The following is a 221,101-nucleotide window of genomic DNA, read 5'->3' as shown; positions in this document are numbered from 1 at the left end:
CGCCGAGGAGGTTGGCGAGTCGGGAACCGTCGTCGGCGTCGACCTCCAGCGCATCGACGACCTCGACGAGCACGACGTGCAGACGATCCGCGGCGACATGACCGAGGAGCGCACCCGGCACTACCTCCGCGAGGCGGTCGGCGAGCGCGGCGCCGACGTCGTCCTCTCCGACATGGCGCCGAACATGACCGGGGAGTACTCCCTCGATCAGGCCCGGTCGATCCACCTCGCGCGGCAGGCGTTCGACGTGGCCGAGGAGCTGCTCGCCCCCGGCGGCGACTTCGTCGTGAAGGTCTTCCAGGGCGAGGACCTCGACGCCTTCCGCGAGGACGTCCGCGCGGAGTTCGAGTACCTCCGAACCGTCGTGCCGCCCGCCTCCCGGGACTCCTCCTCTGAGGTGTACCTCGTCGCCAAGGGGCTCAACACGGCCCCCGTCGAGGCGGGCGACCGGCTGGAGGTGACGATCGAGGAGCTCGGCGACGAGGGCGACGGGATCGCCTACGTCGAGGGGTACTCGCTGTTCGTCCCCGACGCCGCGGTCGGCGAGACGCTGACCGTCGCGATCGACGAGGCCAAGCCGCGGTTCGGCTTCGCGGAGCGCGTCGACGGCGACGACGAGTAGCGGTCCCGTTCGCAGACGGCCGGCGACGTATCGGCCTCAGGACGCGTCGGCCTCAGGCCGCCTCCGCGCGTCTGACCCACTCGCGGAGGGTGAACCCCTCGTACTCCGTCTCGTCGACCACGCGCCACTCCGTCTCGTCCCACGCCGGGAACCGGGTGTCGCCCTCGTAGGCCCCGTCGACGTGACTGAGGACCATCCGGTCGACGCGCGGCTGGAACAGCTCGTAGATCTCCCCGCCGCCGAGGACGTAGACTGGGGCGTCCGGGTCGGCGTACGGAGCGTCGTCGGCCGGCCCCGTTCCGGCGGGCGCCGTCTCGCCGGCGACGCCGTCGACTGCACCGGAAACGGGCGGTTCGCCGACGAGCACGCGGGCGAGATCGATCGCCGCGTCCGCGCCGTCGGCGACGACCGCGGTGGGCGCGTCGATCGCGTCGAGGCTGCGGCTCACGACGATCTGCCGGCGTCCGGGGAGGTCGCCGCGCATGGATTCGAAGGTTCGGCGGCCCAAGATGACGGGCGAGCCGGCGACGCGTTCGCGGTACTGGCGGACGTCCTCGGGGAGGGCCGGCCACGGGACGCCGCCGTCGTTCCCGATCACCCGGTTCTCCGCGAGCGCCGCGACGCTGACGAGTTGCACGGGAGTGGTAGGGGCGGGGACGGTAAAAAGCGGTCGGCGGGGCTACTCCGCGAGCCCGAGCAGATCGAATGGATACCCGTTGTCGACCTCGTCGGCCTGCTCGTAGACGACGCGAGCGGCCGCGACGTCCTGGATCGCGAGGCCGGTGGAGTCGAAGACGGTGACGCCCGCGACGCCCTCCGCGCCCGTGCCGGGAGCGTTCCCGCCGGCGTCGATCCCCGCACGACCGGGGCGGGTGCCGACGACGATCTCGCCGATCTCGCCGTAGATGTCGTCGTCCGTGAGCGTCCCCGCCGCGTAGGGGACGTTGATCTCGCCGGAGTGGGTGCACTGCTCGCGGTCGTCGATGACGACCGTGGCGTCGAGCAGGAGCTCGTCCGCCAGCTCGTGTTTGCCCGCGGCGTCGGCGCCCATCGCGTTGACGTGGGTGTGCTCGCCCACGTCGTCCGGGCCGACGATCGGGTCCTCGACGGGCGTCACCGTCGAGAGCACGTCGCAGTGACCGGCCTCGCTGATCGAGCCACCCCGGACGTCGAACCGGTCGTCGAAGGCGTCGACGAAGCGCGCGACGCGCTCCTCGTCGAGGTCGCTGATCACGACCTCCTCGATGTCGCGCACCTCCGAGATGGCCTCCAGTTGGGTGTACGACTGGACGCCCGCGCCGACGATACCGAGCGAGGTCGCGTCGGGGACCGCGAGGTGGTCGGTGGCGACCGCGGCGGCCGCGCCCGTGCGCTTCATCGTGAGCGTCGTGCCGTCGAGGATCGCCAGCGGGAACGCCGTCTCGGGGTCGGAGTAGACCATCGTCCCCATCACGGTCGGGAGGTCGTGGTCGGCGGGGTTGTCGGTGTGGACGTTCACCCACTTGATCCCGGCGGCGTCCCACCCGGTCTCCTCGGCGGTGTCCTCGGTCCTGACGTCGAGGTAGGCGGGCATCGACCGGAAGTCGCCGTTGTACTCCGGGAGGTCGATGTACGACTTCGCGGGCATCTTCGCGTTCCCGCGCTCGTAGGCCGTGAACGCGCCGCGCACCGCGTCGATGACGCGGTCCATGCGGGCGTTCTCGTCGACGTCGTCGGCGTTGAGGAGCAGCGTCTGCATGTCGCAAGCTTTGCCGGACGGGTACTTAGCCTTTCGAACACGCCGCGGGAGGCGCGCCCCTCGCCGGACGATCGTCGCGGGACGCTACACGCGACCAGACGGCGGTCTAAGTGAGAATTAATCACTATTTCGAGCGCATTACAATCCGCTCCCGTCCGCTCCTGTGCGTATGTCCGGTCGCGAGGTCGCCGTCGCGTGGATCTGCGTGGCACTCCTCGTGTCGACGTTCTCGCTCGCCGGAGGCGTCGTCGGAGGCGTCTCTACCGGAGACGACGCTGATATTCACGTGACGAACGTCGAGCTCGAAGACACGGACGTTTACCAGGGCGAAGATTCTGACGATTCTGACGATTCTGACGATTCTGACGATTCTGACGAGGACGAGGAAGAGGACGAGGAAGAGGAAGAGGAAGAGGACGAGGAAGAGGAAGAGGACGAGGAAGAGGAAGAGGACGAGGAAGAGGAAGAGGACGAGGAAGAGGAAGAGGACGAGGACGAGGAAGAGGACGAGGACGAGGAAGAGGACGAGGAAGAGGAAGAGGACGAGGACGAGGAAGAGGACGAGGACGAGGAAGAGGACGAGGAAGAGGACGAGGACGAGGAAGAGGACGAGGACGAGGACGAGGAAGAGGAAGAGGACGAGGAAGAGGACGAGGACGAGGAAGAGGACGAGGACGAGGACGAGGAAGAGGAAGAGGAAGAGGACGAGGAAGAGGACGAGGACGAGGAAGAGGACGAGGACGAGGAAGAGGACGAGGACGAGAAAGAAGGCGATTCCGGAGGGAACGAGTCAGACGAGCGTGACGATGACAATCCTGCCGAGGACAACAATCCCGGCGAAGACAATCCTGCCGAGGACAACAATCCCGGCGAAGACAATCCTGCCGAGGACAACAATCCTGCCGACAACGATGGTGGTGAGCACGACGAGCCCACAGAGGACGATCCCGACGACAATCCCGGCGAAGACAATCCTGCCGACAACGATGGTGGTGAGCACGACGAGCCCACAGAGGACGATCCCGACGACAATCCCGGCGAAGACGATGGTGGCGATCCCGGCGAGGACGACGAGGGCGACGGTCCCGGCGAACGCGACGATTCCGGTAGAAGCGAGCCAGACGATGACAGCGAGACCGACAATTCCAACGAGGGAGGGGACAATTCAGAAGGTCCCGGAAACGGCGATGATGGAGGCGATTCAGAAGGTCCCGGAAACGGCGATGATGGAGGCGATTCAGAAGGGCCCGGAAACGGCGATGATGGAGACGCGTCTGAAAGCCCCGACGAGGGCGAGCAAGACGACCCCGACGAGTCCGACAGTCCCGGGGGCTCCGACGAAGGCGAACCGGACGAGTCCGAATCATCCGGATCACCCGGATCGTCCGGGTCGTCCGCGACGAGTCCCGACGATCCGGCCGTGGTCCGGTCAGAGTCGGCCGACGCCGTCACGGTCGACGGCGTGGTCGACGAACGCTACACGGTCGAGGTCGCGCTCGCCGGACCCTCGGAGACGCGGCCTGCGGTGTCGCTGTCCACGCTCACGATCGACACGGTCGAAGACCGGGAGTCGTTCGAGTTGACCGTCCAGCGGCCGACGGCCGAGCCGCGAGAGCGCGGCGCCGTCCCGAACGGGAACGCGCTGGGGTACGTGGATATCGACTCGACGCTCAACGGGGCCAACACGAGCGCGGTGACGCTCCGATTCGACGTCGAACGCGACGCACTCCCCGACGGTCTGGGACCGGAAGACGTGGTGGTGATGCGGTACGGCGACGAGTGGACACGGGAGAACGTCACGCACACCGTCGAAGGGGACTCTCACATCGCAACGATGCCGAACGCTGCACCCGTTGCCGTCGTCGCGCTGGAACCCGGGAGCGTCGACGTCGTCGAGCGCGAGGTTCCGGCGGACTGGGTTCGCGCGGGCTACGAGACGACGCTCCGAGCGACGGTCGAAAACCCCGGCGACCGGACGGCGAATCGGACGCTCACCGTCACCATGCACGGCGAGCAGGTCGCCGAGCGCGACGTGTCACTCGGTCCCGGCGAGAACGCCACCGTTCGGATCGAGTTCGAGCCGATCGACGACGGAACGGTGTCACTCAACGGGGCCGAGGCCGGATCGATCAGCCTCTTCGACGACCCCGAGGGAACGGCCGACACAGAGACGAATACGGAGACAGAGACGTATGCACCCGGCTTCGGCCTGACCGCCGCGGCGCTCGCGTTGCTTGCAGCCGCGCTGGCTGTCCGCGTCGGTCGTCGGTGAGCGGCGAGCTCGGGCCAATCGGCCTGAGAGCCAACAGCGCCGCCGGGAGGAGGGAACGTCGTAACTGGGAGGAACAGCCGCCGATCGCGTCCGGCCGGCGCGGTTGAAGACGTGGGAGTGTGCATGAACAGACAACACCGATCCCACGGTCGCGACGATCGATCTCGCGTACCGTCGGGAACACGATTATACGCTCTCACCGTCCATATCGACCCATGAGTCTCTCGCTCGACGCCGACCAGCTCGACCGGTACTCCAGGCACGTCATCATGGACGAGGTCGGTCCGGAGGGACAGCGACGCCTCCTCGACGGCAGCGCCCTCGTCATCGGGGCGGGCGGGCTCGGCGCCCCCGTCATCCAGTACCTCGCGGCCGCGGGGGTCGGGACGCTCGGGATCGTCGACGACGACGTCGTCGAGCGCTCGAACCTCCAGCGGCAGGTGGTCCACGGCGACGCCGACGTGGGCGAGCCGAAGGTCGAGTCCGCGGCGCGGTACGTCGACCGGCTCAACCCCGACGTCGACGTGGCGACGCACGAGACCCGCCTCGACGAGGGGAACGTGCACGACCTGCTCGCCGGCCACGACGTCGTCGTCGACTGCGCGGACAACTTCCGGACGCGGTACGTCGTCAACGACGCGGCCCGGATCGAGGGGTTGCCCGTCGTCCACGGCGCGATCTACAAGTTCGAGGGGCAGGCGACGACGCTCGTCCCCGACGGCCCCTGCTACCGGTGTCTGTTCCCGGAGGCGCCAGAGCCCGGAACGGTGCCCGACTGCGCGGCGACGGGCGTGCTCGGCGTGCTCCCCGGCACGGTCGGGTGCATCCAGGCGACCGAGGCGATCAAGCTCCTCCTCGACGCCGGGGAGACGCTCGACGGCCGGCTCCTCTTCTACGACGCGATGGACCTGACCTTCGAGACGGTCCCCTACCGCCGGAATCCGGACTGTCCGGTGTGCGGCGACGACGGCATCGAGACGATCGACGGGATAGACTACTCGGGCGGCTGTCGCGTGGACGCGGACTAGCGTCTCCGGCGAGGCTCCCGCGTCGGTCCGACCGCCGCTCACAGGGAGCGCTCGGTCATCGCCGGGCCGCCGCCCGCGCCCGAGCCGTCGGCGGCGAACCCCGACCGGACGCACCACCGACAGTAGCGGAAGTCGGGGCGGTTCTCGGCCCCGCAGTGCCGGCAGACGACGGTCTCGCCGTCGGCGTCGAGCGGCGGCGGGTCCCCGTTCGGGTCGGTCCCGGTCGCCGCCGAGCCGGCGTCGGCGCCCACGGCGAACTCCGGGCCGGCGGCGACGGCGCCGTCCGCGTTGCCCTCGGCGTCGGCCTCGGCGTCGGCGTCCCCGTCCGAGGGCGGCGAGTCGCCGAGCGACCCGAGCGTCCCGGGCGGCTCCCAGTCTCGCCTCGCGAGGAGCCACGCGAGCGCGACGTTGGCGGCGATCACCGCGACGAGCACCGCGGCGACCGGAAGGGGGTCACCTCCCGTCATGTGTCGTGTGTTAGCAGGCGAAGAATATATGACCAGCGGTGATCGCGGGGGATCCGCCTCGGTCCCCGGTACTCTTAGGGCGGCCCGCCGAACGGGAAGGCGTATGAAGGAGATCGTCCACACCGACGCGGCGCCCGAGGCGGTCGGGGCGTACAGCCAGGCGACGACGAACGGCGAGCTCGTGTTCACGGCCGGGCAGATCCCGCTGACGCCCGACGGCGACCTGCTCGACGACGCGCCGATCGCCGAGCAGACGGAGCGGGCACTCGACAACCTCGTCGCCGTGCTCGACGAGGCGGGCGCGGCGCCGACGGACGTGCTGAAGACGACGGTCTTCCTCGCCGACATCGACGACTTCGACGCGATGAACGAGGCGTACGCGGGCTACTTCGACGAGTCGCCGCCGGCCCGGTCGGCGGTGCAGGCGGGCGCCCTCCCGAAGGGCGTCGGCGTCGAGATCGAGGCGGTGGCCGTCGTCGAGTAGATGGGCGTCGAGGGCGACGAGGTCGGCGAGGACGGCGATGAGGGAGAGCTCCGAGAACGCCCCGAGCCCGCGGCGCGGCCGACGAGACGCGAGAGAGCTACGTCGGCGGCGCTGTGGGGACTCGTCGGCGGCTTCGCGTTCCTCGTGCTCGCGCAGGGGTTCCGGATCGTCGCGGGCGACCTCCCCGTCCGATTCGGCGGGCTGGTCGGGGTCGCCGGCGCGGTCGCCGTCGCGTCCGGCGGGATCGCCTACGCCACGGAGCACCGGTTGCGGGCGAACGCGTGAAGAGAAGGACTTAACAGTCGCAGCGGATTATCTCGGGCTGAGCCAGGATGGCCGAGTGGTAAGGCGCACGCCTGGAAAGCGTGTTCCCTTCCGGGATCGGGGGTTCAAATCCCTCTCCTGGCGTCTTTCACCGTCGCACAGCGGCCGAGGAGCGGCGCGACGAGGGAGTCTCGCGACGGCGAGATCCGACCGGATTTGAACCAGGGAGTGAAGCGAGCGAAGCGAGCGGAACGACTGGGGTTCAAATCCCTCTCCTGGCGTTTTGCGACGAACGCGACCCGCAGAGCCGCGGGGCCGTCCCCGCTCCGCCTCTCGACGTACTCGCACGCCGACACAAGACTCATATGTGTGGGTAGAGTTGACACGGGTGACGATGCCAGACACGAAATCGGGTCGCGAGCGGAAGGGAAGGAACAAGCGCCGACAGCTGGAGAGCCGCCTCAACGAACGCGAACTCGACGCCGCCGAGGAACCGCCGGAGCCGTCCCTCGACGAGGTCGACTCGGAGTACCTCGACGAGGACGAGCTCGATCGGTGAGCGCTCGCGACCGAACGCCGCCTCCGCTTTTCAGTTCGTAATCGGATCCCGCGAGAGCGACGCGTCTACGCCCTACACTCCGAGAGCGACGCGTCATCCCCTCGCCTCTGAGGTCGACGCGTCGGCGGAAGCCGCGGTTCGTCCGTCGCGGACCACTGCGTTGCGGCGGGCGGCGACGTATATAAACGAGCGAGCGCGAGCGTCCGAACCCCGGTGAGGATCCATGCTAACTATCCGCACAAATATCAGATGAGCACGCCTGAGTCGGGCGCTTTTGGCGGATCCAGAGCGGTCGATCTCGGTCCCGGCCGATCGCTTGCCAACGACGGGTTTATATAGAATCACAATCAATCAAACGCTGTATGAGCCAGCGAATGCAGCAGGGGCAGCCGATGATCATCATGGGCGAGGACGCCCAGCGCGTCAAGGATCGTGACGCACAGGAGTACAACATCTCCGCGGCGCGCGGCGTCGCCGAGTCCGTACGCTCGACGCTCGGACCGAAAGGGATGGACAAGATGCTCGTCGACTCGATGGGCGACGTCACCATCACGAACGACGGCGTCACCATCCTGCAGACGATGGACATCGACAACCCGACCGCCGAGATGATCGTCGAGGTCGCCGAGACCCAGGAGGACGAGGCCGGCGACGGCACGACGAGCGCGGTCGCCATCGCGGGCGAGCTCCTCAAGAACGCCGAGGACCTCCTCGAGCAGGACATCCACCCGACGGCCGTGATTAAGGGCTTCAACCTCGCGAGCGAGTACGCCCGCGAGCAGGTCGACGACATCGCCACGCGGGTCGACGCCGACGACACGGAGACGCTGAAGAACGTCGCCGAGACGTCGATGACCGGCAAGGGCGCCGAGCTCGACAAGGAGACGCTCGCGGACCTCGTCGTCCGCGCGATCCAGGGCGTCACCGTCGAGGCCGACGACGGCTCCCACGTCGTCGACCTCGCGAACCTCAACATCGAGACCCGCACCGGCCGCGCGGCCGGCGAGTCCGAGCTCCTCTCGGGCGCGGTGATCGACAAGGACCCCGTCCACGACGACATGCCGACCGACTTCGAGTCGGCCGACGTCCTCCTCCTCAACGACGCGATCGAAGTCGAGGAGGCCGACGTCGACACCTCCGTCAACGTCGACTCCCCCGACCAGCTCCAGAAGTTCCTCGACCAGGAGGAGAAGCAGCTGCGGGATAAGGTCGATCAGATCGTCGACAGCGGGGCCGACGTCGTCTTCTGTCAGAAGGGGATCGACGACCTCGCCCAGCACTACCTCGCGAAGGAGGGCATCCTCGCCGTCCGCCGGACGAAGAAGTCCGACCTGAGCTTCCTCAAGAACGTGCTCGGCGCGCCGATCGTCACCGACCTCGACTCGCTCACGGCCGACGACCTCGCGGTCGGCTCGGTCGAGCGCGACGAGGAGGAGGGCCTGTTCTACGTCGAGGGCGAGGACGCCCACGGCGTCACCCTCCTGCTGTACGGCACGACCGACCACGTGGTCGACGAGATCGAGCGCGGCATCGAGGACGCGATCGACGTGGTCGCGACGACCGTCTCCGACGGGCGCACTCTCCCCGGCGGCGGCGCCATCGAGGTCGAGCTCGCCCGCCGGCTCCGCGACTACGCCGACTCCGTCTCCGGCCGCGAGCAGCTCGCCGTCGAGGCGTTCGCCGACTCGCTGGAGCTGATCCCCCGCGTGCTCGCCGAGAACGCCGGGCTCGACGCCATCGACCTGCTCGTCGACCTGCGCGCGGCCCACGAGGCCGGCGACGCGCACGCCGGGCTGAACGTCTTCTCCGGCGAGGTCGAGGACACCGCCGAGGCCGGCGTCGTGGAAACGGCCCAGGCGAAAGAGCAGGCGCTCGCCTCCGCCGCCGAGGCCGCGAACCTCGTGCTGAAAATCGACGACATCATCTCCGCGGGCGACCTGTCGACCGGCGGCGACGACGACGAGGGCGGCGCCCCGGCCGGCGGCATGGGCGGCATGGGCGGCATGGGCGGTGCGATGTGACGATTCGGTAGGTCACAGTACACCCCCGACAACACCCGTTCCGACCGCGTATCGCCGTTCGAACGCGCACGCTCGCGTTCCCCCGATTCGATTTTTTAAGACTCGACCCGAAGAGCCGCGGCCCTTGTCGGTCGACCGTCACCGTCGGAGAACCGAGCAAATCGCGGCGGCGTCGTCACTACCCGACTGATAAACGAGAGAATCCGAGCGAGACCGCGGTCGGCTTACTTGCCCTGACGGTCGTTACTGGTGACGCTCGGGCGGGTCTTCTCGGTGCCCTTGCCGCGCGTGCGCTGACCGCGGCCCTTCGTGCCGGCGGAGGTGAGCCCGCGGAAGGCGCGCCCGCGGTGGTCGTCGGAGGTGATCCACCCGAGGTCGTCGTCGTTCTCGATCGCGGGGTGGGCGGGGTCCACGAGGATGACCTCGTGCCACTTCTGCGAGCCGTCCTCACCGACCCAGTAGGAGTTGAGCACGCGGAGGTTGCGGTACTTCCGCGAGGCGCGCTCCTCGGCGATGCGCTGGATCGACTTGCGGCGCGAGAGGCGGTTGACGCCCTGGCGCTTCGAGCGGCGGCCGGCCTTGTGGCGCTGCTTGCGCGAGCCGCCCTTGCGGACGCTCACGCGAGCGACGACGACGCCCTGCTTGGCCTTGTAGCCGAGTTCGCGGGCCTTGTCGAGGCGCGTGGGGCGCTCGATGCGCTCGATGGCGCCCTCGTCGCGCCACTGCTGTTTGCGCTGCCACTGCAGCTCCGCCAGTTTCCCCTCCTTGGGGGACCGCCACGCCTCCTTGATGTGCGAGTAGAAGCTTCGTGTCATATGTTGTCCGCGGACGGTTGCGATTCAGCCGCGAAGCGGCCACATGTCGTCTCGTCCCGGGGCGTCGACGACGTTGACGAGCGCCCGGCGGCGAGTGCCCGCTGTGTCCGCACCAGCGAGTTGCTCGTACTTCCCGCGGTTCGCCCTTAACCGCTTCGCTACGGCGTTCGCGTGGGTGGGCGTGGCACGCGCGAACGCGGCCGGGTCACGCGCCGACGAACAGGCCGTCGACGACCGTCTCGATCAGCGCGTCCTCGACGCGCTCGTGGGCGTCGTCGCCGTCGGCGCCGATCGGCGCGTTCCGCGAGCGCGCGGTGAACACGAGCGAGACGAACAGCTCGTCGACCAGCTCCGGATCGTCGTACCGGAACGCGTCGAGCTCGGCCCACCGGGCGGCGAACGGCATGTTCGAGTCGTACGCCGCCCGCTCGATCCCCTCGTCGCCCTCGGAGTCCGCGATCCGCTCCTGTAACGCCCGGAGCTCCCCGTCGACGATGAGCGAGGAGATGAGGGGGTTCGACCGCACCTCCGCGAGCGTGGTCTTCAGGAGGACCCGCACCTCCTCGCGCGGCGTGTCGGCCGACGCGACCGCCTCGGCGATCGACGCCTCCAGCGCCTCGCGCTCCGCGCGGAGCACCTCGACGTACAGCGCCTCCTTCGAGTCGTAGAAGCGGTAGAACGTGCTCGTCCCGATGTCGACCGCCTCGGTCACGTCCTTGACCCGCGTGCGCTCGAAGCCGAACCGCTCGAACAGCTCCCGACCCGCCGCGACCAGCTCCGCGCGGATCCGCTCGCGCTCCTCCTCGGAGAACCCGCTCATCGCCCGCCTCCGCTCCCGTCGACGCCGCCCGATCGGTGTGCGCTCATTGACCGCTCTAGGAATCCAAAAACAAAGACGTTATTGATTCGTGGATTCATGATCGGACGTGAAACGCGCGGCGACGACGCCCGGACCGGCTCGACGCGATCGGCCGACGCGGAGCCGCGACACCGGTCCGGCGCCGGTTCCGGTCGGCGCGGGTCCCGACGCGGGCCCGCGGGGCGCCGCCGCGAGGTTCGATTCAGCATGAGACGCAACACAGTTCTCGTCGCGGTCGTGGTACTGGCGCTTGTAACGAGCGGAACGGCCGGCCTCGCCGTGGGAGCGGCGCCGACCGGCGGAACGCCGACCGACGGGGCGAGCGTGACGAGCCTCGACGCGGGCGCGTCGACCGCGGCGTCGAGCGCCACCACAGCGACCGGCGGGACGGCGCCCCTCCAGACGGGAGGCGGGCTCGTCCGGGGCTCGCCAGAACTGAGCGTGACGACCCCGAGCGCGACCCTCACCCCCGGGAGAACGAACGAGCTCACCCTCCAGATCTCGAACGACGGCGACATGGACCTCGGCACCGCCCAGACCCGCGAGATCGTCACCACCGCGCGGAACGTGCGCGTGACCGCCGACGCCGGCGGGACCCCCCTGGACGTCGAGACCGGCACCCTCGCGATCGGCTCGGTCACCGAGAACCGGCCGGGCGAGGCGACCGTCGCGGTGAACGTCCCCGAGGACGTCGAGCAGGGGACCTACGAGCTCGACGTCGAGCTGGAGTACTCGTACACCTACCAGCAGTCCGGCGGCGTCACCATCGACCGCGAGGAGACCGTCGACGCCGAGGTCGACGTGCGGATCTCCGACGACGCGCGCTTCGAGGTCGTGAACGTCACGACCGACGCCCACGTCGGCGGCGAGGGGGCCCTCGAGGCCGAGATCGAGAACGTCGGCGCCGACGTCGCCCGCGACGCGACCGTCGCGTTCGAGTCCGCGAGCGGCGGCCTCGCGTTCGGCGACCGCGCCAGCGACGCCGCCCGGATCGACGAGCTGGCGCCGGGCGAGACGACGACCGTGCGGTACGACGTCGCGTTCGCGCCGGGCGCGCCCGTCCGCGAGTACGCCCTGGACGGGACCGTCAGGTTCGAGACGAGCGAAGGGCTCCAGCGCGTCGACCAGAGCGTCTCCGCCGGCGTGGTCCCCGGACCCGAACAGCGGTTCTCGGTCACCGGCGTCGACTCCGACCTGCGCGTCGGCGAGGAGGGAGAGGTCACCGGCACCGTGACGAACGAGGGCCCGAACGAGGCCCGCAACGTGGTGATCCGGTTCGCCGAGCAGTCCCAGAACGTGATCCCGATCGAGCGCAGCGTCGCGGTCGGCACGCTGGCGCCGGGCGAGTCCGGCGAGTTCCGGCTTCCGATCGAGATCGGCGAGGAGTCGAAGGCGATCGACCGGACCGCCGACATCGCGGTGCAGTACCGCAACGCCGAGTTCGAGACGCGCGCGTACCAGGACGTCGAACTGCTCTACGAGGTGCAGCCGGAACGCGATCAGTTCCTCGTGGAGGTCGAGGACCGCGAGATCGAGGCGGGCGGACAGCGCGCGCTCGAGGTGACGCTGACGAACAACCTCGACGAGCCCGTCCGAGACGTCGAGGCGCGGCTGTTCGCCGACGCGCCCCTCGACAGCGGCAACGACGAGGGGTTCGTCTCCGAGCTCGAGCCCGGCGAGTCGACGACGCTCACGTTCGACCTGTCGGCGGCCGGCTCGAGCACGGCGAAGACGTACCCGATATCGTTCGACTTCCGCTACGACGACGCGGCCGGGAACAGCCAGCTGTCGGACACGACGCGGGTGCCGATCACCGTCGTGGAGAGCGAGGGGGGACTCCCGGTGGGGCTCGGTCTCGTCGCGCTCGTCGCGGTGGTCGTGATCGGAGCCGGCGCGTACGTCCTCACGAGGGAATAGATGGGTCGAGCGGGTCAGTGGGTCGAAGCGAACGTCGAGCTGCTCAACGAGCTGATCGTCACGCGACCGCGGACCGTCGTCGCGCTGTTCCTCGTGGCGACGGCCGTCTTCGCCGGCGGGATGACCGCCGTCGAGACGCAGACCGACGCCACCGAGGGGTTCTCCGAGAACCTCCCGGAGCAGGAGGCGCTGGACGCGATTGAGACCGAGTTCGAGGAGCCGTTCGCGACCGACGGGGAGACCACCCAGCTGATCCACGACGGGACGAACGTCTTGGACCGCGAGGAGCTGCTCACGATGCTCCGGCTGTTGGAGCGCCTCGACGAGCGGGAGGACCTGCGCGTGGCGTCCGCGAACGGCCCCGCGACGATCGTCGCGCAGACGCTCGACCCGACGGCGCGGACGCCGGCCGCCCAGCGGCGCGCGGTGGAGTCGGCGACCGACGCGGAGGTCCGTCGAGCGATCCGGCGGGCGAGCGAGCGCGAGGGGTTCTCGGCCGTCGTCTCCGACGACTTCAACCCGAACGCGGCGTCCGCGTCGACGACGGTGACGGTGGTCTCCCACGACGTCCCTCGCGGGTTCGACGACTTACAGGGGCTCCAGACGGACGTCCGCGCGCTCGCGGACGACAGCCCCGCCGACGTGCGCGTGTTCGGGGCCGGGATCATCAACGCCGAGACGGGGCAGATCATCGGCGACTCGCTGCTCATCGTGATGCCCATCGTCGTGGTCCTGCTGTTGGGCTTCCTCGTCGTCGCCTACCGGGACCCGATAGACCTCGCGCTCGGGCTGTTCGCGCTGTTGATGACGCTGATCTGGACCTTCGGATTCTTAGGCTTCTCCGGGATCCCGTTCGACCAACAGCAGATCGCGGTCCCGGTGTTGCTGCTCGCGGTCGGCGTCGACTTCGGGATCCACTTCGTCAACCGCTACCGCGAGGAGACGGTGCAGGGGTACGACGCCGTCCCCGCGATGCGCATCGCGGCGAACCAGCTGGCGATCGCCTTCGTCATCGTCACCGTCACCGCGGTGTTCGGATTCGGGGCGAACGTCGCCTCCGACCTCGACCCGATCCGGAACCTCGGGATCGTCTCGGCGGTCGGGATCGTGTTCACGTTCCTGATCTTCGGGCTGTTCCTCCCGGCGGCGAAGCTGGAGGTCGACCGGCTCCGCGAGCGGTACGGCGTCCCCGAGTTCGGGTCGACGCCGATCGCCTCCGAGGAGTCCGCGCTCGGCCGGCTGCTGTCCGTCTCCGTGACGATCGGCGAGCGCGCGCCCGCGGTGTTCATCGCGGTCCTCCTCGTCGCCTCCGCGGGGCTCGGCGCGTACGGCGCGGGCATCGACACGACGTTCGAACAGGAGGACTTCCTCCCGCCGGAGGAGGAGGCGGGGTACGTGGAGTACATCCCGGAGCCGTTCGCGCCGGGCGAGTACACCGTGACGGAGACGCTGAACCTGCTAGAGGACAACTTCGCGGCGAGCCAGGATGCGTCGATAACGATATTCGTCGAGGGACCGCTACGCGAGGACCACGCCTTGGAGGCGCTCGCCGAGCCCAACAGCGATCCGCCGGGGACGCTCGCCGTCGGGCCGAACGGCGGGGCCGAGACGACGAGCATCGTGACGGTGATCCGGTCGCACGCGCGGTCCGACGAGGAGTTCGCGGCGCTGGTCGCGCGCAACGACCGGAACGGGAACGGGATCCCCGACCGCAACCTCGACCGGATCTACGAGGAGCTGTTCGACTCGCCCGCCGGGGAGCGGGCGTCGCGGTATCTCACCGACGACCGCCGCGGCGCGCAGATAGAGTACACCGTCGAGAGCGGGGCGACGCAGGGGGATATCGCCGCGGACGCGAGAGCGCAGGCGGACCGGTTCCGCTACACCGCGACCGCGACCGGCCAGATCGTCGTCTTCGACGCGATCACGGGGATCATCTTCGAGTCGGCGATCCAGGGGCTCGTCCTCGCCGTGGTGTTGACCGGCGTCTTCCTCGTGATCACGTACGGGATCTTGGAGGGGATGCCCCTGCTCGGGATCGTGAACGTGTTCCCGATCGTGATCGCCGTCGCGTCGCTGGTGGGCACGATGCGGCTGCTCGGGCTGCCGCTCAACGCCCTGACAGCGACGATCCTCTCTATCGCGATCGGGATCGGGATCGCCTACTCCGTCCACATCACCGCCCGGTTCATCGACGAGTTCAAAGAGAACGACGACGTCGCGGCCTCGCTCCGCACGACGCTGACCGGAACCGGCGGCGCGCTCACGGGCAGCATGCTCACGACGGCGCTCGGAACGGGTGCGCTCGCGCTCGCCATCACGCCCGTGCTCGGCGACTTCGGACTGCTGATCGCGTTGAGCGTCGTCTACTCGTTCGTGCTCTCGGTGGTCGCGCTGCCGCCGGCGCTGTTCCTCTGGGACGGCTATCAGAACGGCGGCTCGCTCGGCGGGCGCGCCCGCGACGTCTAACGACCGATCGCAGAGAGCGAGTCGCCCTCGCCCCGCCCGTCGCCGTCGACCGCGCCGTTCGTGCGTCGGCGACGCCCACCTCCGGGAGCGTCAACACTGTGAAACGCGTACGGTTCGGTCGGCGCGGCCGGGCGCGATCCCGACGATCTCGGGTGGGGAGTCCCGCTCGGCCGCGTCGCATTCCCCCGACGCTCCGGGAACTCGCCTCGGGCGAACGCCCGAGCGTCGATTCGCCGCGGACCGGCCCGCAGAGGCACACGCCGCGCTCGCGCGGCCCGCAGTCCGGTCGGCCGACGGCGATCGCCGCGAACCGGCCGAACCGCGGCGTCGCCCCGTGTGATATTCCCGAGAGAATCCCCGAATAAGAACTCTCTTATAAATTCGGGGAGGACGGAGCGGTATGCCCAAGATAAGCGTCGAGATTCCGGGCGAGCTGCTCGAAGACCTCGACGAGCACGTCGGCGACGACGGGAAGTTCGTGAACCGCAGCGACGCCGTCAGAGCGTCGATCCGGAAGACGCTCGACGTGCTCGACGAGATCGACGCGCGCCACGACCGGCTCGACTCCGCGAGCGACGCGGGCGACGAGGCGAGCGATGAGTAGCGGAACGCAAACGGAGACCACCGAGACCGACGGTCCCTTCGCGGCCGACCCGCTCGATCGCTCCGCGGTGGCCGCGGTCGGACTGATCACCCTCTTCGTCGTCGCGCTCGCGACCGCACAGCTCACCGCCGCGAAGGTGATCGCGCTCCCCGTACCGTTCGCGCTCCCCGTCGTCGGCGCCGAGATCGTCCTGCCGGGCGCCGCGCTCGCGTACGCGCTCACCTTCCTCGCGTCCGACTGCTACGCCGAGCTGTACGGCCGCCGCGCGACGCAGGTGGTCGTCAACGTCGCGTTCCTCGCGAACTTCCTCGTGCTCGCCCTCGTCTGGTCGACGCTCGCCGCGCCGGGCGTGAACCCCGAGGTCTCGGCCGCCTTCGAGACCGCGCTCGGGCCGGCGACGAACGTCGTCGCCGGCAGCCTGCTGGCGTACGTCGTGAGCCAGAACTGGGACGTGTTCGTCTTCCACGCGATCCGCGAGCGCACCGGCGAGCGCCTGCTGTGGCTGCGCAACGTCGCCTCGACCGCGAGCAGCCAGGCGCTCGACACCGCGATCTTCGTCGGCGTCGCCTTCTACGCCGCCCCGGTCCTGCTCGGCGTCGGTAACCCCCTCCCGGGGGGCGTCCTCCTCGCGCTCGGGCTCGGACAGTACCTCCTCAAGCTCGCCATCGCCGTCCTCGACACCCCGATCGTCTACCTCGTCGTCGGCGCGGTCCGCGAGTAGGCGACCCGACTCTCCGCCGCCGGTTATATCGCCCAGCCCCCGCCGACCGCCAGCGCCCGCGCGGGTCGCTCGGGGAGGTCCGCGGGGACGCGCTCGAAGGCGTCGCCGCCGTCGCCCGTCCGGTACAGCCCCGCGTCGTTGAGCGCCCACACCTCGCCGGGCTCCCGCCCGCTCGCGAGGACCGCCCGGAAGGTCCCCGCGCCCGTGGACATTCCCCGACCGTCGAGCCGCTCGAAGCGCGGCTCCGGAGGTGAACCGCCGCCCACCCGAGATCCGTCGGTGCGGTCCGTCGTCCGCCGGTAGAGGTACGCCTCGCCGCGGCGGTGGGCCGCGTTCGCGCCCGACGCCGCGCTCACGAGAACCGTCTCGGGGTCGCCCGGGTCGACCGCGATCCCCCAGACGTAGCCGTGGTCGAGCCCCCGAGCGACGACGCGCCACGTCTGCCCTCGGTCGCGGCTCTCCGCGAACCCGTCGCCCGCGGCCGAGTAGACCCGATCGGGCGCGTTCGGGTGCGTCGCGAGCGCGTGGTTGTCGCGCCGGGAGCCCTCGGGGCGGTCGGTCCACGTCTCGCCGCCGTCCGGCGTGACGAGGAGCGCCCCTGCCTCGACCCCCGCGAACCACCGCTCCGGGTCGGCCGGACAGGGCTCGAGACACCGGACGTGGTGGGTGTCCGGGCGCGGCGGGAACGACCACTCCGCGGCGGAGGGAGCGTCGGTCAGGCCCGCGACCGGCTCGACCGTCTCGCCGCCGTCGGTCGACCGGTATATCCGCGAGGGCTCCGTTCCGACCCAGACGACCGCGGGGTCGTGCGGGCTCGTCGCGACCGCGGTGACCGCGTCCGGCCCCGAACCGCCGGGCCCGAGCGCCTCGGCGGCGACCCGCTCGAACGTCTCGCCGCCGTCGACGGAGCGGAACAGCCCGGCGTCGAAGGTCCCGGCGAGCACGCGGGCGTCGGCGTCGGGCGAATCGCCGCCGGAGTCCCCGTCGACTGAAGTGACCGAGAGACACTCGACCGTACGACCCGCCAGCCGCTCGTCGACCTCGCCCGTCTCGGGGTCGACGACCCGAAGTCCGTCGTCGTAGGCGGCGTAGAGGCGCGCGCACATGAAGGAGAGTTCGACGCCTCGCGACAAAAGCCTTCGACGGGCGCAAGAGACTTATCGGCCGCCGCCGTGTGAACGGTAAGCATGGACCTCCGCGTGCAGGGTGACGTTCCCCCCGATCCGTTCCTCGGCGCCGCCGACCTGTTCGAGACCGAGTGCTCGCTCGCCGACCCCGTCCACGTGAAGGTGCGCGAGGACCCCGACGAGCGGACGTGGGCCGGCCACTACGACGGCTACCACGTCCTCAACGTCTCGAAGCGCGCCGCCACCAGCGCGATGGCCCGCGAGCTGGCCGTCCACGAGCTCTCGCACATGGCCCGGTACGAGGAGGGCCACGCGTCCCACGTCCAGTCGACCGAGGAGGCGCTGTACCTGGGGCTCTCCGGCGAGACGGTGGAGCGCCGCAAGCTCGCGCACTGTTACCAGATCGCGAACCACATGAAAGACATCTACGCCGACGACATCACCCTCTCCGTCGCGCCCGCGGACAAGCTCCTCGGCTTCCTCGAGTCCACCCTCGCGGCCGCGGTCGCCGACCGCCCCGCCGTCTCGCGGGACGGCTCGCCGCCCGTGACGGCCGGCGCCGACCCGGAGATCACCGCCGTCAACGCCGCGTTCGCGCTCGCCTTGGTCGAGCGCCACGACATCGCCGGGGCGGATCACCGGATCTACGACCTCGCGCGCGCCGCCGGCAGCGACACCGACGCGGTCGACGTCGACGCGTTCAAGGAACGCTTCCTCGCGCTCGGGCCCGATCCCTCCGAGAGCGACTACCGGAAGGCGCTCGTCGGCGCCGCGCGGGCGTACGCGGTATAAAAACGACTCGCGGCGGCGCGTGCCTCCGAGCGGGCCATCGGCCCGCGAGGAGCACGCGCGAGGGAGTCAGGCGCCCGAAGCAACGCGGAGGGGCGCCTGACGAGGCTGGGGAGGGGTGAGGTGCCGTGCGGTTGCAGTCGGGTGGGACTCAAAGGGCCCGCCTCGTGGCTGGGGCTTTGCGGGCGTTCACCGCTGGTCCACCGTCGACCATTATAAATAGACAAACAAGCGATCAGATCTCGTCACTGCGTCACCGACGAAACCACGCTTATAACCGTCCTATGCCGCGTCGTCGGCCGTCGTCTCCGCCTCACCGACTCCCCCGTTCTCGCCGTCGTCGACGTCGAGCACCGTCACGCGCGCCGACATGATCCGGGTGTTGTCTACACGCTCGATGCGGATCCGGACCCCGTCGAACTCGATCTCCTCGCCCTCCTCGACGAGCCGGCCGGCGCGGTTGAAGACGAAGCCGGCGAGCGTCTCGAACTCCTCGCCCTCGGGGAGGTCGATGTCGAGGATCTCGTTGACCTCGTCGATGTTCACCTCGCCTTGGACGACGGCGACGTTCTCCTCTAAGAACTCGACGGGCGCCTCCTCGTCGCCCTCCAGGATCTCGCCGACGATCTCCTCGACCATGTCTTCGAGGGTGATGATCCCCTCCGTGGTACCGAACTCGTCGATGACGGTGACCATCTGGAGGCGGTTGTCCTGCATCTCCGCGAGCAGCTCGTCGGCGTTCTTCGACTCGGGGACGTGCAGCGTCGGCTTGACGACCCGCGCCAGCGAGGGCTCGCCCTCGGAGTAGCGGAGCTCGCGGACCAGGTCCCGGACGGTCACCACGCCGATGATGTTGTCGAGGTTCCCCTCGTAGACGGGGACGCGCTCGTGGTCCGCCTGGATGCACGTCTCGATCGCCTCCTCGACGGACTGCTCTTTCGCGACCGCGGTGACGTCGAGGCGAGGCGTCATCACCTCCTTGGCGATGGTGTTGTTGAACCGGAAGATGCGGTCGAGCATCTCCCGCTCCTCCTCCTCGATGACGCCCTCGCGCTCGCCCGTCTCGATGATGTCCTGTATCTCGTCGCGGGTGACGTACGTCGACTCGATCGCCGCCGACCCCCCGATGACGCTGTTGACGCCTTTCACGATGTAGTCGAACAGCACCACGAGCGGGTAGAGCGCGTACTCCGAGGCCTTCAGCGGGCGCGCGATCTTGAGCGCCCACGACTCGGTGTTCTCGACGGCGTACGACTTGGGCGCGCTCTCGCCGAAGATCAGCACCAGCGTCGTGATCCCGAACGTCGTCGCCAGGACGGACTGCCCGCTGGAGAGGTAGAATCCGAACAGCGCGGTCGCGATGGAGGTCATCGCGACGTTGACGATGTTGTTGCCGACGAGGATCGTCACCAGCAGCCGGTGCGGGTTCTCCTTCATGTCGCGGATCGTCTTCGCGCCCGTGACCCCCTCGTCGACGAGGCTGTCCACGCGGTGTTGCGGCAGCGAGAACATCGCGATCTCCGACGAGGAGAAGAACGCGGACAGGCCGATCAGCGTCAGGATGGCGAGGATGCCGAGGATCGTCACCGCGTTCTCCCCCGGCATCGGCAGCTGTAGCAGATCGGCCGTCAGCGTGCTCGGCGGCAAGCCCATGTTCATTCGTCTTCCGGCGGCGGATGGTTAAAGGATTACCTTCGACACCCCGGGTGGCCGAACGATCCGACGGATCGACGGCGAAATCGGACGAGTCACGGAGCGTGCCGCGGCCGACACGATTACACGTCCCGCGGCCGAACCGATCGCCATGACGGAGCCACAGATCACCCTGTACAGGCTGCAGGCGTGCCCCTACTGCGAGCGCGTCGTCCGGACCCTGAACCGGTTCGGGCTGGAGTACGAGTCCCGGTACGTCGAGCCGATGCACTCGGAGCGGAACGTCGTGAAGCGCGTCTCCGGCGCCCGGAGCGTCCCGGCGATCGTCGACCGCGAGACCGGCGTGACGATGTCCGAGAGCGCGAACATCGTGGAGTACCTGGAAGGGACGTACGGCGACGCGGCGACCGATGGGGGCCGCGCAGCCGACGACGCGGCGACCGACGGGGGCCGCGCGGTCGACGCCGAGGGAGGTGCCTGAGATGCCCGACTTCGACGTCGTCTCGCTGCCCGAGACGGACCACGTCGCCGAGGGCGACGCCGCCCCCGACTTCACCCGACCTCTCGTGAACGAGGAGTACTGGGAGGACCGCTCGCTCGACGGCGTCGTCGGCGGGCCGACGCTCCTCGTCTTCCACCCGATGGACGGCGCCTTCCAGGCGACGTACCTCTACAACACGATCGACGACCACGGGTGGGCGGACGACCTCGACGTCCTCGGCCTCTCGATCTCGTCGCCGTACGCCCACAAGCGCCTGCTCGCCGAGCGCGGCGAGGGCGTCCGGATCTTCTCGGACCCCGGCGCGGGCGTGATCGAGGAGTACGGCGTCGCCCACGACATCGACGCCATGACCGGGATCACCGAGACGCGCCCCGCCGTGTTCCTCCTCGACGCCGACCGCACCGTCGAGTACGCGTGGGTCGCGAGCGAACACCCCGAGTTCCCCGACGCCGAGGAGATCGACGACGCGATCGAGCGGCTCGTCGACTGAGGCCCCGTCGACGCCGACTCGACTGAAACCGCCGTCGACGCCGACGCGTCTCGCGTGCGGCCGCGTCGTCCACACACGTCATCCTTTTTTAAACTGCAGTCGAACGTTCGCGTATGACGGACGACGCCGAGGACCGGGAGCCTCGCACCGGGTCCGATCCGGACCCCGGACGCGACGCGGCGAATCGCCGGGAAGACGTGCGGCGCGCGGTCGCGGCGGTCGCCGACGGCGAGCTCGTCGTCTATCCCACGGAGACGGTGTACGGGCTCGGCGGCGACGCGCTCGACCCGGACGCCGTCGAGCGCGTGTTCGACCTGAAGGGCCGCGACCGGTCGAACCCGCTCTCACTGGGCGTCGCGAGCGTCGACGACGCGCTCCGCTACGCCCGCCCGACGGAGTTCGCGGTCGCGTTCGCCCGGGCGTTCCTCCCCGGTCCCGTGACGGTCGTCGTCGAGCGCGGCGACGCGGTCCCCGACGCGCTCACCGCCGGGAGCGACCGAGTCGGGATCCGCGTCCCCGACCAGCCGGTCGCGCGGGCGCTCCTCCGGGAGACCGGCCCGCTCACCGCGACGAGCGCGAACGTCTCCGGGACCGGCAGCGTCACCCGCCTCGAGGACCTCGACGACCGGATCCGGGAGGGCGTCGGGGCGGTGATCGACGACGGCGAGACGCCCGGGACTGAGAGCACCGTCGTCGACCCGGAGGCGGGAACGATTCACCGCCGGGGCTCGATGGCCGGTGCTATCGAGGCGTGGCTGGCGGACCCGCCGGTGTAACGCGGGAGTAGGAGTAGAACAGACCGCGAGCCTCAGACCGCGAGCTCGCCCTTCTCGCTCAGCACCTCGACCTCCTCGGCGTCGACCGCGTCGACGTCGAGCCAGTGAGGAACGTACTCGCGTTTGTCGTACGCCTCGCGCTCGTCCTCGGTGCCGACGGTACACCAGAGCTGGGGCTCGTCCGGGCCGTGCCAGCCGCCCTGCACGTTGATGCCGAAACAGACCAGCTCCTCGCCCTCGTACTCTATCACCGCGTCCCGCCGGATCCCGGGGTCGCCGCGAATGATGAGGTGTTGCATGTCCCGTCGTTCGCGGGTTCCGTGCTTAATCGCTTCGATACGGGAGGTCGTCGGCCTCGAAGACCGATGAGGCCGCGTCGCTGAATCCGATGACGGCGGTGTCCACAGGCGCGGCGAGGAGACGACGCGTCGGACTGACTGCCGTTAATTGCTAACACATGACACAGCACGCCGCCTCGCGGTTTCCGGTTCGGGGGCGCGCGGGACCACACCCTCGCGAAGCAGCGGGTTACGCCGACCAAACCCGCGTTTATCAGGAGTATAACCAACGGGTCGACACCCGTCCGGCCGGTATGAATCCGGCGACTGTACAGCGACGAAGCGACGAAATCCTCGACGGGATCGCCGCGGCCGTGGTCACCGAGCGGGCGACGCTGAAGACCGTTCTCGTTGGGGTGCTCTCCGACGGCCACGTCCTGCTCGAGGACGTCCCGGGAACCGGAAAGACGCTCACGGCTCGGTCGTTCGCGAACGCGGTCGACGTCTCCTTTTCGCGCATTCAGTTCACCCCCGACCTGCTGCCGTCCGACGTCATCGGCTCGAACATCTTCGACGAGAAGGCCCGGAGCTTCGAGTTCCAGCCGGGGCCGGTGTTCGCGAACGTCGTGCTTGCGGACGAGATCAACCGAGCCCCGCCGAAGACGCAGGCTGCGCTCTTGGAGGCGATGGAGGAGGGGCAGGTCACCGTCGACGGCGAGACCCACCCGCTCCCTGACCCGTTCGTCGTCGTCGCCACGCAGAACCCCGTCGAGATGGACGGGACCTTCGAGCTCCCGGCCGCCCAGAAGGACCGATTCATCGTCAAGACCAGCCTCGGCTACCCCGACCGAGCCGGCGAGCTCGAACTGATCGACCGCCGCGCGGGTCGAGAGGCCTCCTCGCCATCAGTCCGAACGGTCTGTTCGCTTGACACGCTCACTCAGCTCCGACGCGTTCCGGAGTCGGTTCGCGTGGAGAGCGGCGTTCGGGAATACCTCGTCGACGTCGCCCGCGCGACGCGAACGGACGAGCGCGTGAACACGGGCGTGTCGCCGCGGGGGATTCAGCGGTTCTTCGAGGTCGTGAGAACCCACGCCGCGCTCATGGGTCGGACCTACGCGACGCCGGACGACGTGAAGGCGATGGCGCCGTCCGCGTTGTCCCACCGGATAGTGGTGACCCCCGACGCGCGCGTTTCGGGCGTCTCGACGACCGAGATCGTCGACGATATCCTCTCGGATATGCCGGTGCCGCAGCTTCGCGCCTGAGCGGTACGACTGCACGCTCGAGATCGACTCGCTCGTCCCGGTCGACCCCGTCGACTCGGCCGGCGCTGCCAATTCGGAGAGACGCCGACGGGTCCCGTACCGGACGCTCGTCCCGGCGTGACACCGACCGACGAGCGCGGGCTACCGGTCGGAGCCGAGGACCAGGATCACGCTGCCCGCGACGAGCGCGACGAGCGCGCCGAACGGGAGGCCGTCGATGTCGAGACCGGCCACCCCGAGCACGACCGCGACGGCACCCGCGCCGACGCCCGCGGCGACCCCCACGTGAGCGAGTTCGGTCCGAACGGTCCTCGCGCCGCGCTGAACGCCGATCTGCCCGCCCACGGATACCGCGTTCTCGGCCGCGTCCCACGCGAGGATCGTCGCGAGCGTCGCGAGCAGGAGCGCGGTGGTTCCCACCCCCTGCGTCACTCCCGTCACGAGGACGCCGAGGAACACGAAGCCGGTGCCGACGTCTATCAGGGCCCGACTCCATCCGAACCGAACCGGCGCGAGAGCCGCTGAAAGCGTCCACAAACCCACGATTCCGGGGAGCAACTCGATCCGGTGGGTGACCTGCGGGGGCTGCGTGACCGCCCGTCCCATCGCGACGAGAACGACGAGCCCCCCACCCAGCGCGACCAGCGCACCCAGGACCCCGAGGGCCGTCCCGCCGTGACGAGCCGATCGTCCGCCGATCCCGAAGGCGAGGACGCCGACGAGGGCGAGCCGAAGGATCTCCCGTTGGAGGGTCGTGTCGGCGACGAGCGCCGCGGCGACGCTGCCGGCAGCGATGGCGATGACGCTGCTCCCGACCGCCGGTCGGCGAACGAACCGAGCGGTTACCCCGTCGGACACCGCCGTCGCTTCCGTCGCATCTGACGCCGTCACCGGCCCCTCCCCTCGATGGTCGACATCGCAGCACCCAGCGACTGGTCGGGCGTCCAGTCCACGACGGGGATTCCCGCGTTCCGTAGTACGCTCAGCCGCTGCGTCCGCTCCAGTCGGGCGAGCCGCCCGCCCGTGGTCTCCCCCGTGGTGACGTCCGGACTGACGACCGTGACGGCGGTCCCACCGCTCTCGAACCGCTGGGCGATGCGGGAGGCCTCGTCGTCACACAGCGGCGTGATCAACACGACCTGCGTGTTCGGCCCGAACTCGGCCCGAATTCTGGACAGCTGGGTGTCGATCGGTACGGTCTCGTCGGCACCCGCGCCAGTGCCGTTCGGGCCGTCTCCAGTACCGAGCCGAGACGGGGCTTCCCCGCCCTCACGCTCGGCCGTGCGCGCCGCGTTCGGCGGGTCCAGCTTGAAGGCCGGAGCCGTCGCCAGCCGACGGCGGAACCGGTTGGCGTGCTCGCGACCGCTCCGGGCCGGAAGCACGCAAACGTGCCGTCCGAACCCGGCCAGTCCGACCCGGTGATTCGCGTCGAACAGCGCGTCGCCGATGCGGTCGGCCGCGTCGACGGCCAGCGCGACTGCGTGGGGTTCGGTCGCGTCCGCGGCCCGATACGACGCGGGTCGCGCGTCCACGCACACCACCACTTCCGCGAGCCGTTCGGTGCGGAACGTCAATGAGGTGAGTTCGCCCGTCCGCGCGTATCGGCGCCAGTCGATCCGGTTCGCGGGGTCCCCGCGCCGGTACTTCTCGACGGAGTGAAACTCGATCCCCTCGCCCCCGTCGTCGGTGACTAACGGACCCGGATAGTGACCGCTCTGTGCGCGCAGCGGGACCGTCGGGACCGCTGCCGCACACTCGAAGGAACTCGCCTCGGTGAGCGAGCTTTCGACCTCTACCGACCCGCTCGCGTCGCGACAGAGCACAGTCGTCGGCTGGAACACGTGACGACCCGGGCGCGCCCGGAGGTCGTAGCGTACCGTCACCTCTCCGCCCGGGAGCAGCGCCGCCGCACGCCGCGGCGATCCGTCCGAAACCGAGAGCATCGGCGGGGTCCCGTCGACGATCCGGACGTCGGCGAGCGGCACGTCCCCCTCGTTCGTGATCGTCGTCCGCACTGACACCCTCTCACCGTCCTCCGGCGATATCGGATCTATCTCTCGTCGAATGGACAGATCGGGGTCGGGAACCGCGGTAACTCGCGGGTAGGCGGCGTACGCGCCGGCGAGAGCGCCGACCAGCAACAGCGGAGGTCGTTCCGCGAGGACGCCGACCGCCACCGCGAGGAGCGCGACGGCGGCGATCCCCCGCCAGCGACCGGTCCGCCGAACCGACGACGGTCGGCCCGCCTCGGACGCGGGTTCGGCCGTGTCTCCGCCGTCGGTTCTAGCCGCAGGGCCCCGTCGGGGACCTCCGTCACCCGCGGTCCGTTCTGGACGCGCCGAACCATCGATCCAGCGGCCGAGGACGGCGATACCGGGCGTCACTGGACCTCCTCCTGCGTCGTTGACCGACCCTCCGAGTGGCGGTCCGAAGCCCGATCGGCGTCCCGATCCGCGTCCCAGCCGGCGTTCGGGTCCTCGCGCTCGGCCCGATCGCCGTCTCGGGCCGTTGACCTCTCGCCGGTCGTCTTCGCGAGGATGGCGTCGACGGTTCGGTCGACCGGGTCGCCGTCGCGGGTGAGCCCCCGAGCGGAGCGGATACCGCCCAGGACGCCGCGTTCCGACGCGGAGAGGAAGGCCGCGGCGACGGGGTCGCTCGTCCAGGTGCCCTCGTCGACGCGACGTTCGGCGTCGGTCCGCGAACACCCCTCCGCGCGCATCGTCGCCCGGATCGCCGCCTCCCGGAGCCGATGGCGACGATCGTTCGCCGACCGAGCGGAGAGGAACCCACTCAGTCGCCCGCCGCCGGCGCGGTCGAACGACGCACCGGGATGCGTCGCCGTCAGGACGCCCTCGACGGCCGGCGGCGTCGCCTCGCTGACGCCGCGGACGCGCCGTGCTGCCACGAGGAGCAACGCGAGACCGACCGCGAGGAGGCCGAGCGCCGCCAGCACCACGTAGTCGCTCCCGAGGGCTTCGATCGCCGCGTCGATCCGGAGCACGCCCTCCGTCTCCGGATCGAAGGCGACGAGCAGTCCGACGCCGAGCGTCGCGACCCCCACCAGGAGAAGCAGGACGCGGATCGCCCGACCGAGGCGGGCGAGCAGCCCCCTGGCGTCGGTTCGACGTGTCTCCGCGTCGCTCGAGTCGGTCGCGTCGGTCCGGACCGTTGCGGGGTCGCGGGCGGCGGTTCCGTCGGTCATTCCACGCCACGCTCCAGCCCGCGGAGCCCCTCGCGGGCCCGGTCGAGCTCCGCGTCGACCGGGCGCCCCCCATAGTGTACGCGCTCGAACGCGGAAACGATCGACTCGACGGCGTCGCGATCGACGTCTCGAACGCGAGCGAGCGCCCGGCACTCGTCCGGAGTCGTCGTCTCGGGCCGCTCCGGATTCAGCCGACGTATCACCTCCACCCAGGCCCGGTCCACGTCGTGTTCGGGGGCCGTCCCGGGCCAGCGTCCGGCCGCCGGTCGCGGCTCGGCGGCAGGTGTCGTTCGGGGGTCGCGATCGAGGAAACCGACCAGAACGCCCCGGTACCGATACGTCAGTGCGGCCGCCGCCAGAATCGCCGCAACCGGGAGGAGGAGACGGAGGAGACGACTCAACAGCGCGATCAGGCGGTCGAAGAGCGAGGGTTCGTCGGCCGCGGAGCCCGGGCCGTCGGCGGAACCGCCACCGGCCCCGTCGGCGCCCGCCTCCCCTCCGCTCTCGATGGACTCCCGAATCGCGGCCGCGTCGCTCTGGCCGATCGGCAGGCTGTCCCAGTCCGGGTTTATCTCGTCGGCCGGATCGGTCGTCAGGCTCGTTTCCAGCGTCGTCGACGCGACGCTCAACGACGTGACCGCCAACAGCGCTATCAGCGCCGACAGGAGGCGTGACCGATTCATAAAGCGAAGGGCGGTGTGACCGACTGACAGCGGCTACCCGGCGACGACTCGGTGAGGGCCGACTGCATTTTCAGGACGGACACCTCAAAGAGGGTTTATTATACACACCGTAACGACCGTGAGGCGCTCACCGGAACCGCGCCGGAGAGCGCCGGTAACGGCGCGATCTGCCAGGTGCAGATTCCCGACTGCTAGACTGCCGGTGCCGCCGTCAGCGAGGCGCGCTCGATGAGACGGCGAACTGCGAGTGAACAGCCTCCGGCGACCGAGGGCTCGATCCGGGCGACTACCCCGAGTAGTAGTACTCGCCCTCGCGCTTCTGCTTGCTGTCGAGCTGCGAGCCCGGCTTGTTGATCCGGGGGCGCCCCGTGCGCTCGTCGCGGCGGAAGGTGATGTCGAGGTCGGCGAGGAACTCGTTCATGCCGTCGCGCATGTCCTGCGGCGGCGCGGCGTGACCGCGCTGGGCCGGCTCGCCGTCGAACACCATCAGGCGGTCGGCCAGGAGGTCGATCATGTAGATGTCGTGGTCGATCACCATCACGGTCGCGTCGTGGTTCTCGGCGTACCGGCGGATCGCCGTCGTCGCGCGGACGCGCTGCTCGACGTCGAGGTGCGCGGAGGGCTCGTCGAGCAGGTAGAGGTCGGCGTCCTCGGAGAGGCACGCCGCGATGGCGACGCGCTGGCGCTCTCCGCCGGACAGGTCGGCGAGGTTCTGTTCCATGATCCGCTCTAGCTGGAGCGGCTGGGCGACCTCCGTGTTCCAGTAGGAGCTGCCGAACTCGTCGGTGATAGAGGAGAGGAAGGCGTCGACGCGCATCGGCTGGTCGATCTCGATGTACTGCGGCTTGTACGCGATGTCGAGCGCGAAGTCGAGCTCGCCCTCGTCCGGTTCCAGCGACCCCGCGAACAGCTTCGCGAGCGTCGACTTCCCGATCCCGTTCGGGCCGACGACCCCGAGCACCTCCGAGTGGTTGATCGCGCCGCCCTCGACGTGGAGCTCGAACTCGCCGTCGCCGTACGACTTCGAGAGGTCGGGGTACTCGACCAGCGTCTCGCTGCGCGAGGCGACGCGGGGGGCGTGCTCCTCGAACGTGATCGCGGAGGGCCGGATCCGCATGTTCTCGTTGTCGAGGTACCCCTTCAGGTACTCGTTGATCCCGTTGCGGACCGACTTGGGGTCGGTGATGACCCCGTACGCGCCCGGCTCCCCGTAGGCGACGTGGAGGGTGTCGGCGAGGAGGTCGAGGATCGCGAGGTCGTGCTCCACCACGAGCATCGAGCGGTCGGCGGCGTCGTCGTCCGCCAGCTCGCGGATGAGCCGGGCGACGATCATCCGCTGCCCGATGTCGAGGTACGGCGTGATCTCGTCGAGGAAGTAGAAGTCGGCGTCGCGGGCGAGACACGCCGCGATGGCGACGCGCTGAAGCTCTCCGCCGGAGATGGAGTCGATGTCCTGGTCCATCACCGGGGCGATGTTGAGCCGGTCGATCAGCTCGTCGAGCGCGCCGCGCTCGTCGGTGCGCTCCAACAGCTCGCGGGTGTTGCCGTCGAACTGCTTGGGGATCTGGTCGACGTACTGCGGCTTGCGGGAAACGCTCACGTCGCCGTCCTTCAGCGACTTGAGGTAGTTCTGGAGCCCCGTGCCGCGGAACCGGTCGAGCACGCGGTCCCAGTCGGCCTCCGCCTCGTGGTCGCCGAGGTTCGGGACCATCTCGCCGGCGAGCCCGTGAACCGCGGTCGACTTCCCGATCCCGTTCGGGCCCAAGATCCCGGTGACGTTCCCCGGCTCGGGGGTCGGAAGTCCGTACAGCGAGAAGGCGTTCTCGCCGTAGCGGTGGACCGGCTCCTCGTCGAGCTCGGACGGGAGGTTGATGATCTCGATCGCGTCGAACGGGCACTTCTCGACGCAGATCCCGCAGGTCTCGCCCAGACAGATCTCCTCTGAGATGTGGATCTGGTCCGGGTCGCCCTCGACCGCGTCCTCGCCGCGCTCGGTGATGCACTCCTTGCCCGTCCGGTTCGGCGGGCAGTAGTTCGCGCACTCGTAGTTACACCGGTCGGGTTGGCACCGATCGAGGTCGACCACGGCGATGCTGTCGTCGGCCATCTCACGCCACCAGTTGGACGCCGGACGTCGCCAGCACGGTGTAGCTGATGAACCACAGCGTGAACGTCAGGAACGCCACGTAGAGGTTGTCCTTGACACCGAAATCGCCGACGCCGATGACCTTGTACAGGGGGTACTGGGCGAGCACGAACGCGCCGAGGACCAACACGACCGTGGTGCTCTGGGCGGCGGCCACGGTCGTGCCCACGTAGGCGGCCGAGACGACGCCGGCGGCGATCCCCGCCAGACAGCAGATCGTCGTGACGACCACGCCCCGCGCGTGGCCGGAGATGCCCGAGTCGTCGCTCATATCAACGGATCCGCGAGCGCACGTGAAAAGCCGTTCGTTCCGCCCGTCGGACGCCGGGGACCGCGAAGGCGAGGGGCGGCCGTCGCGACGGGCGCGAACCGGTCCGACGGGGGAGAGCGCGCGCGAGCCGCACCGCTGACTGACTGGTCAGTCGATCGGGGAGATAGCAGCGTTTCTTGCCGGTTGTCAGCAGGATAACCAGCAAAATAAGCCGGTTTTGGCGGCAAAATCGCCGAATTCGGGGCGTGAGCCATCAACATTTATGCCGATGTGCGGTTTCGAATCGTAACGATGGAAGGAACCCAAACGGAGGGCCTCGACGACCTCCCGCCGAGCGCCAAGCTCGTCTTCAAGGTGCTCGAGTACAACGGCCCGCTGACGCAGAAAGGCATCGTGCAGGAGTCGATGCTGTCGGCCCGGACCGTCCGGTACGCCCTCGAGCGGTTAGAGGGGATCGACGTCGTCGACGAGGACGTCTACTTCGCGGACGCCAGACAGAACCTCTACAAGCTCACCGAGCCCGCACAGGAGTTCACCGGCGAGGAGAGCGACGCCTCCTGTACCGCCGACTGAGACCGCACCGACCGATCCGTCCCCGACCGGCCCGCCTCCGTCCCCACCGAGCCTACCTCCGCCCCGTCCGGTCTACCTCCGCCCCCACCGGGCCCGCCTCCGTCCCCGCTCGACCCGCCTCCGTCCCCGACCGAACCGATCGATCTTCCGGTCGTTCGCGTCGCTGATCGACTCGTTCGTCACTGCTCGCTCCCCCCTCACTCGGGTCGCTCCGTCGACGCCTCGCCGGCCCCCCGCGCCGCCTCGGCGATCGTGAGCGCGACGGCGACCAACAGCGCGAACGTCGCCGCCAGCACGAACGCTAAGAACAGGAACCAGACCTCCGGACCGAACAGCGGGTACTCCCGCGTGTCAATCACGGGGCCGAGCAGCTCCAGCGTCCGGACGAGGTACAGCAGGAGCGCGAGGCCCGCGCCCGCGACGAGCCCGATCCGGACGTTCCGGTAGAACGCCAGCGACTCGAGGAGGACGAGCATCGGGGGCTTGGTCGAACTGTCGTCGGTCACGAGGAGACGTAGCCGCCCGGCGCGCAAAGAGCCTCCGGAACGGCGCGGCGGACGACTCCCCGAACCGGGAACATCACGATCGAAAATCGACGTCTGAGCCCCTAACCACGTCAATACCAGCCATCAAGTGGGGTCGGGGCGAAGCGGGGCCATGGCCAAGGTCGTCCTGTCGTCGTTCCCGATGATCGACCCGGAGACGTACCGCGAGGTGCTCGACGAGCGCGTCGACGGCCCAGTCGAGATCGAGGTCGCCGACCTGGGGTCGGCCGAGCGGGTTATCGAGGCGGCCGGGGGCGCCGACGCGGTCGTCACCGACATCAACACGCCGGTGACCGCCGAGGCGCTCGCGGCGCTCGACCTGTCGGTCGTCGTCCGATCGGCCGTCGGCGTCGACAACGTCGACGTCGTCGCCGCGGCCGACGAGGGCGTCACCGTCACCCGCGTCCCCGACTACTGCACCGACGAGGTGGCGACCCACTCCGTCTCGCTGCTGCTCGCCTGTCTCCGCTCGCTGAAGGCGTACGACGACGCCGTCGCCGCCGGCGGCTGGAGCTGGGAGACCGGCCGCCCGGTCCGCCGCGTGAGCGCGTCGACGGTCGGGCTGCTCTCGTTCGGCCCCATCGCCCGGCGCGCCGCGGAACAGCTCGCCGGCTTCGACGCCGAGCTGCTCGCCCACGACCCGTTCGTCGACGCCGACGAGATGGCCGAGTACGGCGTCGAGAAGGTCGGGTTCGAGGCGCTGTTCGATCGCGCGGACCACGTCGGCGTCTACGCGCCGCTGACCGACGCGACCCGCGGGATCGTCGACGCCGACGCGCTCGCGCGGCTCGGCGAGGACTCGGTCGTTGTCAACGTGAGCCGCGGGCCGGTCGTCGACGCCGACGCCCTGCTCGACGCGTTAGAGCGCGGGGCGATCAAGGGCGCCGGCCTCGACGTGCTCGCAGAGGAGCCGCCCGCGGACGACCCGCTCGTCGGTCGCGAGGACACCGTCGTCACGCCGCACGCGGCGTGGTACAGCGAGGAGGCCAGAGACGACCTGAACCGGAGCGGCGCGGCCGACGTCGCCGCCGTCCTCAACGGCGAGGCGCCGGACGGACGGGTCGACCCCGACGCAGGCTGGCTGTAGCGTGGCGGTGCGCGGCGACGGTGACCGGGGCGAGCACCGGCTACAGCCGATCGAGCGCGTCGAAGTCGTCGTCGCCCTCGCCGTCGCCGTCCCCCTCTCCGCCGCCGTCGACCGTTCCGCCGTCGTCCGTCTTCGCCGCCTCGAACTCGCCCGCCTCCAGCCCCGCCGCCAGTCCGGGGCCGAGGTCGTACGTGTCTCGCACGGTCTGCGCGAGCACGCCGTCGCGGTCGAAGACGACGTAGACGGCGACGAAGTCGTGGGCGGCGGGTCGCAGCACGAACACCTCTCGCGGGTCGTCGTCCTCGCGGGACTCGTTGACGCGGTCGACGAGCGGCTCGATCGGGAGCCGCCCCGCGCGGAGGTCCGCGAAGGCGTCGCCGCCGGGCGCGTCGGCGAACAGGTACAGCGCGCCGTTCGGCTCGCCGTCGTTCGACCGGGTCGTGATCGAGCCGACCGCCTCCCCCTCGGCGCGGATCTGCTCCCACGTCTCGACCGCCGCCTCGAACATCCCCTCGACGCCGTCGGCGAATCGGAACCGGCTCTCGCGGACGACCTCGACGTCGACGAACCGCGCCGAGGCGTCCGTCCACGCCAGCGTTGCGTCGACGACGTGGCCGGGCTCCAGCGACGCCACGCGCTCGGCGAGCCCGTCCTCGTACCCCTCGGCGGTCGCGTACAGGGGATCGAACTGGTCCTCGGCGTCCGGCGCCGTCGGATCGATCGGCCCGTCCGGCAGCTCGACGAGCACGAACTCCTCGGGGGCGTCGGCGGTCTCGGCGGGCGCCCCGCCGTCGTCCGCGGCCGCCTCGTTGCCGGCGGCACCGTCGACGTCGGGTTCGTCCTCGATGTCCGGGCGCGGCCGTCGGTCGTGCACGCGGAACCGGCCGCTCGTCGTCGGGTTCATACGCGGGGATCGGCCGGCGGGCGGATAAGCGGGTCGGACCGGGCCGGAAACCGGTCGATATCGGGTCGCGGCCGGGTCCGTATCGGGTCGCGTTCCCGGCGTCGCGTCCGCGGCGCACCGAGACCGTCACACCGGCGGATCCGTGTCGTTATGGGGCGGGCGACCCAACGGAACGGTAAATGGGGATCCTCGAGGACAAGTCGAACGCCCGCCTGTTCTACAAGTACCTCTCGAAGGTGTACGATCAGGTCAACCGGTTCAACTGGAACGAGGAGATGCGCGCGGAGGCGCTCTCCTGGCTGGAGTTCGGCGACGACCCGAAGGTGCTCGACGTCGGGTGCGGCACCGGATTCGGCACCGAGGGACTGCTCGAACACGCCGACGACGTCCACGGGCTCGACCAGAGCGTCCACCAGATGGAGAAGGCGTTCGAGAAGTTCGGCAAACGCGACCGCGTGAACTTCTACCGCGGCGACGCCGAGCGGCTCCCCTTCCGCGACGACGCGTTCGACGTCGTCTGGTCGTCGGGCTCGATCGAGTACTGGCCGAACCCCGTCGAGGGGCTCCGCGAACTGCGCCGCGTCGCGAAGCCGGGCGGGCAGGTGCTCGTCGTCGGCCCCGACTACCCGCACAACCGCGTCCTCCAGCGCGTCGCCGACGCGATCATGCTGTTCTACGACGAGGAGGAGGCCGACCGGATGTTCGAGGCGGCGGGCTACGAGCAGTTCGAACACCACATCCAGCGGGCGACGCCGCGGAGCCCCCGGGCGATCACGACGGTCGCTCGGGTCCCCGAGGAGTAGCGCGGGCGGACGGGAGGGGTCCGTCGCTCTTCTAGCTCGGCTCGACGACCGCCTCCAGCGTCGCGACCGGCTGTCCGTCGGCCGAGATTTCGACGACGACCGTCCGGCCCGGTTCGAGGGCCGGGTCGTTCGTCCCCGCGACCCGGAACGAGGCCGACCCACCGACGCGCCAGTCGCCGTCGCTGGCGGCGTTGAACGCGCCGGTCGGACCGGGGTGGAACCCCGCCGCCGAGAAGAACGGCACCGGCGGTTGGCGGGCGAGCGGCTCGCCGTCGACGCTGACGCGCACGTCCAGCTCGCTCGCGTCGAGGGCGTCGCCGCCGCGGTGCGTCACCGTGATCCGGTCGTCGGTCGCCGACAGCGACAGCGACGTCGTCGGCGCGGGCTCGACGGGCTCGGCGGGGGCGCCGAGCGCGACGGTGACGACGCCGCCCGCGAGCACGACGGTGATCGCGAGCAGCAGGACCCCGGCGACGGGGGCGAGCGCCCGGGCGGAGCGGTGAGCGTCGCCGACGGGGTTCCGACGCGACGGCGAGCGTGACGGCGGCGGTGAGCGGTCGAGAGGCACGGGGCGGCTGGGCGCGGGATGACCTAAAAGGGTCGGGGAGGGAGAGACGGACGAGCCGGTGGAGACGAGCGGGTCGGACCGCGGCTCCGCTACTCGTCGTCGACGAGCCGCGGCGTCGCGATCGGTCGGAGGCCGTCGACGACGACGACCCGCGGCTCGTCGACGACGGTGATGCGGTACGGCTCCGCCGGCGAGAGCGTCCGGACGACGCCGTCGGCGTCCGTGGTCCCGATCGCCCTGCTGTCGCCGTCGCCGACGCTCTTCGTGACGGTGACGTCGGGGGCGGGCTCGCCCGTCTCCTCGTCGAGGACGGTCACGGTCACCGGGCCGCCGACGTAGCTCCGCTCGACGGTGACGTTGAACCCGTCTCCGGTCTCGGAGGCCCGCTCGGTGTCGGGGAAGGCGTCGAGGTCGATCCGCTGGTGTTCGACGAACACCTGTTCGGTCCCGCCGCTGACGAACGCGCGGAGGACGCCGTACTCGTGCGGGATGGTGATCCGCTGGACCGAGCCGGCCCCGAACGCGTCCGGCTCGCGGAGCGCCGCCGTCTCGGGGTACGCGGCCGTGGTCACGTTGATCGCCTCGTCGTTGCTGATCTCGCCGCCGCCGCGGTCCCAGCGGTCGTTCCGGAACGTCTCTCGGACGTACTCGCCGTCGATGATCGTCGCCAGCGTCACCGAGTCGTCGGTCGACTCGACGTGGATCTCGGCGGCGGAGACCTCGCCGCGAGCGGTCGCGAGCGCGCGGTCGCGAACGGGGCCGCTGTACACCTGAAGCGCGACCTGAAGCTCGTCGAGCCGGGTCGGAGAGCTGAAGCCGTCGGTCTCCTCCGCGAGCGCGTCGACCTCCTCGAGCCGCCGGTCGTACTCCCGGGCGGTGGCGGAGATCCGGACGAGCTCGTCGAGCAGCTCCCGGTCGGAGATGTTACCGGACGCGTGCGCTTGGAACGCCGCCGCCTGCCGGCTGTGGAGGCTCACCTCGTCGCGCTCGACGCGGCTGAGCGCCGCGAGGATCAGCCGCTGTCGCTCGGTGCTCGTCTCGGCGTTCTCGATCCGGTCCACGACCGCCGCGGTCTCCACGGCGGCGTCGACGTCGTCGACGGAGAACGAGAGCGCCGGGCCGAGGTTCGCGCCGCGGGGGGCGCTGGCGACTCGGGCGTCGGCGTCGACCGGTGCGGAGAGCGTGCGGAACGTGAGGTTCGACTCGTCGATCTGCGAGGGGCCGGTCTGGGGTCGTGACGGGTCGACCGCAGCCGAACCGACGGAGTCGGCCGCGACGGGGTCGGTCGCCCCGACGACCGCCGGTTGCTCGGACCCGCCGACCGGGGACGTCGTCCCCGCGACCGGGACGACCAGAAGCAGGACCGCGACGACGACCGGGAGGGCTCTCATCACGCGTAGATTCGCCTCCCGATATAAAAAATCCACCTCAACGCGGCCGCGCGGCGGGGGCACGCCCGGCGGCGGCCGACCACGCGGTCCGGCGAAACAGGCTATGGAAAGCGTTTTGCCCGGTCCACGTGAGAACCGACGTGCATGCGGAACCCTCCGTCTCGCGTCCTCCTCGTCTCGCTGTTCGCCCTCCTCCTCGTCGGCGGCGCCGTGGCGCCGGTCGCCGGAGACGCGGTCGCGGCCGCCCCGGCGCCCGCGTCCGACTCCGCGCCGGCACACGGACAGCCGGCGATCGAGCGCGGCGCGGCGTCGCTCGGGACGACCGCGACCCCCGTCGGCCAGATCGACTCCGATTTCGACCCGGAGACGGCGACGCGGATCCGGATCGAACCGGCGCCGGACCGCGACGCGCGGTGGGAGGTGTCCGTCAGGTTCGCGCTCGCAGACGAGACGGAAGTCGAGGCGTTCGAGACCGCCGGGGAACGGTTCCTCGACGGCGAGGTCGGCCCCGGTCCGTCGCTGTTCGAGGGGTTCGCGCGGGAGGCCAGCCGGAACGTGGACCGGACGATGCGGATCGTGGACGTCGACCGCGAGGTGAGAGTCCACGAGGACCCGTCCGAGTTCGACGTCGCCGGAGACGAGACCGCCGCGGTCGGCGAACTCCGGTTGACGTTCGTCTGGACGGAGTTCCTCGGGACCGACGGTGAGAACCTCGTGTTGGGCGACGCGCTGACGACCCCCGACGGGACGTGGCTCCGGTCGCTCGGCGAGGGGCAGACGCTGGAGGTGGCGACGCCGGAGGGATACACCGTCACCGGAACCCCCGGAGCCACCGTCCCGCTCCGCGACAACGCCGTGATAATCGAGGGACCGCGGACGTTCGGCGAGGACGAGCGGGTCGCGGTGGTGTACGCACCGACCGGGACCGTGGGGCCGCCGTGGGAGATGCTCACCGCGGCGATCGTCGTCGCCGCGCTGCTCATCGCCGGGAGCGTCGTCGGGTACCGGCGGATGGAGGGCGGCGAGCCCGGCGGAACGCGCGCGAACGGGGCGAACGGCGACGGCGGCTCCCGATCGGCGGGCGCCGGCGCGAGCGCGGGTGCGGCCGCTGCCTCCGGTCCCGCCGACGACGAGAACGGCGACGCGGCGGCGGGGGAAGAGCCCGAGGAGGACCTCTCGCTGCTCTCGGACGAGGAACGCGTCGAGCGGCTCCTGACCGACAACGGCGGGCGGATGCGACAGGCCGACATCGTCGCGGAGACCGGCTGGTCCGACGCGAAGGTCTCGCAGCTGCTGTCGGCGATGGCCGACGAGGGGCGCGTCGAGAAGCTCCGGCTGGGCCGCGAGAACCTGATCTCGCTTCCCGACGACGCCGGCGACGGCGACGCGGGCGACTCCGCCGGCACCGCGAGCGACGACGGCGGCGACGTCGGCCGCGACGAACGGTAGCGAGGGCGTCGCTCGGCGTCCGGTCTGGATCCGGGCGAAGGCAACTCTTCTCGGCGAGTGAGGCGTTCCGAAAACCCTTACAGGGCGAGCGACCGAGTGAGTATCATGAAAGTTCTGGTGACCGTCAAGGAGGTCGCGGAGGCGGACGACGACTTCGCGATCGAGGGGACCGACATCGCGGCGTCCGACCTCGAGTACGACCTCAACGAGTGGGACGACTACGCGGTCGAGGCCGCGGTCCAACTGGCCGAGGCCGGTATCGCAGACGAGGTCGTCACCGTCACGATCGGCCCGGAGCGCGCCGAGGAGACGATCCGGATGGCGCTCGCGAAGGGCGCCGACCGCGCGGTCCGCGTCTGGGACGACGCCTTCGAGGCGGGGTTCGCCGACGTGGCCGCGAAGGTCTCGACGTTCGAGGCCGTCGTCGAGGCGGAGGAGCCCGACCTCGTGCTCGGCGGCGTCCAGGCCGCCGACACCGGGTTCGGTGCGACCGGCGTCGCGCTCGCCGAGCGGATCGGCTTCGAGCACGCCGCGGTCGTCAACGACCTCGAGGTGGACGCGGACGCGGGGGTCGCCCACGTCCGCCGCGAGCTGGAGGGCGGCGTCGAGGAGCTCACCGACGTCGACCTCCCCGCCGTGTTGACCGTCCAGACCGGGCTCAACGAGCCGCGGTACGCGAGCCTGCGCGGTATCCGGCAGGCCCAGCGCAAGGAGATCGACGCGAAGGAGCTGGCCGACCTCGGGCTGACTCCGGAAGACGTCGAGAGCGCGCTCGATATCACGTCGATGTACGAGCCGGAGAGCGAGTCCGACGCCGAGATCATCGAGGGCGACGCGGGCGAGGCGGCGGGACGCCTCGCCGAGGTCCTGCGTGACAAGGGGGTGGGCGCGTGATGTCCGACGTGCTCGTCGTCTCCGAACACCGCCGCGGGGAGCTCCGCGACGTCTCCTACGAGGCGATCACGGCCGGGCGAGAGCTCGCCGACGCGCGCGGCGGCGACCTCCGCGTCGCCGTCATCGGCGGCGACGTCGACGGCTTCGCGGAGGACCTGAACCGCGAGGGCGTGGACGCGATCCACGCGGTCGAGAACGGCGAAGAGTTCGACCACAACGTCTACCAGACGGCGATCGCGGCCCTGCTCGACCGGACTGACGCCGGCACCGTCGTGGCGCCGAACTCCGTCAACGGGCTCGACTACGCCCCCGCCGTGGCCGAGGACCGCGGTCTCCCGCTGGTGACGGACGCGATCGGTTTCGAGTACGACGACGGCCTGACGGTCACCCGCGAGATGTACGGCTCGAAGGTGGAGACGACCGTCGACGTCGACGGCGACCGCCACGTGCTCACGGTCCGCGGCGGCGAGTGGGCGCCCGCGGAGGGCGTCGGCGACGCCCCGGTCGAGTCGGTCGACGTCGACCTCCCCGAGTCCGGCGCGCGCGTCACCGGCTTCGAGGAGGTCGGCGGCGGCGACGTCGACATCGCCGACGCCGACGTGCTCGTCTCGGTCGGCCGCGGCATCGAGGAGGAGGAGAACTTGGAGCTCGTCGAGGAGCTCGCCGACGCGCTCGGCGCGACGCTCTCCTCCTCCCGGCCGATCGTCGACAACGGCTGGCTCCCGAAGAACCGGCAGGTCGGGCAGAGCGGGAAGGTCGTCACCCCCGACGTGTACATCGCCGTCGGCATCTCCGGCGCGGTCCAGCACGTCGCCGGCATGAAGGGTTCGGACACGATCGTCGCGATCAACACCGACCCGAACGCGCCGATCTTCGACATCGCCGACTACGGCATCGTCGGCGACCTTTTCGAGGTCGTCCCCGAGCTGATCGACGAGTTCGCGTAGGGACGGGACGCGTCGCCGTCCCGGCAGCAACGCTCTTTGACTCCCCCGGAGTACCGGACGGTCCGACGGCTCCCCGTCGACTCCCGATGATCCCGATCCGCGCCGCCGTCCCGACAGTCGAGGAAGCGAGAGCGCTGCTCGCCGGAGCCCGGCGGACGGACGACGTCGAGGCCGCCGCCGCCACCGCCGCGTCGCTGGCCGACGACGAGCCGGACGCGGCGCTCCTCGATCTCGTCGCGACCCCGTTCGCGTCCGTCGCCGACGTCGACGAGCGGCTGGCGCGGACCGAGTCGTACCTCCGCGAGCGCGGGGACCGGCGCGCGGTGTTCCTCACCGTGTACAGCCGGATGACGGCGACCGTTCGGGACGCGATCGACGACGGCGCGTTCCTCGACCCCGAGTGGGCCGCGTCGTACCTCGTCGCCTTCGCGGAGCGCTACCGCCGGGCGCTGGTCGCGTTCGAGCGGCGGGCGTTCGGGACGCTCCCGCAGCCGTGGCTGATCGCCTTCGCCGCCGCGGCCCGGGGCGAAACGCTCGTCGCGCAGGACGCCCTGCTCGGGATCAACGCGCACATCACCTACGACCTCACGTACACGCTCGGCGACGTCGGGATCGACCCCGACCGCGACGCGAAGCGCGAGGACCACGACCGGATAAACGCGATCCTCGCTCGGCTCGTCCAGACCGCGCAGGACGCGCTCGTCGAGACGTACGCCGCGGTCGAGATCGACGGGATCGACCGGCTGCTCGACCCCCTCGACGACCGGCTGGCCCTGCTCGGGCTGAAAGGGACCCGGGAGTTCGCCTGGCGGAACGCCGTACTGCGCGCCGACCTCCCGGCGTGGGTCGGCGAGCCGTACGTCGACTGGCGGACGGAGACCGTCGCGACGGGCGCCGCGGCGGTCGTGCTCGCTCCCGACTTCGAGGTCGGCGGCGACGAGACCGACGCGAGCGCGCGCCTGCGGAACGCGGAGACCGACGTCGACGCGGCGGCCGCGTTCAACGAAGCGATCCGGCGGCGGACGTAGGGGACGCGAGGGAGCAAACCGTTCCGACCGCCGGCCCGTTCTCGGTTCGTTTATCACCCCGCCGACCCTCCGATCCGGCATGAGCGAGGCCGACGAGCAGACGGCTGCGACCGCGACCGGCCGGGAGATCTGGATCGAGAAGTACCGGCCGCAGTCGCTCGACGACATCCACGGGCAGGAGGCGATCGTCGAGCGGCTCCAGAGCTACATCGAGCAGGACGACATCCCCCACCTCCTCTTCAGCGGCCCGGCCGGCGTCGGGAAGACCACCGCGGCCACCGCCATCGCCCGCCAGGTGTACGGCGAGGACAACTGGCGCGGCAACTTCCTCGAACTCAACGCCTCCGACCAGCGCGGCATCGACGTGGTGCGCGACCGGATCAAGGGGTTCGCGCGGTCGTCGTTCGGCGGCGACTTCCGGATCGTGTTTCTCGATGAGGCAGACTCCCTCACGTCTGACGCCCAGTCAGCGCTCCGCCGCACGATGGAGCAGTTCTCCGACAACACCCGCTTCATCCTCTCGTGTAACTACTCGTCGAAGATCATCGACCCGATCCAGTCGCGCTGCGCCGTCTTCCGCTTCTCGCCGCTCTCGGACGCGGCCGTCGCCGCGCAGACCCGCGAGATCGCCGCGGCGGAGGGGATCGAGGTGACCGATGAAGGGGTCGACGCGCTCGTGTACGCGGCCGACGGCGACATGCGCCGCGCGATCAACTCGCTGCAGGCGGCGGCGACGACCGGCGACGTCGTCGACGAGGAGGCGGTGTACGCGATCACGGCCACCGCCCGCCCCGAGGAGATCGAGTCGATGGTGACGAACGCCCTGGAGGGCGACTTCTCGCGGGCGCGGGCGACCCTCGACACCCTCCTCACGGAGACGGGGATGGCCGGCGGCGACGTGATCGACCAGCTTCACCGCTCCGTCTGGGAATTCGACCTGAGCGAGCGCGAGGCGGTCGCGCTGATGGAGCGCATCGGCGAGGCCGACTACCGGATCGCGGAGGGGGCCAACGAGCAGGTGCAGCTCGAGTCGCTGCTCGCGTCGCTTTCGCTGGACGAGTAGCTCGGGCACGGTCGGGGTCTCGTGTCGATCGCGGCGTATGGACGCTGTTATTTATAACTGACCGACGGGGGCGGTTGCGCGCAGATCTCCGCCGAGGCCCGGTCGCTCGGCGATATGATGGCGATTGAGAAGCGACTGTGAACTCCCCGAAGCCCCAGCCGCCGGCGGCCTCGCGCGTGCTCCTCGCGCCCGCTGGGCGCTCGGCGGCACGCGCCACCGCAGCGCCCTTCGTTTATTGAAAAGTCGCCGTCGTCGCTACGACAGAATTTCGACCTCGTACCCGTCGGCCTCGAGCGCGTCGACGATGTCGGCGGCGTGTTCGGCGTCGTCGGTCTCTAACTCCAGTTCGAGCTCGGCGGCGTTGACGGCGACGTCCCGCGAGGTGCGGTCGTGGTGGACCGCGTACACGTTCGCGCCGGTGCGCGCGACGATGCTGGAGACGCGCTCCAGCTCGCCGGGGCGGTCCTTCAGGTCGACCGTGATCTTGAGGTACCGACCCATCTGCACCAGCCCGCGTCGGATCACGGTGCCGAGTCGGTTGAGGTCGATGTTGCCGCCGCAGAGCGCGGCGACGACCGTCTCGCCGTCGTCGTACTCGAACGCCTCCGAGAGGATCGCGGCGAGCGACACCGCGCCGGCGCCCTCCACGAGCGTCTTCGAGCGTTCGAGGAGGAGCGTGAGCGCGAGAGCGATCTCGCGGTCGTCCACCGCGACGACCTCGTCGACGTACTCCGCCATGACCTCGAGCGTCTCCTCGCCGACCGCCCGCGTGGCGATCCCGTCGGCGATCGTGTCGACGCTGTCGATCTCCACCACTTCGCCCGCCTCTAGGGATTTTGCCGCCGAGGCCGCGCCCTCGGCCTGCACCCCGACGACCCGCACATCGGGGAGCTGTTCTTTGACCGCGACGGCGACGCCCGAGATCAGCCCGCCGCCGCCGATCGGGACGACGACCGTGTCGAGTTCGGGGCAGTCGTCGACGATCTCCAAGCCGAGCGTCCCCTGCCCCGCCATCACGACCGGGTCGTCGAACGCGTGGACGTAGGTGCGTCCCTCCTCGCGCTCCAGCTCGTGGGCGTACGCCTGCGCCTCGTCGTAGTCGACGCCCTCGAGGCGCACGCTCGCGCCGTACCCGCGGGTGGCCTTCACCTTCGAGACGGGCGCGAACTTCGGCATCACGACGGTGGCGTCGACGCCGGCGCGCTGCGCCGCGAGGGCGACGCCCTGCGCGTGGTTCCCCGCGCTCGCGGTGACGACGCCGGCCTCGCGCTCCGCCTCGGAGAGGGTCGCGATCCGGTTCATCGCGCCCCGGATCTTGAACGCGCCGGTGCGCTGGAAGTTCTCCAGTTTGAGCCGAACGTCCGCGCCGCTCATCTCCGAGAAGGTCCGCGAGCGTTCTAAGGGGGTGTGACGCGCCACGCCGTCGACGCGCTCGCGAGCCGCGTGAACGTCTGAGAGGGACAGCATGCGTCCCCGTCGCCGCGCCGACCGCTAATCGGTTCCGGTCCGGGGCGTCTCCCGCGGCGTTTCCCCGGGCGACGGACCGCACGCTCCGGGACGAGCGGGAATCGAACGGGCGAGCGACCGGCTCGCCGTCTGTGAAAGGGGGGAATGCACGCGTGTGACGTGCAACTGGATTCAAGCGGGCGGCATACAAAAAGGTGGGGCTAGCGGAGCGGAAGTGAAACCGCACGACTGCGGCGCCGTCATCCGCTCGTCAGACGGATTTTCGGGGGGTCAGCCGCACCCGCACGTCGGCCCGTTCGAGGTACGCCTCGACCCGCGCCGCGAACTCCCGATCGGCGTTCGGAGACTCGTCCGGCCACGTCGCGTCCGCGTCGAGCCTGTCGGGATCCCCCACGTAGACGGCGGCCCGGTCCGGATGCCCCTCGGACGCGTCGAGCGGGACGCTCGCTCGGAGGTACAGTCCCTCTCCGACGCCCTCGTACTCGTCGAGCGCGGCCGTCTCTTCCGTCCGGAGGAGCCGGCCCGCCGTCTCCCCGCCCGGAGCGAGCGTCGGATACCGCCCCTCGACGAGGCGGAGTCCGGTCAGGGTCGCCGGACCGACGAAGACGAACGAGTCGAGGACCTCGGCGACCCGGTCGGGCTCGGTCAGCGTCCCGTACACGAAGACGTCCATGGGTCGTGTGGGTCGTTCGCACGCTTGAAGCTTCGGTCGCGCGGGCGGCGAATCGCCGATCCGCGACACGCGGACCCATTAAGTGGCGGACGGCCGAATCGGCCCGCATGGACCTGTCCTCCGCCGTCGCCGCCACGGCCTCCACCCTCCGTCGGCGCCCCGCCGACCTGATCCCGTTCTACCTCCTCGGAACGGCGGTCCCCGTCATCGCCCGGATCGGGATGTTCGCCGCGCTCGCCGGCGTCTACCTCCACTTCGAACTCACCGGTCGGCTCGCGGCCGCCCGCGACGCGCTCGCGGGACTCGACCTGACGCCGCCCGACACGCAGGACCCCGAGGCGGTACAGGCGTGGAGCGAGTCGCTCGCCCCGGCGCTCGAACCGCTCGCGTCGCCGACGGCGATCGCCCTCCTCCTGGCGGGGACGGCGGCGACCGTCGCGCTCGCCGTCCTGACGTACGCCGCGGTCTCGGCCGGCCAGCTCTCCGCCGTCGTCGCTCGGCTCCGGAGCGATCGCGGGCTCACCGCGGGCATCGCCGGCGCCCGCGATCGCTGGCTCACGTTCCTCGGGATCTACGTCGCCGAGCTCTGCTGCTGGCTCGGCATCCTGCTCCTCGGGGGGATCGCTGTCGGCGCCGCGTTCGCCGTCAACCCGTTCCTCGGGGCCGCGGCCGCGCTGGTCGTCCTGCTCGTCGGGCTCGTCGCGCTCCTGCTCGTCCGGGTCGTCTTCGCGTTCGCCCCGGCCGCCGTCGTCGTCGACGACGCGGGTACGATCGGCGCCGTTGAGGGGGCGGGCGGGTTCGTCCGGTCGAACCCGGCCGACGCCGCCGCGTACCTCGTCGTCGCCGTCGGCGTCCTCGTCGCGATCTCGTCGGCCGCCTCGGCGCTCGCGTTCCTCGGGGGCGGGGCGCTCGTTGCGCTCGTCAGCGCGGTCGTGGCCGCGCCCGCGCTGGACCTGCTCAAGACCGTCCTCTACGGCGACTACCGCGGCGCCGTCGACCCGCTCGACCCGCCCGAGGCGACCCTCCGCGCGCAGCTCTCCGGCGGCGTTCGCCGCGGCTGGCGCGAGATGGCGGCGTTCGTGCGCCGAACCCCGGGACTACACGCGCTCGTCGTCGTCGTCGGGATCGGGTTCGGCGCGCTCGGCTGGCTCGCCGTCGACCCGTTCGTCGGCGCCGTCACGACCTCCATCGAGGGGCGACTCGTCGGCCACGTCCCGCCCGTCGCGGCCCTCAACTTCTTCGGGAACAACTGGTCGGTCGCGATCGCGACGTCGCTTTCGGGCGTCGCGCTCGTGGTCCCGGCGCTCTCGTCGATCGCGTTCAACGGGTTCGCGCTCGGCGCCACGGCGGCGCTAGAGGAGAACCTCGCCGCGCTCGCGGCGTTCGTCGTCCCCCACGGTCTCTTGGAGATCCCGGCGCTGTTCGTCTCCGGCGCGCTCGGGGTCCACCTCGGGATCGTCTCGTGGCGAACGCTCCGCGGACGGCGCTCGCGCGAGGAGTTCGCCGACGCCCTGGAGACCGCGTTCTGGGTGCTCGTCGGTCTCGGACTGCTGATCGCCGTCGCCGCGTTCATCGAGGGGTTCGTGAGCCCGTACTACTGGCAGCCGTTCCTCTGAGGCTCGGTGGTTCTCCCCGCCGATCCGTCTCCGAACGTCCGCGCCCGTACGTTCAAGTCGCTCCGTCACGAATCCTGACCCGTATGACGCGACGCGATCCCTTCGGCGAGATCGAAGAACTGCTCGAGCGGATGGGGCGAGAGTTCGAGGAGCTCGGCGGCACGCTCGACACGCCGGGCGGTCCCCAGTTCACCGGCGCTCGCGACGTCGCCGTCGACGTGATCGAGGACGACGAGTCCGTCACGGTCCTCGCCGACCTCCCCGGCTTCGACGACGAGGACATCGAGGTCGAACTGCGGGAGGACGCGCTGTCGATCGCAGCGACACGCGAGGAGGAGCGCGACGTGGAGGTCGCGGACGGCGACGACGACGCGCACGACTCCGATGTTCGGTATCACCGCCGCGAGCGCCGGTCGCGGTCCGTCTCGCGGCGGATCCCGCTCGCCGAGCCCGTCGAGCGCGACGGCGCGACCGCCTCCTACGAGAACGGGGTCCTCACCGTCACGCTGCCGAAGCGGTCGGGCGACGGCGGGGGCCACAGCATCGACGTGAGCTGAGCCCGATCCCTCTCCGTAATCGCCCCGATATCCAGCCCTCGTGCTGCGAGATAGCAGCGCTCTGGCCGTGTTTAATACCTCGCGACGCCTCTGTAGGGACGATAGTCATGAACAGATACAACCCCTTCGACGAGATCGAACAGTTCTTCGGCCGCACCCCGTTCGACGTCGATCGGGCGTGGGGGCGCGACCTCCGGACGGCCGACGTCGACGTCGCGGAGTACGACGACGAGTTCGTCGTCGTGGCCGACCTGCCCGGCTACGACCGCGAGCAGATCGACGTCCGCGCGACGGACGGTCGGCTCACGATCACCGCAGAGCGCGCGGAGACGACCCGTGACGGGGAGGCCGACCGTGACGGGGAGGCCGACGACGACGCGGCCGCGGGCGAGACCGCTCGATACCTCCGACGCGAGCGACGCCGCGAGTCGATCACGCGGGCGGTCGACCTCCCCTCGTCCGTCGTCGAGGACGAGGCGAGCGCGACGTACCGGCACGGCGTGCTCACCGTGACGCTCCCCAAGGAGACCGACGACGACGCCGACGGCCACCGGATCGACGTGGAGTAACGAACCGCCCGAGACCGATCGGCCTTTTTACGGGACCGCCGACACTTTCTCCACTACTGCCGTGCTACCGCCCCGCATGGACAACGCGAACGGACCGGGCGACGGAGACGGTCCGGGAGGCGAGGAGCACCCGGACTTCGCGGCCGCTCGCCGGGAACTCGTCGACGCGCTCCGCGGTCGCCTCGACGTGAGCGAGCGGACGCTGTCGGCGATCGAGGCAGTCCCGCGGCACGAGTTCGTCCCCGAGAGCCACCGCTCGCGCGCCTACGCCGACCGGCCGCTCCCGATCGGCCACGACCAGACGATCAGCGCGCCGCACATGGTCGCGGTGATGACGGACCTCCTCGAGTTAGACCGGGGCGACCGCGTCCTCGAGGTCGGGACCGGCTGCGGCTACCACGCCGCCGTCCTCGCCGAGGTCGTCGGGCCGGGGAACGTCTTCAGCGCCGAGTACGTCCCGGAACTCGCCGCCGACGCGCGCGAGCGGCTCGACCGGCTCGGGTACGACGTGACCGTCCGAGCCGGTGACGGCCGCGAGGCGTTCCGCGACGAGGCGCCGTTCGACGCGGCGTCCCTGACGTGTGCGGCGAGCGGCGGCGTCCCCGATCCGATCGTCGAGCAGGTCCGGACCGGCGGCCGGATCGTCGCGCCGGTCGGCGACGGGGGCTTCTTCGGCCGGGGAGGACAGCGGCTCGTTCGCCTCACGGTCCGCGAGGACGGCGTCGAGCGGGAGGACCACGGCGGCGTCCGGTTCGTGCCGATGCGGTGATTCCCTTTCCGGCGGGTCGAGAACCGCCCCGCCGCCGCGGCGAACGAGCGGTTTTAGGCGACCGAGCACCGAGTCCGACCATGGACGAGGCGTCGCTGCGGGCCGACATGATCGAGGGGCTCGAACACGAGATCGGCGAGCCGCTCGGCGCCGCCGTGCTGACCGCCCTCCAGCGGGTCCCCCGCGAGACGTTCGTGGACGACTCCCCGTACGCGAACGCCGCGAGCGACGAGGCCGGGACGCGCGTCCTCGCGCCGGCGACCGCGGTCCGGCTGATCGGCGCGCTGGACGCCGCCGAGGGCGACGACGTCCTCGTGGTCGGCGCCGGCGTGGGCTACTCGGTCGCGATGCTCGCCGAGATCGCGGGGGCGAGACACGTCCACGCGGTCGACATCGACCGCGAGGCGGTGTCGCTCGCGCGGTCGAACCTCTCCGCGGCCGGCTACGACGCCGTCCTCGTCGACCGGCGAGACGGCGCGAACGGCCTGCCGGAGTACGCGCCGTACGACCGGATCCTCCTCGAGGCGGCGGTGCTCGAACCCCCGCGCGCGCTCAGGGAGCAGCTCGCCGACGGCGGGCGGCTCGTCTACCCGCGCGGGAACGCGGTCCAGACCGTCGCCGCGATCGAGGCCGCCCCCGACGGGACGGACGAACCGGACGACGACGCCCCGCCGGGCTTCCGCACCGTCGAGACCGCCGGGCCGGCCCGTCTCCGGCCGATGCTCGTCGACGGCGAGCAGCGCGGCGTGGAGCGGAACCGCACGCGCCGCGAGGACGCCGAACGGGCCCAACAGGGTCACTTCGCGCCGCACGGGTGGGAGCAGGAATGGATCGACTGGGACGACCGGCTCTGAGGGCGCGACCGCCACCGGACGCCGTCCTCCCCGTCACTCCTCGACGACGAGCACCGCCGTGTTCTCCCGCTCGTCGACGTAGTCGCCCTCGGCCGGCGGCTTGACCTCCACCGTGAGCGTCCCGTCCGGCTGGTTCGGTCCCAGCTCGGGCGCGACGTCGACGGTCGCGACGCCCTCTTCGTTCGTCTTCGCCGTCGCCACCCCGTCGATCTGCGCGGACCCGCTGCGGACGATCACCGTCGCGTCGGCGACCCGCGCGCCGTCGGGGTCGATGACGGAGACGTCGACGGACTGCTCGCCCGGCGTCGTCACCTCCGGCTGCGGCCGCGCGTCCACCTCGGTCGCGGAGAGCCCCTCGATGTCCCCGATCATCCCCATCATCACGCTGAGGCTGGCGACGCCGACGACGAGAGCGATCACCAGCCTGACCGGTAACCCCTCGATGGCGCGGCTGTCCGTGCGGAACGATCGGCGGTTCGCGGTGCGTCCGTCGCGTGTCGAGTCGGACATACGCCCCGCTGGCCGCGGCATCACTGATAAACGGTCGGACCGGGTAGCGGTCCGCTCGGTGTGCTCGCCCGCCCTGCCTCCCCGGCCCTTTTTGTGCGATACCGCGGCCACCGCCGATATGCATGTGCTCGGACGCGAGGGCGACAGGGCATACGCCGCCGCCGACGGCGACGCGGATCGCGCGTCGGACACCACCGCGTCGCTCCCGACGGTCCGCCTCGGCTCGTTCCTCGCCCGCGACGGCAGCGCCGGGGCCCCCGTCGGCGTCGACGCGGACCGGCCGCACGCCGGGGTCGTCTTCGGGAAGCGCGGCACCGGGAAGTCGTACACGCTCGGGGTCCTCGCCGAGGGGCTCGCGGACGCGCCGGGCGTCTCTCCGGTCGTCGTCGACCCGATGGGCGTCTTCGGCGGACTCAGGGACGCGGGGGGCCGCGCGGTCGACCCCGCGATTCGTCCGACCGCGATCCCGGCGGCCGCGTGGCCGGACCTCCTCGGACTCGATCCGACGAGCGGTCCGGGCGGGGTGGTGTGGCGGGCCGTCGCCGAGGAGACGGAGGACGCGGGCGTCGCGGGAGGCGCGGACGCGGTCTCGGTCGCCGACCTGCGCGGCCGCGTCGCCGAGGCCGACGCGCCGGCGGACGTCCGCCGCGCGGCCGCGAACCACCTCCGGCTCGCGGCGTCGTGGGGCGTGTTCGACGCCGACGCGTCGTCGGTCGCCTCCCTCGCGGCCGACGGCGCACCGACGGTGCTCGACCTCGCCGGCGTCCCCGAGGCCGCCGCGGCCGCCGTCGTCAGGGCGGTCGCGCGCGGACTGTACGACGCTCGGATCGACGGCGACTGCGACCGGCTCCCGTGGCTGCTCGTCGACGAGGCACACGCCTTCTTCGGCGGCGTCGCCGACCCCGCGCTCAGGACGCTCCTGACCCGCGGCCGCGCCCCGGGCGTCTCGCTCGTCTGCGCGACGCAGCGTCCCGGTGCCCTCCCGAGCGTCGCCGTCTCCCAGTCGGACCTGCTGGTCTGTCACCGACTCACCGCCGAACGCGACGTGGCCCGGCTCGCGGAGGCCGACGCGACGTACCTCGCCGGGGACCTCGCCACGCGGCTCCCGACCGACACCGGCGAGGCGCTCGTCGTCGACGACGAGACCGAGACCGCCCACACGGTCCGGGTCCGCGAGCGGCGGACGCCGCACGGGGGCGCGAGCCCGCGGGCGAGCGACGTGTGTACTGCCGACGCCGCCCGTGCCGACGAGTCCGCCGGCGAACCCGGCGCTTCTCGTCCGGACGCGACCGAGTCCGAAGGTCCAAGGTGACTCCCGGCGACGCGTTCGCATGGAACGGGCGCCGCTCGGGTTCCTGCTCGTGGCCGCCGGCGGCTTCCTCGGCGCGGTCGCCAGACACGGCGTCGCCGTCGCGGTCGGAACCCCCACCGGCGCCGGCACACTCCTCGTCAACGTCGTCGGGTCGTTCGCGCTCGGCCTCTTGGTCTCTCGGGCGACGACGACGCGCGCGCAGCTGTTCGTCGGCACCGGGGCGCTCTCGTCGTTCACGACCTACAGCACGTTCGTCGGCGACGCCGTCGCGCTCGGGGCGCTCGCCGGGACCGGGTACGTCGCCGCGAGCTACGCCGTCGGGTTCGCGGCCGCGCTCGCCGGGCTCCTGGCCGGGGGACGGCTGTGACCGACCCCCTCCTCGCGACCGCGCTCGTCGGCGTCGGCGGGTCGCTCGGCGCGGTCGCCAGACACGCCGTGGGGCTCCGGATCGAAGGGCGCCGCTCCGTGGTGGTCGTCAACGCCCTCGGCAGCCTCGCGCTCGGCGCCGCCCTCGCCGCGCCGATCGGCTCGCCGGCGACCCTCCTCCTCGCGGTCGGCGCTTGCGGCGCGTTCACGACGTTCTCGTCGTTCGCCGTCGAGACGGTGTCGACCGCGCGCGTCGGGGAAGCGGACGTCGCCGTCGGCTTCGCCGCCGCGAACCTGCTCGCCGCGTCGGCCGCGTTTCTCGCCGGCTCGGCGCTCGTCGGCCTGATCGCGTAGTGTGCCTTTCGTCGGTCCCCCGGACGCGACGCCCGAGAGCGACAGGTACAGGCCCCTTCGGGACGTATCGCCTCGCGTGACTGACGACGCCGAGAGCCGCCCGAACGAGCGCGCCGGCACCGAGCGCGCGGCCGGCGACCCGGGCCCCGCCGACCCGGACCGGGGCGCCGCGACCGCGGAGACCGCGACCTCGGAGGACGCGACCGGGGCGTTCGGCGACGACGCGCCGGCGTTCGGCGACCTCTCGCTGCCGCAGCGGGTGTTCGTCGCCGCCGTGCAGAACCCCACCCGCGGCGTCGTGATCGCCGGGCTCCTCGCGTTCGGCTTCTCCTTCTACGTCGCCTTCTGGCTCGTGTTCCCGCGCGTCGCGGCGTTCATGTCCGCGATCGGGGCGGTCCTCGTCGCGATCGTCGCCCTCGTCTACCTGGTCTCCGACCGCGTCTCTGGGTGAGGTCGCGGGACCGGCGACGGCGGCGACGGAGGCGCCGGGTAGCGATCACGGGTGCGGCTCGTAGAACTCGCGGAGCGCCCTCCCGAACGTCGGCGCCAGCGTCGCGACGGCGTCGCCGACCAGCACGTCGCGCTCGGCGAACGCCCGGTCCACCTGCGCCCCGAGCGCGACGTCGCCGGCGGCGTCGCTCTCGAGGTACGCCCGCGCCGTCGTGAACTCCCGCTCCCGCTCGACGACGTACCGCTCGCCGTCGATGAACGGGCCGTACGTCTCCGGGTCGACGTCGTCGGCGTACGACTCGTAGAAGCTCGCGGCGTGTTTCCGCACCGCGACCGGCGGCCCCTCGTGGCGCTCGACCGCCGGCCGCTCGGCGACCTCCAGCTCGGCGTACAGCGCGGCGCGGACCGGCCCGGTCGGGCCGCGTTCGGCCCGCTCGTCGTCGACCATCGCCTGCGCGCGAAGCACGTCGAATCCGCGCGCGTTCAGCCCGCGGACGACCCCGTCGAGGGAGCGCCGGAGCTGGGGCCACAGCTGGTCGTCGACCAGGTCGGGGGCGTCGAACACGACGGCGATCGGGGTCGTCTCCCGCCGGTCGAGGTGGTCGCGAACCCCGGCGACGTCGAGCGGATCGGGGTCTTCCGGCTCGAACAGCGACTCGCGCGGCGCCGCGAGCAGCTCGCGGGCGTAGTGCTGGAACCGCGCCGCGTTCGCGGCGGAGAGGACCGCCGCGACGTTCCGGGTCGGGTCCGTGGGGTCGACGACGACGAGCGGGTCGTCGAACGTCGCCTCGGCGTGGCCCTCCGGGTCGAACTCCACCGGCGGGTGCCAGCTCCGCGCGGACTCGACGAGCGGGACGAACCCGCCGAGCTCCAGCACGAGCAGCTCCGTCAGGTAGCCGGAGAACCCCTCCGTGCGGAGGTCGCTCCCGTACGCGCCGATCCCCTTCAGAAACGCCTTCGCGAGCACGACGTCGCCGGCGAGCTCGTCGTCGAGCCGCGCGGAGAGGTACGCGTCGTGGAACGGAGTCCGGTCGACCGCGGAGACGAGCTCCGCCGCGGCCTCCACGTCGTGACACGGGACGAGGTCGACGTCGAACCCCTCGTAGGTCCCCTTCACGTACGGGTGTTCGGCGTACTCCTCGTGGCCGTCGGGGAGGACGGCGTGGCCGACGGCGAGCCCGTACTCCTCCAGTTCGGCGCGGTCGAGATCCGGTTCGAACCGAACGAACAGGTCGACGTCGCGGTCGCCGGAGACCCACGTCCCGCGGGCCGTCGACCCCACCTGCACCACGTCGGCCTCGACGGGGAGATCTGCGATCGCCTCGCGGGCGCGCTCGACGAGCTCGGCCGCGACCGCCCGCAGGTGCTCGCGTTCCTCGGATTCCGGGATCACCCGGTCGCGGACGCGCGCGAGGACCGCTTCGAGGTCGTCGGACCCGGGATCGTCCGACTCGGGATCGTCCATACCCGTTTCTCTCGCGGTCCGGCCGAAAACGTGTCGGTCGGCGGGGGCGACGAGTCGGTCCGCGGATCGATGGCGGCCGCGTTCCCCGTCGCCTTGTCAACCCGTCTCCCCCGAGTCGGGCGGAAACGAAAGCCATATCAAAACAACGCGAGTACCGAAAGATGAGCCGAAGTAGCTCAGTTGGTAGAGCGCCTCGCTGTTACGACGCTCGGCGGACTTCCCCCGAACGTCACAGTCACGAGGCGGTCCCAGGTTCGAGTCCTGGCTTCGGCGCCTCCTTCCGTTCAATTCCCAGCTATACTTTCACCAGATGGCAGGCATATTTTGTATCTCTCACTCTCTATCGAATATGCCAAACCGGAGCGAACAATTTGCTTCACTTGAAGAGCCGCAGAAACGCGGCCAAGCTGCCGAAGCAATCGTGAAATCCGAACTTGTGAGTTACGGAGTCTCTGTCTTAGTTCCCGCCTACGATAATGAGCCGTATGATATTGCGATTGAGGTGGAGGGTGATTTTCACCGTATTCAGATAAAAACCGCTTTTGAAGCGACAACTAACGGGGCAGTACGGTTCCGGACACGGAGTACTCGAACGAAGAGTTCGGGATACGAACGGGAGGGATACGAAGGATCTGTCGACTTCTTTGCAGTCTATGCTCCTGTGTGCGATGAAACGTATCTGATACCTATCGAGGAGGCTGGTGATACGCAAATGACTATCCGGTATGAACAGTCAAAAAATAACAATATCACGAACATAAACTGGCACGAAGACTACCTTTTTGATAAAGTACTATCCTCACTCTACTCCAACCCGATAACATAAAGAGGAACCGAGAGAGACGAATCGATAGAAGTGGGCCCTTAGCTTAGTCTGGCTCAAAGCGTTCCGCTCATAACGGAATGATCGCTGGTTCAAATCCTGCAGGGCCCATATTTCAGCGACAACCCTTCTCGCTACCGCCGGGGACCTCGTCTCGGCTATTCCAACAGCTCGACCAGCTGGTTCACGTCGTCGACGACCGCGTCCGCTCCGTTCTCGGCGAGCTTCCGGCGCCCCTCCTCGCCGGTCAGTCCTCCGGTCAGCACGCCGATTCCGTAGTAGACGCGGCCCGCGTCCTCGTCGTCGGCGTTGCGCGCGGTCCGCACGTCGTCGAGGGTGTCGCCGGCGAAGGCGACGCGCTCGGCGCCGAACCGCTCCGCGAGCTCGACGAGCGCCCGCGGATGGGGTTTTCCTTCCTCCCAGTCGTCCATCGTGAACCGCCGGTCCTCGGGGACGTCGAGACCGACGCGCTCCAAGGCGATCTCCGCCTCGGCCGCGGGCCGCCCCGTCAACACGCCCACGTCGAACCGCTCGGTGAGGTCCGCGATCGTCTCCGGGTCGACGAGCGTCGGCTCGTCGTGGATGTACCCCGGCGCCGACAGCGGCGGCTCGCCGCCCTCGAGCTCGCGGTACAGCTCCTCGCCGAGGTACAGCGCTTGGAACGTCTCGCGGAGGAGTTCGGTGTCCCACTGGTCGCGGACCCGCGCCTGCGCGACCCGGGGGAGGTCGCCGACGACCGCCTTCGCCGCGGCGAGGCCGCCCCCGGCCTCGGCGACCCGGTCGGTGAACGCGTCGGGGTCCATCCCGAGCCCCTCTCGGCGCGCCAGCACGTACAGCGCGGCCGCGTCCGTCAGCTCCCAGTCGTTGTTGAAGCCGCCGGCGTCCTTGAACGCCTGGACCGTGTCGCGGTCGATCGTCTTGCCGCACACCCTGTCGACGGACTCGATTATCGCCCGCCGGTACGAGTCGCCAACGTCGACGAGGACGCCGTCGATGTCGAGAACGACTGCGTCGACCTGCATACCCGTACGCCGGCAGGTGAGGGAAAGAACGTTCGGGTTCGCGGCCGATTCGGCCGGAAGCGCGTCACCGTCCGCGATCGACGTCCGGGGATTCGGGTCCCGCCGAGCCGCCGCGAGCGACGTAGACGGTGGTTCCGGCGAGCGACCGGCGACGGACCGGCACCGTCGGCTCCTCGAAGCCGAGGGTGGTGAACAGGCACGCGGCGTCGAGGCGCTCGGCGAGCGCGACCGTCGGGCGCTGGAGCTCCGCGGGGAGGTTGCAGGCGTACACCGCGTCGAGGTCGCCGACCGTCTCGCGGAGATCGGGATCGACCCCGCCGCCCGCGGCCTCCGCGAGACCCAGCACGTCGGCCTCGACGGCGCGGAGCGACCCCGCGGCCGTCGACTCCTCGGTCTCGCCGGCGGCCGCCAGCGTGCGCTCGCCGACGGCGACGTCGACGGCGACGACGTCGCGGCCGCGCTCGGCGAGCGATCGCGCGACGCCGGGGCGGTCGCCGACGCCGACCTCCAGCAGCCGGTCGTGGCGGGCGAGCTCCTCGACGAGCGCCCGACGGGGCGGTGAGACCACGGCGCGGGCTTTATGATTGGGGCGGTCATAAGCGGTTCCATGCTCGTGGACATCGTCCCCGTCGGGGAGGTCACCCCCCGCGTGAAACGGGAGGCCTCCGGCGCGCTCCGATCGGTATACGACTGTGACGTCACGGTCCACGACGATCAGCCGATCCCCGAGACCGCCTACGACGAGGGTCGCGACCAGTACCGCGCCGAGGACCTGATCGAGACCGTCAGCCGGGTCGGGGGCGGCGAGAAGAACATCGGGATCACCCCGCAGGACCTCTACTACCGCCGCCGGAACTACGTGTTCGGGCTCGCGTACCTCAACGGCAACGGCTCCGTGATCTCCACCCACCGGCTCCGGACCTCCTCCGACGGCGGCGTCTCCACGAAGCCCGCGGTCGACGTGTTCTCGGACCGCGTCCGGAAGGAAGTGGTCCACGAGATCGGCCACACGCTCGGGCTGGAACACTGCGACAACAGCAAGTGCGTCATGTCTTTCTCCCCGACCGTCCGCGAGGTCGACGTGAAAGAGGAGAACCTCTGCGGCTCCTGTTCTCGGCTGATCCGGTGACCCCGCCGGTAGAAGTAAACCCCGTCCTGTTCAACTAACGCCCATGGCCGCAAAGCCGGAATACCGCGACCGCCCCGACGTCGAGGTCGCGCTGCTGGACGCGCTCGTCGACCGCGGCGACGAGGGGATGACGGTGCTGGAGCTCCGCGCGGCCGTCGACGCCGACATCGACGCCGTCGAGGAGGCGCTCTCCGCGCTGAAGGAGGACTCGCTCATCACCGTCGAGAGCGAGGAGAGCGTCCGCGTCTACGCTCACGACCGCGTGGTTCCCGACCCCGACGCGCCGAGCGAGGAGCCCCGCGACGGGCTCGTCGACACGATCCGCGACCGGCTCGGGCTGTAGTCTCGTCCGCGAGCCAGCGACCTTTTGCCGCTCCCCGGCCTCGTTCGAGGTATGACTCTCGTCTCCGGCACGCACGGCGCCCACGGCGCGACGTACCGCGACCGCGGCGGCCGCCGGGTGGTCGATCACTACGGGAAGCCAGAGCGCGTCGGAAAGGCGGTCCGCAACGTCGTCGGCGTCATCGAGATGGGGTACGGCGTGCTCGCGATCACCGGCGAGGACCGCGTCGAGTTCGTCGACAACGCCGTCACCAACCGCGTTCCGGCCGAGGACGGACAGGGAGTGTACGCGCTCCTGCTCGACCCGCAGGGCGGCATCGAGACGGACATGTACGTGTACAACGCCGACGAGCGGCTCCTCGTCTTCCTCCCGCCCGAGCGCACCGAAGACGTCGCCGAGGACTGGTCGAGCAAGGTGTTCATCCAGGACGTGACGGTCGAGGACGCCTCCGACGAGTTCGGCGTGTTCGGCGTCCACGGCCCGAAGTCGACCGAGAAGATCGCCTCGGTGCTCGGCGGGCCGGGCGCCCCGGAGAAACCGCTCTCGTTCGTCCGCGGCTCGATGGTCGACGCCGGCGTCACCGTGATCGCGACCGACGCGCCCCTCGGAGAGGAGGGGTACGAGGTCGTCTGCGCGGCCGACCACGCCGAGGAGGTGTTCGACACGCTGATCAACCGCGGGCTCAACGCGGCCCCGTTCGGCTACCGGACGTGGGACGCCCTCTCCGCCGAGGCCGGCACGCCGCTCTTCGAGTACGAGCTGGAGGGGACGGTGCCGAACGTCCTCGGGCTCCGGAACGCCCTGGACTTCGAGAAGGGGTGTTACGTCGGGCAGGAGGTCGTCTCCCGCGTCGAGAACCAGGGACGCCCGAGCCGCCGGCTCGTCGGACTCAGGCTCGACGGGGTCGCCGACGCGACCGCCGAGATCGACGGCGACGCCGACCCGGAGGGGTACGACGAGGTCCTGCCGACTCCGGGCGCGGCCGTCTTCGCCGGCGACGAGGCGGTCGGCGAGGTGACTCGCGCGGCGGTCGGTCCCGCCTCGGGCGAGCCGATCGCGCTGGCGCTGGTCCGGTACGACGCCGACCTCGATCCGGTGACCGTGCGCGTCGACGGCGACGAGGTCGCGGCGGCCCGCGCCGATCTCCCGTTCGTCGACGGGAGCGCTCGGTCCGGACGGATTCCGACGTACCCGAGCGACGAGTAGCCACACCGGGGTTGCGGTCGGCGCGTGCCGCCGAGCGCCTGTAAGGCGCGAGGTGCACGCGCGAGGGAGCCGGTGAGCGCTCGGAGAGCGCGAACCGCGAGGCTGGGGAGGCGTGAGGCTGCGGTGCGGAGCGGTTGGGCGGGACTCAAAGGGGCAGTCGCGAGGACGGCGCAGGCGACGCAAGCACCGCAACGAGGGCGCGAACGAAGTGAGCGACCGAGTGAGGCGTGCAGCGAGCGTGCGCCGTCCTCGCGACTGGGGCTTTGGAGGTGTTCTCTGAGGATCCGGATTCGACCGCATATAGCCGAGCGGCTGGGGCTTTGGAGGTGTTCGATATGGATCCCCAATCGACTATTTATAAACGATCAGCTGGATGTTCGGCGGTGTTCGCCGACGTTCCGCCGATACCATCGGTGTATAGCGAATCACTCAGTCAGACGATCCGGTCGCTCGTCAGAGCACGAACCGCACCGCCGAGTAGATCCCGTAGCCGAGCGCGAGCGACCCGACGAGCGATCCGATCCACGCGAGCACCGTGTACCCCATCTTCGCCCGGCTGACGCCCGCGTCGCCGGCCGCGTAGCCGGCGCCGACGATCGCGGAAACGATGATCTCGTTGAACGAGACGGGGATCCCGAACGCGACCGCGGTCTGCGCGATCGCGAACGACGGGATGAGCGCCGAGATCGACCGCCGCGGACCCATCGAGGCGTAGTCCTGCGCGATCGCCTTGATCATCCGCGGCGCCCCGGTCCACGAGCCGGCCAGCAGGCCGACGCCGCCCCCGACGAGCAGCGCCCACAGCGGGATGCCGGCGTCGCCGACGAACAGGGGCACGAGCGGCCCGATCGCCAGCCCGACCTGCGACCCGCCGGCGGAGAAGGCGACGAGCCCGCCCATCGCGAGCAGGAACCGCCGCTGGGCGCCCTCGCGGTCGCGGCCGAGGTCGAGGTACACCGCGGCGGTGACGACCGCCGCGACCGCGACCGTGACGAGCGGGGTGCCGATCGCGCCGACGCCGAGCCCGGGGCCGACCGCCTCCGAGAGCGACGCCTGCTCGCCCGGCGGGCCGAGCAGCGCGAACCCGACGTTCGCGACGATCGCACCGACGAGTCCCGCGAGCCCCGCGGTGAGCGGTCGCTCGGGGAGGCGCTCGCCGATCAGCGAGCGCGCCACGACGTACGCGATGCCGCCGCCGACGAACGGGGTCAACACCCACAGCGAGAGGATCTCCCTGTACTTCGGCCACGCGGGGTCGCCGCCCATCGCGAGGCCGACGCCGACCACCGCGCCGGTGACGGTGAACGCGGTCGCGATCGGGTACCCCGCGAAGACGCCGACGGCGACGAGCCCGGCGGCGGTGACCAGCGCGACGATGGCCGCGCCGGCGGTGAGCGTGACGCCGCCGATCAGCTCGGTGCCGACCGCCTCGGTCACGTTCGCACCCTGCAGCACCGCGCCGAGCAGCCCGAGGACGCCGACGACCAGGCCGGCGCGCATCACGGAGATCGCGTTTGCGCCGACCGCCGGCGCGAACGGGGTCGACCCCGACGAGCCGGCGCCGATCGACCACGCCATGAAGAGGCTCGCCGCGCCGGCGACGCCGAGGGTGAGGACGGTGGCGACGACCATTACCGCTGGCCGTCCTCGTATCCCTCGCGGAGTCCGGTCAGGGTGCGCCGGACGAGCAGAAACCCGAAGAAGAAGAGCCCGAGAAGGCCGACGAGAATGATGACGAACAGCGGTTCGACCGAGAGCATACCGTTGAATCCGTCGGAACGGTGTTATGCGTTTCGGCAGCCGCCTCCGTCGCCGGCGATCGCCGGTGACTAAAGCGCACTTTTGTCCCTAAGCTAGGTATAAGCTATCTCCGGCGGAAGGTCGAAACGCGACCCCCCGCTTCGGCCCTCCCCCCGCGATCGCTCCGCGTCGAGCGGACCGGTCCGACGTTCGTGCCGCTCTCCCCTGCCCGCTCCGCCGATCGCTCCGGGCTGCCGACGCGGTCCGGCCCGCGGGGCGTCGCGTCCCGCCCGCTTTCCCCCTCCGCGGGCGGTGCCTTCTCACGCCCGAATCCGGAACGTCTCGAAGACCTCGCCGGTCGGCGTGACGAGCCGCCCCTCGAGCGTTCCGTCGCCGTCCTCCCCCTCGCCCGCCGGCTCCAGCTCGGCGTGCGCCGGCCGGTTCCCCCGCGGCTGCGCGTGGCTCCCCGGGTTCAGGAGCGGGAGCCCCCCGGTGTCGTCGAATCGCGGGCGGTGGCTGTGGCCGCAGATCACGGCGTCCGCGTCGCGCCCGCGCCCGAGCATGACCAACCCCGTGTCCCCGCTGCGGTGGCGGTGGGTGACCGCGAACCGCACGCCCGCGTACTCGACCGTGCGGACCTCCGGGAGTCGATCGCGGATCGCGGCGTCGTCGTTGTTACCGTACACCCCCCGGAGGGTCCGCGCCGCCGACTCGAAGGCGTCGAGCACCGGCTCGCGGTAGAAGTCGCCGACGTGGACGACGAGGTCGGCCGCGCGGACCGCCTCCGCGGTGCGCCCCTGCAGCTTCGACTCCTCGTGCGAGTGGGTGTCGGAGACGACGACGAGCATACCTCCCGTCCGTGCGCGTCCGGTTTAAAAAGCGCGCCCGCCGATTTCGATATATGAGTGCTTGCGCTGCGGTGGCGTCGCCGGCGCTACGCGCCGGCTGCAAGCGAGAGCTTCGCTCTCGCCCTGCGCGCCTCCGAGCGCCCAGCGGGTGCGAGCAACCCGCGCCGGGCCGTCCGCCGAGGCCGGGGCTTTGGAGTGGTTCTCCGTGGGTCTCGCACCGATCACGTAGATCCGACCGGCCGGAGGGTCGGAAGCCGTCACCGGACCCGAGACGGTCGATCCCCGCTCACCGTGAAAATCGGGATCGGTGGAACCAATCGAACCGACCAGCGCGGCCGAGGCGGTCGGTCCTAGTCGTCCGCGGCCGCGGCGTCGGCCTCGCCCTCGTACAGCTCGCCGGCGCGCTCGCGCTCGGAGAGGTAGTCGTCGGCGTCGAGCGCGGCCTTCACGCCCATCCCGCTCGCGGTGGCCGCCTGCTGGTAGTGGAAGTCGACCACGTCGCCCGCGCCGAAGAGGCCCTCGACGCCGGTGCGCGTCTGGCCGCCGCCGCGGCCGCCCTCGGTGATCAGGTAGCCGTCGTCGTCGGTCTCGATCCCCGTCCCCTCGAGGAAGTCCGTGTTCGGGGTGTGGCCGATGGCGAAGAAGACGGCGCCGACGTCGAACTCGTACTCGTCGACCTCGTCGGCGGTCGCCGGGTCTGCCAGCTTCTCCGTCGGGTGGCCGTCCGGGTGTTCGACGAGCGTCACGTGGTCGACGCCGTCCTCGGGCGTGCCGTGGATCTCCGTGAGCTCGGTGTTGAGGAGGAGCTCGATCTCGCCGTCCTCGACCTTGTCCATCACGCGCTCGATCCAGACGTCCTCCGCGCGGAACTCCTCGCGGCGGTGCGCGATGTACACCGTGTCCGCGAACTTCGTCAGGAAGTTCGCCTCCTCCATGGCCGCGTCGCCGCCGCCGACGACGAGCATGTCCTCGCCGCGGAAGAAGGCGCCGTCGCAGGTCGCGCACGTCGAGAGGCCGTACCCCATCAGCTCGTCCTCGCCGGGGACGCCGAGGGTCCGGGCGCTGGCGCCCGACGCGGCGATCACGGCGTCGGCGGTGTAGACGTCGCCGTTCGTGAGCGCGACGCGGAAGTGACCCGCCGGCTCCTTCGAGACGTCCTCGATGACCCCGTTGCGGGCCTCGGCGCCGAACTTCTCCGCCTGCGCCTTCATGTCGTTGATCAGCTGCGGCCCGGAGATCCCCTCGGGGAAGCCGGGGTAGTTCTCCACGTCGGTGGTGAGCGTGAGCTGGCCGCCCGGCTCGTCCCCCTCGATGAGCAGGGGGTCGTTGTTCGACCGCGCGGCGTAGATGGCCGCGGAGAGCCCCGCGATACCGGTGCCGGCGATGATCAGTCGGCGGTGGTCGACAATATCGTCAGTCATGCAATACTGTTCGCCACCGCGAAGTATGTAGGTTGCGCCATCGGGCGCGACGGGCGGCCGACCGCGGGAACCCCCTCGGTTCCGTCGTGAGACGGTCGCTCACTCGGTCGGGAACTCCGGCGGCGCGCCGGTCGGCTGCGTCGGCGCGTCGGCGAGCGCCTCGAAGAAGCGGCCGGAGACGAACGCCTCGACGACCTCCGGCAGCGACTCTGACTCCGAGACCTCCTTCAGAATGCCGAGGGGAACCTGCGCGCCGGCCATGGTGGCGTGGCCGCCCGCGGAGCCCACCGGGTCGAGCGCGTCGCGGAGCAGCTCGCCCACGTCGAGCTCCGCGCCGCGCGACCGCGCGGAGCCGTAGATCACCCCGTCCATGTAGCCGTAGACGAACGTGACCGTGATCCCCTCGAGGTCCAAGAGGCGCTCGGCCGCCTGCGCGAGGGTGTCGCGGTCGCTGATCTCGCCGACGCAGGAGGCGACCGTCGACTCCCGGACGTCCCGCCCCTCGATGGCGTTCGCGAGCACTCGGAGCGTCTCCTGGCTCACGCTCGGGCTCTCGACGCGTTCGAGCGTCGACTCGTCGGCGAGCGGCGACAGCGACGCCGCCGCCTCGAAGTCCGGGATCGACGTCGACCGAGTGAAGTCCTTCGTGTCGATCCGGATCCCGTACAGCAGGGCCGTGGCGAGCTCCCGCTCCGGCTCGACGCCGAGCCGCGAGAGGTACTCCTCGATCAGCGTGCTCGTCGCGCCGGCGTCCGGCCGGATGTCGACGAACGACCCCGCGACCGGCCCGCGGGGCGGGTGGTGGTCGACGACCACGTCGACGGGATACTCCTCGGGGAGGCTGTCGTTGATCCCCGCCCGGGAGTGGTCGACGAGGGCCACCCCGTCGTAGTCGTCGAGGTCGATGTCGTCGAACGTCGACAGCGAGAGGTCGAGTAAGTTCACCATCGCGCGGTTCTCCTGGTGGGCGATCTCGCCGCCGTAACAGGGGTCGGCGGGGACGCCGACGACGTCGGCGACCCGCGCCAGCCCGATCGCGCTCGCGATGGCGTCCGGGTCGGGGTTGTCGTGCGCGACGACGAGGAGGGGACCGGAGAGCTCGCGGAGCGTCGAGAGCAGCCGGACCGGCAGCTCGTCGCCGTCGGCGCCGGTCGCCCGCCGGACGCGCGCGGCCAACGCCTCGACCGGGTCGACGACGCGGTCGGCGACCGCCTCTAACGCCGACTGCTGGGCCGCGGTCGGGTTCGTCCCGACGTGCGCGACGATCATCGCGTCCGGGTAGCGCTCTCTGGCGGCCTCCGCGGCGGCGACGTTGCGCGCGGGGTCGTCGCTCGCGACCAGCACGACCGCGGCGCGGTCGGGGTACGCCGACGGGTCGGTGGGATCGGCCTCGACGGTGGCGACGTTGCGGTCGCGGAGCGTCGACACCCATCCGGTGTCGTCGGTGATCGCGACGAGCTCGACGCCCTCCTCGCGGCTGCGGTCGACGAGCGTGTTCCCGACCGCGCTACAGCCGAGCAGCAGACGCCGGGCCATACGGGCGCGACGGGGTGCGAAAGGAAAACGCTGCCGTCATTCGCCGGGGACGTCGGTGCCGTCCTCCCGCAGCGCCCCGTTCACCGCGGCGGCGACGTCGACCGCGGCGCGGTTCTCCGTCACGTCGTGGACGCGCACGAGGTCGGCCCCCCGATCCGCGGCGAGCGCGGTGGCGGCGACGGTGGCGTGCTCGCGGTCGTCCGGGTCGCGGCCGACCGCCCCGAACATCGACTTGTGCGAGTGGCCGATCAGCACCGGGCAGTCGAGCGCCGCGAACTCCCCGACGCGGTCGAGCAGCTCGAACGCCTCGGCCGCCGACTTCCCGAAGCCGAGCCCGGGATCGACGATCACTCTGTCGCGGTCGATCCCGGCCGTGTCGGCGAGCGCCAGCCGCTCGCGGAGCGACGCGATCACGTCTCCCACCACGTCGTCGTACTCGGGGTCGTTCGACGGGTCGACCGGCGCGTCGAGGCTGTGCATCACGACGACCGGGCAGTCCGCCTCGGCGACGACCTCGCGCATCGCGGGGTCCTCCAGCCCGGTCACGTCGTTGATGATATCGGCTCCGGCCTCAAGCGCGGCCTCCGCGACGTCCGCCTTCCGCGTGTCGACCGAGATCAGCACGTCGCCGTCGGCGACCGCCGGCACCGACTGGACCGCCTCGATCGTCGGGACGACGCGGTCGATCTCCTCGTCGACGGGAACCGGATCCGCGCCCGGCCGGGTCGACTCGCCGCCGACGTCGAGGACGTCGACCCCGGCCTCGACCATGCGCTCCGCGCCCGCGACCGCGTCCGCCAGCGCCTCGTGGCGCCCGCCGTCGTGGAAGGAGTCCGGCGTGACGTTGAGCACGCCCATCACCGCGGTGCCGTCGGTCCACGGGTAGTCGTGGCCCGAACCGGCCTCGGAGCCGGACCCTCCCTCGGTGTGTGAGTCGTCCTCGTCGATCCCGAGCCGGTCGGCGAGGTCGACCGCGACGCCCGCGAGTCCCTCGCCCTCCCGGGCGCGCAGGCGGTCGAGCAGTTCGCGGTACGCCGCGACCGTCGCGCCGAGCGTGATCGGCACCTGCTCGCCGCCGGGGACGCGACCCTCGCCCGCGCCGAGCCCGCCGATCGCGGCGTCACCGCCGACCGCCCGGACCGCGGCCGCGAGGCGCTCGGCGCGGTCGCCGCGGAGTCGGAGCGTGAGCACGCGGTGGTCGATCCCATCGGTGTGGGCCGCGGCCGCGTCGGGCGGGACCCCGGCCGCCTCGAGCGTGCGGCGCGCGTCGGCGCCTCGGTCGGCCCCGTCGCGCTCGCCCGCTCCGCCGACCGACCGCGGCGTCACGGTCCGGAGCCGGGCCGCGCGCGCCTCGGCGACCGCGAACAGCGAGCCGACGAGCAGCACGCAGTCGTCCGGGTCGGCGCGGGCGACCGCCGCGTCGAGTGCGGCGGCCACGTCGTCGCCGACGGTCACCTCGTCGACGCCGGCGTCGCGGAGCGCGACCGCGAGCACCTCGGGGTCCTCCGCGCGGTCGAGCGCCGGCCGGCAGGTGACCGCCGAGGCGGCGTCGGGGAGCGCGCTCGCGGCGCCCGCGTGGTCCTTGTCGTGCATCGCGGCGTACGCGAGGTGGAGGTCGTCGTAGTCGTACTCGGCGAGCGTCCCCGCGAGCGTCCGGCAGGCGGCCGGGTTGTGCGCGCCGTCGAGCACGGTCAGCGGCGCCGTGTCGACCACCTCGAACCGACCGGGCCACGTCGCCCGCGCGAGCCCGTCGCGGACCGCCGACTCCGGGAGGGGGTCCGCTTCCGTCTCCTCGCTCTTTCCGTCGTCGGCCACCGCGGCCGCGGTCCGCCGGGCCAGTGCGACGGCGACGCCCGCGTTCGTCGCCTGGTGGTCGCCGACGAGCGGGATCCGGTAGGTTCCCGCGACCTCGCCGGCGAGCGTCACCTCGGCGTCGGTGGGGCTCACGCGCCCGTCGTAGGCGACGGAGAGGGCGGGGGCGTCGTCTCCCTCGCTGTCGGCGTCCGCGTCTCCTTCGCCGTCGGCGTCCGCGTCCGCATCCGAGGCGGCCCCCGCCACCGTCGCGACCGGCGCGCCCGCCTCGCCGGCGACCTCGCGGACGACGTCGAGCGCCTCGCCCTCGCAGGCCGTCACGAAGGGGGCGCCCGGCTCGGCGATCCGCGACTTGGTGCGGGCGATCTCGCCGATCGTGTCGCCGAGGACCGCGGTGTGTTCGAGCGAGACGTTCGTCACGGCGGTCGCGACCGGGGCGACCGCGCTCGTCGCGTCGTACTCGCCGCCGAGCCCGACCTCCAGCACCGCGACGTCGACGTCGCGGCGCGCGAACTCGCGGACCGCCATCGCCGTGACGACCTCGAAGAAGGTGAGCGGCTCGCCGGCGGCCGCGCGCTCGACGAGCCACGGCTTCGCCTCCGCGACGAAGGCGGCGATCGCGTCCCCGGTCATCGGGAGCCCGTCGACGCGGACCCGCTCGGCGAGCGCGGAGAGGTGCGGCGAGGTGTAGAGCCCGACCGAGAGCCCGGCCTCGCGCAGGATCGACTCGGTCATGCGCGCCGTGCTCCCCTTCCCGTTCGAGCCGGCCACCTGCACGAACGGCACGTCGTCCTCGGGGTTGCCGAGCCGGTCGAGCAGCGCCGCGACGCGCTCGGTCCCGGGCTTGACCGAGAAGCGGCGGAGGTCGAAGAGGAACGCCGCCGCCTCGTGGTAGTCCATGTCCCGTGGGTCGGCGGCGCGTCGCTTAGGCGTAACGGACCGGGGCGAACGGCGGGGTCGTCACCGGCCGCGAGGGCCGGCGGTCGCACCGCCCTCGACGCGAAGAGCAACCCTTACGCGCGCGGCGACCCGACCCGGTCGCATGAACGAGACCGCGGCCGCGTCGGCCGCCGGGGAGGGGACGGAGGGGCGCGACGCCGCCGGCGACCCGGCGCTCGTCGCCGAGGGCGTCCGGCGGTCGTACGGCGACGTCGTCGCGCTCGACGGGGTCGACCTCCGCGTCGAGGCCGGCGAGGTGTTCGGGCTTATCGGCCCCAACGGCGCCGGCAAGACCACGCTCGTCCGCGCGCTGACGGGGACGACCGACGCCGAGGGCGACCTGCGCGTGTTCGGTGTCTCGCCCCGCGAGGTCGACCCGCAGCGGGTCGGCCTCCTTCCGCAGTCGTTCGACCCGCCCGAGCGCCTCACCGCGAGCGAGCTGGTCGACTACTACGGCGGGCTCTACGACGCCGCCCGCGATGTCGGCTCGGTCCTCCGAGACGTCGGGATGGCCGACGACGCCGACGCGTGGTACGAGACGCTCTCCGGGGGACAACAGCGCCGGACCTGCGTCGCGACCGCCATCGTCAACGACCCCGACCTGCTGTTCCTCGACGAGCCGACGACCGGGATCGACCCGGCCGGCCGGCGGTCGATCCACCGCCTGATCGAGCGGCTCGCCGACGGCGGCACGACCGTCTTCCTCACCAGCCACGCGATGGACGAGGTCGAGCTCCTCGCCGACCGCGTCGCCCTCCTCCGAGACGGCGCGGTCGTCGCCGTCGGCCGACCCGACGAGCTGATCGCCGAGCACGGCGGCGCGCCGCGGCTGGACGTGACCCTCGACGGACCCGCGGGCGAGGCGGTCGTCGACCGCGTCGGCGAGCGCGCCGCGGAGACGCTCGCGGGCGGCGCCGAGGGGGTCGACGTCGAGTCGACCCGAGGGGGGCTGCGGGTCCGCGGCGTTCGACCCGAAGCGATCGGCGAGGCGGTCGACGCCCTCGACGCGGCCGGCGTCGCCTTCGAGTCGCTCGCGTGGTCCGAGCCCTCGCTGGAGGACGTCTACCTGCGGCTCACCGGCGAGGAGTACTCGCCGCGCGAGGGAGCGGGCGGCGCCGCGGAGCGCGCCGGCGACGAGGCGGCGCCCGACGGGGGCGCCGTCGATGACGCCGCCAACGGAGGCGACCGATGACCCGCGTCGGTCGGGTCCGCACCGAGGCGACCGCGGCGGCGCGGTCGTTCCTCCGCCGACGGACGGCGGTGTTCTTCACGTTCTTCTTCCCGGTGATCCTCGTGATGATCTTCGGCGCCTTGGTCCGCACCCAACCCACCGGCGGCGGGCTGTTCGCGGAGCCGGCGGGGTACTACATCCCCGGCTACCTCGCGGTCGTCGTCCTCTTTACCCCCCTCTCGCGGGTCGGCTCGGAGATCGCCCGCCACCGCGACGGAGGGCGGTTCGAGAAGCTGGCGACGACCCCGCTCTCGCGGGCGGAGTGGCTGCTCGCGCACACCCTCGTCAACGTCGCGATCATCGGCGCGGCGAGCCTGCTGATCTTCGGGCTCGTGCTCGCGGTGACCGACGCCGAGCCGGTCGTCTCGCCCGCGCTCGCGGTCCTCCCCGTCTTCGTCGCCGTCGGCGTCGCGCTGTTCTGCGGGCTCGGCGCGGTGCTCGGCGCGCTCACCGACTCGCAGGACGGCGTGATCGCCGCGAGCAACACGGTCGCGCTCCCCCTCCTCTTCCTCTCGGAGACGTTCGTCTCCCCCGACCTGTTGCCGGCGTGGTTCCGCCCGGCCGTCGCCGCCTCGCCGCTGACGTACTTCGCGCGCGGGACGCGGGCGGTCGTCCACGAGCCCGGCGCGTGGGCCGGCGACCTCGCCGTCCTCTCGGTCCTCGCGGTCGCGTTCCTCGCGGTCGGCGCGTACGCGGTCCCGCGGACGGACTGAGGCGGAGAGGGTATCGGACGAACGAGCCGCCGTCGTCGAAGCCGGTCATTTATATCGCCCGGCGCCGTCTCGGCGAGACGAGAGAGGTCCAGTTTGACGACCGTTCAATTCACCTGTTCGGACTGCGCGCAGACCATCGAGGTCAACGAGGAGATGCGGGAGACGATCCTCGCCACGGGCTGTCCGGTCTGTACGACCGGCGCCAGCGAGGACGACTTCTCGGACGATCCCGACGACGGGTAGGGGCCCGCCCGGACGCAGTGCTCGCGGGGTCTGAGATCGAAAACGCGAGCGACCGCTACTCCTCGTCGCGCTCGACGACGATCGTCCGTCCGGTGAGCCGGTCGGGGACGAACCGGTAGAGGTCGATGTCGAGGTCGGACTTCCCGTCGGCCCAGATCTCGAACAGCGGCCGGCGGGTCTCCCCGTACTGCGCGATCGTCTCGGGCGTGAGCTCGTCGAGGTCGACGCGGCGGAGCGTGCCGACGCCGACGACGCTCCCGTACTCGTCGCCGTCCTCCTCGTACACCACGATCCGCGCCTGCGGCTCCGAGGCGAGGAACGCGCGCTTCTCGCTGTCGGGCGTCGACACCAGCCGGAGGAAGGCGTCGCGGGACTCCTCGTCGAACCCGTAGGAGATCGGGATCGCGTACGGCGTCTCGTCGCGCGCGAGCGAGAGCACGCCGGTCTCGTGGCGCGAGAGGAACGCGTCGACCTCCGCGTCGGTCATCTCGACCTCGCTGTTCGTCGCCATACCCAAGCAGTCGGCGTACGCCGGGATAAAGGACACGAGACGGATCGGGCGCGGGGGGAGAGCGGGAACGACGGGATCGGCGGGGGGTCCTACGCGGTCTGAGGGTCGCTGATGTCGCTCTCGGTGACGGGCTCGCCGCAGACGACGCAGCCCACGTCGAGCAGCGTCGCCCGCATGGCGTCGTCCACCTCGATCGACCGACGGCACTCCGGGCAGACGAACGTGTGAGTCCCTGGACTCGTCATGGATACGGGTACGACACGGACACTCATGAAGGATGGTTTGGATTCCTGAAGTTTCGGAATCCGGTCAACGGCGGCTTTCGGCCGCACGCGGCCGCTCAGTCCAGTAGCGCCGAGAGCAGCTTCCGCTGTGCGGCCGCGATGTGCTCGGTGAACGTCGAGCGGTCGATGCCGAGTTCCTCGGCGACCTCCCCCGCGTTCGCCCCCTTGGGGTGATCGAAGTAGCCGGCGTCGTAGGCGACCGTGAGCACCTCGCGCTGGCGCTCGGTGAGGTCGCTCCGGTCGACGGTGACCAGGTCCGACTCCTCGGGCGTCGACGACGACTGGAGGAGCCGCAACACCTCCATGTCCGGCGACGACTCCCGGAACGCGTCGAGCACCGACCGGAGCGTCGGGAGGTCGGTCGCGTGGAACGTGACGAGGAGTCGCCCGTCCCGGACGGTCGTCTCCGACGCCGGGAGCCCGTGGCGGTCGAGCACCGCGAACGGCGACTCCTCGTCGGGGTCGGTCTCGAACCGATAGGCGGCCTTGGCGCCGTAGTCGAAGACGACGTCGACCTCCTCGGGGACGGACAGGTCGGCGTCGGCGATGAACTCGAAGACGGCCGTCCCCGCGGCGCCGTCCGGCGCGCTTCGCGCGACGCTGTAGATCGGCGTCGACCCGTCGGCGACGCCCTCGAACGGCGACGGCGTCCCCGCCGGGAGCGAGACCTCCGCTCTGATGCCGGATCCCATCTGCATCCGTCCGTGACCGCCCCCGGGCAAAACGTTGACGCCGTGGAGCCGTCGGCGGTCCCGTCGGCCGGCGCTCACGCTTCGCGCCGCGCGCGGCCGAGCGTCGGATCTCGCGCGGTCGAAACCGGCCGCGTCCCGCTCTCGCTTATAAAACACCCCTCATATGCAGGGGCGGTGTTGGGGTGGGTGGAGCCGGTATCTACATCCATGAAGCGACAGGCCTCGTACGCGACCGGACCGACGACGGTGACCGAGGGCGACGAGACGCTGGACGCCACCTTCGACGTCCTGGCGGACCCCGACTGCCGGGCGATCCTCGGGGCGGCCGACGCGCCGATGACGACGAGCGAGCTGGCCGACGCGTGCGACATCGCGCTCTCGACGGCCTACCGGAAGGTCGAGCGACTGAGCGAGACGCCGCTGTTGGTCGAGGGCGTCCGCTTCGACCCCGAGGGCGACCACGCCGCCGAGTACTCCCGCGGCGCCACCGACGCGACGATCGAACTCGGCGACGACGGGGTCACGCTGACCGTGGAGGACGGGGGCCCCGACTCGCTCACTGCGGTCGCCGAAACGACCGGAATCTCGGCCGACTGACCCCGAGTCTTCGACTTTTTCTCCCCTGATAATCGGGCGGTCAGCCTTATGTACCGCATGGCGATCCCTTACCGTATGAACGCCGGACCGGATCCCGAGACCCTCCTCGACCTCGCGCAGGACAAGGTCGTGGTCCTCGACGAGGACGGGATCTACCGGCACGTGAACGCGGCCGCCGTCGACCTGATCGGATTCGACCCGGAGGGGCTCGTCGGGACGGACGCGTTCGAGTTCGTTCACCCCGAAGACGAGGCGCGGCTCCGGGAGACGTTCGCGGGGATCGTCGCCGGCGAGGTCACCCCGGACGAGCCGATCGAATACCGCTACGCCACCGCGGACGGCGGCTGGGTGTGGCTCCGGACCCGGGTTCACACCCCCGCGGAGACGGGCGTCGACGGCTACGTGTTGACCTCCCGCGACGCGACCCGCGAGGTGGAGTCGCGGCGGCGGCTCGAGACCATCGCGTCGGTGTCGCCCGACGTGTTCTGGATGTTCTCCGCGGACTGGTCGGAGCTCCTCTTCGTCAACGACGCCGTCGAGCGGGTGTTCGACATCGCCCCGGAGCGGCTCCGTCGGAACCCCCAGAGCTTCCTCGACGCGGTCCATCCCGACCACCGGCCGTACGTCGAGCGGGCGATGGAGCGGCTCTCCGCCGGCGAGTCGACGCTGATCGACTATCGGCTCGGAACGGAGGACGGGCCCACGCGGTGGGTTCGGGTGCCGGGCGAGCCGGTCGTGGAGGACGACGAGGTCGTCGCAGTCATCGGATTCGCGCGCGACGTCACCGACGAGTACCGCCGAGAGCGACAGCTCGCCGTGATGGACAACCTGCTCCGGCACACGATCCGAAACGACATGAACATCGTCGACGGCACGGCGGAACGGATCGCCGACCGCGTGGCGGGCGCGGACGCGTTCGACCCCGAATCGCCGCCGAGCGACCCGGCCGAGCTGGCCGACCTCGGAGCGGAGCTCGCGGAGCACGCGGAGACGATCCGGCGGATCGCCTCGGACCTGTTGACGACCGCCGAGAAGCAGCGCGGCGTCATCGACCTGCTGCGCCGGCGCGGCTCGCCGCGGTCGATGGAGGTCGCCCCCGTCGTCGAGGAGGCGCTCGGGATGATCGCCGACGACTGCGACGACCGCGGCGAGATCGACGTCAGCTACCGCGACCCGACCGCCGGTGGAGTGCGCGACGACGATCCGACCGACGATGCCCCGGCCGCCGACGACCCGGCCGACGATGCCCCGACCGCCGACGGGGAGTCCGCCGCGAGCGTGACCGTCTCGTACCCGCGCGACGTGCGGGCGTTCACCCATCCGGAGCTCGACTACGCGATCGCCGAGCTCGTCGAGAACGCCATCGAGCACGCGGAGTCGACGCCGCGCGTCCGGATCGACGTGACCGAGACGGCCGAGACCGTCGAATTCGCGATCCGGGACAACTGCCCGCCGATCCCGTCGGAGGAGCGGTGCGTCATCGCCGACCGGTGGGAGATGGACGACCTGCGCCACACCGGCGGGATGGGGCTGTGGCTCGTCTACTGGGTCGCGAACCGGTCGGGCGGCGACCTCTCGTTCGACACCCATCCGAACGGGAACGTCGTCACCCTCAGCGTCCCGAACGCCGCCCGAGAGGCGGGGGAAGACCCGTTCGCGACGGCGACGACGCCCGAGCGCCCGCAGGCGGCGGACCGGGCGCGCGGCGGGAGCGACGCCGACGGACGCGGCGACGCCGCCCCGGAACCGGGGGGCGAAGCGGGAACGAACTGAGAGCGGGGGAGACGGAGTCAGCGGATCTGTCGGATCGGAGCGGCTACGCACCAGTCGGCGGAGATCCATCGACCGAACCGGACGACTCCCGATCGATCGTTAGTTATTGACTCGACTACCGAAAACGCTCCCACCGATCTTAAGCCGGAGGTTCGCGTATATCGGGGTTGATGGGTACGCTCAACGAGCTGTTCGACCCGGATCGGGTCGCTGTCGTCGGCGCGACGTCGCGCGAGGGGGCCGTCGGCCGCGCCGTCACGTCGAACCTCCTCGACGACTTCGACGGCGACACCGTTCCCGTCAACCCGAACTACGACGAGGTGCTCGGGACGCCGTGCGTCGACGAGGTGGCCGACGCCGACGCCGACGTCGCCGTGATCGTCGTGCCGCCCTCGATCGTGCTGGACGCGATCGAGGCGTGCGGCGCGGCCGGCGTCCGGAACGTCGTCGTCATCACCGCCGGGTTCGGCGAGACGGGGGAGGACGGGGCGGCGAGGGAGCGGCGCCTCGCGGAGATAGCCGACGAGTACGACCTCGACCTCGTCGGCCCCAACAGCCTGGGGATCATGTCGACGCCCTCGGGCATGAACGCGACGTTCGGCCCGGAGAACGCGCTCCCCGGCGGGCTCTCCTTCATGAGCCAGTCGGGGGCGTTCGTCACCGCGGTCCTCGACTGGGCCAACGACAACGGGATCGGATTCAAAGACGTGGTCTCGCTCGGCAACAAGGCCGTCCTCGACGAGACGGACTTCGTCGACCACTGGGGCGACGACGCGGAGACCGACGTGATCATCGGCTACCTCGAGGGGATCGAGGACGGCCGCGAGTTCATCGACACGGCCCGCGAGACGACGCAGGACACCCCGATCGTCGCCGTGAAGTCGGGGCGGACGAGCGCCGGCGCGCAGGCCGCCTCCTCGCACACCGGCACCCTCGCCGGCTCCGACAAGGCGTACGAGGCCGGCCTCGACCAGGCGGGCGTCATCCGCGCCGAGTCGGTCGACGAGCTGTTCGACTCCGCCGGAATCTTAGGGAGCCAGCCGCTCCCCGACACCGACAGCGTCGCCATCGTCACCAACGCCGGCGGCCCCGGCGTGATGGCGACCGACGCCGTCGGGGACGCCGACCTCGACATGGCGTCGTTCACGCGAGAGACGACCGATCGGCTCGCCGAGTCGATGCCCGACGAGGCGAACATCCACAACCCGGTCGACGTGATCGGCGACGCCGACGTGGAGCGGTTTCGCGAGGCGCTGGAGATCACCGTCACCGACGACAACGTCGGGGCGGCCCTCGTGCTGGCCGCGCCGACGGCGACGATCGACTTCGCCGACCTCGCGGACGCGATCGAGGCGGTCAGCGAGGAGATGGACGCCCCCGTCGCCGCCTGCCTGATGGGCGGCGACCGGACCCGCGAGCCGAAACAGCAGCTCCAAGCGCGGGGGATCCCCTGCTACTTCGACCCCGCCCGCGGGATCGAGAGCCTCGCGACGCTGGCGCGGTACCGCGACATCAGGGAGCGCGAGTACGCGGACCCGATGTCGTTCGACGTCGACCGCGAGCGCGCACGCGAGATCCTCGGGACGGTTCGCGACCGCGACGACAACCGCCTCGGCGTCGAGGCGATGGAGCTGCTCGACGCGTACGGGATCCCCACGCCGGCCGGCGAGATCGTCGACACCCCCGAGCGCGCCGCCGAGGTCGCAGCCGACGTCGACGGCGACGTCGTGATGAAGATCGTCTCGCCCGACATCCTCCACAAGTCCGACATCGGCGGCGTCGCCGTCGGCGTCGGCGACGAGGACGTGGCGGACACCTACGAGGACCTGATAACCCGGGCGCGCAACTACCAGCCGGACGCGACCGTGCTCGGCGTGCAGGTGCAGGAGATGGTCGACTTGGAGAACGGGGTCGAGACGATCGTCGGCATGAACCGCGACCCGCAGTTCGGCCCGCTGCTGATGTTCGGGCTCGGCGGCATCTTCGTGGAGGTGATGGAGGACACCACCTTCCGCGTCGCGCCCGTCTCGGAGCCGGAGGCCCGCGAGATGACCGAGGAGATCCAGTCGGCGCCCTTACTGCGGGGCGCCCGCGGCCGCGACCCGGTCGACGTCGACGCCGTGATCGAGACGATCGGCCGGCTCTCCCAGCTGGTCACGGACTTCCCGGCCATTCTCGAACTCGACATCAACCCGCTCGTCGCACTGCCCGACGCCGACGGGGGCACGAACGCCGCCGCCGTCGACGTGAGACTCACCGTTGACCCGGAGGAACTCGACCAATGACAGACACCACCACGACACTCGTCACCGCGACCGGAGAAGGCGCCGGAAAGACAGCGATCACCGTCGCGCTCGCGCGGCTCGCCGCCGACCGCGACCGCAGCGTCGGTTACATGAAGCCGAAGGGGACCCGCCTCCAGTCGAACGTCGGGAAGACGCTCGACCAGGACCCCATGCTCGCCCGCGAGGTGCTCGGCCTCGACTCCGAGATGCACCAGATGGAGCCCGTCGTCTACTCGCCGACGTTCGTCGAGGGCGCGGTCCGCGGCACCGAGGACCCCGGCGCGCTCCGCGACCGGGTCCGCGAGGAGTACGAGGAGCTCGCCGCCGACCGCGACCACATGTTCGTCGAGGGCGCCGCCAGCTGGACCACCGGCGGCGTCGTCGACCTCACCGACGTCGACGTCGCTGAGCTGCTCGACGCGCGGGTGGTGCTCGTCGCCGGGTACGGCTCCCCGAACGACCTCGACGACGTGCTCGCGGCCGCCGACGCCTTCGGCGACCGCCTCGCCGGCGTCGTCTTCAACAAGGTCTCCGACGACGCGTTCGACTCGCTCGACCAGGACGGGATCCCGTTCCTCGAGTCGAAGGGGATCACCGTGTTCGGCGCGATCCCCCACGAGAAGGAGCTCGCGGGCGTCACGGTCGGCGAGCTCGCCGACGAGCTCGGCGCGGAGCTGCTCACCGACGCCCCCACCGACGGCTTCGTCGAGCGCTTCCTCGTCGGCGCGATGGGCGGCGACGAGGCGCTTCGGTACTTCCGGCGCGCCCGCGACGCCGCCGTCATCACGGGCGGCGACCGCGCCGACGTCCAGACCGCGGCGCTCGACGCCTCGGGGGTCGCCTGTCTCGTCCTGACCGGCGGCCACCGCCCCTCCGGCGCGGTGCTCGGGAAGGCCGCCGACGCGGGCAAGCCCGTCCTCGCCGTGAACACCGACACCGTCACCGCGATCGACCGGGCCGAGGGGATCGTCCGCAGCGGGCGGACCCGGGACGCGCGCACCGTCGACCGGATGGCGGAGCTGCTCGACGCGCACGTCGACGTCGACGCGCTGGTCTGAGCGGCGGCCCCAGCTCCGATCGCGGCGGCGACGCTCGCGTCGCCGCGCTCCCGTCGGCCCCGCCACACCCGCTCCGTCCCCCGCCGCGGGCGAACGTCTGACATACTGTTTTCAGGGAGGACGACGTAGGCCGCGTATGACCAGTCTCTCGGAGGCGTACGGCGGACGGGGACGCTCCGAGGTCGACCCGCGTCGGCTCTACCTCGGCGTGGGCTCGTTCGTCGCCGGAACGCTGCTGCTCGTCGCCGGGATCCTCGTCGCCGCGGAGGTCGTCCTCCCGAGCGGCTACAGTTCGGGCGCGGCGCGGCGGCTCGGCGGCGTCCTCGGCGGCGTGGGCGTCCCGTTGGTGTTGCTCGGCGTGATGACCGTGCTCCCGGCGGACCGCAACACGCGGGTCGCCGCGGTCGTCGGGGCGAGCGTGATGTGTCTCGGCGTGGCGCTGTTCGCGTACGCCTACCCCTACCACTGGGTCGGCGGGCCGCGGCCGGAGCTGACCGACCTGACCCTACCGACCGCGGGGCTGTACTTCGTCGGCGCCGCGACGACGCTGTGGAGCGTGTTCGTCGGCGTCGCCAACTTCAAGACGCGCAACGACCCCGGCGGCACCGTCACGATGGAGGTGACCCACAAAGGCGAGACGAAGATCATCGAGGTCGGCCGCGACCAGCTCGACGGGATGGGCGGCGTCGGGCTCCTCGGCGGGACCCCCGACGGCGACGTGGAGACGCAGACGAACCGGCCGGACCGCGCGGGACGGACGGACGCGACGACGAGGAACGGAGCGTCGACCGGACGCGGGTCGCCGTCCGACGCGGGGTCGACGACCGGGTCCGGAACCGGCCTCGGCGCGGGCTCGTCCGGGGGCGCCTCGGGCCAGCGGGGGAGCGGCTCCGCCGGCGTGAGCGACGGCGGCGAGGCAGACACGGACATCCGGTCGCCCCTCGACGACGCGGGACCGACCGGCGGGCCGAACGGACTCTCAGGACCGGGGTCCGATGGGCAAGCCGGCGCCGACGTCTCGCCCGGCGTCGACGCCGCCGCGCGCGACGGCCCCGGTGACACCTACTGCGGGAACTGCGCGCACTTCGACTACGTCCGGACCGATCAGGGAATGCAGCCGTACTGCGGCCACCACGACGAACTGATGGACGACATGGACGCCTGCGAGCAGTGGACGCCGCGGTAGCTCTCTCGGACCGGCTTTCCCCTTCCCGTCGCCCACTCGTTCTTTTCGCCCGCCGCCTACCCGCTCTTTCGCTCCCCGACGCTCGCCGCCGACGGCAGCTGCGACTCCGCGACGGCGAACGCGAGCGTGCTCAACACGGCCGTGAGCGTGCCGGCCGCGAGCGCCATCGCGAGGTCCGGGAGCCCGAGCGACGTGACGCCCCGCGCGGCCGGCAGGAAGAATCCGGAGACGGCGTACAGCACGACCGCGATGGAGAGCACGTAGAAGGGGGCGTTGAGGTACCGCCACCGGAACCGGCCGCCGAGGTACTCGTCGGTGATCTGGCCGAGGCTGGAGGTGATCCCGGCGACAGCGAGCCACTGGACGAAGCCGTGGACGAACGCGGCGAGGGTCACGCCGGCCGTGATCGAACCGCCGCGGACCGCGCTGACCGTCTCGACCGTCTCGACCCCCTGCACGCCGCCGACGACGATCAGCGCGAGCGCGACGACGTAGGTGACGAGGGTCACGCGCCCCGTGTAGAGGACGTTCCGCACCGTCGAGGCCGCCCCGTCGACGGTCTCCTCCAGCCCGAGCCCGCGGAACAGCGAGTAGAGTCCGACGAGCCCGGAGAGGATCCCGAGGACCGCCGCCCCGGCGACGTCGAAGAGGTTCGCGACGACGACGAGCGGGTAGATGAGGAGGAGGACGCCGAGCGGGACTAAGATCGTGCCGCGGGTCTCCGGGTCGGCCAGCACCTGCTTGATCGTGTAGTAGAGCGACTCCAAGTCCTGCGCCTGCCGGACGACGACGCGGCGCATCCCGTCGATCGGCATCCGCGAGCGGATCACCGGGAGGACGGACTCGTCCTGCGCGCCGTCGGTGATCACGACCGCGGAGACCTCCTCGCCGGTCGACAGCTCGGCGAGGACGCGGTCGACCTCCTTGCCGACCGCGCGGTTCGCCTTCACGTCTGAACCCTCCACGCCGGTGACGGCGGCGACCTCGACTTCCTCGCCGCCCGCCGCCAGCTCGTCGTGGACGTTCACGCCCTGGAAGAGGACGTTCACGTCCGAGTCCTCCGGGTCGGCCGTCGCGAGCGCGACGGCGGCCTCCGTGACGTCGTCGGCGCCGATCACCGGGGTCGGGATCCCGGTCTTCCGGCCGAGGTCGTCGTCGAGGTCGACACAGAGGACCAACAGCATTACGCGAGGCTAAGCGAGGGCCCGGCATATGTTTTCGGCTCGGAGGCCGGCTCGAATCGGCCGCTCGCGGGACGCGGCCTTCCGGCCCCGTGCGCCCGGTCGCGTCCCCTCAGCCGGCGCCGATCAGTCGCCGCCGATCAGTCGCCGATCAGTCGCCGATCAGTCTCCGTCCGACGCCGGCTCGTGTTCAATCCCGTTCATCATCTGACGGACGTTCTCGCCGTCGCTGAACGCGGCCGGGTACGCCGCGAGCGGGAGAACGAAGTCGTCACCGGCCGCGATCGGCTCGCCGATGTGGAGCTCCAGCTCCGTGCTCGTCCCCGTGCCCGCGATCTCGCCCTCGGCCGCGTACACGACCACGTCGGCGTCGGCGCCGAGGACCGTCGTCGTGTACTCCGAGCCGCGGTCTAAGTCGCCGACGTTCTCGTAGCGGCTCAGGATGAGCTCGGCGCGCTCGCGGGTGCTCATCTCGGCGATCGGGTTGAGCGCCTGCCCGAGCACCTGCACCTGCGGCGTCGTCACCGCGGCGAAGACGGCGGCCTGATAGCGCTCGCCGAACAGCTCGACGGCCTTGTCGTACTCGGCGACGGTGTTCGTCACGCGGACCTCGCGCGTCTGTCCGGCCACGTCGAACTCGCGCGAGACGGTCCGATCGGTCACCTCGTTGAGCTCGTACCCGCTCTCCGAAAGCGTCGCGTCCGCGACCGTCGCGGTGCCCGCGGTGAACTCGGCGGGCTCGCCGGTGGCGACGTCGAGCGCGGTGCAGCCGGCGAGGCCGGCGAGCGCGACTGCACCGCCGGCGGCGAGCGCGCGACGGCGAGTGAACGTCTCGGCGTCGGCTGACTCGGCTCTCTCGTCCGCGGTCGGCTCTCGGGTCATAGTCTCCGGTCGCGTCGGGGGCGGTACATACTTTGTGTTCGCCCGACCAGAGCTGTTGAGTCACAGATATTTTCCGCCCGTGGCGGCCGCGACGACCGCGTGACAACGCCTCTCCCGGGAACGCGGAGTTCGCACGCTTTTTGAGGCCGCGGGCGGTAGAGGGGGGTAGATGATCTCCAAGGGCTGTGAACAGTGCGCCAAGGGCGGCAAGATGGTGCTGTTCGTCTACGGCTACTGCGACCAGCGGGACTGTTTCTACTGCCCTCTCGGAGAGAACCGGAAGAACGTCACGGACGTGTACGCCAACGAGCGGAAGGTCGAGTCCGACGAGGACGTGATCGCGGAGGCAAAGCGCATGAGCGCGCTCGGCACCTCGATCACCGGCGGGGAACCGCAGGAGGCGATGGCGAAGACGACCCGGTACCTCGAACTGCTGAAAGACGAGTTCGGCGAGGACCACCACACCCATCTGTACACCGGGATCACGGGCGGTCGCGAGAACATGCGCCGCCTCTCGGAGGCGGGGCTCGACGAGATCCGCTTCCACCCGCCGGTGGAGCTGTGGGGCGACATGCACGGGACCGAGTGGGAGGAGATCCTGTACATCGCCCGCGAGGAGGGGCTCACGCCCGCCTTCGAGATCCCCGGCATCCGCGCGGAGACGGAGTTCCTCGAGTTCTTAGACGAGGGCGCCGCGGAGTTCTGTAACATCAACGAGTTCGAGATGTCCGACGGGAACTACCGCCGGATGCAGGAGGAGGGGTTCGAGCTGCAGGACGGCCACATGTCCGCCGTCGAGGGGTCGAAGGACGACGCGATCGTCTCCGAGATGGCGAGCCACGAGAAGGTGTACTTCTGTACGTCGGTGTTCAAGGACGCCGCCCAACACCGGAACCGGCTCAAGCGGATGGCGAAGAACATCCGCCGGGAGTTCGACGAGGTGACCGACGACGGCACCCTCGTCTACGGGAAGGCGTTCGCCGACCCCGATCGCTTCGAGGCGCTCGGCGTTCCCGAGGAGTTCTACACCGTCAAATCGAGCCACGTCGAGGTCGCGTGGTGGCTCTTAGAGGAGATGGTCGAGGACGGCGACCTCGACGAGGGGGAGATCGTCGAGCAGTACCCGACCGTCGACGGCACCGTCGTCGAGCGGACCCCGGTCGCCTGAGCGGCTTCTCGGTCGTCGCTTCCGCGTCGCTTCGGAGCGGTTTCGACCGATCGTGCGACGGCTTCACATACCACACTTATGAGGGGTCGGTCCGTACCCCCGCGCATGGCCTCCGAAGAACCCGTATTCGCCGACGTGAGCATCGGACAACCGGTGTACGACGAGGACGGCGACCAGCTCGGGACGGTCCGCGGGGTGGACGACGACGGCTTCTACGTCTCGTCGCCGTCCGGGTCGGCGTCGCTGAGCCTCACGGACGCCCGCGACGTGTTCGGGACCGCCTACGTGATGTGGCGCTGCTGGGAGTGCGGCGAGATGGGCGAGATCGGGACGGAGCTCCCCGAGAACTGCCCGAACTGCGACGCGCCGCGCGAGGAGCTGTACTACTGGGCGGAGGACTGAACCCGGCGCGGACACCGCGCCATCGGCTCGGCCACTTATAAGTGACCGACCGCAGACCGACGGTGAACAGTGTCGAAGCCCCAGCCGCTCGGCTATACGTGACCGATCTCTCTGCGGTGACCGCCTCCAAAGCCCCAGCCGCTCGGTGATATGCACTCGGCTACTTCACGGTGACCGCCTCCAAAGCCCCAGCCGCTCGGTGATATGCACTCGGCTACTTCACGGTGACCACCTCCAAAGCCCCAGCCGCGAGGACGGCGCACGCTCGCTGCGCTCCTCGATCGCTCACTTCGTTCGCTCCCTGCGGTGCTTGCGTCGCCTGTGCCGTCCTCGCGACTGCCCCTTTGAGTCCCGCTCCGCACAGCAACCGCAGCCTCACACCTCCCCAGCCTCGCGGTTCGCGCTCTCCGAGCGCTCACCGGCTCCCTCGCGCGTGCTCCTCGCGCCCGCTGGGCGCTCGGAGGCACGCGCCGACCGTTCATTTATAAGTGATCGTCGTCTTCGCTGTCGCGCTCGGCCTTCTCGTCCGATTCGTCGTCCACCTTCTCGCGGAGCCGTTCGACCTCCGCCTCGAGCTCCGCGATCCGGTCGGCGTCCGTCTCCTCGTCGTCGGAGCGCAGTTTGAGGAACAGCACCGCTCCCGCGATGAGAACGATGGGAACGCCGAAGAGGAGCACGAGGATCATCAAAATGATCACGAGTTCGGGACCGGCAGGGATGCCGCCGAACGCGGGGATCGTGGGGACCATGGGCTACCCACTCGGCGACGCGACTAAAACGATCGGGGCGAGGGCGTTCCCGCGGCGGTCGGCGCTCACCCGCCGTCGACGAAGTCGCCGAGGTTCGCCTGCAGGCCGGCCGCGAGCGTCGACTTCCGCCGGAGGCGACCGAGCGACACCGGGAGGTGCTCGGCGACGCCGTGGACCGCCTCGCCGAACGTTTCGGCGGTCCCGCGCTCCCCCTCGAAGGCGTTCCGGACGGCCTCGCGCACCTGCCAGACGCCGACGGGGCCCCAGTAATCGTCGGAGACGTGGCGTAAGACGAGCGCCTTCGCCTGTCGCCCGCGGTCGTCGAGGTGTTCGAGGACGCCCAGCCGAGCCGCGTAGTAGGCGCCGGCCGTCTCCTCGACGTAGCCGGTCCGGCCCTCGCGGCCCTCGTTGGCGGCCGAGAGGGAGACGCCCGCCGCGGGGTCGGGGTTCCAGATCGATCCGGGCGACTTCATCTCGACGAGTTCGTACTCCCACCGGCCGGGGACCAGGATCACCCAGAAGGCGTTTCCGAGGTACTCGTTCCGGTGGACCTCGATCCGGTCGACGGTCGGATTATCACGGATCGAGCCGCGGAGGAACTGTCCGACGGTGTCGTCGACCGCGGTGATCGACCAGCGCGTCGGGACGAGCCGCCGGTCCGCGCCGCGGCCGAGCGCGCCCGCGGAGAGGATCGTGTTGATCTCGTACACGTCGAACCCGCGGCGATAGAGGTACGTCATCGCCCCCTCCGCGCGCCAGTCGTCGTCCTCGAGGGTCTTCTGCACCGGCCGGGGGACGTGCGGGTTCTCCCCGAGTTCGGCGGTTCGGGCGGCCGCGCGCGGCCCGGTCGGCGTCTTGATGTCCCGCGTGCCGACGTCGAAGTCGAGGTCCGGTCGCCCGTCGAGCCCGATCTCCACGTCGACCGGGCGGTCGGCGATGGCGACCTCGCGCTGGACGCCGAGCCAGCCGTCCCACGCGTCGTGGACGCTCTCCGCCGGACCGGCGCCGCCACTGACGGATCTGACCCCGCCGGTCGCGCCGACGTCCCTGACGTCGACCCCCTGCGCCGAGTTGAGCAGGCTCGTCCGGCGGTCGAACACGTCCGAGATGGAGACGCCCTCGTCGTACCACGACGCGGAGGTCTCGAACGCGTCCGCGCGCTCCTCGCGGCCGACCGGCGAGAGCAGGCCGGTCGAGACGTTCGGGTAGTTCGACCGGCCGACGAAGATGGAGGGGGAGACGCTACCGACCACGGCGTCGTCGGAGACGTGCTCGTCGAAGCGCCGCTCGAAGGAGTCGAGGTGATCGAGGATGCCGTAGTCCTTCTCCGCGGCGAGGCGCCGCCGCTCGGCGCGCTCGTTCGCCTCGAACTCGATGAACTCGTCGAGCCGCATTCACCGACAGTAGGCCCGAGTGCGACTTGACGGTGTCGCCCCGGCCGACGGGTTCCGTCGGCGGGTCGCGCCACGGCGGGCAGCGGTTCCCGCTCGGTCCCTTTCGTTTCACGGCATTTACCATGCTGATAATGAAATGGAACTGCCCCGATCACCTCCTCGGGTCCCCGTTAACGCGCCGCCGGAGCGACGGTGCGCGCCAGCCGGTGACCCGACTCAGACAATGACAGGATCTACACGACGACGCACGCTCGGACTACTCGCTGCATCAGTCGGCGGTCTCGGTTTGACGTCGACCGTCACCGCCGCGACGGACGGCGACGTGACGGCCGACAGCACGGCGCCCGGCGCGACGACGACTCACACCGCGACCGTCACGGTCGACGGCGACGCGGTGGGGAGCTCGTGGAACTCTCTCGTACTCGACTACGAGGCGGCCGACGTGAGCGACGTCGGCGCCGAGGACGTTCAGACGGTCGGAATCGACCGCGGCGACGACGCCGACGGTGCGACCGTCGACGTCTCCGCGGCCGACGACGTGAGCAGCGTGAGCGCCAGCGACGACGGCACCACGCTCACCGTCGGGTTCGGTGGCAACTACTCCCTCCAGCAGGGCGACGAACTCGTCGTCCGGTTCGCGGACGTCGTCAACCCCGGCACGGCGGGGACCACCAGCGTCACCCTCGTCGTCAACCAGCAGAGCGCCGCGGAGACGGCGACCGCCGAGCTGACGGTCTCCGACTCCGACGACGAGGACGGTTCGACCGACTCCGACGACGAGGACGGTTCGACCGACTCCGACGACGAGGACGGTTCGACCGACTCCGACGAGGGGGACGATTCGACCGACTCCGACGACGACGACGACGACGAAACCTGTGCCACCGTTTCCTTCTCCTCGCAGACGACGACCGGCGACGCGGTCGTCGTCGACTCTGTGACGGTTCCGGACGGTGGCTACGTGGCCGTCCACGGGCCGGACCACGCGACGCTCGGCGTCAGCGACTACCTCCCGGCCGGAAGCCACACCGACGTCACCGTCCCGCTCGACGAACCGCTCGCGGCGGACCAGACGCTGCAGGCGATGGCCCATCGCGAGACGAACGGGAACGAGACCTACGACCACGGTCGCTGTGGCTCCGAGGCCGACGGACACTACAGCTGCGACGGCGAGGTCGTCGCCGAGTCCGCGGAAGTCGGCCTCTCCGACGGCTGTTAGAACGGCGCCCCGACTCCGCACCCTCCGGTGCGGTTCGGCGTGAGCTACCCGTGGATTCCCATCGCTTCGATCTGTTCCTGATACCGGTTGCGGATGGTGACTTCCGTCACCTGCGCGACGTCGGCGACCTCGCGCTGGGTCTTCTTCTCGTTACAGAGCAGCGAAGCGGCGTAGATGGCGGCGGCGGCGTACCCGGTCGGGGACTTCCCGGAGAGGAGCCCCTTCTCGGCGGTCGTCTCGATGATCTCGTTGGCCTTCGACTGGACCTCCTCGCTCAGCTCGAGCTCGGAGGAGAAGCGAGGCACGTACTTCTTGGGGTCGACCGGACGCATCTCTAAGCCGAGCTCCTGGGAGATGTAGCGGTACGTCCGGCCGATCTCCTTGCGATCGACCCGGGAGACGTCGGAGATCTCCTCTAGCGACCGGGGGATTCCCTCCTTGCGACAGGCGGCGTAGAGGGCGGCGGTGGAGACGCCCTCGATCGACCGCCCGCGGATGAGGTCCTCGTTGAGCGCGCGGCGGTAGATGACCGAGGCGACCTCCCTGACGGAGCGGGGGACGCCGAGCGCGCTGGCCATGCGGTCGATCTCCGAGAGCGCGAACTGGAGGTTCCGCTCGCCCGCGTCCTTCGTCCGAATGCGCTCCTGCCACTTCCGTAACCGATGCATCTGCGACCGCTTCTTCGAGGAGATGGAGCGCCCGTACGCGTCCTTGTCCTTCCAGTCGATCGTCGTCGTCAGCCCTTTGTCGTGCATCGTCTTCGTCGTCGGGGCGCCGACGCGCGACTTCGACTGCCGCTCCGAGTGGTTGAACGCGCGCCACTCCGGGCCGGGATCGATCTGCTCCTCCTCGACGATGAGCCCGCTCTCCTCGTGTATCAGTTCGCCGTCCGCGGTCCTCGTGAGCTCCTCCGGTTCGAAGTCCTCGGGGTCCAGTTCGCCCGCGTCGACCCCCTCGGCGTCGGTTTCGGTCTCGTCGGCGTCCTCGTCCCGCACACGCTGCCGGTCGTGATCCCGTTGCCGGGTTGGCCGTGTCATCGCATTTATATAATATCCGAACGGATTAACTTAAAAGTTCGTGAGGGAGAGGGATTGTCATGCGGAGCCGCCGGCCGACGATCGCGTCGAGCGCCGTCGGCAGATTCCGCGTCGGTCCCGGCGCTTCGGCCTCGCGGGTCACCGTCCGGTCCGCCTCCGTTCGGTCGGTTCGGCGGTGCGTCTGCCCGCCTCGAACGACGGTCCGGTCACCACGGCGGGAGGAAGAGACGCGTTCCCCCCGTATTCGGTCCCCATACATTCGGTCGTTTAAATAGGGAGGGCCGGAGCCGGCGGCTCCCCCGCCGGACGGACAGCCCTTTGTCCGGCGAGCACGGACTCGGATCGAATGCCGACGATCGACTGCGATCCGGCGACCGCGCGGGCCCGCCTGGAGGACGCCGGCGTCCGGATCGAAACGGGAAACACCGCCCACGAGCGGTGGCGCGCCGAGCGCGAGGGCGCCGTCGCCGTCGCGTACGACGACAAGGTCGTGGTCCAGGGGAGCGACCCGACACGGCTGACGAACCTCCTCCGGGAGGGGGGCGGCCGCGCGCACGTCTACTTCGACGGCGCCTCCCGCGGGAACCCCGGCCCGGGCGCGGTCGGCTGGTGTCTCGTGACGTCCGACGGCGTCGTCGCCGAGGGCGGCGAGCGGATCGGGACGGTCACCAACAACCAGGCCGAGTACACCGCGCTGATCCGGGCACTGGAGGCGGCCGACGAGTACGGCTTCGAGGCGATCGACGTCCGCGGCGACTCGGAGCTGATCGTGAAACAGGTGCGCGGCGAGTGGGACGCCAACGACCCCGAACTCCGCGAGAAGCGGGTGCGCGCCAGAGAGCTGTTAGCGCGGTTCGACCGCTGGTCGATCGGCCACGTTCCGCGAGAGATAAACGCGCGCGCCGACGATCTGGCGAACGAGGCACTCGATGACGCGAACTAATGACGACCCCCCGGAGTGGGCGAAGGAGCGAGCCCGAGAGGTGATGGCGGCCGAGGAGGACGCCGCGAGCGACGGCGACGGCGGCCCGGCCGAAGAGGCCGCGAGCGACGACGACGACCGCGTCCCGGACGTGCCGGTCGAGGTCGTCGACGAGGCGGAGCGGCTCACGCGGCTCGCCGGGCGGACCGAGGACGACGCGGCCGCGGCGTTCTACCGCGAGCGCCGCGACGAGCTCGTCGCGGGCCACGACTACGTCCCGCGGCTCCGCGAGGACGACGACACCCTCGTGTTGTACCCCGACGAGTGGATGGCCGACGGGACGGTGCAGCTCGACCGGATCGAGACCACCGACCGGGCCGTCGAGGTGTCGCTGTCCGGGCCGGGCGACGCCGACCGATACGACGAGATCGCCGCCTACAACGAGGCGGTCGCCGACGCGATCGCGGACGCGCACGCGGAGACGCACGCCGACACCGCCCGCAGCTTCGCGGCGTTCATGAGCAACCACTACGTGCGCGCGGTCGACGACGCGACCCCCGAGGTACGCGAGGAGTTCCGCGAGGAGTACCTGCCGCGGAACGGCTGGCCGACCGACGAGCAGCTCGCCGTCGTCGAGGAGTCGCTGGCGGTGATCGAGGCGGCCGCCGCCGAGGTCGACGGGCCGGAGGAGTCGTAGTCGAACCCGTATCGCCGATCGCGGCGTCGACGATGGCTGCGGCGTCAACCGCGTCAACGACGACAGCGGCGTCAACAACGAGGGCGACATCGACGACGACAACGCCGTCGCTCAGGAGGTCGGAAGCGCGCGGTTTTCACCGCGCGTCGTGTGCCAGAATGGTGTCGGTTTCGCGCCGGTGCGTCTCGCGGGGTTCTCGGGCGTTACTCGCCGAGGAGCGCGCGGATCTCGTCGCCGCGCGCCTCGTCGGTAACGAACCGGTCGAGGACCCACTCCAGCTGGCCGAGGACCGCGTCGTGGCCGGCCTCGGTCAGCTCGTACTGGTTCGTCCGCTTGTCGAGCTCGCTCTTCTCGACGAGCCCGTCCGCGACGAGGTCGTCGAGGTTCGGGTAGAGCCGTCCGTGGTTGACCTCGGAGCCGTAGTACGATTCCAGCTCGCGCTTGATGGCGAGCCCGTACATGGGCTCCTCCGACAGGATCGCGAGGATGTTCTGTTGGAACGCCGTTAGGTCCGACGCCGGCCGCGGTGCCTCCGTGTCAGTAACTGCTTGTGCCTCTGACATGGTTAACTGAAGGGAAGCCGAACTTATAACCTTTCTCAAGGTTCGTCAGTATTTAAATATCTAACCGCGGAAAACACCTCGATTCCCGCCGGTATCGGTGTCATCGGATGCGACGCCACCGATTCGGACCGAGCGCCGTATCCGAACGATCACCGGTCGAAGCGGCGTATCCGTGACGATCTGTTAGAGAAATCAAAAAATTCGAACGAAATGTGACAACCGATCAATCAGATCATATCGCCGGTTTCGGGAAGCGAGTCCGGAGCGGAGCGACCGATACCGCATCGTCGGGAGGACGGCGCGGAGAACCCGAAAGGACTTTGCTACCGATGGACCGAATACGGGGCACATGGTCAACCTCTGGGAAGATCTCGAGACGGGCCCGGACGCGCCCGACGAGATCTACGCGGTCGTGGAGTGTCTCAAGGGCGAGCGGAACAAGTACGAGTACGACAAGGACATCCCCGGCGTCGTCCTCGACCGCGTGCTCCACTCGAACGTCCACTACCCGTACGACTACGGCTTCATCCCGCAGTCGTACTACGACGACGAGGACCCCTTCGACGTGATGGTGCTCGTCGAAGACCAGACGTTCCCCGGCTGTATCGTCGAGGCCCGCCCCGTCGCGCTGATGAAGATGGACGACGACGGCGAGCAGGACGACAAGGTGATCGCGGTGCCCACCGAGGACCCCCGCTTCGACCACATCGAGGACCTCGCGGACATCCCCCAGCAGATCCGCGACGAGATAGACGAGTTCTTCTCGACGTACAAGAACCTCGAGGCCGGCAAGGAGGTCGAGACCCTCGGGTGGGAGGACAAGGCGGCCGCGAAAGCGGCAATCGAACACGCGCAGGACCTGTACGCCGAGGAGTTCGGCGAATAGTCTCGAAACCGGGAGCGAAGCGAATAACCACCGGATATACCCACCCGCGGGCGACATGCGTTATGCCCATGGGTAATTTTTAGTCGCCGCGTCGCCTACGCACTGACAGAGCCATGAGCGCGAGCACCCCGTCCGTCGGCATCGACCACCCGACGGTCGTCCCCGCCAACTTCGACCCCGAGCGCCGCGACGGCGAGCGCGAGTCCACGGATGACTCCGACGGCGACGCCGAGGCGTAATCGCTCTCCACGTCAGGCGTTCTCGAGGACCGCGGAGAGCCGCTGAGCGTCGGCGACGAACGACTCGAACCGGTCGTCGACCCACTCGACCACCGTCGGCTCCGTGGACTCCAGCACGCACCGGGGGTTGTTCCGGCGGTCGTACGCCGTCACGCAGGCGACGTCGTCGCGCCTGAACACGCCGTACTCGATCGGCTCGGGCGAGACGTAGACGGTCGCGTCGTCGTCGTCGAGCGCGCGGTCGGTCGCCGGTTCGAAGTCGGAGACCGACGCCTCGACCACGTCCCGGTCGATGACGAGCTCGACCTCCGCGCCGGCGTCGAGCGCGGCGGCGGCCGCCCGGTTGAACTGCTGGATGACGACGGGCGAGACCGCGCGGATCTCCGTGTCACGACCCTCGCGGAGGAGCTCGGTGATCCGATCGACCGCGGCGAGCGGGTTCCGGTCCGTCGCGACCGTCAGCTCTCCGGCGTCGATCGCCTCCGCGGGGAACCCGGCGTCCACGCGTTCGAGGTCGGCGGCGAACCCCCCGTAGCGATCGGCCAGCTCCACCTCGTCCAGCAGGGACTCGTACGCGTCGTGAACGCGCTCTCCCGTCGGCGTCACGCGGTAGGTCGCGTCGCGCTTGACGACCCAGTCGCGCTCGCGGAACCCGCCGAGGATCCGCTGGACCGTCGTCCGAGTCGCGTCGACCGCGTCCGTCAGGTCCGCCGGACGGCGCGGCTCCCGACGGAGCGTCCGGAGGATCGCGACCCGGACCGGCGACCCGGCGAGGTACTGTGCGCCGTCGTGTCCGTCGTCGGACGTCATCGTATGGCCAGTAGATACGAGCACCGCACGCTTAATCGTACCGCGTCAGGGGCGGTGACGGAACGAGACGACGGTGCCGATGGTGTCCTCGCCGTCGATCGTCTCCGTGCTCACGGTGAGGGCGGCGACCGCGTCCGCGCCGAGCGCCTCCTCGATCACCGCGCGGAGCGCGGCGGGGTCGGCCCCCTCTTGGAGCACCGGGACGCGCACCTGTCGTCGGTTGACCGCGACGTCGCCGAGGTCGTAGTCGGTGTGTTCGAACGCGTCCCGTATCGCGGCGGCGATGTCGGTCATACCCGCCCTCGGTCGCGGGAGGTGAAAAAACGGCGGGGCGGTCGGGGCGGGCGAGACGACCGGTGCGATCGCGACCCCGTGGCGCCTCTCCGCCGGCGGTCAGGCGTACGCGTCGTACTCCTCGCCGAACAGCGCGAAGTAGGCGACGCCGACGAGCCCGACCGCGCTCGCGAGTCCGAACGCGACGACGGGGTCTCCCGCGACGGAGATCCCGGTCCCCGGCACCGCGAACCCGCCGTAGATCAGGCCGCCGAGCGCCGCGCTCGGGATGACGACCGCGTTGCGGAGGAGGTAGTACGAGCCCGAGACGCGACCGCCCGTGTCGCGCTCGGCGGGACCGACGATCAGCGCCTTGTGAGCGGGAAGCCCGGCGAACCGGAGCCCGGAGAACGCGAACAGCGAGACGACGAGCGGCGCGGTCAGGGGAGTGTCGGCGGGGACGTTGATGAGGAGCGCCGGGAAGACCGCGTACACGAGGAAGCCGAGCGCGACGACCGGCTTGAGCCCCACGCGCTCGGCGGCCCGCGCCGCGGGCGGCATGGAGACGAGCGCGACCGCCATCTCGATCGCCAACAGCACGCCGAAGAAGGCCGCCGGCGACAGGGAGAGGGGGCCGACGTCGAGCCCGACCTCGAGGAACTGCGTGATCACGATGACGAAGAAGACGTACACCATTCCGTTCGCGAACCGCACGAGCGTGTCGGCGACGAGCAGCGGGCGGAGCTCGGGCGGGAGGCTCCGGAGGTCCGCGACCACCTCGCTCACGCCCTCGAACTCCTTCCCGAGCGTGTCCTCGCTGGCGTCGTAGAGCGCGTGCTGGAGCGCGGTGGCGACGACGCCGAAGAGGAGGGCCACCGCGAGCACGTACTGGAAGCTCACGGTGAAGTCGGCGGCGTACTGGATGATCCCCGCCGCGATCAGCGGCCCGATCAGGAACGCGGTCCGTCGGAACACCTCCGTGCTCGCGAACCCGCGCGCCAGCCGCTCCGGCGGGACCGACTGCTTGACGATCGCGAACGTCGCGCCGAGGCCGAACGACTTCCACGCCTGCGCGAGGAAGAGCCCGACGAAGATCCAGATCCACGGCTCGAAGACGACGCCGACGACCGTCACGGTCCCGAGGGTCGGCGCGACGAGCCACACGCCGAATCCGAGGCTCGATAACAGCCCGAACAGCGTGAGCGCGACCCGCGACCCGATCCGGTCCGAGAGCCGCCCGCCCGGGTACGGGTAGGCCGCGCCGATGACGTTGCCGACGGTCCCGAACAGCCCGATGACGAACGCGCTCGCGCCCAGCGCCGACATGTACTCCGGGACGTACCGGTTCGTCATCTGGAATCCCAGACTGAACGCGAACATCGCGAGCGACAGGACGAGCACGTCCCGCCGCAGCGAGAAGAACTGACGGAACGGGTCGAGGAGGTCGACGTCGTCCGCGTTGCCCATGCCGATACCTCCGCCGAAACGGTCTTTAATACACCGGCGATACGGCCGAGCGAGGCGATGCGGCGCGGAGCGGTTCGATCGTAACCGGTTTTGTTTATAGTATCTGAGTATTCAAATATCCGAAAACGGTTGCCGCACAATAGTGTGTGATTTAATTACATGCGATATCTTGTGTAATATGCACGAAAGTGTTGCAGACTACGTGGCAGAGCACCCGAAGATGGCCGGCGTCCTGTTCACCGCGCTCCTCCTGCTGACGCAGGCGGCGCCCGCGGCGGCGAATGCTGGAGTTGCGAATCCTGGACCCTAACCGATAGAGAATTCATCGGTCCACTGTAGCTCATCATCAACAAAAATCGGCAACATTTCCAAATCAAAAAACCGAGCCAGATCAGCATCAGTCACTTCTCTGCAGACAATAGTGGACGGGATATAATGATCATCATTAGTGTTTTTGAGATTAAGTGTTGCAAGCGAACCGACCCCATGGTTTCGGTTGGGGAAAACTTCTGCAGACAGATCCCAATCACCGCCATTGGATCTTGACATACTGGCTACGATCGCCATACCGCTCCGATTTTGACAAATCGTCGCTGCTCCATCCCCCACGACGATGTACTGGTGTCCGGTGATCAGCTCGCGTTTCGCCACGTGGAGCGCGGTGCGGAGGTTGAAGCCGCTGTTCATCAGGCGCGCGATGATCCGACCGAGCTGGGTCGCCGGCGAGTTCGCCACGTCCGAGAGGGTGACGATACCGCCGCGGGAGCCGCGGTGGACGAGGGCCTCGCCCTGGCGGTAGGACTGGCAGGCGTTGAGCAGGAAGGCGCTGATGCCGACGTCGAGGTCCTCGTCGGTCAGGTCGAGGTAGTCGTCGGTACACTGCATCCCGCGGTGGTCGACGTGGCCGACGTAGTGGAGGAAGTCGACGTCGGACTCGAGGACCTCGCGCATCTCCGCGCGGGTGAGGTCGTGGCGCACCTCGATGTCGAACTGGACCATGTCGCGGAGGCCGTACAGGTCCGCGACCTCGCCCTCCTCGCGCATCTGCTCGTCGTTGCAGACGACGAGCACGGAGATCCGCGACTGCTCGACCGCGCCGGCCTCCAGCCGGCGGTGGTACGCGTCGAGGGTGGCCTTGTTGGCGTCGAGCGGGACGCCGTCGCCGACCCACGCGTGCTCGACGGTGTCGACCGGCTCGGGCTGCACGAAGTCGGCGTCGGCGGGAACTGCGCCGCGGTCGGCAGCGGCGTCGGCGCCGCGAGAGACGCCGGCGTCGGCGGGCACCTCGCCGCGGACGGGCTCGCTCCCGGCGCTCCCGCGGACGAACTCGTCCGGACCGAGGGACGCCGGGCGCGGAGTCGAGTCCGTTCCCGGACCGCGGAGGAATCCGACGCCGCCGCCCTCGCCGGCGGTCACCGGCGTGGCCGTCTCGGGCGACCGGACGATCGACAGCTCCCCGGCGACGAACGGGAGCATCTCGACGTTGCCGGGGTCGGGCCGCACGTCGGTCGTCAGCGTCCACTGCGGGAGCTCGGGCTCGATCCGTTCGAAGGGGACCGCGAGGTACTCGCCCAGCCGCTCCGCGAGCGGCAGGTCGTACAGGCGGCCCCAGTCGAGGTCGAGGTCGGTCGTCTCGCGCTCGTGGAGGTCGACCGGGTAGAACCCCTCGGTGCGGACGAGACAGTCGAGGTGGAACGACTGTCGCAGGATCTCGGCGGTCCGGCGCTCGAAGTCCGGCTCCAGCGAGTGGCTCCAGCCGTCGCCCTCGATCCGGGGCTCGTTCCCGGGGACGACGTCGGCCGCGAAGTAGTACGCGAGCGAGACGACCGGGTAGAGATACTCGTACGCCGGCGGCACGACGATCCGGACCCCGGAGTCGAGCGGTTCGATCCGGTCGGGGACGCGGAGCTCGTCGCCCGGCTCGATCAGCGGCGGGTGTCCCCGGAGGGTGGGGAACGACCGCTCCGGGCTCGTCGTCTGAAGCGCGGATCCGAGCAGCGAGACGGCCTCCATCAGCGACTCGGGGTCGGTGGGCGTCTCGATGGTCCCGGCGGGCACCTGGTGGAGCGACCGGAACCCGAGCGTGACCTCGCTCGGCGCGTCGAGGCCGATCCGCGTGGTCCGCTCCGTCGTCGACACCGAGAAGCCGGCGTCGAAGGCGAGGTAGAGCTTGGTCGGCGCGGGATCGATCCCGACGTGATACGTCCCGTCGGGCATGCAGTAGGAGTCCCCTCGGGTGAGCAGCGTCCCGTCGCCGGCGCGTGTCTCGACGACCGCGACGCGCGGGATCTCGACCGACGCGGTCTCGACGGTGACGCTGGCGTCGACCGGGAAGTAGTGGGCGTCCTCGGGGGTCGCCACCGGATCCACTGCCCGATCGGTGTACACCTCGAACTGGGTGTTCTCGATGTGGTCCGTGACCGTGAGTCCGGCGTCGTCCGGTAGCGGGTCGATCTCGATGCTCATGTGAGGGAGCCGTGCCCGACGGCGGGTCGGGCGGGCCGGATCGCCGGGATCCGCTCCGACCGGGCGAAACGTCTGCCGGTCCGGCGCGCTCGGCGAACGCGACCTTCGGTACCGACTTCTCGACCGAGACGGCGATAAAGCTTGTGTCGGGTGATCGCCGCGGACCGAACGGATAAAGGGGCGCCCGGCCCACGTTCGCGTAATGATCACGCTTGGAACGGCCCGCGCCCCGCCGGGTGAGACGGACACGGGCCGTCTCGAAGTGGGGGAGACGCGGGACGGGAGCCCCGTGCGGCTGCCGGTCGCCGTCATCAACGGCGCGACGGACGGGGAGACGCTGTACGTGCAGGCGGTCAGCGACGGCGACGAGCTCAACGGGCTGGGAGTCGTCAACCGCGTCGTCCCGCGGATCGACCCGACGGAGCTGTCCGGCGCGGTCCTCGTCGTCGGCATCGTCAACTACTTCGGCTTTCAGGTGGCGGAGCACCGGAATCCGATCGACGACCGGAAGATGAATCGGGGGTACCCCGGCGACGAGGACGGGACGACGAGCGAGCGGATCGCGCACGCGACGTTCCGGGCGGCGAAGCGCGCGGACCGCATCCTGGACCTCCACCAGGGATCGACCAGCCGGATGATAAACGAGACGCGGGTGCGGTGCGGGATCCGCCACCGCCTCCACGGCGACTGCCTGGAGCTCGCGAAGGTGTTCGGCTGCGGGCACGTCCTCGATATCAAGGGCCCGGACGGCCAGCTCGCGCGGGCCGGGCCGGAGCACGGGATCCCGACGATCGACCCCGAGCTCGGCGGCGCCGTCGGCTGGGACGAGGAGTCGATCCGGTACGGCGTCGAGGGCGTGTTCAACGTGCTCAGACACTACGGCTACCTCGACGGCGACGTCGACCTCGAACGGCAGGTCCGGGCGCGCGGGTTCGACCAGTACGGGTCGCCCGCGGGCGGGCTCGTCAGGTTCGAGCGCGACCTCGGCGAGCGCGTCGAGGCCGGCGACGCCCTCTTCGAGGTGACCGACACCTTCGGCGAGCTGAAAGGGCGGGTGACCGCCGACGACGACGGGATCTTCTGGCGCACCCGGCGGCTCCCGCAGGTCGCCGCCGGCGAGTACGTCTGCTCGGTCGGCACCAACGTCGACCGCTACTGATGTCGGCCGACGACGACCCGGAAGAGAGGGGCCCCACTCCGAGGCGTCTCGCCTGCTCCGACTGCGGTCGCACCGTCGCCGACCGGTGGCGCTGCGAGTGCGGCGCTCCGCTGAACTTCGCCGACCCGCCGATTCCGAACTTCTCGGCCACGGACCCGGACCGCCCGGCACCGGGTCCGGAGGGGAACGAATCTCTCGACGCCCGAGACGGGCTCTGGGCGTTCGCGGCGTTCCTCGCGGTCGGCGACGACCCCGCCGACCGGGTGACGCTCGGCGAGGGGATGACCCCGCTCGTCGACGCCGACGGACCGGGAGCCGCCGCGGTCGACGGGGACGAGCGTGGCGCCGACGCGTCCCCGTGGAACGCCGAGTTCAAGCTGGAGTACGTCTTCCCGACCGGCTCGTTCAAGGACCGCGGCGCGACGACGACGCTCACGCGGGCCCGCGAACTCGGCGTCGGCCGGGTCGTCGAGGACTCCTCCGGCAACGCCGGCGCGGCGATCGCGACGTACGCGGCCCGAGCGGGGATCGACGCCGCGGTGTACGTCCCGGCCGACGTGAAGGAGTCGAAGCTCCGCGCGATCCGCCGCGCGGGCGCGGAGCCGGTCCGGATCGAGGGGAGCCGCGCTGACGTGACCGACGCCTGCGTCGCCGCGCTCGGCGCGGACGGGGGCGAAGGGAGCGGCGGGGGCGAGGGGGGCGGGAGATCCGAGGCGGCCGCGTGGTACGCCAGCCACGCCTGGAATCCGGCCTTCTTCGAGGGGACGGCCACGGTCGCCTACGAGATCGCCTTCCAGCGCGGCTGGGAGGCCCCGGATGCGGTCGTCGCCCCGCTCGGCCACGGAACCATGTTCCTCGGCGCGTACCGGGGGTTCCGGCGGCTCGAACGCGCCGGCCGGATCGATTCGGTCCCGCGGCTGTTCGGCGCGCAGGCGGCCGGCGTCGCCCCGATCGTCCGGGAACTGCACGGACCGGAGGCGGCCGACCCCGACGGGCGCGTCAACGACGCCGCCGACGGGATCCAGATCGCGGAGCCGGTTCGTCTGGCGGAGATCCTCGACGCCCTCGCCGAGACCGACGGCGACGCGCTCGCGGTGACGGAGTCGGCGGCGGAGCGCGAGCTCGACCGGCTCCACCGGGCGGGCTTCTACACCGAGCCGACCTGCGCCGTCGCGCCGGCCGCGCTCCGCGCGCTCCGCGAGCGCGGGACCCTCGCACCCGACGACGACGTGGTCGTCCCGCTGACCGGCAGCGGGCTGAAGGGCTGATTCCGCCGGTCAGCCGTCGCCGTCGGCGGCGCGACTCCGTCGCGGTCCGCCGCCCCTCGCACCGTCACCCCTTTTCAGTCGCGCCCCGTGGGAGCGCACATGGAGGTCCTCGTCTACGGCGCCGGCGCGCTCGGCGGCCTGATCGGCGGGCTGTTGGCCCGTAGCCACGACGTCACCCTCGTCGGGCGCGACCCGCACATGCGGCGGATCCGGGAGGACGGGCTCCGGATCGACGGGGAGATCGACGCCCACGTGCACCCCCGGGCGCTCACCGACGGGACGCACCGCAGCGCCGACCTCGCCCTCGTCACGACGAAGGCGTACGACACGGACGCGGCGGCGCGGGCGCTCGCGACCGGCGAGTACGACGCGGTCTGCTCGCTCCAGAACGGGCTCACGGAGGAGCGGCTCGTCGCCGCGCTCGACCCGACCGTGCTCGCCGGCACCGCGAGCTACGGCGCCGTCCTGGCCGAGCCGGGCCGGGTGACGTGTACGGGGGTCGGCGAGGTCGTCGTCGGCTCGCTCGCCGGCGGTCGGGACCCGCTCGCGGAGCGCGTCGGCGGCGCGTTCGACGAGGCCGGGATCGAGACGACGGTCGCCGCGGACATGCCCCGGCGCCGGTACGAGAAGCTCGCGGTCAACGCGGGGATCAACGGCCCCTCGGCGCTCGCGCGCCTCACCAACGGCGCGACGCTCGACGGGCCGGGCGGCGAGGTCGCGCGCGAGGCGGCCCGCGAGGTGGCCCGCGTCGCGCGCGCCGACGGCGTCGCCCTCGGCGAGGACGAGGCGGTCGCCGCCGTCGAGCGGGTCGCCGCCGACACCGCCGCCAACCGCTCGTCGATGCACGAGGACGTCGCCGCGGGGCGTCGGACCGAGGTCGACGCGATCTACGGCGCCGTCGCCGACCGCGCCGACCGCTTCGGGACCGCGGCGCCGACGTGTCGGACCCTCGCGTCGCTGATACGGGCGTGGGAACTCGGAGAAGGGGTCCGCGAGTCGGCGTGACTGCGGCGGGGATCGGCGGGCCGAGCGGTCGTCGACCGCCGGCGAGCGGCTACCGCTTCAACACCACTCCTCGAGGACGGTCGCGTCGGTCTCGTCCACCGAGACCCACGCGTTCTCCCGCGAGACGTCCGCGATCACGAGCTCCGGTCGCGACGCCGACGAGTCGATCGACGCCATGATGTCCGGGGAATCGTCGGCGTCGAGCGTCGGATCCGCGGGCAGCGCCGTCGGACGGTGATCGGGGTCCGGGTCGTCCCAAGGAGTGGAACTCCGTGACATGATTGTCAATTGTTCACAGTAGGTATAAGCGTTCCGAACCGCAGCCGTCCGCAGTCGGGGAATTCCGGTTCGAGTGAGCGGATCGACGGCGAATCCGGTCTGAAACCGTCGATCCGATGGGTTCCGATGCGGGTTGGACGTCGATCCGACGGACCGGTCGGATCCCTGTCGGATGCGTACGTCTGTCCGAGGACCGGACCGCGGCCGCGGACACGTCACCGCTCGGGGAGGTCGAAACCCGCCGGCGGTGGTCGAACCGTCCCCCGCGCCGCCGCCGGCCACCTTCGCAGTATACAAGAGGTGCCACGCTGAAAGACGGTGCATGAACGTGTCAGACGCCATGACGCCGCGGTCGGATCTCGTCGTCGTCGAGATTCCCGGGAGCCGGAACGACGTGCTGGAGTACATCCAGGAGTACGGCTTCTCCTCGGTCCCCGTCGTGAAGGACGTCGACGGCGACGAGGTGTACCGCGGGCTCGTCACGCGCGACGACCTCATCGAGCAGCCCGACGAAGACCAGCTCGCGCTGCTGATGCGGGAGGTGCCGACCGTCGGCGCTGACGGCGACATCGTCGACGCCGCGGCCACGATGGTCGCCGAGAGCTCCCGCCGGCTCCCGGTCGTCGACGGCGAGTCGCTCGTCGGCATCCTCACCGTCACCGACGTGATTCGGGCGATCGCTCGCGGCGAGATCGACGGGGATCGCGAGGTCGGCGGGCTCGCGACCCACGCGGTCAACGCGACCCACACGGAGACGCCGCTGCCGGTCGCCGAGCGGGAGATCGGGCTCGCGAACGTCCCCTACGCGGTCGTGCTCGACGACGACGCGGGGATCGCCGGCATCCTCACCGAGGTCGACATCCTCGAGGTCGCCCGCGTCGTCGAGGGGGAGGCGAGCACGGGCGACTCCATCGCCGAGCAGGACTCCGAGTGGTCCTGGGAGGGGGTCAAGGCGACCGGCGCGCGCTACCTCCCGACCCGCAACGTGGAGATCCCCGGAGAGGCGACCCGCCACTTCATGACCGAGGACCTCGTCACCGTCAGCGGCACCCGGACGGCCAAGGAGGTCGCCCAGGAGCTCATCAGCAACGACATCGAGCAGGTCCCCCTGGTCAACGGAACCGACCTCGACGGCATCGTGCGCGACGTCGACCTGCTGGAGGGCCTCTAGATGGCCGCGGACGACCTCGTCGAGCTGGCGAAGCGGCGGGGGTTCTTCTTCGGCTCGAACGGCGCGTACGGCGGGACCGCCGGCTTCTACACCTTCGGCCCGCAGGGCGCGGCGCTGAAGCGCAACCTCGAGGACGCGTGGCGCGACCGGTTCACCATCCGCGAGGGGAACCGCGAGATCGAGGCGCCGACGGTGATGCCGGAGGCCGTCTTCGAGGCCTCCGGCCACCTGGAGGGGTTCGACGACATGCTCGTCGAGTGCGGCGAGTGCGGCGAGTCCCACCGCGCCGACCACCTCGTCGAGGCCGTCACCGACATCGAGGACGCCGAGGCGCTCCCCGGCGAGGAGGTCGAGGCCCTCATCGCCGACAACGAGATCGCCTGTCCCGCCTGCGGCACCCCCCTCGCCGGCGAGCCGGTCGAGGCCTTCAACCTCATGTTCGCGACCGACATCGGGCCGGGCGACGGCCAGCCCGGCTACCTCCGCCCGGAGACGGCCCAGGGGATCTTCGTCGAGTTCCCGCGCCTGAAGGAGTACGCCCGCGGCAACCTCCCGTTCGGGATCACCCAGATCGGCCCCGCCTACCGCAACGAGATCTCGCCGCGCGGCGGGCTCCTCCGGCTCCGCGAGTTCACGCAGGCCGAGTTAGAGCAGTTCATCGACCCCGAGGAGGACGAGCCGCCGCTGGACCGCGTCCGCGACGTCGACGTCCGGCTGTACCCGGCGACCGAACAGGAGGCCGCCGACGGCGACTACGTCGAGACGACGGTCGGCGAGGCGGTCGACGAGGGGATCATCGGCTCCCCGTGGGTCGGCTACTACCTCGGCGTCGCCAAGGAGTGGTACGAGCGCGTCGGCGTCGACACCGACCGGTTCCGGTTCCGCCAGCACCTCGCGGGCGAGCGCGCCCACTACGCGGCCGACTGCTGGGACGCGGAGAGCGAGGTCGACGGCGACTGGATCGAGATCGCGGGCTTCTCGTACCGCTCCGACTACGACCTCTCGAAGCACGGCGAGTACGGCGACGACTCGTTCACCGTCTTCAAGCGCTACGACGAGCCGAAGACGGTCGAGCGCGCGACGGTCGACCCCGACATGTCGGTCCTCGGCCCCGAGTTCGGCGGCGACGCCGGCGCGGTCGCCGACGCGCTGGAGACGCTCGCGGAGCGCGACCCCGACGCCTTCGACGGCGAGACGGTCTCGGTCGACGCGAACGGGGAAACCCGTGACGTCGACGCCGACGTCGCGAACTTCGCCGTCGAGGAGACGACCGAGAGCGGCGAGCACATCACGCCGCACGTCGTCGAGCCCTCCTTCGGCGTGGGGCGCACCGTCCAGACGCTGCTCGCACACGGCTACCGCGAGGACGAGGTCGACGGCGAGGCGCGGACGTACCTCTCCCTGGAGCCCGAGATCGCGCCGCAGGACGCCGCGGTGTTCCCGCTGGTGACGAACGACGACCGGCTCGTCGACCTCGCGGACCGGGTCGCGAGCGACCTGCGCGCGGCCGGCCTCGCGGTGGCGTACGACGACTCCGGCTCGATCGGGCGGCGCTACCGCCGGCAGGACGAGGTCGGCACGCCGTTCTGCGTCACGGTCGACCGCGACGGGATCGAGGGCGACGGCCCCGACACCGTCACCGTCCGCGAGCGCGACTCGGCCGTGCAGGTCCGGGTCCCCGCCGACGACCTGGCCGGCGAGCTGGCCGCGCTCCGCGCGGGCGACTCGTTCGACGCGCTGCTGGACCGGTACGAGACAGTCGAGACCGACGTCGAGACCAACTGACCCGTGCCCCTTCCGGCGGCGGAGTGGCGGGCCGAGGTGGAGTTCGAGCGGCGGCTGGTCCACGCCGGGGGGACCCTCTACCCGGTCCCGTACCTGCTCGGCTGGTTCACGTGGACGGAGACGCGTTACTTCCTCGTGGCCGCGCTCGCCGTCGTGCTCACCCTCGAATTCCTCCGGCTCGTCGTCGGACTCGACCACGCCCTCTACCGGAAGCTCACCCGGGAGTACGAGTCGGACGCGCTCGCGGGGTACGCGCTGTACCAGGTGAGCATGACCGGCGCGGTCCTCCTCTTGGAGCCGACGCTCGCGATCCCCGCGATGTGGATGCTGTCGGTCGGTGACCCCGTCAGCGGCGCGCTCGCGGACAACGAGGCCACGGAGGCGAAGCGGCCCGCCGCGTGGATCGCGATGTTCCTCGTCTGCTTCGGACTCGCCGCCCCCTTCACCATCCCCGCGTTCGGCCCCGACGTGGGGGTCGTCGTCGCGATGGCGGGCGCCGGTCCCGCCGCCGTCGCCGACGGCCTCCCGCCGATCGTCCGCGGCGTCGCCGTCGACGACAACCTCACCATCCCGCCCGCCGCCGCCAGCGGGATGCTCCTCGCGATCGCGGTGTTAGGGTAGGGCGCGGTGCGGACCGCAGATCGTTGGCGAGTGTGAGGTCGCGATGGCTATTTATTGACAAACGATTGCGGTGGCGCGTGCCTGCGAGCGCCCAGCGGGCGCGAGGAGCACGCGCGAGGGAGTCGGTGGTCCGGAGCGACGCGGAGGACCACCGACGAGGCTGGGGAGGTGTGAGGCTGCGGTGCGGAGCAGTTGGGTGGGACTCAAAGGGGCAGTCGCGAAGACGGCGCAGGCGACGCAAGCACCGCAACGAGGGAGCGATAGCGACCGAGTGAGGCGCGCAGCGAGCGTGCGCCGTCTTCGCGACTGGGGCTTTGGTGGTGTTCTCCGCAGAGCTATCGATCACGTATCGCCGCCCGACTGGGGCTTTGGAGGTCTCCTTTAGGTCGTCGGTAGCAACGACTCAAAAACAGCCGACTGCGCGACGACTGAACTGATTGCACCGCTCGCTAACCGACCGGGACGAGCCGACGAGAACCGCGGACAAGAGACCGCTTACGTCGCGCGGCGTTCCTTCGCCTTCGGGCGGAGGTTCGTGTAGCCGCACTTGCGGCAGCGCTTCGCGTCGGGGGCGTTGCGGGCGTTACAGCGCATGCAGATCTGCCGGTCGAGGTTGCGGCGTTCCGCGGCGTCGAAACTGGCCATACGGCTACTGTCGCGGCGACGCTGTAAAAGGTTGCGAGACGCGGCGGCGTCCGGCGTCACCGCCGTGCGCCCGGATCAGACGGGTCGTTCGAGCCTCAGGCGCCGGCTTCGGAGAGCGCGGCCTCGATGTCCTCGCGCTGGGTGACGCCGACGAACCGGTCCACGACGCCGTCGTCGTTCTCGATGATCAGCGTCGGGAGCGAGCGTACCTGGTACTGGTTGGCGACGTCCTGCTCCTCGTCGACGTTCACCTTCTGGAGCTCGAAGGCGTCGCCGAGGTCCTCCTGGATCTCCTCCAGGATCGGGTCCTGCGTCTTACACGGGCCGCACCAGTCAGCGTGAAAATCCAGCAGTCGAACAGTCATTATCCGGCCTGTTCTACCGTCGGACCGCGCATAAGGGTTTCCCACTCGTGCACGCGCCCGACAGGCTGCGGCCCGTCGGTCGCCGAGGCGACTGCGACCCGTCGGGCGCCGAGAGGCCCCCGAACCCGCCGACCGCGTCTGCGACCGCGAGCGAAACGTTTAGAACGCCGCGCGGACCACCATCGGGTATGAGCAGTGGTTCCAACTCCGGCGGGCTGATGTCCAGTGCGGGACTGGTCCGCTACTTCGACACCCAGGACCGGGACGCGATCGCGATGAGCCCGAAAACCGTCCTCGCGTTCTGCGTCCTCTTCGGCACCTTCGTGCAGATCCTCTCGCTGACGGTCGCGTAACGCGTCGATTCTCCCGGCCGAACGCCTCCCGACCGACTGGCCGAACGCTCCCCACCGACCGCCCCGTAGCGCGCCCTTTTTGCCCGTCCCCGACCGAGTCGGTTCCATGAAAGCAGGCGTCATCGCCGTGCAGGGCGACGTGGCCGAGCACGCCGCCGCCGTCCGGAACGCCGCGGCCGCCCACGACGAGCCCGCCGAGGTCGTCGAGGTCCGCGACGCCGGGATCGTGCCCGACTGCGACGTCCTCCTCATGCCGGGCGGGGAGTCGACGACCATCTCGCGGCTGATCCGCCGAGAGGGGATCGACGCGGAGATCCGCGAGCACGTCGCGAGCGGGAAGCCCGTGCTCGCCACCTGCGCCGGCCTCATCGTCTGCTCGCGGGACGCGAAGGACGACCGCGTCGACGCGCTCGGGCTCGTCGACGTCTCCGTCGACCGCAACGCGTTCGGCCGCCAGAAGGACTCCTTCGAGGCGAAGGTGCCGATAACCGGGCTCGACGACCCGTTCCACGCCGTGTTCATCCGCGCGCCGCTCATCGACGAGGTGGGCGATGACGTCGAAGTGCTCGCGACCGTCGACGACCGGCCGGTGGCGGTGCGCGACGGCCCCGTCGTCGCCACCGCGTTCCACCCGGAGCTCACCGACGACTCGCGGGTCCACGACCTCGCCTTCTTCCCCGAGCGAGAGGTGATCGCGTGAGCGATCCCCGGGCGGGTGACGAGCACACGGATACGAGCGACGAGGCCGTCCTCGACGAGCTGTTCGCCACCATCGAGTCCCGGAAGGCGGAGCTCCCCGAGGGGTCGTACACCGCCTCGCTGTTCACCCACGAGAAGGGCGAGAACGCCGTCTTAGAGAAGATCGGCGAGGAGTCGACCGAGGCCATCCTCGCGGCGAAGGACGACGACCTCGACGAGCTCACCGCCGAGAGCGCCGACCTCGTCTACCACCTGCTGGTGCTGCTCGCGATGAAGGACCTCGACCTCGACGACCTCCGCGGCGAGCTCCGCGAGCGGTTCTGACCGCCTCGCGTTCGACGCCTACCGCTTCCGCTCGTCACCTACCGCTCCCGCTCGAGTTCGCGGTCGAGCTCGTCGAACTCCTCCGTTTCCAGCTCGCTGGCGATACGGCGCTCGAACTCCTCCTCGCCGATCTGTCCCTCGACGTACTGCCGGCGGAGCCGGTCCTGTCGGCTCTCCGGCGCGTCGTCGGTCGTCGACGAGGACGACCACGACTCGCCGAGAGAGTCCGTGTCGACCGAGGCGTCGTCGCCCCCGAGGAACCACGATCCGGCCCGATAAGCGACGTAGACGACCCCGGCGAGAACGGCGAGCGTGACGATCCCGGAGACCACCGCCCACGCGAGGCTCAGGATCGCCGAGACGACGGAGACGAGGAGGCTGACCCCGATCAGGACCGCGAGCGCGATCGCACCGTAGTAGAGGACCTTCTTCCCGTCCATACCGGGGAGTGACGCGTCCGAGCGCAAATACCTTCGGCCGGGGTCGGTCCGAGACCGTCTCGCCGTCAGAAGACTTATTCTCGGGGGTATTCGTTACATTCGGAAATGGTACCGGAATCGCGAACCCGACCGAGACGCGTTCCCGTGAGGTCCGACGGGGGCCCGCCGTGACCGAGGACCCCGACCGCCGAACCGTCGACCGCCGGACCGTCCTCGGCGCGCTCGCGGGCGCCGGGAGCGCCGCGGTCGCCGGCTGCTCCGGCTCCGAGCCCGACGACGCGTCGACCGCCACACTGGACTCCGACCGGCTCGACGAGCTCGCGGCCCGGTTCGCGCCGACGCTGTACTTCGACGCCGCGGAGCCGTGGTTCCCCACCGACCCGCGGCCGTACGCGACCGAGGAGGACGGCGAGACGGTCGTCGACGGCTTCGCGGCGTTCGACGGCTACCACGAGCGGTTCGACGAGGCGGGCGAGCCGCCGGACCCGACGGTGTTCTACAACGGCGTCCGGTACGAGGACTCGCCGCTCGCGGTCGTCCAGTTCTGGTTCTACTCCGCGTTCGACCAGTTCACCGCGAACTTCCACTGGCACGACTGGGAGGTGCTCCACGTGTTCGTCGACCTCGACACGGGCGAGCCGCAGCTGTACGTCGCCAGCTCGCACTCCCGGAGCGTCCCGAACAACGAGTTCCTCGACCCGGACCCGGACGTCGTCCCGCGGATCCTCCCCGAGCTCGGCTCCCACTCCAGCACCCTCTCGGTCAACGAGATCCCCGACCGCTTCCAGCGCGTCGGCGAGGAGGGGATCCTCGCGGACATCACGAACACGACGATCGACACCGTCGAGGACCTCCTCGGGATCCCCATCGCGTACGGGCTCCCCCGCGACGAGGGGGCTCGGCTCCCGTTCGTCGTCCCCGAGTACGAGGGCGCGCCGATCTACGAACACCCCGACCTCCCGTCGGTCACGGAGGAGTCGCTGGTCGACGGGGCGCTCACCGTCCGGTCGCTCGCCGCGCTGCGGTCGCCCCCGACCGACCTCCCGCTCCGGGAGACGGGGATCGCCTTCCGCCACGCCGACCGGGAGGACGCGCTCGCGGACGAGACCGTCGACGAGGTCGTCGGCTACGAGCTCGTCGAGAGCGCCGAGCTGGAGGACATCGCGGCGTTCACCGGGCCGCAGCTCAGCTTCGAGTTCGCCGTCCCCGAGGCGGTCGAGGACGCCGTCGCGAGCCACATCACGACCACGGGCGTCCCGTGGGAGCAGCCCCGCTACGAGAGCCCCGCGCTCGACGTCACCGCCGGGAATCACCGCGCCGAGCTCGCCGCCCGATACGACGCCATCGCCGACGACGAGTCGTTCGGCGCCGAGGCGGCCGGCGCGCTCGACGCGGTCGTCGCCCGCGTGACGCGGGCGACCGAGACCGACGAGGCCCCCGACGGCGAGGGGCTGACGACGACCGACGCGGGCGTCGAGTCGTTCGTCCTGATCGAGAGCGACCCCGAGGCCGTCCCGACGTTCGCCGGCGGGATCGCGGTCGCGAACGGGATCCCCGAGGGGGACCACCGGCTGACCGTCAACGGCGCCGGGCGGGCGCCGCACAGCGAGGAGCTGACGGTCTCGGCCGACGAGCCCGTGACGGCCGCCGGCGTCGACGGCGAGATCCCGCTCGTCGCCCGCGAGGACGCGCGGAAGGTGGAGCTGTCGGACGCCGAGAGCGACGTCGACCTGACGCGGACGGCGATAGAGGACGACTTCGCCGGCCGGATCTACGACTCCGCGATCGACGGGAGCGACGCGGCCTACGTCCACGCCGGCGGCGCGTACACGACCGAGGTCCGCGACGACGACGACGAGATCGGGGCGTACCGCGTGAACCCGGACCCGACGGTGGCCGGCGGCGACGGGGGAGGCGACGACGGGGACGGTTCTGACGACGGCGACGCCGACGGGACCGACCCGATCCGGATCGAGCGCCCGGAGACCGGGGCGGCCCCGCTCGCCGGCTACGTCGCCGACGTGGCCGAGGAGACGCGCGCCGCGGTCGCGGCCGCGGCGGCGGAGAGCGATGGCGGCGACGATGACGACGACGGAAGCGACGACTCGGGCGGCGGCTCCGGCGGTAACGGTGGTAGCTCCGACGGCAGCCCGTCGAACGCAGTCAACGGGCTCGAACGCGCCCTCGCCGCTGCGGTCGAGGCCGCGGAGCGGGCCGAGGAGCGCGCCCGCGAGGGCGACGGCGAGGGGACGGAGCGCCAGCTGGCGAACGTGCTCGACCGGATCGCGCGGATCGAAGAGCGGCTCGCGGCGGCGCGCGAGGGGCTCCCGCCGGGGCTCGCGAACGCGACCGGAAAGCGGGTCGAGCAGGCGACGAAGCGTGTCGAGCAGGCGCAGAACGCCGGGAAGCTGTAAGCGGCCGGGCGGATCCCCCGCGTCGCCGACGCGCCGCCGTCCCGACCCTCGCCCACGAGGCGGTGTGCCACGCCGCACCAGTGGATGGAAAGCTATACGACGCCGACCCGACCACGAGTATATAAGCAGATGTCTCAGGAGGGTTACGACCACACCGCGGTCGAAAATCGGTGGCAGGAGGCGTGGGAGGACGCCTCCGTGTATCACACGCCGGACGAGGCCGACGACCCGACGTACGTGCTGGGGATGTACCCGTACCCGTCCGGGAAGCTCCACATGGGTCACGTCCGCAACTACACCATCACGGACGCGTACGCCCGGTACCGCCGGATGCGCGGCGACGAGGTGCTCCACCCGATGGGGTGGGACGCGTTCGGCCTCCCCGCCGAGAACGCCGCCAAGGAGCGCGACACCAACCCCCGCGACTGGACGTTCGACTGCATCGACACGATGCGCGGGCAGATGAAGTCGATGGGGTTCGGCTACGACTGGGACCGGGAGATCACCACCTGTACCCCGGAGTACTACCGGTGGAACCAGTGGCTGTTCACGCGCTTCGCCGACGCCGACCTCGTCGAGCGGCGCGACGCCGAGGTGAACTGGTGTCCCTCCTGCGAGACCGTCCTCGCCGACGAGCAGGTCGAGGGCGACGCCGAGCTGTGCTGGCGCTGCGACACCCCCGTCGAGACCCGCGACCTCGATCAGTGGTTCCTGAAGATAACCGAGTACGCCGACGAGCTGTTGGAGGCCATCGACGACCTGGAGGGGTGGCCCAACTCGGTGCGCCAGATGCAGCGCAACTGGATCGGACGCCAGTACGGCACCACTCTCGATTTCGAAGTGGAGGGTCACGGCCCCGTCGAGGCGTTCACCACCCGCGTCGACACCGTCCACGGTGCGACGTTCTTCGCGCTCGCGCCGGACCACCCGATCAGCGAGGAGCTGGCCGCCGAGGACGACGCGGTCCACGAGTTCGTCCGCCACGAGGCCGACCCGGACGGCGACGAGCCGAACGGCGTCGAGACGGGCCTCACCGCCACGAACCCGGCCACGGGCGAAGAGATCCCCGTCTTCGTCGCCGACTTCGTCCTCTCGGACGTGGGGACCGGCGCGCTGATGGCGGTGCCCGGCCACGACGAGCGCGACCACGCGTTCGCGGAGAAGATGGGCGTCGAGATCCGCCCCGTCGTCGCGCCGGAGCCGGACGACTGGGACGGCGAGACGGTCCCCGAGGCGCCGGACGTGAGCGAGGCGGCGTTCACCGACGACGGCGTGCTGATCGACTCCGGCGAGTACAGCGGCCTCGACAGCGAGACCGCGCGCGAGCGACTCACCGAGGACATCGAGAGCGCCGAAGAGAGCACCCAGTACCAGCTGCGCGACTGGGGGATCTCCCGCCAGCGCTACTGGGGCACCCCGATCCCGGTCGTCCACTGCGACGACTGCGGCCCGGTGACGGTCCCGGACGAGGACCTGCCCGTCGAGCTGCCCGAGTTCATCAACACCACCGGGAACCCGCTGGACGCCGCCGAGGAGTGGAAGGCGACGACCTGTCCGGAGTGCGGCGAGCCGGCGACCCGCGAGACCGACACGATGGACACGTTCGTCGACTCCTCGTGGTACTTCCTGCGCTACGTCTCGCCGGGCCTCGACGACGCCCCGTTCGACTTAGAGCGCGCGAACGACTGGATGCCGGTCGACCAGTACGTCGGCGGCATCGAGCACGCCGTGATGCACCTGCTGTACTCCCGCTTCTTCACCAAGGTGCTCGCCGACGAGGAGGGGCTCGACCACCGCGAGCCGTTCACGAACCTGCTGGCGCAGGGGATGGTCCAGCTGGAGGGCGAGAAGATGTCCAAATCGAAGGGGAACGTCGTCTCTCCCCAGCGGATCGTCGACGAGTACGGCGCCGACACGGCCCGGCTGTTCATGATGCAGGCGGCCCAGCCCGAGCGCGACTTCGACTGGTCCGAGGAGGGCGTGCGGTCGACTCACCGCTTCCTGGCGCGGCTCACCGACCTCGTCGAGGGGTACGCCGCGAGCGGCGTCGAAACGGACGACGGCGACGCCGAGGCCCCGGACGCCGACAGCGATGAAATCGACGACTACGTCGCCGACGAGGTCGACGCCGCCGTCGCCATCGCGGGCGACGAGTACGACGACCTCACGTTCAACGTCGCGCTCCGCGAGGCGCAGGACCTCGTGGGGACGCTGCGGAGCTACCGCGGGCACTCCGACCCGGACCCCGACACGTTCGAGCGCGGGCTCGGTGTCGCCGTCCGCCTGCTCGCGCCGGTCGTCCCGCACCTCGCCGAGGAGCTGTGGGAGAGCCTCGGTCGCGACGGGTTCGTCGTCGAGGCCGACTGGCCGACCGCGACGGTCGACCGCGAGACGGTCGAGCGACGCCGCCGACTGGTGACCAACACCCGCGAGGACGTGCGCGACATCGTCGAGGTCGCCGGCATCGAGGACCCCGAGCGGATCGACGTCGTCGTCGCGCCCGACTGGAAGTACGACGCGCTGGAGATCGCGATCGACAGCGACGCCGACAACCTCATCTCCGAGCTGATGGGGGAGAGCCACATCCGCGAGCGGGGCGACGACGCCGCCTCGTACGGCCAAGACCTGCAGGCGAACCGCGAGGCCCTACAGGAAACCCTGTCGGGCGACGACGAGTACGAGGCGCTGCGAGCGGCCTCGTGGCTGATCGAGCGCGAGTTCGACGCCCCGGTCCGCGTCGAGCGCGCCGCGGACGCCGACGACGCGGTGGTCCGGAAGGCCGAGCCCGGCCGGCCCGCGATCGACATCGTCGAGTAGCGACCTGCGGCATTTTTAAACGACTCCGGCGCCCCGGAAGCGATTAGTCGGCGGCGACACCCGAACCCGTATGGACGACCCCTACGCCCCCGCCCGCGACGCCCTCGTCGGCGACGGGCTCGGTGGCGGCGCGGCCGACGGTGACGCGCGCGAGTTCGACGACGCCGACCCCGCCGTCCTCGCCGCCCGCCTCGACGACGACGATCCGCTCTCCGCGTTCGCGGACCGGTACCACGTGCCCGGCGACCGCTTGTATATGGACGGCAACTCGCTCGGCCCCGCGAGCGACGACGCCCTCGCGAGCCTCGACCGCGTCGTCGACGAGTGGCGCGAGCTGCTCATCGGCGGGTGGACCGACGCCGACCCGCCGTGGTTCTCGGTGGGCGAGCGGCTCGGCGACGCGCTCGCGCCGCTGGTGGGCGCGGACCCCGACGAGGTCGTCGTCGCCAACTCGATCACCGTCAACGTTCACACCCTCGTCGGCACCTTCCTCGACGAGCTGCTGGCTGGGAACGCCCCCGAACGAGAGGGGATCGAGGCGGCCGACGGGAGTTGGGACCCCGACGTCGAGCCCGCCGTCCTCGTCAACGAGCTCGACTTCCCCTCCGACCACTACGCGATCCGCGCGCAGCTCCGGGGGCGCGGGATCGACCCCGACGAGAAGCTCCGCGTCGTCGAGAGCCGGGACGGGCGGACGATCGACCCCCGCGACGTTGAGGGTGCACTCGACGCGCACGGCGACGTCGGGATCGTCTTCATGCCGACCGCGCTGTACCGCTCCGGCCAGCTGTTCGACGTCGAGCGAATCGCCGACGCGGCCCACGCGGCCGGCGCGTACGCCGGCTTCGACGCGGCCCACTCCGCGGGCGCCGTGCCCCACGAGTTCGACGCGGCCGGCGTCGACTTCGCGGTGTGGTGCACGTACAAGTACCTCAACGCGGGGCCCGGCGCCGTCGGCGCGCTGTTCGTCGCCGAGCGCCACCACGGGCTCACGCCCGCGCTGGCGGGCTGGTGGGGCCACGAGAAGGCGACCCAGTTCGAGATGAACATGGAGTACACCCCGGCCGACTCGGCGGGCGCGTGGCAGATCGGGACGCCGCCGCTGCTCGCGGCCGCGCCGCTGGAGGGATCGGTCGAACTCCTGCGGGAGGCCGGAATGGACCGTCTCCGGGCGAAGTCGCTCGCGCTCACCGACTTCCTGATCGCTCTCGTCGACGACCGACTCCCTGAGGTCTCGGTCGGCACACCGCGCGAGCACGCGGCCCGCGGCGGCCACGTCGCCCTCGAGCACCCCGACGCCGAGCGACTGAGCGCGGCCCTCAAAGCGCGCGGCGTGATCGTCGACTTCCGTCCGCCGAACGTGGTTCGGGTGTGTCCGGCCGCGCCGTACACCTCGTTCGCCGACGTGCTGGCGGTGGTCGACGAGATCGAAGCGATCCTCGACTCGGGGGCCCACGAGGAGTACGCGACGAACGAGGGCGGCGTGACGTAGGCGGCGGCGAGGAGCGCGGCCAACGCGAGTCCGACACCCGCCGTTGCGTCTCACACAGCCACGCGGCACGGGTCGGTGTCGACCGTCGCTCAGATCGCGTCAAGAAGGTCGTCGCGTCGGACGTAGAGGACGGCGAGTCCGGCGATGAGCAGGCCGATCCCCCACCAGAGGGAGTCGCCGGGCAACAGAACGAGCAGTAGCGTCACGATCCCGGACGTGAGAAGCGACCAGCCGACCGTTGTCTGATACGTCATACGAGCGATAGACGTTCATCACAAAAAATAATGATTGATTGCTGGCGCGGGCGCGAGTCGCGATCTCCCTCGACCGGAGTCCACACAGCGACGGGCTTAATCGCCCGAGCGCCCAACGTCCGACGATCAGCTAATGGCGGAACCGTCGGGTATGGACGCGTTCGCGCACCTCGGGAGCGAGGTGCGCGAGGCGCTCTCCGAGCAGGGCTTTTCCACCCCCACCGAACCCCAGCGCGAGGCGATCCCGCCGCTCGCCGAGGGGAAGAACGCCCTCGTCCTCGCCCCGACGGGCACCGGGAAGACGGAGACCGCGATGCTCCCCGTCTTCGACGCGATCGTCGAGGCCCGCGATTCGCCCGGCGACCAGCCCCGCGAGGGGATCTCGGCGCTCTACATCACCCCGCTCCGCGCGCTCAACCGCGACATGATGGACCGGCTGGAGTGGTGGGGCGACCGGCTCGGCGTCGAGGTCGCGGTGCGTCACGGCGACACCACGCAGTACGAGCGGTCGAAGCAGGCCGACGATCCGCCGGACGTGCTTATCACGACGCCGGAGAGCCTCCAGGCGATCCTGACGGGCTCGAAGATGCGGGTCGCCCTGGAGGACGTCACGCACGTCGTGATCGACGAGGTCCACGAGCTCGCCTCCGCGAAGCGCGGCGCCCAGCTGACGGTCGGGCTCGAACGCCTCCGGCGCGTGGCGGGGCCCTTCCAGCGCGTCGGGCTCTCCGCCACCGTGGGGACCCCGGAGGAAGTCGGGAGGTTCCTCGTCGGAAGCGGGAAACGCGACCCCGACCGCCCCGGCGATCGCGAGTTCGAGATCGTCGAGGTCGCGGCCGGGACGCGCACCGACGTGCGGGTGCTCGACCCGGAGATCACGGACCGCGACTCCACGCTCGCCGGCGAGCTGGCGGTCGACGAGACGACCGCGAGCCACGTCCGGACGATCCGCGAGATCGTCACCGACCACGAGTCGACCCTGATATTCGTCAACACGCGCCAGACCGCGGAGGCGCTCGGCTCGCGATTCAAAACGCTCGCGGAGCGGGAGCGGGAGACGGGCGGAGGCGGCGGGGCGGACGACGGGGACGCCCCCGACCCCACCGAGATCGAGGTCCACCACGGCTCGCTCTCGAAGGACGTCCGGATCGACGTGGAGGACCGGTTCAAGGCGGGAGAGATCGACGGGCTCGTCTGCACCTCCTCGATGGAGCTCGGCATCGACGTGGGGCGCGTCGACCACGTGGTCCAGTACGGGAGCCCGCGCGAGGTCGCCCGCCTGCTCCAGCGCGTCGGGCGCGCGGGCCACCGCCGCGATCTGGTCTCGGAGGGGACCGTCGTGACGCAGGGGGGCGACGACACGCTCGAGGCGCTCGCGATCGCCCGGCGCGCCGACGTCGAGCTCGTGGAGCCGGCCGCCATCCACCACGGGAGCCTCGACACCGTTGCGAATCAGATCGTGGGAGTCGTGATGGACGAGGGCGACGTGCACGCCCGGGTGGCGTACGACGTGATCACGAGCGCCTACCCGTTCCGGGACCTCTCGGAGCCGCAGTTCCAGGAGGTCGTCCGCGAGCTCGACGGCAACCGCCTGCTGTGGCTCGACGAGGAGTCGGACACCCTCGAGAAGTCGGGCGGGACGTGGCAGTACTTCTACGCGAACCTCTCGATGATCCCCGACGAGTCCACCTACGACGTGTACGACATGTCCTCGCGGCGGCAGATTGGGACCTTAGACGAGCGGTTCGTCGTCAACTTCGCCGGCCCGGGCGAGACGTTCATCCAGCGCGGTGAGATGTGGCGGATCACCGAGGTCGACGAGGAGGAGGAGCGCGTGAACGTCACGCCGATCGCCGACCCCGCGGGCGAGGTGCCCTCGTGGATCGGTCAGGAGATCCCGGTCCCGAAGCCCGTCGCCGAGGAGGTCGGGCGGATCCGCGGCGAGGCCGCCGAGGCGCTGGCGGCGGGGTCGACCCCCGAGGCGGTCGCGGCCGACCTCGCCGAGCGCTACCCCGCGGACGAGGGGACGATCGCGAGCGCCCTGAAGCCGGTCGTCGACCACGTCGACGCCGGCCACCCCGTCCCCACCGACCGCCGGATCGTGATCGAGGGGAGCGCCCGCACGGTCGCGGTCAACGCCGCCTTCGGCCACGAGGTCAACGAGACGCTCGCGCGGCTGCTCGCGGCGCTCGTCGGCCAGCGCGCCGGCTCGTCGGTCGGGATGGACGTCGACCCGTACCGGATCGAGTTCGAGGTGCCGCACGGCGTCGACCCGGGCACCTTCCGCGAGGTGTTGGAGACGACCGATCCCGACCGGCTGGAGGCGTACCTCGAACTCGCCTTGAAGAAGTCGGACGCGCTCAAGTTCACGCTCGCGCAGGTCGCCGCGAAGTTCGGCTCGGTCAAGCGCTACCGCGAGGGGCGAGGCCGGTTCGGCGGCGACCGCCTGCTCGCGGCGTTAGAGGGGACGCCCGTCTACGACGAGGCGCTCCGCGAGGTGTTCCACGCCGACCTCGCGGTCGCGGAGACGGCCGAGCTGCTGGCGGACCTCCAGGACGGCTCGCTTGAGACCGACATCGCCCGCGAGCGCACGCCGCTGGGGACCGCCGGGCGCTCCGCGGGGACCGAGTTCCTCGTCCCCGAGAACGCCGACGCCGACGTGATCGAGACGGTCCGCGAGCGCATCCGAAACGACCGCGTCATCCTCTTCTGCCTCCACTGCACCGACTGGCGGCGCACGACGAAGGTGCGGCGCGTCCCCGACCGGCCGGAGTGTCCGGAGTGCGGCTCGACCCGCGTCGCCGCGCTGAACCCGTGGGACGACGAGACGGTCGCGGCGGTCCGGGCGGGCGAGAAGGACGAGGAGCAGGAGCGTCGCACCGAGCGCGCTCACCGCGCCGCGAGCCTCGTCCAGACGCACGGGAAGCGGGCCGTGATCGCGCTGGCGGCGCGCGGCGTGGGGCCGCACAACGCCGCGCGGATCATCAACAAGCTGCGCGAGGACGAAGACGAGTTCTATCGCGACGTGCTCCGGCAGGAGCGCGAATACGCGCGGACGCAGTCGTTCTGGGACTAGATCGATACCCGAATCGAGACGGCGATTCGGTCGGTTGTTTATAACTGATCGACGAAAGAGCGGGCGCGTCGGGAGCCTCGGACAGCCGCTTATAAATGGCCGATGGCGAATCGGTGGTGAACGCCTCCAAAGCCCCAGTCGCGAGGACTCGCGTGACTCGCTGCGGTCCTCGGTCGCTCACGTTGCTCGCTCCCTGCGGTCCTTGCGTCGTTCAGGCTTCGCCCTCGCGACTGCCCCTTCGAGTCCCACCCCGCCCCGCACAGCACCGCAGCCTCGCGCCTCCCCAGCCTCGTCAGTCGCCCTCCGCGTTGCTCCGGGCGACTGACTCCAGCGAGGGACCTTCAGTCCCTCTGGCAGCCGGCGGCGAAGCCGCCGACGACCTCGCACGCGCTCCTCGCGGCCGCCGGTGGCGGCCACTCGGGGGCGCGCGCCGCCGCAATTCTGTATATAAATAGTCGTCGTCGAATCCGCAACCCACCCGCTACTCGTCCGGGTACTTCGGCTCGCGTCGCTCGGCGCGCTCCGTCGCGCGCTCGATGACCTCGCGGACCGTGTCGGGACCGTCGCTCGCGCGGTAGACGTCGCCGTGGCCGGGGTACATCGCCTCGACGGTGTCCGGGAGCACGTTGAGAATCGTGTGGAGGCTCTCGATCAGCTCCTCGCGCGACTGGCCCGCCATGTCGGTCCGGCCGAAGGAGCCGTCGTCGAACGCGCCGTCGTTGTAGACGACCACGTCGCCGGAGTAGAGCCGCTCCTCGCCCACGAACGCGACGTGGTCGTCGGCGTGACCCGGACTCTCGACGACCTCGCATGGCTCGTCGCCGATCAGGATCTCGTCGCCGTCGACGATTCCCACGTCGCGCCGCGGGTGCGCGGCCTTCGCGTAGAGGGTGGCGTCGAAGCGGTCGAGCACCGCGTCGAGCTCGCCGACGTGATCGTGGTGCTGGTGGGTCAACACGACCCGGTCTAACCCGTCGACCCCGGCGTCGTCGAGCGCGTCGGCGATGACGTCGTCGACGCCCGGCATCGTCCCGGCGTCAACCAGCGTCGTCGCCTCGCCGGGCACGAGGTACGCGTTGCAGGTGAACTCCTCCGCGTCGGCGGTGACGGTGATCGGCTCCATACTCACACGAGGGCCTTCGCGGCGTAAAAACGTGTACGCCCCGGCGACGCGGTGTCGGTGCCGCGCCGGAGTCCACGGATCCGATCCCGGCAGGGGATTTATCACTCGTGCCCTGCTAGTGTCACACACATATGGGCTTCGGAAGCTACGACGAATCCGAACAGGAGAACCAGGACCTGGACGCGGATTTCGACGACGAGGACGGAGTCCGAGCGGCGGAAGAGGTACACGAGGGCTCCGTCGACTACGAGCCCGGCGCCTCCAACGACGAGCTCCTCGACCGACTCCAGGAGATCAAGTCCGAGGAGAACTGATCGGGTGACCGCGCCGAGCCGGACGCTCGGGATCGCCTTCTCCGACGACGACCGAACCAGCCGCCTAGCCGGCGCCGTCGTCAGACGCGACGGGACCCTCGACGGCCTCGCCTTCGGGCGCTGCACCGTCGGCGGCACGGACGCGACCGACGCCGCGATCGCCCTCTTCGACGCCCTCGACCGCGAGGACGTCCGTCACGTCGCCTGCGCCGGGGTCGCCCCCGCGTGGTTCAATCTCCTCGACCTCCGCCGGCTCCGCGACGCCCTCGACCGACCCGTCTACGCGGTGAGCTACGAGCCGAGCCCCGGGCTCGAACCCGCGCTCCGCGAGGCGTTCGACGGCGACGCCCTCGACCGCCGGCTCGACGTCTACCGCTCGCTCCCGCCCCGCGTACCGGTCGAGCGCGACTCGCCGAACGACCGCCCCGCTCCCCTCTTCGTCCGCGCGGTCGGGATCGACGACGGCCGCGCGGCCGCGGCCGTCCGCGACCTAGTCCGAGACGGGTTCCGCCGGCCCGAACCGCTCCGTATCGCCGCGATCGCGGCGAGCGCGCACCGCGAGGCGACCGCGGAGGGATAGCGGGACGGCGGCGACGCAGCGACCCCCGCCAGCGCGACCGCGGAGGGGGAGCGGGACGGCGAGCGGACCCCCGTGGATATATATCGCCCGCGGCCGACCGCCTCCGCATGAGCGACGACTCTCCGCCGGACGGCGGCGCCTCGGACGACTCCGCCCCCGGCGTGACCTTCCGCGACCGCGACCGACTCGTCCGGACGCCGGCCCACGGCGTCGCACTCGACTGTCTCGCGGCCGGGATCGCGGCCGCGCGCCCGGACCGACTGATCCCGAGCGCCGTCTCGGTTCGCGACGGCGTCCTCCGGATCGAAGGGTCCGAGACCGGTGCGGACGCCGACCGCGTCGGCGAGTACGACCTCGCCGACTACGACCGCGTGGTCCTGATCGGGGCGGGCAAGGCGTCCGCGGAGGTGGCGGCCGCGCTCGCCGGCGTGCTCGAGGGCACCGGCCACGAGATCGCCGAGGGCGTCGTCGTCACCGAGGACCCGGCGGAGCGACCGTCGACGACGGGCGTGGAGATCCTGCCCGGCGACCACCCGGTCCCGAGCGACGAGGGCGTGGAGAGCGCGCGGCGCGTGCTGGACGTCGCCGAGCGCGCCGGCCCGGACGACCTCGTGCTCGCCGCGATCACCGGGGGCGGGAGCGCGCTGCTCGCGGCGCCGGCCGACCCGATCTCCCCGGACGACCTGCGCGAGCTGACCGAGGCGCTGCTCGCCTGCGGCGCGTCGATCGACGAGATCAACGCGGTCCGCAAGCACTGCTCGGCGGTGAAGGGCGGGCAGCTCGCGCGGGCGGCGGGGGCCGCGACCGTCGCCACGCTCGCGATCAGCGACGTGATCGGCGACCCGCTCGACATAATCGCGAGCGGTCCGACCGTCCCCGACCCCTCCACCTACGCGGACGCGCTGGCGGTGCTGGACCGCTACGACCTCGACGCGCCGGAGTCCGTGCGCGAGCGGCTCCGGGCGGGCGCGGCGGGCGAACTCGCGGAGACGCCGACCGCGGGCGATTCGGCGTTCGACCGCGCGCGGGCGTTCGTCGTCGGCAACGGGCGGACCGCGCTCGACGCCGCCGCGGACGCCGCCGCCGACCGCGGGTACGAGCCGCTGGTGCTCGCCGCCGGAGTCAGGGGGGAAGCCCGAGACGCCGGCGTCACCCACGCCGCCATCGCGGAGGAGTGCGCGGTGCGGGGGTCGCCCGCCGAGCCGCCGGCCGTGCTGCTCTCGGGCGGGGAGACGACCGTGACGCTCGGCGACGCCGACGGGACGGGCGGGCCGAACGCGGAGTTCGCGGCGAGCGCCGGCCTCGCGCTGGCGGAGGGGCCGCTTGGTGGAGACAGAGATTCCCCTCACATCGTCGTCGCCTCCGCCGACACCGACGGGATCGACGGCCCCACCGACGCCGCGGGCGGGATCGCTGACGCGACGACGCTGGACCCGGACGCCGCCCGCGACGCCCTCGACCGCCACGACGCCTACCCCCTGCTCGACGAGGCCGGCGCGCTGCTCCGCACCGGGCCGACCGGAACGAACGTCAACGACCTCCGCGCGATCGTGATCGAGGCCGCCGACGGGGAGTAACCGGACGCGTCGGTTTCGGTGTAGTCGATTTCGGCGTGCGGAGCGTTCACGCGTCGCATCCGGTTGCTGTGGGTTTTTGCGGCGACCGCGACAACGATCGGAGAGATGACGCCCGAAATCGACGAGATCGACCTCGGCACCGTCCCGCTCGGTCGGACCGGGCTCCGAACGAGCGAGCTCCAGCTCGGCACGTGGCGCTTCGGCCGCGTGACCGAGGCGGGGAACGTGGAGATCGACGAGGCGCGCGCCCACGAGCTGCTCGACGCCTACGAGGCCGCCGGCGGCCGGTACGTCGACACCGCCGACGTGTACGGCGGCGGGGACTGCGAGCGCTGGATCGGCGACTGGCTCGCCGAGCGCGACCGCGAGCGCTACACGGTCGCCTCGAAGGTGTACTGGCAGATCCGCGACGGCGACCCGAACAGCCGCGGGACGAACCGCAAGAACGTCCGCCACCGCGTCGACGCCCTCCTCGATCGGCTCGACACCGATTATATCGACGTCCTCTACATCCATCGCTGGGACGACGAGACGCCGGCCCGTGAGCTGATGAAGACCCTGAACGGGCTCGTGGAGTCCGGCAAGGTCCACTACCTCGGCGCGTCGACGCTCCGGCCGAACGCCTGGAAGGTCGCCCGCGCCAACGCGATCGCCCGCAGCGAGGGGTGGGAGCCGTTCACCGTGCTCCAGCCGCGGTACAACCTCGTCGACCGCGAGGTCGAGGGAGACTACCTGGAGTTCGCCCGCCGGCGGAACCTCGGCGTCTCCCCGTGGAGCCCGCTCGGGCAGGGCTTCCTGACCGGGAAGTACGACCGCGACGAGGACCTCCCGGAGGAGTCGAAGGCCGCCGAGTCGAGCCGCTTCCAGGAGGCGTACCTCACCGAGGAGAACTTCGACGTCCACGACGAGCTCGACCGGGTCGCCGACGAGGTCGACGCCTCGCCCGCCCAGGTCGCGCTCGCGTGGCTCGCCCACCGCGACGGCGTCACCGCGCCGATCGTCGGCGCCCGCACCGTCGACCAGCTCGCGGAGAACCTCGCGGCCGCGTCGATCGACCTCTCGGACGACCAGGTCGAGCGCCTCACCGCCGCGAAGCCTGGGCCGTACGACGAGCTGTAGGGCGCGCCGTCAGTCGGACTCGTCGGAGCGCTCGGTCGCTTCGGTCTCCTTCCCGTCCGCGCGGTCGCGCTCCCGCGCCGCCGGGTCGCGCTCGCTCGGGTCGCCGTAGCCGCCGCCGCCCGGGGTCCGGACCGTGACCGTCGTGCCCGGCTCCACGTCGACGGTCGCCTTCGCCGGCACCGGGTCGCCGTCGATCAGGTTCTCGCCTGTGGCCCCCGGCTCCCCGCCCTCGATGCCGGCGGGAGCGCGGCGCCGACGCTCGGTCAGCAGCGAGACGGTCGCGGCGGTCTCGACGCGCACGCGCCGTTCGAGGCCGAGTCCGCCACGGTGGCGCCCGTCGCCGCCGCTGTCCGGGCGGAAGGCGTACCGCTCCACGCGCAGCGGGTACGCCGCCTCCAGCGCCTCGACCGGCGTGTTGAGGGTGTTCGTCATCCCGACCTGCACGCCGTCCATCCCGTCGGCGTCCGGGCGCGCGCCGAAGCCGCCGCCGATCGTCTCGTAGTAGGTGAACGACTCGGCGCCGTCGCCCGCGCTCTCGCGGCCGTCGCTCCCGTCGCGACCGCCGCCCCCGTCGCGACCGCCGCGGCTCCCGATCGTGAGGTTGTTCATCGTCCCCTGGCTCCCCGCGGTCACCCGCTCCGGGGCCGCCTCGCCGAGCGCCGCGAGCACGACGTCGGTGACGCGCTGGCTCGTCTCGACGTTCCCGCCGACGACCGCCGCCGGGGGGTTCGGGTTCAGGATCGACCCCTCGGGCGCCGACACCGACACCGGCTCGTAGCAGCCGTGGTTCGGCGGAATCTCCGGGTCGGTGACGCAGCGCACGACGAAGTACACCGCGCTCTTCGCGACCGCCAGCGGCGCGTTGCAGTTCCCGTCGACCTGCGGGGCGCTCCCCGCGAAGTCGACCCCGAGGCGGTCGCCGTCGACCGTCACCGCGGCCCGGATCGGGACGTCGGCGTCGGTGACGCCGTCGCCCTCCATCGCGTCCTCGGCCTCGTAAGTTCCGTCCGGGAGCTCCGCGACGGCCGCGGTCATCCGCTCGCGGGAGTAGTCGATCACGGCGTCGAAGGCGCGTTCGAGCCGATCGCGGCCGTGCTCGTCGGCCAGCTCACGGAGCCGGTCGTCGGCCCGCTCGTTGGCCGCGAGCTGCGCCTCGAGGTCGGCGCGGCGCTCCGCCGGAGTCCGGACGTTCGCGAGGATCAGGTCGAGGACGTCGCCGACGCGCTCACCGCCGTCGACGAGCCTGAGCGGCGGGATACGGAGCCCCTCCTGCTGGATCTCGCGGGCCCCGGCCGGCATGCTCCCGGGAGCCATCCCGCCGACGTCGGCGTGGTGCGCGCGGGAGACCGCGAAGCCGACCACGTCCCCGTCGAGCGACAGCGACGAGACGAGCGTCACGTCCGGGAGGTGCGTCCCGCCCGTGAACGGGTCGTTGAGGACGAACACGTCGCCGGGGGCGGGGTCGCGCTCCCGCACGGCCGCGACCGCCTCGGGCATCGCGCCGAGGTGGACCGGGATGTGCTCCGCCTGCGCGACCATCCGGCCGGCGGCGTCGAACAGGGCGGTCGAGCAGTCCCGCCGCTCCGTGATGTTCGGCGAGTAGGCGCCGCGGATCAGCACCTGCCCCATCTCCTCGGCGACGCCCTCCAGCTGGTTGCGCAGGACCTCCAGGGTGACCGGGTCGAGGGCGGCGGCGTCGGGGTCGGTCTCGGTGTCGCTGGCGTCGGTGGAGTCGGCGTCGCGCCCGTTCATCGCCGCTCACCTCCGGCCTCAACCGCGTCCCGCTCCAGCACCACCGTTCCGTCCCGGCGGACGCGCCCGCCCCACGCCGGCGGGACCACGGTCGTGCTCTCGGTCCCCGCGAGCACCGCCGGGCCGTCGAGCGTCGCGCCGGCCCCCAGCGCGTCGCGGTCGTACACGGTCGCCGAGACGCGTCCCTCGTCGGGGAAGACGACCGGTCGAGATCCGCGTTCCGCGTCGGCCGCGCCCGCTCTGCCGACGGTCGGTGCTTCGACGTCGACCGTGGCCGTGACCCGGAGCGTGACGGCCTCGACGCCGGCGTCGAACCGGTAGCCGTAGGCGCGCTCGTGGGCCGCGGCGAAGCGCTCGGCGAGGGCGTCGGGGTCGACGGCGGGATCGGCGGCGCCGACGGTACCGTCCTCGCCCTCGCTCCCCGCGTCGACGGTCAGCTCGAAGCTCTGCCCGGCGTACCGACAGTCGGCCGCGCGCTCGACGCGGGCGGCCGCGGGGTCGGAGACGTCGTCGAGGACCCGGTCGGTCAGGGCCGCGAAGGCGTCGTCGAGGTCGGCGGCGGTCGCGTCGGAAAGCGGGAGCCGGACCGTGCGGGCCGCGTCGTGGGTCTCGTCGGCCGCGAGCAGCCCGTACGCCGACAGCACGCCCGCCGGACCGGGGACGAGCACGCGGTCCATCTCGAGTCGATCGGCGAGCGCGGCGGCGTGCATCGGCCCCGCGCCGCCGAAGGCGACGAGGTCGAACGCGCGGGGGTCGCGGCCCCGTTCGACCGTAACCGACCGGATCGCCCGCGCCATCGTCGCGTTGGCGACGCGGTAGACGCCGCGGGCGGCGGCGGTGGCGGCGTCGAGGGCGTCCGCCGTCTCGCCGCCGCTCCCGGAGCCGGCGTCCCCCTCGATGTCGGCCGCCTCGGCGAGCTCGGCGAGCGCCTCTCGGGCGGCGTCGACGTCGAGCGAGAGGTCGCCGCCCAGCGCCGCGTCCGGGCCGATGTAGCCGAGGAGGACGTCGGCGTCGGTGACCGTCGGCTCCGTGCCGCCCTTTCCGTAGCAGGCCGGGCCGGGGTCGGCGCCGGCGGACTCCGGGCCGACGCGGAGCGCGCCGCCGGCGTCGGTCCACGCGATCGACCCCCCGCCCGCGCCGACCGTCTCGACGTCGACCGTCGGCGTGCGGATCGGGACGTCGGCGATCGTCGTCTCCGCGGTGCGCTCGACGCGCCCGTCGCGCACGAGGCTCACGTCGCTCGACGTGCCGCCCATGTCGAAGGTGACGGCGGATCCGCCGGGGGAGCCGGACCCCGCCTCCGTCCCGCCGAGCGTCTCGCCGCCCGCGACCGCGGCCGCGCCGACGACGCCGGCGGCCGGGCCGGAGAGGACCGTGGTGACCGCGCTGTCGCGGACCGTCGCCGCGTCGGCGACGCCGCCGTTCGAGCGCATCACCCGCGGTTCCGGGAGGCCGAGGTCGCGCGCGCCGGCGACGACGCGCCCGAGGTAGTCGTCGAGCTCCGGGGTGAGGTAGGCGTCCGCGACGGTCGTCGCCGTGCGCTCGAACTCGCGGAACTCGGGGAGCACGTCGTGAGAGGCGGAGACGGGGACCGAGAGCTCCCCGCGGAGGACGTCGGCGACCGCGGCCTCGTTCTCCGGGTGCGCGTACGCGTGCAGCAGCGAGACGGCGACGCTCTCGGCGTCGCTCGCGGCTATCTCGTCGGCGAGGTCGCGGACCGACTCGGGGTCGACCGCCCGTTCGGTCCCGTCGGTCGTCGCGCGCTCGTCGACCTCGAACCGCCGCCGGCGGGGGACGAGCGGGGGCGCCTTCTCGGCGCGCAGGTCGTAGAGGGAGGGGCGCGTCTGGCGGCCGATCTCTAAGACGTCGCGGAAGCCCGCGGTCGTCACGAGCGCGGTGCGGGCGCCGTCGCGCTCCAGGAGGGCGTTGACGGAGGCCGTCGTCGCGTGCGCGAAGGCGTCGACGTCCGTCGGGTCGATCCCGGCCGCGTCGCAGGCCTCGCGGATCCCGTCGAGGACGCCGGCGTGCTGGGGCGTCGTCGTCGGCACCTTCGCGGTCGTGAGGTCGTCGCCGACGAGGAGCGCGGCGTCGGTGAACGTGCCGCCGACGTCGACGCCGATCCGGACGGGGCGGCTGTCGTCGGCCATACCGGACGTTACCGCTCCGCGCAGTACTCGACGAAGTTCCGGAGGATCCGGAGCCCCGTCTCCCCGCTCTTCTCGGGGTGGAACTGCGTGCCGAACACGTTGCCCGCCTCGTTGGCGACGACCGCGGGGAAGTCGACCCCGTAGTCGGCGGTGGCGACGACCGCGTCCGGGTCGTCGGGCTCGGCGTAGTACGAGTGGACGAAGTAGGCGTGCTCCCCGTCGACCCCGTCGACGATCGGGTGCTCGCGCTCGACGTCGAGCTCGTTCCACCCCATGTGCGGGACCTTGCGGTCGACGTCGAACCGGACGTTGGTGCCGGGGACGAGATCGAGCCCCGTCACCTCGCCTTCCCCCTCGTGGTCGGCCTCCTCGCTGGAGGTGAGCAGCATCTGCATCCCCAGACAGATGCCGAACAGGGGGCGGCCCGCCTCGGCGTGGTCCGTCAGCGCCTCGCGCAGCGGGCCGGCGTTCTCCATCCCCTCGCGGAACGCGCCGACGCCCGGGAGGACGACGCCGTCGGCGGCCGCGAACGCCTCGGGGTCGTCGGTGATCTCGACCGACGCGCCCGCGCGCTCTAACCCGCGGGTCGCCGACCGGAGGTTCCCGAGCCCGTAGTCGACGAGCACGACGGACGCCGTCGGGTCGGTTGACGATGTATTCATGTTTGCAGATGAGCAGCGGCGTGCAAGTGCGTTTCCATCTCGCGATCGTTACATACCGGTACGTATCGGTCATTATAGTTGAACAGCAAAATTTTTGAGAGGTCGGTAGTATCTACTAACGAACTCCTCATGGCGAGACGACGCAAATTCCTCAAAGTCGCGGGCGCGGCAAGCATCGCTGGACTCGCGGGCTGTAGCGGAGGCGGCGACGGCGGCGACGGTTCCGACGGTTCCGACGGCTCCGACGGAAACACCAGCGGCGACGGCATGGACTCCGAGGACGGCGGCGACTCGGAGAGCGAACCCGAGATGACGTTCGGCGGGGACGGGACGGTCGACTTCGGGATCTCCCCGTCGGTCCCGCAGGAGGACCTCGAGGTGCAGTACTCTCCGCTGTTAGACCACATCGGGAGCTACCTCCGCGAGAACCACGACGTCCCCGAAGAGCTGAACGTCGAGGGGACGGTCGGGAGCAACTACAGCGCGATCATCCAGTCGCTCGGACAGGGCACGACGGACGTCGCCGAGACCGGTCCGTTCGCGGCCGGGCTCGGCGTGATGACCGACAACGCGGAGATCATCCTCCAGCGCTACGGCTACGGCAGCTGGGAGTATAAGAGCATCATCGCGACGCCGAACGACAGCGACATCACGGAGCTGTCGGACCTGTCGGGCAAGACCGTCGCGTTCTCCGACCGCCTGTCGACGAGCGGGTGCCTCTACCCGCTGTACAGCATGTCCAGCGAGGGCGGCCTCGACGTCGGGGAGCTCCCCGAGGGCAACGGGTCGCAGGCCGAGTTCGACGCCCGCTTCGCCGGCGGCCACGTCGGCTCGTACACCCTGCTCGAACAGGGACAGGTCGACGCCGCCGCGATGGGCGGGTTCGTCCGCGACACCGGCACCGGCCCCGCGCCGGAGGAGTGGCAGGAGGTCGCCACCACGCTCCACGAGGACGAGGGGCTGCCGCGCGCGCCGATCGTGGTCTCGCCCGAGCTGAGCGACGACGTGAAGAGCGCGATTCAGCAGTCGCTCCTCGACGCGCCCGACAGCGTCTACTACGGCGCCGACGGCGAGGACGGCACCGACGACGACCTCTGGTTCGGTCGCGTCCGCGAGGCCTCCCAAGAGGAGTACCAGTCCGTCATCGACGTCGCCGACGAGCTCGGCGTCGGAACCGACATCTTCGAGCAGTAGACCCCCGGCCCACCCCCCGTTTCGGATCGCTTTTCACACGATCGGTCCGTTCTCGCACAAAGTCACACCCCATGCCAACGATCGAATTCGAAAACGTCAGCAAAATATACGACGAGAACACCGTCGCCCTCGACGACGTGTCCTTCACCATCTCCGAGGGGGAGTTCGTCATCCTGCTCGGGCCCTCCGGCGCCGGCAAGTCGACGATGCTCCGGGTGCTGAACGGACTCACGCAGCCGACGGAGGGCTCCGTTCGCATCGGCGGCAAGGAGATCCAGGGCAACCGCAGCGAGGTCGGCATGGTGTTCCAAGAGCACTACCTCATCGAGAGCAAGACCGCGTTCGGCAACGCGCTGTCGGGGGCGCTCTCGCGGAACGGGCTCCTCCGGAGCGCTCTCGGGATGCACGCCGATTCGGACAAGATGACCGCGCTCGAAGCGCTCCAGACGGTCGGGCTCCTCGACGAGGCCGGGCAGCGCGCCGAGTCGATGAGCGGCGGACAGAAACAGCGGGTCGGGATCGCTCGCGCGCTGGTCCAGGAGCCGGAGATCGTCCTCGCCGACGAACCGGTCGCCAGCCTCGACCCGAGGGCCGCCCGCGAGGTGATGCGGTACCTCAAGAAGGCGGCGACGGACCAGGACCTCACGACGGTGACGAGCCTCCACCAGGTGAACATCGCCCGCGAGTTCGGAGACCGGTTCATCGGGATCCGCGACGGCGACGTGATCTTCGACGGCGACGCCGACGACCTCACCATGGACGAGATGGACCGGATCTACTACGGCGAGCCGCAGGGCGGCAAGTCGGTGCCGACGGAGTCGCCGGACGGTGACCTCGCGGGGAGCGACGCCGCCGCCGACGGGGGTGGTCGAGCGTGAGCTCTCCCGACTCCGCCATCACCGACCAGTTCCGCGCGCTCGAGCGGCTCCGTCGGCTCAAGTACGTCCTGTGGGGCCTGCTGCTCGCGGCGGTCCTCGGCGTCACCTACTGGGGGCTCGGCTTCATCGGCTTCCAGCCGAACGTCGTCGCCGGGCGGCTGCCGGCGATGTACGAGTTCATCTCGACCGGCTTCTTCCCGCCCGACTTCCAGAACTTCACCATCTACACGAAAGACCAGGGGATCGGCGGACTGCGGGCGATCCCCGCGAGCTTCGGCGAGGGGGGCGCCCACATCGTCGAGAGCTTCCGGTCGCCGCGGCAGTCGCTGGTGAAAGCGAGCCTCGTGACGCTACTCTTAGGCTTCATGGGCACCGTGTTCGCCTTCCCGTTCGCGCTCGTCCTCGGCGTGCTCGGGAGCGAGCGCGTCACCCCGTTCCCCTTTAATTTCGTCTTCCGGGGCACGCTCAGCGGCATCCGCGCGATCCCCGCGATCGTCTGGATCTTCCTGTACATCCCCATCGGTCCGCCGGGACAGGTCACCGCGGTGCTCGCGATCGCGACCGACAGCATCGGGAACCTCGGCCGCCTGTTCACCGACGACTTAGAGGAGATCGAGGAGGGGCCGATCGAGGCGATCCGGTCGACGGGCGCGTCGGGCACCCAGACCGTGAGCTTCGGCATGCTGAGTCAGGTGTCGCGCTCCTTTATCGCGTGGACGCTGTACATCCTCGAGATCAACACCCGGATCGCCATCTCGCTCGGCGTCGTCGGCGCCGGCGGTCTCGGGCTGATGATCCGGAACAGCCAGGACCTCTTCCAGTTCCGGCAGACCGCCGCCGGGCTCATCATGGTGTTCATCGTCGTGCTCGGCATCGAGCTGATCTCCTCGCGCATCCGCGCCCGGCTCCGGCCGGGCGAACACGAGGGGAAGGGGCTCCTCGAAGCCGTCCGCGGCCTGTTCGACCCGAAGAAGTGGCTCGGCGTCGGGCGCAGTCGGGACTGATCGGCCGGCGATCAGAACTCGCCGAGCCGGGACTGCCCGTCGCCGCCGCCTTCTCCTCGCTCGCCGACCCCGCTCAGTTCGCCCGCCCTGGCGATCGTCTCGAAGAAGCCGTCCCGCTGGCTCCGGTCGTACAGCGTCGCCGCGGGGTGCACGGAGAGCAGCACGCGGCGCGACGCGCCCGCGATACGGGCGTCGACGACGTCGCCGGACTCCGACGTGATCGCCACCGACCGGTCGAGCAGGTGCTCGCTCGGCACCTTCCCGAGCGTCACGATCAGCGCCGGGTCGAGCCGGTCGATCTCCTCGTCGAGGTGGCCGCGGCAGTTCGCCAGCTCCTCGCTCGTCGGGTCCCGGTTGTCGGGGGGGCGACACCGCACGCAGTTGGTGATGCGTACGTCCGCCCGCGCGAGGCCGGCGTCCCGCAGCGCGTCGTCGAGCACGTCGCCGGACCGCCCGACGAACGGCTCGCCCCGCTCGTCCTCGTTCGCGCCCGGTCCCTCGCCGACGAACAGCAGGTCGGCGTCCGTCGGCCCGACTCCGTCGACGATCCGGCTCCGCGACTCGACCAGCGCCGGACAGCGCTCGCACGACGGTACCCGGAGGTCGGCGTCGAGCGCGTCCCCGTGCTCTGTCATGCGCACCGATCCGGGCGGGGGCGACATAAGTCCGTTCGCCTCGCCCGACGACGCTCCGCCGACGCCCCGCGGTTTCCGACCCGCCGACGCCCCTTTCACGGACGGGCGTGTGGGTCCGCCATGCCCACCGTCAGCGACACCTACATCGAGAACCGCCAGCGGGTCCAGCCGACGCACACGAACAACTACGAGGCCGCCCACGGGGGCAACGTCGTCAAGTGGATGGACGAGGTGGGAGCGATGTCCGCGATGCGCCACGCCGGCGAGACCTGCGTCACCGCCAAGATCAACGGGCTCGACTTCAAGCGACCGATCCCGCAGGGCGACACCTGCCTCATCGAGTCGTACGCGTACGCGGCCGGTCGGACGAGCGTGCGCGTCCGCCTCCGCGCGTTCCGTGAGTCGCCGCGGACCGGCGAGCGCGAGGTGACGACGGAGTCGTACTTCGTGTTCGTCGCCGTCGACGCGGACGGGACGCCGACGCCGGTACCGGAGCTCGGAGTCGCCGGCGACCGCTGTCGGGAGCTCCGCGACGCCGCGCTCGCCGCCGAGCCCGACGAGGACCGCTGAACCGTCCGGGTCGCGTCGGGCGGCGACCCCGCCGACGCGGAAGATACCGGCCGCGGGAAGAATCAGTGATGAAAAAGACCAGTAATAAAGAAACCGATCGAAGGGGGTTTTTGCCACACCGAAGGGGGGTGAACCGGGGGGAGACGCCGGCTCAAAGACTTACATTTTATAACTAATGAACGTGATGTCCCTCGCGTCGTATGTGGATGATAACCTGTGACATGAGTCGTCGACGGAATCGAGTACACGAGAGCAACGGTGGGGGAGAACCATGACGACGGGGATCGACGTCGCGATCGCCGCGATACCGCTGCTTCTCGCGGGTACCCTGCTGATCGGACTGCTCTGGCCGGCGACGCGCGCGATGCCGATCGCGTGGGTCGCCGCGCTCGCGGTCGGGTACTTCGCGTGGAACATGCCGGTGAACTGGTTGGCGGCGGCGTCGGCGGCAGGCTTTATGACCGCCTTCGAGATCCTCTGGATCGTCTTCGGCGCGCTCGTCCTGCTGTACACGCTGATGGAAGCGGGCGCCTTCGACCGGATCAATCGAGGGTTCGCGACGGTCAGCGACGACCGCCGCGTCCAGATCGTCCTGATCGCCTTCTTCATGGCGACGTTCATCGAGGGCGCCGCCGGGTTCGGGACGCCGGCCGCGGTCGTCGCGCCGCTGCTCTTAGGGCTCGGCTTCCCGGCCCTCGCGGCCGTCGTCGCGGGCATCATCGGCCACATCATCGCCGTCACGTACGGCGCGGTGGGGACGCCGATCGTGGTCGGGATCCAGAGTCCGATGGAGAGCGTCGAGTTCACCCGCACCGCGATCCAGGACGGCGGGATGACCGTCCAGGAGTTCTCCGTCAACGTGGCGGCGTGGGCGGCGACGTATCACGCCTTGGTCGGGTTCGTGATGCCGCTGTTCGCGGTCGGAATGGTCGTCTACTTCTTCGGTGACCCGGAGGACCGGTCGCTGAAGCCGGCCTGGGAGGTCGCGCCGCTCTGTATCGCGTCGGGGATCGCCTTCGCGGTCCCGTACTGGCTCTCGGCGTGGTTCCTCACGGCCGAGTTCCCGTCGCTCATCGGCTCGATGGTCGGCGGAACCGTCATCCTGAGCATCCTGCGTGCGGGGTACCTCCTTCCGGACGACGAGTGGGAGTTCCCCGAGCGTGAGCGGTGGGCCGATCACTGGGTCGGAACGATCGAGCCGGGCCAGTCGAACGGCAACAACGCCGATTCGCCCGAGGCCGAGGCGGCCGACCTGAGCGGCGGCGAGGACATGTCGCTGTTCAAGGCGTGGTCGCCGTACGTCCTGCTCGTGATCCTGCTGGTCGTGACGCGGGCGATCGACCCGATCTCGAACTTCATCAACCAGGACATCTTCGTCCTCAGTTGGGGCGGGATCCTCGGCACCGACCTCAGCGGAGCCGTCGCGTGGATGAACGTACCGGGCTTCTGGCTGCTCGTGAGCGCCGTGCTCGCGATCCCGATCTTCAGCATGTCCGGCGAGGAGGTCGGTGACGCCTGGAAGGAGGCCGCCCGGAAGATCGTCTCGCCGTTCATCGCGCTGGTGTTCGTCATCGCGATGGTGCAGGTGATGCTCCAGTCCGGCGCGCATCCCGGCGCGCCCGAGGTCGGCAGCATGATCGTCCTGCTGGCGCAGACGACCGCGGACATCCTCGGCCCCGCCTACCCCGCCTTCGCGTCGCTCATCGGCGCGCTGGGCGCGGCGATGGCCGGGTCGAACACCGTTTCGAACATCACGTTCGGCGCGTTCCAGTTCGAGGCCGCGACGCAGCTCGGGCTCCCGCGGACGATCATCGTCGGCGCGCAGGCCGTCGGCGGCGCCATCGGGAACCTGGTCGCGATCCACAACCTCGTCGCCGCGCTGGCGACGGTCGGCCTCCTCGGACAGGAGGGGCGGGTGATGCGGCTGAACATGATCCCGCTGCTGTACTACGCGACCGGCGTCGGTCTGCTGTGTCTGCTGTTCAGTTACGTGCTGTTCCCCGGCGTGTTCTGAACGCGGGAACAGGACGGCGATGCGGCTCTTTTTATAACCGATCGACGATCTGAGAGGGTCGCTTCCGAGGCCTCGGTCGTTCACTTACAAACGGTCGATTTCGGATCGACGAGGAACACCTCCAAAGCCCCAGCCGCGAGGCTCGCGCGCCTTGCTGCGCTCCTCGCTCGCTATCGCTCGCTGCGGTGCTTGCTGCGGCGTGCTTCGCCCTTCGGGGAGACTCCGTCTCCCGTCTTTCCGCTCACTTCGCTCGCGGAAATCGCGGCTGCCCCTTTGAGTCCCGCCCCGCAACGCACAGCACCGCAGCCTCACACCTCCCCAGCCTCGGCGACGGGCCGGCGCGGGCGGGGCCGCGCCGGCCAGCCGCCTCCAGCGAGAATCGGAGATTCTCTGGCAGCCGGCGCACAGCGCCGGCGACCTCGCGCGCGCACCTCGCGCCCCGCGGGCGCTCGGCGGCGCGCGCCGGCCGCAACCGTCGCTTATAATTGATCGTCGCCGTCGCTCACGTCGTTTTGAGTACCGCATCGTCGACGCCGATCCGGTCCTCCCGCTTCCGGTGCCGCTCGTCACCCGCTCTGAACTCCCTGCGCGGGCGGCAACGAAAGGCTGTACCCGAGAGCGGCGTCGCGGGACCCGTCGCCTGCGACGCCGGTTCAGTCGTCGGCGGGCGACGGGCTCGTCGCGTCGGCGGCGCCCGCGTCGGCGACGGCGTCGGGCGCGGGCCCGGTCACGGCGTCAGCGACCTTCTCGATCGGGTGCGGCGGGTTCTCGGCGTCGGCGTCGCGGTCGCCCAGCTGCGAGCGGCAGGAGGCGCCCGGCGCGGTCACCGTCTCGCCGTCGCTCTCGTCGACCTGATCGAAGAGGATCCGCCCGATCGCCTTCGAGATGTCGTAGTGCTCCGACTCGTAGCCGAACGAGCCAGCCATCCCGCAACAGGAGGAGTCGAGCGGGTCCACGTCGTAGCCGGCGCGACGCAGCACGCCGACCGCGTGGTGGTCCTTGTTCGTCGCCTTCTGGTTGCAGTGGCCGTGATAGGTGAGCGACTCGGCGGGCGCGTCGAACGCCAACCGCTCGTCGACGCGACCGGCGTCGAGGTACTCCAGGACGCCGTACGCCGCCGCGGAGACGGCCTCGACGTCGTCGCCGTCGAGCAGGTCGAGGTACTCGTCCTGGAACATCACCGCGTCCGACGGCTCGACGAAGACGACCGACTGCCCGTCGCGGACGCGGGGCGCGAGCCGCTCGACGTTGGTCTCCGCGCGTTCGCGGGCGTCGTCGAGGAACCCGGTCGAGAACGCCGCGCGGCCCGACGGCGCCAGATCGCCCGGGACCTCCACGCGCACGCCGGCCGCCTCCAGCACCGAGACGGCGGCCTTGCCGGCGGCCGGATAGCTGTAGTTGGTGTAGGTGTCGGGGAACAGCACGACCGTGTCGACCGCCTCCTCGGGAGCGACCGTCGACCCGCCGCGCGACTCGAACCACTCCTCGAAGCTCCTCGACCGGAACGTCGGCAGCTCCCGGTCCGGGGCGATTCCCGCGACCGCGTCCATCACCTTGCGAGCGCCGGGGATCTTCGACGCCGCGTTCGAGACCGGCGCGAGCGTACTTCCGAGCGCCGAGAAGCGGTCGATGTCGCGGAAGATCCGCTCGCGGAGGCCCGCCCCCTCCTCCTCGTGGTGCTCGTGTTTCACCTCGGCCTTGAGCTTCGCGAGGTCGACCCCCGTGGGACAGTCGCTCTTACAGCCCTTACAGCCGACGCAGAGTCCGAGCACCTCCTCCTGGAACCGGTCGGAGTGGATCTCGTCCTCGTCGAGCTCGCCGCTGATGGCGGCCCGGAGCATGTTCGCGCGGCCGCGGGTCGCCTGTATCTCCTCCTCGGAGGCGCGGTAGGTCGGACACATCACGCCGGAGTCGGTCTCCCGGCAGGTGCCGCAGCCGTTACACAGCTCGACGAGGTGCGAGAAGCCGCCCTCGTCGGAGAAGTCCAGCTCGGTCTGCGGCTCGATCGACTGGTACTCCGGGCCGTACCGGAGGTTCTCGCGCATGTCCGTGTCGGCGGCGGTGTCGGGGTAGCCGCGCTCGGCGGCGGTGTCGCCGTCGACGTAGACGACCTTCCCGGGGTTCATCCGCCACTCGGGGTCGAACGTCGACTTGAGCTCCTGGAACGCCGCCCAGAGGTCTTCGCCGTACATCTTCGGGTTGAACTCGGTGCGCGCGAGCCCGTCCCCGTGCTCGCCCGAGAAGGCGCCGTGGTGCTCCAACACGAGGTCGGTGACGTCCTCGGAGATGGAGTGCATCTTCTCGACGCCCTCCTCCTCCTTCAGCGAGAGGATTGGCCGGATGTGAAGCGTGCCGGACCCGGCGTGCGCGAAGTACGCCGCCGAGGTGTCGTGGTCGGTGAGGACGTCCTCGAACTGCCCGACGTACTCCGCGAGCTCCTCGGGCGGCACCGTCGCGTCCTCGATGAACGGGTACGGCTTCGGGTCGCCCTTCATGCCCATCAACAGCGGGATTGCCGCCTTGCGGAGCTTCCAGATGTCGGCCTGGTCCTCGGGCGTGTACGCCTCTAACACGTCGAAGGCGTCGCCCTCGTCGACGAAGTACGCGTTCGTGTCGGCGATGGCGTCCTCGAAGTCGCCAACGAGCTCGGAGTCCCACTCCAGCATGAGCGCCGCGGCCGCGCGGTCCGGGATCGGCTCGGCGTACTGCGCGAACTCCTGGGAGCCGGCCGCGAGCGAGAACACCTCGTCGTCCATCAGCTCGACCGCGCTCACCGGGAACTCCAGCGCCTCGGGCACCGCCTTCATCGCGTCGTTCAGCGAGTCGAACATGTACAGCGCGAGCGCCGTCTCCTCGGGACGGGTGACGAGCGACACCTCGGCCTCGACGATCGTGCCGAGCGTCCCCTCGGCGCCGACGAACAGCTTCGAGAGGTTGATCACCTCCTCGCCGTCGTCGTTCTCGTAGATCACCTTGTGGAGGTTGTACCCCGAGACGGAGCGCTTGAGGTTCGGGTACTTCTCGTCGATCTCGGCCTCGTTCTCCGCGACGAGTTCGCGGGTCGTCTCGTACAGCGCGGCCTCCTGATCGTCTTTTCCGACGATCTCCTCGTACTCCGGGGAGTCGAGGACGACTTCGCGGGTCTCGATGAGCGACCCGTCCGCGAGCACGACTTTCAGCCGCTCCGTGTACGCGTCGGTGATCCCGTAGCGCACCGAGTGCGCGCCGGTGGAGTTGTTGCCGATGCCGCCGACGACGGTCGCGCGCGCCGAGGAGGCCGGATCGGGCGCGAACTTCAGCCCGTCCTCGGCCAGCCGGTCGTCGAGGTGGTCCTGCACGACGCCGGGCTGGACCACCGCCCGGCGGTCGTCGGGCCGGATGTCCACGATCTCGTCCATGTACTTCGAGAAGTCGAGCACGACGCAGCCCGGACCGACGGTCTGGCCGCCCAGCGACGAGCCGGCGCCCCGCGGGATGACGGGGACCTCGTGGTCGGCCGCGACCCGCATCGTCGCCTGCACGTCGTCGATCGAGCGCGGCGTCACGACGCCGGCCGGGCGCGCCTGATAGATGCTGCCGTCGGTCGCGTACAGCACCTGCGCGTACTCGTCGAACTGAACCTCGCCGGCGACGCGCTCGCGGAGGTCCTCCGCGAGCGCCCGATAGGCGGGTACGTCCGGACGGTCGTGGCCGAGCGCGGCCGACGACGTGTCCAGGTCGGGTGTGTCAGCTCCCCACGCGGGCTCACTTGCCATAGTACTACTCCAAGTCGAAAGGAGAATAAATCCTTTGTTAAAGATAAATATGATCGGGAGTCGACGGCGGCGGCCGATAGCCGCGCTGTTCCGCTTTTTTCACTCATACGGTAAGATAGAATTTTCCGAGAATGACGCCCGTCTCGGCGGCGTCCCGCCGGGATTTATTGCCCCGCCGAGCGAGGCCGACCCATGGAGATACTCCACACGTGTCTGAACGTGGCCGACGCCGACCGCACCGCCGATTGGTACGTCGAACAGCTCGGGTTCGAGCGCTCTTGGGAGTTCACGACCGCCGACGGCGACACGCGCAACGTGTACGTCTCGGACGACGCCGGCGTCGAGTTCCAGCTGTCCGACACCGACGGCGAGGAGCCGAGCGACGACGGCGACCGGTACGACCACGTCGCCGTCGGCGTCGACGACGTCGACGCGACGTTCGAGGCGATCGACCACCACGGCGTCGTGAAGGAGCCGGGCGACCAGCCCGAGGCCGGCGCGCGCACCGCGTTCGTGAAGGACCCCGACGGGCACGCGGTCGAGCTGATCGAGCCGTTATAAACAACGCCAGTGATCGGAGAGTGGTTTTATAAATAAACCAGGAGTGCTGCCGTGGGGCTGGATCCACGCGATCGGCCACTCTGGGATAAACGCCGCCAAAGCCCCAGCCGGTCGCTTATAAATCGGTGACGTCGCGATGAATGCCGCCAAAGCCCCAGTCGCGAGTCCTCCCCGCACCGCACGGCACCGTGCCTCACACCTCCCCAGCCTCGTCGGTCGCCTTCGGCGACCGACTCCCTCGCGCGCGCACCTCGTGGCCGCCACGGGCGGCCACTCGGAGGCGCGCGCCACCGCATCGTTTGTGTATAGGCGATCGTCGTCCTCGCTCACGACTATTTAACCACTCTATCGCGGCCACCGATCTGCAGCACTCACTTCAGCTATCGAGCAGAGCAGTATCGCTCCGAGACGCGAGCGACGCGAAAAAGGGTGAATCGAAAGGGGGCGGTACGCAGTGGACCGATTACAGGATGCCGGCGGCCTCGGCGGTCTCGACGATGTCCTGGGCCATCTTGTTGGTCGCCTCGTCGACCATCTGGCCGTCGACGCTCACGGCGCCTTTGCCCTCCTCCATCGCCTCGGCGTAGGCGTCGACGATGCGCTTGGCGCGCTCGGCGGTCTCCGGGTCCGGCGCGAACACTTCGTTGCCGATCTCGATCTGCGAGGGGTGGATCGCCCACTTGCCGTCGCAACCGATCATGTTGGCGTTCTCGGCGGACTCGCGGAAGCCCTCGGCGTCCTCGATGTCGGCGTACGGGCCGTCGAGACACGGCAGGCCGGCCGACTTCGCCGCGGCGTTACACTCGGAGAGCGCGTGGTGCCAGTAGTGGCCCGGGTACTCCGGGAACTGACCGATGTCGAGTCCCGGCGTCCCCATCGCCGCGGAGTAGTCGCCCGGCCCGAAGATGATCGACGAGAGCCGGTCGGAGGCGTGCGCGATCTCGTGGACGTTGTGCATCCCCTCGCCGTCCTCGATCTGCGGTTCGAGGCCGATGCCGCCGACCTCCAGGTCGTTGTTCTCCTCGACCTGCGCGAGCAGGTTCTCGACGGTGTGGATGTCGCTGGCGGACTTCACCTTCGGAACGATGATGTCGTCGATGTGCTCGCCCGCCTCGCCGACGACCGTGATCAGGTCGTCGTACCACCACTTGGTGTCGATACCGTTCATGCGGAAGCTGAGGACCTTGTCGCTCCAGTCCTCCTCTTTGGCCGCCTTGATCAGCGGCGCGCGCGCATCCGGCTTGGCGTTCGGCGCCACGGAGTCCTCCAGATCGAGGAACACCTCGTCGGCGTCGCTGTCGGCCGCTGAGTGCATCATTTTCTCGTCGCTCGCGGGCGTTGCAAGCTGCGTCCGGCGAAGAGTGACGTCCGTCATATAGCGGGTCAATCACGCTCGGCCACGGAAATAAAGGTATCTCACGCGGGGGTATTTTCTCTGAGTCGGAAACGAGTGAACATCGACGATTGCGGTCGCGATCGGACGGCGCTCGCGGCCGCGACTTCCCGCCGCCTCAGCGGTCCGCGCGCCGGACCGCGGCGACGACGAGCAGCGCGAGCACGAGCGCCCCGACCACCGCGCCGAGCGTCCGCGGCGAGAAGAGGCCGGGCTCCTCGACCGGGGACGCTCCGGCCGGCCCGGACGCTCCGGCCGACTCGACCGTTACGGTCGCCGTCGTCGAGTCGGTCTCGCCGGCGTCGTTGGTGACCGTGAGTTCGACGTCGTACTCGCCGGACTCCGAGAACGTCGTCTCCGTGACGCTCCCGGCGGCCGTCTCGCCGTCGACGTCCCAGTCGTAGGCGACGATCTCGCCGTACTCGTCGGCGGAGCGCGCGCCGGAGAGCGTGACTGTCTCGCCGGGCGCGGCCTCGCCGGAGCCGCCGGAGTCGACCGTGATCGCCGCCTCCGGCTGGCTCACGGCCGACACCGCGAACACGGAGAACCCGGGCGTCTCGGCCGCCAACACCACGTCGTCGCCGTCGCGCTCGACGACCGACGTCTCCAACGCCTGCCACTCGCCCTCCGAGTGGCGCGAGAGCCGGAGATCCTCGGCGTCGGCGCCGGTCTCGGCGAGCCGGTCGGCGCCGATCCGCGTCCGGATCGTGGCCGGCGAGTTCCGAGCCGCTTCTGGGACCGAGATCTCGACCGTCGAGACCCCGGCGCCGGGCGGTTGCCCGGTCGATTCGGGGGCCGCGTCGAGTTCGGTGACGCTCACGTCGCCCTCGACGGCGCCGTCGAACTCGATGCCCTCGACCCCGGTCTCGCCGGCGAACGCGACGCTCGACGTTCCGTCGGAGCCCGCCTCGACGGTCGCGGTTTCGCCCACGACCGCGGTGGCGCCTTCCGGCACCTCGACCGACGGCTCGTCGGTCGGTTCGTCGTCGGGTGCGTCGGGCGTATCGGCGCCGCCGTTCCCGTCGGAGCCGAAGCCACCGGAGTCGCCGGCCGGACCGTCGCCGCCGTCACCGTCCACCGGATCGGCGTCGTCCGCACCGTCACCCGGATCGGTGCCGTCGGTGTTATCGTCACTGTCTCCGTCGTCGGTGTCCGAATCGGGCACCTCGTCGAGTTCGAGAGCGACCTCCTCGTTGGCGCCGGACTCCCACGCGGCGGTGCCGGCGTCGGCGTCGGCGACCCGGAACGTCACGTCGCCGTCGACCGGCCCCTCGACGGTGAGCTTCTCGTCGAACGCGCCCGAGCCGCCGAACGAACCGTCGGCGTCGGTCTCGATGCTGTCGCGGACCTCGCCGTCGACGACCGCCTCGACGGTGACGCCGTCGATCGGGTCACCGCCGTCGGTCAGCGTCACCTGCCCGTAGTAGGCGGCGGGCGTTGACGGCGGTCCGTCTTGCCCGGCGACGCCGCCCACGGCCGCACCGCTGGCGACGAGCGCCACGACGGCGATCGCCACCGCGGCCAGACCGAGCGCGTGTTTGACGTTCATCGGCTCAGTTCCCCGTCAGGGCGCCCTCCTCGGTCTCTTGGGTCGGGTCGACCGGCACGGTCGCGCCGAGCTCGCCGTCGTCGGTGACGAACACCCAGTAGCCCTTGAACGGGCTGATCTCCTCGGGGTTCGTCACTTCGCCGGATGCGTCGAGCCCGTACGGCGTCGTCCGGGATTCGGGACCGGCGATGGCGTCGATCACGGTCGTGATGTCGGCGGTCGATCCGGCGAACGCCTCGTCAGAGGAAGCCTTGCCGGACGGCGCGCCGACGAAGTTCCAGCCGGCCTCGAGTTCGGCGGTCGTCATCGACGGGACCGGCGAGTCGGTCTCCGCGTACTCGAAGTCGATCCGGAGATCCTCTTCGCCCTCGTCGACGGTGACCGCGAACGCGTCGAGCGCGTCGACGTCCTCGTCGGCGATCGCCTCGCCGCTCTGCCACTCGTCGCCGTCGTACGCGTAGACGGTCCCGTTGAACTCGCCGAAGACCTCGCTGACGTTGCCCTCGACGGGCGCCGGGAAGGCGACCGAGTGGGGTTCGCCGTCCGCGGGCACGACGAGGTCGTGCCCGAAGTCGGTGCGTTCACCCGGCCGGGTGAAGTCGTCTGGGGTCGGCGGCGCGGACGTCAGGAACGGGTCGTAGACGATCTCGCCGCCGTTCTGGTACGCATTAGCGTATCCGTCGGTGATGAACGAGACGTTCCCGAGGTCCTCCCATTCGTTCATCGTGACGTCGAGGGTCCCGCCGTCGGCCTTGTGCTGGATCGAGTCGACGTCGCCGAACGTGTTATCCTTGACCACTTGCGCGTCGGCGTCGACCTGCGCTTCGTCGGTGCTTTCGATCCCGTAACCGACGCCGGGGTAGGCGTCAGCCGTCGCGTCGATGTCGTTGTACATGACGACCGTTTCGGGCGTCTCCTCGACGTTCGATCCGCCGCTTGCGCGAGTTACGACGGCGAAGGAGTACCCATCGCTGTCGACGCTGATCGAGTTGTCGAAGACGAGCGTCCCTTCGGTCTCCGCTTGGTCGCTCACGCCGACAATGCCCGCAACCTCGTCGTTTCTGGCGGTGCCGGTGATATCGTTGTCGACGATCTGAACGTCGGTTATCGGGTCGCCACCGAACACCTGAATCGCGTTCACTTCCTCGAAGCCGCCGTTAGCGTCGAGCGAGACGGTGACCGAGCTGTTGTACACGCCCGCGTCCGATGCGGAAATCAGGATCGCCTGGCGTTCGCTCGGCGGAATTCGTCCGTCGTCCGGGCGGACGAACTCGTCGGGTTCGACGGCGAGGTTCACGAGTGCGGAGCCTTCGCCGCCGATGGAGACGAGCCCGTCGATCACGGTACCGTCGCCCGCGCCGACGACGCTGACGTTCTCGCTGTCGATCGATACGTTCTCGTCATACGTCCCATCAGAAACGACGACGGTCTGAGACGGCGAAGCGGCATCGACGCCGTTCTGGATGCTACCGAAAATCGACCGGTTCCGGATTCCGTCGCCGCCCCGGACAGTCACGGCGCGGTCGAACGCGTTTTCGCCGAGCACGCGAACGAGATCGAGGTTTTCGGGTTGATCGCTGACCGCCACTTCCTGTCCGTCAATCTCGTTGTCGGCGACGGTCACGTCCGCTACGTCCACGCCGTCGTAGTTCTCGGAGAGGATCGCCGTGTCGGTGCTGGAGATGTCGTTATCGGTGATAGTGATGTTCGAACCGGAGAAGTCAATTCCGCGTTCGGTCTCGAACGCCGCGTCTTCTCCCTCAATCGCGTCTGCGTCGACAGTGATCCTGTTGTTATCGACCACCGCGTTGTTCGCCTTGTATATCCCAACGCCCTGCGTGTTCACCGTAATGTCGCTGTCGCGGATCACAGCGCTACCGGTTTCGGACTGATGCCCGAACCCGGAGACGCTGTTTTTCACCGTCACGTTCTCTGCGGTAACCGAATAAGGCCCGCCGGAACCGGTCTGGATCCCCAAGTACACGTCCTCGAACGTCGTGTCGGTCACTTTGACCGATGCGCCGTCGGGAGTGGTGCGAACGTCCATCCCGAGGTTACCGGAACTGAACGTCGAATCGCCGGTGATATCGAACCCGGAGACGGTCACGTTCGCGGCGCGAATCTGAACGACCGTTCCGTCGCTGGAGAGTTGCGGTATCCCGTCTTGAGCGCGGAGCGTAAGATCATCCGTGTTGATCGTGATCTGTTCGTTGTACGTTCCGTCGGCTACCGCGATCGTCTCACCCTCCTCAGCGGCGTCGATGGCACTCTGAATCGAGTCACCGTCCTGAACGACGATATTCCCGTCCTCGTTGTACACCTGGCCGTCCCAGAGTTGGACGGTATCGGCGTTACTATCACTCAAGAAGGTTTCCGCAACCGTACTCGGGTCGGTCAGTTCCTCATTTCCGTTCAGAGAACCCGGAATGTTCCGTTCGACCTTAATGTCAGCCAGCTTAACGTCGCTGATGTCGTTGTTTCGGATTGTGATGTCCGCCTCGGAGATAGACGAACCATCGGTGTAGTCTGAGAGCCAAATCCCCTCGGAGCTAGCACCGCTGATCTCGTTATCTCGAATGTCGATATCCGTCGATTGGCTGTCGACGACGAGACCGATCGAGCCGTTGTCGATCGTGTTGTCGCGAATGGACACATCGCCGACGACCGGGCCGGGGCCACCCCACGTCGAGATGCCCCCTGCATCGGACCCACCGGTGACGGTGTTGTTCGAAATCGTGGCGCCTCCGGCCTGAACGTCAAGCGGCGCAGCGGTCCGTGACTCGCCGTCGATAGTGAGTCCATCGACGGTGACGCCCGAGGCAGCGACCGTGACGACCCCGTTGATTTCGGGTCGAGCGTCGTCACCCGCACGTACGGTTACGCCCGAGACATCGATCGTCACGCTCTCGTCGTACGTTCCGGGGTCAACGACGACCGTGTAGTCCTCATTCGCTTCGTTTACCGCCGCTTGGATGCTGTCGAACGAGTTACCGGTCTCGTTACCGGTGGCATCGACGAGAGTTACTTGTCCCGTGTTCTCTTGTGCCGCCGCACTCCCGGCAAAACCGGCCCCCATCGCGACCACGGACAGCACCATGATCGCGGCGAGGAAGACCGCGCGGAACCGCGCGCGTGTCATCTATTGACCACCGTTCGTTGCGTCGTCCAGCGTGAGTCGTCGGTAAGCATGTGCATAATCGCAGTACTCCACCGTGGAGATGTCCCGACGGAGGGCCGGCATAGGGGTAGTATTTCGCCGCCAGAACCGTCGTTTCCGGACGCTGAAATGTCTTCAGGGAGTGCCTGAAATGGGGTTTGAGACGTTGTACTTCGGGATGGGAACTCAGGACGCTGCGTGGGGTCTATCAGGAAAAATCGTCGGGGTTTCGAGGCGAAGTCGGCCCCGACCGCGTCAGTCGTCGGCCGGGGTCCGCGGCTCGGCCGGCGGCTCCTCGCTGTCCGCCGGGTCATCCACGGTCTCGACGTCGGGTGCATCGTCGAATCGTTCGTCCGCCTCCTCGGACCGGTGGCGCGCTCGGATCTCCTCGATCGAGCGTGCCTCGACATTGTGGTGACACATGACAACAGACACCACGGTGCGTTTGCCGATAAGGATTACGCCGATACCGCGGCGAAGGCGTCCGAAACCGGTGTTGCTACGGCTTTACGAGCACTTTGATCGCCTCGCGCTCGTCCATCATCCGGTACCCCTCGGCGACCTCGTCGAGCCCGATCGTCTCGGTGAACACCGGTGCGGGGTCGAGGGTGCCCTGCAGCACGTCGGCCATCAGCTCCTCGGCGTACGCGCGGACGGGAGCGACGCCGCCGGCGAGCGTGACGTTGTCGCCGAACATGCCGAACACGTCGAGCCCCTCGTCGTCGACGCCGTAGGGGACGCCGACGTAGCCGACCGTGCCGCCGGGGCGGACCGCGTCGATCGCGGTGTTCATCGCGCTCGCGGCGCCGACGCACTCCATCACGTGGTTCGGCCCGCCGTGGGTGAGCTCGCGGATCCGCTCGACGGCGGCCTCGCCACGCTCCGACACCGTCTCGGTGGCGCCGAACTCCGCCGCGAGTTCGAGCCGGTCCTCGTGGTGCCCCACCGCGATGATCCGCTCGGCACCGAGCCGGCGGGCCGCGAGCACGCCGCAGAGGCCGACCGCGCCGTCGCCGATCACGGCCACCGTCGATCCGGCCTCGACGCCCGCGCTGACGGCCGCGTGGTGCCCGGTTCCCATCACGTCGGTCAGCGGGAGCAGCGACCGGAGCGTCTCCTCGTCGTCGGCGTGTCGGTCGGGGACGCGAACGAGGGTGCCGTCGGCGTGAGTCGACCGGACGTACTCCCCCTGTCCGCCGCCGTTGTCGCCGCCCCACGAGTCGCCGTTGACGCAGGAGGTGTGGAGCCCCTTCCGGCAGAACTCGCACTCGCCGCAGGAGATCGCGAACGGCGCGAGCACGCGGTCGCCCGGCGCGACCGAGGTGACGTCCTCGCCCGTCTCTTCGACGATCCCCATCGGCTCGTGACCGACCGGCGAGCCGGGGTCGCGGTCGCTGTCGCCGCGGTAGAACCAGAGATCGGAGCCGCAGACCGCGGTGTGGGTCACGCGGACGATCGCGTCCGTCGGGGCCTCGATCTCGGGGCGGGGTCGCTCCTCGACGTCGATCTCGCCGGGGCCGTTGAAAATGGCGGCGCGCATGGGATCCGCTACCGGCGCGCGTAATAAAAGCGCGCGGGCCAGCGGCGTCGGTCGTCGCCGGCTCGCGTATTTATATCCCTGTATTATGCACGGAGACCGTTATCCTCCGAGCCCCGAATGCTCACGTATGGGAGGATTCAACCGAGAGCCGCCGCCGAACCGCCGAACTGGCACCGCCGACCCGGCCGGCACACCTCGCGGTAGCGCCGCGGCCGCCGCGGAGGTGCGTCGGTCATGAGCGGGACCGCGACCGACCGCGGCCCGGCCGCCGCAGACGCCGAAGACGGCTGGACCGTCGTCGTCGGCGTCAAGCAGGTCCCCGACAGCGACGAGGTCGGGATCGACCCCGACACGGGGCGGCTCGACCGGGCGAACGCCCCCGCCGTGCTCAACGCGCCCGACAGGGACGCGTTAGAGGCCGCGCTGTCGATCCGCGACGCGGTCGGCGGGACGGTCACCGCGGTCACGATGGGGCCGCCGACGGCGACGGACGTGTTGGAAGAGGCGGTCGCGATTGGCTGTGACGACGCCGCGCTCGTCACCGACCGCGCGTTCGCCGGCAGTGACACGTGGCCGACGAGCTACGCGCTCGCCGAGACCGTCGACCACCTCGGCGCCGACGTGGTCGTCTGCGGCGAGGAGACGACGGACTCCTCGACCGGACAAGTCCCGCCGGGGATCGCCGCCCACAACGGCTGGGCACAGCTCACCTACGTCGAGGCGGTCGACCCGCTCCCCGAGGAGAATCGGCTCGCCGCGCGCCGCGACGTCGAGGGAGGCCACGAGCGGGTCGCCGCCGACCTCCCCGTCGTCGTCGCGGTCGCGTACGGGGAGTACGACGCGAGGCCCGCGGGACTCCACCGGAAGCTCTACGCCGAGAACGACTTCGAGCCGCTGGAGCTCACGGCCGCGGACCTCGGGATCGACGCCGACGACGTGGGGATGGACGCCTCCCCGACGCAGGTCGGGGGGATGGAGACGGTCGAGCCGGTCGACCGCGAGAAGGAGACGGTCGAGACGCCCGCGGCGCTCCTCGACGCCCTCGCCGACGAGGGGGTGATCGCCCGATGAGCGACGCCGAGACCGGCGGCGACGTCGACCCGGACGCCGAGACCGTGGACGCGGAATCGACGCCGAGCGAGGTCGACCGCGCCAGCGACGTCTGGGTGTTCATCGAGGAGCACGCGGGCGACGTGATGCCCGTCTCGTGGGAGCTGCTCACCGAGGGGCGACGGCTCGCGGACGACCTCGGCGACGACCTCGTCGCGCTCGTCATCGGCGAGGACGTCGGCGGCGTGGCCGAGGAGGCGATCGCCCGCGGCGCCGACCGCGTCCTCGTCGCCGACGACCCCGTGTTCGAGCCGTACCGCGCGGACCCGTACGGCACGCAGTTCCGCGCGCTGGTCGAAGAGCGGATCCCCTCGGTCGTCCTGATCGGCGGGACGCACACCGGTCGCGACTTCGCCGGGCGCGTCGCCGTGCCGACCCACGCCGGCCTCACCGCCGACGTGACCGAGCTCGACGTCGACGAGGACGGGCAGCTGCTGGCGCGTCGCCCCGCCTTCGGCGGCGACGTGCTGGCGACCATCGTCTGCCCGGAGCACCGCCCGCAGATGGCGACCGTCCGGGCCGGCGTGTTCGAGACGGCCGATCCCGAGCCCGAACGCGAGGGCGACGTCGAGGACGTGGACGTCGTCGTGGCCGAGCGCGACGCGCTCACGTGGGTGCGAGAGCGCGAGGTGACGGATACCGCCGACATCACCGACGCGGACCGCATCGTCGCGGTCGGCGGCGGCACGGAGGGCGAGCTCGGCCCCGCGACGGCCCTCGCCGAGGCGCTCGACGCGGAGCTCGCCGCCAGCCGCAAGGCGGTCGACGAGGGGTGGGTCGACGGCGCCCGCCAGGTCGGACAGACCGGGAAGACCGTCCGCCCCGAGCTGTACGTCGCGCTCGGCGTCTCCGGCGCCGTCCAGCACGTCGAGGGGATGAACGACAGCGAAGTCGTCGTCGCGGTCAACGACGACCCCAACGCACCGATCTTCGAGCACGCCGACTACGGGATCGTCGGCGACCTCTTCGAGGTGGCGCCGCGGCTGACGGCGGCGCTGGAGGGCGAGGCCGATCCCGAGGAGGTGCTCCAATGACCGACGACGCGAACGGCGACGCGGGCGCGAAGGCCGACACAGGCGCGACCGAACGGTCCGAACCGATCGCGGACCCGAGCTACGACGGCGCCTTCGACGCCGTCGTGGTGGGCGCCGGGCTCGCCGGGAGCGCGGCGGCCGTCACGATGGCCGACGAGGGGCTCGACGTGCTCGTGATCGAGCGGGGGCGGTACCCCGGCGCGAAGAACGTGTTCGGCGGCGTGCTGTACACGCCGACGCTCCGCGAGCTCGTCGACGTCACCTCGGCGCCGGTCGAGCGGTACGTCGCCGAGAAGCGGTTCAGCATGCTGTCCGACGACGACGAGACGGCGGTGTCGCTGCGCCCCGGCGAGTGGCACGACCCGCCGCACAACGACTCGTACACGGTTCTCCGCGGCGAGTTCGACCGCTGGTTCGCCGAGCAGGCGGTCGAGGCCGGCGCGGTCCTGCTCACGGAGACGACGGTGACCGGGCTCGTCCGCGAGGACGACGGGCGGATCGCCGGCGTCGAGACCGACCGGCCGGACGGGACGATCAGGGCCGACTACGTCGTCCTCGCTGAGGGGGGCAACTCGCTGGTGAGCGAGGGGGCCGACCTCAAGAAACCGGAGCGCGCCGAGAACGTCGCCGTCGGGGTGAAGGAGGTGCTGGAGTTCCCCGAGCGCGACGGGGTGATCCGCGACCGGTTCCGGCTGTCGAACGACGCCGGCGCCTCGTATCACTACTTCGGCGAGGGCGCCGTCGGCGATGCGGTCGGCGGCGGGTTCATCTACACGAACGAGGACACGGTGAGCGTCGGGCTCGCGTACCGGCTCTCGGACGCCGCGGGGCGCCAGCCGAAGCCAGAGCAGACGCTGAACGCCTTCAAGTCGCACCCGGCGGTCGCGCCGCTTCTCAGGGGCGCCCGGACGGCGGAGTACGGCGCGAAGACGATCCCGGAGGGCGGCCGCGAGTCGATCCCCGTGCTCGTTCACGACGGCGCCGTCGTCGTGGGGGACGCCGCGGGGCTCGTACTCAACAACGGCGTCCACCTCGAGGGGACGAACATGGCCGTCGAGAGCGGCCACCTCGCCGGCGAGGCGATCGCGGAGGCGGCCGAGCGCGGTCGCACCGACGAGGCCGCGTTCAAGTCGTATCCGGAGCGGCTGGAGGCGTCGTTCGTCGTCCAGAACCTCGAGCGGTACGGCTGGCTCATGGAGCGCGTCGAGACGGACCGCGACCTGATCTTCGAGGAGCTCCCGCACGCGCTCGCGGACGCCGGCGCGGAGTACTTCCGGATGGACCGAGAGCCGAAAGAGAAACACGCCGAAGAGGCGAGAGAGCGGCTCTTCGAGACCGTCGGCGGTCTCCGAGGCGCGGCCAAGCTCGCCTACCGCTACAGAGGAGTTCTCCGATGAGCGCCACACCCAACGTTCCGAACGTCGACGCCGGAGCACCGTCCGTCGAGAACGACACGCTTGAAGACCGACTGTACACGGTCCGGTACGACGACCCGGGGGAGTCGCACCTCGACGTGAAGATCCCCGGCATCTGCGCGGAAGGCTGTACCACCTACGACTGCATCGACGTCTGCCCCGCCGACGTCTGGCGGGAGGGCGACGACGGCGTGCCGAACATCGCCTACGAGAACTGCCTGGAGTGCGGGAGCTGCCGGTGGGCGTGTCCGAAGGGGAACGTCGAGTGGACGTATCCGACGCGCGGCGCGGGGGTGTCGTATAAGAAGGGGTAGAAGAGTCCGAAAAAAGACGGGAAACTGAAAAGCGATACCGAGAGCCGCGAACACCGCCGTCGGGCGGAACGGCGTACCGTCCGCTGATCGGAGGGCGTCCTGCCCGCTGATCGAAGGGCGTCTCGCCCGCCGATCGAAGGTCCGTTCGCGGATGTTTTCAGCACTTGAAACAAACCGGTTTCGAGAGAAAATAACTCTTAAATCGGTCCTCGGTCACCCGCGAATCGAACGATGACGCCGAGACGGGACCGCGACGTCTCGACGAACCGATCGACGCCGGGAGCCGAGCCGTGAGCGACGGCCCGACGCTCCGCATCGTCGACGAGCCGGACGACGATCCGGGCGGCGCGGTGCCCGCGCCGGTCCCGCCGGACGACCCCGAGGCGTGGTACGCGCCCGACGTCCGCGCGCAGTACGAGGCCGCGCCCGGCGTCGTCGCCACGGTCCGCGAGCGCGACGGCGGCCGGTTCGGGTACGACGCCCGCGAGCCGCCGCTGTCGCCCGCCGACGAGGCGGCGTTAGCGCGCGTCCGCGACCACTTCTCCGCGGTCCGGCACCGCCGCCCGCTCACCCGGGTCGGGGTCGTCGAGCGGGCCGAGACGGGGTTCGAGCCGAAGTACGACCGCGCGCTCGACCGCCTGCTCGACGCGAGCGACGCCGCGCGCCGCCGGATCGACTACCACGCGCTGCGGGACCTCCGCCTGCTCGGCGACGTGACGCCGCTCGCCTTGGACGACCGGATCGAGGTGGCCGACGTGGGCGACGAGCGCGAACTGGTCGTCCACACCGAGACCTTTGCTCCCTTGGAAACAGGGATCGACGCCGACGCCGACTACGTCGAGCGGGTCGCCGCCGAGCGGCTCGCGAGGTACGCGGTCGGCTTCGCCGGGCTCTCCGTGGACGTGGTCGTCTACCGCGAGCGCCTGCTCGGCTCCGACGCGTTCGAGACGAAGTACGCCGTCCTGGAACCGGACCTCCTCCCCGGCGACGAGGCCCTGATCGAGGAGTGCAAAGAGCGGATCTGGGAGACGACCGTCGACGGCGCCGTCGACGACCGCGAGGCGTTCGTCGCCGAACACGCCCGGCGGTTCCTCTCGCGGCGGCTCACCGCGCGCAACACCCGAGCGTGGCTCGACGCGGCCGCCCACCGCGCCCGGTCGGCGCTGGCCGAGCGCGGGCTCGCCGTCCCGCCGGTCGACTCCCGATACGCCCGCGACCGCCTCGACGACCTCGCGTACTACGTGCTCCGCGACTTCGTCGGCGAGGGGATACTCACGGTGCCGATCCGGGATCCGAACTTAGAGGACGTCGAGGCCAACCGCGTCGGCGAACGTGTGAAGGTCGTCCCGCGCGCGTCGGTCCTGCGGGGGACGGACGACGAAACCGACCGCGACGGCCCGACCCCGGACGCCGGCTCCCGCGTGCCCACCAACCTCGCGTTCGAGGACGAGGCGACGTTCGTCAACGTCGTCACGGGGCTGGCGGCGCGGGACGGCACCGAGCTCAACGCCTCCACGCCGTCGGCGAAGGTGAACCTCGACGTCGACGGGGTCGACGAGACGGTCCGGTGCGCGGTGGCGCTGCCCGTCATCTCCGCCGACGGTCCCCACGTCTCGATCCGGAAGCAGAGCGCGGACGCGATGACGCCGGTCGACCTGATCGACCGCGGGACGCTCTCGACCGAGCTCGTCACGCTGCTGTGGCTGCTGTACGAGCACCGCGGCGTCGTCCTCTTCGCGGGACCGACCGGCGTGGGGAAGACGACGCTCCTCAACGCCCACACGCCCTTCATCCCCTTCGACGACCGACCGGTGTCGATCGACGAGGGGTCTCGCGAGGTCCGGCTCCCGCACGAGACCGGGGTGTCGCTCACGACCCGCGAGCACGAGGAGGCGTACAAGGCCGTGAGCATGTCGGAGCTGATGACCGAAGCCAACTACCTGAATCCGGACGTCGAGGTGATCGCCGAGATCAACACGCCCGCGAGCTTCGAGACGTTCGCGGAGACGCTCAACACCGGCTAAAGCGTTGGGGTGCTAATAGACTAACTCCGATACCGTTCAAGTGCCGTCTCAAGAAGCTCAAAATATTCCCTGTCCGTTTCTGTTATCTCATCAAATTCATATTCATCACGCCCCTCCTCCTCAAGTTCTAAACTCAAGCGACCCAACTGCTCATGTTCGTCTTCAGTGAGAGTGCTCATCGCGTCTGACAAGATTTCAAAATCGGACGGTTCAATATCAATCTCCGAACTTTCAAAGGCTCTATACAGCCGATTTTTCATAACTTCCGCTTGATGGGCAACGTGGGGATTGTCCAAATTAGGAGAGTCGTCGGCCATTATGTCTGACCCTCTCACGCCAAAATAATCAATTTGGTGCGGGAAACCCGCCGGCGTTGGATTTGTTACAACCCGCGCCGCCGCCCCGGATCGGAACGATAGCGTCCAGTGGATTCGGTCAACTGTCGGCCGTCGATGACCGCGCCACTCCCGCCCGTGGCGTTCCGCCGGAACGCGCGTCCGGACCCACCGCCGCCTCCGCCGCCTCCACCGCCCCCACCGCCGATGCCGCCGAGGCTCGGCACGTCGACGCCGATAGAAGTACCCACGTTTCGGAGGTCGCCGAGGAAGTCACGCACGCGGGTGAGCAACGACTGAACACCGTTGATAAACGAATCAATCACCGACCGGCCCCAGCCAAAGGCCATATCGGAAAGATCCGACGCCCATCCCGTGAGCCAACTGCCGAGGTCGCCAAACGCGGAACGCACGGTTCCGGCTAATGACTTGATACCGCCGAGGGCACGCCCCGAAAGCGAATTGAATCCACCGACTACAGTATCAATCACGTCGCCGATAATCTCATTCGTTGTGTCTCTCACGCCCCTGAAATTCAGGGCGTATGCGGCCGCGAAAGCGGCAATCGCGGCGACGGCGACGCCCAACGCCGCCGTGGTCGCACTGATACCCGCGACCACACCGCCGATTATCGTGGCGGCAGTCTTGAGCGCGCCGGCTAATGCGGATGCCGCGCCGACCACACCCATCGTTTTCACAGCCCACGCGCCGACGGCGGCGGCCGCGGCCCCCACGACGGTCGTGATAGCTGTGATTGCCCCAACCAAATCGGCGGCCGCGCCGTCCAATTCGTAGATCGCCGCTGCCACCCCGAACAGTGCCCCGGATAGCCCGCCGACGCCCATGTCGCGGGCGAGCTGGTCCACCTGCATGAGCAAGGCATCGAGGATCGCGCCGAAGCCAGCCATTAGTTCGCCGGCAACTGGAACGGCGGACGCCAACCCGGCTATTCCCAGCGAAAGGCCTGCGACCGCGGCCGACATGGCTCCCGCAAATTTCTCACTGAACCCTTGCAGTTGCTCGGCGGCGTCGCCGGCACTATCGGCGGTATCTTCCATCGAATCGCCGACGCTCTCCACCTTGTCGCGCGTCTCATCAACGTTCTCACTTTTTATGGCAACGGTCAGCTCTTGAGCGGTTACGATCCTCCTTCACCCCGGTTCCGACCCACGTCGTTCAGCATGACGGTCATACCCACACGTTCACATTCCACGCGCAAAGGGGTTCGGCTACATTCGGGCGCGTCGGCCGCTCTACCCACACGGAACGGGAATCAACCACTCACCGCACTGGCCATGTAGCCGATGTAGACGGGGACAAGATCATACTTCTATATGTGACGTATATGCGCTTTCTCTCCGCTATTCTACTCCTTACCGCGACTTTCCTATCTACCCCGTCTACATCGTCTACATAGTATCTAAAACTGTGAATATGACGGCAAGAAGCCCCAACGGAACGGTTCGGTTGTAGTCGGGGGGTGTGAAAATGTAGTCGGGCGGCAGTCGCGGCGGTCAGTCGCGGCCGTAAATGTCGATCCCGAATCCCGTGGGTTGCTCGCCTTGCGACAGGTCGAGCTTTTGGAGCGCGTACCACGCGGCGTCGAGTAGGTCGGGGCTGTTCCCGTTCCCGAACTCCACCCACTCACGGACGAACGGGCGGAAGCGTGGATCATAACCAAGGTTGTCGTCAACGTCGGTATTCGCTAAGACCACGTCGCCGCGCTCGAATAGGATGCTCATGTCTTGGATCCGGTCTTGCTTACTCCGGGTGCCGGGGGAAACGGGTTGGACGTGGCCGGGGACGGCGTCGCGCGCCTCTTGGATGAACCAAGTTTGGGCACCCACGTCTTCCACCTTGACAGTCGGTGGGCTTGGCATCCCGCCGGCGATCTCCGCGAGCCACTGGACACTTTGCCGGAGAGTCATGCCGCGCTCGCGGTCCATGTCGACCACGTACGCTTGTTTTTCCGCGGGATCGACGGCGAGAATCACGGCCGCGGTGTAGTCCGAATCCGACGCCTCGGCGTGAGTTTTGGAACCGACATACGACAGGTCCACACCGATATGAATCCGGTAGTTCCGCTCGCCGAGTTCCCCCCCGAGCGTGAACTGTAGTTGGTCGCGTGAAAGCAACGTCCCGGAGCCGGCCGCGAAGCCGCCGTATAGCGCCTGCTGTTCCCGCGACGTGTTGCCGTACTGCCGCTCGAAACGTTCCTTTTCGCCGGTATCCAGAAACGGGTTATTGAGCGTCGACGCCCGGACAAGCTCAACGTTCAACCCCAAGGGTTGCCCGTCCGAATCTTGCTTCCGCTCAAGGATGTCGAACGCGGCGTTATGGCCGTTGCCCGTGAGCGTCCACAGTTGCGCCTTCGGCCCGTCGACGCCGCGGAGCCGCGAGCCGATCATTTCCAGTAGGTCGTGGAGGTCTTCGCCGTAGTGTGAGGGTTCGTCTAACCACACGCCGCCGTATTCGTCGCCGGCGTAGCGGTTCCACCGGTCCGCGCTCCCGAGCTTGATTACGGTATCGTTGGTGAGCGTGAGCCGGTGGTTCTGCCGGTTGTAGTCCGCGACGATCGGCGACGTTTCCGGGCCGTTGTAGGAGCTTGTGACAATCCCCGTCCGCTCGCCCGGGAGTTGCTCAAAGAGCACGCGAAACGTCGTATCTCGCGCTTTCGTGAAGTCGATCCCCATTCCCAAGAAGCGGCTCCCGGGGTGGTCGAGCGCCTGCTTAATCAACCACCGCGCACCGAACACAGTCTTTCCGGAGCCGTAGCCCGCGAGAAAGGCCACAATATCGTTGTCGCCACTGTTGACGGCGTCGAGTGTCCGCCGCTGTGCGTCCCACACGTCGAACGTGAGCACGCCGGCGTCCGTGTCCCACGTCACACCCTCCGGCCGGGCTTCGGGGTCGGCGTCGCCCCACTGGACCGTTACGTCGGCCGTCGTCTCTCGCGTGGTTTGGTCTATGACTTCCTCGAAGCGACTCCGGACTTCGCGCTCGGTTGGGGGTGCGCTCATACCTCAATCTCACCGTTCTCTTGGAGGGCTTCGAGCGTCCGCCCCATCTCTTGGAGGTGCCGGTCTTTCACGACTTGCCGCTTGGCGCGGATCGCCTGCTCGGTCCGCTTCATGTACTCGGCGCGCACCTTCTCCTTGTCGGGGTCACGAATCCGGCCGTCGCCCGTGAACTTTCGAAGGCCCTCATCAATCAGCTCATCAAGAACGGCGATCATTTCGTCGTACTCATCGGACGTGTCCGGGGTGCCTTGGATAGCGTCGTTGGCGATACTCATAGTGGGGTCGGGGGTCGCCGGTTGGACCGCCGGAATCCACGCCGAGCGCACCGTTTACCTCGGGTGAATGTGCGGTAGCCGCCGGGTATATCCCGCTTATGTACACCTAAGCGTGGCTGGAAGGGTAAGCGTTCACCAACTAAAAGCAGATTATGAACTGGTCACGAATAGTTCAATCTCATCGCCCGGGGCGTTCGTATCGGCATCAACGAACTGTGTCGGGAATCCGAACCGCCAATCAGCCCCAGACGGTATGCGGGTTTGGGTTGTTCCACCAGTATTAGTCAACCACCCGTTATCATACACTGCCGCGAGCATATTGACGGCGACCTCCGAGGACCTGCCGTTTGAAAGGATCCCCTGAATATCACCAACTTCATTCACGTCTACAGATTGAATAGTTAGACCGTCCGGAATATGTCGCTCCTGTCTGATACCCTCTGCTGTGGCCTCAAAAGAGTCGGCAAGTTGGTCTGTCGATTTTTCTATGTGAAGATACCAAGACTTGCCGGCACCGAGTGCTGGTACGCGTTGAGAGTCCCATCCGAGAAAGTTCCCGTTCTCGTCATACCAGTCAACAATAATTTCTAGTTGTTGAATCGCCACATCGTCTTGATTAGTCGCGATGAGTTCGACAGCTCGCCCCTCACCAATCCATTCCGCGCTATCAAAGGAGATGGAAGGCTGTGTATCAGTATCGTCTGGTTGATCCTCAGCTGTTCCGTTTACCGTAGACGTGTTATTCGTGGAGTTTCCTTCACTGCTATTAGTGGGCGATTCGACGGGGTCAGATACTTCTTCTGTACCTGAACAGCCCGCTAAAACCGTAGCAGTACCCACAGTAGCGAGAAAATTCCGGCGGGAGGTCATACTACTGGCAGGTGGCCCGTACAAAAAAGGTCACTCATTATTCTGATCGTACAGGTCCATCGTAAACATCCCGTCGTTCGACTCACGGTAGTAGTGGGTATCGCACGCCTCACAGTACCAGCTTGGCGTTTCGCCGCCGTACTCCGCGGCCGTGCGTATGTCGTACGTCGTCGTGGCTTCGCACGGGTCGCCACACTTCTGACAGGTGTGGCCTTCCACTTCGATGCCGAGGAAGCTCCGAACCCGCCGAACCGGGCCGGAGTTGCTAACCACGTCGCCGAGTGAAAAGCCGTCGTCACTCATCGGCACCCTCCATGTAGTATGCGTATATCTGAACCGCCGGGGTGCGGCCGTTGATCGCGTCCGTGTCCGCCTCGGCGGCCATGTTACGGATCCGCTGGTGGTCCATCCCCTCAAGCTCGCCGTAGGTGTATGTAGGGTCGCCGTTGTCGGTCGCGTGTTCATCGAGCATATCACGCAAGACCGACGGCGGCGGTCCGTCGTCACACCCGGTGTAAGCCCGAGCCAATTCGCGGACGATCTCGCCTTCGGTTGCGTCGTCGCCAAGCTCGCGTTGAGCCGCTTCTTTCGCGTTCTCGTAAACGTGAACCTGCGCTTTGTAGAGGTTGAGCACCTTGTGATCTGGGGCCGCGCGGGTGAGTTCTCGGCTGCTCATGGGTGGTGTGTGTAGCCAAGGTAGGCACTTGCAGGAACGATACCGAACAGGGGGACGGCACCCCCCAGTGCGTAGAGCACGGCGTACCGCTTCGGACACTGGGGTTCAAGCGTGGCGTTCACACCGACCGATGTGGGCAAGAGCACCCACGCGGCGACGGTCATGGTCGTTATAGCCGGGTGAGTGCCGCCCGTCAGACCGACCACAAAGAACACGGCGACCCATAGACCGATGCCGAGGAGGATCCCCGCGAGCGACGCCGTGGCGAGCGTCCCCGTCGACGGGCCGCCGTCGGTCATGGGCCGTACGACTGCCGTACTCATTGGTTCAGTTCACCCCCGAACCGGAGTTCACCGTTACCGGTCATCCACTCCGCGTCGGGTTCGTCCTCGACAACGAACCGGGCAAACGCTACGATCCGCTTCTTGAGCACGCGCTCCTTGCCGCGTTGCTTGAGTTCCTCCCACCGTTCGTCCGATACACCGTCCCCGCGCTTCCGCATTTCCTCACCGATACGTTGCGGGAGGTCGGGGTCGTTGGTCTTGCCCCACTTCGACGCCGCGTTGACGAATAGCCCCAGTTCCATATTGAGGTAGTCACACGCAGCATCAACCGTCTCGCGTTGCTCCTCCGTGAGTTGGACCTTGTACTCGTCGCCGTCGGGCATCTGGAACCGAACGCGTGTCTCTCGGGCCATGATTAGTACACCTCGAAACGGTCGCCGTCGGCGGCGTTGGCGCGTGGCGGTTCGGTTTGCGTGAAGTGTGATTGATACTCACTCCACTCATCGGCGATCGCGGCACGGAGTTGGTCAGTGTCGACGCCGTCACCACTGTGGAAACACCGCGGGCACGCGGCGAGCGTAGAGCCGTCTTTCAGGTCTAACCCCTCCACGGTCACGGGTTCAAGATCCATCCCGTGGCGTTCACACTGCGGGCGGGCGACCGTTTCGCTGGATAGCAGGTAGTTCGGCGGTGTGTTGGACGTTCGAACCCCGGGGTGAGCACGGGAGGAGAACCATTCAGACATGGCCTTCCTCCGTCTCGTCGGACGTGGTCGATTTGGCCGCCGATTCATCGATAAGTTCCCACGCGAGCGCGTCGTCGGTCGGCCCCTCAACGCCCGGGAATGAGGCAACCAGTTCCATCGCGTATTCAAACGCGCGATCACTCATACGCGGGCCGCGGCTCCGGAGTTCGCGCGGGTGAACCGCCCGATTCACGTCGTTGCGTTCGGTGAGCGTTTCGAGTTCTGAATACGCACACGAGATTTTCGACGGGATGCCTTTCTCGGCGTCGCGCTCCGATAGTTCGAAGCTGCTCGCGTGGTCCTTCCACTCGGCAGATTTGTGGTCGGGTGCGGTTTCGGGATCCATCCGGAAGGCACTACTCCACTGCACGCCGTCGGCCGTGGCGGCGATCGGCCCAACCTCAAGGAGGTAAAACGCCGACGCCGAACTTGCACGGTAGCAGGTGCGTTCGGGTTCGAACCATCCCGTACGCACCTCTGTGAGTTCTCCACGCCGCTGTAGTTCGTCGTAGATACGCGTCGCGCCCTTGCGGACGTATTCCTCAAGCGGGTCGCTGCCTTTGCCGCGAAGTTTGGCCGTCCGGGTGAACGGCGTTGTTTCCCACGGGTTGGGGTCGGTGCTGTCGTTACCGCGTTTCATGTAGTCGGACATTGGCTGTGTTGTTGTCGTTCGGAAGCGATCTATCAGGTCGGATAGCGTCTTACGCATGGGTGTGAAGCGTGCGGGGCGGATGGTTCGGCGTGTGGGTTCCCCCGCTGTGTGCGTGAGTTAGCTGTTCCCAACGCGTACCCTCACGAACCACCCGGGCGGATAGCCTCGCCGTGCGGTCGCCACACCGCCGGGTCATCGGCATCCCGCTCATACGGGCACGAGCACCCCCGTTTTGGCGTCGAGCTTGTGGCCGTAGTCTTCGCCACACGACCGGCACCGAATCACGCCACGGGTCGCCCGGTGAGAGTATCCAGCGTGCCCCTCCGGGCACCGGAAGCGCCACGGGTCACGCATGGTAGCGATACACCCCCTCGGATTCTCGCGTCAATACGTCGCCGTCAAAGTCGTCACACGCCCACGCCAAGCCGAGTTCAACGTATCTCTCACTCTTGTCGACCGTCTCGGCAACGTCCGAAACGGTTAGTTCGTCGCCGTCGGCGTACTGTGCCTGTATGTCGGCGAGCAACGACGGATAGCCGATTGAATCACTGCCGTCGTCGGCACCGTCCGAACCACTTCCGGCGTCGTCGCCGTCGTCGTCATCGGTGGAGTCTCCACCCGAACCGGTGGGGGTTGCGTCGTCGGTGTCGGGTTCCTCGAAGTCGTTCAGGCCGGTCGCGTCCGTGTCCGGATCGTCGTCGCCGTCGTCGTCACTCTCAAGCGCCGCCTCAAGCTCGGGTGCGTCGTCAGTCAGGCCGAACGACTTGTATCCACGCGCGGGCGTTCCCGTACCACGCGGTCGGACGCTCTTGGCGTAGCCGAGATCCACCTCCGCGCTCTTGGCGGCACCCGTGAACGACTGTTGACCGGCCGGGTCTTTCCCCTCTTGCCGGCACCATTCGTTGTACACGGCCCACGCCTCACTGGTCGTAATGTTCGGCGCGTCGGGGTCGTGTTCAACACAGTTCGCAAGGAACTCGTCGGCACTGTCGCCCCACGACTGCCATAGCCGGCGCGTCTCACTCGGCGTTTCGGCGTTCGTGAACCCACCTTGGTCCATCAACCGCGCCCATCCTTCGATCGCCCAGTTGAGCACGGCCGACAGGGTTTCGGGTTCGGTTAGTCGATTCTCAAGGAGCGGGTCGCGCTCGGCGGGCGGGATGTAATGCGGGAATTGAACCACAATCCAGCGTCGCCAAAATGCTTGGTCGTCGTCGGCAACGTAGTTGCCCACGTCCGGCACCTGATTACACGCGTAGAGGTGCTTTACCGACGGCTGGAACGTGAACGCGTCTTCATACAGGTGCCGAGCGGTCACGCGGTCGTCGCCGACCAACCGCTTGAAGTTGGCTATCCCTTGAGTCGACAAGGAGCCTTCCGACAGGTCGGCGTCAATGTTGGCGAGCGACCCATACAGGTCGGCGATATGGTTGTCCTTGTCGAACTTGTGAACGGGCTTCGTCTCCGTGTTCTCCCGCCCGAGCATCGACCGAACGACGTTCAGGAACGTGCTCTTACCGTTCGCACCACTCCCGACAAGGAGCACCGCCCGGTTGAACGGCATTTCTCCACGGTGGAGGGTATAGCCGACGTACTCCTGTAGCGTGTCACGCTTTCCACCCTCCACAACGTCGTTGACGAACGCCCGCCACTCGTCGCCGGCGGCGTCGGGATCGTACTCAACGGGAAGCCGTTGAAGCGCGTAGTCGTCGGGCGTGAGGTCACGCGTCGCGTCGTTGCCACGGGCTGCCGCCCGGAGGTCCAGTAAGCCATTCTTGACGGCGACGTATCCAGCCTCAAGCCCGAGCGTGTCCCTGCCAATCTCCGCGTAAGGGTCGGCCCGAACCTGTGCTTTCAGCTCCTTGAGTAGGTTCGCACCGTAGTTCTCCGGGTTGACTGCCTTGCGGGCCGCGTATTGGAGCGCACGCTCGCCTTCGCGGGTCCACACGCCGTCGTCATACGCCCATAGCGCGCCTGTCTCACGGTGAACACGGATATGGTACTCATCGGACCGCTTGATGAGCCGCCACACAACGGCCGCCTTTTGTTTGTCATTCAGATCACCGATCGATCCGTCTTCGCCTAATCCGGCTTCGGCCGCGAAGTTATCCGGACGGACCACCGCGCCCCGATCGGGTTCCACGGGTGTGCCGTGTTCGTCGGTCGGCCCGGTCGGTTCCGGCGGCGACGTACTGCCGTCGGGGTCGTAGTAGTCGGTCGTCGCGTCGATCGCCGCGCGGATCGTGCGCTCGCCGTAGGTTTCGCTGCCGCGGTCTTCGTCCCACTTGCCACGCATTAGGCCGGACTCTCGAAAGAGCCGGTCCATCCGCTGGCGGTCGCCGCCCGTCCAAAACGCAAGGAGGTTACACAGTGCCATATCGGCTTCACTGTGTGACGGGTAGCCGGCCGTGCTGCCGCTCCACAGAGCGTCGAACGTGTCGCCGTTGTCGGCGTCTCTCGCCTTGTCGAGTAGCTCCCGGTCGGATAGGTCAACGTCCCCGCTCGGCGGCGTCACGTCGCCGTCCGCGTCACTTGTGCCGTCGTCGTCGGCAACGTACTCCGCATGGACTTCGGCGAGCGAATCGTTCCGCTGGTTGACCGTGTGCGGCGTCGGGTCGACGTGGTCGCCCGTGAAGGTGAAGAACCGATCACGGTCGTATAGCTCAACGTCGCCGCGCCGATTTCCGCCGTCGGGCACGAACCCGTGGATATAGATATGGTAGCCGGTGCCGCTCGGCGACACTTCGGTGAACGAACCCAGTGTTTGGATAATATCACGCGCCCACGGTTCCGGCTCGCCCGTCTCGGGGTCGCGGGCGTCGTCAAGGTCAATCCCGCAAATCGTATCCTCCGGAGCGAACACGAACCCGATGCCTGCCGTATCCACACTGCCGCCGGCGTGGCGATCGCGGGCGTCGTCGAGCGTTCCCCACGTATCGGGGTCCGTCGCACTGGCAAAGTCGCCCGTGTGCGGGTCCACCGGCACTTTCGTGAGCTTCCCGTCGCGTTCCAGTTCGGTCCAACATACCCACCGGTCACGCTCGGCTAAGTCGGAGGGCACCGGGCCGGTTTCATCTGAAACGTCGGGCGGCGACGTGGATCGGCTCATTCCTCACCCCCACTGGGGTCGGTCACAATCAGACCGGACTCCGTAACGTCGTACTCCACGGCGTCGACGGTATCGGGGTCAACGCCGAGCGTGTGGAGTTCGGTCGCCGTGAGGAAGATCCCACATCCGGCGTTGCTCACTTTCGCCTCTCGGCTCATAGTCGATCCTCCCGGATGCGCTCACCACACACGCGGCACTTGTAGTCGACAATCTCATCCGGCGTTTCCGTGAGCGTATCCCGCTCACAACTTGGGCAACGGTAATTAGCCCGGAGCGTGTACGTACTCATAGCGACACACTCCCGTTGTCGCGTCCCCTTCCGCCGTGCCCGCGCCCTAACGCGGGTGCTTTCTTTCCACTCATCGGCTTAGGCGTCAGCCTCGTAGTGGTCCGCCATGTCCTGCAGAAGCTCATCGAAGCTCACACTGTCGTATGGCTTGAGCCCCCGCAGCCGGCGGTGCGTCTCGTCTCGCACCGAAATCGTTGTGCGTTCAACCGTGCTCATACAAGACTGAATAAGGGGGCGTAATCCTTAATAGGTATGAGATACCCATATGTAGGTATGAGCACTGGCGACCAAAACGGGTTGTTCACTAAGACGCAACGAGAGTATCTACTAGGCAAAAAAGACGATATCAGTGACGGCTACGAAAATTCGCTTAAGTCGAAAATACGGAACCGTGTCAATTCCCTCTTTCCGGATTTAATGCTACTACGGAACTTAGACAAAAGAGAAAGAGAGTTGATTTTTGAGTCAAATATTGAACGCACCCCGAGGGGAGACGTTGTCGAGTGGCCTACTGTGGAGGAAGCCGCTGGTGAAGGTAAATTCGGAATCTGGTCTGCTTATATGGAATTTACAAAATTCTATCACAAGATGTGGCAAGAAAACGGTGGATCAAGAGAGAATGTCTGCGCAGATATTGCTCGCGCATTAGAAGAAGCTGAGGAAGAACATCTCAATCATGAATACGAGGTGGATGTAACTGTTGAGATAGAGACAGTGAAACAGGTTGATATTGAAAATGCGATGGAGCGGTTTGACGAGGATGGGATCAAGGGTGTATCGGGCGTTGAATTGAAAGCCTTAGCCGAAGCCGGTGAGATTACCCTAAACGGCTACGAATAGTTCTACACACCTAGTTTGAAGATCCGTTCCCGGTACTCCTCCTCAATATCCTCGTAATAGGTGTGTAGGTAGTGACGAATCGCACCCTGATCGCTCAGTTGCGTTCCGCCGACCGTGTCCCCGCGCATATACTTCACTAACTCTTGGTTCAGATCCTCCTTCACACGCCAGTAAGTGGTGAAGTAGTGCCGCCCGAAGTGTGAGGTAATCGCCCGGTCGTCTTCGGTTTCGGCATACTCGGGGTGGAAGTTCGCCTTCCACACGTCCTTGTTGACCGCCTTCTTGCGGAGTTGCTTCCGGCCGTTCTTGGAGAGGAATAGCCACGGCTCGCCGTTATCGTATCGAATGAGTAGGTAGCGGACCAACACCGACCGGAGTTCGTCGTCAAGCGGGAGTAGGCGCGGCCGACGCGACTTGTTCCCGTCGCGGTCGTGTGGGATGTACAAGGCGTTTTGCCGCCCCTGTAGCCCGCTCGCGGTCCCCATGTCGTCGTAGTGGTCTAATACGTCGCTGTTCTGGATATGAAGCTCGGAGAGTTTGATATTACACACTTCGGTTGCTCGAAGCCCGAGCTTGAGCTGTAGCGTCACGATCGCCAAGTCACGGATGTGCGTAATCTCGGAAACCACATCCTGTAATTCCTCAAGCGTCACCCGCGGGGGTTCCTTCGGCCCGCCGCCGTTCAGGTTGACCGTATCCTTCGCCAATTCGATCGGGTTGTAATCTGTCGGATGGGGATGTGCAGCATCATCCTGCCAATACTGATACGCCGCGTTCAGGTACATGAGCCGGTTCTTGACCGTTCCGTCCGCGTTCCCCCGCTCTCCACGCAAATAGTCTATGAAGCCCTTGACGTGGCTCTCATTCGGGCACGCGGGATGCCGGTCCACGGTGCTCATGTGCTTTTTCCACTCCCGAAACGTCCGGTGGTATTCGCCGACCGCGGAATCCGATATGTCCTTAGTCGACAGTCGTTCCTCAACGTACACCTCAAAGGGGTCGATCCCGGTTTCCTCGAAGGTGGTCGCGTACTGTTCAAGCGGATCTAATTCACGGCCGAACGCGTCGGCCAATTCTTGGCGGGCGTTGTTGTTACTCATTTGCTTTCTCCATTTTTCGGTTCCAAATCTCTCGCGCGCTACTCTCGGCGTCGACCGCGGCCATGTGGAACGGGTTGTATGCGTGTTGGTGGTCGGTGTGCCACAGCAACCAGTCGTAGAAACCCTCAATCACGTTCCAGTGCTGATACGCACGGTCGATGCTGAACCGTTCCACCAATTCGGCGGACCACGCTTCCACGTCGTCGGGCCGGGCAAGAGCGTGGTGCCGACCGCGGTCGTCCATGTGCTCTTTCCACCGGCGAGCGAACAAATCCCAGTCGTCGCCCATCCGATCCGATAGCTCAACCGTCGCGCGGTAGTCCGCCCACGTGTCGCGCCCCTCATAGGCCGGTGCAAGGTTGTAGAGCCGCCGCCCGTCCGGCACGTCGGATAGCTCCTTGAACACACCAAGGCGGTCGTGCGGCGGCTGTGAGCGGTTCATGTCTCACCTTCCGCCGGATAGTATTCGCCACCCTCCTTTCGGAGTTCCACGCCTTCGAGCGCGTCAAGGTGGGGGTTCAGCCGCTCGGGCACCGTGTCCGCGAGCCGTTGCCCAATCTCGCCACGCGTCGCGCCGGGGTTTTCCTCCACGAACCGGCGGATCGTCTCGCGCTCGCCACGGTGTAACTGGTTTTCGAGCTTGTCGATCCGGTCGCGTGCGTGTTCCAGTTCGGCTTTCAGGTCGTTGCGTTGCTCGCGTAGTTCACGGACCGTTTCGTCCGGTTCAACACTCGCGTCAAACTTCTTGCGACCGGCTTCGACCATCGCCTGTATCCATTCAGACACAGACATATCCATGTCCGCGGCGTCGGCTTTCCAATCCTCATATTGGTCCGTCGCCGGGTAGGTCATGGCCGGTTGTGTGTCGTCGCCTGTCATACTTTGTGAGAGAGTGGTGCCCCACTCACTAATAGATATTCGCTTTACACCGGCCACGGCGTCATCGGGACCACCCACGCCGAGGACGTCGAGGCGCTCGTGAACCGCGTGGTCGAGCGGGGGCTCCCTCCGTACCTGCTCCGCGAGATCGACCTCGTCGTCTTCCCGCGGCAGGTCGCCGGCGAGCGGTACGTCTCGCGGGCGGTCGAACCCCTCTCCGCCGAGGAATACGACGCGCTCGACCCGGAGGCGAAGCGGAGCCCGACCGGGAACCCGAAAGGCGGCGGCGCCGGCGTCGTCGACAAGGGCGGGGAGGCGGTGCACTACAACACGCTCGCGTGGCGCGACGCCGACGGCGAGTTCCGGTTCCCGGGCGCGCCCGAGGCCGACGCGACGGCCGCACCGGGGAACGGGCCGCGCCTCCGGGCGTTCGACCGGATCGCGGACCACACCGACCGCGAGGTCGACGCCGTGCGGTCGGAGTTCCTCGCCAAGCGCCGGTACGTCGAGTACCTCGTCCGGGAGGGGGTCGACGACGTCGACGCGCTGTTCGAGTTCCTCGCCGACCTCCGGACCGACGAGGCCGCGACCGTCGAGCGCGCGGCGCGGACGATGGACCGGGCCGGCGGCGAGCGCGATAACACGGACGGGCGAGGGCGACCGTGAGTCGAGAGCCGACGAGCGACGGCGGGCACGGCGGGCTCGGGCGAGCCGTCGACGCCGCCGAGACCGACGGGTTCCTCCGGAGCGGTCGAACGGCGGTGATCGACCGGGCCCTCTATGCGCTGTTCGCCCGACATGCGAGCGACCGGCGGCACGACGCCGACCGGAAGCGGTACCGCGGGACGGCGCTCGACACGGGGTTCGAGACGTACCTGTCGCGGGTGTACGGATGCTCGTGGCTCGTCGCGCTCGCCGTCGCCGCGCCGACCCTCCTCGTGGCGACGGGGGCGGCGCCGGAGCTGCTCGCCGCCGTCGAGGCGCGGGTCGGGGGCGCCGCGTCGGTCGCGTCGCCGTCGCCCGAAGCGGTCGCCGTCGCGCTCGCCGCGCTGGCCGGGGTCCTCGCGAAGCGGGCGACGGTGCGGCTCGGCGGGCTCCACCTCCGGTGGCTCACGGTGACGCGCCGGACGGACATCGAGCGGACGCTCCCGGCGGCGGTCCGGTACCTCGAGCTGCTCGCGTCCGGGAGCGACGGCCCCCGCGAGATGGTCGCGAAGACCGCCGCGAGCGACGCGTACGGCGGGACGGCGACCTCGCTGCGGAAGGCGCTCAACGCGGCGCGGCTCGCCGGGAGCCTCGACGAGGGGCTCCGGCGGGTCGCCCGCGACACGCCCTCGCGGGAGCTGCTCGCGCCGTTCCTCCTGAAATTTCGCAAGCACGCGGCGACCGGCGACGCGGCGCTCGCGGAGTACCTCCGCACCGAGAGCCGGATGCTCGCGCACCGACAGGACCGCGCCCGCAAGCGCGCCCGGCGGTTCCTGGAGCTGCTCACGGAGCTGTTCGTCGCCGTGCTGGTGTTGCCGGCGCTGCTCGTCATCGCGGCGACCGCGCTCACCGTCGTCGTCCCCGAGCTGCTCCCGCCGGTCGACACGCCGGTCGGGGTGGTGCCGACACGGGCGGTCGTGCTCTACGGCGCCGTCGTCTTCCTCGTCGCCATCGGCCTCGCCGGCGCGGTCGCCGTCGGGACGCTCCGGCCGCCGAACCAGCGCGCGAGCTACGACCTCCCGGGGTCGCCCCGCGCGATCGCCGCCTCCGTCGGGCGCAACCCGGCGAGCGCCGCGGTCGCCTGCGCGCCGCCGGCCGCCCTGCTCGCGGTCGGTCTCGCGCTCGCGGAGTACACCCTCGTCAACGTGGTGCTGCTCTCGTACGCGGCGTTCGCGGTGCCCGTGGGGAGCGTCGCGGTCAGGCGCACCCGGATCGACGACGCGAAGGACCGCGAGCTGGCGGACTTCGTCCACGCCGTCTCCGGCCACGTCGCGCACGGGCGCCCCCTGCCGGACGCGGTCGCGGCCGTGGCCCGGGACGTCGACCTCGGGGTGCTCGACGACGACGTGGCCGACCTCGCGTTCGCGCTGGGATCGACGACAGCGACCGGCGGGTCGGTGGCGGAGGCCGACGCGAACGGGAGGACCGACGGGGACCGCGAGGCCGCCGACGTGCGCGCGGCCGCCATCGACCGGTTCGTCGACCGCGTGGGAACGCCGCTCGCCGAGGGGACGCTCGGGCTCGTCACCGGCGCTCTGAACGCGGGGAGCGACGCCGACGCCGTCTTCGAGACGCTCCGGATCGAGGTGGGACAGCTGTACAGCGAGCAGCGCGCCCTCCGCTCGTCGATGCACCCGTACGTCGCGGTCGGCTGGGCGGCGGCCGCGCTGGTCGCCGGCGTCGTCGCCGTCGTCAACACGCAGGTGATCGACGCGGCGCGGCTCGCCGACCTCGCCGCCGCCACCGACCTGGTGACGGAGCCGGAGACGGTCCACCCCGAACTGGAGCGCTTCCGGCTGTACGTCGTCACGCAGGCGACGATGCTCGCGTCCGGCTGGTTCGCCGGCACCGCCTCCCGCGGGCGCTACGAGGCGCTGCTCCACTCCGGGCTGCTCGTGGCGATCTGTTACGCCGTCTTCACCGTCGGCGGGCTGCTGTAGGTGAGCGGCGGCGCCGATCAACACTTTTTGGCCGAGCACCCGATCCCCGATCATGGACGCACGCGAACAGATCGAGAGCTACTACGACGCGCTTCGCGCCGGCGAGCCGCTCGACCCGTACTTCGCAGACGAGCGCGCCGGCGACGACGATCCCGTGAAGTTCGGGATCTCCGAGCGACTGGTCGGCGCCGACGAGATCCGGGCCGGGCTCCGGCGACAGACCGAGACGACGACCGACTGGGCGGTGACGAGCCGCGCGCTCCGCGTCGCCGAGCGCGACCGCCACGCGTGGTTCAGCGACGACGTGTCGATGGCCTGGACCGACGCGGCGACCGGCGAGCGCCGCGCGTTCGAGACGCGGTGGAGCGGCGCGCTCGAGCGGCGGGGTGGCGAGTGGCGCTTCGTCGGGATGCACGTGAGCACGGCCGACGAGCTGTGACCGCGACGGCGACGGCTCTCGACCCGATCGATTAAAGTCGACTTGTGCTAACCAACCGCTAGTGGTTATCAGCGACGGGACGGTCGACGGGCTGGTTCGATCGGCGCGACGATCCGGAGGTGTGGCGTGAGCGACGCGATCCTCGCGGTCGTCGCCGGCGCGACCGAGACGGCCGCGATCGACGGGATCAGCGCCGCGGGCGCCGACCCGACGCTCCGGCGGCACACGCCGAGCGCCGACCTGGAGATCGTCGCGGACGGGCGCGCGGCCGCCGAGTCACCGGTGCCCGTCAGCCCGTCCGGCTGCCCGACGCCCGCGGTCGTCACGCGGGCGGTCCGGGAGCTGGTCGGCGTCGGGTTCGTCGGCGTCGACGCGGGCCTCGCCGTGCCGACGTCGCCGACGCGGGCGTCGATCCTCGACGCGGGCGCCGAACCCGGCGACGACGTCCGGGACTCCGAGCCCGTGCCGGACGCGGCGGGGATTTTCGACCGGGCGCGCGGGCTGGCGGGGACGGTCGCGGGGGCTGACGACGGTAGTAGTGGCGACGGCGGTGACGGCGATCCCGGCGACGCGAACGAGCTCCTCGTCGCCGAGACGATCCCCGGCGGGACGACGACCGCGCTCGGCGTCCTGACCGCGCTCGGCGAGCGCCCGGTCGTCTCCTCGTCGCTGGCGGCGAACCCGCTGTCGACCAAGCGCGCGGTCGTCGAGGAGGGGCTGGAAGCGAGCGGCCTCGACCCCGGCGACGCCGCGGGCGACTCCCTCGCGGCGGTCCGGCTGATGGGCGACCCCGTGCTCGCGGCGGCCGCCGGCCTCGTCGTCGGCGCGGTCGAGCGGGGGATCGACGTGACCCTCGCCGGGGGGACCCAGCTGGCGACGGTCGCCGCGCTGGCGCGGCACGCGGGGGTCGAGCGGCGGCTCCCGCTGGCGACGACCGCGTTCGTCGACGACGACCCGACGGCGGACGTGGCCGGGCTCGCGGACGATCTCGACCTGGCGCTGACCGCGACCGACCCCGGATTCGACGCGGGCGAGCACCCGGCGATGCGGGCGTACGCCCGCGGCGAGGCGAAGGAGGGCGTCGGGATGGGCGGCGCGCTGGCGCTGTCCGACCGCGCGGGCGTCGCCGACGCAGCCCTGCGCGAGCGCGTGGCCGCCGTCACCGACCGACTGCTCGCCGAGCGCGAGGGCGAGTCGCCCCCGGGTGGTGCGCCGTGAAGGGGGTCGTCCTCGGCGGCGTCAGCTCCGGCGTCGGGAAGACCGTCGCGACGCTCGCGGCGATCCGGGCGCTCGAAGGCGCGGGCCACGCGGTCCAGCCGGCGAAGGCGGGTCCCGACTTCATCGACCCGAGCCACCACGAGCGCGTCGCGGGACGCCCCTCGCGCACGCTCGACCTGTGGCTGCAGGGCGCGGACGGGCTGCGCCGGAACTACGCCCGCGGCGCGGGCGACGTCTGCGTCGTCGAGGGCGTGATGGGGCTGTACGACGGCGACGGGTCGAGCACGGCCGCGGTCGCCGAGGCGCTCGACCTCCCGGTCGCCCTCGTCGTCGACGCGAGCGCGGGGATGGAGAGCGTCGCCGCGACCGCGCTCGGCTTCCGGGCGTACGCCGAGCGCGCGGGCCGCGACGTCGACGTCGCCGGGGTGATCGCCCAGCGCGCGCACGGCGGGCGCCACGAGGAGGGGATCCGCGAGGCGCTCCCGGACGAGCTGGCGTACCTCGGCCGGATCCCGCCGAACGACGACCTCGAGGTCCCCGAACGCCACCTCGGGCTCCACATGGCCGAGGAGTCCCCGCTCGACGACGACGCGCTCGACGCGGCCGCCGAGGGGCTCCGGACCGACCGACTGCTCGACGTCGCGCGGGAGCCGGCCGGAGTCGTCGAAACGGACAAGAGGCCAGCACCGACCGGCGACCGCCCCCGCGTCGCGGTCGCCCGCGACGACGCCTTCCGGTTCGTCTACCCGGCGACGGTCGAGCGCCTGCGCGAGCGGGCGACGGTCGAGCCGTTCGCGCCGACCGCGGGCGACCCCCTCCCGCCCTGCGACGGAGTGTACCTCCCCGGCGGCTACCCCGAGTTACACGCCGCGGCGCTCGCCGAGAGCCCCGGGCTCGCCGACGTCGCGGACGCGGCCGCCGAAGGGGTCCCGGTGCTCGGCGAGTGCGGCGGGCTGATGGCGCTCGCGGAGTCGCTGACGACCGTCGAGGGCGAGACGCACGCGATGGCGGGCGTCCTCCCGGCCGACGTGGAGATGCGCGACCGGTACCAGGCGCTCGACCACGTCGAACTGCGGGCGAAGCGGGACGCGCCGACCGCGTCGACCGGCGAGACCCTCCGGGGCCACGAGTTCCACTACTCCGACGCCGACGTCGCGGGCGACGCCAGATTCGCCTTCGACGTGGAACGCGGGACCGGGATCGACGGCGACCGCGACGGGCTGACCGAACACCGAACGCTCGGAACGTACTGTCACGTCCACCCCGAGAGCGGGGCGTTCGACGCGTTCCTCGACGGGCTGTGACCGGGATGGCGCCCCCCGCGCCCCTCGGCCTCCCCGTCGTCGCCCCCCTCGCCGCGCTGGCGGTCGCGGTCGCGCTCGACCTCGCGGTCGCGGAGCCGCCCGGACGGGTCCACCCCGTCGCGCTGTTCGGCTCGGTCATCGAGCCGATCGATCGGTCGTGGTCGCGCCCACGGCTCGTCGGCGTCGCGGCCGCGGTCGGGCTCCCGCTCGCCGCCGCGGCGCTCGCCGGGGGCGTCGTTGCGGTCGCGGCCGAGGTCGGAGCGCGGGCGGGCGCGGGTCCGAACCTCCTCGCCGTCCCCGTCGCGGGCGCGCTCCTCTTCTCGCTCGTCAGCCTCCGAATGTTACGCGAGGTCACCGGCGAGGTCGTCGCTCTCACCGAGACCGACCCGGACGCGGCCCGCGAGTCGGTCCGGGCGCTCGTGGGGCGGGACGCCGCCGCCCTCTCTCCGGCGGCCCTCCGGAGCGCGGCCGTCGAGAGCGCGGCCGAAAACCTCGCCGACGGGTTCGTCGCGCCCCTCGGGGGATTCGCGGCCGGCGCGACGGTCGGGCTGGCGGTCGATCCGGCGTCCGCCCTCCCGCTCGCCCTCGGCGTCGCCGGGGGGGCGTGGGTGAAGGCCGTGAACACGCTCGACTCGATGCTCGGCTACCGGTCGAAGCCGGTCGGGTGGGCGAGCGCCCGGCTCGACGACGCCGTCATGTTCCTCCCGGCGCGCGCGACCGCCGCCTGTCTCGCGGTCGCGGCCGGGTCGGTCGGAACCCTCTCGCGGGCGCGAGCGTGGGCGCGAGAGCCCGGGTCGCCGAACTCCGGGTGGCCGATGGCGACCGCGGCGGCCGCGCTCGACGTGCGGCTGGCGAAGCCGGGTCACTACGCGCTCAACCCGGGCGCCCGGACCCCGAGCGTCGCCGACGCGGAGCGGGCGGTCCGGCTCGTCGGCGTCGCCGGCGCCGTCGCCGTCGCGGGGGCGGCGGGGTGGCTGGCGGCGGTCGCGGGGGTGATCGCGTGGTCCTGACGGACGGGATCGCCGCCCTCCGGGGCGCGCTCGGCTTCCTCACCCGGATCCCCGCGGGGCGGAGCGAGGCCGCGTGGAAGGCGTTCGCTGGGGCGCCGTGGACGTTCCCGGTCGTCGGCTACCTCGTCGGCGCGCTCGTCGCGCTCCCGCTCCTCGCGCCCGTCCCCGCGCCGACGGTCGCGCTGGCGTTCCCGCTCGCCGTCTACGCCGTGACCGGGATCACCCACCTCGACGGGGTCGCGGACCTCGGCGACGCGGCGGTCGTCCACGGCGGCCCGGAGGCGCGCCGCGAGGTCCTGAAAGACTCCGCGCTCGGCGTCGGCGGGACTGTCGCGCTCGTCGCCGTCGTCCTCGGGTTGGCGACTGCCGCGCTCGGGCTGGCCGAGGCCGCGGGGACGACGGGCGCGGCCGGCGCGCGGGCCACCGGCGGCGTCGCCGGCGCGGTCGGTATCGTCGTCGCCGCCGAGGTCGGCGCGAAGGCCGCGACCGCGACGCTCGTCTGCGTCGGCGACGCGGCCCACGAGGGGCTCGGGTCTGCGCTCGCGGACGAGGTCGGCCCCGGGGCGGCGCTCCCGGTCCTCGCGCTCGCGGCGCCCGCCGCGCTCCTCGCGTGGCCGCGGGTCCTCCCGGGGGTCGCCGCGCTCCTCGCCGCGCTGGCGACGGCGGCGCTGCTCCGGCGGTGGGCCCGGCGGCGGCTCGGCGGCGTCTCCGGCGACGTGCTCGGCGCGACGAACGAGCTCGCGCGGGTCGCCGCGCTGCACGCGGGGGTGATCGCGTGGACGCGCTTCTGATGTGCGGCGGCCGCGGCACCCGCCTCGGCGGCGAGACGGAGAAACCGCTGACCCGGGTCGCGGAGCGACCGATGGTCGACCGCGTGTGCGACGCGCTCGCCGGGAGCCGCGTCGAAACGGCGCACGCGGTCGTCTCGCCGCACGCGTCGGCGACGCGCGCGCACCTCGTCGAGGAGCGCCCGAACCTCCCCGTGATCGACGCGCCGGGCGGCGGCTACGTCGCCGACCTGCGGTACGCGATGGAGGCGGTCGGAGAGGCCGACGCGGACGAGTCGGCCGACGCGGGCGACTCGACCCCACCGCCCCTCCTCACCGTCGCCGCCGATCTCCCCCTCCTCGACGCCGCGGCCGTCGACGCCGTGATCGACGCGGCACAGGCCGCCGGCGACGGCGACGCGCCGAGGTCGCTCACCGTCTGCGTCCCCGCGGCGCGCAAGCGGGAGCTCGGCGTCAGCGCCGACGCGGCGACCGAGGTGAACGGCCGCGAGGTCGTCCCCGCCGGGATCAACGTCGTGGGGGGAGGAGAAGTCGGAAGCGACGAAGACGGCGACAGCGACCACGGGACCGACGACGACGCCGACGACACCGTCCACGTCACCGAGGACGCGCGGCTCGCCGTCAACGTCAACTACCCGTCGGACGTGCGGATCGCAGAGCGGCTCCTCGGCGACCGGGAGCCCGACGACTGAGACCACACCCATGAACTTCGACACCGCGACCGACCTCGACCGCGCGCCTCACGGGAGCAGCGACGACCCCGACCTGCTGGACTTCTCGGCGAACACCAACCCCGAGGTGCCCGATGGCGTCGAGGCGGTCTACCGGGAGGCGTTCGCGGACGCTCGCTCGTACCCCGCGGAGCCGCCGGGAGCGTTCCGCGAGGCCGCGGGCGAGTACGTCGACTGTGACCCGGAGGCCGTGGTCCCGACGCCCGGCGGGCTCGCAGCCATCCGGGCCGCGGTCGCGCTCGCGGTCGACCCCGGCGACACCGCCCTCGTCCCGGCGCCGAGCTTCGGCGAGTACGCCCGCGAGGTGCGGCTGCAGGGCGGCGAGCCCGCGTTCGTCTCGGCGGCCGACGTCCTCGACACCGACCCGAGCGACCACGCGCTCGCGGTCGTCTGCGACCCGAACAACCCGACCGGGGCGGCGTACGACCGCGCGGCGCTGGAGCGGTTCGCGGCGCGGTGCCGCGAGGCCGACACGCGCCTCCTCGTCGACGAGGCGTTCCTCGGGTTCACCGATCGCCCGTCGATCGCGGGGACCGAGGGGGTCGTGGTCGCCCGGTCGCTCACGAAGCTGTTCGGCCTCCCCGGGATCCGGACGGGGTTCGCGGTCGCGACGGGCGCGGTCGGCGCGGCGCTGGCGAACGCCCGGCGGCCGTGGAACCTGAGCGTCCCGGCGCTCGCGACCGGCGCGCACTGCATGCGGCGGGACGGGTTTATCAGGGAGACCCGCGAGCGCGTCCGCTCGGAGCGGGCGCGGATGCACGAGGCTCTCGTCGAGCGCTACGCCGTCTCCCCCTCGGACGCGCCGTTCCTGCTGCTCGACGTGAGCGGAGACGGTCGGTCGGCCGAGGCCGTCGTCGCGGCGGCCCGCGAACGCGGCGTGGCGATCCGGGACGCGACCACCTTCCGCGGGCTCGACTCGCACGTCAGGGTCGCGGTGCGCCGACCGGCCGAGAACGACCGGCTGCTGGCGGCGCTCGGTGTGGGAGACGAGAACACGGCAGACGCGGAGGCGACCGACGGGACGCCGACCGACCCGGAGGGCGACGATGTTTGAGGCGACCGTGCGCGACGGCGTCCTCCGCCTCCGACGCCCGGGGACGCGCTGGCTCTCGACCGGGTGGAACGGCGGGCGCTCGCGGGCGGCCGCCGCGTACAACGTCACCGTCCCCGAGGGGTTCGAGCGCACCGACCTCGGCGCGTACCGCGACGAGCGGCTGGCGCGGGCGGGGTTTAAAAATGGGGGCGACGCGGGGCGCGACCGCGACGCCGAGGGCGACCCGCCGACCCTGTTCACCGGCGTCTCGATGGAGCACGCGCGGGGCGCGCGCCGCGGGCCCGTCGTCGCGTACGCGACCGCCGGGCTGTCGAACCCGGCGATGCTCCCGATGGCTCCGGAGAGGGCGGCTGGCGACACCCGCAACCCGGAGGGCGAGCCCGAGGCGACGACTGAGGGGCCGCCCCGCCGACCCGGCACGGTCAACCTGATCCTCGGCACGACCCGGCGGCTCGCGGCCGGCGCCGCGGCGAACCTCGTCGCCGTCGCGGCCGAGGCGAAGGCGGCGACGCTACTCGCGACTGCGGGCGTCCCCGGGACCACGAGCGACGCGGTCGCCGTCGCCGACGACCCCGACGGGGAGCCGGCGGCGTTCTCGGGCAGCGCCACCCCGGTGGGCGCGGCGGCCCGCGTCTGCGTCCGGGACGCGGTGCGCGCGAGCCTGCGGTCGCGGTACCCGGACGGCGACCTGCCCGGGCCGGCCGGCGACGCCGAGCACGGCGTCGTCGCCGACGAGCGGGCGGAGGTCTTCGATCCATGACACACGACACCGACGACACCGACGGCGACGCATCGACCGAGACCGATCCGAGCGACGGCGACCCGGCCAGCGGCGACCCGGCCGCTCGAACCCCCGGCGGCGGCGCGGCCCCCGAGCCGGAGCCCATCGAGCCGGCCGCGCCCGAGGAGTTCGGGCTCGTGCAGGCCTGGTGGGGCGACGGGAAGGGGAAGACCACGGCGGCGATGGGGATGGGATTTCGGGCCGCGGGGCACGGCTACCGCGTCCACATGCTCCAGTTCATGAAAGGGGGCGCCGACAGCGTCGAGGGCGTCCGCGGCGAGTACAACGCCATCGCCGCGATCGACGGCTTCACTTACGAGAACGCCGGCCACTACGGCTGGCACGGCCTCCTCGACGGCTCGGCGGACGACGAGCACGACGCGAAGGCCGCGGCCGCCTTCGAGCGCGCCGAGGCGCTCGTCGCGGGCGCCGCCGACGCGGACCTGACCGAACCGCTCCCGCTCGACGGCGACCCCGACGACGGCGTTCACATGCTGATCTTAGACGAGCTGCTGTACGCGGCCGACCGCGGGCTCGTCGACCCCGACGACGTCGTCGCGCTCGCGGAGTCGAAGCCCGACGACCTCGAGCTCGTCCTCACCGGGAGCCACGCGGAGCCGGCGTACCTAGAGGGCGTCGCCGACCTGATCACGAACGTCCGGAAGGTGGCGCACCCCTTCGACGCGGGCCACCGGGCGCGGCGGGGGACGGAGTACTGAGGCAGTGAGCGAGATGGCGGACACCGTCCTGATCGCCGGCACCGCCAGCCACGCCGGCAAGAGCACGCTTGCGGCCGGGCTCTGTCGGCACCTCGCCCGGAACGGGGTCGCGGTCGCCCCGTTCAAGGCCCAGAACATGAGCAACAACGCCCGGGTCGCTCTCGCGCCGGACGGCGAGTGGGGCGAGATCGGCGTCTCCCAGTACGTGCAGGCCCGGGCGGCCGGGGTCCCGGCGACGACGGATATGAACCCGGTCCTGCTCAAGCCGCGCGGCGACGGCGAGAGCCAGCTGATCGTCGACGGGGAGGCGGTCGGGCACTTCGCGGCCGGCGACTACTACGAGTCGCACTGGGAGGCCGCCCGCGAGGCCGCGGTCGCGGCGCACCGTCGCCTCGCGGCCGACCACGACGTGATCGTCGCCGAGGGGGCGGGCAGCATCGCCGAGATCAACCTCCACGACCGGGACCTCGCCAATATCGAGTGCGCGCGGTTCGCCGACGCTCGGATCCTGATCGCGGTCGACATCGAGCGCGGCGGCGCCTTCGCGAGCCTCTACGGCACCCTCGAACTCCTCCCCGACGACGTCCGCGAGCGCGTCGCCGGCGCGGTCGTCACGAAGTTCCGCGGGGACCCTACCCTCCTGGAACCCGGCATCGACGAGATCGAGGCGCGGACGGGCGTGCCGATCGTCGGCGTCGTCCCGCACGACGACCCCGGCCTCCCCGCGGAGGACAGCCTCTCGTTACCCGATCGGACCGACGGTCGGGAGGGTGGTGGCTCCGGCGTCCTCGGCGACGACGACGGCGTCCCGGACGCCGACGCCGTTCGAGTCGCCGTCCCCCGTCTCCCGCGCATCTCGAACTTCACCGACCTGGAGCCGCTGGCGCGCGAGCCGGGGGTCCGGGTCGCGTACGTCCCCCTCGACGCGTCCCGCGGCGAGGGGGCCGACTCCCTCGGCGACGCCGACGCGGTCGTCCTCTCGGGGTCGAAAAACACCGTCGACGACCTGCTCGCGCTCCGCGACGCCGGCTTCGACGACGCGCTCCGCGATTTTTCCGGACCGATCGTCGGCCTCTGCGGCGGTTACCAGATCCTCGGCGAGCGGCTGACGAACGCCGACGTCGAGGGGACCGGGTCGGCGACCGACGTCGAGGGCGTCGGCGTCCTGCCGGTCGAGACGCGGTTCTCGACCGACAAGCGCGTGGAGCGCGTGACGCGCTCGGTCGAGGGCGTCGGCCCGCTCGCCGGGGCGGACGGGACCGCGACGGGCTACGAGATCCACATGGGCCGGTCGTCGCCGACCGAGGCGGTCGCCTCCCCGCTGGGACCGGAGAGCGCGGCGACCGACCGGGCGCTCGGGACCTACCTCCACGGCCTCTTCGAGAACGAGGGCGTCCGGACGGCGTTCGTCGAGCGCGTCTTCGCGGCGGCGGGGAAGTCGCGGCCGGCGGCCGGATCGGGCGACGGCGACGGGGACGCGGTCGGCGTGACCGACGACCGCTCCCCGTACGACCGCGCCGCCGACCTCGTCGCCGACAACGTCGACCTCGCGGCGATCGGGTTCGGCGACCTCGCCTGACCGCGTCCCGCGGCGCGACCCGTTTCACGAACGCGACCGACGGGTCGCGCATGGTCTCCCGCGAGAACGCCGTCATCGGGACGTGTATCGCCCTCACCGTCGCCGCCGCCCTGGCGATCGAATCGCTGAACCTGGCGTATCCGGAGTGGATCCCGCTCGCGCTGTTCATCGGGGGCGGGGTCGTCGTACCACTCGCGATCAACGGGACGCTGGACCGGCGGGAGGCGGCGTAGGCGGGACGGTCCCAGACGCGGCGCCGGCGTGGTCAGACGAAGTAAGCGTCCGGCCCGCGAAGGCCGCGGAGCTCGCGGAGCGGCCGGGCGCCGCACCGACCGCAGGCGTCCGGCTCCGCGGGGTCGTCGGGCAGCGCGAACACCGTCCCGCAGGCGTCGCAGGCGACGTATCGGAGCGCCAGCGACGGTGTGTCGGCCATGCTCCCGATAGGCGGCCGACGCACTTGAACCGGCGCCCGCTCCGAAGTCGCTAGCGGCCGGACCCGGCGTCGCCGGACGCGTCGATCCGCGCCTCGTACTTCGCCAGCGATTCGTCGAGCGCGTCGCCGGCGTCGACGTCGGCGGCCTCGGCGAGCGCGAGCAGCGCGAACAGCGCGTCGCCGAGCTCGTCGGTCGCGATCGCGGCGGCGTCCGGGTCGCTCCCGTAGTCGGTCGAGGTCGCGACCTCCTTCGCCACCTCGCCGACCTCGCTCTCTAAGTCGAGGACGCGGTACGCGAGGTCGGTCTCCAGCCCGTGCTCGGCGACGAACGCGGCGACGCGGTCCTGCTCGTCCATGGGCGTCGCCTCCGCGCGATCGAAAAAGAAGCTCCCGGTCCGGGAGAGGGCTCGCGCCCGGCCCGTGGCGAGGACGGCCGGTCACGCAACCCCTAAGACGCGAGCGACCGCACTGATCGTATGAAGATCGCGATACTCGGCGGCACCGGGGATATCGGCGAGGGGCTCGCGCTCCGGCTGGCGGCCGACACGTCTCACCGCGTCTCGATCGGCTCGCGGGAGGCGGAGAAGGCGGAGAACAAGGCCGAGGAGTACACCACCGAGCTGGCGAGCCGCGGCCTCGACGCGACTGTCGAGGGCGACGAAAACGCCGCCGTCACCGCCGCGGCCAAGGTCGTCGTCCTCGCCGTCCCGCCCTACCACGTCGGCGACACGGTGGAGGCGATCGCCGACGCGCTCGACGAGGGCGACGTGCTCGTCTCGCCGGCGACGGGGATGAAGCGCGACGAGGAGGGGTTCCACTACCACCGGCCCGGCGCGGGGTCGGTGACGCGGATCGCGGCCGACGCCGCGCCGGAGGGCGTCGACGTCGTCGGCGCGTTCCACAACCTCGCGGCCGCCCGGCTCGCGAACCTCGACGCCGACCTCGGGGTCGACACGCTCGTGATCGGCGACGACGAGGACGCGAAGCGGACGGTGGCCGACGTCGCGGAGGGGATCGAGGGGCTCCGCGCGCTCGACGCCGGCGGGATCGCCAACGCGCCCGAGATCGAGGGGCTCACCCCCCTGCTTATCAACGTCGCCGAGAACAACGACGGCCTCCACGACCTCGGCGTTCGATTCACGTAAGCGCCCGCGACCGTCGTTCCGTTAGGCCTTTGCGCGACCGGTCCCTCCGGACGATAGATGGAGTACCTGGAGCGCCGGGTCGCGCTGGTCGAAGACCGGCTGGAGGCCGTCATCGACGAGGTCGAGCCCGACGAGCTGTCCGACGAGGTCGGTCACGTCGTCCTCGCCGGCGGTAAGCGGGTCCGCCCGGCGGTGACGATCCTCGCCTGCGAGGCGTTCGACGGCGACCCCGACGACGCCGTCGACTTCGCGGCCGGGATCGAGTTCGTCCACAACGCGTCGCTCGTGATCGACGACATCATCGACCGCTCGGAGGTCCGGCGCGGCACCCCCTCCGCGTGGGCGGAGTTCGGGTACGGTCCCGCGATCGTCGCCAGCGACGGCCTGCTGGGCGAGGCGTTCGGGCTGTTCTCCGGGGAGCCGCGCGCGATGCGGACCGTCGCCGAGGCGATGGTCGAGCTCGGCGAGGGCGAGGCGACCGAGCTCGCCGACCGCCCGGCGACGGAGGCGGAGTACATGGAGCTCGCGCGCCGGAAGACCGGCGCGCTGTTCCGGGCCGCCGCCGAGCTCGGCGCGGTCGCCGGCGGCGCCGACTCCCACGCGATCGACTCGTTCGGCGAGTACGCCGAGCGCGTCGGCGTCGCGTTCCAGATGCGCGACGACGTGCTCGACGCGACCGCCGACGCCGACGACCTCGGCAAGCCGACGGGCCAGGACGCAGAGATGGACCGGCCCTCCGTCCTGCAGGTCACCTCGCTGTCCCCCGAGGAGATCGACGAGCGGGCGCGCGAGCAGTCGGAGCTCGCCCTCGCCGCGCTCGACGACGCCGATCCGCCGGAGACGGAGGCGATCGAGTACCTCCGCGACCTCGCGGAGTTCGTCGTCGTGCGCGAGCGGTAGCGCCCGCGACGAGTCGCGGCCGTCGCACGCGTTTTTCACGACCCGCTCCGCGGACCGAGTACGCTCGTTCGCTGCGAGAAAAGCGAGAGTTCGTCGGAGAATCGCGCCCCGTTAGCGGGACGAGAGGCGTCAAGCGTTACTAGCTGTCCGTTTCGTCCTCGTCGTCTCCGTCGGCATCGTCGTCCTCATCTTCCTCGTCGTCCTCACTTTCCTCGTCTTCATCCTCGTCCGCTTCCTCCTCGTCGTCAACCTCGGCCTCGTCGTCTCCCTCGCTCTCGTCTTCGTCCGATTCATCCTCATCTGACTCGTCTTCATCTGACTCGTCCTCGTCCGATTCATCTTCGTCCGACTCGTCGTCCTCCTCGTCGTCGACCTCGTACTCGTACTGCTCCTCGACGAGGGTGAGCGAGCCGTCGGAGACGACGTACTCCAGTTCGCCCTCCGCGTGGTCGGACTCGTACTCGACTTCGAGCTCCTCGAGGGACTCGTCGTCCTCGCTGAGGGCCGAGCGGTCGACGGTCGCGGTTCCGTTCGCGTCGGTCGCGACGGTGACCTCCTCGTCGCCTTCGACGGTGATCGAGGCGTTCTCGACCGATTCGCCGCCGTCGACCACGGTCACCGCGACGGTTTCGTTGTCCAGGGTCGCGTCCATCTCGAGGTCGGAGACGGACGCAGACGCGTCGCCCGCGTCCGTCTGTGCGACGCCCGTTACCGCGGCACCGCTTCCGGCGACGAGCAGGACCGCCAGCACCGTCAGCAGGGATTTTGAGACTGACATTGCGACCGGACGAACGACCGGGACCCACATAAGTCGGGGAAGCCGTGGCGCTGAATTTCGGCGGTTTAACGCGAATTAAACGGGGAGGTCGGCGGAGAACCGTTTCGTCGAACTATCGGACGACGGCGCCGACCGCCTCAGTCGTCGGCGCCGTCGGCCGCCGTTCGGGCGTTCTCCTCGATCGGGTCGCTCTCCCAGTAGGGGTGGTCCTCGTCGGCGCGGAAACACGTCGCCGAGCGGCGTTCGCCGACGGAGTACGCCGCCGGCGACGACTCGCGGCAGGCCGCCCGCGCCTCCGGACACCGCGTGTGGAACCGGCAGCCCGCGGGTGGGTTCCGCGGCGACGGCACGTCGCCGCGGAGCGTCTCGAACTCCTCCTCGCGGTCCTCGGTCGTCACCCGCGGGACGCTCGACAGCAACGCCCGCGTGTACGGGTGCGCCGGGTCCGCGAAGATCTCGTCGACCGGTCCCGTCTCGACGATCTCGCCGAGGTACATCACCGCGACTCGGTCGCAGATGTGACGGACGACGCTGAGGTTGTGCGCGATGAAGAGGTAGGTGAGCCCGAACTCCTCCTGCAGGTCGTCGAGCAGGTTCAGTATCTGCGCCTGCACCGAGACGTCCAGCGCCGACACGGGCTCGTCGAGCACGATGAACTCCGGGTCGACGGCGAGCGCCCGCGCGATGCCGATGCGCTGGCGCTGGCCGCCCGAGAACTCGTGCGGGTAGCGGTCGATCTGGTCGGCGGAGAGCCCGACGCGTTCGAGCAGGTCCTTTGCGGTGTCGCGCCGCTCGGCCCGGTCGGCGATGCCGTGAATCCGGAGCCCCTCGGTGACGATGTCCCCGGCGGTCATGCGCGGGTCGAGGCTGGAGAACGGGTCCTGGAAGACGATCTGCGCGCGCTTCCGGAACTCGGTCAGCTCCGCGTCGGTCATCTCCAGTAAGTCCGCCCCGTCGAACGAGACCCGACCGTCGGTGGCCTCGCGCAGGCGGAGCACGGTCTCGCCCGTGGTCGACTTGCCGCAGCCGGACTCGCCGACGAGCCCGAGCGTCTCGCCCTCGGCGACCTCGAAGGAGACGCCGTCGACGGCCTTCACGCTCTCCTCCTCCGCGCCGAGCAGCCGGTCGAGCAGCGACTGCTCGTCCGCGTAGTACTTCCGGAGCCCCTCGACGGAGAGGAGGGGGTCGGCGGCGGCGGAGGCCGTGCCGTCGGCGTCCCCGCGGTCGGCGTCGCTCATTCCGCGTCACCTCCGAAGTGGTCATCGGGAAGCGCCTCGCTCGGGTCGTACGGGCGGTCCGCGAGGACGCACTTCGCCCCGTGTTCGGCGTCGGCGTCCACGACGCGCTCCGCGGGCTTTTCCAGACACGACTCCATCGCCTTCGGACAGCGGTCGGCGAAGTAGCACCGGTCGTCCATCTCGGCGTCGACCAGCCCGGGGACGTTCCCCTCGATCGGCTGGAGCCGCGGTCGCGGGTCCTCCAGGTCGGGGATCGAGCCCAGGAGCCCCTCGGTGTACGGGTGGACCGAGTCGTCGAACACCGCGTCGAGCGTCCCGCGCTCCACGACCTCGCCCGCGTACATCACGCAGACCCGGTCGCACATCTCCGCGATGACGCCGAGGTCGTGAGTGATGAGGACGATGCTCATCCCGCGCTCCGCCTGGATCTCCGTGAGGAGGTTGAGGATCTGCGCCTGGATCGTGACGTCGAGCGCGGTCGTCGGCTCGTCGGCGATGAGCACGTCGGGCTCGCCGGCCAGCGCCTGCGCGATCATCGCGCGCTGGAGCATCCCGCCGGAGAACTCGCCGGGGTACTCGTCGACGCGCTCGGCGGGGTCGGGGATCCCGACCTGTTCGAGCAGCTCGATCGCCCGGTCGACGCTCTCCTCGCTGGTGTAGCCGCGGCCGGGGACGATCCCGTCGAGGAGGTACTGTCCGAGCCCGTACCCCTGCGTCCGCGACCGCGTCGACCGCGGGTTCGCCTTCGCGCGCCGCTGGACCTCGACCGCCTCGGCGATCTGCTCGCCGACCGTGATCGAGGGGTTGAAGCTGCTCATCGGGTCCTGGAAGATGGTGCTGAACGACGGGCCGCGGAGCGACCGCCGGACGCGAGGCGGCACGGTCCGGAGGTCGACGTGGTCGCCGTCGACGCCGACCGCGTCGTTCGCGCGGAACTCGTCGGCGAGGTCGGGGTTCCGGTACCACACCTCCCCCTCGGTGATCCGGCCGGGCGACTCGACGAGGTCGATGAGCGACAGCGCGGTCACGGACTTCCCGGAGCCGGACTCGCCGACGATGCCGAGGATCTCGTTGTCGCGGAGGTCGAACGAGACCGACTCGACCGCGTTGATCTGCCCCTCCTCGGTGAAAAAGCGGGTCGAGAGGTTCTCGACCGAGAGCAGGTCGTCGCTCCGCAGCGCGGATCCGGCCCGCACGCCCTGGCTCATGCGGCACCCCCTTCACCCTCGATGCCCGGGTCCAGCGAGTCGCGGAGCCAGTCCCCGAGGAGGTTGATCCCGATCACGGAGAACATGATCGCGAGGCCGGGGAGCGACGCGATCCACCACTGCCCCGACGAGACGTAGTCGCGCCCCTGCGCGATGTCGAAGCCCCACGAGAGCGTCGTCCCCGAGAAGCCGAGGAAGGAGAGGGAGCTCTCCAAGAGGATGATCGCCGCCACCTGCACCGTCGCGAGGACGATGATCGGCGTGATCGCGTTCGGGAGGACGTGGTTCCAGATGATCGAGGTGTCGTCGGCGCCGAGCGCTCGGGACGCCTTGACGTACTCCTGACTCCGTAGCGAGAGCGCCTCCCCGCGGGCGACGCGGGCGAACCACACCCAGTTGACGAGGCCGACGACGATCACCACGGTTATCGGTAACACGAAGCTCTCCGGCATCTCGGGCGCGAGCCCGGCGACGACGAAGGGGTCGGGGACGTTGATCGCCGCGCGTCCCCAGAGCCCGATGAGCGCGACGGCGAGCACGAGCGACGGGAACGCGAGGCTCACGTCCGCGATGCGCATCAGGAGGTCGTCGACGTTCCCGCGGTGGTAGCCGGCGAACAGCCCGACCGGGACGCCGACGAACGCCGCGAGGAGCGTCCCGAGCACGCCGACGACCAGCGACGTCCGGGCGCCGTAGACGATCCGCGAGAGCATGTCGCGGCCGAGGCTGTCGGTGCCGAGCGGGTGCGCCGCGTCGGGGGTGACCTCGACGGTCTCGGTCACGGTCTGGAGCTCCCCGTCGACCATCTGCGAGGTCGTCCGCTCGGTGGTCTCGCTGAAGCCGAGCGGGGGGAGCTCGCTCTGGTCGAGCTGCTGTTCGGTGGGGTCGTGCGGCGCGATGAACGGCGCGAACGCGGCGGTAAAGAGGATGCCGACCACGAGCAGCAAGCCGATCTTCGCGAGCGCGCTGTTCCTGAACTCCGATTTGAGATTGCGGATGACACGTGCGGAAACCATCAGTCGTTCACCACTTGGGGGTCGAGATACGCGTAGACGGCGTCGACGAGGACGTTCACGAGCACGAAGCTCGTGCCGATGACGATGAGACTCCCCTGTAACACCGGCCAGTCGCGGCGGTTGATGCTGTCGATGACGAGGGTGCCGAGCCCCGGCCACGAGAACACCGCCTCGGTGATCACCGCGCCGCCGATCAGCGTGCCGAGCTGGAGGCCGAGCACCGTGATCACCGGGATGAGCGTGTTCCGGAGCGCGTGCTTGTACCGGACCAGCGTCTGCGGGAGCCCCTTCGCCTGCGCGGCCTGGACGTACCCCTTACTGAGCTCGTCTAACATTCCGGAGCGGGTGAGCCGCGTGATGAGCGCCATGAAGTACGTCCCCAAGGCGATGGCGGGGAGGGTGATGTACGCGAGCCACGCGAGCAGCGTGCCGACGAACGGCTCCGAGCCGATCACCGACAGCGCCACGTCGCCGACGTCGACGCCGCGGCCGCTGGTGTTGAACACGTCGAACTCCACTGCGAAGATCAGGATGAGCATGATCCCCAGCCAGAAGTTCGGCGTGCTGATCCCGCCGAGCGAGAACAGCGTCGCGCCGTAGTCGACCGGCTGGTTGCGCCGGGTCGCGCTGAGCACGCCGAGCGGGATCGACAGGGCGATCGCGACGACGCTCGCGGCGAGCGCGAGCTCGACCGTCGCCGGCAGCCGCGAGAACACGAGCCCGACGACCTCCTGGCCGCGGATGTACGAGAACCCCATGTCACCGCGGAGGAGGTCGAAGATGTACTGCCCGTACTGGATGTACAGCGGCTGGTCTAAGCCGAGCTCTGCGGCGATCGCCTGTCGCGTCTCTTGGCTCGCGTCGAGCGGGGCGACCGCGTTGATCGCGCTCCCGGGCGTGACGAACCGGAGCGCGAACACGACGGTGACGACCCCCCAGACGACGCCGAGTCCCTGGAGGCTTCTTTTGAGTACGAATCTGCCGAATGACATTGATAGCGATGTGCGCGGTCGGCGCGCGTTACTGTTGAGTGGCCGTGTCGGGGTCGATGAACTCGTCGGCCCGCGGCTCCCACGAGATGTCGCCGGAGACGCCGTAGACGCTGAACTGCTGGTGGAGGAACACCCACGGGGCCAGGTCGTGAGCGAGCTGGTTCGCCTCCTGGAGGATCTCGACGCGCTCGTCGGGGTCTTCGGTGTTCTCCGCGTCGACCATGAGCTGGTCGAGCTCCTCGTTCTCCAAGATGGTGAGCGCCCCGTCGGTCGTCATGAGCGGGGTGATGGTCTGGCTTCCGTCGAACTCGCCGTTCCCCCAGCCGAGGAGGTTGAAGTGCGGCTTGTCCTCGATATTCCCCGTCGTGATGTCCTGGACGAGCGAGGAGAACTCCCGCTGTTCGAGCTCGCAGGAGACGTTCGACAGCGAGTCGATCTGGCTCGCCGCGGCCTGCGCGATCTCGACGTCGCCGAGGTAGCGACCGATCGGGGTCTGGAGCGTGATCTCGACGCCCGCGTGGCCGGACTCCTCGACCAGCCGCTCCGCCTCGTCGGGGTCGTACGGGTACGGCTCGATGTCGGGGTTGTGACCGACGTGGCCCTCCAAGGTGGGCTGTCCGGTGATGTTGCCGAAGCCGTTGAGGACGTTCTCGATGATGCTCTCGACGTCGACGGCGTGGTTCATCGCCTGCCGGAACTGCTGGCTGGAGAACGGCTCGACGTCGTACCGCATCTGCAGGAAGATGATCCGGGCGCTCGGCACGGAGTTGATCCCGGCGACGTCGGAGCTCTCGACGCGCGAGACCTCCTGCGGCGGCACGTTCGTCACGATGTCCGTCTCCTCGGCGAGCAGGCGATTCACGCGCGTGCTCGACTCGCTGGAGGCCTCCATCGTGAGCTCGTCGACCGGGACGTCGCCGTCCCAGTAGTCCTCGTTCGGCTCGTAGACGACCTGGTTCCCGGAGTCGTACTCGGTGACCATGAACGGCCCGGTGCCGTTCGTGTTCCGGTTGATGTAGTTGCCGTCGTTCTCCTCGACCCACGACTGCTGCATGATCGGCCCGTTCGTCGCGAACAGCTGGAAGGCGATCGGATTGAACCCCTCGAACGAGACCGTCACCTCGCCGTCACCGGCGACGACCTCGGTGACCGACCCGAGGTCGTTCGACTGCGGGCTGGCGATGCCGACGTCCTCGTCGACGATCCGGCGGATGCTGAATCTGACGTCCTCGGACGTCACCGGGTCGCCGTTGTGGAAGGAGGTCTCGCGGAGGACGAACCGGACGTCGCCCTCCTCGGTGCGCTCCCAATCGGTGGCGAGCCCGGCGATGATGCCGCCCTCCTTGTCGCGGTCGAGCAGGCCCTCGTACACCTGTCCGACGATGATCTCCGTGTTCGTCTCGGCGTGGTCCTGCGGGTCGAGCCCGGAGTCCATCTGGCCCATGGTGACCCCGATCTCGAAGGCGTCGTCGCCGCCGTCCGACCCGTCCGAACCGTCGGACCCGTCCATGCCGTCGTCGCCGTCGGACCCGTCCGAACCGTCACCGCCGTCGCCGCCGTTACCGGAACAGCCGGCGAGGCCGACCGCGGCCGCGGTGCCGGCGTACGTGAGCATCGTCCGCCTGTTGATCTGATCGTCGTTGTCAGAACTCATAGCATACCTCATACGAGGGAACGTTATGAACTTAACGACGCGAACGGCCCCGTCGGCCGTCGCTCCCGCCGGTTTCTGTCACGGTAACTGGACAAGTATCCACAGCGACTGGACAGGTATTTACGATTCCGACGGAACCACGGGTACATGCGACGGACCGATCCAGGCGAGCGGTGGGGAGACGTGGTCGCCGACACCGACGCGACGGCGACGGAGTACCGCGAGCGGGGCTGGACGGCGGTCGCCGCCCATCCCGGCGACGTGAATCCGATCGCCGACGCGGGGCGGATCGACGTGCTGCTCCCCGGCTCGGAGTTCGAGGAGGCGAGCGCGGTCGTCGGCGACGCCGACGTCGACACGGTCCGGGTGTACGCCGCGGCGGCCGAGGGGGTCGAATACCGCCTCGTCGTCGCGGAGGACGGGAACGCCGAGATCGCCGTCTGCGTGCCGACGTACCTCGGCGTCGACGAACTGGACTCGCTCCGGGCGGGCGCCGACGCGGCCGGCGCGCTCACGGTCCGACTCCGTCCCCTCGACGACCGGGACGTCGTCGAGATCGACGTGACCGACCCGACGGTCTTCTTCGACGGGACGACCGACGCCTGAGACGGGCCGTCCGGCGCGGCGACGGACCCCTGCTCGACCGCCGTGCCGCGCCCGTTGATCGACCGCCGCGCCCGTGACACGCATTATCATGTGTATCTGGCTCGGAGAACACTTCGACGTATTCATACTTGTGCGATCACGATCATTCGCATGAACCGAGCAGAGAAGGCGGCCCTCCAGCTGCAGGCGGTCGCCGTGTTGCGGATGTTGAAGGAGACGCGAACGTACGAGGAGCTCTCCGAGGTGACCGGCCTCCCCGCCGGCGACCTGAACCGGTACGTGAACGGCCACGTGCTGCCCGGCGCCGACCGGGCGAGCGAGGTCGTCGAAGCGGTCGGCCGCGACGCGCTCGCCGACGAGCTGATCGCCCGCGTCGAGTTCGACGAGGAGGGGTACGTCGACAACTCCGGCGTCGTCTTCGACCAGTCGTTCCTCGACCTGGTCGCGCCCGTCGCCGCGGAGACGTTCGCGTTCGAGTCGCCCGACGTCGTCCTCACCGCCGCCACCGACGGGATCACGCTCGGCGCGGCGATGGCCTCCTTCTTCGACGCCCGCCTCGCGTACGCCAAGAAGTCGAAGGAGACCGCCGTCGAGGAGTTCATCGAGTCGCGCCAGCGGCTCGCCTCCGGGATCGAGCTCACCTACTACCTCCCCGCGAGCGCGGTCGACGACGGCGACACCGTGCTCGTCGTCGACGACCTGATCCGGTCGGGCGAGACGCAGGAGCTCCTCCTCGACATCGCCCTCCAGGCCGACGCCGACGTCACCGGCGTCTTCGCCCTCATCGCCGTCGGCGACGAGGGGATGGAGCGCGCGCGGGAGATCACGGACGCGCCGGTCGGCGCGCTGACGACGTTCGAGTAACGTCCCGGTCGGCGCGCTGACGACGTTCGAGGAGGCGCGCTCGCGTGGACCGCGGGTGCGCCGCCGCGAAAGTAGGCACGTTCTCGCATTTCTTTTAAATTATTGACGGCTAAAACGAGATAACAATACACGTTTCTGTATACGCTCCGCGTTCGTTCAGCAAGGCTTATCATCCGATACGGAAGTAGACACATCCGTTCAATGGGGCTTTCAGACACGCTGGCTGCGCGGTTCGACGTGGAGGCGCACGACTCCGACGTCCGTACGGAGCTGGTCGCGGGGCTCACGACCTTCCTCGCGATGTCGTACATCATCGTCGTGAACCCGTTCATCCTCGCGGAGGCGATCCAGATCCCCGGCTACGAGTTCTTCGAGGTGGTCCAGATGATCGCCATCGCGACGATCCTCTCGTCCGCGCTCGCGACGCTGGTGATGGCGCTGTACGCCAACCGCCCGTTCGGGCTCGCGCCCGGCCTGGGGCTCAATGCCTTCTTCGCGTTCACCGTCGTGCTCGGGCTCGGGATCCCGTGGCAGACGGCCCTCGCCGCGGTGTTCGTCGAGGGGATCCTCTTCATGCTGCTCACCGCGGTCGGCGCGCGCGAGTACGTCATCCGGCTGTTCCCCGAGCCGGTGAAGCGCTCGGTCGGCGCCGGTATCGGTCTCTTCCTCCTGTTCATCGGCTTCCAGGAGCTCCAGATCGTCGTCCCCGACGACGCGACGCTCGTCACGCTCGGCGGGATCTTCGGGAACCCGTGGGCGATCTTGGGGATCCTCGGGCTCGTGTTCACCTTCGGCCTCTGGGCGCGCGGCGTCACGGGCTCGATCGTGATCGGGATCCTGACGACCTCCGTCGTCGGCTGGGGGCTCACCTTCGCCGGATTCTTCGACCGCGGCACGATCACGCCGGAGACGCTCCCGAGCGCACAGTACGACATCTCGCCGCTCGCGGGGGCGTTCGTCGACGGGCTCACCGGGATCGACCCGCTCACGTTCGCCCTCGTCGTGTTCACGTTCTTCTTCGTCGACTTCTTCGACACCGCCGGGACGCTCATCGGCGTCTCGCAGTTCGGCGACTTCCTCGACGAGGACGGCGATCTCCCGGACATGGACAAGCCGCTGATGGCCGACGCGGTGGGGACGACCGCCGGCGCGGTGCTCGGCACCTCCACGGTGACCACGTACATCGAGTCGTCGACCGGCGTCGAGGAGGGCGGTCGCACCGGCCTGACGGCGCTGGTCGTCGCGCTGCTGTTCGTCGCCTCGCTCGCGGTGATCCCCGTCGTCGCCGCCATCCCGGAGTACGCCTCCTTCATCGCGCTGATCGTCGTCGGCGTGATGATGTTACAGGGGCTCGTCGAGGTCGACTGGTCTGACCCGGCGTGGGCCGTCTCCGCGGGGCTCACGGTCACCGTGATGCCGTTCGCCTACTCGATCGCCGACGGGCTGGCGGCCGGCATCGTCGCCTACCCGCTGATCAAGGTCGCGGTCGGCGAGTACGACGAGGTCGCGCTCGGCCAGTACGTCATCGCGGCGCTGCTCGCCGTCTACTACGTGCTGCAGACGCGCGGCGTCATCCTGTAGGCCGAGACCGCCGGCCGTGCGCGCGGCGCGCACCGTCCACCGCACTTCTTTACGCGTCTACGCCCTACCGAGGGTGATGGCAAATCTGACGCTCTACGAACTGGAGGGCTGCCCGTACTGCGCGAAGGTGAAGACCAAGCTCGCCGAGCTCGACTTAGAGTACGAGTCGGTGACGGTGCCGCGCTCGCACTCCGAGCGCACGGAAGTCGAGGAGGTCAGCGGGCAGACGGGCGTTCCCGTCCTCGTCGACGAGGCGAACGGGATCGAGGGGATGTCCGAGAGCGACGACATCGTCGAGTACCTCGACGAGACGTACGGGAGCGCGAGCTGAGCCGGCGGAGCGGTTTCCAATGACGACCGGCGGCGATCGGGTCCCGCCGACGTCCCGCGGTCGCGATCGCGAGGCTATTTACCCGACGGTCGCCACGTGCGGAGCGTGCGACTCGTCCACCGCAGCGCGCAGGCCGAGAGCGACGCGGCGACCGTCGCCGGCGCGGAACTCGCCGACGGCGACCGCGATCCGACCGTCCTCGCCGACGACGTCGACGTCGCCCGGTCGACGCTCGAACAGGGCCGCGGGCTGATGTTCAGACGCTCGATCCCCGAGGGCTACGCGCTCGTCTTCCCGTTCGAGGAGGCCGACGCGCAGTGGCTCCACATGCTGTTCGTCCCGTTCGCGATCGACGCGCTGTGGCTCGTCGACGGCGAGGTGCGGAAGCGGAAGCGGCTCGCCCCGTTCGTCGGGCTGGCTCGGGGGCGGGCCGACACGGTCGTCGAGCTCCCCGCGGGCGCCGCCGCCGACGTCGCCGTCGGCGACGAGGTCCGGCTCGTCGACTGATCCGAGCCGCGACGGGTCGACCACTACTCCTCGTCTTTCGAACCCTACCCGCCGTCCGCCGTGCGGAGCTCCATCTCGATCCGCGTGCCGCCGGCCTTGCTCTCGCCGATGTCGAAGCCGCCGCCGCCGGCGCTGACGATCCAGTTGACGTACCAGAGCCCCAGCCCGCTGGCGTGCTCCAGCGGCGTCTCCTCGCCGGTGAGCACCGCGCGCTCCGCCGGCGGGATCCCCGGACCGTCGTCGGCGACGACCAGGGAGGTCCACGACTCGCTGGGGAGCTCGGCGGCCGTGACGCTCACCGAGGGACGGGCCGCGTCGCTGTGCCGGATCGCGTTGTCGACGAGCTCCGCGATCGCCTCGGCGAGGTAGCCGACCGCCGACACCGCGATCCCCTCCGGGACGTCGACCTCGACGTCGGCGCGCTCGCGGAGCTCCGGCGGGACCATCGTCAGCGCCTCTGCGACCGCGCCCGCGAGGTCCGTCGGCCGGGGGGTCGGCCGGTCGGCGAGCAGCCGCTCGACCCGCCGCGAGGTCTCGCCGACGCGCAGCAGCCGCTCGGCGGTGTCGACGACGCGCTCCAGCTCGGCGACGAGCTCGGGGTCGTCGACCTCGTCTATCGCCCGCTCCGTGAACCCCGTGACGACGTTGAGGTCGTTCCGGAAGTTGTGGCGGAGCACCCGGGTCAACACGGCGAGCCGCTCCTCCCGGAGGGACGCCTCGGTGACGTCCTCGCCGACCCCGACCGCGCCGACGACATCGTCGCCGTCGGTGACCGGGCCGAGCGAGAGCCGGTACGGAACGCGCTCGCCCGACCGGGTGACGAGCGTCGCCTCGCACTCCGCGCTCCGCCCCTCGCCGTAGACGGACTGGAGCGCGTCGGCGACGGCGTCGCGGCTCTCCTCGTCGAACAGCGACGTCAGCGCGGTCCCGGAGAGCTCCTCGCCCTCGTAGCCGGCGTCCGCGGCGAGGCGGTCGTTCCACCGCGAGAGGGTGCCGCGCGCGGTGCACTGGAACAGCGCGGCCGGGACCGTCGCGGCGATCGCGTCGGTCGTCCGGAGCTGCGACCGAAGCCGCTCCTCGGCGGTGACCCGGTCGGTGACGTCGGTCAGGCCGACGATCAGCCACTCGCGGCCGGCGACCGTCGCGGCGCGGACGGCGAGTTCGAGGCGCCGGGTCGGGGCGGCGGAGACGGTCCACTCGAGGCGAGTGACGCCCTCGGCGTCGCGCGCGGCGTCGACGGCCGCGCCGACCGGGTCGCCGGCGACCGTCGTCTCCGCCTCGCCGAGGGCGTCGAGCCCCGTCAGCGTCAGCGCGCCGCGGTCGCGGTCGAGCAGGTCCGCCGCCGGCGCGTTGGCCGCGCGGATCGCGCGGCTCTCCGGGTCGCACGCGAGCGTCGGCGTCGGGACCGCGTCGACGAACGAGCGGAGGACGGCCGGGACCGCGTCGCCGTCCGGTGCGCTCGGCGACCGCTCCCCGACCGGGCGGTCGCCGTCTCCGGGCGGAGGGGCGCCGTCCGCGTCTCGGCCCGTCTCGCGATCGCGTCCCATACGTAAGCGGGCTGACGGGTCCTTCGTTTATGTGTTTATGGATCGGGCCGCCGAGACGGAACCGGCCGGCTCAGTCCGCCTTCGCCTGCCAGTCCCGGACGGTGTCTGCGCCGACGCCGTCGACGTCGGCGGCGAGGTCGTCCGGGTCCGCGGACTTGAGGTCGTCGACGCCGTCGACGCCGACGTCCTGCAGCTTCTCGGCCGTCTTCTCGCCGATCCCCTCGACGGTCTGGAGCTCCGACCCCTCCTGCCGGGCGGTGAACTCGCGGTAGTTGCAGATCGGACAGCCGAGCTCCCACGGCTCGTCGCCGGAGTGGACCCGGAGGTGCGGGAGGTCGTGCTCCTCGCAGCGCTCCTCGGTGACCTCGATCTCGCCGCGGCGGGGGAGCGGCAGCGAGTAGTCGCAGTCGGGGTAGCGCGTGCAGCCGACGAGCCGAGAGCCGGAGCGGAGGCGCTTGATGGCCAGCTCGCCGCCGTGCTCCTCGCCGCACTCGGGACACGCCCCAATCACCTCGTCTTCCTGGTCGTCCGCCTCGTCGGCCTTGCACTGCGGGCAGCCGTGGACGAACGTCTTCCGGCCCGCGAGCATCTTCACGTGTCGGAGCTCGTGCTCCTCGCAGGTCTCGTCCAAGATGAGCGGCTTGCCCGTGGAGGGGAGCGGGAGGGTGTGCTCGCAGTCGGGGTAGCCGTCGCAGCCGACGAAGTACGAGCCCTGTCGGGACTTCCGGACGAGCAGGTCCGCGCCGCACTCGGGACAGGGGCCGAGCGTCTTGTCCGCCTTCAGCGACTTCTGCAGGTGGTCGCCGACGGCGTCGCGCGACTCGGTGAGGTCGTCGAACACGCGGTCGAGCAGCTCGCGGGACGCCTCCGTCACCTCGTCGTACCCCTTCTCGCCGGCCGCGATCGCCTGCATGTCGCGCTCCAGCTGCGCGGTCATCTCCTCGCTGACGATGTGCTCGGCGAACTCCTCGGCCGCCTCGACGACCGCCTCCGCGAGCCGGGTCGGCCGCGGCGGGTCGCTTTCGATGTAGTTGCGGTCGTACAGCTTCTCTAAGGTGCGGTGGCGGGTCGCCTTCGTGCCGACGCCGCGCTTCTCCATCTCCTCGATGAGCCGGGACTGGCCGTACCGGCGGGGCGGTTGGGTCTCCTTGGCGTCCGTGCGGCGGTCGTCGAGCGCGAGCGTCTCGCCGACCTCGACGTCGGGGACGATCCGCTCGTCGCTGGAGCGGTACGGGTAGACGTCGTGGTAGCCCGCCTCCAGGAGCCGCTTGCCGTTCGCCTTCAGCCGGAGCCCGCCGTCGGCGGCGAGGTCGGCGGGACCGTCGGCGTCTTCGGGATTTCGAAGGGCGGCGAGCCCGTCCGCGCCCTCGGCGATCGCGGTCGCTTCGCCGTTCGCGAGCGCGACGACGCGGAGCCGCTCCCACGTCGCCGGCTCGGCGCAGGTCGCCAAAAAGCGCCGGACGATCAGCTCGTACACCTCCCACTCATCCTCCGAGAGGTCCGACGCCGAGGGGAGCTCGCCGGTCGGGTGGATCGGCGGGTGGTCGGTCGTCTCCTCGTCGCCCTCGGTGGGCTCGATCTCCTCCCGGTCGAGGAGGCTCTTCGCGTCCGTCCCGAACGTCGAGGCGGCCGAGAGCTCCTCGATCAGCTCGCGGGGCTCTAAGTCCTCGGGGTACACCGTGTTGTCCGTCCGGGGGTAGGTGACGTAGCCGGCGGTGTACAGGTCCTCCGCGAGCGACATGGCGCGCTGGGCGGAGTAGCCGAGCGACCCGGCGGCGCGGATGAACGCCGTGGTGTTGAACGGGGTCGGCGGCTCGTCGGTGCGCGTCCGGCGGCGCACGTCGTCGACGACGGCCTCGTCCGCCGCCGCCAACGCCTCCGTGAGCACCTCGGCGACGTCGCCGTCCCAGACGCGCTGGGCCTCGTTGCCCTCGTCGTTCAGGTAGAAGTAGCGCGCCTCGAAGGGGTCGCCGCCGGACTTCGTCAGGTTCCCGTACAGCTCCCAGTACGACTCGGGGTCGAACGCCTGGATCTCGCGCTCGCGGTCGACGATGAGCTTGAGGGTCGGCCCCTGCACCCGGCCGACCGAGATGAAGTCGTCGCCGAGCTGGCGGGCGGATAAGGAGAGGAAGCGGGTGAGCGCCGCGCCCCACGTCAGGTCGATCACCTGGCGGGCCTCGCCGGCGGCCGCCAGGTCGAAGTCGAGCTCGTCGGGATTCGCGAACGCCTCGGTCACCTCGTTGTCCGTGATCGAGGAGAACCGGACCCGGTCGATCGGCGCGTCCTCGTTCACCTCGCGCACCAGCTCGTACGCCTCCTTGCCGATCAGTTCGCCCTCGCGGTCGTAGTCGGTCGCGATGACGATCCGAGAGGCGTTCCGGGCCAGCGTGCGCAGGGCCGCGACGATCCCCTCCTGGGTCGGTTCCTTCGTGACCGGCGCGTCGATGAGCTCGACCGGCTCGACGTCGCGCCAGTCGTTGTACTCGGCCGGGAAGTCGACGCCGACGACGTGGCCCGAGAGGCCGATACAGCGCTTGCCGCCCCACTTGTACACGTTGACGTCGTTCCGCCGCTCCGTCGTCGCGGACTCGCCGCTCAGGATCTCGGCGATGCGGCGCGCCGCGTTGTCCTTCTCCGTGATTATCAGCTCGGGGCCGCGACTCATTGCCCCGGGATAGGCGGGTCCTCCGTCTAAAGGTTTCGTGACACAGCTTAATTAAGATCGCCCGCACGCGCGTGAGAACGTCGGCGTCCGTCTGCGCGCTGCCCCTCGGCCTCGTCGTCCCGCTACTCCTCGCTTTCCTCGTCCTCCTCGGTCGGCACGCCCGCGAGGTTCCCCTCCTCGTCGAACAGCTTGGCGCGGAGGAACCGCGTCCGGTAGCGGTTCGCGCCCTCCTTCGTGTCGGCTTCGCGGATCTCGTCGATCCGCCCGTCCGCGACCGCGTCGACGATGTCCTCGACCTGCTCCTTCTCGCTCGGCGTCAGCTCGAACTCGTACGTCCGCGGCTGCTCGCTCTCCAGCCGCGTCCACTTGCGGGCGGCCGAGACGACGACCGAGCAGGGCTCGCGGCAGGGGAAGACGCCGTCGCCGCCGTCGACGTCGAGGTCGGTCTCGTCGTCGTACTCCCACTCGCGGCGCTTCAGACACTGCGAGTCGTCGCAGCACGCCTCCGCCACCCAGTCGACGTGCTCGTGGCCCTCGCCGCGGTCCCACGTCTTCACGACGCCGTAGATGCCGGACTGGCGCTCCATCGTCTCGCGCCAGTGGTTCACGTCCAGTTCGCCCTCGCGCTCGCGGTGCCAGTTGGCGACCGTCGCGGGGTATACCGTCTCGACCGCCTCGTAGGCGTCGCGCGGGCCGAGCTCCGGGAAGACCCATCCGCCCGCGAGCGACGGCGCGGTCTTGAGGGGGCGGTAGCGCCCCTTCTCGTCGTACGTGACGAGTTCGCGTGCGTCGAGCGGGTCCTCGTACGCGTCGAGCTCGTCGACCGGAACGCCGGCGTCGTCGGCGTGACGCACGTCGTACCGGCGCTCCCCGCGGTCGGTTATCGTGGCCGTGATCTTCAGTTCGCCCCACGCGCGTTCGATCCCCTCCGCGAGCGCGGCGTAGCGGGTCGCCACCGTCGCGCCGTCGGCGTCCTCCAGCCAGCGGAGGAACGCCCGGCGGGGACCGAACTCGCCGACGACGCGCTCGAAGGCGTACCAGTCCGTGACCGCGGGGGCGCGGTCGGCGAGCGCCTCGTGGAGCTCGCCCTCCGTCAGCCCGGTTCGGCGGTCGCCGTCGGCGAGGACGTACCGGTCCTCGTCGACGTCGCCCCGGATGTCGGGGGCGACGCTGAACCCCTCGAACCGGAGCGGGTCGCCGGGCGTCTTGTCGGAGAGCGCGTCGAGGACCGCGTCGAAGGCGTCGCTCGGGAGGTCGACGTCGGGGACCTCGGGATCGCTTCCGGAGTCTGCCGACTCCGCGGCGGATTCGGTCATCGTCAGTCCCCCGTGGCGACGCGAGTGGTCTCGCGCACGTCGTCGAGCGCGCCTCCGAGGTCGGCGCCCGCGTCGGCCGCGCGCTCCATGACGACGTCGGCCATCAGGGGCTCGGTGCCCACGGCGCCGGCGTACCAGATCCGCGTGCCGTCGACCTCAGTGGGCACGTCGTACCCCTCCGTGTGGTCCTCGCAGAGCCCGACGTCCTCCGGGATGTCCTCCTGGGTGTGGTAGCCGTCGGCGATGAAAAGCGGGACGAGGACGACGTCGTCGCTCTCGAAGAAGTCGGGGAGGTCGTCGACCTCGGGGTCCTCGTCCATGTACAGCGCCCGCACCTCGTCGAAGCGGTCGCGCTCGGCGATCCGGTCGGCGTGGTACTCGATCGCCTTCGCGCTGTTCTCGTTGCGCTCGGTGCCGTGGCCGACGACGGCGAGGCCGAACCCCTCGCCCACGTCGGGGTCGCCGGTGACCGACTCCGCGCGCCGGACGATCACGTCGGTCATCGCGCGGTGGGTGCCCACGGGCCCGCAGTAGTGGACCTCGCGGTCGATGTCCTCGGCGACGAGCGTGGCCTGGTCGGCCGAGAGGCCGTCGGAGTCCCACTCGGCGACGTCCCAGCCGTCGAGCCGGAGCTCACGCGGGATCACCTGCTCGGTGAAGTACCCCTCCGAGACGAACAGCGGGACGACGTAGATCTCCGACCCCTCGACGGTGCGGAGCACCTCCCGGAAGTGCGGCTCCTCCTTCCAGAAGCCGGTCTTCACCTCGTCGAACGCGCCGGTCGCGCGGATCGTGTCCGCGTGGTCGTACGTCGGCGCGCTCGACTCCGGATTGAGGTGCGAGCCGTGTGCGACGATGACGAGCGACTGCATACCCACGCTGGGGGCGCGCCGCTCTTAGGGACTTCGGCACGTGCGGCGTGGCGGGAACGCGGGCGGACGCGTGGCAGCGCGGCGACGCGGCGGGAACGCGGCGGCGCGGCGATCCCGCGCTCCGGCGGGATGCCGGTCACCGATCCGGACCGAAATCGCCATGCCGGCCCGCGCCGCACTCCCGACCATGTCGCTGGCAGCCGACACCCGCGAAGCGGCCCGGGCCCGCCCGTTCGTCCTCGACGCGCTGCGCGCCGGCGTGTTGAACCACAGCGCCGCCGCCGCGTGGCTCGCCGACGAGGCCGACCTCGGCGGCGGCGACGCCGACACGGACGCGATCGCGACAGCGCTCCGCCGGTTCCGCGGGGATCTCCCCGCGTACGCGACCGCCGAGCGCGCGGCGAGCGTGTCGATGCGGAGCGGGGTCGGGGTGGTCGAGGGGGAGCGAGACGCCGCCGACGACGGCGATCCCCTCCTCGGCGTCGGCGGCGCGGCGGTCGTTCCCGAGGGGCGCGACACCGCCGTCCTCGCGACCGGCGACGTCGACGCCGGGGCGCTCGCGACCGTTCTCCGCCGCCTCGACGCCGCCGACGTCGACGTCGAGGCCGCGGGGGTCGCCGGGGACGCCCTCGTCGTCGTCGTGGGGCGGCGCGACGGCGCGACGGCGGTCCGGGTCGCCGAGGACGCGCTGGCGGCGGTGCCGACCGACGGCGCCGTCGGCGCGGACGGATGAGACCCCGCACGCTTTTCTAACGCGGTCTGATAGGTAGGGGCGATGAACGCCGTCACGCTCGGTCCCGCCGGCACGTACTCACACCGTGCGGCGCGGGCCGTCGCCGCCGAGGTGTCGTTCCGCGAGTCGGTCACCGCCATCGTCGACGCCGTCGCCTCCGGCGAGTTCGAGCGGGGAGTCGTGCCCATCGAGAACAGCATCGAGGGCTCCGTCACGGAGAGCCTCGACGCGCTGGCGGAGTACGACGTCGCGGTCACCCGCGAGGTGGTCACCCCGATCCGGCACGCCCTCCTCGCGCAGGGGTCCGAGTTCGAGGTCGTCGCCAGCCACTCGCAGGCGCTCGCGCAGTGCCGGAACTGGCTCGAGGAGCACTACCCGGACGCCGGCCTCGAGGCGGTCGCCTCCACCGCCCGCGGAGTCGAGCGCGCCCGCGAGGACGCCCGCATCGCCGGGATCGGCCACCCGGACAACGCCGGCGACGACCTCACCATCCTCGCGGAGGACATCCAGGACCGCACCTCCAACGCGACCCGGTTCCTCGTCGTCGCGCCCGCGTCCGCGCGCTCGGACGCCGGCGGGAAGACCACCCTCATCGTCTATCCGAACGCGAACTACCCCGGGCTCCTGCTGGAGCTGTTGGAGGCGTTCGCCGACCGCAACCTCAACCTCTCGCGGATCGAGTCGCGCCCGAGCGGGGAGCGCCTCGGCGACTACCTGTTCCACTTCGACGTCGACGCCGGGCTCTACGAGGACCACATGGCGAAGGCGGTCGAGGACGTCGAGGCGATCGCCGACAACGGGTGGGTGCGCGTGCTGGGCTCGTACGACACCGAACACGTGCTGGAGTAGCGCTTTCCGTCCGGTTTCGGACCGTTCCGAACCCGTTTCTCTCGTCCCGACGACCGACCGAAACCGGCAATATCGACGGAGATTTGGGCCTCTTTAGTGCGGAAGTATGGTTACTTTCACAAAATAGTTGATTGCATACTGTGGCGTTCATGCGCGTGGGTGTATCCCATGAACGCTAACAGACGGACGGTACTCAAGGGCGTCGGCGCGGGAACGGCAACGCTGCTCGGCGGCGTCGGTGCGGCCGCGGCCAGACCGCCGAGTCGGGGCGACACGATCGTCGACGTGGCCGTCGCGGCCGACGGCTTCGACGTGCTCGTCGCCGCGGTCCAGGAGGCGGGCCTCGTCGACGCGCTGAGCGGAAACCGCCAGCTGACCGTGTTTGCGCCGACCGACGCGGCGTTCAACGACGCCGGCATCACGGCCGACAACGTGGGCGAGCTCGACGACGAGTTCCTGGTCGACGTGCTCACCTACCACGTCGTGCCCGGCCGCCGGAAGGCGAACTCGATCGTCAACGCGGACGAGGTGCCGACCCTGAACGGCGCGACGGTCGACGTCGACGGAACCGACCTCAACGGCGACCAGGCCGGCATCGTCGCCACTGACATCGAGGCGTCGAACGGCTTCGTCCACGTCATCGACGGCGTGCTGCTGCCGTAGCGAGCCCGCGCAGTCCTGATGGTCCCCGCCGACGTGACGCGCTCTCCACCCGCGCGGTACGGCTATCCACGCGTTTATAAGTCGGTCCGCCGATGGATACAGTCGATGGAGGCGGTGCTCTGGCAAGTGTTGGCCGGGACGCGAGGCGGTCCCAACCGGGCCCGCCTGCTCCGCGCGCTCGACGAACGCCCGCGGAACGCCAACCAGCTCGCCGAGGACCTCGACCTCGCGTACAAGACCGTCAGACACCACCTCGGCGTGCTCGAGGAGAACGGCGTGGTCGAGAGCACCGAACAGGATTACGGTGCCGTTTATTTGCCGACCGACCGAACCCGAAATCACTGGGAGACCGTCGAGGACATCATCGACCAAGTGGAGTGAGCATGACCCGAACCTGGAACGCAACGACTGACGGCGGAATCGAAGGGGGCGCGGAATGACCCTCACGCTCGACGTGGCGCGAGTCGCCGCGGCGGTGAACATCCTGCTGCTGCTCGTCCTCGTCGGCATCTGGGGACGGAACTACCTCGAGATCCGCTCGAAGCACACCCTCGGCTCGGCGCTGTTCGCGCTCTTCCTGCTCGCCGAGAACGCGCTGGCGCTGTTCTACTACCTCAACCCGCCCCAGATGTCGACGCCGGCGGTCAGAGCGATGATGTACCTCCAGATCCTGGAGTTCGTCGGGATCGCCTTCCTCGTCTACGTGACGTGGGACTGACGCCGCCGTCTTCTCCTCTGCCTCCGCCCGCGCCGCCCTACTCGAACCGGTACGTCGCCCCGTCGGGCCCGTCCTCGATCTCGACGCCGACCTCGCGGAGCGCGTCCCGGAGCTCGTCGGCGCGCTCGTAGTTGCCGGCCTCCCGCTCGGCCTCGCGCACGTCCAAGACCAGCTCGACGAGCTCGCCGGCCAGCTCCACGTCGCCGTCGCTCTCCGTCTCGAACTGGAGCCCGAGCACGTCGCCGCCGAGCGCCTCGAACGCCTCGACCGCCTCGCGGAGGCCGCGGTAGTCGTAGGCGTCGCCCGGTCCGTCGTCGCCGGTCCCGCTCCCGTCCGTCCCGTCCACGTGCCGATTCACGGCGTCCGTCAGCTCCAGGAGAGCCGCGGTCGCCTCCCGGAGGTTCAGGTCGTCGTTCATCGCCGCGGCGAACTCGTCGCGGGCCGTGTCGACCGCCTCGCGGAGGTCGTCGTCCTCGGCCTTCGCGCGGGCGTCTACCGAGTCGAGCGCGTCGACGGCGCGGTCGTACGTCCGGGAGAGACGCTCCCAGCGCTCCTCGGCCTCCGCGATCGTCTCCTCGGTGAGCGCCTGCTCGGAGCGGTAGGCGGCGCCGGCGTAGAAGGTGCGGATCACGTTGACGCCGAGCTCCTCTAAGGCGTCCGGAACGGTCCAGAAGTTGCCGATCGAGGAGGACATCTTCTCGCCCTCCATCTCGAGGAGGCCGACGTGGAGCCAGTGGCGCGCGAACGTCTCCCCGGTCGCCGCCTCGGACTGCGCGATCTCGTTCTCGTGATGGGGGAAGACGAGGTCTCGGCCGCCCATGTGGATATCGAGGGTGTCACCGAGGTGCGTCGTCGACATCGCCGAGCACTCGACGTGCCACCCCGGCCGCCCCTCGCCCCACGGCGACTCCCACGTCTCGCCCTCGGGGACGGCGTCGCCGTGGTCGTGTTTCGCGTGCTCTCGCGCGGCGGTCTCGCTCACGCCGCCGGCCTTCCACAGCGCGAAGTCCGAGGGGTTGCGCTTCTCCGACCGCTCGTCCGGCTCGCCCTGCGCCTCCAGCTCCGCGACGTCCTGGTTCGAGAGCTTCCCGTACTCCTCGAACGTCGTGACGTCGAAGTAGACGGAGCCGTTCGACTCGTAGGCGTACCCCTTCTCGACGAGCGTCTCGACGAGGTCGCGGATCTCCGGCACGTGCTCGGTGACGCGGGGGTACACCTCCGCGCGGAGGAGGTTCAGCCCGCGCATCGCGTCGAAGGTGGTCGCGGTGAACGCCTCGGCCACGTCGCTCTCGGCGGCCCACTCGTCGCGCTCGCCGACGCGGGCCGTGATCTTCTCGTTGACGTCGGTGACGTTCTCGACGTGACGCACGTCGTAGCCGAGGTGGTCGAGCCACCGGTGGAGGACGTCGGCGTGGAACCACAGCCGCGCGTGTCCGAGGTGGGGGTCGTCCGACACCGTCAGCCCGCAGACGTACAGCGTGACGTCGCCGTCGGCCGTGAACTCGACGCGCTCGTCTGCCAGGGTGTCGGTAACGACGAGACTCATTAGCGGGTCGTTGCTACGGTGAGAGTTTTAAACCGTCGGATCGGGCGAGGGTACGGGGACGAGCGCGGTGACGAGCCCTCCCGATGCTCCGGCCGCTCGGAGGCGCGCGCCGCGCACCGCCGCATGCGATTAATACGCCGTTGTCACCCCTCCTGTGTCGTCCACTCCGCGTCGTAGCCCGCGTCGCGCACCGCGTTCAGGACGCGGTCGACGTGCGCCGGGCCGTTCGTCTCCACCTCGAACACGAGGTCGGCGTCGCCGACCGGCAGGTCCGGCCGGCTGCGCTCGTGGCGCACCGTCCGGATGTTCGCGCGCTCCGCGCCGATCAGGGTGGCGATCTCCCCCATCGTCCCCGGCGTGTCGTCGATCCGGACGGACAGCTCGATCAGCTGGTGGCGGTCGACCAGCGCGTGAGTCACCACCTCCTTCAGCGTCGTGACGTCGATGTTGCCGCCGCAGAGCAGCGGAACGACCGTCTCGCCGGCCATGCCGAGCTCGTCGACGGCGTCGTCGTCGAGGAGGGCGGCCGCCGCGGTCGCGCCCGCGCCCTCGATCATCTGCTTCGCGCGCTCCAAGAGCAGGAGAATGGCGGCCGCCACGTCGTCGTCGCTGACGACGACCGTCTCGTCGAGGTGTTCCCGCAGGAGCCCGAAAGTGAGCTCGCTCAGCCCGCCGGTCGCGATCCCGTCCGCGATGGTGTCCGGCTCCTCCCGCGTCACGAGCTCGCCCGCCCGCAGGCTCTCCGAGAGCGTCGACGCCCCCTCGGTCTGGACGCCGACCACCCGCGTCTCCGGCGAGCGGGCCTTGACCGCGGTGGCGACCCCGCCCGCGAGCCCGCCGCCCCCGACGGGAACGAGGACGGTGTCGACTTCGGGTACCTGTTCGAGCACCTCCAGCCCGAGCGTGCCCTGGCCGGCGACGACGTCCGGGTCGTCGAACGCGTGGACGAACCGGACTCCGGGCTCGTCGGTCAAAGTCCGGGCGTGCGACATCGCCTCCGGGAACGCACTCCCCCGGAGGACCACCGACGCGCCGTACCCGCGGGTCGCCTCGATCTTCGCCGCCGGCGCCGACTCCGGCATCACGATCGTCGCGTCGATCCCCGCGTCGGCCGCCGCGAGGGCGACCCCCTGCGCGTGGTTGCCCGCGCTCGCGGCCACCACGCGGTCGATCCCGGAGCCGTCGTCGGCGTCTCCCTCGTCCGCCCCGGTCCCCGCGACCGCCAGCGAGATCGCGTTGTACGCGCCGCGGGTCTTGAACGAGCCGCTGCGCTGGAGGTGTTCCATCTTCAGCCGAACGTCGGCGCCGCACCGCTCGCTCAGCGACCGGCTCCGCTCGACCGACGTCCGCTGGACGATATCGGTCGCGTCGATCCGGTCCGCGGCGGCCTCGACGTCCGCGAGCGTGACGGAGGACATGACGGCTGTGTTCGCGCGATCGGCTCAAAAGGGCTCGGGTGGGAAGCGGGGTCGCGGCGGGACCGTTCCGTCCGCCGCGGGGAGCCGCCGAATCGGAGGCGGTCGCACCGCGCTCCACCCGAAATTCACCCGTGCGCTTAAGCCGACGAGCCCGAAGCGGGGGTATGGAACCTCTCGTCGTCGCCATCCTCGTCGGGGTGCCGCTCGCGTGGCTCGTCGGCTTCGCGGCGTACGTCTACGTCGACGCGCCGAAACACGGGATGGACCGGCGGAAGTGGGCGCTCATCGCCTTCGTCGTCCCGCTGTTCGGCCTGTTCGCGTATCTCTTCGAGCGCGACGAGCAGTCGTACGACCCGTCAGAGGACCCCTACGCCGGCGGGAGCGACGCGCGGAAGGCCGGCCTCGCGGTTCACAAGAACCGGCGCGGCGAGAAGCCGCTCGGCCCGGCCGGGACCGAGGCCGACGAGGAGTCAGACGAGGAGAACGAGTGGGACGACCCGCCCGGCATCGACCTCGACGAGGACTGACTCCCGACCGCCGACATCGGCGGCGGCCACGCGCCGCCAAGAGGGACTCACAGCACGTCGATCAGCGCCGCCCGCCGCCGGTCGAGGTCGAACGCGGCGTCCGCGGCGTCGAGCCGCTCGAGGAACGCGAAGACGTCGGCGCCCGACCGCTCCGCGTGCTCGACGAGCGCCTCGATCGAGGCGCGGTTGAGCGCGAACGACTCCAACTGGCCGCAGACGAGCGCGAGCGCGACGCCGGCCTCGCCGTCGGGGAACGCGGGATCGACCGCGGAGAGGTCGGCGGGAGAGCCGTCGGTATCGATGTCGCTCTCGTCGATATCGACCCCGTCGTCGCTCCCGTCGGCGGCGAACGTCCGCAGACAGCGGGTGCAGATCGCCGTCCTCGCGGCCGGCGCGTGCTCGCGGATCGCGGACGGGACGGCGAACGCGACGAGGTCGGCGTCACAGCGGGGACAGGGCATGAGAAGCGAGATGGATGAGACGACGGGTTCGATCGGTAGGACGGCGCGAGTCGACGGAAGCGGTCAGTCCGCCGGCTCCGGCTCCTCGGCCGCGGCCGCCTCGGCGGCGGCCTCGGCTTCCGCCTCCGCCTTCTCCTCTTCCTCCTTCTTGGCCTTGATCTTCTTCAGGCGGAAGATCTCCTCGCGCTCCTGCTCTTCGAGCTTCTGCTCGATGTACTCCTGGTTCTCGTAGAGGGTCGGGAGGAGCGTGAACTCCAAGGCGTTCACGCGGCGCTTGGTGGTCTCGATCTCCGTGAGCATCTTCTTCATGGCGGTCTCGACCTCCGCCGCGAGGATGATCTTCTCTAACAGCGCCTCGTAGGCGTCGGCGGCCTCGTCGATGCGGGCGGAGGAGCCGAGCAGCCCGTAGCCGCGCTCGTCGAGGCTCTTTTTCACCTTCGAGGACTCGATCTGCGGGACGACCACGCCCATGATGTTCTTCGACTGGGTGGTGATCTCCGGGTGCTCTTTCAGCGCCGCGGCCGCGCCGCGGACGGCGACGTCGCCCTCCATCGCGCGGGCCATGTCGATCTTGCGCTGGGCCGTGTCGTACGTCTCGGACACGTCCGAGCGGACGTCCTGCGCCTGATCGAGGATGTCCATGAACTCCATGATGAGGCCGTCGCGCTTCTGTTCGAGGGTGTCGTGACCGCGCTCGGAGAGCTCGATGCGGTCCTCGATCGCCATCAGGTTCTTCCGCGTCGGTTTGACGTCCTTGGCCATCTTATTGGGGGAACGTTCCGCTCCGAGGCGGATAATTCTTTTCAGTCGTGACGTGTCGCGCGCGGACGACGCCCGCCGGCGCCGCCGCTAGCCGAGGGCGAAAAACGGAAAGAAAGCCGCGTCAGTCGGCCGCTTCGACGACTTCGCGCTCGGAGTCCTCCTCGCGGTAGTGCTCCTCGATGAACTCCTCGTCGATCCGGTTGAGGGCGTCCGTCGGAAGCATCGAGAGCAGGTCCCAGCCGATCTCCAGCGTCTCCTCGATGTCGCGGTTCGTGTCGAAGCCCTGGTCGACGAACTCCGACTCGAACGCGTCCGCGAAGTCGAGGTACTTGTTGTCGAGCTCCGAGAGCGCCTCGCGCCCGACGATGTTCACGAGGTCGCGCAGGTCCTCTCCCTCCGCGTACGCCGCGAACATCTGGTCTTTCACGTCGGCGTGGTCCTCGCGGGTGAGCCCCTCGCCGATGCCGTCGTCCATCAGCCGCGACAGGCTGGGGAGCACGTTGATCGGCGGCTGCAGGCCCTGGCTGTTGAGGTCGGGGTCGACGTAGATCTGCCCCTCCGTGATGTACCCGGTCAGGTCCGGGATCGGGTGGGTGTCGTCGTCGCCCGGCATCGTGAGGATCGGGATCTGCGTCACCGACCCGTCACGACCCTGGATGCGCCCGGCGCGCTCGTACAGCTGCGCCAGGTCGGTGTACATGTATCCGGGGTAGCCACGCCGCCCCGGGACCTCCTCGCGGGCCGCCCCGATCTCCCGGAGCGCCTCGCAGTAGTTGGTCATGTCCGTCAGGATGACGAGGACGTGGTAGTCCTTCTCGAAGGCGAGGTACTCGGCCGTGGTGAGCACCATCCGCGGGGTGACCGTCCGCTCGACGGCGGGGTCGTCCGCGAGGTTCATGAAGACGACGGAGCGCTCTAAGGCGCCGGTGCGCTCGAAGTCCTCCATGAACTCGTTCGCCTCCTCCTGGGTGATCCCCATCGCGCCGAAGATGACGGCGAACTCGGAGCTCTCCTCGTCGTCGCCCTCCTCCTCTTCCGGCACGCTCGCCTGCCGGGCGATCTGCATCGCCAGCTCGCTGTGCGGCTGCCCGGAGCTGGAGAAGATCGGGAGCTTCTGGCCGCGGACGAGGGTGTTCATCCCGTCGATCGCGGAGACGCCCGTCTCGATGAACTCCTCGGGGTACTCACGGGAGTACGGGTTGATCGCCGCGCCGACGATGTCCTGGCGCTCCTCGGGGACGATCTCCGGGCCGTCGTCGATCGGGCGGCCGGAGCCGTCGAGGACCCGTCCGAGGAGGTCCTCGGTGACGGGCATCTTCATCGTCTCGCCCAGGAAGCGGACGGACGCGTTCTGGTCGATACCGGAGGTGCCCTCGAACACCTGGATGGCGACGACGCCCTCCGAGGATTCGAGCACCTGTCCGCGCAGCGTCTCCCCCTGTGCCGTCTCGATCTCGACGATCTCGTCGTAGCCGATCGCCTCGTCGACCTCGGCGTACACGAGGGGGCCGCTGATCTCGGTGATTGTCTGATACTCTTTCATGGTCAGTAGAGGCTCCGGAGTTCCTCGGTGATCTCCGCTTTGAGCTCCTCGACGTACTCCTCGTACTCCTCCTGGACGCCGATCCGGTTGATCCGGGGAGCGGCCTCCGTGTCGACGATCTCCTCGACGGGGACGCCCGCCTCGAGCGCCTTGAACGCCTCGTCGTTGAACGTCTCGATCGTCGTCAGCATGAGGTACGTCTTCTCCGGCGGACAGTACGTGTCCACCGGGTGGAACGCGTTCTGCTGGAGGTACGCCTCGCGCAGGTAGCGGGCGACCTCCAGGGTGAGCTGCTGGTCGTCGGGCAGGGCGTCCTTCCCGACGAGCTGGACGATCTCCTGCAGCTCGGTCTCCTCGTCGAGCACGTCGACCGCCCACTGGCGCTTCTCGGCCCAGTCGTCGGCGACCTCGCTCTCGAACCACGGGTCGAGCTGGTCTTTGTACAGCGAGTACGACTCGTTCCAGTTGATCGACGGGAAGTGGCGGCGCTCCGCTAAGTCCGCGTCGAGCGCCCAGAACGTCTTCACGATGCGCAGCGTGTTCTGGGTGACCGGCTCGGAGAAGTCGCCGCCGGGCGGCGACACCGCGCCGATCGCCGAGACGGAGCCCTCCGTCCCGTTGACGTTCTCGAAGTAGCCGGCGCGCTCGTAGAACTGCGCGAGCCGGGCGGCGAGGTACGCGGGGTACCCCTCCTCGCCGGGCATCTCCTCCAGCCGAGAGGAGATCTCGCGCATCGCCTCCGCCCACCGCGAGGTGGAGTCAGCCATCAGCGCCACGTCGTACCCCATGTCGCGGTAGTACTCGGCGATCGTGATCCCCGTGTAGATACAGGACTCACGCGCCGCGACGGGCATGTTCGACGTGTTCGCGATGAGCGAGGTGCGGGCCATCAGCGGGTTGCCGTTGGCCGGGTCCTCCAGCTCGGGGAAGTCCTCGATGACCTCGGTCATCTCGTTGCCGCGCTCGCCGCAGCCGACGTAGACGATGATGTCCGCGTCGGCGTACTTCGCGAGCTGGTGCTGGGTGACCGTCTTCCCGGAGCCGAACGGGCCCGGGATCGCGGCCGTCCCGCCCTTCGCGATGGGGAACAGGCCGTCGAGGATGCGCTGTCCGGACACCAGCGGCGTCCGGGGCGTCTTCTTGTTCGCGGAGGGGCGCGCCTCGCGGACGGGCCACTCCTGGTGCATCGAGACGTCGGTCCCGTTGGCGAGCTCGGCGACCGTCTCGGTGACGTCGAACGAGCCCGACTCGACGGCGGTGACCTCGGTGGTCTCGTCCTCCTCTAAGGCGTCCGGCGGCACCATCACCTTGTGGTCGATGGTGACCGTCTCCTCGACGACGCCGACCACGTCGCCGCGGCCGACCTCGTCGCCGACCTCGACGGTCGGCTCGAACGCCCACTCCTCCTCGAGGTCGATGCCGGGCGCGTCGACCCCGCGGTCGAGGTACGGACTGCCCATCTTGCCCTCCAGCACGTCCAGGGGACGCTGGACGCCGTCGTAGATGGCGTCCAGCATTCCCGGACCAAGGTCGACCGACAGCGGCTCGCCCGTGTTCTCGACGGGCTCGCCGGGGGCGACCCCGGAGGTCTCCTCGTACACCTGAATGGTCGTGATGTCGCCTTCGATCTCGATCACTTCCCCCATGAGGCCTTCGTCGCCGACGTAGACGACGTCGTTCATGCGGGCGTCGAGGTCGCGGGCGCTCACGACCGGACCGCTCACGCTTTGGATGACACCGTTTTCGGTTGTGGTGGTCTCCGTGGATTCTGCTTTACTCATGTTAGTCCTCCTCCATCAGGTCGATCCCGATGGCTCGTTTGATCTGGTCGCGCAGCCCGCCGCTGCCGGCGCCGGCGCCGCCGAGCGTGACGAGCACGGGCTCGATGCTCCCCTCCACCGCCTCGCGGGTCCCCCGCGAGAGGTGGTCGAGGTCGTCGTCGTGCATCACGATGATGCCGGTGTCCTCGTCGTCGAGGGTCCGTTCGACGGCGTCGTCGAGCCGCTCGTCCTTCTCGTCGTCCGGGACGTTCTCGAACTTCCGCACGCCGGCGAGCCGGAACCCGGTCGTGAACTCGGGGCTGCCGACGACGGCGATCTCCTGGCTCATGTTATCACCAGCTCCGATTCGATCTCGTCGGCCGACAGCCCGGCCTCCTTCCCGCGGGCGATCGCCCGGATGTTCTCCACCTCGCGCTCCTTCGCGAGGATGTAGGAGATGACCGGGGTGACCGACACCGGGTGGATCGTCCCGAGCCGGTCGCCGTACGCCAGCAGCGCGGCGTCGGTCGCGTGCTCGAACGCGATGAGGCTGTCCGCCTCCTCGAGTTCGCGCAGCGCCGGGCCGAGCTCGTCGGCGTACTGGCTGTCCGCGATGTACTCCACGAGCTCGTCGAGGTTCCGCGCGAGCCGCGCGAGCGACCCGCGGGTGAACAGCTCGCCGCCCTCGATGAAGTACGCGGCGGGGTCGATGTCCGCGCCCGACCGGGCGAGCCGGAGGGCGTTGGTCGCGTTCCGGAAGTCGACCTCCGCCTTGAGGAACGCCTCGTACTGCCGGGTCGGCTCGTCGTTGCCGAGCCCCGAGAGGAGCCGCTCGTAGAACGCGCGGTCGACGGCGTTCTCGAGGGGGACCAGCACGTCCGTCTCCTCGTACTCGGCGTACGCCTCGCGGAGCGGCGGCCCGTAGATCGTGTCCTCTAACACCTCGACGACGGCGTCGATCGAGTCCGCTTCGAGCAGGCGGCGGATCCGCCGGTCGTCGAACTCGCCGGCGCGGATCAGGTCGACCTCGACGTCGGACTGGTCCGCGTCGGTGTAGACGCCGCGGATGACCGTCTTCACGTTCCACGCGTCGAACTTGCGGAGGTAGCGGGCGATCTGGTCGTACAGGGCCCCCTCGCTCCACTCTAAGATCCCCTCGAACTGCTGTGCGAGGTTCCGGTTCAGCGCGTACTCGATGAGGTCCACGCCGCCGTGGCGGCTCCCGAGGGCGTTGATCTCACGGCCGTAGCTGGACTCCTCCATGAACCGGGCGATCTCCGCCGGGCCCATGCGGGTCAGCTTGCGGTACTCCTCGTCCCCGTAGAGGCTGCCGCGGCGGGCGCGAACCCGCGCGACGACGTACTCCGGGTTCGAGCTCCCGACGGCGCTCATTGGTCGAACAGCCGCTCCGAGATGTTCTTCAACTCGTCGTCCCAGACGGACTCCAGGACCGAGTCGAACGTGTTGTTCACGCGAACGCGAGAGGTGTCGCTCTCGGCGACCACGCCGCCGAGACAGTCGACCTCGCCGTCGACCTCGGCGTTGCGGTCCGCGACGAGATCCTCGAGGAGCTCGACGTCCTCGGCGCGGGTGTAGACGGCGACGTCCTCGTCGTCGTCGAACTCCGCGAGGCTCGCGTCGAGCAGCGTCTCGGTCAGCTCGCGCCGGCGGTCGTCGTCGAGCCCCTCGATGGCGGCCTCGACGTCGTCGCGGACGTCTTCGAGGACGTCGCGGCGGGCGCCGAGCTGTTCCTGTTTGGCCTCGAGCTTGGCCGACGAGAGCGTCTGCTCGCGCTCCTGGTCGATCTGTCGGTCGACCTCCGCGAGCCGCTCCTCGCGGATGCGCTCGGCGTCGGTCTCCGCCTCGGCGACGATCTCGTCCGCCTCGGACTCCGCCGCTTCGCGGATCTCCTCTGCACGCGCGCGGGCTTCGTCTCGAACGTCCTCAACGACAGTGTCCAAACTCATTGGTGTAAAGGGGGGTACCGCTTAGACGATGAAGACGACGACGAGTGCGAGGATAACGATCGTCTCGGGAAGGACCGTCAGGATGAGCCCGTTGACGAAGAGGTCGTCGTCCTCGGCCATCGCGCCGACGGCGGCCGAGCCGATCCCACGCTCTGCGTAGCCGGCACCGAGGGCCGCGAGACCGACGGCGAGCGCCGCGGCGGCGCTCGGATCAGTCAGTGTTCCTCCGGTGGACAGTACGGCGTTCCCGAGTGCGTTGGTAGCTTCAAGCATTGGTAGTAGTTCCGGTTGCTCGTCTCCGAACAGTAGCTAGTTGCCGCCACAGTAGTCATAAAGCTTCCCAAAACGACCGAACGGAACGCCCGCGACGGCGGGCGAAGAGACGCCTCTCGGCGCGTTCCGCTCCGAGAAAATCCGACCGGACAGAGGGATACCGCGGCTACCGATCGTCGGCGGTGTACTCCCGGTCGTAGCCGAACGGGAGGTACGTCTCTCCGCCGCCCTCGTAGAACTTCCCGAAGAACTCGACGTACTCGAGACGCACGGCCTGAATGCCGGCCGACGTGACGCCGAGCAGGAGGACGACGACGTGGCCGACGAACGCCACCGCGATGCCGGCGAGGAGCGCGACGACGCCGACGAGGCCGGGCTCGAACGCCGTCGTCAGCCCGGCGAAGACGAGCTCGTACTCGCCGCCGTTCGCGACGGAGTGCTCCTGAACGTACGAGAGGTACTCCGGCGTGAAGATGAAGTGGAAGCTCCCGTCACCGCCGCCGTCGATGTACGCGCCGAACGCGAGCAGGTTCACCGCGAGCGCCATCCCGCCCTTCGCGAGCAGCACCGCCATGATCCGGGCGTACGAGATGACGTTGACGATCGGCGAGAGCACCTCGGCGAGCTCCGGCGGCTCGCCGATCGCGAGCAGCACCACGCCGAGTCCGGCGGCGATGACCCCGCCGATCCCGACCGCGACCGGGAAGCCGGCGAACGACACCGCCCCGAAGGTGAGGATCGAGAACGACTCGAAGAGGAAGTCGGGCTTCGGACCCGGCAGGTGCTGGCTGAAGATCCAGATCCACGCGCCGTTGAGCAGCAGCAGCCACGACCCGCCCTCGTACAGCGCGTGTTTGAGATCGTGCTGCTGGTAGTTGCTCACGAACGAGAGGGCGTGACCCACGTTCAGGTGAACGATCCCGAACAGCACGCTCACGACGAGGAACGACAGCGCCCAGTCGAGGTCTGCCGGCGAGAGCCCCTTCCCGGCGACCGGCCAGTGGACGTCACCGGGCAGCAGCTGGTAGGCGTGGTAGCCGAACACGTCGATCCCGAAGTAGATCCCGAACAGGATCGTGAAGCCGCCGGCCCACATCGCGACGGCGCCGAGCTCGCGGAAGGTGCCGTCGTATCGGCTGTACATGAAGTAGCCGATCGCGGCGTAGAGCACGCCGTAGCCGACGTCGCCGATCATGAACCCGAACATGAGCGGGAACGTGAGGAAGACGAGGAGCGTCGGGTCGAACTCCGAGTACTTCGGCCGGCCGAACCCCTGCACGAGCAGCTCGAACGGGCCCGCCGCGCTCCCGTTGTCCTGGACGACCGGCGGGTCGTCGTCGCCGTGCATCGCGTGGCCGCCGTCGGTGGCGGCCGCCTTTTCGGCGGTGGCGTCCGCCGCGTCGTCGTCGGCCGCGCTCGCGGAATCGCCCCCGTCGCCGCCCACCGCCTCGGTGTGGTGGTCGCCGTCGGGCGTGAACGAGGCGCGTTCGAGCTCCTCGACCTCGACGTGGTCGCCGACGGCGTCGGCGATGGCCGCCTCGAAGTCGGGGTAGGCGTCCGTGGGGATCCACCCCTCGGCGACGAACGCGTTCTCCGTGGTCGCGAACGAGAGCGGCGCCTCCTTCTTCTCGGCCTCGATGGTGAGCTGCTCCTCGGCGCGGAGCAGGAAGCCGGCCGCCTCCTCCTTCACCTCGGCGAGGTCGGCCTCGACCGACTCGAGGTCGGCCCGCAGCTCCTCGCGCTCGCGCTCCAGCTCCGCGACGTAGTCGGCGGGGCTGGCGTCGGCCTCGGGGACCTCCAGCAGCGCGATGTCGACGCCGACGAGCGAGTCCTGCAGGACTCCCGCCTCGGCGCCGTCGGCGGGCTTCGCGAAGACCGCCACGACGTCGCTCCCGGCGAACACCTCGTAGGCGTCGATCCCGTCGGCGTCCGCGAGCGTCGCCTCGACCGCGTCGGGCTTGGCCTCGCCGACGACGACCTCCAGCGAGTCGTAGCCGCGCAGCAGGTCGAGCTCGATGCCGAGGTCGGCGAACGGCTCCATCCGGTCGATCTCCTCCTCCCGGTCGCGGATCTCGGTCTGAAGCTCGTCCCGCCGGTCGTTGAGCGCGTTGACGCGCTCGCGGACGTCGGCGAGCTCGCGTTCGAGCTCCGCGTCGTCGAGCGCGCGGACCGCGTCGACCTCGTCGCCCTCGACGTCGAGGACGCTCTCCAGCGACCGGACCGTGACGAGCCGCTCGTTCACCGTCTCGGCGCCCTCGAGCGACTCGCCGGGCGCGAACCCCTCGTAGCGCTCGTCGTAGTCGGTGACGTGCAGCGAGTGGTGCGCGTACGCCGCCTCGATGACGTCGTCGATGACGCGCTTCGAGCCCGTCACCGACACCTTGCTCATCCGCTCAGGCCTGAGCATCCACCGCCTCCTCGGCCTGTTGATTCACCGCTTCCTCGAACCGTTCGACTGCGTAGTCGACGGCCGAGTCCACGCGCTCGCGGGCCTCGCGTTCGAGCTCGTCGCGGTCGGACCGGCCCGACTCGAGGATCTCCTCGCGGCGCTCCTCGATCTCCTCGCGGGCCGCTTCGAGCCGCGCTTCGGCCTCGGACTCCGCCTCCTCCTCGGCCTCCTCGCGGATCGCCTCCGCGCGCTCCCGAGCCTCGGCGAGGCGCTCGTCGGCGTCAGATTCCGCCTCCGCGATGATCTCGTCCGCCTCCCGTTCAGCCTCCTTGATCCGGTCGAGCACCTCTGGTCTGGCCATGCTACTAATCGCCTGAAACTCTACAAGCGACGTATAAGGTGTTTGCGAAAGTTGGCGGGCGTCGCCCCCGGTATCGGCGGGGGTCGACGAGGGATCGGCGGCGGCCGACCCCCTCGGTCCGGTGTCCGGCGGCGTCCGCCGCCTACATTTAAGTACCAGTCGCCGGACCGTCACCGTATGGCAACGGTGTATGCGGTCGCGTCGGCGAAAGGTGGGGTCGGGAAGACCACCACGACCGCGGCGATGGCGACGATCCTGGCGGGCTCAGGCGCCGACGTCGTCGCGATCGACGCCGACATCGGCATGGCGAACCTCGCGGGCGCGCTGGGCGTGACGCCCGGCGAGACGACGCTCCACGACGTGCTCGCGGGGCGGGCCGACCCGCTCGACGCGGTCCACGAGGGGCCGGAGGGGCTCCGCGTCGTCCCCGGTTCGGACGACCTCGACGCCTACGCGGCGGCGGACCCCGCCGGACTCGGCGACACCGTCGACGCCTTCGCGGGCGCCGACTACGTCCTCGTCGACGCCGGCGCGGGGCTCTCGCACGACTCCAGCCTCCCGCTCGCGATCGCCGACGAGACGCTGCTCGTCTCGACCGCCGAGCGGAGCGCCCTCGGCGACACCGAGAAGACCCGACAGCTCGCGGAGCGGCTCGGCGGCGAAGTCGCCGGCGCCGCGATCACCCGCGTCGACCCTGACGCCGACCCCGACGAGGTCGGCGCCGACGGGCTCGGCGACGTCGGAGGCGTACTCGACGCGCCGGTCCTCGGCCGGATCCCGGAGGACGACGCGGTGGTGCGGGCGGCGACCGCGAACCGACCGCTCCCGACGTTCGCGCCGGACGCGCCCGCCACCCGGGCCTACCGGGACCTCACTCGGGCCCTGACGGGCGCGACCGTCGAGGGCGCCGGGGTCGGCGAGTCCGGTGGGACCGACGAGGCCGGCGGGGCCGACGAAGGAGAGGAAGCGGATGACTCCGCGGGAACCGACGACGGCGACGAGACGGAAGGCGCCGAGGCGGTCGCCGAGTCCGAAAGCGGGCCGGCGGACGACGCCGGAGACGCGCCGATCGACGGCGCCGACGACGCCGACGAGGACATCATCGTCGCCGATGCCGAGTCGGGCGGGCTGAGCGATCCGGGCGACGAGGAGGAGATCATCGTCGCCGACGAGGACCCCGTCCCGGAGGAGGGCGACGCGGAAACGGACGCGACCGGCGAGACGGAGACCGTCGGCGAGGAGCGCGTCGACGGCGACGACCTCGAGGCGATGATCGAGGAGGACGCGGACGAGGCCGAGGCGTTCGACGACGAGTCCGCGGCGGACGACGCTGACCTCGGCGACGATCCCGCGGCGGACGGCGTCGAAGAAGCGACGCCGGAAGACACCGAAGAAGCGACCGCGGACGACGAGGAAGCGACCGACGATACGGAGGTTGACGAGGCGGAGGCCGACGAGGTCGCGGAGGCCGACGAGGCAGAGACCGACGAGGCGGAAGCGGCCGATCCGGACAACGAGCTCGCGGGGAGCGTCCCGTTCCGCGACGACGACACCGGCGGCATGAACACCGTGCTCTCCGAGGGCAACGGAGACGCGGAGGAGACGGAGGATGCGGGGAGCGAGACGGCGGACGACGGCGAGAAGGACGACGGCGAGAAGGACGACGACAGCGGCGGCGGCTTCTTCAGTCGGCTGTTCGGGCGGTAAGCGGGTCGGGACGCGCCCGCGGTCTCAGGCCTCGGAGGGGGCCTCCGCCCGGTCGCGGATGAGCTCGCGGATCTCCTCGGGGTCGGTGATGCCCGCGAGCTCCTCGCAGGAGACCAGCGCGGTGCCGTCGACCGACTCGCGCTTCTCGTCTTCCTCGGTGAAGTAGACGGACCGCGTCCGAGCGACCTCGCCGATCGAGGACATGATCCGAGCGCGCTTCTCCGCCGCGGGGGTGAACGCCGAGTGGCCGGTGAGCACGCGGGTCTCGGCGCGCTGCTCGTCCTCCGAGACCGCCTTGAACGGCGCCCGCGCGGTCGGGTGGACCGTGAAGCCGGCGTTGGTGAGCACGTGGAGGACGTGCTCGTCGTCGGGGTGGGTCTCGGGCGCCGAGGGGGTCGGGTCGGCGTCGCGCACCTCGTCCGCCCCCTCCAGCACGTCGACCGGGCTGGAGAACGGCTCGTCGAACAGCTCCTCCAGCTGGATCGCGACCTCGATGGAGGCGTTCATCCCGTCCTCGTACTTCGAGACGGTGCGCCGGGAGACGCCGAGCTCGGTCGCGAGCCGGCCGAGCGACCAGCCGCGCTCCTCGCGCTCGTCGGCGAGGAGGTCGCCGTCGAGGCTCACGTAGAGCCCGCCGGGCGCCGCGTAGATGAGCGGCGGCATCCCCTCGACGAACAGGTCGTACCCCGTGTCGGGGTTGATCACCGGGACGCCGTGCCGGAAGTAGACGACGCCGGGCTTCAGCTCCTCGTCGCGGGTCCGGATCCCGATCACCATCGGCGTCGCCCGCAGGTACTCGCCGAGCCGGCGCATCTCCGCGCCGGTCTCCGCGTCCAGGGCGTCGACGTTGCCGAGGATCTTCAAGAGGAGGAGGTCCTCGTCGCGCCGGGCCGCCACGTCGAAGCTCTTGGGCCGGACCGCACACCGGTCGCTGACGAGGAAGCCCGCGTCCTCAAGCATCGCGGTGACGTTCTCGATCAGCGCAGTCCGGGACATACCCGAAATAAGCGGTTCGGCGTATATATGCGTTGTGTCACTTGCGTTTGCGCGAAACCGTCGCCCGCTTGCGATTTCCCCGTCCGACCCGGCGGAGCGGTTAAATACCGATGCGGGGATAGAGCGCCGGACCGCGGCGGACGACCGTCGCGAACGCGCCCCCGAGCGCCCGGCCGAAACGGGTTTGTCCGGGAGCGGGCAAGGGCGCGTATGCCCATCGTCGCCGTCGACGACACCGACTCCCGCGAGCGCGGGATGTGCACGACGTACGTCGGCGCGCGGCTCGCGGAGCGCCTCGAAGCGGCCGGGGGGCGGGTCCGCCGCCGGCTCCTCGTCCGGCTGAACCCCGCCGTGAAACACAAAACGCGGGGGAACGCCGCCGTCGCGGTCCACGTCTCCGGAGTCGATCCGGCGGCGGCGTTCGACCTCGCCGCGGAGGCGGTCCGGGAGTTCGCCGCGGCCGACGACCCGCGGACCTCGCCGGGCGTCGTCGTCGCCGACGTCGACGTCGACGGAGACCCGTTCGCGCCGATCGCCCCCGCCGGCTCCTCGGAGGACGCCGGCGACGCGTCGTCGACGTCGCGGATCCCCGACGACGTCGCCGACTTCGCCCGGCGCGCGCTCCGGCACCGGATCGGGCTCGACGAGGCCCTCGACCTCGCCGAGGCGCACGGCTACCGGCACGCCGCGTTCGGGACCGGCGGGGAGACAGAGGCGGCGGCCGTCGCCGGTCGCGGGCGGATCGGCGCGCTCGCGGCGGTCGGCGCCCCGGCCGCATTCGGCGACTGGACGGCGGAGCGCATCTCCTACCGCGAGCTGGACCGCTGCGGGACCCCACGCGACGTCGACGTCGAGAGCGTCTTCGCCGCGGCCGACGCGGGGTACCCGACCGTCTGGGACACCGTCGATCGCGAGACTGGAGCGGCCGTCTGCGTCCCCAACGCCCCCGGCCCGATCCTCCACGGGATCCGCGGCGACGACCCGGCGGCGTGCCGGGAGGTCGCCGAGGCCATCGAGAGCGAACCGATCGAGCGCGCCGTCACCTTCCTCACGAACCAGGGCACCGACGCTCACCTCGCGCCCGGGCGGATCGGCGCCCTCCGCGACGGCGCGGGCTACCGGGTCGCCGGCGCGGTCGCGGGCGAGCCGGAGACGAAACGGGGGGGTCACGTCCACGTCGACGTCGCGGCGCCCGGGGCGGAGGAGACGGGCGGGAGTGACGAGGGGGACGACGCGGCCCGCCTCCGGTGCGTCGCCTTCGCGCCGACCGGCCGCTTCCGCGACCGCGTGCGCGCTCTCCGGCCCGGCGACCGGGTGACGCTGTGCGGCGAGCACGAGCGACGCGACGCCGAAGGAGGAACCGCGGAGGGCCCGACCGCGACGCTCAAGCTGGAGAAGTTCGCGGTCCGCGACCTCGTGCGGACCGAACCGGCGGTGCCGACCTGCCCGGACTGCGGGCGGTCGATGTCGTCGGCGGGCCGGGGACAGGGGTACCGCTGTCGCGACTGCGACACCGCCGCGCCCGGGAAGGTCGCCCGCGAGGTCGACCGCGACTTGGAGCCCGGTTGGTACGAGGTTCCCCCGAGCGCCCGACGCCACGTCGCGAAGCCGCTCGTGCGGGGCGGGTTCGACGCGCCGGTCCACCCGGAGCGGTGACCGGGGTCAGTCGTCGAGCGACCGCTCCTCGCGCCACTCGGCGGCGCGGTCGAGCGCGGCCTCGCGGTCGTCGAAGCGCTCGCGCTCGTAGGCCGACGCGTCGGCGGCCTGTTCCATCACGTCGAGGCGGACGACGAACCCGCCGTCGGCGCGCTCGCGGACGCGGACCGTCGCGTAGCCGTCGGAGCGCTCCCACTCGGTGATCGTGTCGTCCTCGCGTCCCAGAGACCAGCTCATACCTCTGGGGGCGGGCGCGGCGGCTAAAACGGCCCGGTTCGGGCGCGCGGCGGGTGGGGGACCGGTCCGACGGTCTACGCCTCGTCGGCCGGACCCGTCGTGTGCGAACAGACTGGGCAGACCGCGTAGCCGAGGGTGTCGTACGGGACGGACGCCGAGGGGGCGGTCACGTCGCACTCCGGGCAGTCGAACGTCGACGCGTTCTCGATGCTCATGTCTCCCCGTAGCACGGCCACCCGTATGGTTACGCGCCGCCTGCCGCGCCGTCAACGAGGCCCTACTTATAAGCGACCGCCGGGCCGAGGACGGCCATGGCCGACGACATCCACGCGGACCGGCGGGCGCGCGCCGCGGCCCGGCTCCGAGCGGTCGACGCCGACGGGCTCGTCTGCTTCCCGAGCCGGAACCTCCAGTACCTCACCGGGTTCGACGCGGAGCCGAGCGAGCGCCACTTCCTGCTCGCGGTGCCGGCGGCGGAGAGCGGGAACGGGGGCGACGGCAGGGGCGACGCGACGGGCGACGGGAACGCGCCCGCCCTCCTCGTCCCGTCGCTGTACGAATCGCAGGTGCGCGAGGAGACGAGCGTCGCCGACGTGCGGACGTGGGCCGACGGCGACGACCCGGTGGCGGCCGCGCGCGACCTGCTCGCCGACCGCGGCCTCCGCGAGGGGCGCCTGCTCGTCGACGACGCGATGTGGGCGACGTTCACCCAGGACCTCCGGGCGGCGGCGCCGGACGCGACGTGGGGACTCGCGAGCGAGGCCCTCGCCGACCTCCGGATCCGCAAGGACGACGCCGAGCTGGCGGCGCTGCGCGAGGCCGCCGCCGCCGCGGACGCGACCGTCCGCGACCTCCGCGGGCTGGGCGCCGACGCGGTGGGGATGACGGAGCGCGAGCTCGCCGAGTGGATCGCCGACCGGCTGGCGGCTCACGGCGGGACGGGCGTCTCCTTCGAGACGATCGTGGCCGCGGGCCCGAACGGCTCGAAGCCGCACCACGGCCACGGCGACCGCGAGATCCGGACGGGCGAGCCCGTCGTGCTCGACTTCGGGACGCGCGTCGACGGCTACCCCTCCGACCAGACGCGCACGCTGGTGTTCGACGGCGACCCACCCGCGGAGTACGAGCGCGTCCACGAGGCGGTCCGGGAGGCGCAGGCCGCCGCGGTCGACGCCGTCGAGCCGGGCGTCACGGCCGGGGCGGTCGACCGGGCCGCGCGCGAGGTGATCGAAGCGGCGGGGTACGGCGACGCGTTCGTCCACCGGACCGGACACGGGGTTGGGCTCGACGTCCACGAGGAGCCGTACCTCGTCGCGGGCAACGACCGCGAGCTCGAGCCGGGGATGGCCTTCTCCGTCGAGCCGGGGGTCTACCTCGACGGACGGTTCGGCTGTCGGATCGAGGACCTCGTCGTCGTCACCGCGGACGGCCGGGAGCGCCTGAACGACACCGACCGCGGCTGGCGGTGACCGGTCCGTCCGGTCGCGGCGTTGAGGGAGCCGTATCCGTAAAGTGAGAACCGCGCGAAGAGCGACGCGAAAGGGGAGCGCGGTGGGGAGGCGCGCCGAAAACCGGCGCGCCGGGGGCCCGACGCGAGATGCGGGAGCCGTGTGCCTGCTCCGCAATCGGTGGTTATTGCCGAATCCTATAGTTGTGATACCGAATTATTTCGGTTTCCGGAGTCGGTCGTCAGTCGCGGGGAGACGAACGTATCGGTAACTATTCCGGACAGAAGAGAACGAAAGCCGATCTTTCGGGCGATCGAGCGGCGCTCCGCGGCGGGGGATCGGCGGCCACTCGGCATCGAAACCATTAGTGTCGCCGGAGCGGAACCGCGGGGTATGAGCGACAACGACGAGGCCGAAGAGAGCGAACCGGCCGTCGAGCTCGGCGAGGGACCGGACGTGGCGGGCGAGCCGATCGCCCGCGTCGCGTCCCGGCTCACGTGGCCCGCGAAGCGCAGCGACGTCGTCGCACAGGAGGGCGACGCGACGGTCCGGAGCCCGGACGGCGCTCGCGATCTCGACGACGTGCTCGCGGACTCCGACGTGCCGCTGTTCGAGAGCCGCAGCGAGTTCGTCGCGGAGGTCGAGGAGCTCGTCGGGCGCGGTCCGGTCGCGACCGAGTAGCATCGTCGGTCCGTCCTGCCCGGTTCGTCCCGCCCGGTCCGTCCCGCCCGATCCTGCCCCGCTTCGTTCCGACCCGCTCCTCCGCCGCGGCCTTTTTGTTCCGATGACGCGGAGTCGACGTATGGCGATCCCCTTCGATCCGCACGAGCTGGACCCCGAGGAGTACGGCGAGACGCGCGCGACGCTGTCGATGGACCACGAGTCCGCGATCGAGCGCGTCCGCGAGGTGTGTCTCGACGCCGGCTTCGGCATCCCGGTCGAGTTCTCCCCGTCCGAGATGCTGAACGAGAAGGTCGACGCCGACCGCGACCCGTACTACGTCCTCGGCGCCTGCAACCCGGCGATGGCGGACCGCGCGCTCGACGCGACCGACAAGCGCATCGGCGGGCTGTTCCCCTGCAACATGATCGTCTGGGAGGAGTCGCCCGGCGAGCAGGTCGTCTACCACGTCTCGATCATGAAGATCGCCCGCCTCCTCGGCATGCCCGTCGACGACGAGGAGATGGACGCGATAATCGAGGACACCGGCGAGATGGTCGACGCGGTGTTCGCGGAGCTGGCGGAGTAGTCGACGGAGACGGCGTCTCCGCGACGATATTTTTAAAGAGATCCGAGAGCGACGAGGCCGGTATATAAACGACCGGTGCGGTGGCGCGCCGGTGAGCGCCCGTGAGGGCGCGAACCGAGCGCGAGGGAGGCGGCGGTCCGGCGCGGCTCCGCCCGCGCCGGAGCGTCCGCCGAGGCTGGGGAGGCGTGAGGTGCGGTGGCGTGCGGTGCGGGGCGGGACTCAAAGGGGCAGCCGTGAGCGGGGCGCAGGCGACGTAAGCACTGCAGGGAGTGAGCGAAGCGAACGACCGAAGCGCGCAGCGAGCGTGCGCCCCGCTCACGGCTGGGGCTTTGGAGGTCGTCGTCGCGGAGGAACGGATCACGTACAGCCGAACGACTGGTGTTTCGGAGGTCGTTGCCGTCGATGTGTGATCGGTTATTTATAAACGAGCGACCGGACCGTCAGATGTCCCCGCCGACGGTCTGGAGTCGATCGATCACAGCCGATCCGTCCCGCCGCCATCCACGCCGCGGTCCAGCCACGACACCGCGACCGACTCGAACGGCCCGGAGTACTGCATCAGCGTCGTCCCGAGGATCGCCATCACGAGCACGTAGCCGACCGCGAACGCGTTGATCGTCTGCGCGAGCGCCGGGTCGAGCGTCCCCGCGTCGGCCCCGCTCACGGCGACCGTCGCGATGATCAGCGAGAACTCCCCGCGGGTCGTCATCCCGAGCGCGACGCGAGTCGACCGCCGGGTGTCGAGGTCGAAGGCTCGCCCGGCGAAGAAGCCGGTGACGAGTTTCGTCGGCGTCGTCACGAGCACCGCGAGCGCGATCAGCGCCGCCACGCCGCCGAACAGCAGCGGGTCGGTGACGAGCCCGATCCAGAAGAAGAACACCGCCGCGAACGTGTCGCGGACGGGTTCGAGCAGCGTCTCGATCTCGTGGGCGTACTCCGTCGAGGCGAACGCCATCCCGACGAAGAAGGCGGCGACCGCCTCGCTGACGCCGAGCGCGAGCGCCGCGCCGGCGACGAGCACCACGGTCGCGATCGACCGGAGCGCGACGAACTCCGGGTTGTCGGTCTCCACCAGCCGGTCGAACGCGGGCGTGCCGTACTGGACCGCGGCCAGCAGCGCGAGGATGAATCCGATCGCGATCCCGACGTCGACCGCGGCCGCGGCCACGTCGCCGCCGCCGAGCACGAGCGCCGAGGCGACCGCGAGGTAGACGGCGATGAACAGGTCCTCGTAGACGAGGGTGCCGAGCAGCGGCTCCGCCTCGTCGTTGGCGATCCAGCCGAGGTCGATGAGCGACTTCGTGATCACCGCCGACGAGGAGATGTACACGATCCCGGCGAGCAGGAAGGCGGGCAGGAGCGCCCCGAAGACGAGCCAGCCGAGGACGAGCCCGGCCCCGAAGTTCGCGAGGTCGATCGTCCCCGCCGTCCCGATCTGGCGCCGCCGCGCGAGCAGGCGGTCGAGGTTGAACTCCAGCCCGAGGAAAAAGAGGAGGAAGACGATCCCGAGCTCCGCGCCGAGCGCGATGAACTCCGTCTCGGGGACGTAGACGGTCCCGACCGTCGGCAACGCGAGCCGCCCGAGGACGAACTCCCCGAGCAGCATCCCGGCGACGATGTAGAAGGGGATCACGGACTGGCCGACGCGGTTCGCGAGCCCGCCGGCGACCGCGACCGCGGCGAACATGACGCCGACGTCGAGCAGCGCCACTACCGGCCACCTCCGGGGCGGGCGAGTCGAGGGTTCGCCCCGACCGCGTCGGCGCGGCCGCTCATTCGGTGAGGAGCTCCTCGAACGCCGCGCAGTTCTCCGGCGTCCCCACCCCGATGACCGTGTCGCCCTCGCGGAGCGTCGTGTCGGCGCTCGGACTCTCGACGACCTCGTCGCCGCGCTGAAGCGCGACGACGGCGAGTCCGGTCCGGTTGCCGATGTCCGCGCTCTCCAGCGTCTCGCCGATGAGCGGCGATCCCGGCTGGAGCTCGTACCACTCCAGGAGGATGCCGCCGGGCAGGGTCGTCTCCTGCGTGTCGGGCTCGACCGGCTGGAAGTACGCGCCCTCGACGATCGAGCCGATCGTCCGGGCGAGGTCGTCGCCGAACTCGAACACCTTCTCCGAGTCGGCGTCCGGGTCGGGCCGGCGGAACAGCTCGCGTTTGCCCGTGTTGTGGATGACGACGACCATCTCGCCGTCGTCGAGCTCGATCTCGAACTTCTTCCCGACGCCGGGGAGATCGGATTCGCGGATCGTCATACCGAGGGGAGCGGTGCCAGCGTAATAGGTGTACACGTCGCGGGCGCCGGGCTCGGGCGACGCGCGTACGACGCGCGTGCGACCGCCCCGCACCAAACGCTAAGTGGGGTGAGACCGAGAGGTCGACCATGTGGGGATCCCGGAGGAACCGGGACCGGCGGACGGTGACCTGTATCGCGTGCGGCGACTCGCTGCTGCGCGAGGACGCGCGCGAGTACGACAAGGAGGGGGACCGCTGGAACCGGCGCGACAAGGAGTTCGAGTACCTCTGTACCGACTGCGACGACGAGCTCTGTCACCAGCCCCGCGACGGGCTCGAGTCGCTCGTCTGTTCCATCGAGGGCGACGGGCTCTCGCGCGAGGAGTTCCTCGGCCGCTACGCCGACGCGGTGGCGCTCGACGGGAGCGACGACGACGCGACCGAGTCCCGCGGCCGATCCGACCGCGACCGGGAGCCGTCGGACCGCGACCGCTAGCGCGCTCCGCCGGCGCACCGCGTCCAATGGCCCCTCCCGCCCCCCGACGGGGCTTTCCGACCCCGACAGGCCTTTCTAACGGACCCGCGTTGGTCCCGGTATGTCAGACGACGAGCCGAAACCGGGGTCCGCCGAGGACCAAGGTCCCGTGACGATCACGCCGGAGCTGGCGGACCGCCTCGCCGACAAGCGGGCGGACCTGTTCGAGGAGTTCGAGATCCCCGACGAGTTCCCGAACGAGGTCCTGCGCGAGGCCGAGACTCGGACCGAGGGCGTGTACGAGGAGATCGAAGCCGAGATCGACGAGCGCGAGGACCTCCGCGACCTGACGACGTGGACCACCGACCCGGTCGACGCGCAGGACTTCGACGACGCGATCTCCATCGAGCGCGAGGAGGGCGCCTACCGGCTGTGGGTCCACATCGCCGACGTCACCCACTACGTCACGCCCGACACGGCGATGTGGGAGGAGGCGGTGAAGCGGGCGAACACCGTCTACCTGCCCGACTACACGATCCACATGCTCCCGCCGGTGCTCGCGGAGACGGTCTGCTCGCTCGTCCCCAACGAGGACCGACTCGCGCACACCGTCGAGATGGAGATCGACGACGAGACGCTCTCGTTCGAGGACATCGACATCTACAAGTCCGTCATTAACTCCGACGAGCGGCTCACCTACAAGCAGTGCGAGGAGCGGTTAGAGGACCCCTCGCTCCCGCTGGGCGAGGAGAACGCGCTCGCCTTCGAGCTCGCCGACCGGATGCACGAGCAGCGCAAGGAGGACGGCTCGCTCGTCTTGAACCCGCGCCGCGACCGCGCGCACACCATCATCGAGGAGTCGATGCTGAAGGCGAACAAGGCGGTGACGCACACCCTGATGTGGGACCGCGGCGTCGAGGCGATGTACCGCGTCCACCCGCAGCCGACCCCGGACCAGTGGAGCGAGGCGCTGAAGGAGATCCAGGAGCTCGACGGCGTCTCCATCCCCGGCGACGCGTGGGGCGACGACCCGCGCAAGGCGGTCAACGCCGCCCTCGAAGAGTCTCCGAGCCGCCAGCTGAACAAGATCCAGCGCGCCGTGCTGAAGGTGATGCCCCGTGCGAAGTACATGAACGACCCGTTCGGCGGGCACCACGCGCTCAACTTCGACATCTACGGCCACTTCACCTCGCCCATCCGCCGGCTCTCGGACACGATCAACCACTGGATCGTCCACGAGAACGACGTGCCGGAGACCCTCGTGGAGCTGTGCGACCACGCCAGCGACCGGCAGAAAGACGGCGAGACGGTCGAACGCATATACAAACAGTTCCTCCAGGAGCAGGGGCTCGATCCCCACGCGGTGAACAACCGCGGGATCGAGGTCGTCGACGACGCGGAAGAGGCGAAACACACGGTCTAACGCCTCGGCTCGCCCGCCTCCCGTCGCGACTCCTCTCTCCTCGCCTCAACTCCTCCCGCCTCGCCCCAACTCCTCCCGCCTCGCCTCAAGTCCTCCCGCCTCGCCCTAACTACCCTCGCCGAAGCGTATAGACCGTCGGAGTTCCTATCGTTGGACATGACCCATCACGACCACGACGAGCGCCGCGCCGCCGATCGGATCGCCGACCGGGAGCGCACGCGGGCCGAGCGGGACGCGGAGCGAGCCGCCACGGTCGGCGGGTTCACGGGGGCGGTCCTCGGCGCCCGCGGCGGTCCGATCGGCGCCGGGATCGGCGCGTTCCTCGGCGGGTCGACCGGCTACGCCGTTGGCTACGCGCTGAGCGAACTGGAGGGGAAGCGCGACGACCCTCACGAGACGACGCTCGACGACTACGCGACCGGCGAGGGGCCGGATCGCGTGGCGGAGGACGACGCCGGCGACGATCACGGAGACGACGGACCGGTGCGGATCGAAGTCGGCGAAGAGGGCGACGAGGGTAACGAAGGCGGCGAGGACAACGAGGGCGGCGAGGACGACCACCGGTCCGAGGAGTGACCGGCGCGCGCGACGCTCGTCGTCAGTCCCGCCGAGTCGCGAACCGAGCGATCGCGGCGGCCGAGAGCGCGCCCGCGACCGCGATGCCGGCGAGGACGAGGAACAGCTCGCGGGGGCCGGCGCGGGTGAGGACCCACCCCGCGAGCGCGGCGCCGAGCGAGCCGACGCCGAAGATGCCGAGGTACGTGTAGCCGAACGAGATGCCGCGCGCCTCGCTCGGCGAGTAGGCCGCGACCGTCGCCTGCGAGAGCGGCTGCACGGTGAACAGCGCGACCCCGAGCGCGAGCGAGACCGCGAGGAACGACGCGGTGGTCGCGCCGGCGGGAACGAACAACAGCGCGAGGACCGCCAGGACGGACATGAGCGCGATCAGCCCCCGCTCCGGGCGGATCCGATCGGCGATCCGCCCGCCGAGGTACTGGCCGAGGACGCCGACCGTGAGGACGGCGACGTACACGTACCGCGCGAGGTCGAACTCCTCGGCGTACGGGCTCTCGGGGTCGATGAGTTGGACATCGATCAGCCCGCCGAGGGCGTCCCCGAGGAGGTCCGGCAGGAACGTGAGGAACGTCCGGTAGTAGAGCCCGCTGAACGTGACGAACGCGAACACGATCAGGAACCCCCCGGCGAGCAGGACCCGCGTGTCGTCGACGATCGTCGACGGCGACACCTCGCCTTTGGCGCCGCCGCTTCCGGCGGCGCTCCCTCCCTCACCCCCGCCGTCGGCGGCCGCGGACGCCGGGAGCGCCGCGTCGACGTCGACGGTGACGCCGTACGCGGCGACGGCGACGGCGGGAACGGTGAGCGCGGCCGCGACGATCCGCCAATCGAACGCCAGGAGGAGCAGCGCGGTCGCCAGCGGGCCGAGGGCGATGCCGAGGTTGCCGCCGATCCCGTGGTAGCCGAGCGCGGTCCCGCGCTGCTCCACGGACTTGGAGAGCAGCGACAGCCCCGCGGGGTGGTAGACGCTCGCGGTGACGCCCCACACGCCGATGGCGAGCGCGAGCGCGAGCAGGTTCGGGGCGACGCTCACGAGGAGGAACGACGCCGCCATCCCGCCGAGGCAGGCGAGGATGAGCGGCTTGGAGCCGAACCGGTCGACGAGGATACCGCCGGGGAGCGCGCCGACCCCGAACAGCCCGTAGCCGACGGTGGAGACGAGCCCGAGCGTGGCCGCGGTCGTCGAGAACTCCGCGATCCACACCGTCAGCAGGATCGGGATCGAGAGCTCGTAGGTGTGGACGAGCCCGTGCGAGCCGGCGGTGAAGGCGACGATCCGTCGCTCGGCGCGGTCCATCGGCCGACCGTTCCCCGCGGCCGGGGATAGCTCCGGTGGTTGCTGCCGGGGTTGCCGGGAGCGCCGGACCGCGGCGGACGACCCCCGGATGACCGCGTCACTCCAAGTCCGCCGGCTGGGTGCCGACCCCCTCCGGCCAGCCCGTCGGCTGCGCCGCGCTCGGCTGTGCGTGCGACCGCTTCAGTACCATCGGCGTGCGCTCCAGGGAGAGCACGAGCTCGTCGTCCTGGTTGTACGCGCGCAGCTCCGTGGTGACGATACCGACGTGATCGCGAGAGTCGGACTCGCGCTTGTCGAGCACCTCGGACTCCGCGAACAGCGTGTCGCCGTGGAAGACGGGCGCGTGGTGGCGGACCTCGTCGTAGCCGAGGTTCGCGGTGGCGTTGGCGCTCACGTCGACGACGCTCATTCCGACCGCCAGCGCGATGACGAAGGTGCCGTCGACGAGGCGCTCGCCGAACTCCGTCTCGGCGGCGTACGCCTCGTTGAAGTGCATCGGATTGACGTTCATCGTGAGGTTGGTGAACCAGACGTTGTCCGTCTCGGTCACCGTCCGCCCGTACGGGTGTTTGTACACGTCGCCGACCGAGAAATCCTCGTAGTAGCGGCCCTCCCAGCCGGCGACGAGCCGGCGGTCGGCGCCGCCGTCGGTCGCGGCGGTCGAGTTCCCCTCGTCGGTCTCATCCGATGTCCCGCGGTCGTGCGCGTCGGTGTCGCGAACCATACCGCGTACCGAGGGGAACGACCGACAAAAAGAGGACCGGGTTCGCGGGACCCGCCCGCGCGCGCTACACGAAGTTGAACGACGTGTACAGCAGCAGCCCGACGGAGACGACGATGACGAGCACCAGCCAGCCGATCATGATCGCGCCCATCTGGCGATGCGAGAGGTTCGTTCCCTCGAGGATCTCTGAGACGCCCATATCCCGACCGATTCGCCGAGAGTATTTAATCGCTTCCAACGGAACGGGCCCGACCGTCTCGTCGTCGGAGTCCGGAGACACGCGATCGCCGTAGGTCCGGCCGAGGACTCGGACTGTGGGTTTCGTACGCATCGCGTACAGGTCAACGAATTTGACCGTGTGCGCCTAATTTTCGGCGTTGATATTTATGCCAGTAAGTACATAAGGAGGCTCCGTTAATCAGGGAGTAACCAGCTAACCGATCGGAACGGACGGCCGTTTCATCGGTGGACCGCTGGGTTCAAACTATGAAACCAAGCAACCTGTTCAACTCGGACGACCGTGCCGTGAGTCCCGTTATCGG

The 221,101-nt window shown here is 70.2% G+C and carries 223 protein-coding genes, 3 tRNA genes and 1 pseudogene (1 of these 227 cut by a window edge); 119 read left to right on the top strand and 108 right to left on the bottom strand.

Annotated elements, in window-relative coordinates:
• A protein-coding gene (locus B4V04_RS06870) for an RlmE family RNA methyltransferase (RefSeq protein ID WP_498230323.1) crosses the window boundary here: on the top strand, nt 1-622 show its 3' portion. 161 nt of this gene lie to the left of the window's left edge; only the last 622 of its 783 coding nucleotides appear in the window; its start codon lies beyond the left edge, outside the window; the stop codon is at nt 620-622.
• A gap of 52 nt (nt 623-674) precedes the next feature.
• On the opposite strand, the gene B4V04_RS06865 is transcribed toward B4V04_RS06870, so the two are convergent.
• Both B4V04_RS06865 and B4V04_RS06860 read right to left on the bottom strand, forming a co-directional pair.
• Nucleotides 675-1,259 carry a dihydrofolate reductase gene (locus tag B4V04_RS06865; protein ID WP_498230321.1) on the bottom strand — a complete coding sequence of 195 codons (585 nt, stop codon included), beginning with the start codon at nt 1,257-1,259 and terminating at the stop codon, nt 675-677.
• Between the two features lie 42 nt (nt 1,260-1,301).
• Nucleotides 1,302-2,360 (bottom strand): ornithine cyclodeaminase family protein, encoded by a 1,059-nt coding sequence (locus tag B4V04_RS06860; RefSeq protein WP_498230319.1) that lies wholly within the window; start codon nt 2,358-2,360, stop codon nt 1,302-1,304.
• A gap of 169 nt (nt 2,361-2,529) precedes the next feature.
• Here B4V04_RS06860 and B4V04_RS06855 point away from each other — a divergent pair, with 169 nt between their 5' ends.
• Nucleotides 2,530-4,632, top strand: coding sequence for a DUF7407 domain-containing protein (locus B4V04_RS06855; protein ID WP_498230317.1), 2,103 nt, complete (start codon nt 2,530-2,532; stop codon nt 4,630-4,632).
• Between the two features lie 215 nt (nt 4,633-4,847).
• Nucleotides 4,848-5,660 (top strand): SAMP-activating enzyme E1, encoded by an 813-nt coding sequence (gene ubaA / locus B4V04_RS06850; protein ID WP_498230315.1) that lies wholly within the window; start codon nt 4,848-4,850, stop codon nt 5,658-5,660.
• Nucleotides 5,661-5,698: 38 nt separating this feature from the next.
• On the opposite strand, the gene B4V04_RS06845 is transcribed toward ubaA, so the two are convergent.
• Nucleotides 5,699-6,127, bottom strand: coding sequence for a DUF7577 domain-containing protein (locus B4V04_RS06845; RefSeq protein ID WP_498230313.1), 429 nt, complete (start codon nt 6,125-6,127; stop codon nt 5,699-5,701).
• A 103-nt stretch (nt 6,128-6,230) separates the two neighbouring features.
• On the opposite strand from B4V04_RS06845, the gene B4V04_RS06840 reads away from it, so the two are divergent.
• The 5 genes from B4V04_RS06840 (at nt 6,231) to thsB (ending at nt 9,455) form a co-directional block, all read left to right on the top strand.
• Nucleotides 6,231-6,611, top strand: a complete 381-nt coding sequence (locus tag B4V04_RS06840) for a Rid family detoxifying hydrolase (protein ID WP_144799684.1) — start codon at nt 6,231-6,233, stop codon at nt 6,609-6,611.
• The gene (locus tag B4V04_RS06835; RefSeq protein ID WP_498230311.1) at nt 6,612-6,896 is read left to right on the top strand and encodes a DUF7981 family protein; all 285 of its coding nucleotides are present in this window, start codon (nt 6,612-6,614) and stop codon (nt 6,894-6,896) included.
• Nucleotides 6,897-6,937: 41 nt separating this feature from the next.
• Nucleotides 6,938-7,019, top strand: a tRNA-Ser gene (locus tag B4V04_RS06830).
• Nucleotides 7,020-7,269: 250 nt separating this feature from the next.
• On the top strand, nt 7,270-7,434 hold the full coding sequence (locus tag B4V04_RS06825) for a hypothetical protein (protein ID WP_498230310.1): 165 nt from the start codon (nt 7,270-7,272) through the stop codon (nt 7,432-7,434).
• A gap of 374 nt (nt 7,435-7,808) precedes the next feature.
• Nucleotides 7,809-9,455: a thermosome subunit beta gene (gene thsB / locus B4V04_RS06820; RefSeq protein ID WP_498230835.1), complete on the top strand. Its 1,647-nt coding sequence runs from the start codon at nt 7,809-7,811 to the stop codon at nt 9,453-9,455.
• Between the two features lie 224 nt (nt 9,456-9,679).
• On the opposite strand, the gene B4V04_RS06815 is transcribed toward thsB, so the two are convergent.
• Complete coding sequence (locus B4V04_RS06815; protein WP_498230308.1) at nt 9,680-10,270, bottom strand: 50S ribosomal protein L15e; 591 nt, start codon at nt 10,268-10,270, stop codon at nt 9,680-9,682.
• A gap of 205 nt (nt 10,271-10,475) precedes the next feature.
• Nucleotides 10,476-11,090, bottom strand: a complete 615-nt coding sequence (locus B4V04_RS06810) for a TetR/AcrR family transcriptional regulator (protein ID WP_498230306.1) — start codon at nt 11,088-11,090, stop codon at nt 10,476-10,478.
• 246 nt (nt 11,091-11,336) lie between these two features.
• Between B4V04_RS06810 and B4V04_RS06805 the strand changes: the two genes are divergently transcribed.
• From B4V04_RS06805 to B4V04_RS06790, 4 genes are all read left to right on the top strand, one after another.
• Nucleotides 11,337-13,046: a COG1361 S-layer family protein gene (locus tag B4V04_RS06805; protein ID WP_498230305.1), complete on the top strand. Its 1,710-nt coding sequence runs from the start codon at nt 11,337-11,339 to the stop codon at nt 13,044-13,046.
• Nucleotides 13,047-15,515, top strand: a complete 2,469-nt coding sequence (locus tag B4V04_RS06800; protein WP_498230303.1) for an efflux RND transporter permease subunit — start codon at nt 13,047-13,049, stop codon at nt 15,513-15,515.
• A gap of 400 nt (nt 15,516-15,915) precedes the next feature.
• On the top strand, nt 15,916-16,119 hold the full coding sequence (locus tag B4V04_RS06795) for a ribbon-helix-helix domain-containing protein (RefSeq protein ID WP_498230301.1): 204 nt from the start codon (nt 15,916-15,918) through the stop codon (nt 16,117-16,119).
• Entirely contained in the window at nt 16,112-16,840 is a 729-nt protein-coding gene (locus tag B4V04_RS06790) for a queuosine precursor transporter (RefSeq protein WP_498230299.1), read from the top strand. Before B4V04_RS06795 ends, B4V04_RS06790 begins: the two co-directional genes overlap by 8 nt.
• A gap of 23 nt (nt 16,841-16,863) precedes the next feature.
• Here B4V04_RS06790 and B4V04_RS06785 read toward each other — a convergent pair whose 3' ends face one another.
• Nucleotides 16,864-17,946, bottom strand: coding sequence for a WD40/YVTN/BNR-like repeat-containing protein (locus B4V04_RS06785; protein WP_498230297.1), 1,083 nt, complete (start codon nt 17,944-17,946; stop codon nt 16,864-16,866).
• Nucleotides 17,947-18,027: 81 nt separating this feature from the next.
• Here B4V04_RS06785 and B4V04_RS06780 point away from each other — a divergent pair, with 81 nt between their 5' ends.
• Nucleotides 18,028-18,759: a DUF5781 family protein gene (locus B4V04_RS06780; protein ID WP_498230295.1), complete on the top strand. Its 732-nt coding sequence runs from the start codon at nt 18,028-18,030 to the stop codon at nt 18,757-18,759.
• Nucleotides 18,760-19,038: 279 nt separating this feature from the next.
• Here the strand turns inward: B4V04_RS06780 and B4V04_RS06775 are convergent, their stop codons facing one another.
• Nucleotides 19,039-20,409 carry a hemolysin family protein gene (locus B4V04_RS06775; protein ID WP_498230293.1) on the bottom strand — a complete coding sequence of 457 codons (1,371 nt, stop codon included), beginning with the start codon at nt 20,407-20,409 and terminating at the stop codon, nt 19,039-19,041.
• A gap of 151 nt (nt 20,410-20,560) precedes the next feature.
• Between B4V04_RS06775 and B4V04_RS06770 the strand changes: the two genes are divergently transcribed.
• The 3 genes from B4V04_RS06770 (at nt 20,561) to B4V04_RS06760 (ending at nt 22,177) form a co-directional block, all read left to right on the top strand.
• Nucleotides 20,561-20,890, top strand: coding sequence for a glutaredoxin family protein (locus B4V04_RS06770; RefSeq protein WP_498230292.1), 330 nt, complete (start codon nt 20,561-20,563; stop codon nt 20,888-20,890).
• A 1-nt stretch (nt 20,891) separates the two neighbouring features.
• A complete protein-coding gene (locus B4V04_RS06765; RefSeq protein WP_498230290.1) occupies nt 20,892-21,401 on the top strand; it encodes a redoxin domain-containing protein in 510 nt (169 codons plus the stop codon).
• Nucleotides 21,402-21,514: 113 nt separating this feature from the next.
• Entirely contained in the window at nt 21,515-22,177 is a 663-nt protein-coding gene (locus B4V04_RS06760; RefSeq protein WP_498230288.1) for an L-threonylcarbamoyladenylate synthase, read from the top strand.
• A 32-nt stretch (nt 22,178-22,209) separates the two neighbouring features.
• Here the strand turns inward: B4V04_RS06760 and B4V04_RS06755 are convergent, their stop codons facing one another.
• The gene (locus B4V04_RS06755) at nt 22,210-22,476 is read right to left on the bottom strand and encodes an HAH_0734 family protein (RefSeq protein ID WP_144799697.1); all 267 of its coding nucleotides are present in this window, start codon (nt 22,474-22,476) and stop codon (nt 22,210-22,212) included.
• Nucleotides 22,477-22,769: 293 nt separating this feature from the next.
• On the opposite strand from B4V04_RS06755, the gene B4V04_RS06750 reads away from it, so the two are divergent.
• Entirely contained in the window at nt 22,770-23,723 is a 954-nt protein-coding gene (locus B4V04_RS06750) for an AAA family ATPase (RefSeq protein ID WP_498230286.1), read from the top strand.
• 141 nt (nt 23,724-23,864) lie between these two features.
• Here the strand turns inward: B4V04_RS06750 and B4V04_RS06745 are convergent, their stop codons facing one another.
• The 6 genes from B4V04_RS06745 to B4V04_RS06720 form a co-directional block, all read right to left on the bottom strand.
• Nucleotides 23,865-24,614, bottom strand: coding sequence for a DUF7519 family protein (locus B4V04_RS06745; protein WP_498230284.1), 750 nt, complete (start codon nt 24,612-24,614; stop codon nt 23,865-23,867).
• Complete coding sequence (locus tag B4V04_RS06740; protein ID WP_498230282.1) at nt 24,611-25,744, bottom strand: DUF58 domain-containing protein; 1,134 nt, start codon at nt 25,742-25,744, stop codon at nt 24,611-24,613. The genes B4V04_RS06745 and B4V04_RS06740 overlap by 4 nt, the downstream gene beginning before the upstream one ends.
• A gap of 359 nt (nt 25,745-26,103) precedes the next feature.
• Nucleotides 26,104-26,925: a DUF7269 family protein gene (locus B4V04_RS06735; RefSeq protein WP_498230280.1), complete on the bottom strand. Its 822-nt coding sequence runs from the start codon at nt 26,923-26,925 to the stop codon at nt 26,104-26,106.
• Nucleotides 26,922-27,608, bottom strand: coding sequence for a DUF4129 domain-containing protein (locus B4V04_RS06730; protein ID WP_498230278.1), 687 nt, complete (start codon nt 27,606-27,608; stop codon nt 26,922-26,924). The genes B4V04_RS06735 and B4V04_RS06730 overlap by 4 nt, the downstream gene beginning before the upstream one ends.
• Before the next feature lie 286 nt (nt 27,609-27,894).
• Nucleotides 27,895-29,715 carry a ribosome biogenesis/translation initiation ATPase RLI gene (locus B4V04_RS06725; RefSeq protein ID WP_498230276.1) on the bottom strand — a complete coding sequence of 607 codons (1,821 nt, stop codon included), beginning with the start codon at nt 29,713-29,715 and terminating at the stop codon, nt 27,895-27,897.
• A 1-nt stretch (nt 29,716) separates the two neighbouring features.
• Entirely contained in the window at nt 29,717-30,025 is a 309-nt protein-coding gene (locus B4V04_RS06720; protein WP_498230274.1) for an EMC6-like membrane protein, read from the bottom strand.
• A gap of 291 nt (nt 30,026-30,316) precedes the next feature.
• On the opposite strand from B4V04_RS06720, the gene B4V04_RS06715 reads away from it, so the two are divergent.
• Nucleotides 30,317-30,598: a MarR family transcriptional regulator gene (locus B4V04_RS06715; RefSeq protein ID WP_144799705.1), complete on the top strand. Its 282-nt coding sequence runs from the start codon at nt 30,317-30,319 to the stop codon at nt 30,596-30,598.
• A 197-nt stretch (nt 30,599-30,795) separates the two neighbouring features.
• On the opposite strand, the gene B4V04_RS06710 is transcribed toward B4V04_RS06715, so the two are convergent.
• On the bottom strand, nt 30,796-31,074 hold the full coding sequence (locus B4V04_RS06710) for a DUF7536 family protein (protein ID WP_498230833.1): 279 nt from the start codon (nt 31,072-31,074) through the stop codon (nt 30,796-30,798).
• 181 nt (nt 31,075-31,255) lie between these two features.
• On the opposite strand from B4V04_RS06710, the gene B4V04_RS06705 reads away from it, so the two are divergent.
• Nucleotides 31,256-32,230, top strand: a complete 975-nt coding sequence (locus B4V04_RS06705; protein ID WP_498230272.1) for a C-terminal binding protein — start codon at nt 31,256-31,258, stop codon at nt 32,228-32,230.
• 40 nt (nt 32,231-32,270) lie between these two features.
• Here B4V04_RS06705 and B4V04_RS06700 read toward each other — a convergent pair whose 3' ends face one another.
• Entirely contained in the window at nt 32,271-33,134 is an 864-nt protein-coding gene (locus B4V04_RS06700; protein ID WP_498230271.1) for a DUF6663 family protein, read from the bottom strand.
• Between the two features lie 179 nt (nt 33,135-33,313).
• On the opposite strand from B4V04_RS06700, the gene B4V04_RS06695 reads away from it, so the two are divergent.
• Nucleotides 33,314-33,937, top strand: coding sequence for a methyltransferase domain-containing protein (locus B4V04_RS06695; protein WP_498230269.1), 624 nt, complete (start codon nt 33,314-33,316; stop codon nt 33,935-33,937).
• Between the two features lie 31 nt (nt 33,938-33,968).
• On the opposite strand, the gene B4V04_RS06690 is transcribed toward B4V04_RS06695, so the two are convergent.
• Nucleotides 33,969-34,400 carry a type IV pilin N-terminal domain-containing protein gene (locus tag B4V04_RS06690; RefSeq protein WP_498230831.1) on the bottom strand — a complete coding sequence of 144 codons (432 nt, stop codon included), beginning with the start codon at nt 34,398-34,400 and terminating at the stop codon, nt 33,969-33,971.
• A gap of 194 nt (nt 34,401-34,594) precedes the next feature.
• Nucleotides 34,595-35,896 (bottom strand): DUF7094 domain-containing protein, encoded by a 1,302-nt coding sequence (locus tag B4V04_RS06685; RefSeq protein ID WP_498230267.1) that lies wholly within the window; start codon nt 35,894-35,896, stop codon nt 34,595-34,597.
• A 144-nt stretch (nt 35,897-36,040) separates the two neighbouring features.
• On the opposite strand from B4V04_RS06685, the gene B4V04_RS06680 reads away from it, so the two are divergent.
• From B4V04_RS06680 to B4V04_RS06660, 5 genes are all read left to right on the top strand, one after another.
• A complete protein-coding gene (locus tag B4V04_RS06680) occupies nt 36,041-37,345 on the top strand; it encodes a helix-turn-helix transcriptional regulator (protein ID WP_498230265.1) in 1,305 nt (434 codons plus the stop codon).
• A 105-nt stretch (nt 37,346-37,450) separates the two neighbouring features.
• Nucleotides 37,451-38,239, top strand: coding sequence for an electron transfer flavoprotein subunit beta/FixA family protein (locus tag B4V04_RS06675; RefSeq protein ID WP_498230263.1), 789 nt, complete (start codon nt 37,451-37,453; stop codon nt 38,237-38,239).
• The gene (locus B4V04_RS06670) at nt 38,239-39,186 is read left to right on the top strand and encodes an electron transfer flavoprotein subunit alpha/FixB family protein (RefSeq protein ID WP_498230261.1); all 948 of its coding nucleotides are present in this window, start codon (nt 38,239-38,241) and stop codon (nt 39,184-39,186) included. The genes B4V04_RS06675 and B4V04_RS06670 overlap by 1 nt, the downstream gene beginning before the upstream one ends.
• 86 nt (nt 39,187-39,272) lie before the next feature.
• Nucleotides 39,273-40,214, top strand: a complete 942-nt coding sequence (locus B4V04_RS06665) for a DUF5995 family protein (RefSeq protein WP_498230260.1) — start codon at nt 39,273-39,275, stop codon at nt 40,212-40,214.
• Nucleotides 40,215-40,293: 79 nt separating this feature from the next.
• Complete coding sequence (locus tag B4V04_RS06660; RefSeq protein ID WP_498230258.1) at nt 40,294-41,277, top strand: replication factor C small subunit; 984 nt, start codon at nt 40,294-40,296, stop codon at nt 41,275-41,277.
• Between the two features lie 255 nt (nt 41,278-41,532).
• Here B4V04_RS06660 and ilvA (B4V04_RS06655) read toward each other — a convergent pair whose 3' ends face one another.
• Together ilvA (B4V04_RS06655) and B4V04_RS06650 are read right to left on the bottom strand one after the other, a co-directional pair.
• Complete coding sequence (gene ilvA / locus B4V04_RS06655; protein ID WP_498230256.1) at nt 41,533-42,744, bottom strand: threonine ammonia-lyase; 1,212 nt, start codon at nt 42,742-42,744, stop codon at nt 41,533-41,535.
• Nucleotides 42,745-42,994: 250 nt separating this feature from the next.
• The gene (locus tag B4V04_RS06650; protein WP_498230254.1) at nt 42,995-43,417 is read right to left on the bottom strand and encodes a gamma-glutamylcyclotransferase family protein; all 423 of its coding nucleotides are present in this window, start codon (nt 43,415-43,417) and stop codon (nt 42,995-42,997) included.
• A 107-nt stretch (nt 43,418-43,524) separates the two neighbouring features.
• On the opposite strand from B4V04_RS06650, the gene B4V04_RS06645 reads away from it, so the two are divergent.
• The 5 genes from B4V04_RS06645 to B4V04_RS06625 all read left to right on the top strand — a co-directional run bounded on the left by B4V04_RS06645 (nt 43,525) and on the right by B4V04_RS06625 (nt 47,782).
• Nucleotides 43,525-45,033 (top strand): stage II sporulation protein M, encoded by a 1,509-nt coding sequence (locus B4V04_RS06645; protein ID WP_498230253.1) that lies wholly within the window; start codon nt 43,525-43,527, stop codon nt 45,031-45,033.
• An 83-nt stretch (nt 45,034-45,116) separates the two neighbouring features.
• Complete coding sequence (locus B4V04_RS06640) at nt 45,117-45,590, top strand: Hsp20/alpha crystallin family protein (protein ID WP_498230251.1); 474 nt, start codon at nt 45,117-45,119, stop codon at nt 45,588-45,590.
• A gap of 107 nt (nt 45,591-45,697) precedes the next feature.
• Nucleotides 45,698-46,159 carry an Hsp20/alpha crystallin family protein gene (locus B4V04_RS06635; RefSeq protein ID WP_498230249.1) on the top strand — a complete coding sequence of 154 codons (462 nt, stop codon included), beginning with the start codon at nt 45,698-45,700 and terminating at the stop codon, nt 46,157-46,159.
• Nucleotides 46,160-46,235: 76 nt separating this feature from the next.
• Nucleotides 46,236-46,928, top strand: coding sequence for a protein-L-isoaspartate(D-aspartate) O-methyltransferase (locus B4V04_RS06630; protein WP_498230247.1), 693 nt, complete (start codon nt 46,236-46,238; stop codon nt 46,926-46,928).
• 80 nt (nt 46,929-47,008) lie between these two features.
• Nucleotides 47,009-47,782, top strand: a complete 774-nt coding sequence (locus B4V04_RS06625) for a protein-L-isoaspartate O-methyltransferase family protein (RefSeq protein ID WP_498230245.1) — start codon at nt 47,009-47,011, stop codon at nt 47,780-47,782.
• 33 nt (nt 47,783-47,815) lie between these two features.
• Here the strand turns inward: B4V04_RS06625 and B4V04_RS06620 are convergent, their stop codons facing one another.
• Nucleotides 47,816-48,292, bottom strand: coding sequence for a DUF7382 domain-containing protein (locus B4V04_RS06620; RefSeq protein ID WP_498230243.1), 477 nt, complete (start codon nt 48,290-48,292; stop codon nt 47,816-47,818).
• A 118-nt stretch (nt 48,293-48,410) separates the two neighbouring features.
• Between B4V04_RS06620 and B4V04_RS06615 the strand changes: the two genes are divergently transcribed.
• The 4 genes from B4V04_RS06615 to B4V04_RS06600 all read left to right on the top strand — a co-directional run bounded on the left by B4V04_RS06615 (nt 48,411) and on the right by B4V04_RS06600 (nt 50,775).
• Nucleotides 48,411-49,604 carry an ATP-binding protein gene (locus tag B4V04_RS06615; RefSeq protein ID WP_498230241.1) on the top strand — a complete coding sequence of 398 codons (1,194 nt, stop codon included), beginning with the start codon at nt 48,411-48,413 and terminating at the stop codon, nt 49,602-49,604.
• Nucleotides 49,605-49,623: 19 nt separating this feature from the next.
• Entirely contained in the window at nt 49,624-49,971 is a 348-nt protein-coding gene (locus tag B4V04_RS06610; RefSeq protein WP_498230239.1) for a fluoride efflux transporter FluC, read from the top strand.
• Nucleotides 49,968-50,324, top strand: a complete 357-nt coding sequence (locus B4V04_RS06605; RefSeq protein WP_498230237.1) for a fluoride efflux transporter FluC — start codon at nt 49,968-49,970, stop codon at nt 50,322-50,324. The genes B4V04_RS06610 and B4V04_RS06605 overlap by 4 nt, the downstream gene beginning before the upstream one ends.
• Nucleotides 50,325-50,400: 76 nt before the next feature.
• Nucleotides 50,401-50,775, top strand: a complete 375-nt coding sequence (locus tag B4V04_RS06600; RefSeq protein ID WP_498230235.1) for a hypothetical protein — start codon at nt 50,401-50,403, stop codon at nt 50,773-50,775.
• A gap of 45 nt (nt 50,776-50,820) precedes the next feature.
• On the opposite strand, the gene cca is transcribed toward B4V04_RS06600, so the two are convergent.
• A complete protein-coding gene (gene cca / locus B4V04_RS06595; protein ID WP_498230234.1) occupies nt 50,821-52,239 on the bottom strand; it encodes a CCA tRNA nucleotidyltransferase in 1,419 nt (472 codons plus the stop codon).
• 165 nt (nt 52,240-52,404) lie between these two features.
• Between cca and B4V04_RS06590 the strand changes: the two genes are divergently transcribed.
• The 3 genes from B4V04_RS06590 (at nt 52,405) to B4V04_RS06580 (ending at nt 53,173) form a co-directional block, all read left to right on the top strand.
• Nucleotides 52,405-52,512, top strand: a tRNA-Asn gene (locus B4V04_RS06590).
• Between the two features lie 76 nt (nt 52,513-52,588).
• Entirely contained in the window at nt 52,589-53,065 is a 477-nt protein-coding gene (locus tag B4V04_RS06585) for a group I intron-associated PD-(D/E)XK endonuclease (protein ID WP_498230233.1), read from the top strand.
• A 32-nt stretch (nt 53,066-53,097) separates the two neighbouring features.
• Nucleotides 53,098-53,173: transfer RNA gene (locus B4V04_RS06580), tRNA-Ile, on the top strand.
• Nucleotides 53,174-53,220: 47 nt separating this feature from the next.
• On the opposite strand, the gene B4V04_RS06575 is transcribed toward B4V04_RS06580, so the two are convergent.
• Complete coding sequence (locus tag B4V04_RS06575; RefSeq protein ID WP_498230231.1) at nt 53,221-54,084, bottom strand: TIGR01548 family HAD-type hydrolase; 864 nt, start codon at nt 54,082-54,084, stop codon at nt 53,221-53,223.
• Nucleotides 54,085-54,148: 64 nt separating this feature from the next.
• On the bottom strand, nt 54,149-54,652 hold the full coding sequence (locus B4V04_RS06570; protein WP_498230229.1) for a UPF0146 family protein: 504 nt from the start codon (nt 54,650-54,652) through the stop codon (nt 54,149-54,151).
• Between the two features lie 39 nt (nt 54,653-54,691).
• On the opposite strand from B4V04_RS06570, the gene B4V04_RS06565 reads away from it, so the two are divergent.
• The 3 genes from B4V04_RS06565 to ygfZ are packed head-to-tail and all read left to right on the top strand — an operon-like array spanning nt 54,692 to nt 56,762.
• Nucleotides 54,692-55,213, top strand: a complete 522-nt coding sequence (locus B4V04_RS06565) for an archaemetzincin family Zn-dependent metalloprotease (protein ID WP_498230228.1) — start codon at nt 54,692-54,694, stop codon at nt 55,211-55,213.
• A 43-nt stretch (nt 55,214-55,256) separates the two neighbouring features.
• Nucleotides 55,257-55,556, top strand: a complete 300-nt coding sequence (locus B4V04_RS06560) for a DUF6432 family protein (protein WP_498230226.1) — start codon at nt 55,257-55,259, stop codon at nt 55,554-55,556.
• Nucleotides 55,557-55,607: 51 nt separating this feature from the next.
• Entirely contained in the window at nt 55,608-56,762 is a 1,155-nt protein-coding gene (ygfZ, locus tag B4V04_RS06555) for a CAF17-like 4Fe-4S cluster assembly/insertion protein YgfZ (RefSeq protein WP_498230224.1), read from the top strand.
• A gap of 453 nt (nt 56,763-57,215) precedes the next feature.
• Here the strand turns inward: ygfZ and B4V04_RS06550 are convergent, their stop codons facing one another.
• The 6 genes from B4V04_RS06550 to folP all read right to left on the bottom strand — a co-directional run bounded on the left by B4V04_RS06550 (nt 57,216) and on the right by folP (nt 65,019).
• Nucleotides 57,216-58,394, bottom strand: coding sequence for an inorganic phosphate transporter (locus tag B4V04_RS06550; RefSeq protein ID WP_498230222.1), 1,179 nt, complete (start codon nt 58,392-58,394; stop codon nt 57,216-57,218).
• Nucleotides 58,394-58,522, bottom strand: a complete 129-nt coding sequence (locus B4V04_RS06545) for a DUF7859 family protein (RefSeq protein WP_254922009.1) — start codon at nt 58,520-58,522, stop codon at nt 58,394-58,396. Before B4V04_RS06545 ends, B4V04_RS06550 begins: the two co-directional genes overlap by 1 nt.
• 300 nt (nt 58,523-58,822) lie before the next feature.
• Nucleotides 58,823-59,350, bottom strand: a complete 528-nt coding sequence (locus tag B4V04_RS06540; protein ID WP_498230220.1) for a metallophosphoesterase — start codon at nt 59,348-59,350, stop codon at nt 58,823-58,825.
• A gap of 350 nt (nt 59,351-59,700) precedes the next feature.
• The gene (locus B4V04_RS06535) at nt 59,701-60,771 is read right to left on the bottom strand and encodes an NAD(P)/FAD-dependent oxidoreductase (RefSeq protein WP_498230218.1); all 1,071 of its coding nucleotides are present in this window, start codon (nt 60,769-60,771) and stop codon (nt 59,701-59,703) included.
• A gap of 99 nt (nt 60,772-60,870) precedes the next feature.
• Nucleotides 60,871-62,307: a DHHA1 domain-containing protein gene (locus tag B4V04_RS06530; protein WP_498230216.1), complete on the bottom strand. Its 1,437-nt coding sequence runs from the start codon at nt 62,305-62,307 to the stop codon at nt 60,871-60,873.
• A 36-nt stretch (nt 62,308-62,343) separates the two neighbouring features.
• Nucleotides 62,344-65,019, bottom strand: a complete 2,676-nt coding sequence (gene folP / locus B4V04_RS06525; protein WP_498230214.1) for a dihydropteroate synthase — start codon at nt 65,017-65,019, stop codon at nt 62,344-62,346.
• 142 nt (nt 65,020-65,161) lie between these two features.
• Here folP and B4V04_RS06520 point away from each other — a divergent pair, with 142 nt between their 5' ends.
• The 3 genes from B4V04_RS06520 (at nt 65,162) to B4V04_RS06510 (ending at nt 67,245) form a co-directional block, all read left to right on the top strand.
• Nucleotides 65,162-66,250, top strand: a complete 1,089-nt coding sequence (locus B4V04_RS06520) for an ABC transporter ATP-binding protein (RefSeq protein WP_498230212.1) — start codon at nt 65,162-65,164, stop codon at nt 66,248-66,250.
• Entirely contained in the window at nt 66,247-67,002 is a 756-nt protein-coding gene (locus B4V04_RS06515; protein WP_498230211.1) for an ABC transporter permease, read from the top strand. The genes B4V04_RS06520 and B4V04_RS06515 overlap by 4 nt, the downstream gene beginning before the upstream one ends.
• 93 nt (nt 67,003-67,095) lie before the next feature.
• Nucleotides 67,096-67,245, top strand: a complete 150-nt coding sequence (locus B4V04_RS06510) for a DUF7560 family zinc ribbon protein (protein WP_144799741.1) — start codon at nt 67,096-67,098, stop codon at nt 67,243-67,245.
• A gap of 55 nt (nt 67,246-67,300) precedes the next feature.
• On the opposite strand, the gene B4V04_RS06505 is transcribed toward B4V04_RS06510, so the two are convergent.
• From B4V04_RS06505 to B4V04_RS06495, 3 genes are all read right to left on the bottom strand, one after another.
• A complete protein-coding gene (locus B4V04_RS06505; RefSeq protein ID WP_498230204.1) occupies nt 67,301-67,756 on the bottom strand; it encodes a pyridoxamine 5'-phosphate oxidase family protein in 456 nt (151 codons plus the stop codon).
• Nucleotides 67,757-67,845: 89 nt separating this feature from the next.
• Entirely contained in the window at nt 67,846-68,001 is a 156-nt protein-coding gene (locus B4V04_RS06500) for a DUF7560 family zinc ribbon protein (protein ID WP_170938315.1), read from the bottom strand.
• 95 nt (nt 68,002-68,096) lie between these two features.
• A complete protein-coding gene (locus B4V04_RS06495) occupies nt 68,097-68,732 on the bottom strand; it encodes a helix-turn-helix domain-containing protein (RefSeq protein ID WP_498230202.1) in 636 nt (211 codons plus the stop codon).
• A gap of 207 nt (nt 68,733-68,939) precedes the next feature.
• On the opposite strand from B4V04_RS06495, the gene B4V04_RS06490 reads away from it, so the two are divergent.
• From B4V04_RS06490 to B4V04_RS06470, 5 genes are all read left to right on the top strand, one after another.
• Nucleotides 68,940-69,329 carry a helix-turn-helix domain-containing protein gene (locus B4V04_RS06490; protein WP_498230200.1) on the top strand — a complete coding sequence of 130 codons (390 nt, stop codon included), beginning with the start codon at nt 68,940-68,942 and terminating at the stop codon, nt 69,327-69,329.
• A gap of 75 nt (nt 69,330-69,404) precedes the next feature.
• Complete coding sequence (locus tag B4V04_RS06485) at nt 69,405-71,102, top strand: PAS domain-containing sensor histidine kinase (protein ID WP_498230199.1); 1,698 nt, start codon at nt 69,405-69,407, stop codon at nt 71,100-71,102.
• A gap of 170 nt (nt 71,103-71,272) precedes the next feature.
• The gene (locus tag B4V04_RS06480; protein ID WP_498230198.1) at nt 71,273-73,387 is read left to right on the top strand and encodes an acetate--CoA ligase family protein; all 2,115 of its coding nucleotides are present in this window, start codon (nt 71,273-71,275) and stop codon (nt 73,385-73,387) included.
• The gene (locus B4V04_RS06475) at nt 73,384-74,445 is read left to right on the top strand and encodes a phosphotransacetylase family protein (protein WP_498230196.1); all 1,062 of its coding nucleotides are present in this window, start codon (nt 73,384-73,386) and stop codon (nt 74,443-74,445) included. Before B4V04_RS06480 ends, B4V04_RS06475 begins: the two co-directional genes overlap by 4 nt.
• Nucleotides 74,446-74,581: 136 nt before the next feature.
• The gene (locus B4V04_RS06470; RefSeq protein WP_498230194.1) at nt 74,582-75,631 is read left to right on the top strand and encodes a cell division protein CdpA domain-containing protein; all 1,050 of its coding nucleotides are present in this window, start codon (nt 74,582-74,584) and stop codon (nt 75,629-75,631) included.
• A gap of 56 nt (nt 75,632-75,687) precedes the next feature.
• Here the strand turns inward: B4V04_RS06470 and B4V04_RS06465 are convergent, their stop codons facing one another.
• Both B4V04_RS06465 and B4V04_RS06460 read right to left on the bottom strand, forming a co-directional pair.
• Nucleotides 75,688-76,815: a DUF373 family protein gene (locus B4V04_RS06465; protein ID WP_498230193.1), complete on the bottom strand. Its 1,128-nt coding sequence runs from the start codon at nt 76,813-76,815 to the stop codon at nt 75,688-75,690.
• Nucleotides 76,816-76,974: 159 nt separating this feature from the next.
• The gene (locus B4V04_RS06460; RefSeq protein WP_498230191.1) at nt 76,975-77,694 is read right to left on the bottom strand and encodes a DUF6517 family protein; all 720 of its coding nucleotides are present in this window, start codon (nt 77,692-77,694) and stop codon (nt 76,975-76,977) included.
• A gap of 169 nt (nt 77,695-77,863) precedes the next feature.
• On the opposite strand from B4V04_RS06460, the gene B4V04_RS06455 reads away from it, so the two are divergent.
• Nucleotides 77,864-78,862: a radical SAM protein gene (locus tag B4V04_RS06455; protein WP_498230189.1), complete on the top strand. Its 999-nt coding sequence runs from the start codon at nt 77,864-77,866 to the stop codon at nt 78,860-78,862.
• 105 nt (nt 78,863-78,967) lie between these two features.
• Nucleotides 78,968-79,264, top strand: a complete 297-nt coding sequence (locus B4V04_RS06450; protein WP_498230187.1) for a DUF7130 family rubredoxin-like protein — start codon at nt 78,968-78,970, stop codon at nt 79,262-79,264.
• 482 nt (nt 79,265-79,746) lie between these two features.
• Here the strand turns inward: B4V04_RS06450 and B4V04_RS06445 are convergent, their stop codons facing one another.
• Entirely contained in the window at nt 79,747-80,013 is a 267-nt protein-coding gene (locus B4V04_RS06445) for a preprotein translocase subunit TatA (protein WP_498230185.1), read from the bottom strand.
• Between the two features lie 65 nt (nt 80,014-80,078).
• Entirely contained in the window at nt 80,079-81,407 is a 1,329-nt protein-coding gene (gene nreA, locus B4V04_RS06440; RefSeq protein ID WP_498230183.1) for a DNA repair protein NreA, read from the bottom strand.
• Nucleotides 81,408-81,693: 286 nt separating this feature from the next.
• Between nreA and B4V04_RS06435 the strand changes: the two genes are divergently transcribed.
• Nucleotides 81,694-82,626: a DUF7282 domain-containing protein gene (locus tag B4V04_RS06435; protein WP_498230181.1), complete on the top strand. Its 933-nt coding sequence runs from the start codon at nt 81,694-81,696 to the stop codon at nt 82,624-82,626.
• Between the two features lie 44 nt (nt 82,627-82,670).
• Here B4V04_RS06435 and B4V04_RS06430 read toward each other — a convergent pair whose 3' ends face one another.
• Entirely contained in the window at nt 82,671-83,663 is a 993-nt protein-coding gene (locus B4V04_RS06430) for a transcription initiation factor IIB (protein WP_498230179.1), read from the bottom strand.
• Between the two features lie 346 nt (nt 83,664-84,009).
• On the opposite strand from B4V04_RS06430, the gene rnhA reads away from it, so the two are divergent.
• Together rnhA and B4V04_RS06420 are read left to right on the top strand one after the other, a co-directional pair.
• Nucleotides 84,010-84,606 carry a ribonuclease HI gene (gene rnhA / locus B4V04_RS06425; protein WP_498230178.1) on the top strand — a complete coding sequence of 199 codons (597 nt, stop codon included), beginning with the start codon at nt 84,010-84,012 and terminating at the stop codon, nt 84,604-84,606.
• Nucleotides 84,593-85,282 carry a DUF7108 domain-containing protein gene (locus B4V04_RS06420; RefSeq protein WP_498230176.1) on the top strand — a complete coding sequence of 230 codons (690 nt, stop codon included), beginning with the start codon at nt 84,593-84,595 and terminating at the stop codon, nt 85,280-85,282. Before rnhA ends, B4V04_RS06420 begins: the two co-directional genes overlap by 14 nt.
• A 203-nt stretch (nt 85,283-85,485) precedes the next feature.
• Here B4V04_RS06420 and B4V04_RS06415 read toward each other — a convergent pair whose 3' ends face one another.
• The gene (locus B4V04_RS06415) at nt 85,486-85,845 is read right to left on the bottom strand and encodes a PadR family transcriptional regulator (protein WP_144799759.1); all 360 of its coding nucleotides are present in this window, start codon (nt 85,843-85,845) and stop codon (nt 85,486-85,488) included.
• Between the two features lie 349 nt (nt 85,846-86,194).
• Here B4V04_RS06415 and B4V04_RS06410 point away from each other — a divergent pair, with 349 nt between their 5' ends.
• Together B4V04_RS06410 and B4V04_RS06405 are read left to right on the top strand one after the other, a co-directional pair.
• Nucleotides 86,195-86,731 (top strand): inorganic diphosphatase, encoded by a 537-nt coding sequence (locus tag B4V04_RS06410; RefSeq protein WP_498230174.1) that lies wholly within the window; start codon nt 86,195-86,197, stop codon nt 86,729-86,731.
• Between the two features lie 113 nt (nt 86,732-86,844).
• Nucleotides 86,845-86,970, top strand: a complete 126-nt coding sequence (locus B4V04_RS06405) for a hypothetical protein (protein ID WP_498230172.1) — start codon at nt 86,845-86,847, stop codon at nt 86,968-86,970.
• A gap of 12 nt (nt 86,971-86,982) precedes the next feature.
• Here B4V04_RS06405 and B4V04_RS06400 read toward each other — a convergent pair whose 3' ends face one another.
• The 3 genes from B4V04_RS06400 to B4V04_RS06390 form a co-directional block, all read right to left on the bottom strand.
• Nucleotides 86,983-87,780, bottom strand: a complete 798-nt coding sequence (locus B4V04_RS06400; protein WP_498230170.1) for a helix-turn-helix transcriptional regulator — start codon at nt 87,778-87,780, stop codon at nt 86,983-86,985.
• A gap of 45 nt (nt 87,781-87,825) precedes the next feature.
• Entirely contained in the window at nt 87,826-88,074 is a 249-nt protein-coding gene (locus B4V04_RS06395) for a hypothetical protein (RefSeq protein ID WP_498230169.1), read from the bottom strand.
• A gap of 99 nt (nt 88,075-88,173) precedes the next feature.
• Nucleotides 88,174-89,520, bottom strand: a complete 1,347-nt coding sequence (locus B4V04_RS06390) for an MFS transporter (protein ID WP_498230167.1) — start codon at nt 89,518-89,520, stop codon at nt 88,174-88,176.
• A 178-nt stretch (nt 89,521-89,698) separates the two neighbouring features.
• On the opposite strand from B4V04_RS06390, the gene B4V04_RS06385 reads away from it, so the two are divergent.
• Nucleotides 89,699-89,830 carry a DUF7503 family protein gene (locus B4V04_RS06385; protein WP_498230166.1) on the top strand — a complete coding sequence of 44 codons (132 nt, stop codon included), beginning with the start codon at nt 89,699-89,701 and terminating at the stop codon, nt 89,828-89,830.
• Here the strand turns inward: B4V04_RS06385 and B4V04_RS06380 are convergent.
• Complete coding sequence (locus B4V04_RS06380; RefSeq protein WP_498230164.1) at nt 89,827-91,986, bottom strand: caspase family protein; 2,160 nt, start codon at nt 91,984-91,986, stop codon at nt 89,827-89,829. The two genes, B4V04_RS06385 and B4V04_RS06380, sit on opposite strands and share 4 nt — an antisense overlap.
• A gap of 202 nt (nt 91,987-92,188) precedes the next feature.
• Between B4V04_RS06380 and B4V04_RS06375 the strand changes: the two genes are divergently transcribed.
• From B4V04_RS06375 to B4V04_RS06365, 3 genes are all read left to right on the top strand, one after another.
• Nucleotides 92,189-93,145, top strand: coding sequence for a succinylglutamate desuccinylase/aspartoacylase family protein (locus B4V04_RS06375; protein ID WP_498230162.1), 957 nt, complete (start codon nt 92,189-92,191; stop codon nt 93,143-93,145).
• The gene (locus B4V04_RS06370) at nt 93,145-94,413 is read left to right on the top strand and encodes a pyridoxal-phosphate dependent enzyme (protein ID WP_498230160.1); all 1,269 of its coding nucleotides are present in this window, start codon (nt 93,145-93,147) and stop codon (nt 94,411-94,413) included. Before B4V04_RS06375 ends, B4V04_RS06370 begins: the two co-directional genes overlap by 1 nt.
• A gap of 99 nt (nt 94,414-94,512) precedes the next feature.
• A complete protein-coding gene (locus B4V04_RS06365; RefSeq protein ID WP_498230158.1) occupies nt 94,513-95,418 on the top strand; it encodes a ketopantoate reductase family protein in 906 nt (301 codons plus the stop codon).
• 57 nt (nt 95,419-95,475) lie between these two features.
• On the opposite strand, the gene B4V04_RS06360 is transcribed toward B4V04_RS06365, so the two are convergent.
• Nucleotides 95,476-95,697, bottom strand: coding sequence for a DUF7556 family protein (locus B4V04_RS06360; protein WP_144799768.1), 222 nt, complete (start codon nt 95,695-95,697; stop codon nt 95,476-95,478).
• A 322-nt stretch (nt 95,698-96,019) separates the two neighbouring features.
• Between B4V04_RS06360 and B4V04_RS06355 the strand changes: the two genes are divergently transcribed.
• Genes B4V04_RS06355 through B4V04_RS06345 form a run of 3 tightly spaced genes read left to right on the top strand, consistent with a single transcriptional unit; the run spans nt 96,020 to nt 99,274 of the window.
• Nucleotides 96,020-96,868: a CBS domain-containing protein gene (locus B4V04_RS06355; RefSeq protein ID WP_498230155.1), complete on the top strand. Its 849-nt coding sequence runs from the start codon at nt 96,020-96,022 to the stop codon at nt 96,866-96,868.
• Nucleotides 96,869-98,653 (top strand): glycine--tRNA ligase, encoded by a 1,785-nt coding sequence (gene glyS / locus B4V04_RS06350; RefSeq protein WP_498230153.1) that lies wholly within the window; start codon nt 96,869-96,871, stop codon nt 98,651-98,653. It abuts the gene before it with no gap.
• Between the two features lie 3 nt (nt 98,654-98,656).
• Complete coding sequence (locus tag B4V04_RS06345; RefSeq protein ID WP_498230151.1) at nt 98,657-99,274, top strand: dolichol kinase; 618 nt, start codon at nt 98,657-98,659, stop codon at nt 99,272-99,274.
• 495 nt (nt 99,275-99,769) lie between these two features.
• On the opposite strand, the gene B4V04_RS06340 is transcribed toward B4V04_RS06345, so the two are convergent.
• Together B4V04_RS06340 and B4V04_RS06335 are read right to left on the bottom strand one after the other, a co-directional pair.
• Nucleotides 99,770-99,919, bottom strand: a complete 150-nt coding sequence (locus B4V04_RS06340) for a 50S ribosomal protein L40e (protein ID WP_144799772.1) — start codon at nt 99,917-99,919, stop codon at nt 99,770-99,772.
• A 95-nt stretch (nt 99,920-100,014) separates the two neighbouring features.
• Nucleotides 100,015-100,284 (bottom strand): thioredoxin family protein, encoded by a 270-nt coding sequence (locus B4V04_RS06335; protein WP_008002506.1) that lies wholly within the window; start codon nt 100,282-100,284, stop codon nt 100,015-100,017.
• 188 nt (nt 100,285-100,472) lie between these two features.
• On the opposite strand from B4V04_RS06335, the gene B4V04_RS06330 reads away from it, so the two are divergent.
• The 3 genes from B4V04_RS06330 (at nt 100,473) to hisE (ending at nt 101,660) form a co-directional block, all read left to right on the top strand.
• Nucleotides 100,473-100,637 carry a preprotein translocase subunit Sec61beta gene (locus B4V04_RS06330; protein ID WP_144799773.1) on the top strand — a complete coding sequence of 55 codons (165 nt, stop codon included), beginning with the start codon at nt 100,473-100,475 and terminating at the stop codon, nt 100,635-100,637.
• A 106-nt stretch (nt 100,638-100,743) separates the two neighbouring features.
• A complete protein-coding gene (gene pdxT / locus B4V04_RS06325) occupies nt 100,744-101,337 on the top strand; it encodes a pyridoxal 5'-phosphate synthase glutaminase subunit PdxT (RefSeq protein WP_498230149.1) in 594 nt (197 codons plus the stop codon).
• Nucleotides 101,334-101,660: a phosphoribosyl-ATP diphosphatase gene (gene hisE / locus B4V04_RS06320; protein ID WP_498230147.1), complete on the top strand. Its 327-nt coding sequence runs from the start codon at nt 101,334-101,336 to the stop codon at nt 101,658-101,660. The genes pdxT and hisE overlap by 4 nt, the downstream gene beginning before the upstream one ends.
• 38 nt (nt 101,661-101,698) lie before the next feature.
• Here hisE and B4V04_RS06315 read toward each other — a convergent pair whose 3' ends face one another.
• Nucleotides 101,699-102,100, bottom strand: a complete 402-nt coding sequence (locus tag B4V04_RS06315) for an SHOCT domain-containing protein (RefSeq protein ID WP_498230146.1) — start codon at nt 102,098-102,100, stop codon at nt 101,699-101,701.
• A 167-nt stretch (nt 102,101-102,267) separates the two neighbouring features.
• Here B4V04_RS06315 and B4V04_RS06310 point away from each other — a divergent pair, with 167 nt between their 5' ends.
• The 3 genes from B4V04_RS06310 to kynU all read left to right on the top strand — a co-directional run bounded on the left by B4V04_RS06310 (nt 102,268) and on the right by kynU (nt 108,823).
• On the top strand, nt 102,268-104,514 hold the full coding sequence (locus B4V04_RS06310; protein ID WP_498230144.1) for a hypothetical protein: 2,247 nt from the start codon (nt 102,268-102,270) through the stop codon (nt 104,512-104,514).
• A 129-nt stretch (nt 104,515-104,643) separates the two neighbouring features.
• On the top strand, nt 104,644-107,331 hold the full coding sequence (gene leuS, locus B4V04_RS06305) for a leucine--tRNA ligase (RefSeq protein WP_498230142.1): 2,688 nt from the start codon (nt 104,644-104,646) through the stop codon (nt 107,329-107,331).
• 70 nt (nt 107,332-107,401) lie between these two features.
• Entirely contained in the window at nt 107,402-108,823 is a 1,422-nt protein-coding gene (gene kynU, locus B4V04_RS06300) for a kynureninase (RefSeq protein WP_498230140.1), read from the top strand.
• 89 nt (nt 108,824-108,912) lie between these two features.
• On the opposite strand, the gene B4V04_RS06295 is transcribed toward kynU, so the two are convergent.
• Nucleotides 108,913-109,077, bottom strand: coding sequence for a hypothetical protein (locus B4V04_RS06295; protein ID WP_498230139.1), 165 nt, complete (start codon nt 109,075-109,077; stop codon nt 108,913-108,915).
• A gap of 133 nt (nt 109,078-109,210) precedes the next feature.
• Here B4V04_RS06295 and B4V04_RS06290 point away from each other — a divergent pair, with 133 nt between their 5' ends.
• Nucleotides 109,211-112,153 (top strand): DEAD/DEAH box helicase, encoded by a 2,943-nt coding sequence (locus B4V04_RS06290; RefSeq protein WP_498230137.1) that lies wholly within the window; start codon nt 109,211-109,213, stop codon nt 112,151-112,153.
• A 481-nt stretch (nt 112,154-112,634) separates the two neighbouring features.
• Here B4V04_RS06290 and B4V04_RS06285 read toward each other — a convergent pair whose 3' ends face one another.
• Entirely contained in the window at nt 112,635-113,276 is a 642-nt protein-coding gene (locus B4V04_RS06285) for an MBL fold metallo-hydrolase (protein ID WP_498230135.1), read from the bottom strand.
• 131 nt (nt 113,277-113,407) lie between these two features.
• Between B4V04_RS06285 and B4V04_RS06280 the strand changes: the two genes are divergently transcribed.
• From B4V04_RS06280 to B4V04_RS06265, 4 genes are all read left to right on the top strand, one after another.
• Nucleotides 113,408-113,590, top strand: a complete 183-nt coding sequence (locus B4V04_RS06280; protein WP_094522147.1) for a DUF5786 family protein — start codon at nt 113,408-113,410, stop codon at nt 113,588-113,590.
• A gap of 4 nt (nt 113,591-113,594) precedes the next feature.
• On the top strand, nt 113,595-114,170 hold the full coding sequence (locus tag B4V04_RS06275; RefSeq protein ID WP_498230133.1) for an endonuclease dU: 576 nt from the start codon (nt 113,595-113,597) through the stop codon (nt 114,168-114,170).
• 107 nt (nt 114,171-114,277) lie between these two features.
• Nucleotides 114,278-115,747 (top strand): glycerate kinase type-2 family protein, encoded by a 1,470-nt coding sequence (locus B4V04_RS06270; protein WP_498230131.1) that lies wholly within the window; start codon nt 114,278-114,280, stop codon nt 115,745-115,747.
• Nucleotides 115,748-115,852: 105 nt separating this feature from the next.
• Nucleotides 115,853-116,866 (top strand): aldo/keto reductase, encoded by a 1,014-nt coding sequence (locus tag B4V04_RS06265; protein ID WP_498230129.1) that lies wholly within the window; start codon nt 115,853-115,855, stop codon nt 116,864-116,866.
• A gap of 9 nt (nt 116,867-116,875) precedes the next feature.
• Here B4V04_RS06265 and B4V04_RS06260 read toward each other — a convergent pair whose 3' ends face one another.
• Genes B4V04_RS06260 through hisH form a run of 3 tightly spaced genes read right to left on the bottom strand, consistent with a single transcriptional unit; the run spans nt 116,876 to nt 121,427 of the window.
• A complete protein-coding gene (locus tag B4V04_RS06260) occupies nt 116,876-118,618 on the bottom strand; it encodes a hydantoinase B/oxoprolinase family protein (protein ID WP_498230127.1) in 1,743 nt (580 codons plus the stop codon).
• Entirely contained in the window at nt 118,615-120,765 is a 2,151-nt protein-coding gene (locus tag B4V04_RS06255) for a hydantoinase/oxoprolinase family protein (protein WP_498230126.1), read from the bottom strand. The genes B4V04_RS06260 and B4V04_RS06255 overlap by 4 nt, the downstream gene beginning before the upstream one ends.
• 8 nt (nt 120,766-120,773) lie before the next feature.
• Nucleotides 120,774-121,427 carry an imidazole glycerol phosphate synthase subunit HisH gene (gene hisH / locus B4V04_RS06250; RefSeq protein ID WP_498230124.1) on the bottom strand — a complete coding sequence of 218 codons (654 nt, stop codon included), beginning with the start codon at nt 121,425-121,427 and terminating at the stop codon, nt 120,774-120,776.
• Nucleotides 121,428-121,556: 129 nt separating this feature from the next.
• Here hisH and phnD point away from each other — a divergent pair, with 129 nt between their 5' ends.
• The 3 genes from phnD to B4V04_RS06235 all read left to right on the top strand — a co-directional run bounded on the left by phnD (nt 121,557) and on the right by B4V04_RS06235 (nt 124,503).
• Complete coding sequence (gene phnD, locus B4V04_RS06245) at nt 121,557-122,621, top strand: phosphate/phosphite/phosphonate ABC transporter substrate-binding protein (RefSeq protein WP_498230122.1); 1,065 nt, start codon at nt 121,557-121,559, stop codon at nt 122,619-122,621.
• Nucleotides 122,622-122,692: 71 nt separating this feature from the next.
• Nucleotides 122,693-123,499 carry a phosphonate ABC transporter ATP-binding protein gene (phnC, locus tag B4V04_RS06240; protein ID WP_498230120.1) on the top strand — a complete coding sequence of 269 codons (807 nt, stop codon included), beginning with the start codon at nt 122,693-122,695 and terminating at the stop codon, nt 123,497-123,499.
• A complete protein-coding gene (locus B4V04_RS06235) occupies nt 123,496-124,503 on the top strand; it encodes a PhnE/PtxC family ABC transporter permease (RefSeq protein ID WP_498230118.1) in 1,008 nt (335 codons plus the stop codon). Before phnC ends, B4V04_RS06235 begins: the two co-directional genes overlap by 4 nt.
• Before the next feature lie 11 nt (nt 124,504-124,514).
• Here B4V04_RS06235 and B4V04_RS06230 read toward each other — a convergent pair whose 3' ends face one another.
• Nucleotides 124,515-125,138: a uracil-DNA glycosylase gene (locus tag B4V04_RS06230; RefSeq protein WP_498230116.1), complete on the bottom strand. Its 624-nt coding sequence runs from the start codon at nt 125,136-125,138 to the stop codon at nt 124,515-124,517.
• Nucleotides 125,139-125,258: 120 nt separating this feature from the next.
• Here B4V04_RS06230 and B4V04_RS06225 point away from each other — a divergent pair, with 120 nt between their 5' ends.
• Both B4V04_RS06225 and B4V04_RS06220 read left to right on the top strand, forming a co-directional pair.
• On the top strand, nt 125,259-125,708 hold the full coding sequence (locus B4V04_RS06225) for an acyl-CoA thioesterase (RefSeq protein ID WP_498230114.1): 450 nt from the start codon (nt 125,259-125,261) through the stop codon (nt 125,706-125,708).
• 271 nt (nt 125,709-125,979) lie between these two features.
• Complete coding sequence (locus B4V04_RS06220; protein ID WP_498230112.1) at nt 125,980-127,722, top strand: L-lactate permease; 1,743 nt, start codon at nt 125,980-125,982, stop codon at nt 127,720-127,722.
• Between the two features lie 653 nt (nt 127,723-128,375).
• Here B4V04_RS06220 and B4V04_RS06215 read toward each other — a convergent pair.
• Nucleotides 128,376-131,477, bottom strand: coding sequence for an FAD-binding and (Fe-S)-binding domain-containing protein (locus tag B4V04_RS06215; RefSeq protein WP_498230110.1), 3,102 nt, complete (start codon nt 131,475-131,477; stop codon nt 128,376-128,378).
• Nucleotides 131,478-131,669: 192 nt separating this feature from the next.
• Between B4V04_RS06215 and B4V04_RS06210 the strand changes: the two genes are divergently transcribed.
• The gene (locus tag B4V04_RS06210) at nt 131,670-132,038 is read left to right on the top strand and encodes a VOC family protein (protein WP_144799794.1); all 369 of its coding nucleotides are present in this window, start codon (nt 131,670-131,672) and stop codon (nt 132,036-132,038) included.
• A gap of 463 nt (nt 132,039-132,501) precedes the next feature.
• Here B4V04_RS06210 and B4V04_RS06205 read toward each other — a convergent pair whose 3' ends face one another.
• The 5 genes from B4V04_RS06205 to B4V04_RS06185 form a co-directional block, all read right to left on the bottom strand.
• Nucleotides 132,502-133,413 carry an HpcH/HpaI aldolase/citrate lyase family protein gene (locus tag B4V04_RS06205; protein ID WP_498230108.1) on the bottom strand — a complete coding sequence of 304 codons (912 nt, stop codon included), beginning with the start codon at nt 133,411-133,413 and terminating at the stop codon, nt 132,502-132,504.
• A 136-nt stretch (nt 133,414-133,549) separates the two neighbouring features.
• Nucleotides 133,550-134,980: a PKD domain-containing protein gene (locus B4V04_RS06200; RefSeq protein WP_498230106.1), complete on the bottom strand. Its 1,431-nt coding sequence runs from the start codon at nt 134,978-134,980 to the stop codon at nt 133,550-133,552.
• Nucleotides 134,981-134,984: 4 nt separating this feature from the next.
• A complete protein-coding gene (locus B4V04_RS06195) occupies nt 134,985-138,119 on the bottom strand; it encodes a right-handed parallel beta-helix repeat-containing protein (RefSeq protein ID WP_498230104.1) in 3,135 nt (1,044 codons plus the stop codon).
• A gap of 273 nt (nt 138,120-138,392) precedes the next feature.
• The gene (locus B4V04_RS06190) at nt 138,393-138,560 is read right to left on the bottom strand and encodes a hypothetical protein (RefSeq protein ID WP_498230102.1); all 168 of its coding nucleotides are present in this window, start codon (nt 138,558-138,560) and stop codon (nt 138,393-138,395) included.
• Nucleotides 138,561-138,636: 76 nt separating this feature from the next.
• Nucleotides 138,637-139,677 (bottom strand): zinc-dependent alcohol dehydrogenase family protein, encoded by a 1,041-nt coding sequence (locus B4V04_RS06185; RefSeq protein ID WP_498230100.1) that lies wholly within the window; start codon nt 139,675-139,677, stop codon nt 138,637-138,639.
• A gap of 234 nt (nt 139,678-139,911) precedes the next feature.
• Between B4V04_RS06185 and B4V04_RS06180 the strand changes: the two genes are divergently transcribed.
• From B4V04_RS06180 to B4V04_RS06160, 5 genes are all read left to right on the top strand, one after another.
• Complete coding sequence (locus B4V04_RS06180; RefSeq protein WP_498230098.1) at nt 139,912-140,748, top strand: electron transfer flavoprotein subunit beta/FixA family protein; 837 nt, start codon at nt 139,912-139,914, stop codon at nt 140,746-140,748.
• Nucleotides 140,745-141,821 (top strand): electron transfer flavoprotein subunit alpha/FixB family protein, encoded by a 1,077-nt coding sequence (locus B4V04_RS06175; protein ID WP_498230096.1) that lies wholly within the window; start codon nt 140,745-140,747, stop codon nt 141,819-141,821. The genes B4V04_RS06180 and B4V04_RS06175 overlap by 4 nt, the downstream gene beginning before the upstream one ends.
• The gene (locus B4V04_RS06170) at nt 141,818-143,218 is read left to right on the top strand and encodes an FAD-dependent oxidoreductase (RefSeq protein ID WP_498230094.1); all 1,401 of its coding nucleotides are present in this window, start codon (nt 141,818-141,820) and stop codon (nt 143,216-143,218) included. The genes B4V04_RS06175 and B4V04_RS06170 overlap by 4 nt, the downstream gene beginning before the upstream one ends.
• Nucleotides 143,215-143,550, top strand: a complete 336-nt coding sequence (locus tag B4V04_RS06165; protein ID WP_498230092.1) for a ferredoxin family protein — start codon at nt 143,215-143,217, stop codon at nt 143,548-143,550. The genes B4V04_RS06170 and B4V04_RS06165 overlap by 4 nt, the downstream gene beginning before the upstream one ends.
• A gap of 290 nt (nt 143,551-143,840) precedes the next feature.
• The gene (locus B4V04_RS06160) at nt 143,841-145,574 is read left to right on the top strand and encodes a type II/IV secretion system ATPase subunit (RefSeq protein WP_498230090.1); all 1,734 of its coding nucleotides are present in this window, start codon (nt 143,841-143,843) and stop codon (nt 145,572-145,574) included.
• Between the two features lie 20 nt (nt 145,575-145,594).
• On the opposite strand, the gene B4V04_RS06155 is transcribed toward B4V04_RS06160, so the two are convergent.
• The 14 genes from B4V04_RS06155 to B4V04_RS06090 all read right to left on the bottom strand — a co-directional run bounded on the left by B4V04_RS06155 (nt 145,595) and on the right by B4V04_RS06090 (nt 156,045).
• On the bottom strand, nt 145,595-145,891 hold the full coding sequence (locus tag B4V04_RS06155) for a hypothetical protein (protein WP_498230089.1): 297 nt from the start codon (nt 145,889-145,891) through the stop codon (nt 145,595-145,597).
• A gap of 65 nt (nt 145,892-145,956) precedes the next feature.
• A complete protein-coding gene (locus tag B4V04_RS06150; protein ID WP_498230087.1) occupies nt 145,957-146,988 on the bottom strand; it encodes a hypothetical protein in 1,032 nt (343 codons plus the stop codon).
• Between the two features lie 435 nt (nt 146,989-147,423).
• The gene (locus B4V04_RS06145) at nt 147,424-148,773 is read right to left on the bottom strand and encodes a terminase large subunit domain-containing protein (protein WP_498230085.1); all 1,350 of its coding nucleotides are present in this window, start codon (nt 148,771-148,773) and stop codon (nt 147,424-147,426) included.
• A gap of 152 nt (nt 148,774-148,925) precedes the next feature.
• A complete protein-coding gene (locus tag B4V04_RS06140) occupies nt 148,926-149,204 on the bottom strand; it encodes a DUF8136 domain-containing protein (RefSeq protein ID WP_498230084.1) in 279 nt (92 codons plus the stop codon).
• Nucleotides 149,205-149,354: 150 nt separating this feature from the next.
• On the bottom strand, nt 149,355-150,074 hold the full coding sequence (locus B4V04_RS06135; protein ID WP_498230083.1) for an FxLYD domain-containing protein: 720 nt from the start codon (nt 150,072-150,074) through the stop codon (nt 149,355-149,357).
• A 30-nt stretch (nt 150,075-150,104) separates the two neighbouring features.
• Entirely contained in the window at nt 150,105-150,377 is a 273-nt protein-coding gene (locus B4V04_RS06130; protein ID WP_498230081.1) for a hypothetical protein, read from the bottom strand.
• Nucleotides 150,370-150,708, bottom strand: a complete 339-nt coding sequence (locus tag B4V04_RS06125; RefSeq protein ID WP_498230080.1) for a hypothetical protein — start codon at nt 150,706-150,708, stop codon at nt 150,370-150,372. The genes B4V04_RS06130 and B4V04_RS06125 overlap by 8 nt, the downstream gene beginning before the upstream one ends.
• Nucleotides 150,709-150,746: 38 nt before the next feature.
• Nucleotides 150,747-151,049: a hypothetical protein gene (locus tag B4V04_RS06120; RefSeq protein ID WP_498230078.1), complete on the bottom strand. Its 303-nt coding sequence runs from the start codon at nt 151,047-151,049 to the stop codon at nt 150,747-150,749.
• Nucleotides 151,050-151,069: 20 nt separating this feature from the next.
• The gene (locus B4V04_RS06115) at nt 151,070-151,447 is read right to left on the bottom strand and encodes a hypothetical protein (RefSeq protein ID WP_498230076.1); all 378 of its coding nucleotides are present in this window, start codon (nt 151,445-151,447) and stop codon (nt 151,070-151,072) included.
• A gap of 2 nt (nt 151,448-151,449) precedes the next feature.
• The gene (locus B4V04_RS06110) at nt 151,450-151,779 is read right to left on the bottom strand and encodes a hypothetical protein (RefSeq protein ID WP_498230075.1); all 330 of its coding nucleotides are present in this window, start codon (nt 151,777-151,779) and stop codon (nt 151,450-151,452) included.
• Entirely contained in the window at nt 151,772-152,431 is a 660-nt protein-coding gene (locus B4V04_RS06105; protein WP_498230073.1) for a hypothetical protein, read from the bottom strand. Before B4V04_RS06105 ends, B4V04_RS06110 begins: the two co-directional genes overlap by 8 nt.
• Nucleotides 152,432-152,777: 346 nt before the next feature.
• Nucleotides 152,778-155,540, bottom strand: a complete 2,763-nt coding sequence (locus tag B4V04_RS06100) for a phage/plasmid primase, P4 family (protein ID WP_498230071.1) — start codon at nt 155,538-155,540, stop codon at nt 152,778-152,780.
• Entirely contained in the window at nt 155,537-155,698 is a 162-nt protein-coding gene (locus tag B4V04_RS06095; protein ID WP_498230069.1) for a hypothetical protein, read from the bottom strand. The genes B4V04_RS06100 and B4V04_RS06095 overlap by 4 nt, the downstream gene beginning before the upstream one ends.
• Before the next feature lie 209 nt (nt 155,699-155,907).
• Complete coding sequence (locus B4V04_RS06090; protein ID WP_498230068.1) at nt 155,908-156,045, bottom strand: hypothetical protein; 138 nt, start codon at nt 156,043-156,045, stop codon at nt 155,908-155,910.
• Nucleotides 156,046-156,102: 57 nt separating this feature from the next.
• On the opposite strand from B4V04_RS06090, the gene B4V04_RS06085 reads away from it, so the two are divergent.
• Nucleotides 156,103-156,669 carry a DUF8102 family protein gene (locus B4V04_RS06085; protein ID WP_498230066.1) on the top strand — a complete coding sequence of 189 codons (567 nt, stop codon included), beginning with the start codon at nt 156,103-156,105 and terminating at the stop codon, nt 156,667-156,669.
• Nucleotides 156,670-156,671: 2 nt separating this feature from the next.
• Here the strand turns inward: B4V04_RS06085 and B4V04_RS06080 are convergent, their stop codons facing one another.
• The 3 genes from B4V04_RS06080 to B4V04_RS06070 are packed head-to-tail and all read right to left on the bottom strand — an operon-like array spanning nt 156,672 to nt 158,648.
• Complete coding sequence (locus tag B4V04_RS06080) at nt 156,672-157,769, bottom strand: tyrosine-type recombinase/integrase (protein WP_498230064.1); 1,098 nt, start codon at nt 157,767-157,769, stop codon at nt 156,672-156,674.
• Nucleotides 157,762-158,211, bottom strand: a complete 450-nt coding sequence (locus tag B4V04_RS06075) for a hypothetical protein (protein ID WP_498230062.1) — start codon at nt 158,209-158,211, stop codon at nt 157,762-157,764. The genes B4V04_RS06080 and B4V04_RS06075 overlap by 8 nt, the downstream gene beginning before the upstream one ends.
• Nucleotides 158,208-158,648 (bottom strand): hypothetical protein, encoded by a 441-nt coding sequence (locus tag B4V04_RS06070; protein ID WP_498230060.1) that lies wholly within the window; start codon nt 158,646-158,648, stop codon nt 158,208-158,210. The genes B4V04_RS06075 and B4V04_RS06070 overlap by 4 nt, the downstream gene beginning before the upstream one ends.
• Nucleotides 158,649-158,687: 39 nt before the next feature.
• On the opposite strand from B4V04_RS06070, the pseudogene B4V04_RS06065 reads away from it, so the two are divergent.
• The 13 genes and pseudogenes from B4V04_RS06065 to B4V04_RS06005 form a co-directional block, all read left to right on the top strand.
• Nucleotides 158,688-159,314: pseudogene (locus B4V04_RS06065) on the top strand (secretion system protein); the annotation flags it as partial.
• Nucleotides 159,311-161,293: a type II secretion system F family protein gene (locus B4V04_RS06060; RefSeq protein WP_498230058.1), complete on the top strand. Its 1,983-nt coding sequence runs from the start codon at nt 159,311-159,313 to the stop codon at nt 161,291-161,293. The pseudogene B4V04_RS06065 and the gene B4V04_RS06060, both read left to right, overlap by 4 nt.
• A gap of 52 nt (nt 161,294-161,345) precedes the next feature.
• Complete coding sequence (locus B4V04_RS06055) at nt 161,346-161,732, top strand: nuclear transport factor 2 family protein (RefSeq protein ID WP_498230056.1); 387 nt, start codon at nt 161,346-161,348, stop codon at nt 161,730-161,732.
• A gap of 126 nt (nt 161,733-161,858) precedes the next feature.
• Nucleotides 161,859-162,950, top strand: coding sequence for a nicotinate-nucleotide--dimethylbenzimidazole phosphoribosyltransferase (locus B4V04_RS06050; RefSeq protein ID WP_498230054.1), 1,092 nt, complete (start codon nt 161,859-161,861; stop codon nt 162,948-162,950).
• Nucleotides 162,947-164,254: a cobyrinic acid a,c-diamide synthase gene (locus tag B4V04_RS06045; RefSeq protein WP_498230052.1), complete on the top strand. Its 1,308-nt coding sequence runs from the start codon at nt 162,947-162,949 to the stop codon at nt 164,252-164,254. Before B4V04_RS06050 ends, B4V04_RS06045 begins: the two co-directional genes overlap by 4 nt.
• 5 nt (nt 164,255-164,259) lie before the next feature.
• Entirely contained in the window at nt 164,260-165,264 is a 1,005-nt protein-coding gene (locus B4V04_RS06040; protein ID WP_498230050.1) for a CobD/CbiB family cobalamin biosynthesis protein, read from the top strand.
• The gene (cobS, locus tag B4V04_RS06035; protein WP_498230048.1) at nt 165,255-166,055 is read left to right on the top strand and encodes an adenosylcobinamide-GDP ribazoletransferase; all 801 of its coding nucleotides are present in this window, start codon (nt 165,255-165,257) and stop codon (nt 166,053-166,055) included. The genes B4V04_RS06040 and cobS overlap by 10 nt, the downstream gene beginning before the upstream one ends.
• Nucleotides 166,055-166,744, top strand: coding sequence for an NTP transferase domain-containing protein (locus B4V04_RS06030; RefSeq protein WP_498230830.1), 690 nt, complete (start codon nt 166,055-166,057; stop codon nt 166,742-166,744). The genes cobS and B4V04_RS06030 overlap by 1 nt, the downstream gene beginning before the upstream one ends.
• A 10-nt stretch (nt 166,745-166,754) precedes the next feature.
• Nucleotides 166,755-167,837 carry an aminotransferase class I/II-fold pyridoxal phosphate-dependent enzyme gene (locus B4V04_RS06025; protein ID WP_498230047.1) on the top strand — a complete coding sequence of 361 codons (1,083 nt, stop codon included), beginning with the start codon at nt 166,755-166,757 and terminating at the stop codon, nt 167,835-167,837.
• Complete coding sequence (locus B4V04_RS06020; protein ID WP_498230045.1) at nt 167,830-168,597, top strand: adenosylcobinamide amidohydrolase; 768 nt, start codon at nt 167,830-167,832, stop codon at nt 168,595-168,597. Before B4V04_RS06025 ends, B4V04_RS06020 begins: the two co-directional genes overlap by 8 nt.
• On the top strand, nt 168,594-169,337 hold the full coding sequence (locus B4V04_RS06015) for a cob(I)yrinic acid a,c-diamide adenosyltransferase (RefSeq protein WP_498230043.1): 744 nt from the start codon (nt 168,594-168,596) through the stop codon (nt 169,335-169,337). Before B4V04_RS06020 ends, B4V04_RS06015 begins: the two co-directional genes overlap by 4 nt.
• Before the next feature lie 13 nt (nt 169,338-169,350).
• On the top strand, nt 169,351-170,916 hold the full coding sequence (locus B4V04_RS06010) for a cobyric acid synthase (protein ID WP_498230828.1): 1,566 nt from the start codon (nt 169,351-169,353) through the stop codon (nt 170,914-170,916).
• Between the two features lie 50 nt (nt 170,917-170,966).
• Nucleotides 170,967-171,149 (top strand): DUF7987 family protein, encoded by a 183-nt coding sequence (locus B4V04_RS06005; protein WP_498230041.1) that lies wholly within the window; start codon nt 170,967-170,969, stop codon nt 171,147-171,149.
• A 32-nt stretch (nt 171,150-171,181) separates the two neighbouring features.
• Here the strand turns inward: B4V04_RS06005 and B4V04_RS06000 are convergent, their stop codons facing one another.
• Together B4V04_RS06000 and B4V04_RS05995 are read right to left on the bottom strand one after the other, a co-directional pair.
• On the bottom strand, nt 171,182-171,349 hold the full coding sequence (locus B4V04_RS06000) for a hypothetical protein (RefSeq protein WP_498230040.1): 168 nt from the start codon (nt 171,347-171,349) through the stop codon (nt 171,182-171,184).
• A gap of 50 nt (nt 171,350-171,399) precedes the next feature.
• Entirely contained in the window at nt 171,400-171,705 is a 306-nt protein-coding gene (locus tag B4V04_RS05995) for a MazG nucleotide pyrophosphohydrolase domain-containing protein (protein ID WP_498230038.1), read from the bottom strand.
• 120 nt (nt 171,706-171,825) lie between these two features.
• Between B4V04_RS05995 and npdG the strand changes: the two genes are divergently transcribed.
• Together npdG and B4V04_RS05985 are read left to right on the top strand one after the other, a co-directional pair.
• The gene (gene npdG / locus B4V04_RS05990; protein WP_498230036.1) at nt 171,826-172,494 is read left to right on the top strand and encodes an NADPH-dependent F420 reductase; all 669 of its coding nucleotides are present in this window, start codon (nt 171,826-171,828) and stop codon (nt 172,492-172,494) included.
• A 57-nt stretch (nt 172,495-172,551) separates the two neighbouring features.
• Nucleotides 172,552-173,394, top strand: coding sequence for a polyprenyl synthetase family protein (locus tag B4V04_RS05985; protein ID WP_498230034.1), 843 nt, complete (start codon nt 172,552-172,554; stop codon nt 173,392-173,394).
• A 139-nt stretch (nt 173,395-173,533) separates the two neighbouring features.
• Here the strand turns inward: B4V04_RS05985 and B4V04_RS05980 are convergent, their stop codons facing one another.
• From B4V04_RS05980 to B4V04_RS05955, 6 genes are all read right to left on the bottom strand, one after another.
• The gene (locus B4V04_RS05980; RefSeq protein ID WP_498230033.1) at nt 173,534-174,172 is read right to left on the bottom strand and encodes a hypothetical protein; all 639 of its coding nucleotides are present in this window, start codon (nt 174,170-174,172) and stop codon (nt 173,534-173,536) included.
• Between the two features lie 137 nt (nt 174,173-174,309).
• Nucleotides 174,310-175,410, bottom strand: coding sequence for an ABC transporter ATP-binding protein (locus tag B4V04_RS05975; protein ID WP_498230031.1), 1,101 nt, complete (start codon nt 175,408-175,410; stop codon nt 174,310-174,312).
• Entirely contained in the window at nt 175,407-176,618 is a 1,212-nt protein-coding gene (locus B4V04_RS05970) for an ABC transporter ATP-binding protein (protein ID WP_498230029.1), read from the bottom strand. The genes B4V04_RS05975 and B4V04_RS05970 overlap by 4 nt, the downstream gene beginning before the upstream one ends.
• Nucleotides 176,615-177,634 carry an ABC transporter permease gene (locus B4V04_RS05965; RefSeq protein ID WP_144799822.1) on the bottom strand — a complete coding sequence of 340 codons (1,020 nt, stop codon included), beginning with the start codon at nt 177,632-177,634 and terminating at the stop codon, nt 176,615-176,617. Before B4V04_RS05965 ends, B4V04_RS05970 begins: the two co-directional genes overlap by 4 nt.
• A complete protein-coding gene (locus B4V04_RS05960) occupies nt 177,634-178,626 on the bottom strand; it encodes an ABC transporter permease (protein ID WP_144799823.1) in 993 nt (330 codons plus the stop codon). Before B4V04_RS05960 ends, B4V04_RS05965 begins: the two co-directional genes overlap by 1 nt.
• A 28-nt stretch (nt 178,627-178,654) precedes the next feature.
• A complete protein-coding gene (locus B4V04_RS05955; RefSeq protein WP_144799824.1) occupies nt 178,655-180,280 on the bottom strand; it encodes an ABC transporter substrate-binding protein in 1,626 nt (541 codons plus the stop codon).
• Between the two features lie 147 nt (nt 180,281-180,427).
• Between B4V04_RS05955 and B4V04_RS05950 the strand changes: the two genes are divergently transcribed.
• The 5 genes from B4V04_RS05950 to B4V04_RS05930 all read left to right on the top strand — a co-directional run bounded on the left by B4V04_RS05950 (nt 180,428) and on the right by B4V04_RS05930 (nt 184,169).
• Nucleotides 180,428-180,886, top strand: coding sequence for a DUF7529 family protein (locus B4V04_RS05950; RefSeq protein ID WP_498230026.1), 459 nt, complete (start codon nt 180,428-180,430; stop codon nt 180,884-180,886).
• Nucleotides 180,887-181,036: 150 nt separating this feature from the next.
• A complete protein-coding gene (locus B4V04_RS05945; RefSeq protein ID WP_498230024.1) occupies nt 181,037-181,750 on the top strand; it encodes a phosphoribosyltransferase family protein in 714 nt (237 codons plus the stop codon).
• Between the two features lie 201 nt (nt 181,751-181,951).
• Nucleotides 181,952-183,331, top strand: coding sequence for an NCS2 family permease (locus tag B4V04_RS05940; protein WP_498230022.1), 1,380 nt, complete (start codon nt 181,952-181,954; stop codon nt 183,329-183,331).
• Between the two features lie 76 nt (nt 183,332-183,407).
• Nucleotides 183,408-183,662, top strand: coding sequence for a glutathione S-transferase N-terminal domain-containing protein (locus B4V04_RS05935; protein ID WP_498230020.1), 255 nt, complete (start codon nt 183,408-183,410; stop codon nt 183,660-183,662).
• Nucleotides 183,663-183,758: 96 nt separating this feature from the next.
• On the top strand, nt 183,759-184,169 hold the full coding sequence (locus B4V04_RS05930; protein ID WP_498230018.1) for a DUF192 domain-containing protein: 411 nt from the start codon (nt 183,759-183,761) through the stop codon (nt 184,167-184,169).
• Between the two features lie 44 nt (nt 184,170-184,213).
• On the opposite strand, the gene B4V04_RS05925 is transcribed toward B4V04_RS05930, so the two are convergent.
• The 4 genes from B4V04_RS05925 to B4V04_RS05910 form a co-directional block, all read right to left on the bottom strand.
• Entirely contained in the window at nt 184,214-185,716 is a 1,503-nt protein-coding gene (locus B4V04_RS05925) for a PAS domain S-box protein (RefSeq protein WP_498230016.1), read from the bottom strand.
• A 70-nt stretch (nt 185,717-185,786) separates the two neighbouring features.
• On the bottom strand, nt 185,787-188,381 hold the full coding sequence (locus B4V04_RS05920) for a DNA topoisomerase I (RefSeq protein ID WP_498230014.1): 2,595 nt from the start codon (nt 188,379-188,381) through the stop codon (nt 185,787-185,789).
• A gap of 122 nt (nt 188,382-188,503) precedes the next feature.
• A complete protein-coding gene (locus B4V04_RS05915) occupies nt 188,504-189,697 on the bottom strand; it encodes a DR2241 family protein (RefSeq protein WP_498230012.1) in 1,194 nt (397 codons plus the stop codon).
• A gap of 2 nt (nt 189,698-189,699) precedes the next feature.
• Entirely contained in the window at nt 189,700-190,569 is an 870-nt protein-coding gene (locus tag B4V04_RS05910) for a CbiX/SirB N-terminal domain-containing protein (protein ID WP_498230010.1), read from the bottom strand.
• 187 nt (nt 190,570-190,756) lie between these two features.
• On the opposite strand from B4V04_RS05910, the gene B4V04_RS05905 reads away from it, so the two are divergent.
• From B4V04_RS05905 to B4V04_RS05885, 5 genes are all read left to right on the top strand, one after another.
• Entirely contained in the window at nt 190,757-191,302 is a 546-nt protein-coding gene (locus tag B4V04_RS05905) for a DUF7523 family protein (RefSeq protein ID WP_498230009.1), read from the top strand.
• Between the two features lie 42 nt (nt 191,303-191,344).
• Nucleotides 191,345-192,151: a prephenate dehydratase gene (pheA, locus tag B4V04_RS05900; protein ID WP_144799835.1), complete on the top strand. Its 807-nt coding sequence runs from the start codon at nt 191,345-191,347 to the stop codon at nt 192,149-192,151.
• Nucleotides 192,152-192,319: 168 nt separating this feature from the next.
• Complete coding sequence (locus B4V04_RS05895) at nt 192,320-192,814, top strand: fasciclin domain-containing protein (RefSeq protein ID WP_498230006.1); 495 nt, start codon at nt 192,320-192,322, stop codon at nt 192,812-192,814.
• Between the two features lie 105 nt (nt 192,815-192,919).
• A complete protein-coding gene (locus tag B4V04_RS05890; RefSeq protein ID WP_498230004.1) occupies nt 192,920-193,195 on the top strand; it encodes an ArsR/SmtB family transcription factor in 276 nt (91 codons plus the stop codon).
• Nucleotides 193,196-193,250: 55 nt separating this feature from the next.
• Nucleotides 193,251-193,532 (top strand): DUF8036 family membrane protein, encoded by a 282-nt coding sequence (locus B4V04_RS05885; protein ID WP_498230002.1) that lies wholly within the window; start codon nt 193,251-193,253, stop codon nt 193,530-193,532.
• A 37-nt stretch (nt 193,533-193,569) separates the two neighbouring features.
• Here the strand turns inward: B4V04_RS05885 and cysS are convergent, their stop codons facing one another.
• Together cysS and ilvA (B4V04_RS05875) are read right to left on the bottom strand one after the other, a co-directional pair.
• Nucleotides 193,570-195,078: a cysteine--tRNA ligase gene (gene cysS / locus B4V04_RS05880; protein ID WP_498230000.1), complete on the bottom strand. Its 1,509-nt coding sequence runs from the start codon at nt 195,076-195,078 to the stop codon at nt 193,570-193,572.
• Nucleotides 195,079-195,221: 143 nt separating this feature from the next.
• Entirely contained in the window at nt 195,222-196,496 is a 1,275-nt protein-coding gene (gene ilvA, locus B4V04_RS05875; protein ID WP_498229999.1) for a threonine ammonia-lyase, read from the bottom strand.
• A 164-nt stretch (nt 196,497-196,660) separates the two neighbouring features.
• Between ilvA (B4V04_RS05875) and B4V04_RS05870 the strand changes: the two genes are divergently transcribed.
• Nucleotides 196,661-197,023 carry a hypothetical protein gene (locus B4V04_RS05870; protein WP_498229998.1) on the top strand — a complete coding sequence of 121 codons (363 nt, stop codon included), beginning with the start codon at nt 196,661-196,663 and terminating at the stop codon, nt 197,021-197,023.
• Between the two features lie 47 nt (nt 197,024-197,070).
• On the opposite strand, the gene B4V04_RS05865 is transcribed toward B4V04_RS05870, so the two are convergent.
• The 10 genes from B4V04_RS05865 to ahaH all read right to left on the bottom strand — a co-directional run bounded on the left by B4V04_RS05865 (nt 197,071) and on the right by ahaH (nt 206,539).
• Nucleotides 197,071-197,484, bottom strand: coding sequence for a DUF6276 family protein (locus B4V04_RS05865; RefSeq protein WP_498229997.1), 414 nt, complete (start codon nt 197,482-197,484; stop codon nt 197,071-197,073).
• Between the two features lie 63 nt (nt 197,485-197,547).
• Entirely contained in the window at nt 197,548-198,246 is a 699-nt protein-coding gene (locus tag B4V04_RS05860; protein WP_498229996.1) for a V-type ATP synthase subunit D, read from the bottom strand.
• A gap of 121 nt (nt 198,247-198,367) precedes the next feature.
• On the bottom strand, nt 198,368-199,789 hold the full coding sequence (locus B4V04_RS05855) for a V-type ATP synthase subunit B (protein WP_498229994.1): 1,422 nt from the start codon (nt 199,787-199,789) through the stop codon (nt 198,368-198,370).
• 2 nt (nt 199,790-199,791) lie between these two features.
• Entirely contained in the window at nt 199,792-201,570 is a 1,779-nt protein-coding gene (locus tag B4V04_RS05850) for an ATP synthase subunit A (protein WP_498229992.1), read from the bottom strand.
• A 1-nt stretch (nt 201,571) separates the two neighbouring features.
• On the bottom strand, nt 201,572-201,898 hold the full coding sequence (locus B4V04_RS05845; protein ID WP_498229990.1) for a V-type ATP synthase subunit F: 327 nt from the start codon (nt 201,896-201,898) through the stop codon (nt 201,572-201,574).
• Nucleotides 201,895-202,941, bottom strand: coding sequence for a V-type ATP synthase subunit C (locus B4V04_RS05840; protein WP_498229989.1), 1,047 nt, complete (start codon nt 202,939-202,941; stop codon nt 201,895-201,897). The genes B4V04_RS05845 and B4V04_RS05840 overlap by 4 nt, the downstream gene beginning before the upstream one ends.
• The gene (locus B4V04_RS05835; protein WP_498229987.1) at nt 202,938-203,516 is read right to left on the bottom strand and encodes a V-type ATP synthase subunit E; all 579 of its coding nucleotides are present in this window, start codon (nt 203,514-203,516) and stop codon (nt 202,938-202,940) included. Before B4V04_RS05835 ends, B4V04_RS05840 begins: the two co-directional genes overlap by 4 nt.
• Nucleotides 203,517-203,537: 21 nt before the next feature.
• Entirely contained in the window at nt 203,538-203,789 is a 252-nt protein-coding gene (locus B4V04_RS05830; protein ID WP_066412079.1) for an ATP synthase subunit C-like protein, read from the bottom strand.
• 166 nt (nt 203,790-203,955) lie between these two features.
• Nucleotides 203,956-206,178 (bottom strand): V-type ATP synthase subunit I, encoded by a 2,223-nt coding sequence (locus tag B4V04_RS05825; protein WP_498230826.1) that lies wholly within the window; start codon nt 206,176-206,178, stop codon nt 203,956-203,958.
• A gap of 4 nt (nt 206,179-206,182) precedes the next feature.
• The gene (ahaH, locus tag B4V04_RS05820) at nt 206,183-206,539 is read right to left on the bottom strand and encodes an ATP synthase archaeal subunit H (protein WP_498229985.1); all 357 of its coding nucleotides are present in this window, start codon (nt 206,537-206,539) and stop codon (nt 206,183-206,185) included.
• A gap of 177 nt (nt 206,540-206,716) precedes the next feature.
• Here ahaH and B4V04_RS05815 point away from each other — a divergent pair, with 177 nt between their 5' ends.
• Nucleotides 206,717-208,246, top strand: a complete 1,530-nt coding sequence (locus tag B4V04_RS05815; protein ID WP_498229983.1) for a nucleotide-binding protein — start codon at nt 206,717-206,719, stop codon at nt 208,244-208,246.
• A gap of 24 nt (nt 208,247-208,270) precedes the next feature.
• Here B4V04_RS05815 and B4V04_RS05810 read toward each other — a convergent pair whose 3' ends face one another.
• Nucleotides 208,271-209,242, bottom strand: a complete 972-nt coding sequence (locus B4V04_RS05810; RefSeq protein ID WP_498229982.1) for a transcriptional regulator — start codon at nt 209,240-209,242, stop codon at nt 208,271-208,273.
• A gap of 210 nt (nt 209,243-209,452) precedes the next feature.
• On the opposite strand from B4V04_RS05810, the gene B4V04_RS05805 reads away from it, so the two are divergent.
• Entirely contained in the window at nt 209,453-210,898 is a 1,446-nt protein-coding gene (locus B4V04_RS05805) for a TiaS agmantine-binding domain-containing protein (protein ID WP_498229981.1), read from the top strand.
• 6 nt (nt 210,899-210,904) lie between these two features.
• Here B4V04_RS05805 and B4V04_RS05800 read toward each other — a convergent pair whose 3' ends face one another.
• Both B4V04_RS05800 and B4V04_RS05795 read right to left on the bottom strand, forming a co-directional pair.
• Nucleotides 210,905-211,135 carry a DUF7543 family protein gene (locus tag B4V04_RS05800; RefSeq protein WP_498229980.1) on the bottom strand — a complete coding sequence of 77 codons (231 nt, stop codon included), beginning with the start codon at nt 211,133-211,135 and terminating at the stop codon, nt 210,905-210,907.
• A gap of 74 nt (nt 211,136-211,209) precedes the next feature.
• A complete protein-coding gene (locus tag B4V04_RS05795; RefSeq protein ID WP_498229978.1) occupies nt 211,210-211,350 on the bottom strand; it encodes a hypothetical protein in 141 nt (46 codons plus the stop codon).
• 96 nt (nt 211,351-211,446) lie between these two features.
• On the opposite strand from B4V04_RS05795, the gene B4V04_RS05790 reads away from it, so the two are divergent.
• The 3 genes from B4V04_RS05790 to B4V04_RS05780 all read left to right on the top strand — a co-directional run bounded on the left by B4V04_RS05790 (nt 211,447) and on the right by B4V04_RS05780 (nt 213,832).
• Nucleotides 211,447-212,604 (top strand): M24 family metallopeptidase, encoded by a 1,158-nt coding sequence (locus B4V04_RS05790; protein ID WP_498229976.1) that lies wholly within the window; start codon nt 211,447-211,449, stop codon nt 212,602-212,604.
• Nucleotides 212,605-212,976: 372 nt separating this feature from the next.
• Entirely contained in the window at nt 212,977-213,264 is a 288-nt protein-coding gene (locus B4V04_RS05785) for a DUF5789 family protein (RefSeq protein WP_498229974.1), read from the top strand.
• Nucleotides 213,265-213,385: 121 nt separating this feature from the next.
• Nucleotides 213,386-213,832 (top strand): DUF302 domain-containing protein, encoded by a 447-nt coding sequence (locus tag B4V04_RS05780; RefSeq protein WP_144799857.1) that lies wholly within the window; start codon nt 213,386-213,388, stop codon nt 213,830-213,832.
• A gap of 475 nt (nt 213,833-214,307) precedes the next feature.
• Here B4V04_RS05780 and B4V04_RS05775 read toward each other — a convergent pair whose 3' ends face one another.
• A complete protein-coding gene (locus B4V04_RS05775) occupies nt 214,308-215,543 on the bottom strand; it encodes a cation:proton antiporter (protein ID WP_498229972.1) in 1,236 nt (411 codons plus the stop codon).
• Between the two features lie 61 nt (nt 215,544-215,604).
• Complete coding sequence (locus tag B4V04_RS05770; protein ID WP_498229971.1) at nt 215,605-216,084, bottom strand: cation:proton antiporter regulatory subunit; 480 nt, start codon at nt 216,082-216,084, stop codon at nt 215,605-215,607.
• A 128-nt stretch (nt 216,085-216,212) separates the two neighbouring features.
• Between B4V04_RS05770 and B4V04_RS05765 the strand changes: the two genes are divergently transcribed.
• The 3 genes from B4V04_RS05765 to B4V04_RS05755 all read left to right on the top strand — a co-directional run bounded on the left by B4V04_RS05765 (nt 216,213) and on the right by B4V04_RS05755 (nt 218,538).
• Complete coding sequence (locus B4V04_RS05765) at nt 216,213-216,560, top strand: DUF7562 family protein (RefSeq protein WP_498229969.1); 348 nt, start codon at nt 216,213-216,215, stop codon at nt 216,558-216,560.
• Between the two features lie 100 nt (nt 216,561-216,660).
• Entirely contained in the window at nt 216,661-217,962 is a 1,302-nt protein-coding gene (locus tag B4V04_RS05760) for an RNB domain-containing ribonuclease (RefSeq protein ID WP_498229968.1), read from the top strand.
• A gap of 156 nt (nt 217,963-218,118) precedes the next feature.
• On the top strand, nt 218,119-218,538 hold the full coding sequence (locus tag B4V04_RS05755) for a hypothetical protein (protein ID WP_498229966.1): 420 nt from the start codon (nt 218,119-218,121) through the stop codon (nt 218,536-218,538).
• 22 nt (nt 218,539-218,560) lie between these two features.
• Here B4V04_RS05755 and B4V04_RS05750 read toward each other — a convergent pair whose 3' ends face one another.
• The 3 genes from B4V04_RS05750 to B4V04_RS05740 form a co-directional block, all read right to left on the bottom strand.
• Nucleotides 218,561-219,835 (bottom strand): MFS transporter, encoded by a 1,275-nt coding sequence (locus tag B4V04_RS05750; protein ID WP_498229964.1) that lies wholly within the window; start codon nt 219,833-219,835, stop codon nt 218,561-218,563.
• Nucleotides 219,836-219,932: 97 nt separating this feature from the next.
• Entirely contained in the window at nt 219,933-220,559 is a 627-nt protein-coding gene (locus B4V04_RS05745; RefSeq protein WP_498229963.1) for a MaoC family dehydratase, read from the bottom strand.
• Between the two features lie 64 nt (nt 220,560-220,623).
• Nucleotides 220,624-220,758 carry a hypothetical protein gene (locus B4V04_RS05740; protein ID WP_498229961.1) on the bottom strand — a complete coding sequence of 45 codons (135 nt, stop codon included), beginning with the start codon at nt 220,756-220,758 and terminating at the stop codon, nt 220,624-220,626.
• Between the last annotated feature and the right edge of the window lie 343 nt (nt 220,759-221,101).

It is taken from the genome of Halorubrum sp. B52 (genome assembly GCF_059752555.1).
This window is presented reverse-complemented; position numbering and strand designations above follow the sequence as displayed.

Excerpts from the sequence above, each read along its gene's own strand:
- B4V04_RS06860 (WP_498230319.1), bottom strand. The coding sequence starts at position 2,360 with ATGCAGACGCTGCTCCTCAACGCCGACGACGTCGACGAGAACGCCCGC.
- B4V04_RS06855 (WP_498230317.1), top strand. The coding sequence starts at position 2,530 with ATGTCCGGTCGCGAGGTCGCCGTCGCGTGGATCTGCGTGGCACTCCTC.
- ubaA (WP_498230315.1), top strand. The coding sequence starts at position 4,848 with ATGAGTCTCTCGCTCGACGCCGACCAGCTCGACCGGTACTCCAGGCAC.
- B4V04_RS06845 (WP_498230313.1), bottom strand. The coding sequence starts at position 6,127 with ATGACGGGAGGTGACCCCCTTCCGGTCGCCGCGGTGCTCGTCGCGGTG.
- B4V04_RS06840 (WP_144799684.1), top strand. The coding sequence starts at position 6,231 with ATGAAGGAGATCGTCCACACCGACGCGGCGCCCGAGGCGGTCGGGGCG.
- B4V04_RS06835 (WP_498230311.1), top strand. The coding sequence starts at position 6,612 with ATGGGCGTCGAGGGCGACGAGGTCGGCGAGGACGGCGATGAGGGAGAG.
- B4V04_RS06825 (WP_498230310.1), top strand. The coding sequence starts at position 7,270 with ATGCCAGACACGAAATCGGGTCGCGAGCGGAAGGGAAGGAACAAGCGC.
- thsB (WP_498230835.1), top strand. The coding sequence starts at position 7,809 with ATGCAGCAGGGGCAGCCGATGATCATCATGGGCGAGGACGCCCAGCGC.
- B4V04_RS06815 (WP_498230308.1), bottom strand. The coding sequence starts at position 10,270 with ATGACACGAAGCTTCTACTCGCACATCAAGGAGGCGTGGCGGTCCCCC.
- B4V04_RS06810 (WP_498230306.1), bottom strand. The coding sequence starts at position 11,090 with ATGAGCGGGTTCTCCGAGGAGGAGCGCGAGCGGATCCGCGCGGAGCTG.
- B4V04_RS06805 (WP_498230305.1), top strand. The coding sequence starts at position 11,337 with ATGAGACGCAACACAGTTCTCGTCGCGGTCGTGGTACTGGCGCTTGTA.
- B4V04_RS06800 (WP_498230303.1), top strand. The coding sequence starts at position 13,047 with ATGGGTCGAGCGGGTCAGTGGGTCGAAGCGAACGTCGAGCTGCTCAAC.
- B4V04_RS06795 (WP_498230301.1), top strand. The coding sequence starts at position 15,916 with ATGCCCAAGATAAGCGTCGAGATTCCGGGCGAGCTGCTCGAAGACCTC.
- B4V04_RS06790 (WP_498230299.1), top strand. The coding sequence starts at position 16,112 with ATGAGTAGCGGAACGCAAACGGAGACCACCGAGACCGACGGTCCCTTC.
- B4V04_RS06785 (WP_498230297.1), bottom strand. The coding sequence starts at position 17,946 with ATGTGCGCGCGCCTCTACGCCGCCTACGACGACGGACTTCGGGTCGTC.
- B4V04_RS06780 (WP_498230295.1), top strand. The coding sequence starts at position 18,028 with ATGGACCTCCGCGTGCAGGGTGACGTTCCCCCCGATCCGTTCCTCGGC.
- B4V04_RS06775 (WP_498230293.1), bottom strand. The coding sequence starts at position 20,409 with ATGGGCTTGCCGCCGAGCACGCTGACGGCCGATCTGCTACAGCTGCCG.
- B4V04_RS06770 (WP_498230292.1), top strand. The coding sequence starts at position 20,561 with ATGACGGAGCCACAGATCACCCTGTACAGGCTGCAGGCGTGCCCCTAC.
- B4V04_RS06765 (WP_498230290.1), top strand. The coding sequence starts at position 20,892 with ATGCCCGACTTCGACGTCGTCTCGCTGCCCGAGACGGACCACGTCGCC.
- B4V04_RS06760 (WP_498230288.1), top strand. The coding sequence starts at position 21,515 with ATGACGGACGACGCCGAGGACCGGGAGCCTCGCACCGGGTCCGATCCG.
- B4V04_RS06755 (WP_144799697.1), bottom strand. The coding sequence starts at position 22,476 with ATGCAACACCTCATCATTCGCGGCGACCCCGGGATCCGGCGGGACGCG.
- B4V04_RS06750 (WP_498230286.1), top strand. The coding sequence starts at position 22,770 with ATGAATCCGGCGACTGTACAGCGACGAAGCGACGAAATCCTCGACGGG.
- B4V04_RS06735 (WP_498230280.1), bottom strand. The coding sequence starts at position 26,925 with ATGACCGACGGAACCGCCGCCCGCGACCCCGCAACGGTCCGGACCGAC.
- B4V04_RS06730 (WP_498230278.1), bottom strand. The coding sequence starts at position 27,608 with ATGAATCGGTCACGCCTCCTGTCGGCGCTGATAGCGCTGTTGGCGGTC.
- B4V04_RS06725 (WP_498230276.1), bottom strand. The coding sequence starts at position 29,715 with ATGGCCGACGACAGCATCGCCGTGGTCGACCTCGATCGGTGCCAACCC.
- B4V04_RS06720 (WP_498230274.1), bottom strand. The coding sequence starts at position 30,025 with ATGAGCGACGACTCGGGCATCTCCGGCCACGCGCGGGGCGTGGTCGTC.
- B4V04_RS06715 (WP_144799705.1), top strand. The coding sequence starts at position 30,317 with ATGGAAGGAACCCAAACGGAGGGCCTCGACGACCTCCCGCCGAGCGCC.
- B4V04_RS06710 (WP_498230833.1), bottom strand. The coding sequence starts at position 31,074 with ATGCTCGTCCTCCTCGAGTCGCTGGCGTTCTACCGGAACGTCCGGATC.
- B4V04_RS06705 (WP_498230272.1), top strand. The coding sequence starts at position 31,256 with ATGGCCAAGGTCGTCCTGTCGTCGTTCCCGATGATCGACCCGGAGACG.
- B4V04_RS06700 (WP_498230271.1), bottom strand. The coding sequence starts at position 33,134 with ATGAACCCGACGACGAGCGGCCGGTTCCGCGTGCACGACCGACGGCCG.
- B4V04_RS06695 (WP_498230269.1), top strand. The coding sequence starts at position 33,314 with ATGGGGATCCTCGAGGACAAGTCGAACGCCCGCCTGTTCTACAAGTAC.
- B4V04_RS06685 (WP_498230267.1), bottom strand. The coding sequence starts at position 35,896 with ATGAGAGCCCTCCCGGTCGTCGTCGCGGTCCTGCTTCTGGTCGTCCCG.
- B4V04_RS06680 (WP_498230265.1), top strand. The coding sequence starts at position 36,041 with ATGCGGAACCCTCCGTCTCGCGTCCTCCTCGTCTCGCTGTTCGCCCTC.
- B4V04_RS06675 (WP_498230263.1), top strand. The coding sequence starts at position 37,451 with ATGAAAGTTCTGGTGACCGTCAAGGAGGTCGCGGAGGCGGACGACGAC.
- B4V04_RS06670 (WP_498230261.1), top strand. The coding sequence starts at position 38,239 with ATGTCCGACGTGCTCGTCGTCTCCGAACACCGCCGCGGGGAGCTCCGC.
- B4V04_RS06665 (WP_498230260.1), top strand. The coding sequence starts at position 39,273 with ATGATCCCGATCCGCGCCGCCGTCCCGACAGTCGAGGAAGCGAGAGCG.
- B4V04_RS06660 (WP_498230258.1), top strand. The coding sequence starts at position 40,294 with ATGAGCGAGGCCGACGAGCAGACGGCTGCGACCGCGACCGGCCGGGAG.
- ilvA (WP_498230256.1), bottom strand. The coding sequence starts at position 42,744 with ATGCTGTCCCTCTCAGACGTTCACGCGGCTCGCGAGCGCGTCGACGGC.
- B4V04_RS06650 (WP_498230254.1), bottom strand. The coding sequence starts at position 43,417 with ATGGACGTCTTCGTGTACGGGACGCTGACCGAGCCCGACCGGGTCGCC.
- B4V04_RS06645 (WP_498230253.1), top strand. The coding sequence starts at position 43,525 with ATGGACCTGTCCTCCGCCGTCGCCGCCACGGCCTCCACCCTCCGTCGG.
- B4V04_RS06640 (WP_498230251.1), top strand. The coding sequence starts at position 45,117 with ATGACGCGACGCGATCCCTTCGGCGAGATCGAAGAACTGCTCGAGCGG.
- B4V04_RS06635 (WP_498230249.1), top strand. The coding sequence starts at position 45,698 with ATGAACAGATACAACCCCTTCGACGAGATCGAACAGTTCTTCGGCCGC.
- B4V04_RS06630 (WP_498230247.1), top strand. The coding sequence starts at position 46,236 with ATGGACAACGCGAACGGACCGGGCGACGGAGACGGTCCGGGAGGCGAG.
- B4V04_RS06625 (WP_498230245.1), top strand. The coding sequence starts at position 47,009 with ATGGACGAGGCGTCGCTGCGGGCCGACATGATCGAGGGGCTCGAACAC.
- B4V04_RS06620 (WP_498230243.1), bottom strand. The coding sequence starts at position 48,292 with ATGTCCGACTCGACACGCGACGGACGCACCGCGAACCGCCGATCGTTC.
- B4V04_RS06615 (WP_498230241.1), top strand. The coding sequence starts at position 48,411 with ATGCATGTGCTCGGACGCGAGGGCGACAGGGCATACGCCGCCGCCGAC.
- B4V04_RS06610 (WP_498230239.1), top strand. The coding sequence starts at position 49,624 with ATGGAACGGGCGCCGCTCGGGTTCCTGCTCGTGGCCGCCGGCGGCTTC.
- cca (WP_498230234.1), bottom strand. The coding sequence starts at position 52,239 with ATGGACGATCCCGAGTCGGACGATCCCGGGTCCGACGACCTCGAAGCG.
- B4V04_RS06585 (WP_498230233.1), top strand. The coding sequence starts at position 52,589 with ATGCCAAACCGGAGCGAACAATTTGCTTCACTTGAAGAGCCGCAGAAA.
- B4V04_RS06575 (WP_498230231.1), bottom strand. The coding sequence starts at position 54,084 with ATGCAGGTCGACGCAGTCGTTCTCGACATCGACGGCGTCCTCGTCGAC.
- B4V04_RS06565 (WP_498230228.1), top strand. The coding sequence starts at position 54,692 with ATGCTCGTGGACATCGTCCCCGTCGGGGAGGTCACCCCCCGCGTGAAA.
- B4V04_RS06560 (WP_498230226.1), top strand. The coding sequence starts at position 55,257 with ATGGCCGCAAAGCCGGAATACCGCGACCGCCCCGACGTCGAGGTCGCG.
- ygfZ (WP_498230224.1), top strand. The coding sequence starts at position 55,608 with ATGACTCTCGTCTCCGGCACGCACGGCGCCCACGGCGCGACGTACCGC.
- B4V04_RS06550 (WP_498230222.1), bottom strand. The coding sequence starts at position 58,394 with ATGGTCGTCGCCACCGTCCTCACCCTCGGCGTCGCCGGCGCGGCGAGC.
- B4V04_RS06545 (WP_254922009.1), bottom strand. The coding sequence starts at position 58,522 with ATGCTCTCGGTCGAACCGCTGTTCGTCATCATTCTCGTCGGCCTTCTC.
- B4V04_RS06540 (WP_498230220.1), bottom strand. The coding sequence starts at position 59,350 with ATGCTCGTCGTCGTCTCCGACACCCACTCGCACGAGGAGTCGAAGCTG.
- B4V04_RS06535 (WP_498230218.1), bottom strand. The coding sequence starts at position 60,771 with ATGACTGACGATATTGTCGACCACCGCCGACTGATCATCGCCGGCACC.
- B4V04_RS06530 (WP_498230216.1), bottom strand. The coding sequence starts at position 62,307 with ATGGCCCGGCGTCTGCTGCTCGGCTGTAGCGCGGTCGGGAACACGCTC.
- folP (WP_498230214.1), bottom strand. The coding sequence starts at position 65,019 with ATGGACTACCACGAGGCGGCGGCGTTCCTCTTCGACCTCCGCCGCTTC.
- B4V04_RS06520 (WP_498230212.1), top strand. The coding sequence starts at position 65,162 with ATGAACGAGACCGCGGCCGCGTCGGCCGCCGGGGAGGGGACGGAGGGG.
- B4V04_RS06515 (WP_498230211.1), top strand. The coding sequence starts at position 66,247 with ATGACCCGCGTCGGTCGGGTCCGCACCGAGGCGACCGCGGCGGCGCGG.
- B4V04_RS06505 (WP_498230204.1), bottom strand. The coding sequence starts at position 67,756 with ATGGCGACGAACAGCGAGGTCGAGATGACCGACGCGGAGGTCGACGCG.
- B4V04_RS06500 (WP_170938315.1), bottom strand. The coding sequence starts at position 68,001 with ATGACGAGTCCAGGGACTCACACGTTCGTCTGCCCGGAGTGCCGTCGG.
- B4V04_RS06495 (WP_498230202.1), bottom strand. The coding sequence starts at position 68,732 with ATGGGATCCGGCATCAGAGCGGAGGTCTCGCTCCCGGCGGGGACGCCG.
- B4V04_RS06490 (WP_498230200.1), top strand. The coding sequence starts at position 68,940 with ATGAAGCGACAGGCCTCGTACGCGACCGGACCGACGACGGTGACCGAG.
- B4V04_RS06485 (WP_498230199.1), top strand. The coding sequence starts at position 69,405 with ATGAACGCCGGACCGGATCCCGAGACCCTCCTCGACCTCGCGCAGGAC.
- B4V04_RS06480 (WP_498230198.1), top strand. The coding sequence starts at position 71,273 with ATGGGTACGCTCAACGAGCTGTTCGACCCGGATCGGGTCGCTGTCGTC.
- B4V04_RS06475 (WP_498230196.1), top strand. The coding sequence starts at position 73,384 with ATGACAGACACCACCACGACACTCGTCACCGCGACCGGAGAAGGCGCC.
- B4V04_RS06470 (WP_498230194.1), top strand. The coding sequence starts at position 74,582 with ATGACCAGTCTCTCGGAGGCGTACGGCGGACGGGGACGCTCCGAGGTC.
- B4V04_RS06465 (WP_498230193.1), bottom strand. The coding sequence starts at position 76,815 with ATGCTGTTGGTCCTCTGTGTCGACCTCGACGACGACCTCGGCCGGAAG.
- B4V04_RS06460 (WP_498230191.1), bottom strand. The coding sequence starts at position 77,694 with ATGACCCGAGAGCCGACCGCGGACGAGAGAGCCGAGTCAGCCGACGCC.
- B4V04_RS06455 (WP_498230189.1), top strand. The coding sequence starts at position 77,864 with ATGATCTCCAAGGGCTGTGAACAGTGCGCCAAGGGCGGCAAGATGGTG.
- B4V04_RS06450 (WP_498230187.1), top strand. The coding sequence starts at position 78,968 with ATGGCCTCCGAAGAACCCGTATTCGCCGACGTGAGCATCGGACAACCG.
- B4V04_RS06445 (WP_498230185.1), bottom strand. The coding sequence starts at position 80,013 with ATGGTCCCCACGATCCCCGCGTTCGGCGGCATCCCTGCCGGTCCCGAA.
- nreA (WP_498230183.1), bottom strand. The coding sequence starts at position 81,407 with ATGCGGCTCGACGAGTTCATCGAGTTCGAGGCGAACGAGCGCGCCGAG.
- B4V04_RS06430 (WP_498230179.1), bottom strand. The coding sequence starts at position 83,663 with ATGACACGGCCAACCCGGCAACGGGATCACGACCGGCAGCGTGTGCGG.
- rnhA (WP_498230178.1), top strand. The coding sequence starts at position 84,010 with ATGCCGACGATCGACTGCGATCCGGCGACCGCGCGGGCCCGCCTGGAG.
- B4V04_RS06420 (WP_498230176.1), top strand. The coding sequence starts at position 84,593 with ATGACGCGAACTAATGACGACCCCCCGGAGTGGGCGAAGGAGCGAGCC.
- B4V04_RS06415 (WP_144799759.1), bottom strand. The coding sequence starts at position 85,845 with ATGTCAGAGGCACAAGCAGTTACTGACACGGAGGCACCGCGGCCGGCG.
- B4V04_RS06410 (WP_498230174.1), top strand. The coding sequence starts at position 86,195 with ATGGTCAACCTCTGGGAAGATCTCGAGACGGGCCCGGACGCGCCCGAC.
- B4V04_RS06405 (WP_498230172.1), top strand. The coding sequence starts at position 86,845 with ATGAGCGCGAGCACCCCGTCCGTCGGCATCGACCACCCGACGGTCGTC.
- B4V04_RS06400 (WP_498230170.1), bottom strand. The coding sequence starts at position 87,780 with ATGACGTCCGACGACGGACACGACGGCGCACAGTACCTCGCCGGGTCG.
- B4V04_RS06395 (WP_498230169.1), bottom strand. The coding sequence starts at position 88,074 with ATGACCGACATCGCCGCCGCGATACGGGACGCGTTCGAACACACCGAC.
- B4V04_RS06390 (WP_498230167.1), bottom strand. The coding sequence starts at position 89,520 with ATGGGCAACGCGGACGACGTCGACCTCCTCGACCCGTTCCGTCAGTTC.
- B4V04_RS06385 (WP_498230166.1), top strand. The coding sequence starts at position 89,699 with ATGCACGAAAGTGTTGCAGACTACGTGGCAGAGCACCCGAAGATGGCC.
- B4V04_RS06380 (WP_498230164.1), bottom strand. The coding sequence starts at position 91,986 with ATGAGCATCGAGATCGACCCGCTACCGGACGACGCCGGACTCACGGTC.
- B4V04_RS06375 (WP_498230162.1), top strand. The coding sequence starts at position 92,189 with ATGATCACGCTTGGAACGGCCCGCGCCCCGCCGGGTGAGACGGACACG.
- B4V04_RS06370 (WP_498230160.1), top strand. The coding sequence starts at position 93,145 with ATGTCGGCCGACGACGACCCGGAAGAGAGGGGCCCCACTCCGAGGCGT.
- B4V04_RS06365 (WP_498230158.1), top strand. The coding sequence starts at position 94,513 with ATGGAGGTCCTCGTCTACGGCGCCGGCGCGCTCGGCGGCCTGATCGGC.
- B4V04_RS06360 (WP_144799768.1), bottom strand. The coding sequence starts at position 95,697 with ATGTCACGGAGTTCCACTCCTTGGGACGACCCGGACCCCGATCACCGT.
- B4V04_RS06355 (WP_498230155.1), top strand. The coding sequence starts at position 96,020 with ATGAACGTGTCAGACGCCATGACGCCGCGGTCGGATCTCGTCGTCGTC.
- glyS (WP_498230153.1), top strand. The coding sequence starts at position 96,869 with ATGGCCGCGGACGACCTCGTCGAGCTGGCGAAGCGGCGGGGGTTCTTC.
- B4V04_RS06340 (WP_144799772.1), bottom strand. The coding sequence starts at position 99,919 with ATGGCCAGTTTCGACGCCGCGGAACGCCGCAACCTCGACCGGCAGATC.
- B4V04_RS06335 (WP_008002506.1), bottom strand. The coding sequence starts at position 100,284 with ATGACTGTTCGACTGCTGGATTTTCACGCTGACTGGTGCGGCCCGTGT.
- B4V04_RS06330 (WP_144799773.1), top strand. The coding sequence starts at position 100,473 with ATGAGCAGTGGTTCCAACTCCGGCGGGCTGATGTCCAGTGCGGGACTG.
- pdxT (WP_498230149.1), top strand. The coding sequence starts at position 100,744 with ATGAAAGCAGGCGTCATCGCCGTGCAGGGCGACGTGGCCGAGCACGCC.
- B4V04_RS06315 (WP_498230146.1), bottom strand. The coding sequence starts at position 102,100 with ATGGACGGGAAGAAGGTCCTCTACTACGGTGCGATCGCGCTCGCGGTC.
- leuS (WP_498230142.1), top strand. The coding sequence starts at position 104,644 with ATGTCTCAGGAGGGTTACGACCACACCGCGGTCGAAAATCGGTGGCAG.
- kynU (WP_498230140.1), top strand. The coding sequence starts at position 107,402 with ATGGACGACCCCTACGCCCCCGCCCGCGACGCCCTCGTCGGCGACGGG.
- B4V04_RS06295 (WP_498230139.1), bottom strand. The coding sequence starts at position 109,077 with ATGACGTATCAGACAACGGTCGGCTGGTCGCTTCTCACGTCCGGGATC.
- B4V04_RS06290 (WP_498230137.1), top strand. The coding sequence starts at position 109,211 with ATGGCGGAACCGTCGGGTATGGACGCGTTCGCGCACCTCGGGAGCGAG.
- B4V04_RS06285 (WP_498230135.1), bottom strand. The coding sequence starts at position 113,276 with ATGGAGCCGATCACCGTCACCGCCGACGCGGAGGAGTTCACCTGCAAC.
- B4V04_RS06280 (WP_094522147.1), top strand. The coding sequence starts at position 113,408 with ATGGGCTTCGGAAGCTACGACGAATCCGAACAGGAGAACCAGGACCTG.
- B4V04_RS06270 (WP_498230131.1), top strand. The coding sequence starts at position 114,278 with ATGAGCGACGACTCTCCGCCGGACGGCGGCGCCTCGGACGACTCCGCC.
- B4V04_RS06265 (WP_498230129.1), top strand. The coding sequence starts at position 115,853 with ATGACGCCCGAAATCGACGAGATCGACCTCGGCACCGTCCCGCTCGGT.
- B4V04_RS06260 (WP_498230127.1), bottom strand. The coding sequence starts at position 118,618 with ATGAACGGGCGCGACGCCGACTCCACCGACGCCAGCGACACCGAGACC.
- B4V04_RS06255 (WP_498230126.1), bottom strand. The coding sequence starts at position 120,765 with ATGGCCGACGACAGCCGCCCCGTCCGGATCGGCGTCGACGTCGGCGGC.
- hisH (WP_498230124.1), bottom strand. The coding sequence starts at position 121,427 with ATGAATACATCGTCAACCGACCCGACGGCGTCCGTCGTGCTCGTCGAC.
- phnD (WP_498230122.1), top strand. The coding sequence starts at position 121,557 with ATGGCGAGACGACGCAAATTCCTCAAAGTCGCGGGCGCGGCAAGCATC.
- phnC (WP_498230120.1), top strand. The coding sequence starts at position 122,693 with ATGCCAACGATCGAATTCGAAAACGTCAGCAAAATATACGACGAGAAC.
- B4V04_RS06230 (WP_498230116.1), bottom strand. The coding sequence starts at position 125,138 with ATGACAGAGCACGGGGACGCGCTCGACGCCGACCTCCGGGTACCGTCG.
- B4V04_RS06225 (WP_498230114.1), top strand. The coding sequence starts at position 125,259 with ATGCCCACCGTCAGCGACACCTACATCGAGAACCGCCAGCGGGTCCAG.
- B4V04_RS06220 (WP_498230112.1), top strand. The coding sequence starts at position 125,980 with ATGACGACGGGGATCGACGTCGCGATCGCCGCGATACCGCTGCTTCTC.
- B4V04_RS06215 (WP_498230110.1), bottom strand. The coding sequence starts at position 131,477 with ATGGCAAGTGAGCCCGCGTGGGGAGCTGACACACCCGACCTGGACACG.
- B4V04_RS06210 (WP_144799794.1), top strand. The coding sequence starts at position 131,670 with ATGGAGATACTCCACACGTGTCTGAACGTGGCCGACGCCGACCGCACC.
- B4V04_RS06205 (WP_498230108.1), bottom strand. The coding sequence starts at position 133,413 with ATGACGGACGTCACTCTTCGCCGGACGCAGCTTGCAACGCCCGCGAGC.
- B4V04_RS06200 (WP_498230106.1), bottom strand. The coding sequence starts at position 134,980 with ATGAACGTCAAACACGCGCTCGGTCTGGCCGCGGTGGCGATCGCCGTC.
- B4V04_RS06195 (WP_498230104.1), bottom strand. The coding sequence starts at position 138,119 with ATGACACGCGCGCGGTTCCGCGCGGTCTTCCTCGCCGCGATCATGGTG.
- B4V04_RS06190 (WP_498230102.1), bottom strand. The coding sequence starts at position 138,560 with ATGTGTCACCACAATGTCGAGGCACGCTCGATCGAGGAGATCCGAGCG.
- B4V04_RS06185 (WP_498230100.1), bottom strand. The coding sequence starts at position 139,677 with ATGCGCGCCGCCATTTTCAACGGCCCCGGCGAGATCGACGTCGAGGAG.
- B4V04_RS06180 (WP_498230098.1), top strand. The coding sequence starts at position 139,912 with ATGAGCGGGACCGCGACCGACCGCGGCCCGGCCGCCGCAGACGCCGAA.
- B4V04_RS06175 (WP_498230096.1), top strand. The coding sequence starts at position 140,745 with ATGAGCGACGCCGAGACCGGCGGCGACGTCGACCCGGACGCCGAGACC.
- B4V04_RS06170 (WP_498230094.1), top strand. The coding sequence starts at position 141,818 with ATGACCGACGACGCGAACGGCGACGCGGGCGCGAAGGCCGACACAGGC.
- B4V04_RS06165 (WP_498230092.1), top strand. The coding sequence starts at position 143,215 with ATGAGCGCCACACCCAACGTTCCGAACGTCGACGCCGGAGCACCGTCC.
- B4V04_RS06155 (WP_498230089.1), bottom strand. The coding sequence starts at position 145,891 with ATGGCCGACGACTCTCCTAATTTGGACAATCCCCACGTTGCCCATCAA.
- B4V04_RS06140 (WP_498230084.1), bottom strand. The coding sequence starts at position 149,204 with ATGAGTATCGCCAACGACGCTATCCAAGGCACCCCGGACACGTCCGAT.
- B4V04_RS06135 (WP_498230083.1), bottom strand. The coding sequence starts at position 150,074 with ATGACCTCCCGCCGGAATTTTCTCGCTACTGTGGGTACTGCTACGGTT.
- B4V04_RS06130 (WP_498230081.1), bottom strand. The coding sequence starts at position 150,377 with ATGAGTGACGACGGCTTTTCACTCGGCGACGTGGTTAGCAACTCCGGC.
- B4V04_RS06120 (WP_498230078.1), bottom strand. The coding sequence starts at position 151,049 with ATGACCGACGGCGGCCCGTCGACGGGGACGCTCGCCACGGCGTCGCTC.
- B4V04_RS06115 (WP_498230076.1), bottom strand. The coding sequence starts at position 151,447 with ATGGCCCGAGAGACACGCGTTCGGTTCCAGATGCCCGACGGCGACGAG.
- B4V04_RS06110 (WP_498230075.1), bottom strand. The coding sequence starts at position 151,779 with ATGTCTGAATGGTTCTCCTCCCGTGCTCACCCCGGGGTTCGAACGTCC.
- B4V04_RS06105 (WP_498230073.1), bottom strand. The coding sequence starts at position 152,431 with ATGTCCGACTACATGAAACGCGGTAACGACAGCACCGACCCCAACCCG.
- B4V04_RS06100 (WP_498230071.1), bottom strand. The coding sequence starts at position 155,540 with ATGAGCCGATCCACGTCGCCGCCCGACGTTTCAGATGAAACCGGCCCG.
- B4V04_RS06095 (WP_498230069.1), bottom strand. The coding sequence starts at position 155,698 with ATGAGCCGAGAGGCGAAAGTGAGCAACGCCGGATGTGGGATCTTCCTC.
- B4V04_RS06090 (WP_498230068.1), bottom strand. The coding sequence starts at position 156,045 with ATGAGCACGGTTGAACGCACAACGATTTCGGTGCGAGACGAGACGCAC.
- B4V04_RS06085 (WP_498230066.1), top strand. The coding sequence starts at position 156,103 with ATGAGCACTGGCGACCAAAACGGGTTGTTCACTAAGACGCAACGAGAG.
- B4V04_RS06080 (WP_498230064.1), bottom strand. The coding sequence starts at position 157,769 with ATGAGTAACAACAACGCCCGCCAAGAATTGGCCGACGCGTTCGGCCGT.
- B4V04_RS06075 (WP_498230062.1), bottom strand. The coding sequence starts at position 158,211 with ATGAACCGCTCACAGCCGCCGCACGACCGCCTTGGTGTGTTCAAGGAG.
- B4V04_RS06070 (WP_498230060.1), bottom strand. The coding sequence starts at position 158,648 with ATGACAGGCGACGACACACAACCGGCCATGACCTACCCGGCGACGGAC.
- B4V04_RS06055 (WP_498230056.1), top strand. The coding sequence starts at position 161,346 with ATGGACGCACGCGAACAGATCGAGAGCTACTACGACGCGCTTCGCGCC.
- B4V04_RS06040 (WP_498230050.1), top strand. The coding sequence starts at position 164,260 with ATGGCGCCCCCCGCGCCCCTCGGCCTCCCCGTCGTCGCCCCCCTCGCC.
- B4V04_RS06030 (WP_498230830.1), top strand. The coding sequence starts at position 166,055 with ATGTGCGGCGGCCGCGGCACCCGCCTCGGCGGCGAGACGGAGAAACCG.
- B4V04_RS06025 (WP_498230047.1), top strand. The coding sequence starts at position 166,755 with ATGAACTTCGACACCGCGACCGACCTCGACCGCGCGCCTCACGGGAGC.
- B4V04_RS06020 (WP_498230045.1), top strand. The coding sequence starts at position 167,830 with ATGTTTGAGGCGACCGTGCGCGACGGCGTCCTCCGCCTCCGACGCCCG.
- B4V04_RS06015 (WP_498230043.1), top strand. The coding sequence starts at position 168,594 with ATGACACACGACACCGACGACACCGACGGCGACGCATCGACCGAGACC.
- B4V04_RS06010 (WP_498230828.1), top strand. The coding sequence starts at position 169,351 with ATGGCGGACACCGTCCTGATCGCCGGCACCGCCAGCCACGCCGGCAAG.
- B4V04_RS06005 (WP_498230041.1), top strand. The coding sequence starts at position 170,967 with ATGGTCTCCCGCGAGAACGCCGTCATCGGGACGTGTATCGCCCTCACC.
- B4V04_RS06000 (WP_498230040.1), bottom strand. The coding sequence starts at position 171,349 with ATGGCCGACACACCGTCGCTGGCGCTCCGATACGTCGCCTGCGACGCC.
- B4V04_RS05995 (WP_498230038.1), bottom strand. The coding sequence starts at position 171,705 with ATGGACGAGCAGGACCGCGTCGCCGCGTTCGTCGCCGAGCACGGGCTG.
- npdG (WP_498230036.1), top strand. The coding sequence starts at position 171,826 with ATGAAGATCGCGATACTCGGCGGCACCGGGGATATCGGCGAGGGGCTC.
- B4V04_RS05985 (WP_498230034.1), top strand. The coding sequence starts at position 172,552 with ATGGAGTACCTGGAGCGCCGGGTCGCGCTGGTCGAAGACCGGCTGGAG.
- B4V04_RS05980 (WP_498230033.1), bottom strand. The coding sequence starts at position 174,172 with ATGTCAGTCTCAAAATCCCTGCTGACGGTGCTGGCGGTCCTGCTCGTC.
- B4V04_RS05975 (WP_498230031.1), bottom strand. The coding sequence starts at position 175,410 with ATGAGCGACGCCGACCGCGGGGACGCCGACGGCACGGCCTCCGCCGCC.
- B4V04_RS05970 (WP_498230029.1), bottom strand. The coding sequence starts at position 176,618 with ATGAGCCAGGGCGTGCGGGCCGGATCCGCGCTGCGGAGCGACGACCTG.
- B4V04_RS05965 (WP_144799822.1), bottom strand. The coding sequence starts at position 177,634 with ATGGTTTCCGCACGTGTCATCCGCAATCTCAAATCGGAGTTCAGGAAC.
- B4V04_RS05960 (WP_144799823.1), bottom strand. The coding sequence starts at position 178,626 with ATGTCATTCGGCAGATTCGTACTCAAAAGAAGCCTCCAGGGACTCGGC.
- B4V04_RS05955 (WP_144799824.1), bottom strand. The coding sequence starts at position 180,280 with ATGAGTTCTGACAACGACGATCAGATCAACAGGCGGACGATGCTCACG.
- B4V04_RS05950 (WP_498230026.1), top strand. The coding sequence starts at position 180,428 with ATGCGACGGACCGATCCAGGCGAGCGGTGGGGAGACGTGGTCGCCGAC.
- B4V04_RS05945 (WP_498230024.1), top strand. The coding sequence starts at position 181,037 with ATGAACCGAGCAGAGAAGGCGGCCCTCCAGCTGCAGGCGGTCGCCGTG.
- B4V04_RS05940 (WP_498230022.1), top strand. The coding sequence starts at position 181,952 with ATGGGGCTTTCAGACACGCTGGCTGCGCGGTTCGACGTGGAGGCGCAC.
- B4V04_RS05935 (WP_498230020.1), top strand. The coding sequence starts at position 183,408 with ATGGCAAATCTGACGCTCTACGAACTGGAGGGCTGCCCGTACTGCGCG.
- B4V04_RS05925 (WP_498230016.1), bottom strand. The coding sequence starts at position 185,716 with ATGGGACGCGATCGCGAGACGGGCCGAGACGCGGACGGCGCCCCTCCG.
- B4V04_RS05920 (WP_498230014.1), bottom strand. The coding sequence starts at position 188,381 with ATGAGTCGCGGCCCCGAGCTGATAATCACGGAGAAGGACAACGCGGCG.
- B4V04_RS05915 (WP_498230012.1), bottom strand. The coding sequence starts at position 189,697 with ATGACCGAATCCGCCGCGGAGTCGGCAGACTCCGGAAGCGATCCCGAG.
- B4V04_RS05910 (WP_498230010.1), bottom strand. The coding sequence starts at position 190,569 with ATGCAGTCGCTCGTCATCGTCGCACACGGCTCGCACCTCAATCCGGAG.
- B4V04_RS05905 (WP_498230009.1), top strand. The coding sequence starts at position 190,757 with ATGTCGCTGGCAGCCGACACCCGCGAAGCGGCCCGGGCCCGCCCGTTC.
- pheA (WP_144799835.1), top strand. The coding sequence starts at position 191,345 with ATGAACGCCGTCACGCTCGGTCCCGCCGGCACGTACTCACACCGTGCG.
- B4V04_RS05895 (WP_498230006.1), top strand. The coding sequence starts at position 192,320 with ATGAACGCTAACAGACGGACGGTACTCAAGGGCGTCGGCGCGGGAACG.
- B4V04_RS05890 (WP_498230004.1), top strand. The coding sequence starts at position 192,920 with ATGGAGGCGGTGCTCTGGCAAGTGTTGGCCGGGACGCGAGGCGGTCCC.
- B4V04_RS05885 (WP_498230002.1), top strand. The coding sequence starts at position 193,251 with ATGACCCTCACGCTCGACGTGGCGCGAGTCGCCGCGGCGGTGAACATC.
- cysS (WP_498230000.1), bottom strand. The coding sequence starts at position 195,078 with ATGAGTCTCGTCGTTACCGACACCCTGGCAGACGAGCGCGTCGAGTTC.
- ilvA (WP_498229999.1), bottom strand. The coding sequence starts at position 196,496 with ATGTCCTCCGTCACGCTCGCGGACGTCGAGGCCGCCGCGGACCGGATC.
- B4V04_RS05870 (WP_498229998.1), top strand. The coding sequence starts at position 196,661 with ATGGAACCTCTCGTCGTCGCCATCCTCGTCGGGGTGCCGCTCGCGTGG.
- B4V04_RS05865 (WP_498229997.1), bottom strand. The coding sequence starts at position 197,484 with ATGCCCTGTCCCCGCTGTGACGCCGACCTCGTCGCGTTCGCCGTCCCG.
- B4V04_RS05860 (WP_498229996.1), bottom strand. The coding sequence starts at position 198,246 with ATGGCCAAGGACGTCAAACCGACGCGGAAGAACCTGATGGCGATCGAG.
- B4V04_RS05855 (WP_498229994.1), bottom strand. The coding sequence starts at position 199,789 with ATGAAAGAGTATCAGACAATCACCGAGATCAGCGGCCCCCTCGTGTAC.
- B4V04_RS05850 (WP_498229992.1), bottom strand. The coding sequence starts at position 201,570 with ATGAGTAAAGCAGAATCCACGGAGACCACCACAACCGAAAACGGTGTC.
- B4V04_RS05845 (WP_498229990.1), bottom strand. The coding sequence starts at position 201,898 with ATGAGCCAGGAGATCGCCGTCGTCGGCAGCCCCGAGTTCACGACCGGG.
- B4V04_RS05840 (WP_498229989.1), bottom strand. The coding sequence starts at position 202,941 with ATGAGCGCCGTCGGGAGCTCGAACCCGGAGTACGTCGTCGCGCGGGTT.
- B4V04_RS05835 (WP_498229987.1), bottom strand. The coding sequence starts at position 203,516 with ATGAGTTTGGACACTGTCGTTGAGGACGTTCGAGACGAAGCCCGCGCG.
- B4V04_RS05830 (WP_066412079.1), bottom strand. The coding sequence starts at position 203,789 with ATGCTTGAAGCTACCAACGCACTCGGGAACGCCGTACTGTCCACCGGA.
- B4V04_RS05825 (WP_498230826.1), bottom strand. The coding sequence starts at position 206,178 with ATGAGCAAGGTGTCGGTGACGGGCTCGAAGCGCGTCATCGACGACGTC.
- ahaH (WP_498229985.1), bottom strand. The coding sequence starts at position 206,539 with ATGGCCAGACCAGAGGTGCTCGACCGGATCAAGGAGGCTGAACGGGAG.
- B4V04_RS05815 (WP_498229983.1), top strand. The coding sequence starts at position 206,717 with ATGGCAACGGTGTATGCGGTCGCGTCGGCGAAAGGTGGGGTCGGGAAG.
- B4V04_RS05810 (WP_498229982.1), bottom strand. The coding sequence starts at position 209,242 with ATGTCCCGGACTGCGCTGATCGAGAACGTCACCGCGATGCTTGAGGAC.
- B4V04_RS05805 (WP_498229981.1), top strand. The coding sequence starts at position 209,453 with ATGCCCATCGTCGCCGTCGACGACACCGACTCCCGCGAGCGCGGGATG.
- B4V04_RS05800 (WP_498229980.1), bottom strand. The coding sequence starts at position 211,135 with ATGAGCTGGTCTCTGGGACGCGAGGACGACACGATCACCGAGTGGGAG.
- B4V04_RS05795 (WP_498229978.1), bottom strand. The coding sequence starts at position 211,350 with ATGAGCATCGAGAACGCGTCGACGTTCGACTGCCCGGAGTGCGACGTG.
- B4V04_RS05790 (WP_498229976.1), top strand. The coding sequence starts at position 211,447 with ATGGCCGACGACATCCACGCGGACCGGCGGGCGCGCGCCGCGGCCCGG.
- B4V04_RS05785 (WP_498229974.1), top strand. The coding sequence starts at position 212,977 with ATGAGCGACAACGACGAGGCCGAAGAGAGCGAACCGGCCGTCGAGCTC.
- B4V04_RS05780 (WP_144799857.1), top strand. The coding sequence starts at position 213,386 with ATGGCGATCCCCTTCGATCCGCACGAGCTGGACCCCGAGGAGTACGGC.
- B4V04_RS05770 (WP_498229971.1), bottom strand. The coding sequence starts at position 216,084 with ATGACGATCCGCGAATCCGATCTCCCCGGCGTCGGGAAGAAGTTCGAG.
- B4V04_RS05765 (WP_498229969.1), top strand. The coding sequence starts at position 216,213 with ATGTGGGGATCCCGGAGGAACCGGGACCGGCGGACGGTGACCTGTATC.
- B4V04_RS05760 (WP_498229968.1), top strand. The coding sequence starts at position 216,661 with ATGTCAGACGACGAGCCGAAACCGGGGTCCGCCGAGGACCAAGGTCCC.
- B4V04_RS05755 (WP_498229966.1), top strand. The coding sequence starts at position 218,119 with ATGACCCATCACGACCACGACGAGCGCCGCGCCGCCGATCGGATCGCC.
- B4V04_RS05750 (WP_498229964.1), bottom strand. The coding sequence starts at position 219,835 with ATGGACCGCGCCGAGCGACGGATCGTCGCCTTCACCGCCGGCTCGCAC.
- B4V04_RS05745 (WP_498229963.1), bottom strand. The coding sequence starts at position 220,559 with ATGGTTCGCGACACCGACGCGCACGACCGCGGGACATCGGATGAGACC.
- B4V04_RS05740 (WP_498229961.1), bottom strand. The coding sequence starts at position 220,758 with ATGGGCGTCTCAGAGATCCTCGAGGGAACGAACCTCTCGCATCGCCAG.